209 protein-coding genes, 3 tRNA genes and 1 pseudogene (2 of these 213 running past the window's edge) are annotated in these 228670 nt (G+C 65.7%); 115 read left to right on the top strand and 98 right to left on the bottom strand.

The window, feature by feature from the left end; genetic code table 11:
• The 3 genes from ACP3TD_RS01565 to ACP3TD_RS01555 all read left to right on the top strand — a co-directional run.
• On the top strand, positions 1 to 730 hold the 3' portion of the coding sequence (locus tag ACP3TD_RS01565) for an ATP-binding protein (RefSeq protein ID WP_426765031.1). 665 nt of this gene lie to the left of the window's left edge; 730 of the gene's 1395 nt are visible here — the last part of the coding sequence; its start codon lies off the left edge, out of view; its stop codon occupies positions 728 to 730.
• The gene (locus tag ACP3TD_RS01560) at positions 702 to 3557 is read left to right on the top strand and encodes a DEAD/DEAH box helicase (protein ID WP_426765030.1); all 2856 of its coding nucleotides are present in this window, start codon (positions 702 to 704) and stop codon (positions 3555 to 3557) included. Before ACP3TD_RS01565 ends, ACP3TD_RS01560 begins: the two co-directional genes overlap by 29 nt.
• Positions 3558 to 3651: 94 nt before the next feature.
• Positions 3652 to 4254, top strand: a complete 603-nt coding sequence (locus ACP3TD_RS01555) for a recombinase family protein (protein WP_426767106.1) — start codon at positions 3652 to 3654, stop codon at positions 4252 to 4254.
• A 74-nt stretch (positions 4255 to 4328) separates the two neighbouring features.
• Here the strand turns inward: ACP3TD_RS01555 and ACP3TD_RS01550 are convergent, their stop codons facing one another.
• Together ACP3TD_RS01550 and ACP3TD_RS01545 are read right to left on the bottom strand one after the other, a co-directional pair.
• Positions 4329 to 5789 carry a hypothetical protein gene (locus ACP3TD_RS01550; RefSeq protein WP_426765029.1) on the bottom strand — a complete coding sequence of 487 codons (1461 nt, stop codon included), beginning with the start codon at positions 5787 to 5789 and terminating at the stop codon, positions 4329 to 4331.
• Entirely contained in the window at positions 5782 to 6753 is a 972-nt protein-coding gene (locus ACP3TD_RS01545; protein WP_426765028.1) for a hypothetical protein, read from the bottom strand. Before ACP3TD_RS01545 ends, ACP3TD_RS01550 begins: the two co-directional genes overlap by 8 nt.
• A gap of 356 nt (positions 6754 to 7109) precedes the next feature.
• On the opposite strand from ACP3TD_RS01545, the gene ACP3TD_RS01540 reads away from it, so the two are divergent.
• Positions 7110 to 7589: a helix-turn-helix domain-containing protein gene (locus ACP3TD_RS01540; protein WP_426765026.1), complete on the top strand. Its 480-nt coding sequence runs from the start codon at positions 7110 to 7112 to the stop codon at positions 7587 to 7589.
• Positions 7589 to 8272: a Fic/DOC family protein gene (locus ACP3TD_RS01535; protein ID WP_426765025.1), complete on the top strand. Its 684-nt coding sequence runs from the start codon at positions 7589 to 7591 to the stop codon at positions 8270 to 8272. The genes ACP3TD_RS01540 and ACP3TD_RS01535 overlap by 1 nt, the downstream gene beginning before the upstream one ends.
• Positions 8273 to 8488: 216 nt before the next feature.
• Here ACP3TD_RS01535 and ACP3TD_RS01530 read toward each other — a convergent pair whose 3' ends face one another.
• From ACP3TD_RS01530 to ACP3TD_RS01485, 10 genes are all read right to left on the bottom strand, one after another.
• Entirely contained in the window at positions 8489 to 12094 is a 3606-nt protein-coding gene (locus ACP3TD_RS01530) for an NACHT domain-containing protein (protein WP_426765024.1), read from the bottom strand.
• Between the two features lie 412 nt (positions 12095 to 12506).
• On the bottom strand, positions 12507 to 12839 hold the full coding sequence (locus ACP3TD_RS01525) for a hypothetical protein (RefSeq protein ID WP_426765023.1): 333 nt from the start codon (positions 12837 to 12839) through the stop codon (positions 12507 to 12509).
• A gap of 493 nt (positions 12840 to 13332) precedes the next feature.
• Complete coding sequence (locus ACP3TD_RS01520) at positions 13333 to 14832, bottom strand: LCP family protein (protein ID WP_426765022.1); 1500 nt, start codon at positions 14830 to 14832, stop codon at positions 13333 to 13335.
• Positions 14833 to 14961: 129 nt separating this feature from the next.
• Positions 14962 to 15846, bottom strand: a complete 885-nt coding sequence (locus ACP3TD_RS01515) for an AraC family transcriptional regulator (protein WP_426765021.1) — start codon at positions 15844 to 15846, stop codon at positions 14962 to 14964.
• Between the two features lie 51 nt (positions 15847 to 15897).
• Entirely contained in the window at positions 15898 to 17247 is a 1350-nt protein-coding gene (locus tag ACP3TD_RS01510; RefSeq protein WP_426765020.1) for a cellulase-like family protein, read from the bottom strand.
• On the bottom strand, positions 17244 to 20561 hold the full coding sequence (locus tag ACP3TD_RS01505; protein ID WP_426765019.1) for a DUF5107 domain-containing protein: 3318 nt from the start codon (positions 20559 to 20561) through the stop codon (positions 17244 to 17246). The genes ACP3TD_RS01510 and ACP3TD_RS01505 overlap by 4 nt, the downstream gene beginning before the upstream one ends.
• 71 nt (positions 20562 to 20632) lie before the next feature.
• Positions 20633 to 21484, bottom strand: coding sequence for a pyruvate, water dikinase regulatory protein (locus ACP3TD_RS01500; protein WP_426765017.1), 852 nt, complete (start codon positions 21482 to 21484; stop codon positions 20633 to 20635).
• A complete protein-coding gene (ppsA, locus tag ACP3TD_RS01495) occupies positions 21484 to 23886 on the bottom strand; it encodes a phosphoenolpyruvate synthase (RefSeq protein WP_426765016.1) in 2403 nt (800 codons plus the stop codon). The genes ACP3TD_RS01500 and ppsA overlap by 1 nt, the downstream gene beginning before the upstream one ends.
• Before the next feature lie 225 nt (positions 23887 to 24111).
• A complete protein-coding gene (locus ACP3TD_RS01490; protein WP_426765015.1) occupies positions 24112 to 25125 on the bottom strand; it encodes a sugar phosphate isomerase/epimerase family protein in 1014 nt (337 codons plus the stop codon).
• A 170-nt stretch (positions 25126 to 25295) separates the two neighbouring features.
• On the bottom strand, positions 25296 to 25679 hold the full coding sequence (locus ACP3TD_RS01485; protein WP_426765014.1) for a CBU_0592 family membrane protein: 384 nt from the start codon (positions 25677 to 25679) through the stop codon (positions 25296 to 25298).
• Positions 25680 to 25898: 219 nt separating this feature from the next.
• Here ACP3TD_RS01485 and ACP3TD_RS01480 point away from each other — a divergent pair, with 219 nt between their 5' ends.
• The 3 genes from ACP3TD_RS01480 (at position 25899) to ACP3TD_RS01470 (ending at position 29228) form a co-directional block, all read left to right on the top strand.
• Positions 25899 to 26345, top strand: a complete 447-nt coding sequence (locus tag ACP3TD_RS01480; RefSeq protein ID WP_426765013.1) for a helix-turn-helix transcriptional regulator — start codon at positions 25899 to 25901, stop codon at positions 26343 to 26345.
• Positions 26342 to 26761, top strand: a complete 420-nt coding sequence (locus tag ACP3TD_RS01475; RefSeq protein ID WP_012630848.1) for a VOC family protein — start codon at positions 26342 to 26344, stop codon at positions 26759 to 26761. Before ACP3TD_RS01480 ends, ACP3TD_RS01475 begins: the two co-directional genes overlap by 4 nt.
• Positions 26762 to 26837: 76 nt before the next feature.
• Positions 26838 to 29228: an ATP-binding cassette domain-containing protein gene (locus ACP3TD_RS01470; protein ID WP_426765012.1), complete on the top strand. Its 2391-nt coding sequence runs from the start codon at positions 26838 to 26840 to the stop codon at positions 29226 to 29228.
• Here the strand turns inward: ACP3TD_RS01470 and ACP3TD_RS01465 are convergent.
• Entirely contained in the window at positions 29225 to 30193 is a 969-nt protein-coding gene (locus ACP3TD_RS01465) for an alpha/beta hydrolase (protein WP_426765011.1), read from the bottom strand. The two genes, ACP3TD_RS01470 and ACP3TD_RS01465, sit on opposite strands and share 4 nt — an antisense overlap.
• Before the next feature lie 60 nt (positions 30194 to 30253).
• Here ACP3TD_RS01465 and ACP3TD_RS01460 point away from each other — a divergent pair, with 60 nt between their 5' ends.
• Both ACP3TD_RS01460 and ACP3TD_RS01455 read left to right on the top strand, forming a co-directional pair.
• A complete protein-coding gene (locus ACP3TD_RS01460; protein ID WP_426765010.1) occupies positions 30254 to 30826 on the top strand; it encodes an MOSC domain-containing protein in 573 nt (190 codons plus the stop codon).
• 151 nt (positions 30827 to 30977) lie between these two features.
• Positions 30978 to 31961: a trypsin-like serine peptidase gene (locus ACP3TD_RS01455; RefSeq protein WP_426765009.1), complete on the top strand. Its 984-nt coding sequence runs from the start codon at positions 30978 to 30980 to the stop codon at positions 31959 to 31961.
• Positions 31962 to 32155: 194 nt separating this feature from the next.
• On the opposite strand, the gene ACP3TD_RS01450 is transcribed toward ACP3TD_RS01455, so the two are convergent.
• The 11 genes from ACP3TD_RS01450 to ACP3TD_RS01400 all read right to left on the bottom strand — a co-directional run bounded on the left by ACP3TD_RS01450 (position 32156) and on the right by ACP3TD_RS01400 (position 43015).
• The gene (locus ACP3TD_RS01450; protein ID WP_426765008.1) at positions 32156 to 33331 is read right to left on the bottom strand and encodes an MFS transporter; all 1176 of its coding nucleotides are present in this window, start codon (positions 33329 to 33331) and stop codon (positions 32156 to 32158) included.
• Entirely contained in the window at positions 33328 to 33993 is a 666-nt protein-coding gene (locus tag ACP3TD_RS01445; protein ID WP_426765007.1) for a GntR family transcriptional regulator, read from the bottom strand. Before ACP3TD_RS01445 ends, ACP3TD_RS01450 begins: the two co-directional genes overlap by 4 nt.
• A gap of 186 nt (positions 33994 to 34179) precedes the next feature.
• Positions 34180 to 35535 carry an MFS transporter gene (locus ACP3TD_RS01440; RefSeq protein ID WP_426765006.1) on the bottom strand — a complete coding sequence of 452 codons (1356 nt, stop codon included), beginning with the start codon at positions 35533 to 35535 and terminating at the stop codon, positions 34180 to 34182.
• Between the two features lie 253 nt (positions 35536 to 35788).
• On the bottom strand, positions 35789 to 36772 hold the full coding sequence (locus ACP3TD_RS01435; RefSeq protein WP_426765005.1) for a cyclase family protein: 984 nt from the start codon (positions 36770 to 36772) through the stop codon (positions 35789 to 35791).
• A complete protein-coding gene (locus tag ACP3TD_RS01430) occupies positions 36769 to 37023 on the bottom strand; it encodes a hypothetical protein (protein ID WP_426765004.1) in 255 nt (84 codons plus the stop codon). Before ACP3TD_RS01430 ends, ACP3TD_RS01435 begins: the two co-directional genes overlap by 4 nt.
• A 10-nt stretch (positions 37024 to 37033) precedes the next feature.
• Positions 37034 to 38371: a TRAP transporter large permease subunit gene (locus tag ACP3TD_RS01425; RefSeq protein ID WP_426765003.1), complete on the bottom strand. Its 1338-nt coding sequence runs from the start codon at positions 38369 to 38371 to the stop codon at positions 37034 to 37036.
• Positions 38372 to 38451: 80 nt separating this feature from the next.
• Complete coding sequence (locus ACP3TD_RS01420; RefSeq protein WP_426765002.1) at positions 38452 to 39231, bottom strand: DUF1932 domain-containing protein; 780 nt, start codon at positions 39229 to 39231, stop codon at positions 38452 to 38454.
• Between the two features lie 44 nt (positions 39232 to 39275).
• The gene (locus ACP3TD_RS01415; RefSeq protein ID WP_426765001.1) at positions 39276 to 39905 is read right to left on the bottom strand and encodes a methyltransferase; all 630 of its coding nucleotides are present in this window, start codon (positions 39903 to 39905) and stop codon (positions 39276 to 39278) included.
• 30 nt (positions 39906 to 39935) lie between these two features.
• Positions 39936 to 40946, bottom strand: a complete 1011-nt coding sequence (locus tag ACP3TD_RS01410) for a tripartite tricarboxylate transporter substrate binding protein (protein WP_426765000.1) — start codon at positions 40944 to 40946, stop codon at positions 39936 to 39938.
• 54 nt (positions 40947 to 41000) lie between these two features.
• A complete protein-coding gene (locus tag ACP3TD_RS01405) occupies positions 41001 to 42503 on the bottom strand; it encodes a tripartite tricarboxylate transporter permease (RefSeq protein ID WP_426764999.1) in 1503 nt (500 codons plus the stop codon).
• Between the two features lie 2 nt (positions 42504 to 42505).
• Positions 42506 to 43015, bottom strand: a complete 510-nt coding sequence (locus ACP3TD_RS01400) for a tripartite tricarboxylate transporter TctB family protein (protein WP_426764998.1) — start codon at positions 43013 to 43015, stop codon at positions 42506 to 42508.
• A 120-nt stretch (positions 43016 to 43135) separates the two neighbouring features.
• Here ACP3TD_RS01400 and ACP3TD_RS01395 point away from each other — a divergent pair, with 120 nt between their 5' ends.
• On the top strand, positions 43136 to 43936 hold the full coding sequence (locus tag ACP3TD_RS01395) for an IclR family transcriptional regulator (RefSeq protein WP_426764997.1): 801 nt from the start codon (positions 43136 to 43138) through the stop codon (positions 43934 to 43936).
• A 99-nt stretch (positions 43937 to 44035) separates the two neighbouring features.
• Here ACP3TD_RS01395 and ACP3TD_RS01390 read toward each other — a convergent pair whose 3' ends face one another.
• The 8 genes from ACP3TD_RS01390 to ACP3TD_RS01355 form a co-directional block, all read right to left on the bottom strand.
• Positions 44036 to 45520 carry an FAD-dependent monooxygenase gene (locus tag ACP3TD_RS01390; RefSeq protein ID WP_426764996.1) on the bottom strand — a complete coding sequence of 495 codons (1485 nt, stop codon included), beginning with the start codon at positions 45518 to 45520 and terminating at the stop codon, positions 44036 to 44038.
• 183 nt (positions 45521 to 45703) lie between these two features.
• On the bottom strand, positions 45704 to 46771 hold the full coding sequence (locus ACP3TD_RS01385; protein WP_426764995.1) for an LLM class flavin-dependent oxidoreductase: 1068 nt from the start codon (positions 46769 to 46771) through the stop codon (positions 45704 to 45706).
• Between the two features lie 56 nt (positions 46772 to 46827).
• Positions 46828 to 47028, bottom strand: a complete 201-nt coding sequence (locus ACP3TD_RS01380) for a tautomerase family protein (protein ID WP_426764994.1) — start codon at positions 47026 to 47028, stop codon at positions 46828 to 46830.
• An 11-nt stretch (positions 47029 to 47039) separates the two neighbouring features.
• Positions 47040 to 48521 carry an aldehyde dehydrogenase gene (locus tag ACP3TD_RS01375; protein WP_426764993.1) on the bottom strand — a complete coding sequence of 494 codons (1482 nt, stop codon included), beginning with the start codon at positions 48519 to 48521 and terminating at the stop codon, positions 47040 to 47042.
• Positions 48518 to 49258, bottom strand: coding sequence for an alpha/beta fold hydrolase (locus ACP3TD_RS01370; RefSeq protein WP_426764991.1), 741 nt, complete (start codon positions 49256 to 49258; stop codon positions 48518 to 48520). The genes ACP3TD_RS01375 and ACP3TD_RS01370 overlap by 4 nt, the downstream gene beginning before the upstream one ends.
• Positions 49255 to 49806, bottom strand: coding sequence for an amino acid synthesis family protein (locus ACP3TD_RS01365; protein ID WP_426764990.1), 552 nt, complete (start codon positions 49804 to 49806; stop codon positions 49255 to 49257). The genes ACP3TD_RS01370 and ACP3TD_RS01365 overlap by 4 nt, the downstream gene beginning before the upstream one ends.
• Positions 49806 to 50471 carry an amino acid synthesis family protein gene (locus ACP3TD_RS01360; protein WP_426764989.1) on the bottom strand — a complete coding sequence of 222 codons (666 nt, stop codon included), beginning with the start codon at positions 50469 to 50471 and terminating at the stop codon, positions 49806 to 49808. Before ACP3TD_RS01360 ends, ACP3TD_RS01365 begins: the two co-directional genes overlap by 1 nt.
• Before the next feature lie 53 nt (positions 50472 to 50524).
• The gene (locus tag ACP3TD_RS01355) at positions 50525 to 51220 is read right to left on the bottom strand and encodes a GntR family transcriptional regulator (protein ID WP_426764988.1); all 696 of its coding nucleotides are present in this window, start codon (positions 51218 to 51220) and stop codon (positions 50525 to 50527) included.
• 118 nt (positions 51221 to 51338) lie between these two features.
• On the opposite strand from ACP3TD_RS01355, the gene ACP3TD_RS01350 reads away from it, so the two are divergent.
• The 3 genes from ACP3TD_RS01350 to ACP3TD_RS01340 all read left to right on the top strand — a co-directional run bounded on the left by ACP3TD_RS01350 (position 51339) and on the right by ACP3TD_RS01340 (position 55701).
• On the top strand, positions 51339 to 52289 hold the full coding sequence (locus tag ACP3TD_RS01350; RefSeq protein WP_426764987.1) for a flavin reductase: 951 nt from the start codon (positions 51339 to 51341) through the stop codon (positions 52287 to 52289).
• Between the two features lie 116 nt (positions 52290 to 52405).
• On the top strand, positions 52406 to 54085 hold the full coding sequence (locus tag ACP3TD_RS01345) for a BCCT family transporter (protein ID WP_426764986.1): 1680 nt from the start codon (positions 52406 to 52408) through the stop codon (positions 54083 to 54085).
• Positions 54086 to 54192: 107 nt separating this feature from the next.
• Positions 54193 to 55701: an NAD-dependent succinate-semialdehyde dehydrogenase gene (locus tag ACP3TD_RS01340; RefSeq protein WP_426764985.1), complete on the top strand. Its 1509-nt coding sequence runs from the start codon at positions 54193 to 54195 to the stop codon at positions 55699 to 55701.
• Between the two features lie 170 nt (positions 55702 to 55871).
• Here the strand turns inward: ACP3TD_RS01340 and ACP3TD_RS01335 are convergent, their stop codons facing one another.
• A complete protein-coding gene (locus ACP3TD_RS01335; RefSeq protein WP_426764984.1) occupies positions 55872 to 56072 on the bottom strand; it encodes a hypothetical protein in 201 nt (66 codons plus the stop codon).
• 292 nt (positions 56073 to 56364) lie between these two features.
• Here ACP3TD_RS01335 and ACP3TD_RS01330 point away from each other — a divergent pair, with 292 nt between their 5' ends.
• Positions 56365 to 57708 (top strand): glycosyltransferase 87 family protein, encoded by a 1344-nt coding sequence (locus ACP3TD_RS01330; protein WP_426764983.1) that lies wholly within the window; start codon positions 56365 to 56367, stop codon positions 57706 to 57708.
• Positions 57709 to 57769: 61 nt separating this feature from the next.
• Positions 57770 to 58993, top strand: a complete 1224-nt coding sequence (locus ACP3TD_RS01325; protein WP_426764982.1) for a glycosyltransferase 87 family protein — start codon at positions 57770 to 57772, stop codon at positions 58991 to 58993.
• 11 nt (positions 58994 to 59004) lie between these two features.
• Here ACP3TD_RS01325 and mptB read toward each other — a convergent pair whose 3' ends face one another.
• Positions 59005 to 60735 (bottom strand): polyprenol phosphomannose-dependent alpha 1,6 mannosyltransferase MptB, encoded by a 1731-nt coding sequence (mptB, locus tag ACP3TD_RS01320; RefSeq protein ID WP_426764981.1) that lies wholly within the window; start codon positions 60733 to 60735, stop codon positions 59005 to 59007.
• A 143-nt stretch (positions 60736 to 60878) separates the two neighbouring features.
• The gene (locus tag ACP3TD_RS01315; RefSeq protein ID WP_426764980.1) at positions 60879 to 61268 is read right to left on the bottom strand and encodes a MerR family transcriptional regulator; all 390 of its coding nucleotides are present in this window, start codon (positions 61266 to 61268) and stop codon (positions 60879 to 60881) included.
• A gap of 241 nt (positions 61269 to 61509) precedes the next feature.
• Between ACP3TD_RS01315 and ACP3TD_RS01310 the strand changes: the two genes are divergently transcribed.
• Positions 61510 to 62961, top strand: coding sequence for a SulP family inorganic anion transporter (locus ACP3TD_RS01310; protein WP_426764979.1), 1452 nt, complete (start codon positions 61510 to 61512; stop codon positions 62959 to 62961).
• A 42-nt stretch (positions 62962 to 63003) separates the two neighbouring features.
• Here the strand turns inward: ACP3TD_RS01310 and ACP3TD_RS01305 are convergent, their stop codons facing one another.
• Complete coding sequence (locus tag ACP3TD_RS01305; RefSeq protein ID WP_426764978.1) at positions 63004 to 63420, bottom strand: hypothetical protein; 417 nt, start codon at positions 63418 to 63420, stop codon at positions 63004 to 63006.
• A gap of 756 nt (positions 63421 to 64176) precedes the next feature.
• Positions 64177 to 65205, bottom strand: a complete 1029-nt coding sequence (locus ACP3TD_RS01300) for a LacI family DNA-binding transcriptional regulator (RefSeq protein ID WP_426764977.1) — start codon at positions 65203 to 65205, stop codon at positions 64177 to 64179.
• A gap of 130 nt (positions 65206 to 65335) precedes the next feature.
• Between ACP3TD_RS01300 and ACP3TD_RS01295 the strand changes: the two genes are divergently transcribed.
• The 3 genes from ACP3TD_RS01295 to ACP3TD_RS01285 are packed head-to-tail and all read left to right on the top strand — an operon-like array spanning position 65336 to position 68387.
• Positions 65336 to 66565: a Gfo/Idh/MocA family protein gene (locus ACP3TD_RS01295; protein WP_426764976.1), complete on the top strand. Its 1230-nt coding sequence runs from the start codon at positions 65336 to 65338 to the stop codon at positions 66563 to 66565.
• Entirely contained in the window at positions 66562 to 67260 is a 699-nt protein-coding gene (locus tag ACP3TD_RS01290) for a ThuA domain-containing protein (RefSeq protein ID WP_426764975.1), read from the top strand. Before ACP3TD_RS01295 ends, ACP3TD_RS01290 begins: the two co-directional genes overlap by 4 nt.
• Positions 67245 to 68387, top strand: coding sequence for a Gfo/Idh/MocA family protein (locus tag ACP3TD_RS01285; protein WP_426764974.1), 1143 nt, complete (start codon positions 67245 to 67247; stop codon positions 68385 to 68387). Before ACP3TD_RS01290 ends, ACP3TD_RS01285 begins: the two co-directional genes overlap by 16 nt.
• Here ACP3TD_RS01285 and ACP3TD_RS01280 read toward each other — a convergent pair.
• Positions 68384 to 69535 (bottom strand): GGDEF domain-containing protein, encoded by a 1152-nt coding sequence (locus tag ACP3TD_RS01280; RefSeq protein ID WP_426764973.1) that lies wholly within the window; start codon positions 69533 to 69535, stop codon positions 68384 to 68386. The genes ACP3TD_RS01285 and ACP3TD_RS01280 overlap by 4 nt on opposite strands.
• A 162-nt stretch (positions 69536 to 69697) precedes the next feature.
• On the opposite strand from ACP3TD_RS01280, the gene ACP3TD_RS01275 reads away from it, so the two are divergent.
• The 8 genes from ACP3TD_RS01275 to ACP3TD_RS01240 all read left to right on the top strand — a co-directional run bounded on the left by ACP3TD_RS01275 (position 69698) and on the right by ACP3TD_RS01240 (position 78801).
• Positions 69698 to 69934 carry a zinc-ribbon domain-containing protein gene (locus tag ACP3TD_RS01275; protein ID WP_056077355.1) on the top strand — a complete coding sequence of 79 codons (237 nt, stop codon included), beginning with the start codon at positions 69698 to 69700 and terminating at the stop codon, positions 69932 to 69934.
• A 123-nt stretch (positions 69935 to 70057) separates the two neighbouring features.
• Positions 70058 to 71416, top strand: coding sequence for a hemolysin family protein (locus ACP3TD_RS01270; RefSeq protein ID WP_426764972.1), 1359 nt, complete (start codon positions 70058 to 70060; stop codon positions 71414 to 71416).
• A complete protein-coding gene (locus ACP3TD_RS01265) occupies positions 71409 to 72449 on the top strand; it encodes a hemolysin family protein (RefSeq protein WP_426764971.1) in 1041 nt (346 codons plus the stop codon). Before ACP3TD_RS01270 ends, ACP3TD_RS01265 begins: the two co-directional genes overlap by 8 nt.
• A 284-nt stretch (positions 72450 to 72733) precedes the next feature.
• Positions 72734 to 73894, top strand: coding sequence for a ribosome small subunit-dependent GTPase A (gene rsgA / locus ACP3TD_RS01260; protein WP_426764970.1), 1161 nt, complete (start codon positions 72734 to 72736; stop codon positions 73892 to 73894).
• A gap of 171 nt (positions 73895 to 74065) precedes the next feature.
• Entirely contained in the window at positions 74066 to 74773 is a 708-nt protein-coding gene (locus ACP3TD_RS01255; RefSeq protein WP_426764969.1) for an alpha/beta fold hydrolase, read from the top strand.
• 113 nt (positions 74774 to 74886) lie between these two features.
• Positions 74887 to 76002, top strand: coding sequence for an agmatine deiminase family protein (locus ACP3TD_RS01250; protein ID WP_426764968.1), 1116 nt, complete (start codon positions 74887 to 74889; stop codon positions 76000 to 76002).
• Positions 75999 to 77729 (top strand): amidase, encoded by a 1731-nt coding sequence (locus ACP3TD_RS01245; RefSeq protein WP_426764967.1) that lies wholly within the window; start codon positions 75999 to 76001, stop codon positions 77727 to 77729. Before ACP3TD_RS01250 ends, ACP3TD_RS01245 begins: the two co-directional genes overlap by 4 nt.
• Before the next feature lie 205 nt (positions 77730 to 77934).
• Positions 77935 to 78801, top strand: coding sequence for a pentapeptide repeat-containing protein (locus ACP3TD_RS01240; protein WP_426764966.1), 867 nt, complete (start codon positions 77935 to 77937; stop codon positions 78799 to 78801).
• A gap of 32 nt (positions 78802 to 78833) precedes the next feature.
• On the opposite strand, the gene ACP3TD_RS01235 is transcribed toward ACP3TD_RS01240, so the two are convergent.
• On the bottom strand, positions 78834 to 80117 hold the full coding sequence (locus ACP3TD_RS01235) for a glycoside hydrolase family 27 protein (RefSeq protein ID WP_426764965.1): 1284 nt from the start codon (positions 80115 to 80117) through the stop codon (positions 78834 to 78836).
• Positions 80118 to 80233: 116 nt separating this feature from the next.
• On the opposite strand from ACP3TD_RS01235, the gene ACP3TD_RS01230 reads away from it, so the two are divergent.
• Positions 80234 to 81490: an FAD-binding protein gene (locus ACP3TD_RS01230; protein WP_426764964.1), complete on the top strand. Its 1257-nt coding sequence runs from the start codon at positions 80234 to 80236 to the stop codon at positions 81488 to 81490.
• A gap of 46 nt (positions 81491 to 81536) precedes the next feature.
• A complete protein-coding gene (locus ACP3TD_RS01225) occupies positions 81537 to 81872 on the top strand; it encodes a hypothetical protein (protein ID WP_426764962.1) in 336 nt (111 codons plus the stop codon).
• Between the two features lie 42 nt (positions 81873 to 81914).
• Here the strand turns inward: ACP3TD_RS01225 and ACP3TD_RS01220 are convergent, their stop codons facing one another.
• Complete coding sequence (locus ACP3TD_RS01220; RefSeq protein ID WP_426764961.1) at positions 81915 to 82511, bottom strand: MarR family winged helix-turn-helix transcriptional regulator; 597 nt, start codon at positions 82509 to 82511, stop codon at positions 81915 to 81917.
• A 290-nt stretch (positions 82512 to 82801) separates the two neighbouring features.
• Here ACP3TD_RS01220 and ACP3TD_RS01215 point away from each other — a divergent pair, with 290 nt between their 5' ends.
• From ACP3TD_RS01215 to ACP3TD_RS01205, 3 genes are read left to right on the top strand one after another with little or no spacing between them, the layout of a single operon-like run.
• Positions 82802 to 83668 (top strand): hypothetical protein, encoded by an 867-nt coding sequence (locus tag ACP3TD_RS01215; RefSeq protein WP_426764960.1) that lies wholly within the window; start codon positions 82802 to 82804, stop codon positions 83666 to 83668.
• Positions 83668 to 84096: a phage holin family protein gene (locus ACP3TD_RS01210; protein WP_426764958.1), complete on the top strand. Its 429-nt coding sequence runs from the start codon at positions 83668 to 83670 to the stop codon at positions 84094 to 84096. The genes ACP3TD_RS01215 and ACP3TD_RS01210 overlap by 1 nt, the downstream gene beginning before the upstream one ends.
• Positions 84093 to 84755, top strand: coding sequence for a DUF3618 domain-containing protein (locus ACP3TD_RS01205; RefSeq protein ID WP_426764956.1), 663 nt, complete (start codon positions 84093 to 84095; stop codon positions 84753 to 84755). The genes ACP3TD_RS01210 and ACP3TD_RS01205 overlap by 4 nt, the downstream gene beginning before the upstream one ends.
• Positions 84756 to 84984: 229 nt before the next feature.
• On the opposite strand, the gene ACP3TD_RS01200 is transcribed toward ACP3TD_RS01205, so the two are convergent.
• Positions 84985 to 85782 (bottom strand): LysR family transcriptional regulator substrate-binding protein, encoded by a 798-nt coding sequence (locus ACP3TD_RS01200; RefSeq protein ID WP_426767104.1) that lies wholly within the window; start codon positions 85780 to 85782, stop codon positions 84985 to 84987.
• Here ACP3TD_RS01200 and ACP3TD_RS01195 point away from each other — a divergent pair.
• The gene (locus ACP3TD_RS01195) at positions 85781 to 86179 is read left to right on the top strand and encodes a DUF5997 family protein (RefSeq protein ID WP_043793645.1); all 399 of its coding nucleotides are present in this window, start codon (positions 85781 to 85783) and stop codon (positions 86177 to 86179) included. The two genes, ACP3TD_RS01200 and ACP3TD_RS01195, sit on opposite strands and share 2 nt — an antisense overlap.
• 41 nt (positions 86180 to 86220) lie before the next feature.
• On the opposite strand, the gene ACP3TD_RS01190 is transcribed toward ACP3TD_RS01195, so the two are convergent.
• From ACP3TD_RS01190 to ACP3TD_RS01180, 3 genes are read right to left on the bottom strand one after another with little or no spacing between them, the layout of a single operon-like run.
• Positions 86221 to 86601, bottom strand: coding sequence for a VOC family protein (locus tag ACP3TD_RS01190; RefSeq protein ID WP_426764954.1), 381 nt, complete (start codon positions 86599 to 86601; stop codon positions 86221 to 86223).
• Between the two features lie 27 nt (positions 86602 to 86628).
• Complete coding sequence (locus ACP3TD_RS01185; RefSeq protein ID WP_426764952.1) at positions 86629 to 87111, bottom strand: hypothetical protein; 483 nt, start codon at positions 87109 to 87111, stop codon at positions 86629 to 86631.
• A gap of 2 nt (positions 87112 to 87113) precedes the next feature.
• On the bottom strand, positions 87114 to 89621 hold the full coding sequence (locus ACP3TD_RS01180; RefSeq protein WP_426764951.1) for a molybdopterin oxidoreductase family protein: 2508 nt from the start codon (positions 89619 to 89621) through the stop codon (positions 87114 to 87116).
• Between the two features lie 236 nt (positions 89622 to 89857).
• Between ACP3TD_RS01180 and ACP3TD_RS01175 the strand changes: the two genes are divergently transcribed.
• Positions 89858 to 90496 carry a hypothetical protein gene (locus tag ACP3TD_RS01175; protein ID WP_426764950.1) on the top strand — a complete coding sequence of 213 codons (639 nt, stop codon included), beginning with the start codon at positions 89858 to 89860 and terminating at the stop codon, positions 90494 to 90496.
• 54 nt (positions 90497 to 90550) lie between these two features.
• Positions 90551 to 91153: a DUF6919 domain-containing protein gene (locus tag ACP3TD_RS01170; protein WP_426764949.1), complete on the top strand. Its 603-nt coding sequence runs from the start codon at positions 90551 to 90553 to the stop codon at positions 91151 to 91153.
• A 423-nt stretch (positions 91154 to 91576) separates the two neighbouring features.
• Here ACP3TD_RS01170 and ACP3TD_RS01165 read toward each other — a convergent pair whose 3' ends face one another.
• Positions 91577 to 92059, bottom strand: coding sequence for a pyridoxamine 5'-phosphate oxidase family protein (locus tag ACP3TD_RS01165; protein ID WP_056080156.1), 483 nt, complete (start codon positions 92057 to 92059; stop codon positions 91577 to 91579).
• 77 nt (positions 92060 to 92136) lie between these two features.
• Positions 92137 to 93582: a flavin monoamine oxidase family protein gene (locus tag ACP3TD_RS01160; RefSeq protein ID WP_426764947.1), complete on the bottom strand. Its 1446-nt coding sequence runs from the start codon at positions 93580 to 93582 to the stop codon at positions 92137 to 92139.
• Positions 93583 to 93664: 82 nt separating this feature from the next.
• On the opposite strand from ACP3TD_RS01160, the gene ACP3TD_RS01155 reads away from it, so the two are divergent.
• The 3 genes from ACP3TD_RS01155 (at position 93665) to ACP3TD_RS01145 (ending at position 96395) form a co-directional block, all read left to right on the top strand.
• Positions 93665 to 94408 carry a TetR/AcrR family transcriptional regulator gene (locus tag ACP3TD_RS01155; RefSeq protein ID WP_426764945.1) on the top strand — a complete coding sequence of 248 codons (744 nt, stop codon included), beginning with the start codon at positions 93665 to 93667 and terminating at the stop codon, positions 94406 to 94408.
• Between the two features lie 107 nt (positions 94409 to 94515).
• Positions 94516 to 95643 carry an L-talarate/galactarate dehydratase gene (locus tag ACP3TD_RS01150; RefSeq protein WP_045731280.1) on the top strand — a complete coding sequence of 376 codons (1128 nt, stop codon included), beginning with the start codon at positions 94516 to 94518 and terminating at the stop codon, positions 95641 to 95643.
• Positions 95644 to 95666: 23 nt separating this feature from the next.
• On the top strand, positions 95667 to 96395 hold the full coding sequence (locus tag ACP3TD_RS01145) for a FadR/GntR family transcriptional regulator (protein WP_426764944.1): 729 nt from the start codon (positions 95667 to 95669) through the stop codon (positions 96393 to 96395).
• Positions 96396 to 96519: 124 nt separating this feature from the next.
• Here ACP3TD_RS01145 and ACP3TD_RS01140 read toward each other — a convergent pair.
• Positions 96520 to 96602: transfer RNA gene (locus ACP3TD_RS01140), tRNA-Leu, on the bottom strand.
• 374 nt (positions 96603 to 96976) lie between these two features.
• Between ACP3TD_RS01140 and ACP3TD_RS01135 the strand changes: the two genes are divergently transcribed.
• From ACP3TD_RS01135 to pknB, 7 genes are read left to right on the top strand one after another with little or no spacing between them, the layout of a single operon-like run.
• Positions 96977 to 97720 carry an FhaA domain-containing protein gene (locus ACP3TD_RS01135; protein WP_091716975.1) on the top strand — a complete coding sequence of 248 codons (744 nt, stop codon included), beginning with the start codon at positions 96977 to 96979 and terminating at the stop codon, positions 97718 to 97720.
• Positions 97717 to 98199 (top strand): FHA domain-containing protein FhaB/FipA, encoded by a 483-nt coding sequence (locus ACP3TD_RS01130; protein ID WP_045731270.1) that lies wholly within the window; start codon positions 97717 to 97719, stop codon positions 98197 to 98199. The genes ACP3TD_RS01135 and ACP3TD_RS01130 overlap by 4 nt, the downstream gene beginning before the upstream one ends.
• A 2-nt stretch (positions 98200 to 98201) precedes the next feature.
• Positions 98202 to 99905: a PP2C family protein-serine/threonine phosphatase gene (locus tag ACP3TD_RS01125; RefSeq protein ID WP_426764943.1), complete on the top strand. Its 1704-nt coding sequence runs from the start codon at positions 98202 to 98204 to the stop codon at positions 99903 to 99905.
• On the top strand, positions 99902 to 101290 hold the full coding sequence (locus ACP3TD_RS01120) for an FtsW/RodA/SpoVE family cell cycle protein (protein WP_426764942.1): 1389 nt from the start codon (positions 99902 to 99904) through the stop codon (positions 101288 to 101290). Before ACP3TD_RS01125 ends, ACP3TD_RS01120 begins: the two co-directional genes overlap by 4 nt.
• Positions 101287 to 102747, top strand: coding sequence for a peptidoglycan D,D-transpeptidase FtsI family protein (locus ACP3TD_RS01115; protein ID WP_426764940.1), 1461 nt, complete (start codon positions 101287 to 101289; stop codon positions 102745 to 102747). The genes ACP3TD_RS01120 and ACP3TD_RS01115 overlap by 4 nt, the downstream gene beginning before the upstream one ends.
• Entirely contained in the window at positions 102744 to 104492 is a 1749-nt protein-coding gene (locus ACP3TD_RS01110) for a protein kinase domain-containing protein (protein WP_426764938.1), read from the top strand. The genes ACP3TD_RS01115 and ACP3TD_RS01110 overlap by 4 nt, the downstream gene beginning before the upstream one ends.
• 12 nt (positions 104493 to 104504) lie before the next feature.
• Complete coding sequence (gene pknB, locus ACP3TD_RS01105; RefSeq protein WP_426764936.1) at positions 104505 to 106454, top strand: Stk1 family PASTA domain-containing Ser/Thr kinase; 1950 nt, start codon at positions 104505 to 104507, stop codon at positions 106452 to 106454.
• A 55-nt stretch (positions 106455 to 106509) separates the two neighbouring features.
• On the opposite strand, the gene ACP3TD_RS01100 is transcribed toward pknB, so the two are convergent.
• A complete protein-coding gene (locus ACP3TD_RS01100; protein WP_426764935.1) occupies positions 106510 to 107151 on the bottom strand; it encodes an aminodeoxychorismate/anthranilate synthase component II in 642 nt (213 codons plus the stop codon).
• Between the two features lie 169 nt (positions 107152 to 107320).
• A complete protein-coding gene (locus tag ACP3TD_RS01095) occupies positions 107321 to 108103 on the bottom strand; it encodes a class E sortase (protein ID WP_426764934.1) in 783 nt (260 codons plus the stop codon).
• Positions 108104 to 108267: 164 nt separating this feature from the next.
• Between ACP3TD_RS01095 and ACP3TD_RS01090 the strand changes: the two genes are divergently transcribed.
• Together ACP3TD_RS01090 and ACP3TD_RS01085 are read left to right on the top strand one after the other, a co-directional pair.
• On the top strand, positions 108268 to 108519 hold the full coding sequence (locus ACP3TD_RS01090) for a cell division protein CrgA (protein ID WP_091716962.1): 252 nt from the start codon (positions 108268 to 108270) through the stop codon (positions 108517 to 108519).
• 48 nt (positions 108520 to 108567) lie between these two features.
• On the top strand, positions 108568 to 109176 hold the full coding sequence (locus tag ACP3TD_RS01085) for a DNA-3-methyladenine glycosylase I (RefSeq protein ID WP_426764932.1): 609 nt from the start codon (positions 108568 to 108570) through the stop codon (positions 109174 to 109176).
• 792 nt (positions 109177 to 109968) lie between these two features.
• Here the strand turns inward: ACP3TD_RS01085 and ACP3TD_RS01080 are convergent.
• Both ACP3TD_RS01080 and ACP3TD_RS01075 read right to left on the bottom strand, forming a co-directional pair.
• Positions 109969 to 110847 (bottom strand): rhomboid family intramembrane serine protease, encoded by an 879-nt coding sequence (locus ACP3TD_RS01080; protein WP_426764930.1) that lies wholly within the window; start codon positions 110845 to 110847, stop codon positions 109969 to 109971.
• A gap of 9 nt (positions 110848 to 110856) precedes the next feature.
• On the bottom strand, positions 110857 to 111402 hold the full coding sequence (locus ACP3TD_RS01075; RefSeq protein ID WP_091716956.1) for a peptidylprolyl isomerase: 546 nt from the start codon (positions 111400 to 111402) through the stop codon (positions 110857 to 110859).
• A 155-nt stretch (positions 111403 to 111557) separates the two neighbouring features.
• Here ACP3TD_RS01075 and ACP3TD_RS01070 point away from each other — a divergent pair, with 155 nt between their 5' ends.
• Entirely contained in the window at positions 111558 to 112544 is a 987-nt protein-coding gene (locus ACP3TD_RS01070; protein WP_426764928.1) for a hypothetical protein, read from the top strand.
• Between the two features lie 138 nt (positions 112545 to 112682).
• Positions 112683 to 113558, top strand: a complete 876-nt coding sequence (locus ACP3TD_RS01065; protein ID WP_056080232.1) for a glycosyltransferase — start codon at positions 112683 to 112685, stop codon at positions 113556 to 113558.
• 19 nt (positions 113559 to 113577) lie between these two features.
• On the opposite strand, the gene ACP3TD_RS01060 is transcribed toward ACP3TD_RS01065, so the two are convergent.
• The 12 genes from ACP3TD_RS01060 to dnaA all read right to left on the bottom strand — a co-directional run bounded on the left by ACP3TD_RS01060 (position 113578) and on the right by dnaA (position 126734).
• On the bottom strand, positions 113578 to 114516 hold the full coding sequence (locus ACP3TD_RS01060; RefSeq protein ID WP_426764927.1) for a DMT family transporter: 939 nt from the start codon (positions 114514 to 114516) through the stop codon (positions 113578 to 113580).
• Between the two features lie 92 nt (positions 114517 to 114608).
• Positions 114609 to 114684: transfer RNA gene (locus tag ACP3TD_RS01055), tRNA-Ala, on the bottom strand.
• 72 nt (positions 114685 to 114756) lie between these two features.
• Entirely contained in the window at positions 114757 to 114873 is a 117-nt protein-coding gene (locus ACP3TD_RS01050) for a DLW-39 family protein (protein ID WP_208858419.1), read from the bottom strand.
• 68 nt (positions 114874 to 114941) lie between these two features.
• Positions 114942 to 115015, bottom strand: a tRNA-Ile gene (locus ACP3TD_RS01045).
• A gap of 98 nt (positions 115016 to 115113) precedes the next feature.
• On the bottom strand, positions 115114 to 115782 hold the full coding sequence (locus ACP3TD_RS01040; protein WP_426764925.1) for a DUF3566 domain-containing protein: 669 nt from the start codon (positions 115780 to 115782) through the stop codon (positions 115114 to 115116).
• Positions 115779 to 118409, bottom strand: coding sequence for a DNA gyrase subunit A (gene gyrA, locus ACP3TD_RS01035; RefSeq protein ID WP_426764923.1), 2631 nt, complete (start codon positions 118407 to 118409; stop codon positions 115779 to 115781). The genes ACP3TD_RS01040 and gyrA overlap by 4 nt, the downstream gene beginning before the upstream one ends.
• A gap of 53 nt (positions 118410 to 118462) precedes the next feature.
• Positions 118463 to 120550 carry a DNA topoisomerase (ATP-hydrolyzing) subunit B gene (gene gyrB / locus ACP3TD_RS01030; protein WP_426764922.1) on the bottom strand — a complete coding sequence of 696 codons (2088 nt, stop codon included), beginning with the start codon at positions 120548 to 120550 and terminating at the stop codon, positions 118463 to 118465.
• Positions 120551 to 120932: 382 nt separating this feature from the next.
• On the bottom strand, positions 120933 to 121490 hold the full coding sequence (locus ACP3TD_RS01025) for a DUF721 domain-containing protein (RefSeq protein WP_314212637.1): 558 nt from the start codon (positions 121488 to 121490) through the stop codon (positions 120933 to 120935).
• Complete coding sequence (recF, locus tag ACP3TD_RS01020) at positions 121474 to 122682, bottom strand: DNA replication/repair protein RecF (protein WP_426764921.1); 1209 nt, start codon at positions 122680 to 122682, stop codon at positions 121474 to 121476. Before recF ends, ACP3TD_RS01025 begins: the two co-directional genes overlap by 17 nt.
• Before the next feature lie 45 nt (positions 122683 to 122727).
• Positions 122728 to 123612 carry a phosphogluconate dehydrogenase (NAD(+)-dependent, decarboxylating) gene (gene gnd, locus ACP3TD_RS01015; protein ID WP_426764919.1) on the bottom strand — a complete coding sequence of 295 codons (885 nt, stop codon included), beginning with the start codon at positions 123610 to 123612 and terminating at the stop codon, positions 122728 to 122730.
• A 46-nt stretch (positions 123613 to 123658) separates the two neighbouring features.
• Entirely contained in the window at positions 123659 to 124783 is a 1125-nt protein-coding gene (gene dnaN / locus ACP3TD_RS01010) for a DNA polymerase III subunit beta (protein ID WP_426764917.1), read from the bottom strand.
• A gap of 529 nt (positions 124784 to 125312) precedes the next feature.
• Positions 125313 to 126734, bottom strand: coding sequence for a chromosomal replication initiator protein DnaA (gene dnaA, locus ACP3TD_RS01005; protein ID WP_426764916.1), 1422 nt, complete (start codon positions 126732 to 126734; stop codon positions 125313 to 125315).
• 470 nt (positions 126735 to 127204) lie between these two features.
• Between dnaA and rpmH the strand changes: the two genes are divergently transcribed.
• The 9 genes from rpmH to ACP3TD_RS00960 all read left to right on the top strand — a co-directional run bounded on the left by rpmH (position 127205) and on the right by ACP3TD_RS00960 (position 135485).
• Positions 127205 to 127342, top strand: coding sequence for a 50S ribosomal protein L34 (rpmH, locus tag ACP3TD_RS01000; protein ID WP_003800212.1), 138 nt, complete (start codon positions 127205 to 127207; stop codon positions 127340 to 127342).
• A 41-nt stretch (positions 127343 to 127383) separates the two neighbouring features.
• Complete coding sequence (gene rnpA / locus ACP3TD_RS00995; RefSeq protein WP_426764915.1) at positions 127384 to 127794, top strand: ribonuclease P protein component; 411 nt, start codon at positions 127384 to 127386, stop codon at positions 127792 to 127794.
• Entirely contained in the window at positions 127787 to 128179 is a 393-nt protein-coding gene (yidD, locus tag ACP3TD_RS00990) for a membrane protein insertion efficiency factor YidD (protein ID WP_426764913.1), read from the top strand. The genes rnpA and yidD overlap by 8 nt, the downstream gene beginning before the upstream one ends.
• A 15-nt stretch (positions 128180 to 128194) precedes the next feature.
• Positions 128195 to 129178 carry a membrane protein insertase YidC gene (gene yidC, locus ACP3TD_RS00985; protein ID WP_426764911.1) on the top strand — a complete coding sequence of 328 codons (984 nt, stop codon included), beginning with the start codon at positions 128195 to 128197 and terminating at the stop codon, positions 129176 to 129178.
• Positions 129179 to 129745, top strand: coding sequence for a protein jag (locus ACP3TD_RS00980; protein ID WP_426764910.1), 567 nt, complete (start codon positions 129179 to 129181; stop codon positions 129743 to 129745).
• A 19-nt stretch (positions 129746 to 129764) separates the two neighbouring features.
• Complete coding sequence (gene rsmG, locus ACP3TD_RS00975) at positions 129765 to 130415, top strand: 16S rRNA (guanine(527)-N(7))-methyltransferase RsmG (protein WP_426764909.1); 651 nt, start codon at positions 129765 to 129767, stop codon at positions 130413 to 130415.
• A gap of 89 nt (positions 130416 to 130504) precedes the next feature.
• A complete protein-coding gene (locus tag ACP3TD_RS00970) occupies positions 130505 to 131572 on the top strand; it encodes a ParA family protein (protein WP_426764908.1) in 1068 nt (355 codons plus the stop codon).
• Positions 131573 to 131638: 66 nt separating this feature from the next.
• Complete coding sequence (locus ACP3TD_RS00965; protein WP_426764907.1) at positions 131639 to 132955, top strand: ParB/RepB/Spo0J family partition protein; 1317 nt, start codon at positions 131639 to 131641, stop codon at positions 132953 to 132955.
• A 2305-nt stretch (positions 132956 to 135260) separates the two neighbouring features.
• Positions 135261 to 135485: a hypothetical protein gene (locus ACP3TD_RS00960; RefSeq protein WP_426764906.1), complete on the top strand. Its 225-nt coding sequence runs from the start codon at positions 135261 to 135263 to the stop codon at positions 135483 to 135485.
• Positions 135486 to 137876: 2391 nt separating this feature from the next.
• Here the strand turns inward: ACP3TD_RS00960 and trxA are convergent.
• From trxA to ACP3TD_RS00935, 5 genes are all read right to left on the bottom strand, one after another.
• Positions 137877 to 138203: a thioredoxin gene (gene trxA, locus ACP3TD_RS00955; protein WP_426764905.1), complete on the bottom strand. Its 327-nt coding sequence runs from the start codon at positions 138201 to 138203 to the stop codon at positions 137877 to 137879.
• Positions 138204 to 138239: 36 nt separating this feature from the next.
• Entirely contained in the window at positions 138240 to 139196 is a 957-nt protein-coding gene (gene trxB, locus ACP3TD_RS00950) for a thioredoxin-disulfide reductase (protein WP_426764904.1), read from the bottom strand.
• 198 nt (positions 139197 to 139394) lie between these two features.
• A complete protein-coding gene (locus tag ACP3TD_RS00945) occupies positions 139395 to 141035 on the bottom strand; it encodes an ABC transporter substrate-binding protein (protein WP_426764903.1) in 1641 nt (546 codons plus the stop codon).
• Positions 141036 to 141198: 163 nt separating this feature from the next.
• Positions 141199 to 143346: a murein biosynthesis integral membrane protein MurJ gene (gene murJ / locus ACP3TD_RS00940; RefSeq protein ID WP_426764902.1), complete on the bottom strand. Its 2148-nt coding sequence runs from the start codon at positions 143344 to 143346 to the stop codon at positions 141199 to 141201.
• Between the two features lie 67 nt (positions 143347 to 143413).
• The gene (locus tag ACP3TD_RS00935) at positions 143414 to 143914 is read right to left on the bottom strand and encodes an NUDIX hydrolase (RefSeq protein WP_091716923.1); all 501 of its coding nucleotides are present in this window, start codon (positions 143912 to 143914) and stop codon (positions 143414 to 143416) included.
• Positions 143915 to 144121: 207 nt separating this feature from the next.
• Here ACP3TD_RS00935 and ACP3TD_RS00930 point away from each other — a divergent pair, with 207 nt between their 5' ends.
• Positions 144122 to 145630 carry a CCA tRNA nucleotidyltransferase gene (locus tag ACP3TD_RS00930; RefSeq protein ID WP_426764901.1) on the top strand — a complete coding sequence of 503 codons (1509 nt, stop codon included), beginning with the start codon at positions 144122 to 144124 and terminating at the stop codon, positions 145628 to 145630.
• Positions 145627 to 146211, top strand: coding sequence for a histidine phosphatase family protein (locus tag ACP3TD_RS00925; RefSeq protein WP_045731238.1), 585 nt, complete (start codon positions 145627 to 145629; stop codon positions 146209 to 146211). Before ACP3TD_RS00930 ends, ACP3TD_RS00925 begins: the two co-directional genes overlap by 4 nt.
• Before the next feature lie 469 nt (positions 146212 to 146680).
• On the opposite strand, the gene ACP3TD_RS00920 is transcribed toward ACP3TD_RS00925, so the two are convergent.
• Positions 146681 to 146899 carry a hypothetical protein gene (locus ACP3TD_RS00920; RefSeq protein ID WP_426764899.1) on the bottom strand — a complete coding sequence of 73 codons (219 nt, stop codon included), beginning with the start codon at positions 146897 to 146899 and terminating at the stop codon, positions 146681 to 146683.
• A gap of 101 nt (positions 146900 to 147000) precedes the next feature.
• Between ACP3TD_RS00920 and ACP3TD_RS00915 the strand changes: the two genes are divergently transcribed.
• The 11 genes from ACP3TD_RS00915 (at position 147001) to ACP3TD_RS00865 (ending at position 162047) form a co-directional block, all read left to right on the top strand.
• Positions 147001 to 148461, top strand: coding sequence for a glycosyltransferase family 87 protein (locus ACP3TD_RS00915; protein ID WP_426764898.1), 1461 nt, complete (start codon positions 147001 to 147003; stop codon positions 148459 to 148461).
• Positions 148454 to 149902 carry a phytoene desaturase family protein gene (locus tag ACP3TD_RS00910; RefSeq protein WP_426764897.1) on the top strand — a complete coding sequence of 483 codons (1449 nt, stop codon included), beginning with the start codon at positions 148454 to 148456 and terminating at the stop codon, positions 149900 to 149902. The genes ACP3TD_RS00915 and ACP3TD_RS00910 overlap by 8 nt, the downstream gene beginning before the upstream one ends.
• Before the next feature lie 81 nt (positions 149903 to 149983).
• On the top strand, positions 149984 to 151972 hold the full coding sequence (locus tag ACP3TD_RS00905) for a penicillin-binding transpeptidase domain-containing protein (RefSeq protein WP_426764895.1): 1989 nt from the start codon (positions 149984 to 149986) through the stop codon (positions 151970 to 151972).
• A 90-nt stretch (positions 151973 to 152062) separates the two neighbouring features.
• On the top strand, positions 152063 to 153745 hold the full coding sequence (locus ACP3TD_RS00900; RefSeq protein ID WP_426764894.1) for an ABC-F family ATP-binding cassette domain-containing protein: 1683 nt from the start codon (positions 152063 to 152065) through the stop codon (positions 153743 to 153745).
• Between the two features lie 90 nt (positions 153746 to 153835).
• Positions 153836 to 155029 (top strand): MFS transporter, encoded by a 1194-nt coding sequence (locus ACP3TD_RS00895; protein WP_426764893.1) that lies wholly within the window; start codon positions 153836 to 153838, stop codon positions 155027 to 155029.
• A gap of 36 nt (positions 155030 to 155065) precedes the next feature.
• Entirely contained in the window at positions 155066 to 156562 is a 1497-nt protein-coding gene (locus ACP3TD_RS00890; protein WP_426764892.1) for a bifunctional phosphatase PAP2/diacylglycerol kinase family protein, read from the top strand.
• Positions 156563 to 156755: 193 nt separating this feature from the next.
• On the top strand, positions 156756 to 157721 hold the full coding sequence (locus ACP3TD_RS00885; protein ID WP_426764891.1) for an ABC transporter ATP-binding protein: 966 nt from the start codon (positions 156756 to 156758) through the stop codon (positions 157719 to 157721).
• A 5-nt stretch (positions 157722 to 157726) separates the two neighbouring features.
• The gene (locus ACP3TD_RS00880) at positions 157727 to 158623 is read left to right on the top strand and encodes an ABC transporter permease (protein WP_091716907.1); all 897 of its coding nucleotides are present in this window, start codon (positions 157727 to 157729) and stop codon (positions 158621 to 158623) included.
• A 13-nt stretch (positions 158624 to 158636) separates the two neighbouring features.
• On the top strand, positions 158637 to 160010 hold the full coding sequence (locus ACP3TD_RS00875) for a sensor histidine kinase (protein ID WP_426764890.1): 1374 nt from the start codon (positions 158637 to 158639) through the stop codon (positions 160008 to 160010).
• Positions 160007 to 160699 carry a response regulator gene (locus ACP3TD_RS00870; RefSeq protein WP_426764889.1) on the top strand — a complete coding sequence of 231 codons (693 nt, stop codon included), beginning with the start codon at positions 160007 to 160009 and terminating at the stop codon, positions 160697 to 160699. The genes ACP3TD_RS00875 and ACP3TD_RS00870 overlap by 4 nt, the downstream gene beginning before the upstream one ends.
• A gap of 40 nt (positions 160700 to 160739) precedes the next feature.
• Positions 160740 to 162047 carry a M18 family aminopeptidase gene (locus ACP3TD_RS00865; protein WP_426764888.1) on the top strand — a complete coding sequence of 436 codons (1308 nt, stop codon included), beginning with the start codon at positions 160740 to 160742 and terminating at the stop codon, positions 162045 to 162047.
• Here the strand turns inward: ACP3TD_RS00865 and ACP3TD_RS00860 are convergent.
• Positions 162044 to 162709, bottom strand: a complete 666-nt coding sequence (locus tag ACP3TD_RS00860) for a NeuD/PglB/VioB family sugar acetyltransferase (RefSeq protein ID WP_426764887.1) — start codon at positions 162707 to 162709, stop codon at positions 162044 to 162046. The two genes, ACP3TD_RS00865 and ACP3TD_RS00860, sit on opposite strands and share 4 nt — an antisense overlap.
• 14 nt (positions 162710 to 162723) lie before the next feature.
• The gene (locus ACP3TD_RS00855) at positions 162724 to 165411 is read right to left on the bottom strand and encodes an AAA family ATPase (RefSeq protein WP_426764886.1); all 2688 of its coding nucleotides are present in this window, start codon (positions 165409 to 165411) and stop codon (positions 162724 to 162726) included.
• A 446-nt stretch (positions 165412 to 165857) separates the two neighbouring features.
• Here ACP3TD_RS00855 and ACP3TD_RS00850 point away from each other — a divergent pair, with 446 nt between their 5' ends.
• From ACP3TD_RS00850 to rplI, 5 genes are all read left to right on the top strand, one after another.
• Positions 165858 to 167276, top strand: coding sequence for an amino acid permease (locus ACP3TD_RS00850; protein WP_426764885.1), 1419 nt, complete (start codon positions 165858 to 165860; stop codon positions 167274 to 167276).
• A 225-nt stretch (positions 167277 to 167501) separates the two neighbouring features.
• On the top strand, positions 167502 to 167807 hold the full coding sequence (rpsF, locus tag ACP3TD_RS00845; protein ID WP_013602900.1) for a 30S ribosomal protein S6: 306 nt from the start codon (positions 167502 to 167504) through the stop codon (positions 167805 to 167807).
• Between the two features lie 73 nt (positions 167808 to 167880).
• Positions 167881 to 168462 carry a single-stranded DNA-binding protein gene (locus ACP3TD_RS00840; RefSeq protein WP_426764883.1) on the top strand — a complete coding sequence of 194 codons (582 nt, stop codon included), beginning with the start codon at positions 167881 to 167883 and terminating at the stop codon, positions 168460 to 168462.
• A 127-nt stretch (positions 168463 to 168589) separates the two neighbouring features.
• Complete coding sequence (rpsR, locus tag ACP3TD_RS00835; protein WP_003800144.1) at positions 168590 to 168829, top strand: 30S ribosomal protein S18; 240 nt, start codon at positions 168590 to 168592, stop codon at positions 168827 to 168829.
• Between the two features lie 17 nt (positions 168830 to 168846).
• Positions 168847 to 169299 carry a 50S ribosomal protein L9 gene (rplI, locus tag ACP3TD_RS00830; RefSeq protein WP_015939034.1) on the top strand — a complete coding sequence of 151 codons (453 nt, stop codon included), beginning with the start codon at positions 168847 to 168849 and terminating at the stop codon, positions 169297 to 169299.
• Between the two features lie 64 nt (positions 169300 to 169363).
• Here the strand turns inward: rplI and ACP3TD_RS00825 are convergent, their stop codons facing one another.
• Positions 169364 to 169606 carry a hypothetical protein gene (locus ACP3TD_RS00825; protein WP_426764882.1) on the bottom strand — a complete coding sequence of 81 codons (243 nt, stop codon included), beginning with the start codon at positions 169604 to 169606 and terminating at the stop codon, positions 169364 to 169366.
• 17 nt (positions 169607 to 169623) lie between these two features.
• Between ACP3TD_RS00825 and ACP3TD_RS00820 the strand changes: the two genes are divergently transcribed.
• Complete coding sequence (locus ACP3TD_RS00820; protein WP_426767102.1) at positions 169624 to 170460, top strand: PhzF family phenazine biosynthesis protein; 837 nt, start codon at positions 169624 to 169626, stop codon at positions 170458 to 170460.
• Between the two features lie 137 nt (positions 170461 to 170597).
• Positions 170598 to 171224, top strand: coding sequence for an FMN reductase (locus ACP3TD_RS00815; RefSeq protein ID WP_426767100.1), 627 nt, complete (start codon positions 170598 to 170600; stop codon positions 171222 to 171224).
• Between the two features lie 46 nt (positions 171225 to 171270).
• Here ACP3TD_RS00815 and ACP3TD_RS00810 read toward each other — a convergent pair whose 3' ends face one another.
• Positions 171271 to 171843 (bottom strand): hypothetical protein, encoded by a 573-nt coding sequence (locus ACP3TD_RS00810; RefSeq protein ID WP_426764881.1) that lies wholly within the window; start codon positions 171841 to 171843, stop codon positions 171271 to 171273.
• Positions 171844 to 172648: 805 nt separating this feature from the next.
• On the opposite strand from ACP3TD_RS00810, the gene dnaB reads away from it, so the two are divergent.
• Entirely contained in the window at positions 172649 to 174034 is a 1386-nt protein-coding gene (gene dnaB, locus ACP3TD_RS00805) for a replicative DNA helicase (RefSeq protein WP_015939029.1), read from the top strand.
• Between the two features lie 28 nt (positions 174035 to 174062).
• On the opposite strand, the gene ACP3TD_RS00800 is transcribed toward dnaB, so the two are convergent.
• Both ACP3TD_RS00800 and ACP3TD_RS00795 read right to left on the bottom strand, forming a co-directional pair.
• Complete coding sequence (locus ACP3TD_RS00800; protein WP_426764880.1) at positions 174063 to 175034, bottom strand: acyl-CoA thioesterase; 972 nt, start codon at positions 175032 to 175034, stop codon at positions 174063 to 174065.
• A 227-nt stretch (positions 175035 to 175261) separates the two neighbouring features.
• Positions 175262 to 175696, bottom strand: a complete 435-nt coding sequence (locus ACP3TD_RS00795; RefSeq protein ID WP_426764879.1) for a DoxX family protein — start codon at positions 175694 to 175696, stop codon at positions 175262 to 175264.
• A 192-nt stretch (positions 175697 to 175888) separates the two neighbouring features.
• On the opposite strand from ACP3TD_RS00795, the gene ACP3TD_RS00790 reads away from it, so the two are divergent.
• From ACP3TD_RS00790 to ACP3TD_RS00780, 3 genes are all read left to right on the top strand, one after another.
• A complete protein-coding gene (locus ACP3TD_RS00790) occupies positions 175889 to 177241 on the top strand; it encodes an MATE family efflux transporter (RefSeq protein ID WP_426764878.1) in 1353 nt (450 codons plus the stop codon).
• A gap of 26 nt (positions 177242 to 177267) precedes the next feature.
• Positions 177268 to 177858 (top strand): hypothetical protein, encoded by a 591-nt coding sequence (locus ACP3TD_RS00785; protein WP_426764877.1) that lies wholly within the window; start codon positions 177268 to 177270, stop codon positions 177856 to 177858.
• 101 nt (positions 177859 to 177959) lie between these two features.
• Positions 177960 to 178328 carry a hypothetical protein gene (locus ACP3TD_RS00780; protein WP_091716859.1) on the top strand — a complete coding sequence of 123 codons (369 nt, stop codon included), beginning with the start codon at positions 177960 to 177962 and terminating at the stop codon, positions 178326 to 178328.
• 70 nt (positions 178329 to 178398) lie between these two features.
• On the opposite strand, the gene ACP3TD_RS00775 is transcribed toward ACP3TD_RS00780, so the two are convergent.
• A complete protein-coding gene (locus ACP3TD_RS00775; RefSeq protein WP_426764876.1) occupies positions 178399 to 178941 on the bottom strand; it encodes a CGNR zinc finger domain-containing protein in 543 nt (180 codons plus the stop codon).
• 71 nt (positions 178942 to 179012) lie between these two features.
• Here ACP3TD_RS00775 and ACP3TD_RS00770 point away from each other — a divergent pair, with 71 nt between their 5' ends.
• Positions 179013 to 180053 carry an EamA family transporter gene (locus ACP3TD_RS00770; RefSeq protein WP_426764875.1) on the top strand — a complete coding sequence of 347 codons (1041 nt, stop codon included), beginning with the start codon at positions 179013 to 179015 and terminating at the stop codon, positions 180051 to 180053.
• A 172-nt stretch (positions 180054 to 180225) separates the two neighbouring features.
• Here ACP3TD_RS00770 and ACP3TD_RS00765 read toward each other — a convergent pair whose 3' ends face one another.
• The gene (locus tag ACP3TD_RS00765) at positions 180226 to 180489 is read right to left on the bottom strand and encodes a WXG100 family type VII secretion target (RefSeq protein ID WP_045731203.1); all 264 of its coding nucleotides are present in this window, start codon (positions 180487 to 180489) and stop codon (positions 180226 to 180228) included.
• Positions 180490 to 180713: 224 nt separating this feature from the next.
• On the opposite strand from ACP3TD_RS00765, the gene ACP3TD_RS00760 reads away from it, so the two are divergent.
• Entirely contained in the window at positions 180714 to 180986 is a 273-nt protein-coding gene (locus ACP3TD_RS00760; RefSeq protein ID WP_426764873.1) for a DUF2277 domain-containing protein, read from the top strand.
• Positions 180987 to 181013: 27 nt separating this feature from the next.
• Here ACP3TD_RS00760 and ACP3TD_RS00755 read toward each other — a convergent pair whose 3' ends face one another.
• The 6 genes from ACP3TD_RS00755 to ACP3TD_RS00730 form a co-directional block, all read right to left on the bottom strand.
• A complete protein-coding gene (locus ACP3TD_RS00755; RefSeq protein WP_426764871.1) occupies positions 181014 to 183326 on the bottom strand; it encodes a heavy metal translocating P-type ATPase in 2313 nt (770 codons plus the stop codon).
• Positions 183327 to 183362: 36 nt separating this feature from the next.
• Positions 183363 to 183602, bottom strand: coding sequence for a heavy-metal-associated domain-containing protein (locus tag ACP3TD_RS00750; protein WP_426764870.1), 240 nt, complete (start codon positions 183600 to 183602; stop codon positions 183363 to 183365).
• 71 nt (positions 183603 to 183673) lie between these two features.
• Positions 183674 to 184039, bottom strand: coding sequence for a metal-sensitive transcriptional regulator (locus ACP3TD_RS00745; protein ID WP_426764869.1), 366 nt, complete (start codon positions 184037 to 184039; stop codon positions 183674 to 183676).
• 314 nt (positions 184040 to 184353) lie between these two features.
• A complete protein-coding gene (locus ACP3TD_RS00740; RefSeq protein ID WP_426764868.1) occupies positions 184354 to 184869 on the bottom strand; it encodes a universal stress protein in 516 nt (171 codons plus the stop codon).
• A 52-nt stretch (positions 184870 to 184921) separates the two neighbouring features.
• Positions 184922 to 185677: a class F sortase gene (locus ACP3TD_RS00735; protein WP_426764867.1), complete on the bottom strand. Its 756-nt coding sequence runs from the start codon at positions 185675 to 185677 to the stop codon at positions 184922 to 184924.
• 108 nt (positions 185678 to 185785) lie between these two features.
• The gene (locus ACP3TD_RS00730; RefSeq protein ID WP_426764866.1) at positions 185786 to 186517 is read right to left on the bottom strand and encodes a hypothetical protein; all 732 of its coding nucleotides are present in this window, start codon (positions 186515 to 186517) and stop codon (positions 185786 to 185788) included.
• A 288-nt stretch (positions 186518 to 186805) separates the two neighbouring features.
• Here ACP3TD_RS00730 and ACP3TD_RS00725 point away from each other — a divergent pair, with 288 nt between their 5' ends.
• From ACP3TD_RS00725 to ACP3TD_RS00715, 3 genes are all read left to right on the top strand, one after another.
• Complete coding sequence (locus ACP3TD_RS00725; protein ID WP_426764865.1) at positions 186806 to 187006, top strand: hypothetical protein; 201 nt, start codon at positions 186806 to 186808, stop codon at positions 187004 to 187006.
• Between the two features lie 72 nt (positions 187007 to 187078).
• On the top strand, positions 187079 to 188185 hold the full coding sequence (locus tag ACP3TD_RS00720) for a WD40/YVTN/BNR-like repeat-containing protein (protein WP_426764864.1): 1107 nt from the start codon (positions 187079 to 187081) through the stop codon (positions 188183 to 188185).
• On the top strand, positions 188178 to 188465 hold the full coding sequence (locus ACP3TD_RS00715; RefSeq protein ID WP_015939011.1) for a MoaD/ThiS family protein: 288 nt from the start codon (positions 188178 to 188180) through the stop codon (positions 188463 to 188465). The genes ACP3TD_RS00720 and ACP3TD_RS00715 overlap by 8 nt, the downstream gene beginning before the upstream one ends.
• 88 nt (positions 188466 to 188553) lie before the next feature.
• On the opposite strand, the gene ACP3TD_RS00710 is transcribed toward ACP3TD_RS00715, so the two are convergent.
• The gene (locus ACP3TD_RS00710; RefSeq protein WP_015939010.1) at positions 188554 to 188790 is read right to left on the bottom strand and encodes a hypothetical protein; all 237 of its coding nucleotides are present in this window, start codon (positions 188788 to 188790) and stop codon (positions 188554 to 188556) included.
• Between the two features lie 150 nt (positions 188791 to 188940).
• Between ACP3TD_RS00710 and ACP3TD_RS00705 the strand changes: the two genes are divergently transcribed.
• The gene (locus ACP3TD_RS00705; RefSeq protein WP_426764863.1) at positions 188941 to 189345 is read left to right on the top strand and encodes a hypothetical protein; all 405 of its coding nucleotides are present in this window, start codon (positions 188941 to 188943) and stop codon (positions 189343 to 189345) included.
• Positions 189346 to 189356: 11 nt separating this feature from the next.
• Here ACP3TD_RS00705 and ACP3TD_RS00700 read toward each other — a convergent pair whose 3' ends face one another.
• The 3 genes and pseudogenes from ACP3TD_RS00700 to ACP3TD_RS00690 form a co-directional block, all read right to left on the bottom strand.
• The gene (locus tag ACP3TD_RS00700; protein WP_426764862.1) at positions 189357 to 190583 is read right to left on the bottom strand and encodes a pyridoxal phosphate-dependent aminotransferase; all 1227 of its coding nucleotides are present in this window, start codon (positions 190581 to 190583) and stop codon (positions 189357 to 189359) included.
• Between the two features lie 38 nt (positions 190584 to 190621).
• Positions 190622 to 192316 carry an alpha-amylase family protein gene (locus ACP3TD_RS00695; protein ID WP_426764861.1) on the bottom strand — a complete coding sequence of 565 codons (1695 nt, stop codon included), beginning with the start codon at positions 192314 to 192316 and terminating at the stop codon, positions 190622 to 190624.
• A pseudogene (locus ACP3TD_RS00690) lies at positions 192313 to 193342 on the bottom strand (TIGR03885 family FMN-dependent LLM class oxidoreductase). The gene ACP3TD_RS00695 and the pseudogene ACP3TD_RS00690 overlap by 4 nt, the downstream one beginning before the upstream one ends.
• 160 nt (positions 193343 to 193502) lie before the next feature.
• On the opposite strand from ACP3TD_RS00690, the gene ACP3TD_RS00685 reads away from it, so the two are divergent.
• The gene (locus ACP3TD_RS00685; RefSeq protein ID WP_426764860.1) at positions 193503 to 194426 is read left to right on the top strand and encodes an AEC family transporter; all 924 of its coding nucleotides are present in this window, start codon (positions 193503 to 193505) and stop codon (positions 194424 to 194426) included.
• 84 nt (positions 194427 to 194510) lie between these two features.
• Positions 194511 to 195599, top strand: coding sequence for an ATP-dependent DNA ligase (locus ACP3TD_RS00680; protein ID WP_426764859.1), 1089 nt, complete (start codon positions 194511 to 194513; stop codon positions 195597 to 195599).
• Positions 195600 to 195645: 46 nt separating this feature from the next.
• Here the strand turns inward: ACP3TD_RS00680 and ACP3TD_RS00675 are convergent, their stop codons facing one another.
• Positions 195646 to 196965 (bottom strand): MFS transporter, encoded by a 1320-nt coding sequence (locus ACP3TD_RS00675; RefSeq protein ID WP_426764857.1) that lies wholly within the window; start codon positions 196963 to 196965, stop codon positions 195646 to 195648.
• A 229-nt stretch (positions 196966 to 197194) separates the two neighbouring features.
• Between ACP3TD_RS00675 and ACP3TD_RS00670 the strand changes: the two genes are divergently transcribed.
• The 16 genes from ACP3TD_RS00670 to ACP3TD_RS00595 all read left to right on the top strand — a co-directional run bounded on the left by ACP3TD_RS00670 (position 197195) and on the right by ACP3TD_RS00595 (position 212670).
• The gene (locus ACP3TD_RS00670) at positions 197195 to 198079 is read left to right on the top strand and encodes an IclR family transcriptional regulator (protein ID WP_426764856.1); all 885 of its coding nucleotides are present in this window, start codon (positions 197195 to 197197) and stop codon (positions 198077 to 198079) included.
• 125 nt (positions 198080 to 198204) lie between these two features.
• Entirely contained in the window at positions 198205 to 199086 is an 882-nt protein-coding gene (locus ACP3TD_RS00665) for a shikimate dehydrogenase (protein ID WP_426764855.1), read from the top strand.
• Entirely contained in the window at positions 199086 to 200960 is a 1875-nt protein-coding gene (locus tag ACP3TD_RS00660; protein ID WP_426764854.1) for a bifunctional sugar phosphate isomerase/epimerase/4-hydroxyphenylpyruvate dioxygenase family protein, read from the top strand. The genes ACP3TD_RS00665 and ACP3TD_RS00660 overlap by 1 nt, the downstream gene beginning before the upstream one ends.
• A gap of 42 nt (positions 200961 to 201002) precedes the next feature.
• Entirely contained in the window at positions 201003 to 201881 is an 879-nt protein-coding gene (gene pcaH / locus ACP3TD_RS00655; RefSeq protein WP_426764853.1) for a protocatechuate 3,4-dioxygenase subunit beta, read from the top strand.
• Positions 201882 to 201897: 16 nt separating this feature from the next.
• A complete protein-coding gene (pcaG, locus tag ACP3TD_RS00650; protein WP_426764852.1) occupies positions 201898 to 202476 on the top strand; it encodes a protocatechuate 3,4-dioxygenase subunit alpha in 579 nt (192 codons plus the stop codon).
• Complete coding sequence (locus ACP3TD_RS00645; protein WP_426764851.1) at positions 202473 to 203945, top strand: lyase family protein; 1473 nt, start codon at positions 202473 to 202475, stop codon at positions 203943 to 203945. Before pcaG ends, ACP3TD_RS00645 begins: the two co-directional genes overlap by 4 nt.
• Entirely contained in the window at positions 203938 to 204756 is an 819-nt protein-coding gene (locus tag ACP3TD_RS00640; protein ID WP_426764849.1) for an alpha/beta fold hydrolase, read from the top strand. Before ACP3TD_RS00645 ends, ACP3TD_RS00640 begins: the two co-directional genes overlap by 8 nt.
• Entirely contained in the window at positions 204753 to 205193 is a 441-nt protein-coding gene (pcaC, locus tag ACP3TD_RS00635; protein WP_426764847.1) for a 4-carboxymuconolactone decarboxylase, read from the top strand. Before ACP3TD_RS00640 ends, pcaC begins: the two co-directional genes overlap by 4 nt.
• On the top strand, positions 205190 to 206386 hold the full coding sequence (locus ACP3TD_RS00630) for a thiolase family protein (protein ID WP_426764846.1): 1197 nt from the start codon (positions 205190 to 205192) through the stop codon (positions 206384 to 206386). The genes pcaC and ACP3TD_RS00630 overlap by 4 nt, the downstream gene beginning before the upstream one ends.
• 4 nt (positions 206387 to 206390) lie before the next feature.
• Complete coding sequence (locus ACP3TD_RS00625; protein ID WP_426764845.1) at positions 206391 to 207092, top strand: 3-oxoacid CoA-transferase subunit A; 702 nt, start codon at positions 206391 to 206393, stop codon at positions 207090 to 207092.
• A gap of 1 nt (position 207093) precedes the next feature.
• The gene (locus ACP3TD_RS00620; protein WP_426764844.1) at positions 207094 to 207795 is read left to right on the top strand and encodes a 3-oxoacid CoA-transferase subunit B; all 702 of its coding nucleotides are present in this window, start codon (positions 207094 to 207096) and stop codon (positions 207793 to 207795) included.
• Positions 207796 to 207806: 11 nt separating this feature from the next.
• Positions 207807 to 208616, top strand: a complete 810-nt coding sequence (locus ACP3TD_RS00615) for an IclR family transcriptional regulator domain-containing protein (protein WP_426764842.1) — start codon at positions 207807 to 207809, stop codon at positions 208614 to 208616.
• Positions 208617 to 208793: 177 nt separating this feature from the next.
• Entirely contained in the window at positions 208794 to 209963 is a 1170-nt protein-coding gene (locus ACP3TD_RS00610) for a Re/Si-specific NAD(P)(+) transhydrogenase subunit alpha (RefSeq protein WP_426767098.1), read from the top strand.
• Positions 209963 to 210298 (top strand): NAD(P) transhydrogenase subunit alpha, encoded by a 336-nt coding sequence (locus ACP3TD_RS00605; protein ID WP_426764841.1) that lies wholly within the window; start codon positions 209963 to 209965, stop codon positions 210296 to 210298. Before ACP3TD_RS00610 ends, ACP3TD_RS00605 begins: the two co-directional genes overlap by 1 nt.
• Entirely contained in the window at positions 210295 to 211668 is a 1374-nt protein-coding gene (locus ACP3TD_RS00600) for an NAD(P)(+) transhydrogenase (Re/Si-specific) subunit beta (protein WP_426764840.1), read from the top strand. The genes ACP3TD_RS00605 and ACP3TD_RS00600 overlap by 4 nt, the downstream gene beginning before the upstream one ends.
• An 81-nt stretch (positions 211669 to 211749) precedes the next feature.
• Complete coding sequence (locus ACP3TD_RS00595; RefSeq protein ID WP_426764838.1) at positions 211750 to 212670, top strand: diacylglycerol/lipid kinase family protein; 921 nt, start codon at positions 211750 to 211752, stop codon at positions 212668 to 212670.
• Here the strand turns inward: ACP3TD_RS00595 and ACP3TD_RS00590 are convergent.
• Positions 212654 to 213493, bottom strand: a complete 840-nt coding sequence (locus tag ACP3TD_RS00590; RefSeq protein WP_426767097.1) for an ACT domain-containing protein — start codon at positions 213491 to 213493, stop codon at positions 212654 to 212656. The two genes, ACP3TD_RS00595 and ACP3TD_RS00590, sit on opposite strands and share 17 nt — an antisense overlap.
• 165 nt (positions 213494 to 213658) lie before the next feature.
• Here ACP3TD_RS00590 and ACP3TD_RS00585 point away from each other — a divergent pair, with 165 nt between their 5' ends.
• The 3 genes from ACP3TD_RS00585 (at position 213659) to ACP3TD_RS00575 (ending at position 216858) form a co-directional block, all read left to right on the top strand.
• Complete coding sequence (locus ACP3TD_RS00585) at positions 213659 to 214729, top strand: FUSC family protein (protein ID WP_426764837.1); 1071 nt, start codon at positions 213659 to 213661, stop codon at positions 214727 to 214729.
• A 94-nt stretch (positions 214730 to 214823) separates the two neighbouring features.
• A complete protein-coding gene (locus ACP3TD_RS00580) occupies positions 214824 to 215567 on the top strand; it encodes an IclR family transcriptional regulator (RefSeq protein WP_426764836.1) in 744 nt (247 codons plus the stop codon).
• Between the two features lie 103 nt (positions 215568 to 215670).
• Positions 215671 to 216858 (top strand): 4-hydroxybenzoate 3-monooxygenase, encoded by a 1188-nt coding sequence (locus ACP3TD_RS00575; RefSeq protein WP_426764835.1) that lies wholly within the window; start codon positions 215671 to 215673, stop codon positions 216856 to 216858.
• Positions 216859 to 216863: 5 nt separating this feature from the next.
• Here the strand turns inward: ACP3TD_RS00575 and ACP3TD_RS00570 are convergent, their stop codons facing one another.
• Entirely contained in the window at positions 216864 to 217403 is a 540-nt protein-coding gene (locus tag ACP3TD_RS00570) for a TetR/AcrR family transcriptional regulator (RefSeq protein ID WP_426764834.1), read from the bottom strand.
• 68 nt (positions 217404 to 217471) lie between these two features.
• Here ACP3TD_RS00570 and ACP3TD_RS00565 point away from each other — a divergent pair, with 68 nt between their 5' ends.
• Positions 217472 to 218527, top strand: coding sequence for an FAD-dependent monooxygenase (locus tag ACP3TD_RS00565; protein WP_426764833.1), 1056 nt, complete (start codon positions 217472 to 217474; stop codon positions 218525 to 218527).
• Between the two features lie 15 nt (positions 218528 to 218542).
• Here ACP3TD_RS00565 and ACP3TD_RS00560 read toward each other — a convergent pair whose 3' ends face one another.
• From ACP3TD_RS00560 to ACP3TD_RS00540, 5 genes are all read right to left on the bottom strand, one after another.
• Entirely contained in the window at positions 218543 to 220369 is a 1827-nt protein-coding gene (locus tag ACP3TD_RS00560; RefSeq protein WP_426764832.1) for an ABC transporter permease, read from the bottom strand.
• On the bottom strand, positions 220366 to 221448 hold the full coding sequence (locus ACP3TD_RS00555) for an ABC transporter ATP-binding protein (protein WP_426764831.1): 1083 nt from the start codon (positions 221446 to 221448) through the stop codon (positions 220366 to 220368). Before ACP3TD_RS00555 ends, ACP3TD_RS00560 begins: the two co-directional genes overlap by 4 nt.
• A 49-nt stretch (positions 221449 to 221497) precedes the next feature.
• A complete protein-coding gene (locus ACP3TD_RS00550; RefSeq protein WP_426764830.1) occupies positions 221498 to 222571 on the bottom strand; it encodes an extracellular solute-binding protein in 1074 nt (357 codons plus the stop codon).
• Between the two features lie 169 nt (positions 222572 to 222740).
• Positions 222741 to 223175 carry an acyl-CoA thioesterase gene (locus ACP3TD_RS00545; RefSeq protein WP_426764829.1) on the bottom strand — a complete coding sequence of 145 codons (435 nt, stop codon included), beginning with the start codon at positions 223173 to 223175 and terminating at the stop codon, positions 222741 to 222743.
• A 60-nt stretch (positions 223176 to 223235) separates the two neighbouring features.
• The gene (locus ACP3TD_RS00540) at positions 223236 to 223739 is read right to left on the bottom strand and encodes a GNAT family N-acetyltransferase (protein WP_426764828.1); all 504 of its coding nucleotides are present in this window, start codon (positions 223737 to 223739) and stop codon (positions 223236 to 223238) included.
• Between the two features lie 165 nt (positions 223740 to 223904).
• Here ACP3TD_RS00540 and ACP3TD_RS00535 point away from each other — a divergent pair, with 165 nt between their 5' ends.
• On the top strand, positions 223905 to 224423 hold the full coding sequence (locus tag ACP3TD_RS00535) for a MarR family winged helix-turn-helix transcriptional regulator (protein ID WP_426764827.1): 519 nt from the start codon (positions 223905 to 223907) through the stop codon (positions 224421 to 224423).
• 121 nt (positions 224424 to 224544) lie between these two features.
• Here ACP3TD_RS00535 and ACP3TD_RS00530 read toward each other — a convergent pair whose 3' ends face one another.
• Positions 224545 to 224706: a hypothetical protein gene (locus tag ACP3TD_RS00530; RefSeq protein WP_426764826.1), complete on the bottom strand. Its 162-nt coding sequence runs from the start codon at positions 224704 to 224706 to the stop codon at positions 224545 to 224547.
• A 12-nt stretch (positions 224707 to 224718) separates the two neighbouring features.
• On the opposite strand from ACP3TD_RS00530, the gene ACP3TD_RS00525 reads away from it, so the two are divergent.
• Positions 224719 to 225594 carry a serine/threonine-protein kinase gene (locus ACP3TD_RS00525; protein ID WP_426764824.1) on the top strand — a complete coding sequence of 292 codons (876 nt, stop codon included), beginning with the start codon at positions 224719 to 224721 and terminating at the stop codon, positions 225592 to 225594.
• Between the two features lie 25 nt (positions 225595 to 225619).
• Here ACP3TD_RS00525 and ACP3TD_RS00520 read toward each other — a convergent pair whose 3' ends face one another.
• Positions 225620 to 226294: a histidine phosphatase family protein gene (locus ACP3TD_RS00520; RefSeq protein ID WP_426764823.1), complete on the bottom strand. Its 675-nt coding sequence runs from the start codon at positions 226292 to 226294 to the stop codon at positions 225620 to 225622.
• 143 nt (positions 226295 to 226437) lie between these two features.
• Positions 226438 to 227880: an adenylosuccinate lyase gene (purB, locus tag ACP3TD_RS00515; protein WP_377202376.1), complete on the bottom strand. Its 1443-nt coding sequence runs from the start codon at positions 227878 to 227880 to the stop codon at positions 226438 to 226440.
• 161 nt (positions 227881 to 228041) lie between these two features.
• On the opposite strand from purB, the gene ACP3TD_RS00510 reads away from it, so the two are divergent.
• Complete coding sequence (locus tag ACP3TD_RS00510; RefSeq protein ID WP_426764822.1) at positions 228042 to 228344, top strand: hypothetical protein; 303 nt, start codon at positions 228042 to 228044, stop codon at positions 228342 to 228344.
• A protein-coding gene (locus ACP3TD_RS00505) for a hypothetical protein (RefSeq protein WP_426764821.1) crosses the window boundary here: on the top strand, positions 228344 to 228670 show its beginning. It continues 1044 nt past the right edge of the window; only the first 327 of its 1371 coding nucleotides appear in the window; the start codon lies at positions 228344 to 228346; its stop codon lies off the right edge, out of view. Before ACP3TD_RS00510 ends, ACP3TD_RS00505 begins: the two co-directional genes overlap by 1 nt.

Here is a 228670-nt window from a genome sequence, read left to right as displayed (position 1 = left end):
CGACCAGCTGAAACTTCTCGCCCACTTCGTCAGGTTGGCCGGTTTCGGTGGTCTCCTGATCTGCCTGGATGAGATGGTCAATCTCTACAAGCTGGCCAACAGCCAAGCCCGAAACTCCAACTACGAACAGATCCTGCGGATTCTCAACGACTCTACCCAAGGCAGCGCAGCAGGGCTCGGATTCATTTTCGGCGGAACACCCGACTTCCTGCTCGACCCCCGCCGCGGCCTGTACTCTTATGCCGCCCTGCAGTCACGCCTGGAGGAGAACAGCTACGCCGTTGACGGGCTCGTCGATTACTCCGGCCCTGTACTCCGCCTCGCCAGCCTGACACCCGAAGACTTCTACGTCCTGCTCACCAAACTCCGGCATGTCCAAGCAGCAGGCGACGAAGCTGCCTACCTCATCAACGATGAAGGCATAGGCGAGTACATGAGCCACTGCGCCCAGCGCATAGGCGACGCCTACTTCCGCACCCCGCGGAATACCATCAAGGGGTTCCTGGACCTGCTCGCCGTCCTCGAACAGAACCCCGATAGTGTCTGGACGGACTTGATCACCGGGATCAACTTCGAGCGGGAAACCAACCCCGACCTCGCACCGTTGGGACTCGACGCGGATCAACCGCTGCTGCCGACACCGCGCCGATCAGCACCCGCAACCCCGACTCCCGAGATGCCCCAGCCAACGGACGCCATCGATGACGATCTTTCCGCGTTCAAACTCTGAGGAATCCTCAGCGCATACAGCCTTCGAGAGGCTTCACAGGAACGTCCAAGGTTGGATCTGGTCGCAGAAGTGGGAGCACCTGCGCTCCACCCAGGCGCAAGCTGTCGCGCCGATCATGCAAGGGGACCGGGACGTCATCATCAGCGCAGCCACCGCGTCCGGCAAAACGGAAGCAGCATGGCTCCCGATCCTGTCCGCACTGGCACACGACAATGACACTGCAGGACGATCACCGGGAGTCAAGGCGCTTTACGTTTCACCGCTCAAAGCTTTGATCAACGACCAATACGGGCGGTTGGAAAGCCTCGCGGGCAGCGTGCAGGTGCCGATCCATCGCCGCCACGGAGACGTCACGGGCGGTGACCGTCGTGCCCTGCTGGAGACTCCCGACGGCCTGCTGCTCATCACGCCTGAATCCCTGGAGGCCATGTTCATCACTCAGGGACCGCGGGTTCCAACCCTGCTCAGCGGACTCCGGTACGTCGTGGTCGATGAGCTGCACTCCTTCATCGGAACGGCGCGTGGAGCGCAGCTGCAGTCGCTGCTGCACCGCGTTGAGCTTGCCATCCGGCGAGGTATCCCCCGGGTTGGCCTTTCCGCCACTCTTTCGGACTTATCCATCGCTGCAGACTTCCTCAGACCCGGGCATGCGCACACGGTCCACCTAGTCGGCGACCAGAGCGACGACACAGCCGAACTCCGAATGCAGCTGCGCGGATTCGTCACTTCCGGCGACGCCTCAGCCGCCGTCGACGGCCCGGATACGGCCGATGCTGACGCCGACAAGGCAGCCATCGCAGATCACCTCTTCCGACACCTGCGAGGCCAGGACAATCTGGTTTTTGCTAACTCGCGTGCAAACGTGGAGGCCTACGCTGATCTCCTCAAAGGCCTCAGCGACCGTTCCCGCGTCGGAAACGAGTTCTTTCCTCATCACGGAAACCTGTCCAAAGAGTTCCGGGAGGATGTCGAGTCACGCCTTCGGTCCGCGGATACTCCAACGACAGCAGTTTGTACCTCAACGCTGGAGATGGGAATCGATATTGGTTCTGCTGACACCATCGCCCAGATTGGCGCGCCCGGCAGCGTGTCGGCTCTTCGGCAGCGTCTTGGGAGGTCCGGGCGCCGTGGGAAGCCTGCAACTTTACGTCTGTACATCTCAGAGCAACCGGTCGACCACCGGACCCCTCCCGTAGATCAACTCCGAGCCGAGCTCTTTGAAACCGTCGCCACCGTAGAGCTGCTTCTCGAGAAATGGTACGAGCCGCCCAACACCCGGGGACTACACCTCTCAACCCTCATCCAGCAGACTCTGTCCGTGATAGCCCAACACGGCGGTGCCACGGCCCCGGAACTCTACGGCGCGTTGTGCTCTGAAGGACCCTTCCGCCACATTGACCAAGCCATGTTCATCCGGCTGCTCCGCAGCCTGGGAACCAACGACATCATCATGCAGTCCTCGGACGGAACTCTCCTGCCGGGCAGCAAAGGCGAGCGGCTGATCAATCACTACAGCTTCTACAGCGCCTTTCAAACGGCCGAAGAGTACCGGCTCGTATCATCCGGACGCACCCTAGGTTCCATTCCGATAGAGCACCCGGTTGTCGAAGGCGGACTACTCATTTTCGCCGGTCGGCGGTGGCGTGTACTGGACGTAGAAATGCCCAGCAAAGTCATCAACCTCGTGCCAGCCAGAGGGGGCCGACCACCGACATTCTCCGGCAGCGGGATCCAAATTGCCGATGGCATTCGACAGCGGATGAAAGAACTCTACGAAGACACTCATGTACCCATTTATCTCGACTCGACTGCACAAGGTTTGTTGAAGGAAGGCAGGGCTGCGTATGAAAGGCTCGGCCTGAAACGGCAACCCCTGATCGCCTGGGGTGATGACACCATCCTTATCCCTTGGGCCGGCGACAGGATCATGAACACCCTCCACGTAGCACTCACCGCAGAGAACCTCGAGTCGAGCCTGGACGGGGTCGGTCTGACCCTCCGAAAGACACCCCCCAGCGCCGTCGCCGCACTGCTCGAACGTTTAGCCGGCGCTGAACAGCCAGAGCCGTTAAGGGTCGCCAGTACCGTTGCCGTGAAAGAACGCGACAAGCACGATGCCTACCTGGACGACCAACTACTCACCTGCTCCTATGCAGCCGCAGCTCTGGACATCGAGGGAGCATGGCCAGTCATCAAACAACTGGCAAAAGCCACTGCCACACTGACCGACAACCCCGCCCCTGCCCCTCACAAGACCGCCAAAGCACCCGAGGAAAAACCCAATCGGGAACTATCAGGCGTAGGACCCTATGCCGTTATCGACGTGGAAACAACCGGCTTCTCTCCCGAGCGAGACCGCATCGTCGAAATCGCTATCGTGCGTGTCAGCGCAGAAGGAATTATCGACGATGTGTGGTCCACGCTCATCAACCCCGACCGGGCAACCGGACCACGCCACATACATGGGATCACCAACGCCGACGTCCGCAACGCTCCCCGATTCGAGGACGTGCTCGCCGAAATCGACCGACGATTGGCCGGGGCCACGGTGGTTGCCCACAACGTTGACTTCGACCTCGGCTTCCTCGCTTCGGAGTTCAAACGCGCAGGAGCCACGCACCACAATTGGCCATCGTTATGCACGATGCAATTGGCAAAGCGCTTTTTCCCAGGGGAAAGCGCATCGCTTTCAGGCATCTGCAAACGGCTCAACATCGAAATCGGAGACGCGCACACGGCATCTGCGGATGCGCTGGCAGCAGCACGCCTGCTCTCCTTTTACATCAATGGCGACCGACGGTATTCCGCGCCTACTTTTTCGCAGTAGCCCGTTGCCGTGCAGACAAACCGGAGCGCATCTCTTGACTTTCTGCCGGAACCGACTTGAACTCAATCAGACAGGCTGAAGTTTGGAGGCGGCAGTGGCTGGTCAGCGAATTGGGTACGTCCGGGTCAGCACTTTGGATCAAAACGAGAAGCGGCAGCTCGAGGGCCAGATACTGGACAGAATCTTCACGGACAAGGCCTCCGGCAGGGACACAGCGCGGCCGCAGCTTACCGAGCTGCTGAGGTTTGTCCGTGACGGGGATACCGTCGTTGTGCACAGCATGGACCGATTAGCCCGAAATCTCGACGACCTGCGCGCCCTCGTTCAGGGCCTCACGCGGCGAGGAGTACGCGTCGAGTTCGTAAAAGAGCAGCTCGTCTTCACCGGAGAGGACTCCCCCATGGCAAACCTCATGCTCTCGGTCATGGGAGCCTTCGCCGAATTCGAACGCTCCCTCATCAGGGAGCGTCAGCGGGAAGGTATCGCTCTGGCCCAGCAGCGCGGCGTGTACAAGGGAAGAAAGAAGACCCTGACACCGGAACGGGCAGCCGAACTCGTCCAACGCGCCGGCAACGGCATCCCAAAAGTCGTCCTCGCCCGCGACTACGGAATCAGCCGAGAAACCGTCTACCAATACCTCCGCCACGCGAACGGGATGAGTCCCAAGTCCCTTCTCCCACGCAGTTCCCTGAGCTGAACAACCAACGGCAAGCATTCCAGCCCACGTAAGAGCGAAGAGAACCAGAACTGCCCGACATTGCCTGCACAAAACTAATCGAGGAAGTACGCGAGAACCTTCTCATCGGAGTCCAGAATTTCGTCTGCAGGCACGTGGAGTCCTCGTGCGAGTTCGACTGATCCAATGAGTGCGACCTGCATATCAGGCGAGAAGGCTCGTTCGAGCAAGCCGAGATAGTCGGACATGCCCTGGTCCAATTTGTCTATGAGCTCCCGGTACTCCGCAGCGAGCTGCTCGTCGAGCACGCGCTGCTCGCCGATATAGCGTTCGATCAGCTCGGCCTCTCGCTTAGAGAGGTACGATCCGGCCGCCTCGTACATGATCGTGCCGACAGTGTTCCCGATGATGGCGCCGAGCACTGGAACTGGGATGAGCGCCTGGCCCACAAAAGACGATAGCGCGCTCACCGCGGCTTCCAGGGCGATGAACTCGGAGTTCTCAATGAACTCCACCTGGTCGATCTCGCCGCGGCGCAGCCTGTTCGCCTGTTCAGCAATGCCGAAGGCGGCGGTGACAATTGAGCTTGCGACGGCCGCCGACGTAGCGGTGAAATTCGTCAGCGCGTAGATGCTGAGGCCTCGTACTCCGCCTTTGACGAAGCTAAAGCCGGTCTCTTCTGCGATGTCGAGCCAGTCCTGCTCACTGAACTCTGTAAGGCGCTTGCCTTCCCGACGCTTGGCAACCACCGCTAGCACGAAAGCCGTCCCGCCCTCGATCGCGGCGGCTGCGAGTGTGGCCTTCGCTCCTTCTTGCAGGTTTGGCAGGCTCTCGCGATAGGCGTTATCGCGGAGTGCCTGATCGGTGGAACGGAGGGAAGCTTCCTCGGCAGCCATAGTCGACTCGTAAACGCCCCTTTGTACCTCGTGGTACTCGAGCGTCGATGGTTCGAGCGCTTCGATACCGATCCGTCCCTCTTGGAAGAACGCTTCGATCCGTTGCCAGTCCTTAAAGGAGGGTCCGTCTCCGCTGCGCGACAGGAGCTTTCCTGCTTCCTCGGGCGGCATGGAGTGCAGCTCCTTGACCATCTCGAAGTAATCAGCGGGGATCTGATACTTCCCGCCGTTCTGCACGAAGTCGGGATAGTTCTGGAGGTGTTCGGTAATTGCTCCTAGGGAGAAGCGGCCACCTGCTGCGACAAACTTCTGCTGAATCTCCACTCCCCTGCGGATTAGGTCCACGGGTCCGTTGTCGTTCACCCACTGGTAGACCGACTCCTGACCGAGAATCTGTTGCCGGGCATTGGCGATACCCACCTCCGCGATCTCAGCGATGAAGCCGTGCATTCCGTGCTGTCCGCCGCGATTGGCGGTGACCACCTCGAGGTCAATCTTCCTAATAGCCTCTTCGATGCTGGTGAGTGCGTTCACGAGGTTCTCGTCCTGCTGACTGAAAGAGCTCAACAAGTCGTCAATGCGGAGTTGATTGAGGTAGTTCACCCATGAAGCGACCGCCTGCTCCTGGTTGTTCCTGACCAACTTTGGTATGTCATTCATCCGCTGCGTCCCGTTCGATGCGGCTACCTAGCAGTGCTGCACACGACTTCGTATTGTTCACAAGGACGCCGAGTCTCTGCTGCTGGGAGTCGGTGAGCAAACGGAAGTCGGCGCCAAAATGCGGCAATGCTTCGCCGTAGCACTTCACCAGCTCTATGCGAAGGCCGGTTGTCTTCTGGAGGAGGTCGCCGATCTTCGCATCATCGCTTTTGACCGACGCGCAGTTTTGCTTCACTGCACCAAGAGCCTCCTGCTTTGCCGCCAGATTATCGAACTTTTTCTTGGCAAACAGCGCGATTGAAGCGAGGAGGGTGGCTCCTGCGACGGTCCACCCAACGGGGCCGGCAAGCGCCAGTATTGCGCCGCCTGCAGCGGTGCCTCCACCTCCGGCAGCCAATGCGCCGCCTCCAAGCCAGGCAAGAGCAGCGTTGCTCGCAGCGGCTCCGGATAGAGCAGAAATAGCGGTACCAGTTGAGGCGGTACCGAAAGTGGTGGCTACCCACATGGCGGCCGTTGGCGCCACGCTCGCGACTGCAGCTCCCGCAGTAAGCCCGGCGCCTGCGCCGGCTGCGGACTGCTGCGCAGCTTCCAAGTCCTTCCGGGCGAATTCCTCGGCATCCAGGAACTCCGCCTTGTAGACGCCGATCTCACCGAAAGACGTCTCGAACGGCTTCGGGGTGTTGGCGATACTGTTCACCAACAGCTCGACGAACTCGATCAGGTCCGCTGACCGTTCGCGCTGGCGCAGGAGCGAAAGCCCCTTATCGCTCATCGCAGCGAAGGCAGCGTTGTACTCCGCTATCGCCTCCTCGTAGGTGTCCGGCGCCTTCACGGCCATTTTCTCGACTGTTTCTTTGGCGGCTTCCTTGACGCTTTCAACCTGCTCAATGAGCTGCGTCGACGCACTCCTGAAGACCTTGCCAACGCCCTCTATGGCCTTATTCACGTCAACCTGTTCAGCCACCGTTATCCCCCAACTCCATTGCGGTTCGCTTCCGAGAAAAGATTATCGACTGCTGCTGACAAAGTGGCGTTCGTTCCTCAGTGACTGGAAGGGTAAACCCTCCCCCGTCGCCAGCTTGACAGAACGTCCGTTATCGGGTCTCGAATGGGACGAGAAGAAGTGGATCATATAGCCCGTCTTAGGTGGCCGTTTTGCCTTCCCACGCCGACCAGCGTTCGCTATATCGGTACCGGGGGCAATGGCGATATCGCGGCTCGGGTAATTCGGTGGCTTCGAAGCCCTCTGGCGACATGTTAGGCCGTCCATGATCAATTAGGATGTAAGCGTACGTCAGCATGCAGCGGTATAATTGTGCCGTGAAGACTACCCAGCACATGGAGACTGTCGCTCGCCTTGGCAGCGCTGTCCGTGAGGCGCGCAAGGAGCTCAAACTCACTCAGGAGCAGCTGGCCCTTCAAGCCCACGTGAGCCGTGCTTTCGTGGGTGAACTTGAAAAGGGGCACAGCCGTGCCGAGCTTGGCAAGGTCCTCGACGTGCTGGGCGTGCTCGGAATAAGTACCCGCGCCATAACATCCCTGGTACAAGAGAAGACAAAGAAGGCCCGCAGTATTCGGTCAGCTAAGACTGCGCGCATTTCCAGGCAGCGCGCTTATCCAGCTGCCGAGGTACTCTCCTCCCAGGGCCGAAGCGGCCTTTTGTTCGCTGATGCAGCTCTTGCGCTTGCGGGCCATGAGATTACTGACCCCGCGCTCCGCGGTGTCGTCGACGGAGCCGCTCGTTACCAGCTGACCACGGATGAAGCTCTGGCTGCTATCCGCCTGCACGTACAGGGTTGATGGCAAGCAAGCCAACCCCCGGCACAACTTTCCGTACCTGGGATGATTACTACATCCCGGGTACGACTGTTTTGAGGAACAAGTTCACCAGGCCAGGGCAACCCTTCGGTGAGACTGATCCGGGCAAGCTGAGAGCCATGGAAGAGGCGATAACCGCAATCAGGCTTCGCGAACTATATGAGAAGCCTATAGACGGAATATTCGACTATGCCCATATGAAGGCGATCCATCACCACGTGTTCCAGGACGTCTATGAATGGGCGGGGGAAGAGCGTGTCGGTCCCGCTAGCTTCATGACCAAGGACGGGCATGCCTACTACCCTGCCGGCCCGGCTCTGACGGCGGCGGCCGAAGCTGAGTACATGAAACTGGCCGACAAGAGTCTTCTGCGGGGCCTTGAGCTCGAGGCATTCATCCAAGCTCTTGCGGAATGCTGGGGCGAGCTGAATGTGATCCACAGCTTTCGGGAGGGGAACACCCGCACGCAGTTCGCATTCTTCTCCCAACTGGTGGAACAGGCTGGCTACAGGATCAACACTGTGCAGTTCGCACCTGGCTCGGCGTTGCGCGAGGAATTTGTAACAGCACGTTTCCATAGTCAGGACACAGGGAACAATGATCGTCTCGCCGCAGTGCTTGCACAAGCGATCAACCCGGTGACACCGCCGCCCTCCCCGAGCTGACTTACGCTGTCGTCGCTGGGTACGGGTTGGCAGGGCCGGCTTGGCTCTCCGAAGTTGACGAAACCTACAATATCGGTAATGCAAACTCGGGTAAGAGCAGCGCGAAGGAGCTAAACGACCGTATAGCTAGCCGGGCCAGGGTGCCTAACCGCGCCGAAACATACTCCGCGAACTAGGCATTGTTTAGTCTCCAAGCCGATTGACGCGGCACGTGGCCTACTCAGGGACAACGAACCATTCCTCCTTCTCTGCAATGTCCCTGAGAGACAATGCTTTCGATGAGGCGCTAAGTGCTTGGTCTGCTGCAGCGAGGACCATCGTGGGATACGTAGCTGGCTCGGAGAGGACGTACTCCGCTACATGCTGCTCGAACTCCAATGCCGTCGTGCGGAAGTGAAAGTCTGGACCGCAATGGGCGATCATCGCTAGCTCTTCTTCCGTCACCGGCGTCCCAGGCTCCCGCGCTGACCAGTATGCCCTAACAAAAGTGCGTACGAGAAGCTTGTTTTGCGCGATGGCCTTCATGGCATCCGGGCCGAAACCGAGCGCGCCTAGATGAGAGATGGGTAGCATCAGGCAGGCCAATTCTGGGAATTCATTCGCTGCAACAGCGACTACGTAAGGGGACAGAGGAACTCGTGTACGGGCAATCTCTTGTATGGCATCGATGATTTTCTTCAAAGATGCCTCAGGAATCGATGCCTTCACGTCGGCTGCCCGCTCGAGTATCGAGAGGATCGTGTCGTCATCCGCGCAACTGATGAATGAAAGAAGCCAAGCTTCTCGATCCTCGAGGCCCGCAAGCTGTCCAGCGGAGCTGGCCCACCAGTCGCCGTCACTTCTTTTGGCGAAAAGTACTTCCAAGAGCGCACTAGCGGTCCTATTCTGACCGAACGCAGAACGATCAGTTTGACCGGCGCGAGTAGCAATGCCTTTGGTAAGTCCATGGTTCGCAGCAGCTGATACGACGATCCGAGTGCTCAGCCAATTTGCGCCAAAAGTTTCTTCGATGACATTGGCCAGCTGACTCCACATGAGGGTGGTGCCCCTTCGACCGGCGGTGATTTGGAGGATCTGGTGGAGGCGTTCCCCCAGCCCAGGAGAACTTTTCATCCTTGCCAGGGCGGAGGACTGCCGAGGAAATGTAGGAGGCTCATCGTGGGAAAGAGAAAGTTCACTCTTCAGTGATGGTGCTTCGTTCTTGGCCCCCCTAGAGAACAAAAAGAAGGCGTCGCAGACCGTCATCAGGTCTGCTGCCAAGGATGTTCCGCGGGGCCTTGTCGACGCTCCGGATACTACGAGTTCTAGAAACTCAGCAGCCAGCCGGGAATCATCTTCCGCACCTACACCGGCCTCGAGAAGTAGCAGCGAGGCGTTCGGTGAACAGGTAGAAAGCGCGTTCCCTTGTGCAGGAGTGATGGACTTTGCGATGCCGAGAGGAAAAATCAGCTCGAGCCAGCGCTCTCTGCGGGTTACATCAACAGTCTTATCAAATTCACCGTTCCACCAGGTTAGGGTGCCACGGGGCGAAGGGCTCACTGCGCCCAACACTTTTGCACACTTGTACGCCAGAGGGGCGTCCACTTGGTTGACAAGACATGTGCGAAGAAAATCCACGATGACTTCAACGCTCGGTTGGCCATAGGAAGAGGTCCTTCGGGGGCGCGGGTTTGCTACTGCTTCGTTTTCGACGACTCCCACGGCGTCGAACGCGCCGGCCGCAATACGGCGACGAGGACGTGCAGCGGAATCGAAGACCCCGTCCTCAAGGAGAATCTTGCCAACGCGCCGGCTCCAAAATGGGCGCGGGGCACTCTCATATAAGTCTTCCACCTTGTCCGCGACAGTCGAGATCATGCCGTCATCAAACATGCCAGCCATGAACCTAGTGACGTTCAGCCAATATGGTCGATGCATGAGCGCCAGCATGCGATCGAACCGGTCCACCCCTTTACCTGAAGGCGAAGCGGGAGCGGTGGTGAAGAGATGCTTAGCCGCAAAGTATTCGCGGATCGGTTGGACTTCGAACTCGAAGTACTCGTCCGTGCGGCTAGTTATTACCCATACGCGCTGTGTCACTGCGGTGAAGAGCGTGTTAGCAAGCGACGGATCGAGCCCCAGGTCTGCAAGGCGGTACCTCACGAGGCGAATGAGCTCCGCACGGGTAGCACGTCCTGTTCCGCCGTCGCTTTCTGCGTCCGCGTGGAGGTGCCACCCGATGTACGCAGTAATGCGTTCGACAGTGTGTCGATGCCTCTTGACGACCTCATTCTTGGCTGTCTCACGGTCAAGGAACAGCTCCATGTAGCTGGCATACAGGGCGGTCCTGTTCGTCGGAACGGACTCCCCTCGACGGTAGATGAGAAAAAGCAGAATTGCGAGCTGCATTGGATTAGTAGCCAGTTCGCTTACATGCGGTTCTGCGGAGCGGGCCTTAAATACTCTTCGAACGTCAGCAGCGTCTTGGTCAGTTAGTTTTTGGCTGGAAGACCACCTCTCCAAATACTTGTTTCGGAGGTCGTCTGTCAGTGGCAGGAGCTCAAAGTACGAGAACTTATCATCTCGAGGCTCGGCTCCGCTGGCATAGCTGGGACGAGCCGTCACAACGATACGAGTCTCGGCGCGGTATGAGCCAGATCGCTCTTGGAACGCTTGGATTTCATCCACGACCTTTTGACGGGTCGTGGCTTCGGCAACCTCATCAAGCCCATCGAAAGCAACGAAACTTGGCAGCCAATCAAGCAGAAACAGAACATCATCGGGCGTCACCTCAGCGCCACCACTGTCTTTCTGCATCATCCTCGCTATAAAGGATTCAACCCCGATGGGCGCACCAGGCTCACGACGTGTTGCATCATCGTCTCCGGCAAGCGGGTCGTATCCTCCCATCCATCGGGCGTAGATTCGGAGGTCAATTCTGTAGGGGATGCGAGGGATGTCTTCTAGTGGGGCTGCCCCAATGGCACTCATAGGATCGTCATCGGCGTGAAGGAAAATTGAGCGATGTACTTGGCAGATGAACTGGATCAAGGTGGACTTGCCCTGACCGGGAGCTCCGAGGATCACTGTGGAGTTGTTGTGCCCAAGGCTGGTAAGAAGGCCTACGCCCGTGCTCGACCCGAGGTAGGCTGACGCGGCGGCAGAGCGACGGCGGACAGGTGCGGCTGGAACATCGATAAAGAGGCTATTTAGCGAAACGCCCTCAAGCTCTCCGTGCTTGAACCTGACTTCGCTGTCCTGCCCGCGCTGATTGGCGGCGACGGCACGAAGTATTAGGGACAACCTGTTCTTGCGTTCGATCAGAAACTGCGTTTGCGTGATCGAGCGGATTATGTCTGCTCCAAGAAGCATGTCGGGGTACGCGAACTTCAGTTCGGAAGGAGCAGAATCGACTGCCCGGCTCACCTCATTGCGCCACCAGGCTCGCATCTTCATTCCGAAGCGTTCACTCTCTGCGGCAAGGTGAGCGTTAAGAAGGTCGATTCTTCCGGTGTCTTCATGGGCGGTCCCAGGAACGTTGGTTACTAAAAGCCACTCCTTGGTGCCCCGTTCCTGCATCCTTTTAAGATTGGGCTCTTCATCTTTGATTATGCTCTTCAGCCATTTGACTGGGTCGCGCTCCTGTCGCTGGTCGCGGACCCACTTCACTTGATATGAGAAGACCTTCACGCCAGTACCGTCTTGAAGCTCGAACGCGTCATGGCCACCATCCGGCTGACGAATCGGGGGCACCGAGAGATCAGGATGGAGATGTAAGAGGAGAGCTTGGATCATATGCTGGAAACCGTCGTCGCCTAAGTCCTCAAAACGATACTCCGCCACGCGTTCCTACTTTCAGTTGCTGATGTCGGAAGATTCTTTCAGATCGAACGTTGGCAGGTGCGCTCTAAGCAGCAAATTTGCTGATCTTGTCCAAGTCGGGTCCTGGCGGAATGAATTTTTTTGACCATAATCCGGAAAAGCTAACGCCAGATTCATGGCAGCATGATCCCCTGATGTCTGCCCGTGTCGATTCCACCGATCGTTAGAGCTCTGGTCTTAAACTGCATGACAATCCGGGATAAGGCACACATGGCTGGATCCGTCACTTCAGTCGGCATAACCTCACGAAGGCAAGCCCATCGCCGCAAGCTTCCAGGAAAAAAGCGCAATCCGTGCTGGAGACTCAGCTCGACCTAAGGCTGGTTATGCGTTTGAAATCTCCGGGGGGGGAGAGGCATCGAAAGAGCTGGATTTACCTGCTGACGAGGGTCCTGTCGGCCGGCGGCGGCACTGCTTTTGTGTCTGTGTCTATGTCTATGTCTATGCTGTAGATGGTCTCGGACCGGTCGGTGAACCGCGTGATGTCCTCGAGGGTGATGTTGCTGAACGCCGAGCGTTTCTTCAGGTGCTGGACCAGTTCCGTCTGCGGCCACATCAGCTGGTCGAGGTAGGTGTTGAAAGACCGCCCGCTGGCTCTGGCGTAGGCCGACACCGCCTTCGGGTCGGTGATCTTTCTGCCGTAGGTGAGCTCGATATCGACGTCACCCAGCGGGTCGGTCTCAGGATTCAGGTAGCTGCCGACCACCCGAATGGCCATGATTCATGGACCCCGGAATAACACCGAGCTCGATATTGTCACGGGCATCGTCCGGACAAGCCACGCCTACGCCACAGCATCGCTTTCCGCTAGCGACGGGAACGCCTGACGTCCCGCGGAGCCGCCGAGGCCGTCATAAGCAAAGACACCTAACCTCTAAGTCCGGCGTACCGCGGTCCTGCGACGCTTCCCTGGGCCGGGCTACCTCGCCCTGGCCGGTGGCCCACAATGTTTTGGCGAACACGAGGGCTTCTTGTGTGAGGGGATGGACCCGGAGATTCCTGGAACTGCCTGGTCAGGACTTTCGTCCGGTTCAGGCACACCCCAACCTGACGTCAGGCACCCACAGAAGAGGCGTCAGAATAGGGTCCAATTCTGAGTTCCCGGATGCCACATTCGAAAGGTCTTGAACCCTATCCGGACACCACATCCGAAGGTTCTTAGACGCCACAGGACACTCACAGAAGAACCCAGCTGCCCGCTACCGGACGGCCTGGCACTTCTGGTCCTCGGCGGTCTGGGCCACCACGTCCCGGGCGCTGGGCTCAGTAACGGAAGGCTTGGTGCCGGACGTGAAGTCGATGCCAAGGTAAAGCTGCACGCCGTAAACGGAAGGGTCCGCCTGGACCTTGGACGCGGGGAGGCCAAAGAGCGCCGCCACGTCCGCGGCCACGTCGTCAAAGTCCGGCCCGTAGTAGATGGTGGTCTCATCAGCGGGCTGCGCCTCAATCCGGCTGAGGTTGGTAAATCCGGCCCCGGTGAGGATGGGGGTCAGGTCGTGGCTCCGGCCGGGAACGGTGGTGCCGTTGGCAATGAGAACCGGCTGCAACGACCTGTCGTAGCCCGGCGAGGGAGCCTCTGCCGGCGGAACGTCCGAAGGAGCCGGCGCCGGCCCGGCAAGGTCAGCGCTCTGCCGCAGCGCGGCGAACAGGTTGCCCGCCGCCGGTTCGGAGAGCTGCAGGCGGTTGGGGTCCGCGGCCGGAATGGTGGGCACGGTAATGAAGTTCACCCTGGCCGGGTCGATGTTCTTGAGCCGGTCCGCAATGGTCAGCAGCGCGGGAATCGAAGCGAGGCCCTCGTCCACGGTCAGGTTCCGGGTGACGGTGTCGGCGATGCCCAGGACCTTCTGGGGGTTCCGCAGCGTCCCCTCATCCTTGAGTTTGCGGGTCAGCGAGCCGAGGAATGCCTGCTGCGCCTGGATCCGGCCCAGGTCCCCGCCGTCCGCAAAGGCGTACCGGGTCCGCAGGAACGCCAGCGCCTGGTCCCCCTGCACGCTCGATGTTCCCTCCGGCAGGCGCAGCCCGGAATCCGGGTCGAACACCGCCGCATCCACGCACACGTCCACGCCGCCCACGGCGTTGGAGAGCTCCTTCACCGAGTTGAAGTCGGCCATCATGAAGTGGTCGATCTCAAACCCGGTCACCTCGTTGACAGTATCCACGGCGCAGCCGATTCCCGCTTCGGCCATGGCACTGTTGATCATCGCCCCCGGCCGCGCCACATATTGCCGGTCAGTGTCCTGGTCCTGGCAGGACGGTACGTCCACCAGGAGGTCGCGCGGGAAGCTGATCACATTGACGTCCTGGTTGTTGGCCGAGATGTCCAGCAGCATCATGACGTCCGACTGCCCGTACCCGGAGGACTGGTCTGCCGTCCCGTAGGCGGCGTTCTTCCCGTCCCGGGTATCGGTTCCCAGGATCAGGACCTGGAGCCTGTCCGTCCGGTCGTCCACCGGGCCTTCGGACCGCAAGCCGCCGGCGCCCAGCGCCGACGATTTGATGTTGGACTGCAGCCGGAAAGCCCAGTAGCCACCGAAGACCAATAGCGCCACGAGGAGCACGGCCACGGAAGCCCCGGCAACCAGGAGCCATCGCGGCGCGCGCCTGCGCGAATACCTGGCACTCCCCTCGGTCAGCTTTCCTTGGCCCGGGTAGCGCGCAGCCGCGGGGTCGGAGTTTTCGGGGCGGGGCGTGCTGTCCAACAGAAAAACCTTTCGGGGGTTGACCGCGCCCCACGCTACAAGGCCCGGCCCCGCGTTCCACGCCCCTCCGCGGACAGCCCGGGATCCGTTGCTGAATGGTTACCTCAGCAAAACAACCGAAAAGAGGGCTTACCCCTTACGCTCCGCCCGGTACGCGCTGGGGCTCACCCCGTGCAGGCGCCGGAACTGGCGGGAAAAGTAGAACTGGTCTTGCAGGCCGATCTCGCGGCCCACCTCGGCGATGGGCAGGTCCGTGGTGTCCAGCAGCAGCCGCGCCCGCGCCATCTTCAAGGCCGTGTGGTGCGCCAGCACTCCCCCGCCCGTCGCCTCCCGGAACAGCTTGCTCAGGTACGACGACGACACCCCCACCAGCGCTGCAAGGTCAGCCAGGCGGACCGAGCCATCCACCCGATCCTCCAGAAAGTTCATCGCCTGCTGCAACGGCGTCCCCTTCTCCGGCAGCCGGCGGTCGCCGGCCAGCGCAGTCAGCAGCCGCCACGCCATCCCGGCAGTGGCCACCAGCCGGGCCGGTGACTGGTCCTTCTCCAGCGCGGTGATGATCTCGTCCAGCATCGCCGTCAGCCGGTCCACCGCCACCAGCGGAATGACCTGCGCGCCCCGCACGCCCGCCCCGTCCAGCAGGTCCGCCACGTCGGCACCGCGCACATGGCACCACCAGATGGTCCACGGGTCGCCGTCCGCGGCACCGTATGCGTGTGCCTCGCCGGTTCCGCCAGGAAGTACGACGGCGGCGGGCGCACCCACGGCGGTCCGCACGCCCCCGGTTTCCACCCACCCCGCGCCCGCGACGCAGAGGATCACGATGGTTTCCGCCGCGCCGTCCGGCCGGTGCCGGCCATGGTCGGCGGCCGCGGGAAAGACCCCTGCGTCAGTCACCACCAGGTGCCGGGTAATGGGACGGCTGAGGGCATCGCGGAGCAGCGGCCGGGGCACCACCACCAGCCGCTGGTTCTGGAATCCGGTGGCCCTCGCCAACCCAGCCCCTTCCGTCACGGAATGTCCATGATAGAACGGCCGGCAACCGCCTGAGCGCGGCAACGAAGCTCAGCCGGCCGGGTAGCTGAGGATCAGATCGTTCATGCGTCGCTGCCACTCAGCATCAGCCCACATGGGGTGGTGCGGCGCCGCGTTGGAACACAACACCATCCCCCACACGCCGTGTTCCAGCGCCGTGCGGATGCCGTGCTCGGCCAGGTCCCGCCCCACCGGGCCCTCCTCGAACCCGCCCAGCAGTGGCGTGTAGCCGATCCACCCCTCGCCCACCACGGCGGGCACGTCCTTCCACCTGGCCCAGGCGGCAATCGCCACCACCCGCGATTCGAGCTCGCGCCGCATCACCTCCCGGTACGGCCCGTACTCGTTGTCCAGCCAGGCGTCCCAGGCCGCGGGGTCGATCCAGTCATAGCCGTAGAACATCTGGTCCGTCACTACTGTGGCCCGGTACTTCCACGCCGCCAGCCGCCCGTACTCAGCAAGCGAAGGAGCGTCGGCCCGCAACAGTGCACGCAGGGCGGCGTTGGGAAACCCTTCAGTCCCCTCGGACCGGATGTCGATCCGCTGCTGCAGCGCATCCAGCACCCCATAGCTGTAAACGTGGAACTGGGCCGCACCCAGGCCTTCCGGAACGGAATGCATGGCCAGGTGCGGCGGCTTGCCGTAACTGGCCGTCACCAGGAGGTCCGGGTGCAGCTGCCGCAGCCGCTGCACCTGCTCCGTTCCGCCGTCGGCGAGCGCCGGAAGGATGGAGAAGTCCACCTCGTTGTGCAGTTCCACCATGGCGATCCGCTGCCGGTGCCCGGCCTCCGCCATGAACCGGATCAGCCGGTCCCAGGCATCGGCCAGGACCCGGTACCGGCCGGCCAGCGGGACGGCGTCGATCGCGTCGAACCAGTGCGGGGAGGCGGCGAACACCGGAGACTGCTGGTATTCCCAGCTGGCCAGGAGTATCACCAGCCCGTGGCGTTCCGCGGCGTCGAACAACGCGATGAGGCGCTCCCGCAGGTTCAGGCGGTACCCGCCGGGGGCGTCATACCAGCGCGTGCCGCGGCCATAGGTCCCGCCGTCAGGGGCCGCGCCGAGCCCCTCGATCTTCAGGTCCTCCGCGAGCGCGTCCAGGCCCAGCCCGCCGAAAAGCAGCAGCGGCGCCGCGCAGATCCGGATGGCGTTGTACCCGAGCTCCGCTGCCCGCGCACACGCTGCGTCGAGGTCCGCGAACGGCCCGCCGTCCTCCGCGCGCGTGTACCAGGAAAAGTCCCAGAGGGTGATGGCCAGCCGGGGCGGAAGGTGCGACGGCGGCGCTCCGGTCAGGGAGCCCGTGTCCCCTTCCACGGTTCCGGACCCCAGGTAACGGGGTACTTCAGTCCCGGATGTTTGCGTCTCCAGTTTTTCGGTCACAGTGATGCCCCTTCCTTCGTGCCGGCATGCGTGGTCAGAAGGCGCCCCTGCGCCGCCAGTTGCCGGAGCTGCACGGCGGCCGCAGCCCGCGCGGCGGCCGTATCGGTATTGAACAGCAGCAGTTCGGGCAGCGACGTCGCGAAGTAGTCCGGCGCAGCGGGGGCGGCGTCCAGTTCGGCGGCCCGCGCGTCCAGCTCCCGCCAGATTTCCTCGGCGTCGCCGGGCAATCCCAGCCGCACGAACGCGACGCCCCGCCAGTATTCCTCCGGACCTACCGGACGCGGGTCCACCGCCAAGAGCCCGCCCGGCAGGAGTGCACGGTTCCACGCCTCCTCCGCCGCAGCAGCATCCCCGGCGAGCTCCAGCGCGTCCCCCAGGGCCACAAACCGCTCGGCCATACTGTCCGCCGGATGCCGTCCCTCGCCCAGGTTCGCGGGGGCTTCGACGCCGTCCCGCAGCAAGGCGGCTGCCGCCGTCGGGCGCTCCTCCATCAGGACCCGGGCGTGCTGGACCGCGGCCCTGTCATAGGCCGCGAGCGCCAGGCCCTCACCGCCTTCGAAGGGCTGGAAGCTGCGGGAGGCCAGCAGCGCCAGCGCGTTTTCTGCCCGGTCTTCTGCGGTCAGCAGGTTGGCATAGCGGAGGGCGAGGTCGTCCCGGTCCAAGACGGCGGGCCCGTGCTGCTCGATCGCGGCGATGCGCTCCCCTGCCGGCAGCCCGCGGACCTCCGCGAGGACAGACCGCTCGAACAGCAGCCGGGCATCGTCCGGTGCCAATTCCTGGGCCCGGCCGAAGTACCTGTCGGCGGCGCCGGGGTCACCGCCCGTGTTCACGGTGGCAAGGGCCGCGTTCCGCCACACCACGGGGTCCTGCGAACCGTGGGCCATGGCCTTTTCCAGGTGCCCCAGGGCATCCGCGGTGCGGCCTGCGTCCATCAGCCAGCACCCCAGCAGCCCGTGGGCCACCCCGTCCCGGGGATCGGCGTCGAGCGCCCGGTGCAGCGCGTCGAAGTCGTCCAGCCCGTACGGGAACGCATACCTGGGGTCCGCGCGCCGTGCCCTGGCACGCTCCGCGGCGGCAGCCTTCGGGTCCAGCATTTCCTCCAGCCAGCTGGCCCGCAGGTAGTGCCTCAGCGGCCCGGGGTTGCCGAAGGCCGCGTGCGCATCTGTGGGATCCGCGGCGCCGGCCAGGTCCAGGGCACGCTGCCCCTGCCCGGCCCGGGCCAGCCAGCAGGCCACCGCCAGGCCGGTCTTGGGATCGGCCACGTTTAGGGTTCCGGCCAGGGCCTGCGCCACCGGGTCCAGGGGGTCGGCGGCCAGCATGTGCGCCAGCAGCGCGGTGCTTTCCGTCGGGCGCCCCAGCTGTTCCAGTGCCAGGTACCTCAGGTGGCCGGCCTCCGGGCTGGTTGCGTCTGTTGCGAGCGCCGCGCCCGCGCGGCGTAACGCCTCGGCCGGGTCACCGGACCGGAGGGCCAGCCGGGCGAGTGCCAAGTGCGCCGGGTGGGCCCATGCCCGGTCCCAGGCAGCCTTTGCGAACCGGTCCCGGGCTTCGTCGAAGCGGCCGGTCCGCTCGAGGACCAGGCCCAGCCGGTAGCTCGCCTCCCCGCTGGGCGGGTTCAGGTTCCGCCGGGTCAGCCGGGCCAGGGCGGTCTCCAGCAGGTCCCGCGCCTGGGCATAGTGGCCGGTGCGGTACCTCGCGGCCGCGAGCGCGGTGGAGGCCCGGGAGTCCTGAGAATCCCGGCGCAGCATCTCCTCGAAGTACGGCAGGGACGACCTGGTGGGGTGCCGGTTCTGGGCCAGGTGCGTCCCGGTAACGAACAACTCGTCCATGCTGTTCATGTCCTGCGGCTGGTCAGGCTCGGTGGCCGTCCACGGTTCGGGATTCTCCGCGGGGTGCCGCGGGGTCCACGAGATCAGTTCCGTGTCCCCGTCCAGGACCCGCAGCGTCAGGTCCGTGGCCGCGGCCCGCTCGGGCAGGTGGAGGGTGGCGGTGAACGGGTGGGCGGGCGAGAGGACAGCGGTCCAGGTGCGGAGGGTTGCATCCCCCAGCCTGAGCTCAATCCGCGCGTCCCGGCGTGCGGTGGCGGAGACGCCCACGGTGGCGGTGCGGCCCGCCCCGTCAAGGGAAAGCGCGACGGCGGCGTCCAGGTTTGCCTGCTGCGCCGGGCCCATCTGCCGGATGGGGTACCAGTACTGGCTGAAGGTGCGCGTTTCACCCGGGGCGAGGTAGCTGAAATCGGGCTGGTTGTCCGTGAAGACCCCGGCCATCAGCTCCACGTACGGGCCGTCGTCGTCCGTGAGGTGCCGGTCCCAGGCTGTGCCCACCGGGCCGGTCCCCCACGTCCACTGCTTCTTGCCGGGCGCGATGCTGCGATCCGCCCAGTGGACAAACCCGGCCCCGGCGGCATGGTCGTACCCGCCGAAGAAGCTGTCCCGGGTGTCGGTGACCATGTAGGAGGTGGGGACGGGGATGTTGGCGTAGAAGTCGAGCCGGTCCGCCTCCGGCCGGCCCGCATCGCCGGAGCCCTTTGCCGCGAGCGCGGGGTAGTCCACTCCGTAGTACGGCCGGTCTGCCCGCGGGAAGGCGGTGACGGCGCGGCGGGCGTGATCCGCCACGTGGGTGACGTCCGTGGGGAAGAAGGACTGGTACTGCTCATGCACCCTGGCGGCGACGTTGGCCCACCAGAGGAAGGTCTGCGGCTCGTCGGTCCGGTTGTGGAGGCGGGCCTCCACCTCGATGAGCGAGCTTCCCGGCGTGAGCCGGACACCGTGGGTTCCGCGCATCCGCTGCAGCGGGTCCAGATCGCTGTGCCACACGGTGACGCTGCCGTTGGCCGAGCGTTCGACGGCGGTGTCCACGGGGAGGAAGGTGGCCGGCCGGTGGTGCTGGGGCCAGTTGAACTCCACCCCGCCGGAGGTCCACGGCCCGGCGAGGCCCACCAGCCCCGGCTTGATCACGTTGTTCCGGTAGAAGAAGTCATACCCGGCGGTCTTGTCGTAACCGATGTGGATGCGGCCGCCGATCTCCGGCAGGAGCATCAGGCGGACGTACTCGTTTTCCAGGTGGATGGCCTGCCACAGCCGGGGCTCCTTGTCCGCCCCGATGCTGTCGATGAACGGCACCGGGTACACCTTGCCGCTGGAGCCCTGGTACACCCGCCGGTCCAGGAACATTGGATACCGGTCAGGCTGCCCGGGAGCGTAGGTATCGATCAGCACCGGTTCGCTCCAGCAGGCCACTCCGCCTGCGGCCAGGATTTCCTGCTGGTCCTGCGGGGCATCGGGCAGCACAATCGTGCTCTTGGCATCATTCGTCACCACTACAGGCTATGAAGCTGCGCCGCCCTTTCCCATGGCTTAAAGGAGCGCCTATATGGACGATCGTGTACTCAGTGGTGCAATTCCATCCGCTGCAGGACGGTGGCTGAGATTTCCTCCACGGACATCGAGGCGGAGTTCACGAACGGAATCGCATTCACCCGGTACATGTCCTCGGCATTGCGCAGCTCGAACGTGCACTGGTTCAGGGAGGCGTAGTTGCTGCCGGGGCGGCGCTCCTGGCGGATCTGGCTCAGCCGCACCGGCAGCGAGGTCAGCCCGAAGCACTTGCGCGCGAACGGCAGCAAGGGTTTAGGCAGGGAGAGGCTTTCGAAGTCTTCCTCCACCAGCGGGAAGTTGGCGGCGAGGATGCCGTGCTGCAGCGCCAGGTACATGGTGGTGGGGGTCTTGCCGCAGCGCGACGGGGCGATGAGGATCAGCTCGGCGCGTTCCAGCGCACGGAGCGACTGCCCGTCGTCGTGCTCTATGGCGTACTCGACGGCGGCCATCCGCGACTGGTAGCGCACGGCGTCGCCCAGCCCGTGGGCCTGGCCCGGCTGACCGCTGGCGGAGGCATGCAAGGCCTGCTCCAGCTGGCCGAGATGAGTCCCGATCAGGTCGAAGAAATGCCCGCGGCTGCGGGCCAGGACGGCGCGGACGTCAAGGCTGACCGTAGTGGAAAAGACGATGGGCCGGGGGCCGGTGGCGGCCACCCGGTCGATGACGGCCACCACCTCCTGCGCCTGTTCCACGGTGGTGATGAACGGGATGCTGCGGCGTTCCAGGTGCTGGGCGGGAAACTGCGTGAGCAGGGTGTTGCCCAGCGTCTCGGCGGTGATGCCGGTGCTGTCGGAGAGGAAGAACACCGTGGGGACGGACGGGTTGCCCGTCCCCACGGTGTCCCGCCAGGGGGTGTCCGGCATTAGACCGCCGGCTGGTTGCTGGTGCGGGCCAGGCGCAGCCACGTTTCCGTCACGGCGTCCGGGTTCAGCGAGATGGAGCTGATGCCCTGAGCCAGCAGCCACTCGGCGAAATCCGGGTGGTCGCTGGGGCCCTGGCCGCAGATGCCCACGTACCGTCCCTTGGCGCGGCAGGCGGAAATGGCCATCTCCAGGAGCTTGGTGACCGCAGGGTTCCGCTCGTCGAAGCCTTCGGCCACCAGGGCCGAGTCACGGTCCAGGCCCAGGGTGAGCTGGGTGAGGTCGTTGGAACCGATGGAGAATCCGTCAAAGTACTCCAGGAACTCGTCGGCGAGCAGCGCGTTGGCCGGCAGCTCACACATCATCACGATTTCCAGGCCGTTCTCGCCCCGGGTCAGGCCGTTGGCGGCGAGCAGCTCAGTGACGCCGCGGGCCTCGGCCAGGGTGCGGACGAACGGGACCATGATCTTGATGTTGGTCAGGCCCATCTCGTTGCGGACAAACTTCAGGGCCTCGCATTCGAGCTCGAAGGCCTGCCGGAACGAGTCCGAAAGGTACCGGGACGCGCCGCGGTAGCCGATCATGGGGTTTTCCTCGGACGGCTCGAACGCGGGCCCGCCCAGCAGGTTGGCGTACTCGTTGGACTTGAAGTCCGAGAGCCGGATGATCACCGGTTCCGGCGCGAACGCCGCGGCGATCGTGGAGATGCCTTCGGCCAGGCGCCGCACGTAGTAGTCCCGCGGGCCGTCGTAGGCGGCCGTCTTTTCGCGGATCTGCCGCACGGTGAAGTCCGAGAGCGATGCGGGGCGCTCGATTTCCCCGGCCACGGCCAGCAGGGCGTTGGGGTGGATGCCGATCTGCCGGTTGATGATGAACTCCAGGCGGGCCAGGCCAACACCGTGGTTGGGCAGCTTGGAGAAGCTGAAGGCCTGCTCCGGGGTGCCCACATTCATCATGATCTTGACCGGGGCCTCCGGCATGGTGTCCAGGCTGGTCTCCTGCAGGGAGTAGTCCAGCAGCCCCTCGTAGACGAAGCCCGCCTCGCCCTCGGCGCAGGAGACGGTGACGGGGGTTCCGTCCTTGAGGATCTGGGAGGCCTTGCCGGTGCCCACGACGGCGGGGATCCCCAGTTCGCGGGCGATGATGGCCGCGTGGCAGGTGCGTCCGCCGCGGTCGGTGACGATGGCGGCGGCCTTCTTCATGATCGGTTCCCAGTCCGGGTCCGTCATGTTGGCCACCAGGACGTCGCCGGCCTGGAAGGAGGCCATCTGGTCGATGGAGCTCAGCACGCGCACCTGGCCGGCGCCGATGCGCTGGCCGATGGCGCGGCCCTCGGCCAGGACGGCGGACCGCTCGCTGAGGGTGTAGCGGGAAATGGTGCCGGAGGCCTTGCGGGACTCGACCGTTTCCGGGCGGGCCTGCAGGATGTACAGTTCACCGTCCACGCCGTCCTTGCCCCACTCAATGTCCATGGGGCGGCCGTAGTGCGCCTCGATGGCCAGGGCGTGGCGGGCCAGGTCCTGGACCTCGTCATCAGTCAGGCTGAACCGGCGGCGCAGGTCCTGCGGCACGGGCACGAAGTCCACGGTCCGGCCCACTTCGGCGGAGTCGGTGTAGATCATCTGGACGGCTTTTTCACCGAGGCCGCGCTTGAGGACGGCGGGCCGCCCGGCTGCCAGGGCAGGCTTGTGGACGTAGAACTCGTCCGGGTTCACGGCGCCCTGGACCACGGCTTCGCCGAGGCCGTAGGAGGAGGTGATGAACACGGCGTCGTTGAAGCCGGATTCGGTGTCCATAGTGAACATCACGCCGGAGGCGCCGACGTCGGAACGGACCATCCGCTGGATGCCCGCGGACAGTGCCACCTCGGAGTGGGTGAAGCCGTGGTGCACGCGGTAGGCAATGGCACGGTCGTTGTAGAGCGAGGCGAAGACGTCCTTGATGGCGAGCAGGACGTTGTCCACGCCGCGGATGTTCAGGAAGGTCTCCTGCTGGCCTGCGAACGAGGCGTCGGGCAGGTCCTCGGCCGTGGCGCTGGAGCGGACCGCCCAGGACACGTCGGCGCCGTGGCTGCCGGTGAGGCGCTCATAGGCGGAGCGGATCTGCTCCTCGAAACCGTCCGGGTACGGGGTCTCCCGGATCAGGTCCCGGATCTGCTTTCCCACAACCGTAAGAGCGGCCACGTCGCCGCTGTCCAGGCCTTCGAGAATGGCTTCAACCCGGGAATCCAGGCCGGATTCGGCGAGGAATCTCCTGTAGGCATCGGCTGTGGTGGCGAAACCGTCCGGTACTTTTACCCCTGCCGAGGCAAGGTTCCGGACCATTTCTCCGAGCGAGGCGTTCTTGCCGCCAACCTGGTCGAGGTCGGACAGGCCGAGGTCAGAAAACCAGAGAACGTCAGTCATAAGTGGTGTCCCTCCATTGGGCACGCGCTGACAAGCGCTAATCAAAGATGTGATGCAAGGTTTGTCAGGAGTGCGCCAAAGAAGCAAATGGATGTGATGTACGCGACATCGGGGCGCCGTAATGAAGGGTCACCGAAGCGGCCGCCGGGCATGGCGGCACGGTTCGGTGATAACTTTCCCCATCCACGGCACGTCCCCGCGTCCGGAGGGCGGAAATCCCCGCTACTATCCCACCAGCGACGAGCGCAAGGCGGCATCGGCGTCTCGAAGGACCTTCGCTGCAACCTGCAGGCCTTCAATCCTGCCGAGTGAAACGTCCTCATGCTCGATGTTCACCAGCATCTCCGGATCCACTTCGTGCAGGGCCCGCAGGAATTCAGTCCAATAGGCGGTGTCGTGGCCGCGGCCCAATGCCACGAAGTCCCAGGCGGATTCCTTTGGCCACTCATTGACCCACTCATCCCCGCCCAGGTTGGTACGGTCCTCGTCCGCGGACAGCCGGCGGAAGCTGTTGTCCAGCACGCCGTAGAGCGCAGCGTTCTCCTTGTTAACGCGGACGTCCTTGGCGGCGGCCTGAAACACCAGCGGCCCCAGCTCACGGACCACGGCCACCGGGTCCATCTGCTGCCAGAACAGGTGCGAAGCATCCAGCTCCACTCCCACGTGGGTGGCGCCGGTCAGGTGGATCAGCTTCCGGACGTCCGCTGTGTTGAACACGATGTTCTGCGGGTGCAGCTCAAGGGCGACCCTGACGTCCAGCTCGCGGGCCAGTTGGTCAATCTCCTGCCAGAACGCGGCGGCAATCTCCCACTGGTAGTCCAGGACGTCCAGCGCAGCCGAGTTCCAGGCGTTGACGATCCAGTTCGGAACCGTGGCGCCGGGCTCCCCACCGGGGAGGCCGGACATGGTGACCACACGGTTCTGGCCCAGGCGGTGTGCCAGCCGAATGGAACGGCGGATGTCCTCGGCGTGTTTTTCGCCGATTGTCCGGTTGGGGTGCAGCGGGTTCCCGTTGCAGTTCAGGCCGGCAATCGACACGCCGGTGCCCTCGAACAGGGCCAGGTACTCATCCCGGGCCGCATCGCTTTCCAGGATCTCGTCGAAGTTGGGCACATGGACCGGTGGCAGGAACCCGCCCGTATTGATCTCGATGCCGGTCAGGCCCAGGCCCGCGATGACCTCCAGCGCCTCGGGCAGGGGGCGGTCATGCAGGATCGCGTTGTAAACGCCAAGCCTCATGGGTTCTCTCCTTTGAAGGGCCCCGCACGAAGGAATGGAGCGCTCTAACAAAGGTAAAGACGGTGCTTTGTCCTGTCAATAGGAGAAACGCAGGGCCCGGCACCGACTCCGGACGTCCGCCGTCGTGCGCTTAGCGTTGCCCTCGCGGCCGCCCCCTGCGCTGCGGAAGGCTACGCCGCGAGCTGCGTGTCCGCCGCTGTGGGAACGGAACCCACCACCGGCAGCGCCTCGGTGAGGACTTCGACCACCGCCATCTGGCCGGTTGAATCGGGAATGCCGGGATACTGTACGTGCGCCTCGGCAGGCTGGATCGGCTCTTCCACCTCACGCATCCGGACCAGCGCAACGGCCGAAATGAGGAACCAGGCCACGTTGGTGACCACCGAAGGCCATGCCCCGTGCAGGGTGCCGTTGATGATGAAGGCCACCGAGCCGAAAAGGTTTGCCGTCTGGAAGCCCTTGCCGGCCTTCAGCCAGCCCATGGAAACGGAGAGGTACGCACTGAGAATCGCCACAGCGCCCGCCCAGCCGGCAATTTCCCACAGCAATTCCATGGCGTCCTTTCAAGGGTCCCCCGCGCAGAATCCAGGCAGGGCTTATGAGGGGTCAAACGGGGGTTGGTTTTGCCGGCTGCTGGATTCCTCAAGCCCTGTTCGGGCGAGGACCGCATGCTGGCCGGCGGGATAATCATAACCCGCCCAGGAGGGCCATTTTGCCACCACAACGGCCATCCAACTATGGACATCATCCCCGCTGCGTAGCACCATCTGAGAGTGACCTCCACGCCCGCCGATCCGTACCTCCGCGAACTCATCCAGCTGAGGCGCGTCAAGGACCGGATGGACCGGGAATATGCCCAGCCGCTGGACGTCGAATCGCTCGCCAGGGACGTCCCCATGTCCGCCGGGCACTTCAGCCGCCGCTTCAAACTCGCGTACGGGGAGTCGCCCTACAGCTACCTGATGACCCGGCGCATCGAACGCGCCATGGCGCTGCTGCGCAAAGGCGACCTCAGCGTCACCGAGGTGTGTTTCGCCGTCGGCTGCTCCTCGCTGGGCACTTTCAGCACCCGGTTCAGCGAGCTGGTGGGGATGCCGCCCAGCGCGTACAAACAGGAAGCGGAACACCCCACGGCGGGCATCCCCGCGTGCGTGGAAAAACAGGTCACCAGACCGGTCAGGAATCGAGAAGCACCCGCCGGGGAGGCATTACTAGCATGACTGGCATGGACATCAACATTTCCTCAACCTTCCTTCCCGCCACCGATCCGGACGCCTCCCTGGCCTTCTACCGCGATGCGCTCGGCTTCGAAATCCGCAACGACGTGGGCCGCGGCACCATGCGCTGGATCACCGTTGGCCCCGCCGGCCAGAAAGACGTCTCCATCGTCCTGCACCCGCCGGCCGTGGACCCCGGCATCACCGAGGACGAACGCCGCACCATCGCCGAAATGATGGCCAAGGGCACCTACGCCACCATCGTCCTCTCCTCCCCCGACGTGGACGCCGCGTTCGCCAAGGTGGAGGCGAGCGGGGCCGACGTTGTCCAGGAGCCCATCGACCAGCCCTACGGCATCCGGGACTGCGCCTTCCGCGACCCCGCCGGAAACACCGTCCGCATCAACCAGCAGCCGTAGGCTGATTACCAACGACGGCGAAGGGAGGCTGCCCGCGCAGCCTCCCTTCAGCGCCGCCCAACGAGATGGAGGCTCGATGAGCACGGATACCGGCACCGACAACCGGGCGGCAGCGGCGCACGTCGCCGACAGCCACGACCTGATCAGCGTGCAGGGCGCACGGGAGAACAACCTCAAGGACGTCAGCCTGGACCTGCCCAAGCGCCGGCTGACGGTGTTCACCGGCGTCTCCGGTTCCGGCAAGAGCTCGCTGGTGTTCGCCACCATCGCTGCCGAATCGCAGCGGATGATCAACGAAACCTACAGCGCGTTCGTGCAGGGCTTCATGCCCAGCCTGGCCCGCCCGGACGTGGACCGGCTGGAGGGGCTGACCACGGCGATCATCGTGGACCAGGAGCGGATGGGCGCCAACCCGCGCTCCACCGTGGGCACCGCCACTGACGCCAACGCCATGCTGCGGATCCTGTTCAGCCGCCTGGGCAAGCCTTACGTTGGCCCGCCCACCGCGTTCTCCTTCAACGTGCCCACCCGCAAGGCCAGCGGCGTGATGAGCACCGAGAAGGGCGGCCGGGTGCAAAAGAGCATCGTCCAGCAGGCCACCTACCTGGGCGGCATGTGCCCGCGCTGCGAGGGCATGGGCAACGTCAGCGACATCGACCGGACCGCGCTGTACGACGATTCCAAGACCCTCGCCGAAGGCGCCCTGACCGTGCCGGGCTATTCGATGGACGGCTGGTACGGCCGGCTGTTCGAGGGCATGGGCCTGCCGATGGACAAGCCGATCGCGTCCTTCACCAAGAAGCAGCTGGACACGATGCTGTTCGCAGAGCCCACCAAGATCAAGGTGGAGGGCGTGAACCTCACGTTCGAGGGCATCATCCCCAAGATCCAGAAGTCCATGCTGTCCAAGGACGTGGAGGCCATGCAGCCGCACGTGCGCCGCTTCGTGGAACGCGCGGTCACGTTCGCCGTCTGCCCCGAGTGCAAGGGCACGCGGCTCACACCCGAGGCCCTGGGGTCCAGGATCAAGGGCAAGAACATCGCGGACCTGTGCACCATGCAGATCAGCGACCTCGCCGACTGGGTGCGGGACCTGGACGAACCCTCCGTCCGGCCGCTGCTCGCCGGGCTCGGGGACCTGCTGGACTCCTTCACGGAAATCGGACTGGGCTACCTGTCCCTGGACCGTCCGGCGGGCACGCTCTCCGGCGGCGAGGCACAGCGCACCAAGATGATCCGCCACCTGGGCTCCTCGCTCACCGACGTCACCTACGTTTTCGACGAGCCCACCATCGGCCTGCACCCGCACGACATCGAGCGGATGAATAACCTCCTGCTGCAGCTGCGGGACAAGGGCAACACCGTCCTGGTGGTGGAACACAAACCGGAGACCATCGCCATCGCGGACCACGTCGTCGACCTCGGCCCCCTGGCCGGCACCGGCGGCGGCGAGATTGTCTACGAGGGCGACGTCGACGGGCTGCGTTCCAGCGATACCGTCACCGGACGGCACCTGGACGACCGCGCCCGGATCAAGGATGCGGTCCGTGCCGCCACCGGTGCCCTGGAAGTGCGCGGCGCCGCCACCAACAACTTGAAGAACGTGGACATCGACGTGCCGCTGGGCGTGCTGTGCGTGGTGACGGGCGTGGCCGGCTCCGGCAAGAGCTCGCTCATCCACGGCTCGCTGGCCAAGCGAGAGGGCGTGCTGGTCATTGACCAGGGTGCCATCAAGGGCTCACGGCGCAGCAACCCCGCCACCTACACCGGCCTCCTGGAGCCGGTGCGCAAGGCCTTCGCCAAGGCCAACGGCGTCAAGCCTGCACTCTTCAGCGCCAACTCCGAGGGCGCCTGCCCCACCTGCAACGGCGCCGGCGTGATTTTCACCGAGCTCGGCGTGATGGCCACGGTGGAGTCCACCTGCGAGGACTGCGAGGGCCGCCGCTTCCAGGCCGCCGTGCTGGAGTACACACTGGGCGGCAGCAGCATCGCGGACGTGTTCGACATGTCCGTGGACGCCGCACTGCAGTACTTCGCCGAAGGTGAAGCCAAGACCCCGGCCGCGCACAAGATCCTGGAACGGCTTGCGGACGTGGGCCTGGGCTACATCACCCTGGGCCAGCCGCTCACCACCCTGTCCGGCGGCGAGCGCCAGCGGCTGAAGCTGGCCACGCAGATGGCCGAGAAGGGCGACGTCTACATCCTGGACGAGCCCACCACCGGCCTGCACCTGGCGGACGTGGAGCAGCTCCTGGGCCTGCTGGACCGGCTGGTGAAGTCAGGGAAGTCGGTGATCGTGATCGAGCACCACCAGGCGGTCATGGCGCACGCGGACTGGATCATCGACATCGGGCCCGGTGCAGGGCACGACGGCGGCACGGTGGTATTCGAGGGCACGCCGGCTGCGCTGGTGGCGGCTCGGTCCACGCTCACCGGGCAGCACCTGGCGGCGTACGTCGGGGCCTAGAGCCGTCCGAGGAAAGCCGCCGTGGCGGCGGCTGTCTGTTCCTGCGCGGCCTCGCGGCTGATGCCGGGATCGCCGTCGCCGGGCTGCGCACCGTAGTCGCCGAAGAAGGCGTGCACGCCGCCCTGGATGGCGGTGAACCCGGCGTCGGCGGGCAGGAGCTCCAGGGAGGCGTCGATCTTCGCCGGGGTGCTGAGCCCGTCCTTGGTCCCGGAAACGGACAGGACCTGCAGCCCTGTCCGGCCGCGGAGCGAGTCCAGCGGGTAGGAGGCGTAGAGCACCAGGCCGCTGACGTCGGGGTTGTCCTGGGCAAACGAGGACGCCGCCACCCCGCCGAGCGAGTGGCCGCCCACCGCCCAGGTGGTGATGTGCGGGTTCGCGTCCATGGCGCCGCGCGCCTGGTTGGCATCCAGCAGGCTGAGCCCCAGCGGCTCCTTCAGGATGACCACCCGGAACCCTGCGCCGACGGCCGGGGCCAGGATGTCCTGGTAGGCCCGTGCGTCCACCCGCGCGCCCGGGTAGAAGACCAGCCCGCCGGAAGGTGCCCGGCCGCCGTCGGGCGTCATGGTGATGGTGGTGTTCGTTTCGGTGACGATCAGGTCGGATTTGGGGCCCGCCTCGGCTGCCGCGCCGGGCTGGTAGGCGAAGGGGTTGAGCCAGGCCAGCGCCGCCACCAAAGCCAGGACGGCGATCCGCCCTGCCCAGGCGCCAATGGCCCTGGGCAGCCTGCGGGGACAGGGCGCGTCCCGGCTCCGCCAGAGGAGGACCGCCCAGGCCATCCCGACGACGGCGGCCGCGATCAGGAGGCCCGGCAGCAGCGGGTGCCCGCCCAGGACAGCCGGGTTCGCCACCAGCATCCAGGCCGGAACCGCGATGAGGGCGGCAGCGCAGGCCGCCGTCACCCAGTAGATCGCGGTCCGGCGCCTCGGACGCACGATGGCTGCAGCGGCGGGGGAAGAGGAGTCCATGGTTCCTGATCATTCCACCGGCGGCCTGATTTCTTGGCAGGGCTGGCCTACGCTGGCCGTATGGCCGAAAAGTTCAGGTACGACGTCGAGATCCTGCACCTGCTGGTGTCCCCCGCGCACGCCTACTTCGGCCGGGCCCGGGACGGAGCCGCCGACGTTCCCACCTCCGATGCGGACGTCGCCGAGGTGGTGGCCGGCAAGGGCATCGTGGGTGACAGGTTCTTCGGGAAGGCCGCCCACATGGACGCCGCGGTGACCCTGTTCGCCGTCGAATCCCTGGAGGCCATCGCGTCCGAGCTGGGGGCTAACCCCTTCAATCCCTTGCTGACGCGGCGGAACGTGATCCTCCGCGGCGCGCAGCTGCCGCCTCTGCTGAGGCAGGACTTCACGCTGGAATCGGGTGGGTCCCGGGTGGATTTCCACGGCGGCCGGCACGCGCAGCCCTGCGCCTGGATGAACCAGATGCTGGCTCCCGGCGCCCACCCCGCCATGCGGGGCCGCGGCGGCATCCGCTGCCGGGCGCTTTCCGGCGGACTGCTGCACCGGGGCCCGGCGGTGCTGGTAAGTCCGGTGCCGCTGGACCCTTCGCTGGCCGGGGAGGCGAGCCTGCTCAGGGCGTCGCGGCTGCCGTAGTGCATCCCCTCCTGCCGCCCGCGGTGATTACAAATCCGTAGAGTCATTAACTGATTGAAGAATCTTATTTACAAGTTTGTCATACCGAGATAGGTTCTCTCCAGCGGACCACCCAACTGGTCCGCTTCACCCGAACCTACCGAGGACAGCTATGACATCAACCAGGACTCTGGCCACAAGCCTCATGAGCCTCACCACCGCAGCCCTGTTCGCCCTCTGCTCAGCAGGCCAGGCAACGGCAGCGCCCGGATCGCCGGACAACAAGGATGTTGCCGGCGTCAGCAGCGCGGCAGTCACCGACACCAGCGGAGCCGACTACTGGACGCCGGAACGCATGCGCTCGGCCGTCCCGGCGGACGTTCTGGCAAAGAAGGCCGTGGACCGGCAAAAGGCCAACCCGGCAGTCCTGCCGGAGCAGGCCAAGGGCCCGGAGGCCAAAATCCAGGGCTCCGCACCCCAGATCCAAACCAAGGCCAACGCCAGCGAAACCCCCGTGTCCCACATCGGCAAGGTGTTCTTCACCCTCGGCGGCACAAACTACGTCTGCTCGGCCAACTCGGTAGTGTCCACCAACCGCAACACCGTATCCACCGCTGGCCACTGCCTCAACGAGGGCCCCGGAGCCTTCGCCACCAAATTCACGTTCGTTCCTGCCTACCTGAATGGCGCCGCACCCTACGGAAAGTGGACTGCCAAGGCGCTGTACGCCCCCACCCAGTGGAGCTCGTCCGGCAGCATGCAGTACGACACGGGCTTTGCCGTGGTGAGCCAGCTCAACGGCCGTAACCTGGCCGACGTCGTCGGGGCCTCCGGCGTCAGCTTCAACGCCGCCCGCGGCCTCGCCTACAAGGCCTTCGGCTACCCGGCAGCCTCACCGTTCAATGGCGAATCGCTGAAGAGCTGCTCCGGCACCGCCACCAACGATCCCTACAGCCCCGAGTTCAACACCCAGGGAATTCCCTGCAACATGACCGGCGGCTCCTCAGGCGGACCCTGGTTCATCGGCACCAGCTCCAGCGGTTACCAGAACTCGGTCAACAGCTACGGCTACGGCACCAACTCCACCAAGATGTACGGCCCGTACTGGGGTTCAGTGATCCAGCAGGCGTACAACTCCGCGTCCTCGGCTCCCTAAGGCGGACGACGGCGTCACGCACGGCACGCTTTCGGCCCGCCCCAGGCGGGGAAGCCCCTAAAGCCGGGGCTCCGGCGTCGTGCGTCCTGCAAAAGCATGCCTGGCGTGACGGCAAGCGGCGGCTCCCAAAGCGGGGGCCGCCGTCGCGCGTTCATCTGACGAAGGCCCCGCGTGACTGCAGCGGGCAGCCGGCGTCAGTCCAGCTTGACCCCGCGGAGCAGCACCATGGTTCCGCCCACCACCACCGCGGACGCCAGGAACACGCCAGCGGCCCCCAGGCCTGCCGCGACGACGCCGATGGTACTCGGCAGGACCACCTGGCCCACGCGGTTCCCGGCGAGGCGGAGGGCGAGCGCCCGTCCGCGCTGCCCCGCCGGTGCCTGCGCGGACAACCATGACATGGTGAGCGGCTGGCCGATGCCGAGGCCCAGCCCCAGTACTGCCATCACCACGAACAGCAGCCAGGCGGGCATGGGGATGGCCGCGGCGGCCAGGGCGGCAGTAGACAGTGCCAGGCTGGTGACCAGGAGCCGCATGCGCCCGATTCTTCGGGAGACCCGGCCCAGCAGGAGCCTGGAGACCATGGAGAACACGGCACGGACTGTAAGCATCGCGCCCACGGTGGCCGCGGTGAGGCCGCGGTCCGTTCCCAGCGCGGGGAGGTAGACCATGGTCAGGTCCACCACGGCGAGAACGGTGGCGCTGGTGGCCAGCGCGCGGGCCACGCCGGGGGTTTTGAGGAGTGAGATGGCACTGCCCTTGGCGGCACCGGCGTCGCCGGCTTTCTTCCGGCCGCCGCTGACCTCGGCCGAAACCATGAACGTAGTAGCGAAAAGCGCCGCGCTCATGCAGGCGGCGAGCAGGAAGATCATGCGGGTGTCCGGCTGGACCGAGTTGCCGCCCACCAGGGAAATCGCCAGCGGCCCCAAGGCCTGGCCCAGCGAGGCGGCGAACGTCAGGTAGCCGAAGGCGGAGTCCATCCGGCTCGCCGCGGCGTTGTTCGCCACCACCGCCTGCTGCCCCACCACGCAGGCCAGCTGCCCGGCGCCCAGGAAGGCGGTGCCAATGACCAGGGCCGTAATGGATGAACCCCAGAACAGCAGGAACGCGGAGCAGGCAAGCACGACGCCGGACCCGATCGCCATGAGCCGGCGCTCACCCAGGCGATCCACCAGGCCGCCCGTGGGAACGGCGAGGAGCAGGGGAAAGACGGCGTAGCTCGCGGCCAGGAGGCCCAGGGCGAAGCCTGGGACGTCCAGCTCCAGCGCACGGTAAGTGGCGGCCGGCCGCACCAGGAACGTGACGGCCTGGATCAGGGCCGAGTGCAGGAGCAGGGCGGTGGCCGAGCGCCGCCCGAGTTCTCCGATCACCAGCCGGTTCCGTTCTTTCCGGAGATGGCCCGGACGGCGGCGTCGCGTGCGCCCATGACATGGTCGAAGGCCACCTTGGCTGCCCGCTCCGGGTCGCCGGCGGCGATCGCTTCAACCAGGGCCCGGTGCTGCGCCAGCGCCTGGTCCCGCCGCCTCTGGGTGCTGTTGGTGTAGTGCCGGTACCGCTCCATCTGGCTGGAGACCTGGTCGTGGAACCGCCCGGCCCAGGAATTGCCGGCGATCAGGGCGATCCGGGCGTGCAGGGCCATCCCCTGCTGCATGGCGTCGTCGGCAAACTCCACCAGCGCGGCGTTCCGTGCCAGGATTCCCTTGAGTTCGTCCAGGTCCGCGGGGGTCGCTTTCAGGCAGGTATTTCGCGCCATGAGGGACTCCACGGCCGCCCGCACCTCGTACAGCTCCGAGATTTCTGCCTCGTCCAGTACCGGGACCACCACGCCGCCGGTGGGTTGCTGCTCCAGGAGGTTCTCCGAAATCAGCCGGCGTATGGCTTCGCGCAGGGGCGTCCGGCTCACCTGCAGTTCGGTGGCCATTGCCGGTTCATAGACGCGCTCACCCGGTTTCAGGTCAAGGCTGAGGATGCGCCGCTTCAGTTCGGCATAGACAACGTGGGCGCCCGTGTTCCGGGCGGGAATTGCTGGCATGGGTGGGACCTCCGGCCTAAGCATACTTGTATACAACTATGCAGAGGTTCTTTTGCGGACCACATGACGCGGGCAATCGTGCGTGCGCGAGACGGCGGAGCCGGGGCAGCACGCAGAAAGGAGGGGACAGCACGTGCTGTCCCCTCCTTCGTGTCTGGCCTGGCTGCGCCGGCCCTTTCAGGCCGGTCAGGCCTTGTGCGCCTCCAGGTCCTCCAGCGACTTGCCTTTGGTGTCCGAGGACATGAGGGTGGCCACGGTGGCCACCAGGCAGATGACGAAGGTGGCCAGCCCGATGGTCAGCGGCACGTTGGCGGTGCCCGGAGGGGCGATGGCCGTGAATATGCTGGGGAAGAAGGACGCGATCATCAGGCCGATGTTCTGCGAGACGGCAAAACCGGTGACGCGGATCCGCATGGGGAACTGCTCCTGGAAGAATGTGGCGAAGGTGGCGTTCCACATCTGGAAGAAAATGCCCTGCACAATCACCACGGAGACGAAGACCAGCGGCAGGCTGCCCTGTTCAATCGCCCACAGGTAGCCGCCCACCATCACGCCACCCAGCAGTCCGCCGCCTGCCATCAGCGTTCGCCGGCCAATCCGGTCGGACAGCGCCCCGAAGAGCGGAATGGTGACGACGGCGGCGATGTTGGCCACCAGCGTGACCCACAGGAACTCGCTGCTGGAGAACCCGTTGCCGTAGCCCTTCTGGGTGGCGTAGGAAACTCCGAAGATCAGGGTGGCCATGCCGATGACATTCGCGAAAGTCATCAGGATGCAGCGGACCAGGGCGCCGGGGCGGGTGCGCAGGAGCTCCATCAGCGGGAAGCGCTGCTTCTGCGCAGCTTCCCCGGATTTCGCAGCGTATGCAGGCGGTTCCTGGACCCGGCGGCGGATGAAGTAGCCGGCAAGAATGACCACGGCACTCAGCAGGAACGGGATGCGCCAGCCCCAGGACGCGAACTGGTCCGCCGGGAGGGCCGCGGACAGCGGGAGCAAAACAGCTGTGGCCAGGATGGAGCCCACTTGAGTGCCCTGCAGGCTGAAACTGGCGAAGAAGCCGCGCCTGGAATCCGGCGAGTGCTCAACGATCATCGCACTGGCACCGCCCAGTTCACCGGCCACGGCGAAGCCCTGGATCAGGCGGAGGACCACCAGCAGGGCCGGAGCCAGGAGGCCCACCTGCCCGTAAGTAGGGAGGAGGCCCACGGCGAAGGTGGCGAAACCCATGAGCAGCATCGCGAAGACCAGTACGCTCTTGCGGCCCTTCCGGTCACCGTAAGCACCAAGGACCACGGCGCCGATGGGCCGGGACACATAGCCCACCGCATAGGTGGCCAGGGACGCGATGATGCCGACGGTGGGGTTTTCCGACGGGAAGAAGATGGTGGGGAAAACCAGGGTCGCGGCCAGGGAGTACAGCGCAAAGTCGTAGTACTCCAGGGCGCTTCCGATCCAACCGCTCATCGCGGCCTTCCTCGGATCCCGCGGACCGGCTCCTGCCGCCCCGCTGGTGCGGACGGCGCTGCTGTGGGTAGTGCTCATGAGATTGTCCTTCGACTCCATTGGCAAAGAACCGGCAGGCCGGTACTTTGAATCGATTCATAATCTTAGGACGTGATACGCATTACGTCAACGGGCAAGCGCTATCCCGGCACGTAGGCCTCTTGCGCCGGGCGGATGAAATCGGCCACCGCGGCAGAGGGATCGCCCCGCCAACAGGCCAGGAAAACCTCAATCCGCAGGGCGTATCCCAGGGCGGACCGGGCAGCTGGTCAGTTCTCGGCGGAGCCGAGGCTCACAGTATGGCCGTGGCGTTGGCTGGCGATCCTGTTCCGCCAGTGATGTTGAGCGGTTTGATACTGATGAATGCATCCCACTGGCCGGTATTGCGCATGTGCCGGGCCAGCGGGCCAAGCCGCCACAGTTCACCCAGGGGCATGCCCAGCTTGGCGAGGAGCTGCTGGTGCATCATGCCGTGGTCGTTGGGGGCCGAGTCCCGGTACGGGCTGTACGGAACCGCGGGCAGGCATTCGAGGGCGAAGTTGTCCGCTGCGAGCAGTGCCAGGCGCTGGTCCCAGGCCCACGCCACGAAGTCCTGCGACTGGGCGATGCCGGTGGCCGTCCTGCTGTCGCGCACCTGCTGCTTTTCCGCCGTCGGGAGGTCCAGGAACCATTCGCACCAGCCCGTGTGCAGCAGCAGGATGTCCCCCTGGCGGAGGGTGGCGCGCTGTGCCGCCAGGGCCGCTTCGATGAGGTCGAGGCCCAGCGGCTCCCCTGCTGCATGGTCGATCGGGGTGCCGCAGGCGGCGCGGTAACCCCCGAGGTCCACCAGCATCGCGCGGCCAACGATCGGTTCGTCCGCCCATTCCTGGATGCCCAGGTCCGGGGTCCCCTCCACCACGCGGTCATCGGCAGTGCCGTTGTAGAAACCCACGTCGTCCGCCCGGCGGTGCCGGAGTCCGTCCACCTGGCTGGACCCCTGGAGGTAGTAGCCGTCCAGGAAGTCATCGCGGTGTGCCGGGTGGGAGGAGTAGATGGTGTGTTTGGGTGCGCCGCGCTTCAAGGACATTCCGGGGTGGAACGCGTCTGCCGGGTAGTCGAGGCCGAAGACGGTGCCGGTACGTATGCACTCCCGCGCATTAAGCAGCACCTCGGGGGTGATGAACGACGGCGTCCCGCGGGTTGGGTGCGGAAACAGGCCCCAGGAGGTGCCGGCAAGGCGCCCCTCCCGCCGGAGCAGCCCGTCAAAGTCGAGATATATACCGTCAGCAGAATTCATCGGGCCCCCGCCTTCTGCGGCTGCTCCTGTGGCTGGCGGCGCTTGTAGCTGAGCAGGAAACCAGCCACGGCGCAAACAGAGGCCGCGATGCAGATGGGTGTCTTGACGGTGTCATTGAGCGCCGTGAGCCACTGGCCCTGGCCCGCCACGAGGCCGATGGCCTGGCCGAGGACGAAGACGATGCCGCCGGCCAGCAGTACAGCCAGTGTGAGGACGAAGAGGACTTCGATGGCCCTTCGGAAGGCGTGCATGGATTGTTCCCTAGATCGGCAGGATGCCGAGGATGATCAGGACGCCGATGCCCAGCAGTGGCAGGGCGTAATGGGTCAGGAGCCGGGCAAATGTTTTGAGTGGGTCAACGTCCGCGATGCCGCAGGCCACGTACAGCGGGGCACCGCCGGGTGGGACGGCCGCTTCGCAGGACGAGAACACCAGGACGGCCACGGCAGCGGTGGTGGCCGGGACGCCGGCGGCGACGAGGGTTGCCACGCCCACCGTTCCCACGGCGGCCATGGTGGCGGTGGCGGACAGCGGCGCCGCCACCGCAATGATGATCAGGCCGATCAGGATGGCGAGCAGCCACAGCGGCAGGTTCATCCCGTTGAGGAGAGTGGTCATCTGCTGGGGCAACCCGGTGGCGGCCAGCGCGTTGGCCCCGGCGAAGGCGAACACCACGGTGACGCCCACAATGCCGAACCGCGGAGCGGACTCCTGCAGCAGCGTCCACCAGCCCCGGCCGCTGCCCGGCAGGTTTTTCCGGCCCAGCAGGAGGCCGGTGATGATCAGGACTACGGGAATCCACACGATGACGCTGACGGATTTGGTGACGTCCCCGCCAGTCCAGTCCGACAGGCCCTTGGCCAGGTCACCCGTGGTGATCACCAGCGGGATGGCCACCACCACGAACAGCAGCAGCGTGGCCCAGCCGCGGCCGAAGGCCGAGCGCACCGTCAGCCGGTGCGCGGCGTCGAGCGGGGTCATTCCGCTTTTGCGGACCAGCAGCCAGGTAACCACCAGCCGGTGCAGGAAGCACCAGAGGCCGCCGAAGAGTAGGGGCAGGACCAGCGCGTTGATGTCCAGCAGCGGCCCCACGGTGGCCGAACCCACCAGAACGAACATCGAAGCGCTGAACGGGAACGTGATGCCCATGCCGGCGTTGCCCGCCACCAGCGTGGCCGCGGACGGCTTGTCCAGCTTGGACTTTTCCATCCACGGAATGGTCACGGAACCCACCGTGGCGGCGATGGCGGCCTGGTTGTGCACCACCCCGCCCAGTCCGGCAGACGCCACCGTGGAAACCCAGGCCGGCCCGCCCTTGACCCCGCCGATGAGCGAGTTCAAAAGGTCGATCAGCCGGTCCAGGACGCCTGCCTTGTCCAGCAGGTAGCCCATGAAGACGAATGCCATGGTGGCGTAGACAATCTCGTCGGTAATGGCGTCGTACAGCGAATCCCAGCCAATGGCCGCCGCGGCGGCGCCGGTGAAGGGCAGCACCGCCAGGAAGCCGAGGATCATGGCCTCCCCCACGCTGCGCTTGATCACGGTGGTCCAGAGGAGGATGACGGCAAGGTAGGCGCCGAGTGCCCAGATGCCGATCATGCTGCTGCTCCTGACGCCCGGTTGCCGGTTGGTGTGGAAATCACTGTGTTACCCGTTCCTGATTGTGCCTGACTGCGCGGTCAGCGCAAGGCCGGTTCCGTGGCTTCCGCCATGCGGGCCAGCGCGGTGGCCGAGGCGGTGGTCATCTCTGCGGGGACGCCAAGGTCAGACAGGTAGCTGGCGGTGTCCTGCATTTCCTTCGACCGGCGGACGGCGTGCTTGGCGCTGCCGGTAAGGAACCGATCGATCACGGCCTGGCCGTCGCCGGCCAGCTGCCCGGCGATCTGGCTGCGGATCCATTCCTCCAGGCCCGCTGCCTTTCCAGCCGTGACGGCTTCGACCACCACGGAGGCCAGGCCCTTCATGAGGACGCTGCGCAGCAGTTTGTGGGCCATCGCCGCCCCGGGCTCCCCATCGGCGATTTCCACCTGTACGCCCAACGGGACCAGCAGGTCGGCAACGGCCTGGGCGCCGGGACCGCTCACCATCAGCGGGGTCTTTTCGCCCAGCGCGGAGACCGGGCCGAGGATGGCGACGTCGGCGAAGCCGGCTTTGCTGGGCAAGTGGCCGAGCTCCTGCATCACGCCCGGGGACGAGGACGTGAAGTCCGCGTAGACGCTGCCGGCGCCGAGCACGGGCAGGCACTCCCCAGCCACGCTGCGGGCGGCTGCAGCGCCGGTCATCACCAGGACGATGTCCGCTCCGGTGCATGCTTCGGCTGCCGTTGCGGCCCGCGTGACGCCTGCCGGGGTGGTGGGGGCCACCGGATCGAAGCCGGTGACCTGGTGGCCCGCGGCGGTCAGTGCCGCGGCGTAGGTGGCTCCGGCTTCGCCGAGGCCGATGACGGTGCACGCTGTCATGGTTTGCTCTGTTCCTTCTGGTGGCGTTCTGGTGGTGTTGGTGTTCAGTTGCGGGCTGCGACGATGGCCTGGCGGCGGTTCGTCTCATCCGCAAAGACCGCTTCGGCAGCCTCGGCGACGGCGGTGGCCTGCTCCCGGGGGATGACCACCACGCCGTCCGAGTCGCCCACGATCACGTCGCCCGGGAGGACAGGGACGCCGCCGAAGGCGACGGCGGTCCCCAGCCTGAACGGGCCATCCTTGTAGGGACCGGCGGGCGAAGTAGCCCTGGCGAAGACGGGCATGCCAATCTCACCCAGCGCCTCGGCGTCGCGCGCTGCTCCGTCCAGGACGAAGCCAGCCACGCCAAGGTTGATGGCGCGCTCACCGATCAGCTCGCCCAGGAGGGCACGGGATTCGTCCCCGCCGCCGGCCACCACAATGACGTCTCCGGGACGGACCTGCTGCAGGGCCTGGTGGATGCCCTTGTTGTCGCCGGGGCGGGTCCACACGGTGAAGGCCGGCCCGGCAAGCTTTGCACCCGGCCAGACAGCCTGGATGGCCGAATCCGCGACGCCGAGGCGGTCCATGGCATCGCCGATGTTGGCTGCGGGCAGTTTGGCGAGCCGTTCGATGGTGGCCTGGTCGGGGCGCGCGAAGTCCGCGTCGGTGGCGTCAATGGCTGGAGTTGTCATGATGGATCTTTCCGTTCAGGGCCGGCAGGGTCAGTCTTTTTTCTGGACCATCGGGAGGACTTCCTTGAAGTCCTCTTCCTGGCCGGCCCAGAACGTCTTGTAGTCGGCGCCGTTGAGGTAGCTGGTCTGCAGGCCCAGGTCCTGCATCTTCTTCACCACGGCGGGGTCCTCGATGGCCTTCTGGATGGCGGCTTCGAGCTTCTTGGCAACGTCATCGGGCAGGCCGGCGGGTGCGGAGTAGCCGCGGGCGGTGCCGGCGGTCAGGTCGTAGCCGGATTCCTTGAAGGTGGGGATGTCCGGCAGGGCAGGTGCGCGCTCCGCGGACATGACGCCGAGGACGCGGGCCTTACCCTGCTTGCTGAGGTCGTTCACGTCGCTGACGTTGGCCACCAGGACATCCACGTGCTTGCCGAGGAACGCGGTGGTGGCCTGCGAGGCACCCTCCGAGAAGTGGACCGGAGCGAATTCCGAGCCCGTGTTTTCCTGGATCTGGGCCAAGGCGAAGTGCTCGCCGGTCTGCAGGCCGGTGGTGCTGGCGGTCATGGACTTCGGGTTGGCCTTGGCGGCGTCCAGCAGGTCCTTGATGGTCTTGTACGGGCTGTCCGGCTGGACGGCGATGACGGTGGGGTCAATGACCTGGCGGCCCAGAGGCTGGAAGCTTTCGCGGGTGTACTTGGCCCCGCGGGACGGGTCCAGGGGCGACACCACTACCGACGGCGATCCGGTGGCGCCGATGGTGTAGCCGTCGGGCTTGGCGCTGGTGAGCTGGGTGTAGCCGATCTGACCGCCGGCGCCGGGCTTGTTGATGACCTCGACGTTGGTGCCGAGCTCCTTTTCGAGGACCGGCTGGATGAGCCGGGCGGCGGTGTCCACGGCGCCGCCCGAGCCGAAGGCGACGATGATGTCGATCGATTTGCCCTTCTTCGGGAAATCGCTGGCCGCACCGGCGGCGCCGGTGGCTCCGGGGTTGGCACCGCAGCCGGTGAGTGCGATCAGGGATGCCGCGGCAAGGGCGGCGGCGAGGCGCATACGGGTCTTCATGGTTCTTCTCCTTTGAAGGTGGGGATTTGGATGCAAGGGGGAATGCGGCGGGGTCTAGGTTTCGGGGTCTTCGTTCAGGGCCTTGGGCTTGCGGAGCTTGAGCAGCGGGCTGAAGACGATCAGCACGCCCAGGCCGATCAGCACCGCGGAGATGGGGCGGCTGGTGAAGATGCTGAAGTCACCCTGGGAGATTTCGAGGGACTCGCGCAGTGACCGTTCCATCAGCGGGCCGAGGACCAGCGTGAGCACCATGGGTGCCAGCGGGATGTCCAGGTGCCGGAGGGCCAGGCCCAGGAGGCCGAAGCCGATCATCACGAAGACATCGAAGACGCTGAAGTTGATGGTGTAGGCGCCAATCACCATGAACAGCAGAATCAGGGCGGTGAGGATCGACGACGGGACGCGGAGGATGGAGGTCCAGAGCCCCACGAGCGGGACGTTGAGGAGGAGCAGGATCAGGTTGCCGATGAAGAGGCTGGCGATGATGGCCCAGGCAATCTCGGAGTTCTCGGTAAAGAGGGTGGGTCCCGGGGTGAGTCCCTGCTGCAGGAAGGCGCCCATCAAAACGGCGATGGTGGGTGAGGCCGGAATGCCGAGGGTAAACAGCGGGATGAGGGCCGCGTTGGCGTGGGCGTTGTTGGCCGTTTCGGGGCCGGCAACACCTTCAATGGCGCCCTTGCCGAGTTCGTGGCGGTTGCGGGAGAACTTCTTTTCCGCACCGTAGGACAGCAACGAGGAGACAGAGCCGGTCATGCCCGGGATGAGGCCCAGACCAAAACCGATGCCGGTGCCGCGGGCCATCGCTGGGGCGCTGCGAAGCCATTCCTTGCCGGTGGGCAGCAGCGAGCGCAGGTTGGGTGCGTGCACCGCGGCTGGCTGGTCACCCTTGCGGTAGGACAGAAGTTCGGAGAGGCCGAAGACGCCCACGATCACGGCCACGAAGCTGACACCGTCCAGGAGCCGGTCCATGCCGAAGGTGAAGCGCGGCGCGCCGGCCACGGGGTCGATGCCCACCATGGAGATCAGCAGGCCCAGGGCGCCGGAGATGACGGCCTTGACCATGGACTTTCCGGCGAGGGCCACCAGGAGCGAAATGCCCACCACCATGAGGGCAAAGAATTCCGGCGGCCCCACCAGCAGGCCGAGTTCGCCCAGCGGTTTGGCGGCTGCCACCAGGCCGATGGTGGCGATGGTTCCGCCCACGAAGGACCCGACGGCGGCGATGGTCAGGGCGGCGCCTGCCTTGCCGATCTTGGTCATGGCGTAGCCGTCGATGGTGGTGATGGCGGAGGCTGCTTCTCCGGGGGTGTTCAGCAGCACGCTGGTGATGGTTCCCCCGTAGGCGGTGCCGTAGAAGATGGCACACAGCATGATGATGGCGCCGGTGGCGTCCATGTTCAGGGTGAGCGGGATGAGCAGGGCGACGCCGGCCACCGGGCCGATGCCCGGCAGGACGCCGATGATGGTGCCCAGCAGGCAGCCCAGGAAGGCGAACAGCAGATTCTGCCAGGTCATGGCGGCCGCGAAGCCGTTGAGGAGTTCGTTGAGGGTATCCACGTCTAGAGTCCGATCGCGTTAAGGAAGGGAAGGGCGGAGACCGGCAACGCGACGTTCAGGCCGTAGTTGAAGGCGTAGAACGCCCCAAAGCTTCCGGCCACGGCGATGACCAGCGAGGACACCCAGGTCCTGCTCCCGCGAATTTTCAGGTGGTACAGCAGGAAGGCGAACATGCTCAGCTGGAACCCGAGCAGGTCCATGACGGCCGCGAGGATCACCAGGCTGGCGACGACGGCGATCACGAGTCCGCGGTCAACGCCGGCTGCCGTTTCGCTGGGGTTGCGGAGTTCCTGGAGCAGCCAGAGGAGGGCCATTGCGGCGAGGACGGCGCCCATGGCAAAGGGGAAGAGGCCCGGACCCGGGCCGAGGGATGTCCACAGCCCGAGGCTGATGGAGCTGACGAGGACATACACACCGACGGCCGCGAAGGCGCCGATTCCTGCCAGCACGGAAGGGGCCACCCGGGTTGTGCCTTCATGCCCGGGGTTCGTCGTGACTGACTCCGTTGTCATGGGATTCCTTTTCACTGCGCGTCATTGCATTTCACAGAATGAAACTATATTGCGTACTGAGAAATGGTGACAGGAGACACACGGACTGTCAAGCGCAAGGAAATTACATAGAATGGAAGAATGGCGACGACGACTTCCAACACGGCTGGGCCGGCAGAAGAGGGGCCCAAGTCCTCGAACATGCGCTCCCTCTCGAGGGCCATGGAGGTCTTTGCGGAACTGCAACGGGCGGAACGGCCGCAGCGGCTCAGCGACCTGGCCCGGAACTGCGGCATGAGCCTGCCCACCACCCTGCGGATCCTTCGGGTTCTGCAGGATTTCGGGATGGTGAGCCAAACGGACAAGTCCTACCGGATCGGCCCGGCCGTACTCCCGGCGGCCCGCAGCTTCCTGGAAAACGATCCCCTCGTGGTCGCGGCACGCCCCATCCTGCAGCAGGTGGCCTCGCAGACCGGACTGACGGCGTCGTTGTATTCCCGGCTGGGCTTCGAGCGCATCCTGGTGGCACGCGTGGACGGCGAGGCGCCGCTGCGCTACGACCTTCCGCTGGGCAAGCGGCTGCCGCTGACGCTCGGCGCAGCAGGGAAAATCCTGCTGGCAACGGCCTCCGACGACGAACTTCAGCAGGTGGTCACGGCGGCAGTGGCCTCCGGCCAGGAAGACGCGGACCTGACGGCAAAAGACCTGCGCGGGCGCCTCCCCGAACCCGGGACCGACTACGCCTACTCCGCTGACGAGCGGGCCACCGGCGTCCTCTCAGTTGCCATGGCCATCCAGAACCGGACCGGCCGGCCTACCGAATCCATCTCACTGACCAGCCCGGTGGAGGCTGCCAGCGAAGCCACCCTGAAAGCCGGAGTCCCCGAGCTCCGCCGCGCCGCCGGCCGCCTCTCCGAGCTGCTCGAGGGCTCCGTCTACTGAACGCAACTGTGCCCAAACTGGCCCAGCTTTCCGGGAATGTCCCTGAAATTTCCACGGCGCCCGGGGACGTTTGGCCGCAAAACCGGGCCAGTTGGGTTGTCAGGCTTCTCCGAACCAGGTGCCGAGTGCCTCGGCGAGGCCAGCCACGGTTCCCTCCCCCACCCACGCCACGTAGCCGTCTGGACGGACCAGGACGGCCGAAGGCGGGGCAACAGATCCGAGGACCGGCAGCTCCCACTCACCCCTGAAGTGTGCCTCCACCAGTTGAACCGCTGGCGGTAGGGGCGTGGAGTCAAAAGCACCGGCGGCCCCGAGATTCAACAGGACCGGGCGTGCAGTGTGCAGCAGCGTGTACATCCGCAGGGACCCGGCCGGCGTCTCCAGGTCCAGGTCCGGCATGCGGCGGCCCAGCAGCGGGTGGCCTTTGCCGAGGTCATAATGCACGTCCAGGCCCGACTGCATTCCGGCGAACCGGCGGCGCGGCTCCTCCATCCCCAGCAGCTCAGCCATCACCTCACCTGCAGCGGTGATCCTGGGGTCCGGGCGGCGGAGTGCACTCTGGGCCATGGTGTTGCGCAGGACCCGTGCCGCCACTGGATGGCGCTCGGCGTTATACGTGTCCAGGAGGCTTTCCGGCGAAGTCCCGTGAAGCACCTGCGCCAGCTTCCAGCCCAGGTTTACGGCGTCCTGGACGCCGATGTTCAGGCCCTGGCCGCCGTCGGGCGCATGGATGTGCGCCGCATCGCCGGCCAGCAGGATCCGCCCTTTGCGGTAGGTGGCAGCCTGCCGGGTGGCGTCCGTGAACCGGGAAATCCAGATGGGGCTGTGTGCGCCGTAGTCGGTTCCGCACACGGCGGTGAGGGCCGCGCTGAGATCGGCCAGTCCCGGTTCGCCGGCGCCCACGTGCTCCTCGGTGACCATGACCGCCACCGGGCCGCTGTCCGCGTACACCACCTTGCCGCCCTGGATGGTGTACTCGCGCCGGCCAAAGGAGTGGATGCCGAACGGGTTCTTGTGGACGCCGAACTCCGGCTGCCCGGTCATCTCCACCTCGGCAATCAGCGCACTGGTGGTGGGATCCCAGCCGGGAAAATCGATGCCCGCAGCCTTGCGGACCAGGCTGCGGCCGCCGTCGCACCCCACAACGAAGTCTGCATGCAGCGTCCGGCCGTCCGTCAGGGAGACCTCGACGCCGGCGCTGCCCTGCGCAACACCCGTCACCCCGGTGCCGCGGTGGAAGGTCACGGGCAGCTCGCCCACCCAGCCGGCCAGGATGCGCTCAATGTGGTTCTGCCACAGCCCCAGCCCGTACGCGTGGCGGGTGGGAAACCCGGTGAGGTCAAAGCGGATGCCGGCGAACCCTGCCACCTGGGCAACCTGCCCTTCGGCGAGGAACCGCTCCGCAATGCCCCGCTGGTCCAGCACCTCGATGGTGCGGGAGTGGAGGCCGCCGGCCCGTGCGCCGGCAAGCTCCTGGCGGGGACGCCGCTCCACCGCGGCCACATCCACCCCGGCGAGCGCCAGCTCCCCCGCCAGCATGAGCCCGGTGGGCCCGCTTCCCACGATCACTGTCTGGTGCTTCATCCCGGTGCTCCCCATCCTCCGTGGGGCCGCGCAGATGCCACGGCCTCCGGCGAACGATTATCCGGCCCACCGGGGGCCTTGCCGCAAGCCCCACCCCAGGCGATACATTGGAACTACGGAAGGTGCCCCGTCAGCCCGGATTCACGGACTGACGGGGCACCTTCACGTTTGTATCTGGCAGGGTCAGCGTGAAACTGCTGCAGGCTGTTCCTGGAACGCCGGCACCACGTGTTCGATGAAGAGCTCGAGTGAGCGCTTCTTTTCCTCGTGGGTGAGGGTGTTGTCGGACCAGACGCTGAATTCGGTGACGCCGAGTGCCTCATACTTGCGGAGGCGCCCGATGATCTCCTCCGGCGTTCCGATCATGGCCGTCTTATGCAGGGATTCGGGCGTGAATTCGGGCCGCTCGGCGAACTTTTCCTCGGGGCTGGGCTCCAGGAAACCGTTCGTGGGCGTGGTCTTGTTGCCGAACCAGGCGTCGAAGGTGCGGTAGAACTTGTTGATGCCTTCGGCCGGGCGGCGCCAGCCTTCGGGCTCGTCCGCGGAGTGGACGTGCGTGTGGCGCAGCACCATGAGGTCCGGGCGGGAGACGCCGGGGTTGCTTTCGACGGCGGAGTCGAACTTGCGTGCCAGGTCCTCGACTTCCTCGTCGCCCTTCATCAGCGGAGTCACCATCACATTGCAGCCGTTTGCAACGGCAAATTCGTGGGAGGAAATGTCCCGGGCCGCTATCCACATGGGCGGGGTGGGCTTCTGGATCGGCTTCGGAACGCTGGTGGACGTGGGGAACTGCCACACCTCGCCGTCGTGCGCGTAGTCCCCTTCCCAGAGCGCGCGGACGGCGGGGACAAGCTCGCGGAGGTGCTTGCCGCCGTCGACCGCTGACATGCCGCCCATCAGGCGGTCGAATTCAAACTGGTACGCACCGCGTGCCAGCCCCACCTCCGCCCGGCCGTTGCTGATGACGTCCAGGAGGGCGCACTCCCCGGCAACCCGCAGCGGGTTCCAGAAGGGCGCAATGATGGTTCCGGCGCCGAGGCGGATCTTCGACGTCTTTGCCGCAAGGTAGGCCAGCTGAGGCATGGGGCTCGGCGAGATGGTGTACTCCATCGAGTGGTGCTCGCCGATCCAGACGGTGCTGAAGCCGCCGGCCTCGGCGATAAGGGCGAGCTCCGTCAGGTTCTCGAAGCATTCCTGGTGCGAGACTGACTCGTCCCAGCGCTCCATGTGGACGAAGAGGGAAAAGCGCATGTGTAACTCCTTCGTTATGCGGCGGTGTCCGCCGCACGCGTGGTTAGTGACTGCAGCTACTGGGCTGCGGCGTTGCGTTCGGCAATGGTCTGGTTTCCGCGGGACCAGTGTTCGTGCTCGATTTCGCGGATGATGACGGTGGTGTTTTCGGGTACCGCGCCCACGGCCTTCTCGGCAGCGAGGTGCAGTTCATCGATCAGCGAGCGGAGCTGTTCCGGGCTGCGGCCCCTGGCGATGGATACTTCGATGAGCGGCATGCGGGTTCCTTTCAGCTGCGCAGGACGAACGGATCGGAGACGGGGCCCTCGTCCGTGTTGATCCAGACGCTCTTGAGCCGGGTGTATTCGTGCATGGATTCAAGTCCGTGCTCGATGCCCACGCCGGAGTTCTTGAACCCCTGCCGCGGCGACATAGGGGACATGGCGCGGTACGTGTTGACCCACACCGTGCCCGCTTCCAGACGGCGTGCCATCCGGTGCGCGCGTGCGAGGTTCTGTGTCCAGATGCCGGCGGCGAGCCCGTATTCGGTGTCGTTGGCCAGGCCCACCACCTCGTCCTCGGAATCGAACGGCATGATCGCTGCCACCGGGCCGAAGATCTCTTCGCGCACCACGCGCATGGAATTGTCGACGCCGGTGAGCACGGTGGGTGCGAAGAAGTAGCCGGGGAGCTCGATGTCCGGGCGTTTGCCGCCGGTCCGCACCGTGGCACCTTCACTGACGCCGATGTCCACGTAGGAGCTCACCTTCTCCAGCTGTGCGCCGAAGGCGAGGGGGCCCAATTCCGTGGTGGCCAGGCGGGGGTCGCCGATGATGATCGACGCGGCGCGTTCGGCAACGCGCTCCACAAGTTCGTCGTAGACACTGCGGTGGGCGAAGACGCGGCTCCCGGCGATGCAGGTCTGGCCTGCGGCCGCGAAGATCCCGGCGATGACACCCATGGCCGCGTTGGACACGTCCGCGTCCCCGAAGACGATGTTGGGGCTCTTGCCGCCGAGTTCAAGGGTTGAGCCGATGAAGCGCGACGCCGTCTCCGCGGCGATGCGGGCACCGGTCTGGGTGGATCCGGTGAAGGAGATCTTGGCGAGGTCGCGGTGGCTGACCAGCGCGGCGCCGGCTTCCTGGCCGAAACCGGTGACGACGTTCACCACACCGTCCGGGAACCCTGCCTCGGAGGCGAGTTCGGCGACGCGGAGAATGGTCCGGGACGTGTACTCGCTGGGCTTGATCACCACGGTGTTGCCGGCCGCGAGCGCGGGGGCAAGCTTCGACGTGGTCAGCGTCAGGGGTGAATTCCACGGGGTGATGGCACCGACAACGCCAAGCGGTTCGCGCTGGGTGTAGTTCAGCATGGTGATGGAATTGGTGGGGATCTGGCTTCCCTGGACCTTGTCCGCGAGCCCGGCGTAGTAGTACAGGTACTCGGGCAGGGAGGCGAGCTGACCGCGCATCTCGCGGAGCAGCTTGCCGTTGTCCAGGGTTTCCAGCTCAGCAAGTTCCTCGGCGTGTTCACCGATGAGGTCACCGAGGCGGCGGAGCAGGTGTCCGCGCTTGGTGGCCGTGAGGTCGCGCCACAGCGGGGACCCGAAGGCCTCCTTGGCTGCTGCCACGGCGCGGCGGACGTCCTCTTCGGTTCCCCGCGCAGCTTCGTACAGCACTTCGAGGGTTGCGGGGTTGGTGCTGGGGAAGTATTCCCCCGCGGCGGGAGCCGACCAGGTACCCCCGATGAAGTGGTCGAGTCGGAGTGTCATGCCCGTTCTCCTTCAGATTCTTGGATGAAGTCGTTGATGGCCCCGGCCAGGACGTCAGCGTCCTGGACCGGCAGCATGTGCCGTGCGCCCGGTACTACGAGGCTCTTGGCACCGGGGATTGCTTCGGCGAGGCGGTGCGTCATGTCCGGTGTCGATCCAGGGTCCAGTTCACCGGTGACCGCGAGAGTGGGGACGCTGATGCTGCCAAGCTCCGGTCCCATGACCGCGTCCCCGATGGCGAAGACGCGGTAGGCGTGAACGAAGGAGCCGACGTCGTTCCCCGCCAGGGTGCGTCGCGTCGCTTCCACGACGCTTTCGGGAACGGACGTGCCGGTGTACCAGCGGCTGATAGAAGCCTCCACCGTTGCCGGGAAGTCCGATTCTGCCGCCGCGAGCCTTTTGAGGACCGCATCGGCTTCGTCCTTCGTGCGCCGGCACACTGAACTGACGCAGGTCAGCGTTGCCACCCGGTCCGGGTGGAACCTGGCGATGTACTGCGCAATCAGTGCCCCGAGCGAGAACCCAACGAGGTGGCTTCTCTGCGGGAGGCGTGCCAGCACGTCCTCGGCCAGTTCGGCCAGTGATGTGGGTGCGGTGAGGGCCGGTTGCTGCCCGTGGCCCGGCAGGTCAAGGGCCACCGAGTCACGTTTGAGGGCGTCCCGGACCGGCTCCCACATGCCGGCGTCGAGGCCAACGCCGTGCAGGAGGGCAACGGGAATCTCGGGCACGTGGCTCATTGCTCCGTGGACAGCGGTGCCAGTCGCTCCTGGGGCCGGCCCTGCGCGGAGGCAGCCAGCGCGATGAGGATTTCCCCGGGGTGGGGCGCGTCGGCCAACCTGACCTCGACGCTCTGGTGGTGCGAGCGGATGGTTGCGTCAGTGATGTGCTTCATCGGAATGTCGAAGACGGTGCCGGCGGGGGCGCGCTTCTCGACGGCGGGCAGCAGCGTGGTGGCGGAAGCGGCCTTGCGGTAGTGGTCGCCGAACTTGAGGGTGTGGATCAGTGCCGAGCCGTGCTCAACCTCGCCTTCGATGCCGACGATGGCTGCCTTGCCGTAGGCCTCCACGGGCGCTCCGAGTGCCTCGATGACCTTGGGGGTGAGGAGGGCGCCGAGGTCCGACGCGGTGGCGTCGATGCCCTCGGTGAGGTCCTCGACGAATCCCTGCCCGGCCCACGGGTTTTCCACGACTGCGACGGCGATGGCTACGCGGGCGGCGGGGGTCACGGGACGTCCGCCCTCGGTGAGGATTTCTTCGGTCAGGGTGACGATTTTGCGGATCTTCATTACAGGATTCCCTCCAGGATTTCGGCGGTTACGGGGCGGTCGGTGGTGCGGTCACCGATGCGGGGATGCGGACGCGAGCCGGTGGAGGCCGCGGCCACCACGACTATTTCGTTGGGGTGGGGCGCATCGCTCAGGCTCAGTGTCAGGGTTTGGTAGTGGCTGCGGGTGGAAGCGGCTTGCTTGTGCCACATCGGCACGGCGATGGTGGTACCCGGTTCGGCGCGGTCGTCCGAGAAGGACAGGATTGAGGTGCCTTCGAGGAATTCGCGGACAAGGTTGCCGAAGAACGGGGTGTGGATCAGCGCTGCGGCGTGTTCCATCTCGCCCTTAAGGCCCACGACGGCGGACTTGCCGAACGCCTCGATCTCGCCGGCTCCGCCCAGGGCAGCCGTGAGACGGTCCGTGAGGATTTTGGCGAGCACCGGAGCGAGGCGTTCGGTTTCGGGCGCAAGGTCGGTGGAGACGGCGGATCCGGTCCACGGGTTGCGGACGATGGCGGCAGCGGCAGCCCTGGTCACCCTGGTGGCCAGGGCGCCGGAGCCGTCCCGCAGGATCTCTTCGGTCAGCACGGTGACCTTGCGGACACCGAGTTCCCTGGCGAGTTCTTCCACTGTTGATGTGGCGCTGGTTCCCTCAGCGACGGGGGACAAAGCGGTTTCAGGCACAGTTCAACCCTTCTTCGGGGAGCTAATGGCGGTCATGGGGTTCCTCTCGGTCACTAAGCATCTGTTGGTGCGCCGGCGTCCGTGCCCCGTGCCGCGGCGAGGCTGGAAGCATTGACGTGGCCGCGCATGGCGAGTTCGGCGCCCACCGCATCCTTTTCCAGGAGTGCGTCGATCACCGACTGGTGCTCCCTGATGGAGGCACGCATCCGGGCGGGACGCTCAACGGTCTTGAGCACGATCCGGTGGTAGGCAAGCTGGTTCATGAGCCGCCCGTAGTGCTCCACGAGCTTGGAGTTGTCCGAGCCCCGGACGATGGTCCAGTGGAACTCGTGGACAAGCTCCGCGTACTTAACGCTGTCCGCATTCCGTTCCGCCCGCTCGGACTCCTCGATGTTGCGCTTGAGGATGTCCATCTCCGGTACCGGGCCCCGCCGCGCGAGGAGGCTGGCGGCCAGGCCCTCGAGGCTCTCCTTCAATTGGAAGAGCTCAACGATTTCGCGCCGCGTGGGAATCCGGACGAACGTCCCCACCTTGGGCCGGATCTCCACCAGGCCCTCATTTTCCAGCTGCTTCAGGGCTTCGCGTACCGGGGTCCGGCTCACGTCGAATTCCTCGGCCAGGAACAGTTCCGGCAGCGGAGCCCCGGGCGGGTACTCACCGCTGAGGACCAACTTCCGCAGCTTGTCCAGAAGGCTGACCTGGCTGGCGGACGTCTGTGCGGCTTTCCGCAACTGGATTACTTCTTGCATGCATCAAACCTACGTTGCATACAAGAAAACCGTCAAGGGTTGAATTTTGCTTCCCTAGATCTAGCTGAATTTAAAGATAACTATTGACGCAGATCACACTCCGTCCTACCGTTGTGGCATGCAACAGACAATCAACGACCCTGTAACTGCCGCCTGGACAGCAGCGTGGGACGAGGGCGACGTCACCGCATTCGACGCCATCGTCACCCCCGACTACCAGCGCGAAAGCACCGGCACCAGGAAGGTGTCCGGCCTAAAGGAACTGCAGCAGGAAATCCTCGACGTCCGGGCCGCCTTCCCGGACCTGACCACCCGCATCGAGAAGGTCATCGCCAGCGGCGATGACATGGCAATCTTTTGGAAGTCCACCGGGACCTTCACCCAGCCGCTCCGGGGCGTCCCACCCACAGGACGCGTCGTGGAAACCCGCGGATCAAACGCCCTCACCCTCCGTGACGGGCGCATCGCCCACGAACAGGTGACCTGGGACGCCGTCGAACTCCTGGCCCACGTTGGCATCCCGTCCCTCAGCTCCGCCTTCGAGGACGAGACCCCGGACGTCGTCGTCGACAACCTGTCCGGCAACCTGCCGCTGGACATCATGAAGGGATTCAACCGGCAGTTCATCACCGGCGTCACCGTGGTGACCACCGTTGACGAAGAAGGCACACCCCGGGGACTGGCCGCCAATTCCTATGCCTCGATTTCCCTGGACCCGCCCCTCGTCCTGGTCTGCGTCCAGAAGACGTCCTCCACCTACCCCGCCCTGTTCCAGTCGTCCCACTTCGGTATCAACATCCTCAGCAACAACCAGCTGGGAACCGTGCAGACCTTTGCCTCCAAAACCCCGGACAAGTTCGCTGACCTGGAGTGGCATACCGGCCCCAACGGCGTGCCGCTCATCGACGGGTCCGCGGCGTCCCTCGAAGCCGAAATCAAGGAACGCTTCCAGGCCAAGACCCACACCATCTTCGTAGGCCGGGTCCGGCACGCCGAAGTGGCCGATGTGGATCCCATGATCTACAAAGCCGGCCACTTCTTTGACGGTGCGCAGCTCGAGGAACTCTGACCCTCAAGTGCCATCAGCGTCCCGGTCCGCCCTACAGCGGCGGGCCGGGCACCCGGGAGCCCCCGTCCGGGAACCATCAACTTCAACCCCATGCAGCGTTGCATCTGGAGTACCCCATGACCCACACACAAAATGCCGAGGACCTGATGGACACTTCAAGCTCAGGCACGGGCGCAAGCCCTACCATCCTTAACTCCCCCAACGGCGGCGGCCCGCACATCGAAACCCCGCTGGCCAAGGCAGACCGGCTCAGGGGAAGGCCCGGGTCCGTTTTCTGGACCTCGGTGGGGCTCATCGGAGCCTTCACGGCCTGGGCCTCCCTTTCCCCCACCAGCCTCAGCACGGTTATGACCGCAGCAATGGACTGGGTAGCCCAGAGCGTCGGCTGGAGCTACCTGGTGGTGACCCTCGGCTGCATCGGCCTGCTCATCTACATCGCCATCAGCCGGTTCGGCCGCATCCGCCTCGGCGCCCAGGACAGCAAGCCGGAATTCAGCACCTGGGCCTGGTTGGCGATGATCCTTTCGGCGGTCATGGGCATCGGGCTCATCAGCTACGGCGTCGCGGAACCGATCTCGCACTTCGCTTCCCCGCCGCACGGCCTGGCCCAAGCCGGAACCATGGAAGCAGCAGTCCGCGCCATGCAGTTCTCCTACTTCGACTGGGGCCCGCACGCCTGGGCAGTCTTCGGGGTCTTCGGCCTGGCCATCGCGTACTCTACCCACTGCCGCAATAACCCCGGGCTGGTGTCGCCGATGCTGCGCCCCATCTTCGGCAAGATGGTGGACGGCTGGTTCGGCAAGATGATCGACGTCTTTGCCATCATCGCCACCCTGTTCGGGACCACCACGTCGCTGGGGCTCGGTGCTTCGCAGATCGGTGAGGGCGTCAACCGCGTCTTCGGCATTCCCTCCAGCCTGTTCGGGCAGATCCTCATCATCGCCGTCATCACTGTCATCTTCACCCTCTCAGCCCTCTCCGGCGTCCACCGCGGCGTCAAGTACCTGAGCCAGGGAACCATGGTGCTGTCCGTAGGCCTGGGGCTGTATGTGCTGTTCACCGGCCCCACCAACTTCATCTCCAACCTCTTCTTCCGCTCACTCGGCGAATACCTCAGCAGCTTCTTCGCCGTCAGCCTGCTCACCCCGGGCACGCCGGAAGATGTCCAGTGGATGCAGTGGTGGACCTACTTCATGATGGCCTGGTGGCTGAGCTGGGGCGCCTTCGTGGGCGTCTTCCTGGCCAAGATCTCCAAGGGCCGCACCATCCGCGAGTTCGTGGCCGGCGTCATGATCGTGCCCAGCGTCGTCTTCTTCGTCTGGTTCACCATTTTCGGTGGCACGGCCATCAAGTTCGACATGGAGAACGGCGGCCAGATTGGCGCAGCGGCCCTCGACGACGTCAACTCGGCCTTCTTCGCCACACTCGCTGAACTTCCGCTGTCCGGCCTGACATCCATCGTGGCCATCATCCTGGTGGTGATGTACTTCGTCTCCGGCGCCGATGCGAACACCTTCGTGCTGAGCATGATGTCCTCCCGCGGGACACTGGAACCCACCAAGCCGGTGCTGACCACGTGGGGCCTGCTGACCGGCCTGTGCGCCGTGGTGCTGCTGATCGTGGGCGGCCTGGGTGCCCTCCAGCAGGCAGCGATGCTCTCGGCCCTGCCATTCACGGTGATCGTGGCCCTCCTTGGCGTCGGCCTGGTCAAGGAACTCCGGAACGACCCCCGGTTCGACCGGACCCGCGATGTCACGCACAGCGACCTCAACAAGATCCTTACGCCCCAGCCATAACCCCGTGGTGGTTGAGCCTGTCGAAACCAAGACCCGGTGGTTGGGCTTGCCGGGACCCGGCATGCCCAACCACCTCTCCACGTCCTTTTCCTTCCCTAAGGAGCACCATGTCCCTTGCCCCTGCCCTGTCCCCTGCTGTCTCGCCGGAGCGTGAGACGTCCCTCCTTGCCTCGGTGCCTACCGGCCTGCTGATCAACGGTGAGTGGCGGGAGGCGTCCGACGGCGGCACGTTTGACGTGCACGATCCCGCCACCGGCGAGGTCCTGGCCACGCTCGCGTCCGCCACCAGCGATGACGCGGTAGCGGCCCTGGACGCGGCCGACGCCGCCCAGGCCGGCTGGGCGCGCACCGCACCCCGGGTCCGCGCCGAGATCCTGCGCCGTGCCTTTGACCTGGTCACTGAACGCGCCGAGGACTTCGCCCTGCTGATGACCCTGGAAATGGGCAAACCCGTGGCCGAAGCCCGCGGCGAAGTCACCTACGGCGCCGAGTTCCTCCGCTGGTTCTCCGAAGAAACCGTCCGCGACTACGGCCGCTACCTCACCACCCCCGAGGGCAAGAACAAGATCCTCGTCCAGCACAAACCCGTGGGCCCCTGCCTCCTCATCACCCCGTGGAACTTCCCGCTCGCGATGGCCACCCGCAAAGTCGCCCCCGCCGTCGCCGCCGGCTGCACCATGGTCCTCAAACCCGCCAAACTCACCCCCCTCACCGCCCAGTACTTCGCCCAGACCATGCTCGATGCCGGCCTGCCCGCCGGAGTCCTCAACGTCGTCTCATCTTCCTCCGCCTCAGGAATCTCCGGGCCCCTGCTGGCCGATCCCCGCCTGCGGAAGGTCTCCTTTACCGGCTCCACCCCCGTAGGCAAGCGCCTGATAGCGGACGCCGCCCAGAACGTTCTCCGCACCTCAATGGAACTGGGAGGCAATGCCCCCTTCATCGTCTTCGAGGACGCCGACCTGGATGCGGCAGTCGAAGGGGCGATGGCCGCGAAGATGCGGAACATGGGCGAAGCCTGCACCGCCGCCAACCGGTTCCTGGTCCACGAATCCGTGGCGCAGGAGTTCACGAAGAAATTCGCCGCCGCCATGGCAGCCCTCACCATCGGACGCGGCACCCATCCTGAGACGAAGGTCGGGCCCCTCATCGACGGCGGCGCCCGGGACGACGTCCACGCGTTGGTCAGTGCCGCCGTCGACGCCGGGGCAGTCGCCGTCACGGGCGGCGCCCCCGTGGATGGACCTGGCTACTTCTACCAACCAACAGTCCTCGCCAACGTCCCCAACAATGCCGCGATCCTCGGCGAGGAAATCTTTGGGCCCGTCGCCCCCGTCACTACCTTCGCCACCGAAGAAGATGCTATCCGGCTGGCCAACGCCTCCGAGTACGGTCTCGCGTCCTACCTCTACAGCCGCGACTTCAACCGGCTCCTGCGCGTGGCCGAACAGATCGAATTCGGCATGGTTGGATTCAACGCCGGCGTCATCTCCAACGCCGCAGCACCCTTCGGCGGCGTCAAACAATCCGGACTCGGCCGTGAAGGCGGCTCCGAGGGCATTGCCGAATACACCACCACCCAATACATCGGCATCGCAGACCCGTACGCCGGCCAGTAAGCGGGCTGACACACAAAAGCGCCTGCCACCCCTTTCGGAAGGGGGCGGCAGGCGCTTTTGTTGCTCTCACCCGCTGACGGATCAGAAGCTACTCCGCAGATCCGGGTCCTGGAAGGCGGGGTTCTGCGAACAAGCTTCGGACCGGCGGCAAGTGCAGGGGAAGAGGAGCCCTACCAGGCCTGGAGTTCCTGCGTGGTGCCGAAGGGGACGGCATCGCTGAGGGCCACGGTGAACTTGTCTACTCCGTGGCGGGTTACCAGGATGCCGTGCCGGCTGTCCATCGCGTGCTTCCTGGCCACGGAGACGGCGGCGTCCAGTTGGCTGTCCATGCTCTGGCGATCGGACACGGTGAAGGTCAGGGGAAAGTTCATTGGTTGTGCCTTCGGGATGGTGCGGATAGGAGTGGAACAGCTGCGCTCCCCAAGGCTGCAGTGCTTTGGCACTATGGTGCATGACACATCCCGCGCCAGCAACTTTAGAAAAATACCGCAGGTCAAGCAGGGGATTGCGCTTTCCACGGCAAATGCAATTACGGCCGGTCAATGGCCGTGAATTAGAGTTGAATCCGGGCGGAAACTGTTCCAGGCCCTTCGATGTTCCTGAACGACGCCGCTGTGCGCCTGCCCTGCGGCAGCGTCCAGCCACCCGCGCAACCACTTACGTGTGCCACGACCTGACAAGGATCCCGCCATTTCCACGGACGCTTTCTTCGGCAATCTCACCCGGATCCGCAACGTCATCATTCCCAGCCGGGCGCGTGCGGTGTTGAACACGCCGCGCGGGCTGCTGGGCGGGTTCATCGTGGTGCACCTGGTCTTCCTCATCTTCGCGGCATCTTTGTCGCTGCGGGGTGAGGCCTTCAGCGATACGTTCATCTACCGCGACTGGGCCATGGCCGGGTTCAACGATGCCAACCTGTCCGGTGGCCCCAGCCCCTGGGTCTACCCGATCCTCGCCCTCATCCCCATGGCCATCGCCGGCGCCGCCGGACCGGGACCCTTCTTCTTCCTCTGGGTCCTGATGACCACCCTCCTTAACGGCTGGGCGCTGCTGAAACTGACCGAACGCGGCCGCAACACGGATGCCATCCCCGCGGGCTGGTGGTGGCTGGCCTTCACCTTCCTGATGGGCTGGCTCGGCTTCGCCCGGGTGGACGGCCTCACCGCTCCCCTGGTCCTGGTGGCCCTGGCCTACGGCGTGGGCCGGCCGTTCATCGCCTCCGTCCTGCTGGCCATCGGAACCTGGGTGAAGGTATGGCCGGCGGCCATCATGCTGGCCCTCTTCGCCGTGGTCAAGAACCGTCTCGTGGTGGTCCTGGCCGGCCTGGCGACGTCGGCGGCCGTGGTCGCGCTGGCAGCCGCCCTGGGCAGCGTCCCCAAGCTGCTGAACTTCCTCACCCAGCAGGGCGACCGCGGCATGCAGCTCGAGGCAACCTTCACCACCCCATGGCTCTGGCTGTCCGTCCTGAACGCCGGCGGCTCCCGCATGTACATGAACACGGACATCAACTCCATGCAGGTGGACGGTCCCGGCACCGCCACCATGTCCGTGCTGATGCAGCCGCTGCTCATCCTGGCCGCCCTCGTGGTGGCCGGCATGACCTTCTGGGCGCTCCACAACGGCAAGCAGCACAAGGTGGCCGGCGGCGTGGACCGCACCGAGCTGCTCCTGGCCGGCGCCCTAGCCCTGGCCGCAGCGTTCGTGGTCTTCAACAAGGTGGGCTCCCCGCAGTTCATGGTGTGGCTCGGCCCCGCCGTCGCCGTGGGCCTGGCGCACAGCTGGCGCGAATGGCGCGTCCCTGCGGTGATGCTCATCGCCATCGCCGTGGCCACCTACTTCATTTACCCGCTTTTCTACGACGCCCTCAGCCACAACAACCCCTGGATGGCGCTGGTGCTGACCATCCGCAACATCCTGCTGGTTGTCCTGTTCCTGTGGAGCGTCCGCCGGGTGTACCTGCTGGGCAGGAAAACCCCGGCCTCCACTCCTGCGCTGAAGGAGTCCTGACATTTCCACGACGTTCTTTGACCGCCTGGTCAGTGTCCGCACCAGGCTGCTCCCGGCGAAGGTGGTGGACTGGTTCGCCAGGCCGTCCAGCGTGTGGTGGGGCTTCGCCGTCGTCCATTTGTACTTCCTCGGCTGGATGGCGTCCTTCTTCCTGAACGGCGACACGTTCAGCGATACGGAGCAGTACCGCCAGTGGGCCACGGACGGCTACAACCCGCAGGACCTGGACGGCAAAATCAGCCCCTGGGTCTACCCCGTGCTGGCCCAGCTGCCCATCTTCCTGGCGAACATCGCCGGGCCCGGCCTCTACCTGCTCATGTGGTTCCTGATCATCACGGCCCTCAACGCCGTGGGGATCCTGTACCTGACGCGCGGGCCGCGGAAGGCCAGCGGCATCGCCCCCGCGTGGTGGTGGCTGTTCTTCACCATCTTCATGGGCTACCTCAGCTTCGCCCGGGTGGAAGGCATCACCGCACCGATCGTGCTCATCGCGCTGCTGTACGCGGCTGAACGCCCCGTTGTTGCCGGCGTCCTGCTCAGCATCGCCACGTGGATCAAGGTGTGGCCCGCGGCCGTCCTGGCGCCCATCGTGATCGCCAGCCGCAAGCGCATCCAGGTGGTCCTGGCCGGTGCCGGCGTCACGGCCGTCGTGGCCCTGGGAACCTGGTTGTCCGGCGGCCTGCCGCACATCATGGACTTCCTCCTGAACCAGGGCGAACGCGGCATGCAGCTCGAAGCCACCTTCTCCACGCCGTGGGTGTGGCTGAGCGTCTTCAACATTGCCGGGTCCAAAATGGCGGACAACACGGCCATCAACTCCACCGAGGTCTATGGCCCGGGTGCCAGCACCGCGGCGTTCCTGATGCAGCCGCTGCTGATCCTCGCGGCCGTGGTGGCCGCCGTCCTTCTGGTTCGCGCACTGAAGCGCGGCGCCGAACGCGAGGAACTGTTCCTCGAGGGGTCCCTGATGATGGTCACCGCCTTCATCGTGTTCAACAAGGTGGGCTCGCCGCAGTTCATCATTTGGCTGGCTCCGGTGATCATCGCCGGCCTCGCGCACGACTGGAACCGCTGGAAGGTCCCCGCGGCGCTGCTGATGGGCATCGCCATGACCACGTTCGTGATCTACCCGCTGTTCTACACTCCGCTGATCCACGCCCACCCGGTGATGGCAGCCATCCTGACCACCCGCAACGTGCTGCTGGTAGTGCTGCTGTGGTGGTCGGTGAAGCGGACCGCCGAACTGGGCCGGAAGAATTCCGCCCCGGTAACTGCCGGAGCCTAGAACTGCGGGGCCTAGCCCCTTTCGGCCTGGTCCACGGACGTCCGGTCCGCCGTCTCCACGGCCTTCGGCTTCGCATTTGCCGGGTCCGCGGGCGCCGGGTTCGCAGTGTGCGGGCCTTCGGCGGTCCCGACGGCGGCACTTGCCTTGGATCCCGTCCCACCGTTTCCGCGGCGGGCAGCCCGGCGCTCCGCAACCCACTGCCAGCCCGTGCGGGCCAGGTCCAGCGGACGCCCCTCGATGAGCAGCTTGCGTGTATGCACGTCGAGGAATAGAAGGTAGAACGTAAAGGCCAGCGCTGTCACGAATGCCAGCGAGGACGGCGGGATGGGCAGCTCCACGAAACCCCATACGGAGAGCTGGTCTTGCGCGCCGAACACCACGAAGAACGTGACACCGACGTACAGGGACCGGATCTGCCAGTCGTCACGGATGCCGGTGACGGCCAGGAACGGCAGGAACCACAGGATGTACCAGGGCTGGATGATGGGCGAGAGCATTACGACGGCGGTGAACGCCAACGCCATCCTGCGTACCGCCCGCGAGTAGTCGCCGCGGAACATGAGCAGCAGCACCAGCCCGATAGCGGTCCACTTCATGCCGGTCCGGAGCCACGTGGCGAAGGTTCCGCCCGGCAGGCCGAGGACATTGGCAAGGAATTCCACCTGCTGCCCCAGGAATCCTGACGGTGAGTAGCCGGTGTAGCCGGGGGTGGTATCCAGGATGGCCCAGGTCCAGCCCACGCCCAGGTTGTACGGGATGCCGCTCAACACCAGGACGGCCAGGCTGATGCCCGCCGTGGCACCCCACATCAGGAACTTCCGCAGCCACGACGCCGACGGTCCGGCCCACATCACCCCGATGAACGGCAGCAGGAGCACGGTGATGGGCTTGATGCCGATCGAGGCGGTGACCAGCAGGATGCCAACCAGGTAGCGCCGGGTGGCTGCGAAGTACACGCCGGCGACCGCCAGTCCCACCATCAGGGCGTCATTGTGGGCGCTGGCGATAAAGCTGATCAGGAACAGCGGGTTGGCCACCGTGATCCACAGCGCCCGGGCACCGTTGATGCCGTGCAGTCCGGCGAGCTTGGGCACGTAGATGACGCAGAGCAGCACGCCGACGCCGGCCAGCAGGCGAAAGAGCAGGACCGACGCGTCGGGCTGGGCTCCGGTCAGTCCCACCACCCCGCGGGCGAGCCAGAGGAAGTACGGGCCGTAGGGTGTCCGGTTTTCCGCCCAGGCGGGATCGGCACCGAGTGCGAACCAGTTGTTGAGGGTGGAGATTCCCACCTCATACGGGTTCTGGCCTTCCTGGACCAACCGTCCCTGGCCGGTGTAGGCGTAGACGTCGCGGGAAAAGACGGGGACGCAGAAGATCAGCGGCAGCGACCATGCGGACACGGCAATGACCACGGAGCGCAGGGATTTACTGCCCCAGTCCGCGAGCCGCTGGCCCAGCCGCAGCCAGGAGCGCATCAGGAGCATTGCGCCGAGGGTAAGGAGGAAGGTGGAAACCGTCACGCCCCATCCTTCGGTGCGCAGGGCGATGACCACGGGCTGGCGGATCATGGGTGAGCCGTTGGCGATCCACCCTGTGCCGATGGAGCCCACGAACATCATGAGGGAGCCGATGAAGCCCTCGATGGTGGCGAGATAGGCACGTCCTTTGGCCGGCGCGGACGCCGTTGCCGGTGTGCCCGGCCGGCTTTCCGAAGTCCGGAGGTGTGACCCGCCTGCCGTCATGATTGTGTCTGGTCCCCTACCTGGTTGCGGCGCTGGCTGGACCAGCGAGAAAAGGCCGCCCTGCAACCCGCCCATTTTATCAGCCGGCTTTGCTGCTGCTCCGGTGTGCGGCAGGGAGGCTGCCCACAGTTTTCGCGAAGCCCTTACTGGGCGTGGAGGAGTGCCAGGAACTCATCGGCCATGCCGAGTTGTTCCTCCAGCTTCGCGCGGCGCCGCGCGGCCTCCTCGATGAAGGTGTTCAGCTCGGATCTGATGGCGGTGTCATCCTGGCCGGGTTCGGACGTTTCCAGCGCATCAATGACCCGCAGGAGCTCGGCCATGGCCTCGAGGGTGAATCCCAGTGGCTTCATCCGGCGGATCACCAGCAGGCGGGTGAAGTCTCGTTCGGTGTAGAGGCGGAAGCCGCCCTCGGTCCGGCCTGACGGTTTGAGCAGGCCCACCTCGTCGTAATGCCGGATGGTCCGCAACGACATTTGCGACCGGTCCGCGAGCTCGCCGATGTGCATCGTCGCCACCACTTCTTCGGCGGTCATTTCCTTCACCATCACGTCACCAACCCTGGTCAACCCTCACGTTAGGGTAGTGTTGCACACGCAGCCGGACGTTGCCGGTGCATTCCTTCTCCACCCATTGTCTTCCATGACCGGGCTGGACCCGTGCGCAGCGTGGCGCAGAAACGTTCCCCACCGCTCTTCCCCAACAGAGCCGAGTCCCTGGAGCCGCTCCTTGGCCGTCGCTAGCCGCCCCCGCCCTTTCCGGCAAACCATCACCGTGATGACCGCACTGCGCTCTCCACGGCAACTGTCCCGCGAGGTCCTCGCCGGGATGGTGACGACGCTAGCACTGGTCCCGGAGGTCATCTCCTTCTCAATCGTCGCGGGAGTCGATCCGATGGTGAGCCTTGTCGCCTCCATCGTGCTGGCTTTGGCGATGTCCGTCCTTGGCGGCCGGCCGGGAGTAGTTACGGCTGCAGCCGGTTCCGTGGCCCTGGTCATTGCCCCGCTGGTGCACGAGCACGGCGTGCAGTACGTCCTGCCCACAGTGCTCCTGGCCGGCGTTATCCAGGTGGTCTTTGGCCTGGCCGGCCTGGCCCGCCTGATGCGGTTCATTCCGCGCTCGGTGATGATCGGGTTCGTGAACGCCCTCGGTGTGCTGATCTTCATGGCCCAAGTGCCGCACGTCCTCAACGTTCCGTGGCTCGCCTATGCCCTGTTCGCGCTGACGTTCGCGATCATTTTCATCCTTCCGCGGTTCACCAAGGCGGTCCCGTCGCCGCTGGTGGCGATCGTCGTCGTGACCGCAATCGCGATTATTGCCGGCCTCGCGGTTCCAAATGTTTCTGACGAGGGGCCCCTGACGGGTAAGCTGCCCGGGTTTACGCCGTTCCTCTTCCCGGTGAACGTTGAGACTTTCCAGCTGATCCTGCCCACTGCGCTGAGCGTGGCCTTCGTGGGGCTCATGGAAACGCTCCTCACCGCAAAACTCGTGGACGACATCACCGACACCCCGTCGCACAAGGGCCGCGAGTCATGGGCTCTGGGCGTCTCGAACATCCTTGCCGGTTTCTATGGCGGCATCGCCGGGTGCGCGATGATCGGCCAGACCGTGCTCAACGTGAAGACCGGGCAGGCACGCACCCGCATCTCAACGGTTGTTGCCGGAGTCTTCCTCCTCGCGCTCGTGACGGGACTCAGCCCGATCATGGGCCAGATTCCCATGGTGGCCCTCGCCGCGGTGATGATGGTGGTCGCTGTTACCACCGTCGACTGGCACAGCGTTAAGCCATCCACCCTGAAGCGGATGCCCCTGCCGGAGACGCTCGTCATGGGCGTCACGGTGGCCGTCGTGGTGTTTACCGGAAACCTTGCCTACGGCGTCCTGGTGGGCGTGGTCCTTGCGATGGTGCTGTTCGCGCGCCGGGTGGCCCACGTCATCAGCGTGGACAGGAAACTGGCTGACGACGGCGAAAGCGTGCGCTACAGCGTGGTGGGGCCGCTCTTCTTCGGCAGCAGCAACGACCTGGTGGAACATTTTGCGTACGCCGAGGATCCGGCGTCAGTGACCATCGACCTCAGCCGTGCCCAGATTTGGGACGCCTCCACCGTGGCCGCCCTCGACTCCATTGAAACGAAGTACGGCGACCACGGAGCGACGGTGACCATTGAAGGCCTCGATGAACGCAGCACCGGATTCCACCGCCGCCTCAGCGGGCACCTCGGCTCCTGACCCGTCCGGCTGGCCGGTGCCGGGCCAGCGTTCAGCGACCTGTCAGCGCCGGATGAGGATGTTGTCCTGGATCAGGGCATACCCCTGGCCCACCAGGTCCCCGGTATCCTCGCCGTCGGCTACCACGGCCGCCTCGCTGCCGAACCCCAGAAGATTGGTGGTCAGCACCGGCTTGCCATCCGTCGTGCACGCCGAACCCCACCGGTCCTTTCCTGCCTCAGCAACCTGGATCAGGCAGAATCCCGCCTCCTGGGCCGGGCGTGCAAGGTAGAACCGGAAACCTCCGTGATCGGCAGCCAGCCGCACAGTGGAAGGGTCCTTGCCCTTGAGGTCCACGAACGCGGGGACTTCATCTTCGGCTGAAGCTGCCCGGTCAAGAATTGCCATCCCCGGCTGCTGCGGTTCCGGGGTACATGACACCAGCGCCAGCATCGCCAGGGCTGCAACCACGGACGTCACTACAGAGCCTCGAACCGGCACAATTCCCCCACCTCAATGAAAATATCTACTCAGCAACGATATTGCCGGGGAACAAGTTCCGCAAAAGCGACTTGACTTGAACTGTGCTGTAATTCAATGCTGTGAAAATACGACCGACCGCCCCATTTACCAACATGCTTTATGGTCGTCAGTTCATAGACTACGGCTATTGTGCCGAATTTCCCTGCTACGCTCGATCCGCCATCAAAATTGTATAGATTTATTAAATGGGGGAATATTAATACCAGAGAAGTTCTTTCGGCAGCGACACTCTCCGCATGCCCATGCCTCGGCCTGGTTCCTGCGCATGCATCTGAAACCCGACCTTCCACGTTATCGGGTGCAGATGTCCAAGCCGCCCGTGGATGTCCCGGCCGTGACCATGTCAGCCACAGTGTCGGGAGGGTTCGGATTGTCGGCGGGCGCTGTCAGCGCACAAGCGGGACTCAGCTATTCGGCATCCGTCTCCGATACAGTCTCCTGCACTTCGCCGGTCCTCGGCTATAACCAGCTTTACATCGCACGCCCATCTGGAACATTCGTTTTCTACAATGTTGACCGTTACAACCTTTTCGGTTTTCATACCGGAACTGAACGTGGGACGGCATTCTTTCCCACGGGAGTTTCGTGCCGTGTGATTTACGGGTAAGACAACACACGAACAAGGGCACCCATTACGTGAGTCGGCATTGGTGCCCTTTCGCGCTCCAGGAAATTTAATGGCGATGGGCGAGCCTATTCTGTGCGAGGCGCCGCCGTCGATTCCCGGACCACCAGCTTCGTGGCCAGTTCAACCCGGCGGGAGTCCGGCACCTCACCCTGCACCTGGCGCAGGATAATCCGGAGGGCCGCCCGGCCGATGTCCCGCAGCGGCTGCGCCACGGTGGTCAGCGCCGGAACGGATTCCTCCGCCTGCCGGATGCCATCGAATCCCACAACGCTGAGCTCCTGCGGAATCCGGACCTGTTGCCGGAGGGCTTCGGCAATCACGCCCAAGGCGATGGTGTCGCTGGCGGCAACGACAGCTGTGGGCCGGGGCTCGAGCAGCAGCAGGTCGCGGAGCCGGCGCGCGCCGTCGTCGGACCTGAACTCCCCGGCCATGACGTACCGGTCCTCCGCGGCGATTCCCTGCGAGCGCAGCGCCGCAAGGTAGCCGTGCAGCCTGGCCTGGCTGCACTCCACCGCTTCAGGCCCGCCGAGGAACGCTATCCGCCGGTGCCCCAGCGACAGGAGATGCGCCGTGGCGTCCTTGGCCCCGGCCCAGTCGGTGCAGCCGACGCTCACCACCTGCTCCGACGGCGGATTCAGCGGATCGATGACCACCACGGGAACGCCGCGGCGGTGGAAGGCGTCCAGCGGCGCATCGCCGAAGGCCGAGGTCACCACGATCATTCCGCACCGCCCCTGGTCCACGATGCGCTGGGCACGTTGCTCCGGATTGGGAGCTCCCCCGCGCGAACCGGTGCTGCTCAGGACCACCTCCACGCCACCGGCCGTGGCCGAATCCATGATCCCAGCCAGCACCTCCGCCGTGTAGCCGGAGTTCAGGGAGTCCACCACCACCTCCACCACCGGGAGTGCGGCCAGGGAGCGGCGGTGCTGCACCGGCGACCTGTAGCCGGACTCTTCCAGGATGGCAAGGACCCGCTTACGGGTTTCCGCTGCGACATCCGGCCTGCCGTTGATCACCTTGGAGACGGTGGGAACCGAGACGCCGGCCTGCCGCGCCACCGCCGAGAGGGTCAGCCTGCTGCGATTCCCCATCCGTGCATCCCAATCCCTCGTCGAAAGTTTTCGCTGACCGAAAGCCTTGACGCGGAAACAGAAGCCAAAATAGCGTCAATGTATCTCGAAATAGTACCGAAAACTTTCGAACGGCTGCAAAGAGGCACACATGGCAAACTCCACCCCGCTGCGCATTGGCATGGCGGGCTACGCCTTCATGGGCGCCGCACATTCCCACGCCTGGCGGACGGCCCCGCGGTTCTTCGACCTTCCGCGGGCTCCGGAACTGACCGCCCTGGCCGGCAGGAACGCCGACGCCACAGCGGCAGCGGCCGCCAAGCTGGGCTGGGGTTCCACCGAAACGGACTGGCACCGGCTCATCGAGCGGGATGACATCGACCTCATCGACATCTGCACTCCCGGCGATACCCACGCCGAGATTGCCATTGCCGCGTTGGAAGCCGGCAAGCATGTCCTCTGCGAAAAGCCCCTGGCCAACACTGTGGAGGAGGCTGAACGCATGGCCGCCGCGGCACGGACCGCCGCCTCGCGCGGGGTCTACGCCATGTGCGGCTACAGCTACCGCCGCACCCCGGCCCTGGCGTTGGCCAAACGGATGGTGGACGGCGGCAGGCTGGGAACCATCCGCCACGTACGTGCCCAATACCTCCAGGACTGGCTCAGCGACGAAAATGCCCCCATGACCTGGCGCCTGGACAAGTCCAGGTCCGGCTCCGGCGCCCTGGGCGACATCGGCGCCCATATCATCGACGCCGCCCAGTGGATCACCGGCAGGCAGATCTCCGGAGTGTCGGCGCTGATGGAGACGTTCGTCCGGGAACGGCCCCTTGCGGGCGACCTCGTGGGCCTCGGCGGCCATGGAAACCTCGACGCCGGTTCGCCCCGGGGTGCGGTAACGGTGGACGACACAGCGATATTCACGGCAAGGTTCGACGGCGGCCCGGTGGGGGTTTTCGAGGCCACGCGCTATGCGCTGGGGCGGCGGAACGCCATGCGGCTGGAAATCAACGGCAGCGAGGGCTCCCTCGCCTTCGACTTCGAGGACAACAACGTCCTGTCCTTCTATGACGCCGCTGAAGGTCCCGACGCCGGCTTCCGCAGGATCATCGTCACCGAACCCGAGCACCCCTACGTGGGCAACTGGTGGCCCACCGGCCACGGCCTCGGCTACGAGCACGGCTTCACCCACCAGGTGGTTGACCTGGTGACCGCCCTCGCGGCCGGCCGCCAGCCTGAACCGTCCTTCGATGACGCCCTGCAGGTGCAGCGCGTCCTCGCAGCGGTGGACAGCAGTGCGGGCAACGCCTCCCGCTGGCAGGAGATACGCCAACCGGCCCCAGCCTCCAACTCCTATGCACATGAAGGAATATCCCTATGACCGGCACGAAGAACGCCCTGGTGGTCCGCGGCGGCTGGGACGGGCACCAGCCCGTCGAAGCGACGGACCTGTTCATCCCCTTCCTCAAGGACCACGGGTACGACGTCCGTATCGAGGAGTCCCCGAAGGTCTATGCCGATGCGGACTACATGGCGGGCACGGACCTCATCGTCCAGTGCATGACCATGAGCACCATCGAAAAGGACGAGTTCGCAGGCCTGCGGGCCGCCGTGGAAAACGGGACCGGCCTGGCCGGCTGGCACGGCGGCATTGCGGATTCGTACCGCAATACCTCCGATTATTTGCACCTCATCGGCGGGCAGTTCGCCTGCCACCCCGGCAAGCACCCGGATGAGCGCCGCGGGGAACAGGCGGACAACTACGTTCCTTACACCGTGAACATGCTTCCCGCCGCGGCGGACCACCCCATCACCCGCGGCATTCCCGACTTTGAGCTGGTCACCGAGCAGTACTGGGTGCTGGCCGATGACTACATCGACGTTCTGGCCACCACCACGCAAAAAGTCCGGCCTTGGGATCCGTGGCACCGCGAGGTCACCTCACCGGCCATCTGGACCCGCCAGTGGGGCGCGGGAAAGATCTTCGTGTGCACGCCCGGCCACCGCGTGGAAATCCTGCAGGACACCAACGTCCGCACCATCATCGAGAGGGGGCTGCTGTGGGCCAGCCGCTGACCGCAGACACGGCCATCACCGTCGGCATCATCGGCTGCGGTGCCATCAGTGCCCAGTATCTGGCGAGCTTCCGCCGCCTGCCGAACATCGGTCTCACGGCCGTCGCGGACCTGGACCTGTCCCGCGCGCAGGCTGTGGCGGACTCCTGCGATGGCGTCCGTGCCCTGACGGTGGACGAACTGCTGGCTGATCCCGCCGTCAGCCTCGTCCTGAACCTCACCATCCCCGCCGCGCACGCAGACATCGCGCTCCAGGCCATTGCCGCCAGGAAGGCAGTGTACGGCGAAAAGCCGCTGGCGGCGAGCACCAAGGAGGCCCGGGAAGTCCTGGATGCTGCGAAGGCGGCCGGCGTCGCCGTGGGATGCGCTCCGGATACGGTCCTGGGCACCGGAATCCAGACCGCCCGGAAGGCGATCGACGACGGCCTGATCGGCACCCCCATCGCCGCCACCGCCGTCATGGCTACCCCGGGCCACGAGCGCTGGCACCCCAACCCGGACTTCTACTACCAGCCCGGCGGCGGCCCGCTGCTGGACATGGGCCCGTACTACGTCACCGCGCTGGTGACCCTGCTGGGTCCTGTGGTTTCCGTGACCGGCGCCGCCAGCCACACCAGGGATCAGCGCACCATCGGCTCCGGCCCCCGCGCCGGCGAAACCGTGCCCGTCCACGTGGACTCGCACGTGACCGGGACGCTGACGCATGCCGGCGGCGCCATCTCCACGCTGGTAATGAGCTTCGACGCCGTCCGCACGAAAAGTCCCAACCTGGAGATCCACGGCGAGCGCGGCTCGCTGGTGGTGCCGGATCCCAACAGGTTCGACGGCGACGTGGAGCTTTGCACGCTCGGTGCAGCGGACTGGGAGGTGCTTCCGGTGTCGGCCGGCTACGTGGGCGCGGGCCGCGGCTTCGGGATCGCGGACCTGGCAGCCACCCCTCCCGGCAGCGAACCGCGGGCCGGGGGCGAGCTGGCGTTCCATGTCCTGGATGTCATGGAATCGCTGCTGGAGGCTGCCCGGACCGGCGCCGCCACGGAGGTGCGGAGCACCGCAGCCAGGCCCGCAGCTGTCCCGCTGACTCCGGCCCAACCCGAGGACGGCCCGGACGGCAGCCTTTCCCGCGTTTAGACGCGCCCGTCGCTGCGGGCGCTCCGGTTCCTGCCCAGGGACTTGGCCGTGTACAAAGCCGCGTCCGCTGCCGCGATGAGATGGTCCACCTGGGAGGTCCCGGCGTCGTACGTGGAAATCCCGTAACTTGCCGTGGGCATCTCCACCCCGTCCAGGCGGGCGTCCGCGGCGACGCGGCGGCTGATCTCGGAGGCCACCAGCTCTGCCCGCTCGGGGCTGGCCCCGGGCATCAGGAGGACGAATTCCTCGCCTCCGTAACGTCCCACCAGGTCAGTGGTGCGCACCGTGGCGGTGCACGCGTCCGCGAACCGGCGCAGCGCCACGTCCCCTGCCGCGTGGCCGTAGGTGTCGTTGACGGATTTGAAGTGGTCCAGGTCAGCCAGGATCAGGGCCCCGGAGGCACCGGTGATGGCCCGGTCGGCCAACTGTTCGGCGGCCAGGTCCAGGAAGGCTTTCCGGTTCAGGAGCCCGGTGAGGTCGTCACGCGAGGCCACCACGCGCAGGGCCCGCGTCTGCTGTTCGCTGCTCAGGGCCGCCATGCTGAAGGACACCACCACAAGGAGCACCATGGTCACCAGGGTGGTGACGGCAGACCCGAACACGGTGACGAAGATGCGCCCGTCCTGGCCTTCCAGGACGAAGGCCAGCCAGCGGAAGAAGTAGTAGACGGCCAGGCCGCCGGCCGAGACCGCCATGGGAATACGGACCCGCGAGTACCCAGGCTCCAGGCGCCACAGTTCACGTGATGCCAACCCGATGCTGATGCTCATTGCAGCAAGGAAAACGGGCCCCCCGGACCAGGTGTTGGTGGCGGGATTGTCGAGGACGGACGCCACCAGCGTGGCCAGCGGCAGGCCAGTGAACGCCCACATGGGCGGCCGGACGGTGCGCAGGGACCGGGCGCCCGCCCAGACGGCCACGCCGCCGTGCACCAGCAGCACGTTGCCCACGGGGTTGGCCCAGATCTGGTGCGGCGTCCCATCCAGCAGGAAACACCCTGAACCGCCCAGGAAGAAGATCAGCGCCACGCACCACCAGCCGCTGTACGGGGAGCGGGTGACGCGGTACGCCGAGAAGTAGAAAAGCACCACCAGCACCAGGGCCATGAGGCCGAATGCGATCCGAAGGGTCGTCGTATCCAGAACCATGTCTCCGAAAGTCCCCCAAACGCCGAAACCCTAACTGGCCCCAAGTATCGCACCGCCCCGACTGGCCCGCACCCACCCAGCGCGCCATGACGAACGTGTTCGGACCCCTTAGTGTTGAAGATGCTGCCGGATCACCGGTACAAGCCACCAGAAAGGCCCGCCATGCTCCTTCTCTTTGGCTTCAAAACGGTAGACAAAGCCCTCCCCGGCAGGCCGGGTACGTGCCAGCACTGCCGCGCCCACGTGCACCACGCACTGGTTGAGCGGGCCACCAAGTTCACGCTGTTCTTCATCCCGGTGTTCACCACATCCCGCAAATTCCGTATCACCTGCACCAACTGCGGTTACGTTTCGTCCATCTCGGGCCGCCAGAAGCGGGCGCTGGAAATGCGCGGCTGACGCTGGGGAACTTCCGGCCGTCCCGTACAGTTAAATGCACTATGGACGACCCTCCTTCACATATGCCCTGGCCCCTCTGCCATCTGACCGGATCACCGGCCACCACAGGAGAGGGGCGCCCCAATGTATGAATGGATCATGCTGGGTATCGGCCTGGTCCTGACCGTCGGCACCGGCTTCTTCGTCGCCTCCGAGTTTGCACTTGTGAACTTGGACCGGCATGACCTCGAAGCCCGCCAGGCCCGCGGCGAGAAACGCCTCGGGCCAACCATCAAAGCCCTCAAGATCACGTCCACCCACCTTTCGGGTGCACAACTGGGCATCACCCTCACCACACTCCTCACCGGTTACACGTTCGAGCCCGCCATCAGCCGGATGCTCAGCAGCCCGCTGACGTCCGCGGGGCTGCCGGAAGCGCTGGTGCCGGCCATCGGATCCGTGGCCGGTATTTTCCTGGCCACCATCTTCTCCATGGTGATTGGCGAATTGGTCCCGAAGAACTTCGCCCTGGCCCTGCCGCTGGCCACCGCCAAGGTGGTGGTGCCCTTCCAGGCGCTCTTCACCACGGTCTTCAAGCCCGTGATCCTGCTGTTCAACAACACTGCCAACCGGATCATCCGCGGCTTCGGCATCGAACCCAAGGAAGAACTGTCCGGCGCCCGGAGCGCCGAGGAGCTGAGCTCCCTGGTGCGCCGCTCCGCCCTCGAAGGCGTCCTCGACCTGGACCACGCCACGCTCCTGCACCGGACCCTCCGCTTTACCGAGCACAGCGCGGTGGATGTCATGACGCCTCGGGTCCGGATGACCGCGGTGGGTACCGCGGACACTGCGGAGGACATCGTCAGCCTGGCGAAGTCCACCGGCTACTCCCGCTTCCCGGTCATCGGCCGGGACCGGGATGACGTAGTGGGCGTCCTGCACGTCAAGCAGGCGTTCGCCGTCGCCCTCTCCGAGCGCGCCAGCATCACTGCCGAAGAGCTGATGATCGAGCCGCTGCGCGTTCCCGAATCCATGGGCGTGGACACCCTGCTGAACCTGCTCCGCAAGCAGGGGCTGCAGGTGGCCATCGTCTCCGACGAACACGGCGGCACCGCCGGAATCGTCACGCTGGAGGACCTGGTGGAAGAGATCGTGGGTGAATTGGAGGACGAGCATGACCGTGCCCGCGTGGGTGTGGTCCGCACCGGCCGCTCCATCACCTTCGACGCCGCGCTGCGCCCGGACGAACTCCTGGACCGCACCGGCATCCGCGTGCCGGACGGTGAGTACGACACCGTTGCCGGCTTCGTGACGGACCAGCTGGACCGGCTGCCCGAGCTTGGAGATGAAGTGGAGGTCGACGGCGGCACGCTCCGTGTGGAGCGCGCGCTGGAGACCCGCCTGGAGCGGCTCCGCTTCACGCCCGCCGAATCCGCTGAAGCACCGCAAAGCCCGCACGACAGAATCGTGGACAACATCACCCGGGAGCTGACCCATGAGTGAATATCTTCCCGGCATCATCTGGCTGGCCGTGCTGTTGGTGGTCAACGGCTTCTTCGTGGGCGCCGAGTTCGCTGTGATCTCGGCCCGCCGGTCTCAGATCGAACCCAAGGCGGAAGCAGGCAGCAAGGCCGCGAAAACCACGCTGTGGGCCATGGAGCACGCAACGCTCATGCTGGCCACCAGCCAGCTGGGCATCACCGTCTGTTCGCTGATCATCCTGAACGTCTCCGAACCGGCCATCCACCACCTCCTGGAAATCCCGCTGGGCCTGACGTCGCTGTCCTACGAGGCCATCAGCATCATCGCGTTCATCGTGGCGCTGCTGCTGGTGACCTTCCTGCACGTGGTGCTGGGCGAGATGGTGCCCAAGAACATTTCGTTCTCGGTCCCCACGCGCGCTGCGCTGATCCTGGCCCCGCCGCTGGTAGTTGTGGCACGGATCTTCAAACCCGTGATCTGGACGCTGAACGGCATCGCCAACGGCATCCTGCGCCTGTTCAAGGTGGAACCCAAGGATGAGGCCACCAGCGCCTACACCCTGGATGAGGTGGCCAGCATCGTGGAGCAGTCCACGCGCGACGGCATGCTGAAGGACACCACCGGCGCCCTGACCAATGCGTTCGAGTTCACCGCCAAGACGGTGGCGGACGTGCAGGTTCCGCTGGCGGACATCGTGCTGCTCCCGGAGACGTCCACGCCGGCCGACATCCAGCAGGCCGTGGCCCGGCACGGGTACTCGCGTTACATCCTCACGGACAGCAACGCCGAACCGGCGGGCTACCTCCACCTCAAGGACGTCATGGACCTCACCTCGCCGGAGAAGTTCGCCCGGCCGGTGCCTGCCAAGCGGATCCGTCGGCTCGCCTCGGCCTTCGCGGGCTCGGAGCTTGAGGACGCCCTCGCGGCCATGCGCCGCACCGGAGCCCACGTGGCCCGGGTGTTCGACGCCGAGGGCGCCACCACCGGGATGCTGTTCCTTGAGGACATCATCGAAGAGCTGGTGGGCGAGGTGCAGGACGCCACCAGCGTCTGACCGGCATTCCATCACCAGGGTGCGGCCTCCTTCGGGGGCCGCACCTTTTTTGCGCCGGACCCCTAGCCCCCGACGGCGGACGCCGCTAGAGTAAATCCCGGTTCCGCCCTGCCGTTCCCGGCAGTACGACGGGAACCCTTGAGGGAATGGAGGTGGTTTTGATGACTGCTGTTGCCGCGCGCCTTGGGCGCCGCCCCGCATCCATCAACCAAACCCTTTTCCCCGGCTGCACCGCCAGCGCCTGACGCGCCGGGGCACCGGGACATTCTCCCGAGGAAATAACCTTGAACACTTCTTCAGGCAACGCCCTGGACAGCACCATCGCCAACCAACAAACCACTGACGGTCCATCCGGTTTCGGTTATACGGCCGCCGTCGCCCGACATTTCGAGGTCCATCCCTGCCCCGAGGGTACCGGACGCGGGCGTGTGGTCCGCGTGGACCGCAACCTGCTGCTCGTTGCGGTGCCCGACGGGCTCCTCCACCTCCCCTATCCACTCAGCGGTGAGGCTGCCGTCACCGGCGACTGGGTCTGGCTCGGGCCCAACAGGGCCGGTGACCGGCAGATCCTGGCCGTCCTTCCGCGCCGGTCCGAACTGAGCCGCAAGCGCGCGTTCGAGGACTCGTCCGCCGAGCAGGTTTTGGCGGCGAACATGGACACCGTGGGGGTGGTGGTCCCCGTGGACCGGCCCCTCACGCACAACCGGCTCGAGCGCACCCTCGTGGCGGCGTGGGACTCCGGCGCCACTCCCCTGGTGATCATCACCAAGGCGGACCTGGCGCAGGTGGCGGATGACGTCGTCGGGAAAGTCATCCTGCAGGCCGCGGGCGTGGAGGTGGTCACCACTTCGGCCGAAAACGGCGACGGGATCGACGAGCTGCTGGCACACATTCCGGCCGGCGGCACCATCGTGCTGCTGGGCCCCTCCGGCGCCGGCAAGTCCACGCTCATCAACGCCCTGGTGGGCCGGGAAGTCCAGCACACCGGTGAGGTCCGGTCCGGGGATTTCAAGGGCAAGCACACCACCACCTCCAGGGAGCTGGTGCCGCTGGCCAACGGCACCGTGCTCATGGACACCCCCGGTGTTCGCGGGTTCGGCCTGTTCGACGCCGAGGACGGGTTGGGCGAAATGTTCGGCGACGTGGAAGAGCTGGCCGGGACGTGCCGGTTCAGTGACTGCGGGCACGGCAACGAGCCGGGGTGCGCCGTCCGGGAGGCCATCGACAGCGGTGTCCTGTCGGAGCGCCGCTGGAACTCCTACCTGAAGATGCAGCGGGAACTGGCGGCCCTGGCGCGGCGGTCTGACGTTGCGGCCCAGCGGGCCTACTACCGCGAGTGGCACCAGAAGGTGGTGTCCGTGGGCAAGTCCCAGCGGTGGGCGGAGCGGGAGGTGGCAGAACGACGGGAACAGGCCGGGGGCAAGCGGCGCAAGCGGACCCGGTGATCGGATGCGTGCGCTCCTGCCCGGTTACTTTTCGCCGGTTACAGCCGGGGCCACGCTCCACCCTGCAGTACCCGGCAAGGCGGCCGCGGCTTCGACCGGCGCCCGCCGGCAACCGGGCGGGAGTGCACGGGAGCCTGCCGCGGTGTCGGTCCACCGCGGTAGGGTGCGGTCATGGACATCATCCTCGTTCCCGGATTCTGGCTGGACGCTTCTTCCTGGGACGGGGTGGTGCCGGCACTTGAAGCTGCCGGGCACCGCCCCGTTCCCCTCACCCTGCCCGGGCTGGAGTCGAAAGACGCCAACCGGGCAGGGATCGGCCTGCGTGACCACATCGACGCCGTGGTGGCCGCCGTGGACGGCTTCGACGGAAAGGTGGTGCTGGTGGGCCACTCCGGCGGTGGCGCCATCATCCACGGCGCCATCGATGCCCGGCCGGATCGCGTGGCGCGGGCCATCTACGTGGACAGCGGCCCCCTTGGCGAAGGTGGGGTGATCAACGACGAACTTGAGGCGGACGGCCCCGACGTTTCGCTCCCGCCCTGGGAAGGATTCGAAGACGCCGACCTGGTGGACCTCGACGATGCGTTGCGGGAACAGTTCCGTGCCCGGGCCATACCGCAGCCCAAGGGCGTGGCCTTTGACCAGCAGCACCTCCATGACGAGCGGCGCTATGACGTGCCGGCCACGGTCATTGCCTGCGAGTTTCCCTCTGCGATGCTGCACGAGTGGATCGCGGGAGGGCACCCCTTCGTGGCCGAACTGGGCCGGATGAAGGACGTGGAGTACGTGGACCTGCCCACCGGCCACTGGCCGCAGTTCACCAAGCCGGACGAACTGGGCCAGGCCATCGTGGCAGCCGTGGGCACCCCGGAAAGCTGAGGCGCCAGGCTTCCGCTGCACCAACGTTCCCGGCCGCCGCACGCCTTACCCGGAAGCCGTCATTTTGGGCCGGACCCCTTGCGCGGCCGGGCTGCACTCCCCATACTAAATGAATGACATTCATTTATGCCTCTCTTGACGGAGCCAGCGCCGCCCCCGCTCAAGCAACCCCGGCTGATCGGGCAGCCGCCTCCGGTGTCATGCCGGCTGAGTGGAGCACCCACCAGCAGACCTGGATGGCCTTCCCGCCACCCAATGACACCTTTGGGTCAGCGGGAAGCCCCACCTTGGACCGCGCACGCGCGGCATGGACCAGCGTGGCCCGGACCATTGCCAAGTATGAACCCGTCACCGTGGTGGCCGATCCCCGGGATGCCACGGCAGCCCGCGAATGGCTCGGCAGCGGCATTGCGGTGGTGGAGATTCCGCTCGATGACGCCTGGATCCGGGACAGCGGCCCAAGCTTCCTGCACCAGCCGGACGGTTCGCTGGCTGCCGTCGACTGGGTCTTCAACGGCTGGGGTGCGCAGGAATGGGCCGCGTGGGACCAGGACCGGAAAGTTGCTTCCGCGGTGGCAGCACAATCCGAGGTCCCCGTCCGCTCCAGTTGGCTGGTCAACGAGGGCGGTGGGTTCCACGTGGACGGCGAAGGTACGGTGCTGCTCACCGAAACAGTCCAGCTGGATCCCGGACGCAATCCCGGAGCCACCAAGGAATCGGTGGAGGCAGAAATCCATGCGGCCCTGGGCACCACCAAAGCCATCTGGCTTCCGCGCGGACTCACCCGCGACTACGACGAATTCGGCACCCGCGGCCATGTGGACATCGTGGCCGCCTTCGCCGGGCCCGGCACCATCCTGCTGCACCGGCAGGACAACCCGGACCACCCGGACCATGCCGTCTACCTTCAGTTGAAGGCCGTCCTGCAGGGCCAACTGGACGCCCAGGGCCGGCCCCTGCGCCTCATCGACGTTCCGGCGCCCACCGTCCTCTTGGATGAAGAGGGTTACGTGGACTGGTCCTACATCAACCATTACGTCGCCAACAACGCGGTGGTGCTGTGCGCGTTCGGCGATCCCAACGACGCCATTGCCCAGGGCATCCTGGAACGCGCCTACCCGGGACGGACGGTGGAACTGGTGGACGCCCGGGACATCTTCGCCTTCGGCGGCGGCATCCACTGCATCACCCAGCAGCAGCCGGCACCCCGGAAAAGCGCGGCATCATGAGACCGTTCAATGTGGTCGAGGCCGGCATCGGCACGCTCCGAGCCGCCCTGGAAAGGGGCGAAGCCACCAGCGAGGACCTGGTCCGTGCCTACCTGGCGCGGATCGAGAAGTATGACTCGAACGGCATATGCCTTAACGCCTTGGTGGCAATGAATCCGGACGCGCTGGAAGAGGCGCGGGCATCGGACCGGCGGCGGGCCGACGGATCCCTGCTCGGCCCCCTGGACGGCATCCCCTACACCGCCAAGGACAGCTACCAGGCCCGCGGCCTGACGGTGGCCGCCGGCTCACCTGCGTTCAAGGACCTGGTGGCACAGCGGGACGCCTTCACCATCGAACGTCTCCGTGCCGGCGGTGCCGTGCTGATCGGCCTCACCAACATGCCGCCCATGGCCAACGGAGGTATGCAGCGCGGCGTATACGGACGTGCCGAGAGCCCCTACAATGCTGACTACCTGACCGCGGCTTTCGCATCGGGATCCTCCAACGGTTCCGGCACGGCCACAGCTGCAAGCTTCGCGGCCTTCGGGCTGGCGGAGGAAACCTGGTCTTCAGGCCGTGCCCCGGCGTCCAACAATGCACTCTGCGCCTACACGCCCTCCCGCGGCGTCATCTCCGTGCGCGGCAACTGGCCCCTGGTTCCGACCATGGACGTGGTGGTCCCCCACGCCCGCACCATGACAGACCTCTTGGAGGTCCTGGACGTGGTGGTGGCTGACGACGCCGAAACCCGGGGCGACTTCTGGCGTGTCCAGCCGTGGATCCCGGTACCCAAGGCATCTGCTGTCCGGCCGCCGTCGTACGTGGCCCTGGCCGTTCCGGACGGTGCCGCCGCGGCAGGCGTGCTCGCCGGCAAACGGTTCGGCATCCCCGGGATGTACATCAACGCCGACCCTGACGCCGGCACGGCCGCGAACCCGGGAATCGGCGGACCGACCGGCCGGCGCATCGACACCCGCGGCTCCATCATCGGCCTGTGGAACGATGCCCGGCGCGATCTCGAAGCTGCCGGCGCGGAAGTGGTGGAGGTCGACTTCCCCGTGGTTTCCAACTACGAGGGCGACCGCCCCGGCGCGCCCACCATCGCCACCCGCGGCCTGGTGTCCGCCGATTACCTCCGCCGCGAAATCGTCGACCTCTCAGCCTGGGCCTGGAACGACTTCCTGGACGCCAACGGCGATCCCCGGCTGAACCGGCTGGCCGACGTCAAGGGCGCCGACATCTTCCCGGCACCCGACGGTTCCCTGCCGGACAGGTATGACGGTTTCGACGACGACATCAGCGACTATCCGGCGTGGATCCGCGACCATGATGTGCCGTCCCTGACTGAGATTCCACACCTTCGGGCCGGGCTGGAGGGCCTGGAAGAGACCCGCCGTACGGACCTGGAGCAGTGGATGGACCGGCTGGGCCTGGATGCCGTGGTGTTCCCCGCCGCGGCGGATGTTGGCCCCGCCGATGCGGACCGGAACAAGAAGTCTGCCGATCTGGCCTGGCGCAACGGCGTCTGGGTGTCGAACGGCAATCTGGTGCCGCGCCATCTGGGCATTCCCACCGTTACGGTTCCCATGGGGCTGGCCGCGGACATCGGCATGCCGGTGGGACTGACCATTGCCGGCCGGGCCTACAGCGACACGGAACTGCTGGGCCTCGCGGCGGCCTTCGAGGCCACCGGAAACCGGCGCGTACCCCCGCCGCGCACCACGTCTGCGGGAGACGTCGAATAACCCTGTCCCGGACCTGGACGCAGCAGCTAGTCTGGACGCAGTGATTTTCATTTCCTGCCTGTGATCCACAGCTTCCGCAGTCTTCACCCGTCGCTCCGGCTCCCGATTACGAACGGGGCGGTGATTCCGCGTGCCGTGGAGGGGAACCCCGTTGTGGGTTCCCCTCCACCCGGCCCCCTTATCGGAACCATTTACGGGAGACCCCATGAACATCCAGCCACACGGCACACCCCTCCTCACGCAGGACACTCTCCGGCCTGACTGCTCCAACTGCTTCGCACTTTGCTGCACCGCCTTCGGCTTTACCCGCTCGGCGGATTTCGCCATCGACAAGCCACCCGCTGCCGAATGCCCCAACCTGGCCACCGACTTCTCCTGCACCATCCACAACAGGCTCAGGCCCCGCGGCTTCCGGGGCTGCACGGTCTTCGACTGCTTCGGCGCCGGCCAGTCGGTCAGCCAAGGCCTCTTTGCCGGGATCAGCTGGAGGGAGGACCCCGCGTCGCAGCCGGCCATGTTTGGCGCCTTCCGGGTGGTCAAGCAGCTCCATGAGATGCTCTGGCACCTGGCCGAGGCGCACCGGCGGACCTTCAGCCCGGAGACTGCCGCGGACGTGCAGCAGCTTCGGGTGACGCTTGAGGAGGCCTCGGCAAGCGGTGCGCAGGCAGTCCTGGACCTCGACGTGGAGGCCCTGCACCACAAGACGGCACAGCTCCTGCGGACGGTGAGCGAGGAGGTCCGGGCCGGCTACTTTACGGACGACGACGGCCCGGACAGCCGTCTCCACGCCGGCACCGACCTTGCCGGTGCCGGGCTGCGCGGGTTACAGCTGTGCGGGGCGGATCTTCGCAATGCATCGCTCATTGGCGCCGACCTCCGCGGCACGGACCTCACAGCCGTGGACCTGCTCGGTGCCGACCTGCGCGATGCAAGGCTCGACGACGCCGACTTGGCCGGCGCGCTCTTCCTCACCCAGGCGCAGGTCACTTCGGCCCGGGGCAACGGGGGCACGCGGCTTCCGACGGTGCTGGCGCGGCCCGGGCACTGGACGGACCAGCACCCGCACCGCTGAGCGCGCGGCGGCCCGGCAGTCAGGACGGGCAATCAGGACAGGGAGAACGTGTAGAAGCCCACCCCGTGGGCGGGAAGATCCATTTCCAGTGCCGGCACCCGGTCAACTGCCGTGATTCCGGCAGTCGAGCCGCTCCAGGCCTCCCGCACCTGCCAGTCGGCGGTTTGCGGGAGGCCCAGGTCTGCGAGCGGCAGGGAACGGGCTAAGCCGGCCGTTCCGGTGTTGAAGCATGCCGCGTACCGGTCCTCCGACGTCGTGCTTTCCGCTGCCCAGACCACCAGGTCCCCGTCGCGGAGCAGCTCGCGGCTGTTCGAGCCGGCCCGGTGGGCTGCCAGCAGGTCCGGGTTGGTGAGCAGGTCCAGAGTCTCCGGGGGTGAGGCCGGAAGGTCGCAGCCGAGCATGAGCGGGGACCGGGCGATACACCAGAGCGAGAGCATGGTGCGCTGCTCGTCGGCGGTGAGGCGGCTGAGCCGTTCCAGGCCGCGTTCGGCCCGCTGCGCCATCCGTCCCACCGGCAGCATGTCTGCGTCCGCCCAGCTGCCTGGCCGCTGGTGGGGTGCCCAACGGGCCATGCGGGCGAACTGCGCTTCCACGTCTTCCCACACGTCCCAGAGGTCGTCGGAGACCCGCCACATGGTGGCGTTGGCCCGCAGGTGGTCCAGCCGCGAAAGCGACAGTGCCCTGCCTGGTGAGAGGCTCAGGACCATATCCCGGCCGCAGCGGTCCATTGCCCTTCGGTACGCAGCAATTTCCGCATCGAAGTAGGGGCCCAGCATGTCATCGGCCTTGACGAAGTCCACTCCCCAGGAGGCGAAAAGCCGCAGCTGGGAGTCGTAGTAGGCCTGGGCGCCGGGCTGGCTGTGGTCAAGGCCGTAGTTGTCCACATTCCAGCTGCAGACGGAGGCGGTGTCCGCGATCAGGTCTGCTGTTGCGGACGTTCCTTCCACCGGCAGCCGCTCGATAACCGCCTGGCGGGGAATGCCGCGCATGATGTGCAGGCCGAACTTCAGCCCCAGGGCATGGATCCTGTCGGCCAGTGGCTTGAACCCCAGCCCGCCGGCCGCCGATGGAAACCTGTTGCCGGCCGGAAGTTGCCTACCGTACGGGTCCAGTTCCAGCCGGGCACCGTGGTTGTACCCGCCGGCCCGAGCAGCCGGTTCGTACCACTGGATGTCCACCACCACGGTGTCCCAGCCGTGCGGCAGGAGGTGCCGGGCCATGAACCCGGCGTTGGCCAGCACCTCAGCCTCGGTGACGGACGTGCCGTAGCAGTCCCAGCTGTTCCAGCCCATGGGCGGCGTGGCGGCGATAGTCATCCGGCCAAACTACAACGATGGAAACTGATGTGCCACTCCTTGGAAGTGCCTTGACACCTTTCTTTGTTAGCGCTGACAGTTGTTGAAGCCAAGAACTCGACCGGAGAGCCACCTCAATGAAGAACTGGGCAGGAAACCTCGAATACGCATCATCCGCCGTGCACCGGCCGGAGTCGGTGGACGAGCTCGCCGCCCTGGTTGCGGCAGGGGCACGGGTCAAGGCGCTGGGCTCGCGGCACTCCTTCAACCGGGTGGGTGACACGGAGGGACTGCACATCCTGCTGGACGGCCTGCCGCACAGCATCGAGCCGGACAGCGAACGGCAGACCGTCCGGGTCAGCGGCGGCGTCAGCTATGGCGAACTGTGCCGGGCGCTTGAACAGTCAGGCCTTGCAATCCACAACCTGGCATCCCTCCCCCACATCTCGGTGGCCGGGGCCATCCAGACCGGGACGCACGGCTCCGGCGTCAACAACCAGTCCCTGGCGGGCGAGGTGCAGTCCATCGAGCTGGTCCGGCCGTCCGGGGAAGTCCTCACCCTGACCCGCGCTGACGGGGACGACTTCCTGGCCAGCGTGGTGGGCCTTGGTGCCCTGGGCGTCGTCACCGCCGTCGAACTCTCCACCCGGCCCAGCTTCCGGATGCGGCAACGCGTTCTCGAAGACCTGCCGTGGGATGCAGCGCTGGCGAACTTTGACGCCCTGGTATCCGCCGCCTACAGCGTGAGCCTCTTCACCACCTACGCGGGTGATTCGGTCAGCCAGGTCTGGCTCAAGGCCCTCGACGCCGAACCTCCGCTGGCGGAGCTTTTCGGCGCCACCGCCGCCACCCGTCCACGGCATCCGCTGCCGGACATGTCCGCCGAGAACTGCACGCAGCAGCTGGACGAGGCCGGTCCATGGCTGGACAGGCTGCCGCACTTCCGCCACGAGTTCACGCCCAGCAACGGCGAAGAACTGCAGAGCGAATACATCCTGCCGCTGGAACACGCCGCGGCCGCCATCGAGGCCGTGCGCACCCTGGCGGACCGGTTGGCGCCGCTGCTGTTCATCTCGGAAATCCGAACCGGAGCGGCCGATGAATTCTGGCTCAGCCCGTTCTATCGGCAGCAAAGCGTAGCCCTGCACTTCACGTGGAAGCCGCTGCAGGCGGACGTCGAGGCGCTCCTCCCGGAACTCGAGGACCTGCTGCGCCCCTTCGGCGCCAGGCCCCACTGGGGCAAACTCTTCACGCCGTCGCGGTTCGACTGGGAGCAGCTGTACCCGCGCTTCGCGGGCTTCCGGTCGCTCGCCTCGGCCCATGATCCTGAGGGGAAGTTCCGGAACGTCCTGCTGGACGGCATCCTCGGCGTTCCCGCTGCCAGCGGACGCTGAAACCCGGAACGCGCCAGGCCGAGACGGCGGCGGCTAGGCTGGAGACATGAAACGCCGCTTCGCAGCCCTGTCCGCCGCCCCGCTCCTGCTCCTGCTCGCCGGCTGCGGCGCCGTGGAGGAGGCCGCCACGGACGCGGCCAACGATGCGGCATCCAAGGTTGCCACGGCAGCTGCGGACGAGGTCAACAAGCAGATCTGCGCCGTGGTCCAGGACGGCCTGGTGAGCGTGCAGGACAAGCAGGTGCTGGCGGGATTGGTTTCCGCCGCACGCACTGCGGGGGTTCCCGCGGACATCACGACGCCGTTGGGCGAGATCGCGGAAGCCGGAGACCAGGTGCCGGCTGAGTCGGTCCAGGCGCTGCAGGACGCCTGCGCAGCCTAGCGACACCCGGCGGCACCACCCCACGCCGGCCTCCGGGCCCTGTTATTGCGACTGGTCGAGCCCGTGCAGTCCTCCCGCGGCGGGAGGCCCGTGACCCTTCCGGTCGCGGACCGTCCGGTCCCGTGAGGACCGCTCAGGAGACTGGGTCCCGTGCGGGGTCCGCTCGTGGCCAGCCCTGTGCTGCGGCGGGGCAAAGGGAACCACGTCCGAGTTCCTGCCGGCCGGTGCGGCCCGGATGAACTTGGCCAGTTCTTCGCGGAGCACAGTCCAGCCGATATCGGGGTCATCGGGGTAGGCATCAACTTCCGCCTGCCGCGCTGCTTCCAGCGCCGCGATTCCGGCTTCGGTCAATTCGACCTTCAACTGGCGACGGTCCGAGGCCTGCCGCGTCCTGGTGATTTGTCCCGCGGCTTCCAGCCGGGTGAGGACCCTGCCCAGAGTCTGGCTTTGCACGCGGATGGCATCGGCGAGCCGCTCCTGGTTCAAGGGTCCGCCGGACAGTCCTTCCAGGGCGATGACTGCGGCCCGGGTCAGCCCCAGCGGAGCCAGTGCTTCATCCTGCCGCCGTTGGACCAGACGCGCCGCCAGGGTGATCAGTCGATAGCTGTTCCGGGCATCCGGATCAAGATTGCTGGTCATCGGGCCGTGGCCTTCCTGTAGGTGGCAAAGCGGGGATCGCCCTTCATCGCTACCTACCTACAATAAGCATGCTTAGCATCATCGTCGCAAGTGAAGGCACTGCCCCTCCCCCAAAAGGCCGGGCGGACATCCCTTTTAGCGTGTTCGGCGGCCCTTTTCCAGGAAGTCCACGCCACCCCCCTTGCGGACTAAAAGGAAAGTGTGCTTACTATCTAATTAGTAACCTTGCTTACTAAACAGCCAGCTTTGCTGGTTCTTAATCGCCAGCTGACTTGAGGAAAGAGAGCCCGATGACAGAGAACCAATGGCCCCAGACTCCCAACCCGGCCGTCACCGACCCCTACGGTGCCGCCACCGTCGAGGATGACTTCACTACCGCCTCGACGTCCGGTCCCGCCGATGGTTCGAAGACCGACGCGGCAAAGGCAGAGGCCTCAGACGTGGCAGGGCAGGCAACGTCTGCAGCCAAGGATGTGGCGCAGACGGCGAAGGAAGAAGCCGCGAATGTCGCTGCGGAGGCAAAGACCAACGCCAAGGACCTGATGGACCAGGCGAAGACGGGCCTGACCAGCGAGGCAGGCGCCCAGCAGCAGAAGGCCGCGCAGGGGATCCGCAACATCTCCGGACAGCTGCACAGCATGGCCACCGCGCCCGAGCAGCAGGGTATGGCGAGTGACCTCATCCGGCAGGCAGCCGAACGCGGAGACTCCGTTGCGTCCTGGCTGGAGAACCGCGAACCGGGCGACCTGCTCGGCGACGTGCAGCGGTTCGCCCGCAACAAGCCCGGAACGTTCCTGCTGCTCGCCGCCGGTGCCGGCCTGCTGGCCGGTCGCCTGACCCGAAGCCTCACCGCAGGCACTCCCGAACAGGCCTCAGGGACGGCGGGCGCCGGCCAGGCGCAGTCCCCCGCGGCCACGCAGCGGACGGCGCATTCCGCACCGGCCCAGCCGCTCCACCAGGAGACCGTATACGCAGCGGGGTCAGACGAGCTGTTCGCCGAACCCACAATTGCCGGTACCCCATCCTCCACTTCAACCCTGCCGGGCGGCACCGCCGAGGACACGCCGCTGCGGTACGAGGATGACCCGTTTGGTGACGAGGACGGCTCCTACCGGACCGCGGAGGGCGGCTTCCGGTCGACGGAAGGACGCCCGTGATGAGTAGCCAGATTCCTGAGTCGCCGGGCGTGGCGCACCAGAAAGCAGAGACCGCGTCGCTGGGTGACCTGCTCGGCGATGTCACCCGGGACCTGTCCACCCTGATGCGCCAGGAAGTCGACCTCGCCAAAGCCGAACTCAAACAATCCGCCACCCGGGCCGGTAAAGGCGGCGGCATGCTCGCCGGCGCCGGCGTCGCAGGCCACTTCGTCCTGCTCTTCCTGTCCCTGGCCCTGATGTTCGGCCTCGGCGCCCTCATGCCCCTGGGCTGGGCCGCCGTGATCGTCGCCGTCATCTGGGCCATCGCAGCCGCGGTCCTGGCCAGCGTCGGCCGCAAAGAACTCAAAGAAATCAAGGGCCTGCCCCAAACCGGCGAAACCCTCGCCGAAATCCCCCCGACCCTCAAACCAGGTGAGGTAAACCGATGAGCGAGAACCCCGACGCAATCCGAGCAGACATCGAAGCCACCCGCGCACGCCTCGGCACCAACGTCGACGCCGTCGCGGACAAGGTCACACCGTCCAACATCGTCCACCGCCAAACCGACAAGGTCAAAGACGCGGTATCAGGGGTCAAGGAGAAAATCATGGGAGCAGCAGACCACACCACCAGCCGAGTCCACGACACCGCGCACTCCGGGGCCGGGCACACCACCAACGCCCTGCACAGCACCGGCGACACCCTCCACGACGCCAAGGACAACGTCGCCTCCACCCTCACCGACGCCGGCCACACCGTCGCCGCAGCACCGGACCGGGTCAAAGCCAAAACCCAGGGCAACCCCCTCGCCGCCGGCCTCATCGCCTTCGGCGCAGGAATGCTGATCTCCTCCCTGATCCCCGCCAGTGACAAGGAACGCCAGGCAGCAGACCAGCTCAAAACCGCCGCCGAACCCCTCACCACCGAACTCACCGACGCCGCCAAAGGCATGGTCCAGGACCTCAAAGAACCAGCCCAACACGCCATGGACAACGTCAAAACCACGGCCACCGACGGCATCGACCACGTCAAAACCGACAGCCAAGACGCCGCCACCGACGTCAAAGACCGCGCCACCACCGCCAAAGACACCATCCAAAACACCTAGGCGGGCGCAAAACCAGTAACAGCAGGCCGGGGCCGTCTTTTCTTTGCGGAAGGGCGGCCCTGGCGTCTCCGTCCGCTACAGCAAGGAACTGCCATGAAGAAGTTGCTCTTCGCCTTTTTGCCCGCCATCATTGGCCGCATCCTGCGGGCCAGGAAAGCCCGGCAGACGGGCGCCGGCCAGGTTCCGCCGAGGAACCGGTAATGACCACACGCTGCAACGAAGGGTGGGCCTAGCGCTTGCCCTTCTTGCGGGAGCCCTTGCCCCTGCCCTTGTCCGGGTTGGGGGCATACCTCTGGGACACCTTGGGCGCGGCCTTCTTGGCGCCGGAACCGCCGCGGCGGTCGGGTTTCGGGGCCTTCTTTTCCTTGACCGGCTGCGCGGAGGGCTGCCGTGAGCTCTGTGCCGTACGGCCGCGGACGATGCCAATGAACTCTTCCAGGACCTCGTCGGTGCTGTCCGTGGCCCACACCAGGGCGATCTCGGTGCCGGGCGCATCGGTGGCGCGGCGGGCCACCGTGTCCTTGACGTTGAAGTGGCGGGCCACGGACATGGGCAGGATCACCAGCCCGGCGCCGGAGGCCACCACCTGCAGGGCCGGCTCGGGGCCACCCAGGGCCGCCACGTCGAGGAACGATTCCTGGTCCAGGTCCGCCAGCGCCACGTCCTCGAACACCGAAATTTCGTGGCCCTTGGGAGCGACCACCACGGCCTGCTCCTCGTACAGGGGAATCACGCTGAGGCCTTCGCGCCCGATGGGGAGCCGGACGAAGGCCATGTCCGCGGAACCGCCGCGGACCGCTTCAGCCGGCCCGCCGCCGTCGTGCATCTCTGCATGAAGCGGAATGTGCGGCATGCGCTCTTCCCAGCGGCGGATCCATTTGCCCGGCGTCACGCCCGGAACATACGCGATGCGCAGCTCGCGCGGCGCTTCGGCGGGAATGTCGCCGGCGGAAACGGCGTCGTCTGGGGAGGAGGTTGTGGAGGGCACGTCTTCACAGTACCCGCCGCCCGGATACCCTTGAAGCATGACCTCTGCAAACTCCCAGTCCATGAAGCCGGCCACCGTTGCCAAGAAACTTGGCATCTACCTGCCCGCAACACCCCAGGAGTTCCAGGATTCGACCATCACCCGTGAGGAATTCGCCGAACTCCAGGCCAACCCGCCGGAGTGGCTCGCCGAGCTGCGCCGCAACGGTCCGCACCCCCGCCCCGTGGTGGCGCAGAAGCTGAACGTCTCCATCAGCGGCCTGGCCCGCGGCGGCGTCGAGGATGCGCTGACGACGGCGGAGATCACCGCGCTGCTGCAGGCTCCGCCGCAGTGGCTGGTCACCGAACGCTCCACCCACGCAGCAGTCCGCGCCGAGGCGCAGCGGGTGAAGGACGAGGCCGCCAAGAAGGAAGCCAAGCGGGCCCGCGCCAACTGACGCCACCGTTCCCCGGTGTGCTCCCCTTTCCCGGGGCCGGATCAGTCCTGGTGCAGCTGGATGTAGTTGCCGCAGCCGTCGTCGAAGACGGCACTGATGCCGGACGGGTCCTCGGCCGGCGGGCTCTTAAAGCTGACGCCTGCGGCCACCAGGCGGTCGTATTCGGCCTGGACATCCGGCACGCCGAACACGATGGCCGGAAGCCCTGCCTCATGGACCGCGTTCATGTAGTCGGCCCCGATGGGGTTGTCGCTGGGCTCCAGGAGGAGTCCCGCTGAGTTGTCCGAGGCACCCGGGTCCTTGATGATGTACAGGTTGTACTCCGGCATGGCCATAAGGGTGTCGAAGCCCAGGGTGCCGGTGTAAAAGGCGTGGGCGGAGGCAGGGTCCTTGACGTGGATGCTGCACATTTTGATTCGCATGGACCCCAACATACCCTCGCCGGACGCCTAGCTGACAAGGATCTGGGTGGCGGATTCTTTGAGTTTTCCGTTGGCCCATTTCATCTGCCGGAGGTTCTGCGCGTGGCAGCGCTCTGCCACCTCCAACAGGTCCTTGTGTTTGATGCCCTGGGCTGCCTGCGCCACGAGCTCCCAGTCCGCGGAGACGCCGCAGGCCTTGATGTAGGCCTCCCGGAGGTCACGCAGGAGCAGCAGCCCCGCCTCGGCGTCACGGCCCACCAGTTCGCTGCCTTTCTCGCGGATCTTCTCGAGCAGCGTGTTCTCACCCTTGGGTTCTGGATCCAGATCCTGGCCGTAGCGGCCGGCGATGGCGGCAATCTCGCGGACGTGCTGCTGGGACCATTTCGCCAGGTCGCGGGCCAGGTGGTAAATCTCGTGATCCACTTTGTGCCGCTCCGAGACGTGGAGAAGGTGTTGGGCGAGGTCGTTCTCGTCCCGGTGAAGCTGTTCGAGTGCCAGTCCGATTTTCACAGCTAGGCCTCCCTTTCGCCGGTGCCACTGCCGCCGTTGCCGTCCCCGGGAGCGGTGCTGTTACGGGAGATTTCCTCGTCGGCCAGGGCGGATGGAATGCCCTTTGTCCTGGCCTCTGCCGGGAAATCGCCGGCGGGGGCGGAGGCTGTGTTGGTGGGGGCAGGTGCGGGTCCGTCGCCGGACCGCACTTTGGAAATCCGGGCAGCCGCGGTCTTGAAGATGGGCTGCTTGGAGGCGGCGTCCCAGTCGGTAATGGTCAATTCGTTGGCCGCGCGTCCTGCGCCGTCAGGCTGGTGCCCGCCCGGAGTATCCCAGTAGCCGTAGTGGAACGGCAGGAACACCACGCCGTCCCTGATGCCGCCGATCCGCACCTTCGCCTGCACGGACCCGCGCGGGGTGGCCACCTCTGCAAGGTCCCCTTCGGCAAAGCCGTACGTGCCGGCGTCGTGCGCGGACAACTCAACCCAGACGTCCGGTGCCGCTGCCTGGAGTTCCGGCGCCCGCGCCGTCTTGGTCCGGGTGTGGAAATGGAACAGGGTGCGGCCGGTGATCAGCTGCAGTGGGAACTCCTGGCTGGGGAGCTCGTGCGGCGGCACGTATTCGGCGGCTTTGATGATGGCTCGGCCCTCCGGGTTCAGGGCCTTGTACTCGGTGGGGTCCACGGGGGCGCCGGTGATGAGGTCGCGGCCGTAGGTCTCGCAGTATTCCGGGTGTGCCCAAAACTTCCCGTCAGCGTAAATGCGTTCGGTGCCGTCCGGGTTCTCCTCGTTGCACGGCCACTGGATGCCTGAGCCGCCGCGCAGCTTGCCGTAGGTGATGCCGGTGTAGTCGCACGGCCGCCCGCGGGTGCACTCCTTCCACGCCTCGAACGCGGACTCGGGGCTGTCCCACTTGATCAGTGGCTGGCCGTCCTTGTCCTTCAGCCCCATCCGGTGGGCGTAGTCAATGAAGATGTCCAGGTCCGGGCGGGCCTCCCCCGGCGGATCCACCGCCTTCTCGGACAGGTGCACGGTGCGGTCCACATTGGTGAACGTCCCGGTCTTTTCACCCCACGTGGCGGCGGGGAGCACCACGTCGGCCAGCTGTGCAGTCTCGGTCAGGAAGATGTCCTGCACCACCAGGAAGAGCCGGTCCTGCTCCAGGATGGAGCGGATCCGCCGCAGCTCGGGAAGGGAGACGGCAGGGTTGGTGCCGCTGACCCACAGCATCCGGATGGAGCCGTCCTCCGCGTAGCGCATCATCTGCATCAGGTGGGTGGGCGGAGAGTAGTGCGGGATGGACATGGGGTCCACGTTCCATACGCGCGCCAGGTCCTTGATGTGGGCATCGTTGGACCAGTTCCGGAACGCTGCGAGGTCCCCGTCCGCCCCGCATTCGCGGGTGTTTTCGGCCGTCGGCTGGCCGTTCATCTGCAGGATGCCGCACCCCGGCTTGCCCAGCATGCCGCGGATGATGTTGATGTTGTTCACCTGGACGGCTGCGGCGGTGCCCTGGTTGGACTGGTAGAAGCCCTGCAGCACTGTGGACAGGAGCCGCTCCGCGTGGCCAAGGATCCGCGCCGCTTCCTCGATCTTTCCGGCCGGAACACCTGTGATTTCGGCAGCCAGCGCGGGTGCGTACTTCGCCACCTCCTTCTCCAGGTCCTGGTAGCCCACCGTGTGCGCCTGGATGTAGTCCCGGTCCACCCAGCCGTTGGCGATGAGGTGGTGGAGGATGGCGTTCATGAGGGCCACGTTGGTGCCGGGACGGGGCGCAAGGTGCACCGTTGCGGCCCGGGCAACCTCGGTGAGGCGCGGATCCACGCAGATGATTTTGGGCGGATTGGGCCCGGCCAGCCGGTCCAGCATCCGGGTCCACAGGACGGTCTGCGTTTCAGCCACGTTGTGGCCGTAGAGGGCGATGACATCCGCGTGGTCAACGTCCGTGTATGACCCCGGCTGGCCGTCGCAGCCGAAGGATTCCTTCAGTGCTTCCGCCGCGGTGGCGGTGCAGAGCCGGGTGTTGCCGTCCACGTGGTTGGTCCCTATCCCGCCGTGCGCAATGGTCCCCAGGGTGTAGTACTCCTCGGCGAACAGCTGGCCTGTGGTGTAGAAGCCAAGGGCGCTGGGGCCCTGCTCCGCCAGCAGGGCTTTGGACCGGGCCACCACGCGGTCCATGGCGGTTTCCCAGTCGGTCTCCACGAGTTTTCCGCCTTCCCGGATCAGCGGCCGGGTCAGCCTGTCCGGAGACGAGTTCGCCTGCCAGCCGTACAGGTCCTTTGGACCGAGGCGGCCATGGTTCACGCGGTCAGAGGCGCGGCCGCGCACGCCCACAATCCGGTTGTCCTTGACGGCGATGTCCATGGCGTCGCCGTTTGAATGGAGGATGGAGGCGGTCTGGACCCACTGGTCCACGGATTCCGCGTCCACCCCTTCGGCCAGGTGGGTGTCCACGCGCACCGGCCACGTTCCGCCGCTGCCGTACGGAGTCCTGGTACCCCACGGTTCTGCGATCCGGTCAATCCGACCCATCGGTTCATCTCCCGTCCCAAAGCGCGCCCGGCACCCTTGGGGTGCACATCGAGCCTGCGCACCCAAGCCGCGCAACAGCGCTGCACCTGCAGTACACGGGAAACGTACCCTTTCGCATGGCGGCAAAACGCCCGCACCCAGCCGGCATTGACCCCGCTGCCGGAACAGGGTGCAATTGAATGACCAGCCTGGGATTCCGCGGCCCGGGCGCACGCTGGAGGTGCCAGGTGGCAGCCGTGACGGAAGGACTTGTGCAGGGACTCGTTGAGGGGGCCTGGGCGCTGGTGCTGTGCGGGCCGGTGCTGGTAGCCAGCGTGGCCGCCACGGTTTTCGTGGTGCGGCGCAGGACCCTCTTGGCATCCGACGGCGGGGGGCAGCGTTCGGACCAGCTCTTCTGGGACCTTTTCCTTGGCTCGTGCGTGGCAGTTCCCGCGTTGCTGATCCCTACGCTGATTTCCCCTTGGACCGGCCTGTTCCTGGCCGGCGCCGCCGTGGCAGCGGGCATCGGTGCGTACCGCGGGACGCCGCGCTACCTGGCCGGGCGCTCACGCCGTCGGGATGATCTTGCGCGGGAGGCAGCGCACCAGGCGGCGCGGGCCAGGCACGATGAGCTGATGGCCCGGTGGACCCGCTACGAGCTGGATCCTGCGTGCAGCATCGACTACCCGGCCCTTACCGATGTCCGCCTTCCCGAAACATCCGCGCTCATCAAGGCCATGCGGGCGGCTGAAGAGCTTCGGAGCGTTCCCGGCCACGGCAGCGGCTCCGCCGGTGGGAAGGAATATCCCGACGCCGTCACCAGCCTGGCTGCCTCCCTCGCCGATGCCGAGCGGGCGGCGGGCATTCCGGCGGGCCAAGCGCAGGGGCCAGGTTAACTGGTGTGTCGGGAGCGGTGGAGCGCCCACCGCCGGCGGGGATAGCATCCCAGAATGAAGCCAGAGGAAATACCAGCCCGCGACCAGTACGGCCGGCTGCTGGAGGACCGCGGGGTCTGGCGGCAGGCCACCACTCTTGAGGCTGCCGGTGAACTGACCGCGCGCTGGCTGGAGGGTGGAAGTTCCTACCAGCCCGGGCACTTCGCGGCGGGCTACGACGACGAAACCAACCCGATCGCCGCCGCGTTGGCGGAGCTGAACCGGAACGGGCTGTTCACCAAGGAATCCCAGCCCGGCATCCAGGACGGCGCCGCAGCGCAACGGCAGTACGTCACCGGATTCTGCAGTGCAGCGACGGCGGGCGATCTACTGGCACTGTCAACGCGCACGGAGCTTGTGACCATCGCCCATGCCCCGGGTGAGGCCAGCAGCGCTGCCATCCCCGTCACCTTGGACGGGTCCGAGGTGGTGACGGTGCTCGGGTCCAGCGAAAACCCGGTGGATGAGGAGCAGATCAAGGCCTGGTCCGACGAAACCAACGACTCCCTGGCCCTGCTGCTGGCCGATTCCTGGTACGTGGAGATCCTGGACCCGGTGTGGGGCCGCAACGACGTCCTCCTGCCAGCGGTGCTGGGTGCGCTGACGGGGCAGGACTAGCCGGAGATTGTCCCGGCTTTCGCTTCTCCTTGCCGATTCGACATCCACTGAGCAGGGTACGCGCGTCAGCCGCACCTCGGGCCCGCTTGTCGGGCATGGACCCGGCGATGGCGTAACGGCCGGTGCGATTTAGCGCTGCCTGCCCTAAAGGTCGTGGGGACAGATTTCCGCGCCAACCAGTCCGGATTGTCCCTGTCCGTAGGAGAGGTCACCGTCATTCCCCGCCCAGATGACGCCACCCCGTGGGCAGGTCATCACGTCGAAAGCCCATGCCGTTGAATTCGCCCACGTGGCTGATGGAGTCAAACACCTGCTGGGCCGGGTCACTTCGCAAATCACTTCTGATGGCAACAACGGCGCTACATACGAAAGGTGCGGGGCAGCGCCATCCGCTGCCCCGCACCTTACCCAAACACAGTGGCTCTACAGCTCCACGGTGCCGCTCTCGCCGACGCTCATGCGGCTGTTCGTCACCTTGGACTTGACCCACTGCAGCACCGTGGCTGCCGTACCGCCAGGGCTGGTCCAGTACTCCGCAGAGTCCGAATCCACCCGGAGCAGGCATACTTCGGGGGTGTCTGGCCCGTCCGGGAACCATGCCTCAACAACCTGGTTCCACATTTCGTGGATCTTGGCGCGGTCCGTGACCACCTCGGCGGTCCCGGCGACGGAAACCCACTCGGTGTTCTTGCCGAAGGAGACGTTTACGCGGGAGTCCGCGCGGACGTGGGCAACCTGCGAGGTGCCCAGCCCGGTGAAGAACCACATGTCGCCGTCGTCCTTGACCTCCTGGACGGCCAGCGGCCGGCTGACGAGGGCGCCTTCTTCGTTGATGGTGGTGACCATTCCGATCTTGGAATCGTTGATGATCTCAGTAACCTTGCTGATGCTCTGGGCGTCAGTCATGCCTCACCTCGTTCGTCTGGAGTCGGGGACACTCCCCACGCCAGCCTATTAGTAAGCATGCTTATTTGCCAGCGCGGTCAGGCGCCCGCGTGAACGGACACCCGCGCCACTTCAGCGATACGCTCCGCGGTGCGGCGGCCCATCCGGATGGCACCGTCCACATGCTGGTAGCCCTCGGCGGCAAGGTCGGAGGAGGACCAGTAGATGGGGCCCACCGGGGCGTGCTGGTCCTTCCCGTACCGGTGCAGGCCGCCGAGATCGTAGCTGGCCGCGTAGGCACCGCGGGTCCACTCCTCGGAGCCCCAGTCGGATTCGTAGTAGACCTCGGGGGTGAGTGCTTCGTCGCCGAGGTAGCCGGCGACGGACGCGAGGATCGCCTTCCTGCGCTCTTCGGCACTCAACTCGAAGACGGCGTCGGCCTTCTCATCGGACACGAAACCCACAAGGGTGCCGCGGGCATCGCCGTGGTTGGTGTTGTCATAGACCTCCTGGACCAGGGCATCGGCGCCGAAGCCGGTGCCGGACAGCCCCTTGTCACGCCAGAACGGCGAGGCGTACACGGCGTGGACCTTGATGACCAGGCCCAGGGACTGGTGCTGGTGCATCTGGTGCTGGCGGCGCGGCAGCGGCGGGTTGAACGAGACGCGGGAGTACAGGTTGGGCGGGACGGCCATGATGACGAAGCGGGCGTTGACTGTGGCGCGGTCTGATTCAACGGTCACGCGGTGCCCGCCCTCGGCGTCGGGCTCCCAGTTGACGGTGCGCACCGGGGAATTAAGCACGACGTCGTCGCCCAGGTCCTGCGCCAGCAGCTGCGAAACCTGCTGCATGCCGCCCATCACGCGGCGGTCCAGGATGAAGTCCTCGTCCGTGAGGTTGGTGAAGGAGCCCGCGGACGCTGCCATGAGGACGGCCTGCAGGGCCGAGAAGGAGTGCGCGGGTTTGGTGAGCATGCCGCCGGCGATGAACAGGCCGATGTTTTTGCAGGCTTCCTCGCTGGCCGAGTTCTGCCGCAGCCAGTGGTGGAATGAGATGGTGTCCAGTTCCCGGGCCTTCGGGTGCGCCCAGGGTTCCGCGGGCCCAATTTCGGCCGCGAGCTTATCCAGGATGGCCACCAGGCGGTCCATTTCGACGGCGGTTTCCGGGTCCACGGGGAACGAGTCGCCGGTGTAGCGCACGGGGACGCCGTCGGCACCGATGTAGACGGACTCACCGTCGCGGAAGCGCGGGTAGGTCTCAAGGTTCAGTTCCTGGAGCAGTTCCAGGAGCGCTTCCTGGTCCGGGGAGACCCACTGGCCCCCGATTTCCAGCATGGCTCCGTCCACAGTTCCGGTCCACGTGCGCCCGCCCACCCGGTCACGGGCCTCGAGTACGGCGACACTGAGGCCGGCCTTCTTCAGTTCGCGGGCGGCCGTGAGTCCGGACGGCCCGGCTCCTACGACAACGACGTCGCGGTTCAGGTTCAGCATGATGTCCTCTCTGCGGTCCCGGGTGATGGAAACCACTAAATGAATGGCATTCATTTAGTAGAACTATAGCCCGTCCGGCCGGGCAGCGGAAGTGCCTGGTGCAATAATGCGGAGGACACCGAGGAAAGGGCAGAAATTGCCGGCAGTACCAGCAGCACAGCAACGTCCGGCCACCGACGGCGGCATCCGGAGAAGGCGCGCCGGACGGCCTTCCTCGGCGGTACTGGACAAGGCCGGCATCACCGCGGCGGCCCTGGAGCTCGTGAGCCGGAAGGGGTACGACGGCCTGACCATGGCCGCCCTGGCCAAACTCCTCGAGGTGGCACCCTCCGCCCTCTACAACCACGTGTCGTCGAAGCAGGACGTCCTGCTTCTGGTGGAAGACCACCTGATGTCCCTGGTGGATGTATCCTCCTTTGGCGCCGCCCCCTGGGACGACGCGGTCCGGACGTGGGCCTGGAGCTACCGCAATGTCTTCGCCGAGCACACGCCGCTGATTCCAGTCATCGCCGTACTGCCGGTCACCGACGCGCCCCAGACACTTGCCATGTACGAGACGGTCAGCAAGGGATTCCTCGACGCCGGCTTCCCCCAGGAGCGGATCATCTCCGCCATCGTGGCGCTCGAATCGTTTATTTTCGGGTCCGCATACGACGTCACCGCGCCCGAGGATATCTTCGACCCCGGCACCATGGCCGAATCCACGCCATATTTCACCGCCGCCGTCCGCGGGGCTGCGGGCACCGCTCTCCGCGGACACGCCCAAGCTCCCGAGGGCAGTGAAGCGGCCGCGGACCCACTCCGCGCCGCCGACGCCGCCTTCGCGCTTGGCCTTGACGCCCTGGTGGCCGGGCTGGGCGGACTCCGGAAGGCGGAATGACCCGGGAGCCGCCAATCACGACTCAGAAACACGCTTGTACTACAAGTTCTAAACTTGTATCCTAAGAAGGTGGGCGAAGGAGCCCAGTCCCGCCCTTAGGAGAATCCATGAGCACCGTCGACCTGATCAGGCACGTCAAGCTGTCCACTGCCCGCCTCCCCCTCGCCGTTCCCATCAGCGACGCCAAGGTCTTCACCGGCCGGCAGAAGCCCATGACCGAGGTGGTCTTCCTCTTCGCCGAAATCACCACCGAACTGGGCCACTCCGGCATCGGCTTCAGCTACTCCAAGCGCGCCGGCGGCCCGGCCCAGTACGCCCACGCCAAAGAGGTGGCCGAGGGCATCATTGGCGAGGACCCCAACGACATCGCCAAGATCTACACCAAGCTTCTATGGGCCGGCGCCTCGGTGGGCCGCTCCGGCGTCGCCACCCAGGCCCTGGCCGCCATCGACATCGCCCTTTATGACCTCAAGGCCAAGCGCGCCGGCCTCCCCCTCGCCAAGTTCCTGGGCTCCTACCGCGACTCCGTGCAGACCTACAACACCTCCGGCGGCTTCCTCAACGCCTCCCTGGATGAGGTCAAGGCACGCGCCACCCAGTCCATCGAGGAGGGTATTGGCGGCATCAAGATCAAGGTGGGCCTGCCGGACTCCGCCGAGGACCTGCGCCGCGTGGCCGGCATCCGCGAACACATCGGCTGGGACGTTCCGCTGATGGTGGACGCAAACCAGCAGTGGGACCGGGCCACGGCCCTGCGCATGGGCCGCCGCCTCGAGGAGTTCAACCTCATCTGGATCGAAGAGCCGTTGGATGCCTACGACTTCGAAGGCCACGCACATCTGGCCCAGGTCCTGGACACCCCCATCGCCACCGGTGAAATGCTGGCCTCCGTGGCCGAGCACAAGGGCCTCATCGCCGCCAACGGCTGCGACATCATCCAGCCTGACGCACCGCGCGTTGGCGGCATCACCCAGTTCCTGCGCCTCGCCGCCCTCGCGGACGAACGCGGCCTGGGCCTTGCACCGCACTTCGCCATGGAAATCCACCTGCACCTCGCCGCGGCCTACCCCCGCGAACCGTGGGTGGAGCACTTCGACTGGCTGGACCCGCTGTTCAACGAGCGCCTCGAAACCAAGGACGGCCGCATGATCGTTCCGGACCGCCCGGGCCTCGGCGTCACGCTCAGCGACCAGGCCCGCGCCTGGACCACCGATTCCGTGGAGTTCGGCGCATAACGCTGAAGCCGTAACCTTGAGCCATGAGCCGGAACCTCACCGCGGACCTCGCCGCCGACCTTCGCAACCGCATCGTTGACGGCATCATCCAGCCGGGTGAGAAGCTTCCCAGCGAAAACACCCTGATCAGCGACTTCGGCGTCAGCCGGACCGTGGTGCGTGCTGCGCTGACGAGGCTCCAGGCCGAAGGGCTCGTGGAAACCGAACGGGGGCGCGGCAGCTTCGCCCTCACGCCGCCCTCGGACGGGCCCCAGGCTGGACCCGGGGCCCGTCCGGTGGCCACCACCGAGGACCGGCTGCACCTGCTGGAGTTCCGGATGGGCGTTGAGACGGAGGCCGCAGCCCTGGCGGCGCGCAACCATACGGAACGGCAACTGCGGGCTGTGGGCACTGCGCTGGAGGCGTTCACCGAGAGCGCGGGCCACCCGTCCCATGCCATGAAATCGGACTTCGATTTCCACCGCGCGGTGGCGGCGGCCTCCGGCAACCCGTATTACTCCGACTGCCTCGCAGCACTGGGCCAGACGATGATTGCCATGCCGCGCACCCGGCTGATGACCGGCGTCGAGCACTACGCGCGGGACCACTTCGACCAGGTGGTCCAGGAGCACCGGTCCATCCTGGACGCCATCGCTGACGGTGACGAGGCTGCCGCCGCCGCGGCGATGCGCAGCCACCTGGCCAACTCCCGACGCCGGTTCAAGGCATCCGCGCGGCCGTCCGGCGAGCCGGGGCCCAAGCCCGAGTCCTAAGCCTGTTCGCGGATCCTTGCCGTCAGGGCCCGGATCCGCGAACAAGGCTCTGACCTGCAGGATCAGAGTCCGGCTTAAAACAAGAAGAGCCCCGATCCTCAGATCGGGGCTCTTCTCAATTGCGTGCGCGAGGGGGGATTTGAACCCCCACGCCCTTTCGGACACTGGCACCTGAAGCCAGCGCGTCTGCCGTTCCGCCACTCGCGCGCAACTTCTTCCACGCCACTGCGGCCGGTTTCCCGATTCGCAGTCTTGTAAAAGCAGCGAGATCAAGCATAACGGACACATGCCGCAAAACACCAATTGAGCGCTGGAGGCCCTTCGGACCCGGCCGCAGAACGCCAATCATCGGAGCCCGGCCACCCGCGCTCAAGGCCTTTCCGCCACGGACCTGAGGCACCGGGGGCCGAACTTTTGAAGACGGCGGGCCGTTGTGGATTAAGGTCATTCGCAGGCCATCCCAGTAGTATCGGATGTAGGAGTGGCTGCCGTGCGCAGCCATACCAGCGAGTGTCTACTGAACGCCGGGTGAAGTTCCGGACTGCGAACTGCCCCTCAGCCGGAGGGAAAGGAGGAGAACCATGGGTCTGCTGGACAAAGTGGAACGCGGCATCGAAAAGGCCGTACGTGGCGTCTTCTCCACCGGCTCAAAGGCGCAGGTCGAACCCGTCGAAATCGCCAGCAGGCTGCGCCGGGAAGTGGACCACAAGGCCCTCACCGTCGCGGCCGGACGCACCCTCGCCCCGAATGTCTTCGATGTCCAGCTCAGCGACGACGACTTCAAGCGGGCCCAGGAATGGGGAACCCCGCTGGCCGAGGAACTCTGTGACGTCGTCATCAACCACGTCCGCAGCCAGGGCTACACGCTGCAGGGATCTGTCCGCATTTCCTTCCGGCGTGATTCCGAGCTCCGGGCCGGGGACTTCGAGATCGCTTCCTCCACCGAAAAGTCCAAGGGCAACGGCAGCGCCCAGCCGTCGCGCCCCGCAGTGCCAGCCGCTCCCAGTCGCCAGCCCGTCAGGCTGCAGCCGGTCCTGGACATCGACGGCCAGCGCTACTCACTGAACGCCCCCTCCATCGTGCTGGGCCGGTCCTCCGAGGCCGATATCCACGTGGAGGACACCGGAGTTTCCCGCCGGCACCTGGAGATCCGCACTTCCAACGGTGCCACCAGCGCCGTGGACCTGGGCTCCACGAACGGAAGCTACGTCAACGGGCAGCGGGTTTCGGGCAGCATTGAACTTACCGACGGCTCCACCATCACGATGGGACGGACAAAGATCATCTTCCGCCTGCTTCCTGCCAACCCTGGTGGCCACGCATGAGCGACCTGACCATCACCGCGCTGCGGTTCGGCTTCCTGCTGCTCCTGTGGGTGCTCATCTTCAGCATTGTCTCCGCCATGCGCCGGGACCTGATGGTGGGCCGCAAGGCCGCCTCCGGAGCCCCCACCGCCCGTGAGGTCCGCAAGAACCCGGATCTCGCCGAAGCTCCGCCGCAGCCGGTGAAGCAGCAGGCCAGGCAGCTGGTGGTGGTGGAGGGCCCACTGAAGGGAACCACGCTTCCGCTGGCCGCCAGCCCGGTCCTGCTGGGCCGCGCCCAGGAAGCCACCCTTGTACTCGAGGACGACTACGCCTCAGGCCGCCATGCGCGGCTGTTCCCGCAGGGCAGCCGCTGGTTCATCGAAGACCTTGGATCCACCAACGGCACGTACCTTGCGGACCAGCAACTTACCCGTGCCCTGCCCGTTGAGCCAGGCGTACCTGTGAGAATCGGCAAGACGGTCATCGAATTGAGGCCGTAGCTGTGGCCGTTCCCGAAAACCCCGCAACCGGGCCCCAGCCCGCGCCGCGGCCCCTCATCATGCGCTACGCGGCCCGGTCCGACGTCGGCCGGATCCGCTCCAAGAACGACGACTCCGCCTACGCGGGCCGGCACCTGGCCGTCGTAGCGGACGGCATGGGCGGCCATGCCGGCGGCGACGTCGCCTCAGCTGCCACAGTCCTGGACATGATCCACCTGGACCGTGCGGACTATGAGGGCGACGCCGGCACTATCCTCGCCGACGAGATCCAGACAGCAAATTCCCTGCTGTCCGAGCTGGTCCATATCAATCCCAAACTCGCCGGGATGGGCACCACCGTGACAGCGCTGCTGCTCGCTGAAGGCCAGCTGCACTTCGCCCACATCGGCGATTCACGCGCCTACCGCCTCCGGGACGGCGAATTCGAACAGGTCAGCGTGGACCACACGTTCGTCCAGCGGCTGATCGATGAAGGCCGGCTCAAGCCTGAAGAAGCGGAAACGCATCCGCACAAGAACGTGCTCATGCGCGTGCTCGGTGACGTGGATGCCAGCCCCGAGCTGGACCTGGACACGTTGGAGGCCCGGCCGGGTGACCGCTGGCTCCTCTGCTCCGATGGCCTCAACTACGTTGCCGGCCACGCCGTGGAGCGAACCGTCAAGGAAACCCCGAACCTCCGCGAATGCGTGGAAACCCTGGTGGACCTCACGCTGGAGGCCGGTTCCCCGGACAACGTCACGGTCATCATGCTGGAGATCGCGGAAGAAACGCCCGACGACGTCAGCACGGCCGCCGTCGAGGTCATTCCCGCCGCCCAGGCCACCCAACCCGCTGATGCGCCTGCCGCGTCCGCCGCACCGGCTGCGGGGACCGCGGAAGCCCCCGATGCCGACGCTAAGGATGCCCGGGACCCGGGAGCCAAATCCCTGCCGGCTGATGCCAAGACGTCCGGCGGCAGCGAACCCGACTCCGGACCCCCGGAAGACAAGACACCGGACCCGGGATCCACCGACCCCCACCTCGGGGAGCACCTGTCCGCTGAAGTCCTGCGCGAAGAACTGTCCTCGCGTCCCCATGAATTGGTGGGCGCCGCCGCAACCGCCGCCGAGTCCGGTTCCATCCCCACCATCGCCGGACGTACCGTGGCCCGCAGGGCCGCCACAGTTCTGACACATAAGGCTGAAGCGGCCGCTAATGACGACGATGAAACGCTGATGCCGCTGAAGCCGCGCCGCTGGATTACCTGGTCCGTGGCGGCAGCTGTTGTGGTGGTCCTGGGTATTGGACTGTGGCTTGGCTATGCCTGGACCCAGACCCGCTACTACGTGGGCGAGTCCGATTCCCGTGTTGCCATCTTCAACGGGGTTTCCCAGCGGCTTGGCCCCATCCAGCTCTCCAGCCTGGAAACCGTGACGGATATCCGGATGGATTCGCTTCCCCAGTTTTCCCAGCAGCGGGTCCGCCAGACCGTCCCCGCCAGCGACCTCTACGACGCACAGCGGATTGTGAAGAACCTCGAACTTACCGGCACCACCTCGCCTGAAGAGGAGTGCCCTGCAGCTACGGCATCGCCGTCGCCCACCCCTGTTCCCACCACCCCCGCTCCGTCAGCTACGGCGTCAGCGGCCCCACCGTCCGCAGCCCCCGCATCCGGCAGCCCCACTCCATCGCCGAGCCCCACCGTCAACTGCGAGGGAGCCAAGTGAGCCAGCTCAGCACCGCCCTGAAGCCGCGCCGCAATGTTGAACTTGCGTTGCTGGTCCTCGCCCTTGCCGTGGGCATCGGCGCCAACATGATGGTTGGCGTGGACAAGGAAAAGGCCTTCGACTCCGATTTCTGGTTCCAGTCGAGCCTGCTCGCGGTAGCGGCCTTGGCTTTCCACGGGGTCCTGCGCTTCCGCGCAAAGTATGCCGATCCGGTTATGCTTCCCTTGGTGGTTGCGCTGAACGGACTCGGCCTGGCCATGATCCACCGCCTGGATCCGCCGGGCGCGGACACCGGCAACAACCAGCTCCGCTGGACGCTGATCGCCATGGCAGTGGCCATTGCCGTCATCTGGTTTCTGAAAGACCACCGGATCCTCCGCCGTTTCACGTTCATTTCGCTGGCCGCCAGTGCCCTGCTGCTGGTCCTGCCGCTCGTTCCCGGCATCAGCGCCGGGGAAATCCTGGGTGCCCGGGTATGGATCCGGCTCGGCCCCATGACGTTCCAGCCGGGCGAGGTCGCCAAGATCACCCTGGCCATATTCTTTGCGGGGTATCTTTCCTCGAACCGGGACCTGATCCTGCTGGCCGGCCGCAAGATCGGCCCCCTGCAGTTCCCCAGGTTCAAGGACATGGGACCGATGATCGCGGCGTGGCTGGTCAGCATCGGCGTGCTCATCTTCCAGCGGGACCTCGGTTCCTCGGTCCTGTTCTTCGGCCTGTTTATCGTCATGATCTACGTGGCCACCAGCCGGATCAGCTGGGTGGTGATCGGCCTTGCCCTGATCCTCGGTGGCGGCTTCGTTGCCTCCCGGGTGTTCTCCCACGTGGAGCAGCGCATCAACGGCTGGATTAACGCCTTCACTCCCGAGGTCTACGAGAACGGCAGCCGGCAGGTGATCCAGGGTCTCTTCGGCATGGCCAACGGCGGCCTGGTGGGCACCGGACTGGGCCAGGGCCGGCCGGACCTCGTTCCCTTCGCCAACAGCGACATGATCATTGCATCCCTCGGCGAGGAACTGGGACTGATCGGTATCTTCGCCATCGTCCTCATGTACCTGCTGCTGGTGACCCGCGGTTTCCGGGCGGCGCTTGGTACCCGGGACGCGTTCGGCAAGCTCCTTGCCTGCGGCCTCTCGTTTGCTGTGGCCCTCCAGTGCTTCGTGGTGATCGGCGGCGTTACCCGCCTGATTCCACTGACCGGCCTCACCACGCCGTTCCTGGCGGCCGGCGGATCCTCCCTGCTGGCCAACTGGATCATCGTGGGGCTGCTGCTGCTGATTTCGCACACAGCCCGCGGCCCGGTGGACACCACTCCGCTGCCGCCGTCCAAGGGCGCAGATACTACAGGCATTGACACTCCAACCGAGGCGGTGAAGCAGGCATGAACCAGGCCATACGACACTCATGGATAGCGGCGGTTGCCATGTTCGCCCTGCTCTTCGGCGCGCTCAGCTTCGTGCAGGTGGTGGGCGCCGATGAACTGAAGGCCAACCCCCTGAACCAGCGCGCCATCCTGCAAAACTACTGCAGCGACCGCGGCGCCATCATCGTGGGCGGAGCCCCGGTAGCCGAGTCCGTGGAAACGGGTTCCGAAACCTGCAAGTTCCAGCGCACCTACCCGCAGCCGGAACTGTACGCCGGCATGACGGGGTACTTCTCCCAGAACTACGGCGCCACCGGACTGGAGCGGGCCATGGGTGAAGTCCTCACCGGTGACTCCGACCAGCTCTTCCTGGACCGGGTGGGCCAGCTCTTCCTGGGAAACCAGCCCAAGGGCGCCTCCGTTGAACTGACCATCGATCCCCAGCTTCAAGAGCTTGCCTACAGCCTGATTCCTGATGGCCAGCGCGGATCCATCGTAGTCACGAATCCAAAAACGGGTGCCATCCTGGCCATGGCATCGAAGCCGTCCTACGATCCCAACAAGGTGGCCGTCCAGGATCCCGAGGCGGAGAGCGCCAACATCAACGAGCTACTGAAGGTGCCTGGCATCAACCTGAACCAGAATGTCAGCGGCCCCACGGGTGAGCTGTTGGCCCCGGGCTCGGTGTACAAACTGGTCGACACGGCCGCGGCCCTTGCCTCCGGGAAGTACAACGCGGACAGTGTCCTGCCCAACCCGGCCGAAATGCCCTTCGACGGTATCTCCTACCGGCTTCCCAACTATGCCGGCGGCAACTGCTACACCAGGGACACCGCCAGTTTCGCGTTTGCCCTGCAGCAGTCCTGCAACACCCCCTTCGCGAGCATCGCCCTTGATCTGGGCCGCGACGCCATTGCTTCGCAGGCACAGAAGTTCGGCTTCGGCGAGGACCTGGGAGACCAGCTCAAGATCGGCTACGCCCGCGGTGACGGCTTCCCCAATGAACTGGACGCCCCGGGCCTGGCCCAGTCGGCAATCGGCCAGAAGGATGTCCGCGCCACCCCGCTGCAGATCAACATGATGACGTCAGCGATAGCCAACGACGGCGTGCAGATGCGGCCAAGCCTCATCAAGACCCTCCGCTCCCCGGACCTGCGGGTCATCGATGAGCCGCAGCCCGAGCAGCTCCGGACCTCCACTACGCCGGAGATCGCCAACCAAATCACCGATTGGATGGTCAGTGCGGTCAGCGAAGGAATTGCGAACCGCGCAGGCGTCCCGGGTATCCAGGTGGCGGGAAAGACCGGAACCGCGGAGCTGGGCAACGGCACCAACAACTCCTGGTTCACCGGTTTCGCCCCCGCAAACAACCCGCAGGTGAGTGTCACCATCGCCATGGAGGGCGTGGACATCTCCACCGGAGCACAGCTGACCAGTCCTAACGCGAAGAAAATTTTTGAGGCGGTGTTGAATAAGTGAGGCCTACAACCGGAATCACCCTCGGCGGCAGATTCCAGCTGACCACGCGGATCGCGATCGGCGGCATGGGCGAAGTCTGGAAAGCAAAGGACCTCGTCCTCGGCCGCATCGTCGCGATCAAGGTGCTGAAGGAGGAATACACCGGGGACCCCGGCTTCCTGCAGCGGTTCCGCGCGGAGGCCCGCCACACCGCACTCCTGAACCACGTGGGGATTGCCAACGTCTTCGATTACGGCGAGGAGGAAGGCTCCGCCTACCTGGTCATGGAGTTGGTGCCCGGGCAGCCCCTCAGCAGCATCATTGAGCATGAACACGTGCTGTCGCCGGACCGCACCCTGTCCATCATGGCCCAGACCGCGCGGGCGCTCTCTGTCGCGCATGCCCAAGGCCTGGTGCACCGCGACATCAAGCCCGGCAACCTCCTCATCACGCCGGACGGACGCGTAAAGGTCACGGACTTCGGCATCGCCCGCCTGGCCGACCAGGTGCCGCTCACCCAGACCGGCCAGGTCATGGGCACCGCCCAGTACCTGGCGCCGGAACAGGCCACCGGACAGACCGCCACGGGATCTTCGGACATCTACTCCCTCGGCGTCATCGGGTACGAGTGCCTGACCGGCCACCGGCCCTTCTCCGGCGAGTCCCAGATCGCGATCGCCCTGGCACAGGTTAATGACGCACCGCCGCCCCTGCCGGAGACGCTGCCCACACCGGTCCGCGCGCTCCTGATGTCCATGCTGGCCAAGGACCCCAAGAACCGGCCGGCAAACGCCATCAAGCTCGCCGAGGCGGCTGAAGCCATCCGCAACGGGGACGTCGGCGCGGCCCGCGCCGCAGTACCCGGCATGCTGCTCTTCGACGCACCGGACACCGGCCCCATCACCGCACCCGTGGATACGGCCACCGCACCCACCGGCGTGATCGGTGCGCAGCGGGATTCCTCACCCGCAGCCACCTCCGCGCTCCCGGTGGTGGGGGCCGCCGCAGCCGGGGCCGCTGCCGGTGCCGCCGGTGCTGCCGCCGCGAACGCTGCTGATGGCGACGCCGGGGACGGCAACGCACCCCAGGGACCGCTGGCCCGCGCCAACGCGCTGGCCGCCGAGCGTAACTGGGACCAGGAAGAGGCCACGTACGACGACGAGCCGGCCGATGAGCCGCGGCGCAAGGGCCGCAGCCCGTGGACGTGGCCCCTGATCGCCTTGATCCTGCTCGTCCTGTTCGCCCTGGTGGGCTTCCTGCTCAACAACATGGGGGTGTTCTCGCCGTCCAACAGCCCCACGTCGGTTGCCACCTCAAGCAGCCCGAAGACCGCCAGCGCCACACCCACCAGGACATCGCAGGCACCCAGCCCGACGCCGACGCGTGATACGCCCACCCCGACGCCTACGCCCACGCAGGAAACCGTGAATGTGATCCCGGACGCATACCTGGGCAAGGACTACCGCCAGGTCCAGTCGGAACTGTCCGCATTGGGTCTGGTGGTCAATGGCGTCCAGCAGGAGAGCTCCGAAAATCCCGGTACCGTCCTCGACCTGAACCCCACGGGCCCCGTCCCTGCGGGTTCAACCATCACCGTCACCTATGCGATCGCGCCGCCACCTGCCCCCACCTCCGAGGCACCCACGTCGGAGGCGCCCACCGCGACGGCTCCCACCACCGCACAGTCAGCTCCCTCCCCGCAGTTGCCCCTGCCCACCTGTTCCACCGGCCAGGAGCCGGGCACCCCGCCCACCTGCGCACGGTAAACGGACCTGAACGTGAACGAGTCATCGCGCGCACCGCTCCACCGGGAGGACAATGTCCCGGTGGACAATAAGCGTGTCCTGAGCGGCCGCTATGAGCTCGGCGGCCTCATTGGACGCGGTGGCATGGCGGACGTATACAGCGGCACGGACACCAGGCTCGGGCGGACGGTAGCCATCAAGATCCTGCGGCCTGATATGGCCCGGGATCCCCAGTTCCAGGCCCGATTCAAGCGTGAGGCGCAGTCCGTCGCCGCCCTGAACCATTCGTCCATCGTGGCCATATACGACACCGGTGAACAGCAGGTCCACGACGGTTCAGAGGAATCCGTCCGGCTGCCGTACATCGTGATGGAGTTCGTGGACGGCAAAACGCTCCGGGACCTGATCCGGGCCAAGGACGTCAGCATCGGCCAGGCAATCGACTACACGCTGGGTGTTCTCGGCGCCCTCGAATACAGCCACCGAGCCGGCATCGTTCACCGGGACATCAAGCCCGCCAACGTCATGTACTGCAAGGCAACCAATTCCATCAAGGTGATGGATTTCGGGATCGCCCGCGCCATGGCAGACTCCTCGGCCACCATGACCCAGACGCAGGCCGTGGTGGGCACAGCCCAGTACCTTTCGCCGGAACAGGCCCGGGGCGAAACTGTTGACGCCCGCAGCGACCTGTACTCGGCTGCCTGCCTGCTCTACGAAATGCTGACCTCGAGGCCGCCGTTCATTGGTGACAGCCCCGTTTCCGTGGCATACCAGCACGTCCGGGAAATTCCGGCGCCGCCCAGCAGCATTAACCCCGAGGTTTCAGCGGCGCTCGACACCGTCATGGCCAAGGCGCTGCAAAAGAACCGTGACGACCGGTTCCAGGATGCAGCAGCCTTCCAGCGCGCGCTCCGTGCAGCCCGGTCCGGCGTTGCCGTGCCCGCCGTACCGGCCTCCGAAGCCCCCACGGACCCCAACGACCATGTGCCGGCACCGGACAGCCCACCAACGGAGGCCTTCGCTGCCGCCGCGGGCGCCGGTTTCCTCGACGATGCCCCCACCGGCCGCCTCGCCGTCACGGGCGCGGACGACGCCGGCACCCGGGCACCGCTGAGCGTTGCGGACGAGCCCGCCGACGCTCCGCCCCTGCCGCTTGGCCTCTCCCCGGAACGCGAGCCTTCCCCGCGGCAGAAGTCCCGGCGTCGGGCGTGGATTGCAACCCTGGTGATTTTCACCGTGCTCATCCTTGCCGGCGGCGGCCTGTGGGTTTACAGCGTGGTGAACCGGCCTGCGCCGCCACCGCCGAAGGTGGACATCCCGGTGGTGGCCTCCATGACAGAGTCGGCAGCCCTGCAGGAGCTGTACAACGCCAACCTGAAGCCGAAGATTACGCGCTCACAGAGCGACGCCGTACCCAAGGGCATCGCGATCGGCACCGACCCGGTGTCCGGCCAGAAACTCGATCCCGGCGCAGAGGTGATCCTGAACATTTCCGAGGGTCCCAGCGCCGTGAAGATCCCGGAGACCATCCCGGGTTCCACGGAGGCCGCGGCACGAGACGTCCTGCGCCAGGTGGGGTTGGTGGGAGCGCCGTCAACCACCACGGCCAACAGTGCAACCGTGCCCGCCGGCATCGTCATCACCACCAGTCCCGCACCGGGGCAAAGCGTAGGGGTGGGTACCACCGTTGAACTGGTCGTTTCCACCGGCAAGGTGGCGGTTCCCGAGCTCCGCGGCCGCACCCGCGAGGAAGCGGAAGCAGCGCTCAAGGACCTGGGCCTGGTGCCGAACGTCGTCGAGGCGGAAAACGGCCAGGTTGAGGCGGGCCGGGTGACGGACCAGAGCGACGCCGTCAATGCCGCAGTGGAGCAGGGAAAAACCATCACCCTCGTGGTGGCCAAGGCACCGCCGCCGCCGTCGCCCACCGCCACTCCGACGCCCACCCCCACCTCAACCAAGGGCAGCAGGGACCGGGGCTAACCGGAAACCCGGCGGGATGATCCGGACCATCGGTTCATGCCGTGGATCGGGCGGCTCAGTGCTGGATCAGCGGGCTCAGCTTGGCTGCCCGCGCGGCCGCGCCGGCCATTCCCAGCGATTCGAGCCAGTTGCCCAGCATCTGGTAGCCGCCTTCGGTCAGGACCGATTCGGGGTGGAACTGCACACCGCACAGCGGGGCCGTGCGGTGCTGCAGCCCCATGACCACGCCGGACGCCGTCTGTGCGGTGACTTCCAGGACATCCGGGATGGACTCACGGACTGCAGCCAGGGAGTGGTAGCGCGTGGCGCTGATGGGGGAGGGGAGGCCGGCAAACACGCTGGTACCGATGTGTTCCACCTGCGAGGTCTTGCCGTGCATGAGCTCAGGAGCGTGCGTCACAGTCCCGCCGAAGGCCTCTGCCAATGCCTGGTGGCCCAGGCACACGCCGAACATGGGGACGCTGTTTTCACCGCACCACTTGATCAGTTCAATGCAGATGCCCGCCTCGGCAGGATTGCCGGGGCCCGGTGACACCAAAACGCCGTCTCGCGTGCCGGCAAGTTCGATTGCTTCGGCGAGGGTGACGTCGTCGTTGCGGACCACCGTGGTCTCGGCTCCGAGCTCCTGGAGGTAGCCCACCAGGGTGTAGACAAAGCTGTCGTAGTTATCCACCACGAGGATCTTGGTTGTAGTCATGGCTGGCTTGCTGCACCAATCGTTGAGTCAGTGAATTGGGTGTACTCGGACATCCAGGGAAACAGGAACTGGACCATCAATACCAGTGCGGCCGCCAACAGCACCACTGATGTCACAATCCGCAGCCAGAGCGGCCCCGGGAGGTGGCGGAATATCCAGCCGTACATACTCAGCCCTTCCCGATCGCTGCGGCCACCTGCGCGGCTATTTCGGCGGGCGGTCCGGCCGAGCCGGGGCGCCAACTGTCCATCAGGGCGTAGGCGATGATGCGTTCCTCCGCACCGAACCGCGGGTTGCAGCTGGTCATGGTGAGGAACCTTTCCGTGGGGGCCACGCCCTGGAGGGTGGGCACCGGGGCCAGGACGTCGGTGCGCGAGGGCATGACGATCTGGTTGTTCCGGAAAATGTAGGTGTAATAGCCGTCCTTGGTCTGGACGTAGATCTTGTCTCCCGGCACCAGCGTGTGGATGTTGTCCAGCACCGCCCCGTGGGTCTGCCGGTGGCCGGCAACGGCGAAGTTTCCTACGGCCCCTGGCATGGCAGTCGAGTCGTAGTGGCCCAGGCCAAGGGTGTCCAGGACATCCTGGCTGGTTCCCTGCACGATGGGCCGCGTGTAATTGGGGCCGAACCTCGGGATGTACATGATGCCGATGGTTCCGGCGTGTCCGGGGGCAGCACCCACCACGGGTTCACCGAAATCCTCGCCTTCAGCGGGCGGGCCTGTGGGGGCCGGAGCCGGCACAGCGCCGAGATCCTGGGCGAATTCCTTGATGACTTCGCTTTGCTTGGCATCGGATTCAACGTTGGTCCACCATAGCTGCCATGCCACGAACAGTAAGAGGATCACTCCGGCGGTGATGAGCAGCTCGCCGGCCACCTGTACAACACCGCGAAGGATAACGACGCCGGCAGTGGGCGGGGCGGCGGGCCTCGCCTTCTCCTGCAATACCACGCGCTCTCCTCGGGGCGGTTCCGCTGGGCACCGGCGGCCCCGGAACTCCGGCTAGAATTGGCTGCTAGTAAGAATTGACCAAGATCGAGCAGACCGCTGGCAATTTCCTTCTTGCAGGATATCAAGCCCGGGACGCCGCGCTTGACAGCCGCCAAGGAGAGCCAGTGCCCGAGTCAAAGCCCCGTAAGAAGACCGCCAGCACCGCCGAGAAGGCCGCGCCGGCCGCCTACAAGCCGAATCCGGTGTGGTTCAAGCCGGTCATGTTCGGGCTGATGATTATCGGCCTTTTCTGGATCATCACGTTCTACATCAGCGAGGGCCGCTTTCCAGTCCAGCCATGGGGCTCCTGGAACATCGTGGCCGGCTTCGGCATCGCGATCGTGGGCTTCATGATGACCACCCGCTGGCGCTCCTGAACCATGCCGGCCACGTACCGCCGCAATTGTTCCTGACAAGGGCCGGGCATGACGCCAGGTGCTGACCTGATAGTGGGCGACGACGGCCTCGCCCGTCCTGCGTGGGCCTCGACGGATCCGCTGATGCGGACGTACTACGACCAGGAATGGGGCCTGCCCGTCCGGGATGAGCACGGCCTGTACGAGCGGATCTGCCTGGAGGGCTTCCAGGCAGGCCTCTCCTGGGCCACGATCCTCCGGAAGCGGCCGGCGTTCCGCACCGCTTTCGCCGACTTCAACCCCGATGCAGTGGCGTTGTACACGGACGGCGACGTGGACCGCCTCCTGCAGGACACCGGCATTGTCCGGAACCGGCTGAAGATTGTTGCCACCATCAAGAATGCCCGCGCCACCATCGCGCTGCGGGAAGAGGGCGGCCTGGTGGATTTCGTCTGGGGGTTCCAGCCTCCCACCACCCCACAACCTTTGGTGCACACGGATATCCCCACACAGTCGGTGGAATCCGTGGCACTGTCCAAGGCCCTTCGCCGGAAGGGGTTCGCCTTCGTGGGCCCCACCACCATGTTCGCCCTCATGGAGGCCATCGGCATGGTAGACACACATCTTGTGGACAGCCACCGCCGGGGCTCTTCAGGCGTGTGGCCACACCCTTCCTGAATTTGATCCAAAACCCCCGTCGCCGGAGATCGGCAGCGGGGGTTTTGTTGCCTCCGGCGCTTTTGCCTGTGGGGAAAGTTATCCACAGTGTGGATAACCGTTGATCCACTCTTCCCCCTGCCCTCAACCCCCGCGGAGGCCGGGCTTTCACGGAAACCCGCGCCAAGGATGCAGTTATTAACACTGTGGAATACCCTGTGGATAAACCGCCCCCCCGGAGTTACCGGCCGGTACCCACAGGACCACCGGGCTCTATCCCCGGTGCCACGTACGGGAACCGGAGTCCTGCGACCGCTTTTGCGGGCGTGTAGCTGGACCGGCGGCTTTTCCACTTACCAACACTGCGATACCCACAACTTATCCACAGCTGTGGATTCCGCGCTTGTGGGAGCCCATGAATGACGCCGAACCGCGCCGTTTCGGGGGATCTTCTTTGCGGACTTACAAGTTTGTGACTTATTAACAGTGTGCAAAAGCTGTTGAAAGACGGCGTTCAGCCGGTCCCACATGGCCCGCTGGGACTCGTTTTGCCGGGGTTATCCACAGCGATGGCCTGCATCCGCGGTTTTTTCCACTTAAACACAACCGTATCCCCAGCAGTTATCCACAGATGTGGAGAAAATCCGACTCTGTACTGCCCCAGCCGTGTGAGCAGGCGGTTGCAGAGCTTCGCCAGACTGAACTACACGCTTGTAAGTTACTAACAATGTGGATAAGGGCTGTGGATAAAGAAAACCCCCAGTCTCCACACAGAGGCTGGGGGTTTCGGACGTCGGGCCCGTGCAGGCTGCATCAGATAGAGACGCGCACCCATACTGCTGCTGCGAGGAGGGCCAGGACCGCGAGCAGGCCTGCGGCTTGGAGGAGCCCCCGCCGTTGACCCCGGGGCGTGTACGCGATCACGGCGGCGCACAGGGCGCCTGTAACCAGCCCGCCGAGGTGGGCCTGCCAGGCGATCTGCGGGACCAGGAAGCCGATTGCGCCGTTGATGGCAATCAGGATCCACAGCTGCCGCGTATCCCCGCCGCGCTGGCGCTGCACCAGGAGCATGGCACCGAAGAGGCCAAAGATGGCACCGGAGGCGCCCACCACTCCGTACAAGGGCTGGCCGGGAACGTAGAGGGGAGTGAGGAGCAGATACCCCACTGAACCGCCCAGGGCGGACAGCAGGTACACCGCGAGGAAACGGATACGGCCCAGGAGGGGCTCCAGTGCCTGCCCGAAGATCCATAGCATGTACATGTTCAATGCAATGTGCAGGATGAATCCCTGGGAATGCAGGAATGCTGCCGTGAGCATCCGCCACGGCTCAAACTCGCCGTACCGCGGTTCGGCGTAGATGTTGGCAAAACCAAGGCTTTGGTAGACGGCGTCGTTGGGGATGATCCACTGCAGGACGTACAGCACTGCGCAGGCGGCGATGATCCCGAACGTCACCATGGGCTTGCCCGTGGCAACGGCGCCGCCGTAGACGGACCGGACTTCCGGCGTCATACGGCTTGTTTCGTTGACGCAGTCAACGCATTGGAATCCGACGGCGGCCGCCCGCTGGCAGTCGGGGCATGCGGGACGCCCGCACCGCTGGCAGCGCACGTAGGAGGGCCTGTCAGGGTGCCGGGGGCACACCGGGACCTGGGCGGACGGCTCGACCGACGGAATTCCGTAACTCATGGTGCGGGATTACAGCTGTTCGATATCGATGCTGTTGATGGTGACATCCTCCACCGGGCGGTCGCCCATGCCGGTGCGGACGCCCTCAATGGCGTCAACGACCTTCTTGGATTCGTCATCCGCCACTTCACCGAAGATGCTGTGCTTGCCCTGCAGCCAGTCGGTGGGGATGGTGGTGATGAAGAACTGGGAACCATTGGTGCCCTTGCCCATCTGGATGCCGGCGTTCGCCATGGCCAGCTTGTACGGTGCGTTGAAGCTCAGTTCGGGGTGGATTTCGTCATCAAAGCGGTAGCCGGGGCCACCGGTGCCGCGGCCCAGCGGGTCGCCGGCCTGGATCATGAAGTCCTTGATGATGCGGTGGAAGATGGTTCCGTTGTAGAGCGGGGTGCCGGTCTTGGCCTCGCCCGTTTCCGGGTGGGTCCAGTCCTGCTCGCCCGTGGCGAGTCCTACGAAGTTCTTGACGGTCTTGGGCGCGTGGTTGCCGAAGAGGTTTACCACGATGTCGCCGAGGCTGGTGTGGATGGTTGCTTTTGCGGTTGCGATGGCAGTCATAGGGCCCATTCTTCCATGGCGGACTATGACGTTGGCGGCCCCTGTACCAGTTCCGCGCTGGGTGAAATCGCCCTAAAATCCGCAGAGTGAATAGCCCGTGAAGTCTCAGGCACGTAGGCTAACCACAGAACCGTCACATTAATCGGGAGGTAGTTGTGAAGAAGTCTGATCGTATTGCCCGTGACCTTGAGCAGTCGGTCACCCATGCCGTGGAAAATGCCAAGGACTGGGCAACCCCCCGTGTGGAAGCCGCTGTTGACTGGGCGGTTCCCCGCCTGCAGCACGGCCTGGACACAGCGTCACCCAAAATCCAGGAGGGGCTGAAGTCCGCCGCCCATAACCTTGCCGACGGCGTGGCTACCGTGACCCCTCGCCTCCAGGACGGCCTGGCGCAGCTGGCGCCCAGGATCAATGACGTGGTCGAGAACGCATCACCCAAGCTCCACGAGGCACTGGACAAGGCCACCCCCGTGGTCCTCAACGCGCGCGACCGCGTCGTCGTTGAATACCTGCCCAGGCTCTCGGACCAACTCGGCGTCGCATCGGAGGCCGTGCACCGCACGCTCGAAGGAGCTCCGGCCCGCGTTGACGCCGTAGCCCAGCGGCTGGGTGACGCCGGAATCGTTCACTCCATCCAGGAGCAGGCGCAGGCCACCGGCAGCCAGCTGAAGGCAGCTGCTGCCGAGGCCGGGCGCAGCGTTGGCATCCAGCTGGCCCAGCCGGAGCCCAAGAAGAAGCGGGGCTGGCTGGTGTTCGGCGTTATCGCCGCCGCAGTCGCTGCCGGAGTTGCTGCCTGGAAGGCCTCAAAGCCCGTCGAGGATCCGTGGAAGACGCCCTCTCCCGTGACCCCCACGCCCGCCCCGGTTCCGGCCACCACGGTCAACGAGGTAAAGGAGACCACCGCCGACGCCGCCGAAAAGGCATCGGATGCAGCAGGCTCCTTCGCTGCCGCCGGCGCCAACAAGGTATCCGAATCCGCTGATGCGGCCAAGGAAAAGGCAGAGGACGCAGCAGACAAGGCCAAGCACGTTGCCGAAGATGCATCCGACGCCGCTCCCAAGGTGGCCACCGATGCAAAGACGGCCACCCGCAACATCGCCAACAGCATCCACAACGGGGATAAGGGCGCCACACAGGCCTGATCCCGGTCCAGCAGGTCCACGGCAGGGGTCCCGTTCTTCGGAATGGGGCCCCTGCCGTTGTTTCCGGAAGCCGCGACGCTGTTTGGGGGTGCCTGCGTGCTCCCGGACAGGGAGGGCAGCAATGCTAGATTTGGATTGATGTCAGCCGATCAATCCTCTGGGGATCCCTTGAACGACGCAGCCGAGTTGCCCCGCGTGTCCGTTGTGATCCCGGCCTACAACGAGGAGAGCGTCATCCGGCAGTGCCTCATCGCTGCCATCTACCAGTCCGTGCCCGCGCACGAGATCATCGTGGTGGACAACCTCTCCACCGACCGGACCGCTGCCATTGTCCGGCAGATGCAGCTGGAGTATCCGGAAAGTCCCATCCTGCTGCTGACGCAGGACAGGGAGCAGGGACTCATCCCCACCCGGAACTTTGGCCTTGACCATGCCACCGGGGACGTCCTGGGCCGGATCGACGCGGACTCGGTGGTGGAGCCGGATTGGGTGGAGCAGGTCCAGAGGGCATTCCAGGACCACTCGGTGCAGGCGGCCACCGGTCCGGTGGTGTACTACGACATGCCCATGCGGCGCTTCGGGCTGAAGGCCGACGACAAGATGCGCCAGCTCATGCTGAAACTGGCGAAGCACCAGTACCACTTCCTGTTCGGCTCCAACATGGCGCTGCGGTCCACCGCGTGGAACACCATCCGTGCCGAAACGTGTCGGGATGAGAAAGACGAGATGCATGAGGACATCGATTTGTCCCTGCATCTGGCCGAACACGACCTGAAGGTCCAGTACTGCCCGCAGATGGTGTCCGGGATGTCCGCGCGCCGCCTTGAGGACTCCCCGCGGGACTACCGCTACTACGTCACCCGGTTCGACCGCACGTACAAGGCGCACAACGTCAAGAAGATGGCGCTGAAGGCACCCATGGTGGTGTTCTTTTCGGTCTACTTTCCCGCCAAGCTGTTGCGGGCCATCCACACGGTTAACACGGCCCAACCGGTCCGGCGCGGCGGCCAGTAGCTCCTGCCCTGGCAGGTCCCTAGTCCGTACCGAGCTCCGCGATCCGGTCCGACGGCGGTTCGGAGCCGGGTGGCTTGCCGCGGAGCCGTGCCCTTCCGGACCTTTGCCCAGCCACCACAACGGCGAGCCCCACCATGATCAGGCCCAGCCCGGCGTAGGTACCCGCCGGCAGGGTCTCACCAAGGAACACGGACGCCAGGAGGGCCGCGCCGGGAATCTCCAGGAGGATGATCATCGAGACCAGCAGGGGGCTCATGGTCGCCAGGAGGTGGTTGAAGGCGGTATGCCCCACCAGTTGGGCGCACACGGTGATGGCGAGGATCCCCAGCCAGCCTCCGGCGTCGAACCCGGAGAGCGGCTGCCCGGTGGCCAAAGCGAGCACCGCCACCAGGGCGGCACACATGCCGTAGCAGAGCGCTGTGTAGGTGCCGGTGGTCATGCTCTGCCGGGCTTTGCCACCCGCCAGCGTGTACAGGCCGGCCAATGCTCCGCCGGCCAGGGCCAGCATGTCACCCAGCAGAGCTTCAGGCGAGGACCCCATGTCGAATCCAGTGATGGCAACGACCCCGCCGAACGCAATCCCCAGCCCTGCCAGCACCTGCCAGCGGTGCCTAGTGCCGCGCAGCAGCTGGAAGATGGCGATCCAGGCCGACTGCAGGCAGACGAGGGCCGTAGCGGCGGCCACGGACGTGAGCTGGAGGGAGGTGATGAAGCAGGCGAAGTGCAGTGCGAGGGCGACGGCGGCAAGCAGGGACCAGCGGAACTCCCGTCCGGTGATTCTGCCGAACCTGCGCGGCTCGCGGACCAGGGTGGGACCGGCCATCACTACCGCTGCGATGGCGTTGCGCCAGAAGGCGATGGCCAAGGCACTGACGCTGGTAGCTCCGAGGGTGGCTGCGATCAGCGGCCCGGACGATGCAACTCCCAGGACACCCATGGCTGCAATGAACAGGGTCACCGCACTACCCCCTCACGCTATGGCCACCAACAGGGACAAGGCTGACAAAGCAAAAGTCCCGGTCCGCGTTTCCGCGGACCGGGACTTTCTTATGGTGGAGGCACGGGGACTCGAACCCCGAACCCCCTGCTTGCAAAGCAGGTGCGCTACCAATTGCGCCATGCCCCCATAAGAAGCAACCCGTCAATCATACCCTAGAACCCGGGAGCCCTTGACCAGCTCCCAGACCGGGCGTCCGGCCTAGTTCACCGTGTCGGTGGACTTGCTCCAGACATCTTTCCGGGCTTCGGATTCCTGTGCTTTCCGGTAGAGCAGAACGCCTGCGATCGCCGCTGCCAGTACAAGCAACTTCTTCACATGCTCCCCGTTCCGGCCTGCTGCAGTGTTTCGCAGACAAACCTCAACTTGAACCTGCACAGGTTCCGTGGGCGTACCAGGACTTGAACCTGGGACCTCTTCGTTATCAGCGAAGCGCTCTAACCGCCTGAGCTATACGCCCCGATGCCTCATCGGGCCGAGACATGACTTTACAGCACATCCCGGCCCGATCTCAAATCGGGCGCTTCCACCGGCTCCGGGGCCGGTGGAAGCGGTGTCTTAATCGTCGGTGAGGGTCACGCCGATGCCGCCCACCAGGGTGGCAGAGATGTTGTAGAGGACAGCCGAGAGCATGGACAGCGCGGTCAGCAGGACCACGTTCACCACGGCGATGATCGTGGCGAAGGAGGCCACCTGGCCCAGCGATGCGACCTTCTTCAGTTCGAAGCCGCCGCCCTCCGAACCGGCCAGCGTGCCCAGCAGGCTGTCCACCTGGTCGAAGATCCCCGTGAGGTCCAGGACGGTCCACAGGACGATGGCAGCCACGACGGTGACAATGCCCAGGGCCACAGAAAGCAGGAACGCCATCTTCAGGACGGACCAAGGGTCCACCTTGCTGATCAGCAGGCGGGCACGGCGTGCCTTGGCCTTCGGCGCCGGCTTCACGAGGCCCGGCCCTCCCTGGCCAGTGGCACCCTGCGGGCGCGGTCCGGCGGAGGCCGGGCGTTGTCCCTGGGCCGGACGCTGGCCGGGCTGGCCCTGCTGGCTTCCCTGGCCGGGCTGGGACGGACGCTGTCCGGGAACCGAAGGACGCTGGCCGGGGGCACCGGCGGGCGCGGAAGGCCGCTGCTGCGGACGGACAGGGGCGTTCACCCGGGGTGCCGCCGAGGGCCGGTTACCATCGGGAACGGTGCTGTTCGGCTTGGGAAATGAGTCGGAATTACTCACTCGGTTACCTCCGTGTTGTCGTCGTTCGGCTCAGCGTCGCCCGAGGCGTCCTCTGACTCAAAGGCCGGTGATTCTTCAGCCAACGTTACGTCATCCTCCACTGATTCTTCGTCCTCGAGACCGCGTTCGCTGTTGCGGGCAACCTCAATGATGCGGTCGTTCTTGTCCGGCTTGGCAAAGATGACACCCATGGTGTCGCGGCCCTTCGCAGGGACACCGGCTACGGAGGAACGGACAACCTTGCCGCCCTCCATGACCACCAGGACTTCATCCTCTTCCTGGACAATCAGGGCGCCCACGAGGTGCCCGCGTTCTTCCTGGTACTTGCCTACCTTGATGCCCAGGCCACCGCGGCCCTGCAGGCGGTATTCCTCCACGGCGGTGCGCTTGGCGTAGCCGCCTTCGGTCACTATGAACACGAAGGACCCGTCGGTGACCACATCGGCGGCCAGCAGTTCATCATCCTCACGGAACTTCATGCCGGTCACGCCGGACGTGGCACGTCCCATGGGGCGCAGCGCATCGTCGGTGGCGGTGAAGCGGATCGACTGGCCCATGCGGGATACCAGGAACAGGTCGTCGGTTTCGGAGACCAGCTGGGCGGAGACCAGTTCGTCGCCGTCACGCAGGTTGATGGCGATGACGCCGGCGGAGCGGTTGGTGTCGTAGTCCTCCAGCCGGGTCTTCTTCACCAGCCCCCGTTTGGTGGCCAGCACCAGGTACGGCGACTGCTGGTAGTCCTTCAGGTCCAGCACCTGGGCAATGTGCTCATCGGGTTGGAAAGCCAGCAGGTTGGCCACGTGCTGGCCCTTGGCATCGCGTCCGGCTTCCATCAGCTCATAGGCCTTGGCGCGGTAGACGCGGCCCAGGTTGGTGAAGAACAGAAGCCAGTGGTGGGTAGTGGTGACGAAGAAGTGCTCCACTACGTCGTCACCCCGCAGCTGGGCGCCCTTGATGCCCTTGCCACCACGCTGCTGGGAACGGTAGTTGTCGCTTCGCGTCCGCTTGACGTAGCCGCCGCGGGTAATGGTGACCACCATCTCCTCTTCGGGGATGAGGTCCTCCATGGACATGTCACCGTCAAAACCCATGAGGATCTTGGTGCGGCGGTCATCGCCGTGCTTGTCCACGATTTCGCCCAGCTCGGTGCTGATGATCTCGCGCTGGCGCTCTTCGGAAGCGAGGATCGCGTTGTATTCGGCAATCAGGGCTTCGAGTTCGGAGTGCCTGTCCTGGATCTTCTGGCGTTCCAGGGCTGCGAGGCGGCGCAGCTGCATGTCCAGGATGGCCCGGGCCTGCAGTTCGTCGATGTCCAGCAGTTCCATCAGGCCGTCGCGGGCTGCTTCGGTGGTGTTGGATGCGCGGATCAGGGCGATGACCTCATCCAGCATGTCCAATGCCTTCAGCAGCGCACGCAGGATGTGCGCTTCTTCTTCCGCCTTGCGCAGGCGGTAGCGGGTCCGGCGTGCAATGACGTCCATCTGGTGGGTGACCCAGTGCCGGATGAAAGCGTCCAGGCTCAGGGTACGCGGAACGCCGTCCACGATGGCCAGCATGTTGGCCGAGAAATTGCTCTGCAGTTCCGTGTGCTTGTAGAGGTTGTTCAGCACAACCTTCGCCACGGCATCGCGCTTGAGGACAATGACCAGGCGCTGGCCGGTACGGCCCGACGTCTCATCACGGAGGTCGGCAATGCCCTGGATCTTGCCGTCCTTGACCAGTTCGGCGATCTTGATGGCCAGGTTGTCCGGGTTGGCCTGGTACGGCAGTTCGGTGACCACCAGGCAGGTGCGGTTCTGCAGCTCCTCGACATTGACCACGGCACGCATGGTGACCGAGCCGCGGCCGGTGCGGTACGCGTCCTCGATGCCCTTGTGGCCGAGGATGGTGGCGCCGGTGGGGAAATCCGGTCCCTTCACACGGCGCAGGAGTTCTTCCAGTAGTTCCTCGCGGGTGGCAGCCGGGTTGGCCAGGTACCACTGCACGCCGTCCGCAACTTCGCGGAGGTTGTGCGGCGGAATGTTGGTGGCCATGCCGACGGCGATGCCCGAGGATCCGTTCACCAGCAGGTTGGGGAAACGGGCCGGCAGGATGGTGGGTTCCTGGTTCTTGCCGTCGTAGTTGTCCTGGAAATCGACGGTTTCCTCGTCGATGTCCCGCACCATCTCCATGGCCAGTGGGGCCATCTTGGTCTCGGTGTAACGGGGTGCAGCCGCGCCGTCGTTGCCCGGCGAGCCGAAGTTGCCCTGGCCGAGGGCCAGCGGGTATCGCATGGTCCAGTCCTGGATGAGGCGGACCAGGGCGTCGTAAATCGCAGTGTCACCGTGCGGGTGGTACTGGCCCATGACCTCGCCCACCACGCGGGCACACTTGTTGAAGGAACGGTCAGGCCGGTAGCCGCCGTCGAACATCGCGTAGAGCACGCGGCGGTGCACCGGCTTGAGCCCGTCGCGGACGTCCGGGAGGGCCCGTCCCACAATGACGGCCATGGCATAGTCCAGGTAGGAACGCTGCATCTCCGTCTGCAGGTCCACCTGCTCCACGCGGTCGATCAGCACATCGCCTTCAAGAACGGTTTCCGGATTCCCGGCGTCGGGGGCCGGGTTCTCGGGTGTTTCGTCGCTCATTTTGTATTTTCCGTTTCAGGTATATGTCGGTTATCGAATGTAGGAGCGATGTCCTAGATATCGAGGAACCTGACGTCCTTGGCGTTCTGCTGAATGAAGTTGCGCCGCGATTCCACGTCTTCGCCCATCAGGACCGAGAAGATCTGGTCGGCTGCGAGGGCGTCGTCCATGGTGACCTGGAGCAGGGTGCGGTTGTCCGGGTCCATGGTGGTGTCCCACAGCTCCGTGTAGTCCATTTCACCGAGGCCCTTGTAGCGCTGGATGCCGTTGTCCTTGGGAATGCGGCGGCCTGCTGCCTGGCCGGACACCAGTTTGGCGTCGCGTTCGCGGTCACTGTAGACGTAGTCGTGCGGAGCGTTGGACCACTTGATGCGGTACAGCGGAGGCTGCGCGAGGTAGACGTAGCCGTTCTCGATCAGGGGCCGCATATAGCGGAACAGCAGCGTCATTAGCAGCGTGGTGATGTGCTGGCCGTCAACATCGGCATCGGCCATCAGCACGATCTTGTGGTACCGCAGCTTGGCGAGGTCGAAGTCTTCGCCGATGCCCGTGCCGAAGGCGGTGATCATGGACTGCACTTCGGCGTTGCCAAGGGCCTTGTCCAGGCGCGCGCGTTCAACGTTGAGGATCTTTCCGCGCAACGGAAGGATGGCCTGGGTTTCGGGGTTGCGGCCGCGCTTGGCGGAACCCCCTGCGGAGTCACCCTCCACGATGTAGACCTCGCACTTTGCCGGGTCCTTGGACGAGCAGTCGGAGAGCTTTCCGGGCATGCCGAAGGATTCCAGCGGGCTCTTCCGGCGGGCGTTGTCGCGGGCCTTCCGTGCTGCCATGCGTGCCTGGGCGGCCGAAATAGCTTTCCGGATGACATCGCGGGCCGGGCCTGGGTTGCGTTCCAGCCAGTCACCCAGGCCGTCCGTGACAACCCGCTGGACGAAACCCTTGACCTCGGAGTTGCCGAGCTTCGTCTTGGTCTGGCCTTCGAACTGGGGCTCGGAGAGCTTCACGGAAATGACGGCGGTAAGTCCCTCCCGGATGTCGTCTCCGGTGAGGTTGTCGTCCTTTTCCTTGATGATGCCCTTTTCCCGGGCGTAACGGTTGACCAGGGACGTCATGGCCGCGCGGAAACCCTCTTCGTGGGTGCCGCCTTCGTGGGTGTTGATGGTATTCGCGTAGGTGTGGACACTCTCGGAGTAGGCATTCGTCCACTGCATCGCCATTTCCAGCGCGATTTTGCGGTCTTTGTCCTCGGTTTCGAAGGCGATGACGTCCTCGTGGACCACATCAACCTTCTTGCCCGAGTTCAGGTGCTTGACGTAATCCAGCAGGCCTTCGTCGTACTGGTACACCACGGTCCGGTGCTCGGCGCTGATCTCGCCTTCGGTGACCATGCCGTCCAAGTCCGGATCGGCGTCGGCCTCGTCTTCGGTGGCCGCGCGCTCATCGGTAAGGGTGATGCGCAGGCCCTTGTTGAGGAAGGCCATCTGCTGGAAGCGTGCGCGCAGCGTTTCGAAATCGAACTCGGTGGTTTCGAAGATCTCCGCGTCGGGGTAGAAGGTCTGCGTGGTGCCGGTCTGGTCCGTTTCCTCGCCCTGGACCAGGCTGCCCTGCGGCTTGCCGCCGTTGGCAAAGGACATCCGCCAAACATGCCCTTGGCGGCGGACTTCCGTGTTCACCCGGCTGGACAGGGCGTTCACCACGGAGATGCCAACGCCGTGGAGTCCACCGGACACTGCATAACCGCCGCCGCCGAACTTGCCGCCGGCGTGCAGGATGGTCATGACCACTTCAACAGTGGGCTTGTGCTCGGTGGGGTGCATGTCCACGGGAATGCCGCGGCCGTCATCCACTACCTTGACGCCGCCGTCGGCCTGCAGGACTATCTCGATGTGGGTGCAGTAGCCGGCCAGTGCTTCATCGACCGAGTTGTCCACCACTTCGTATACCAGGTGGTGGAGGCCGCGCGGACCGGTGGAACCGATATACATGCCGGGGCGTTTGCGCACCGCTTCGAGGCCTTCGAGGACAGTGATGTCACTGGCGCCATACTCCCGTGGGGTGGCCGCTTCCGCCGTTGCGTCAGGACCGCCGGCGTCACCGGCCGCGGGGTCAACTGCCAGAATATCTGTATTGTCGTTAGCCACAGGCGCTGTCGACTCCTCGTTCTCGATGATGGCCGGCCGGTTTCTTCCCGGGTAAATACAGGAAGTCACCTGCCAACAGGCACAAACTTATGGCGCAGGTGACTTGTTGACGTTGTGGGGAGCCGCAGACCGCGGACCGGAGTGCGCGGAAAACGGACTCAGTCAACGTCTCACCCGCGCCCAGTTATCTGCAACAATTCTACCGCGAAACGCCCCATATCCCCGCATTCCAGGGGCGTGGACGCGGTACCGTGTGCCCATGGCAGGCCACTGGCCCCGCCTAGGGCGCCCTAACGGAACCGCCTCTTGGTGCCTATACAGGCCGCAGCCCTTGCAGGCGCCTACACGGCCGCAGGCCGATTATCAAGGGATTGGCGCCGGGCTATCCGTAGGTATCCCGCGGTCCGCGCCCGTTGACACTCCTGCCGCCCTTGCGCCAACTGGGCGCCGAAGGGCCCAGAACCTGGATGCTGGTGACCACGCCGTCTCCCAGTTCCACCCTGAATTTCTCCAGCAGGCTGGCACTGAGGAGCCGCAGCTGGGTGGCCCAGGCGGTCGAATCACACCTCACGTGCAGGGTGGTATCGGTAAAACTTTCCGGAGTGCAATGCGCTGAAATTTCCGGACCCACGAGAGTGGCCCATTCCGCCATGACGGAACCGACAGCCACTGGCGATGTCCAGCCCCGCTCGGCCACCAGCCGCCCCACCACCTTGCCGAGCCCCAACGGATCGCGGCCCGTGGCATGGAACTGGCTGAACCCGCGGGTGTCCCGGATGCTGCCCCTGGACTTTTGTTGTCCGGGCCGCTGTGCCTTGCGGCGAATCTCGCCGCGGGCTGCGGCGGCCTCGCGCATCCGGTTGAGCGCGGCCTGCGGAGCATCGATCTGGTCGGGATCACGTCCGGGCTGCAGCCCGCCGGCGTCACTCTCCCTGCTCATCAATGCCTCCCGGGACGACTTTCACCCGCCGTCCGGACAGTTCCTCCGGGATATCGGCGTCGACGGCGGCGGTCACCAGGACCTGTTCCGCGCCGGAAACTATAGCGGCCAGTTTACGCCGCCGATGGACGTCCAGCTCGGCAAAAACGTCGTCAAGGATCAGGATGGGAGCGGAGCCGCCGGTACGGGCATCGTCAAGCATGACGTAGTAGGACGCCAGCCGCAGGGACAGGCACATCGACCAGGTTTCACCATGGGATGCATAGCCCTTGGCGGGTGCCTGCCCCAGCACAAGTTCAAGATCGTCCCGGTGCGGACCCACCAGCGAGATGCCTCGCTCAAGCTCCTTCTTCCGTGATTCGCCGAACGCGCGGATATAGCGCTGGGTCAGCTCCTCAATGCTGAGGCCGCGCAGGTCTTCGGCAGCTGCCGTGTCCCCCGGCCCAGGCCGGCCTGTGGCACCCAACGATGCGCCGTCGTCGTCCATCTGGTTCTGCAGCGTGGACCTGTAGATCGCGTCAGCCGGCTTGGACGCGTCGGTCAGCTCCGCATAGGCGCGCGAAAGGTGGGGCCGGAGAAGTTCCACCAGTTCCAGCCGTGCGTGCAGGAGTTCGGCCCCGGCCTTTGCCATGTGCTGGTCCCACACATCAAGGGTGGCCTCGTGGGCGGCGGTGACCCGCCCGGCGCGGGCCGATTTCAGCAGGGCGTTGCGCTGTTTCAGCACGCGGTCGTAGTCGCTGCGGGTTGCGGCATGGTGCGGGACCAGGCTGGCGAGCAGTTCGTCCAGGAACCTGCGTCGATTGGACGGATCTCCTTTGACCAAGGCCAGGTCTTCCGGCGCAAACAGCACTGTCTGGCAGATGCCCAGCAGGTCCCGCGCCCGGACCGGGTTGCTGCGGTTGATGCGGCCGCGGTTGGCCCTGCCGGCATTGATTTCCAGCTCGAGCACGGTGGTCTGGCCGTTGCGCACCAGCCTGGCCCGGACCAGGGCGCGTTCGGTGCCGAACCGCAGGAGCGGGCCATCCGAACTGACCCGGTGGGAGCTGAGCGTGGCCAGGTAGCCGATAGCCTCCATCAGGTTGGTTTTGCCGATGCCGTTGTAACCCACCAGCACCGTGACGCCGGGGCTGAGGGCAAGGTCCACCTGGGCGTAGCTGCGGAAATCGGTCAGGGAGAGGTGTTCCAGATACACGCGGGTTTCGACAATTCTGGGGACAGCGGCCGTCCCCGGTGGGTGCTACTTGGCGGGACGGGTAGCGTGCCCGCCGAACTGGTGCCGGAGTGCGGACACCATCTTCATGGCAGGTGAGCTGTCCTCGCGGGACTCAAAACGGGCGAAGAGCGCTGCCGTGATCGCGGGAGCCGGGATGGCGTTGGCGATGGCTTCCTCAACGGTCCAACGGCCTTCGCCGGAGTCCTCCACGTAGTCATCGATGTTCTGCAGGCCGGGGTCCTCTTCCAAGGCCTTGACCAGCAGGTCGAGCAGCCACGACCGGACCACAGTACCTTTTTGCCACGCGCGGAAAGTGCCGGGGAGGTCGCTGATGATGTCCTTCGAAGCGAGCAGCTGGTATCCCTCGGCGTATGCCTGCATCAGGCCGTACTCGATGCCGTTGTGAACCATCTTGGCGTAATGGCCCGCGCCGACGCCGCCCACATGGACGAAGCTGTCCGCACGGTCGCCTTCCGGACGCAGGGCATCGAAGACCGGCAGGGCCAGTTCCACATCCGCAGCGTCGCCGCCGGCCATCAGGCCATAGCCGTTCTGCAGGCCCCAGACGCCGCCGGAAACACCGCAATCCACGAAACGGATTCCCTTTCCGCCGAGGAGTTCACCATGTTTCTGGTCTTCGGTGAAGCGCGAATTTCCGCCGTCAATCACCAGGTCGCCCTGGTCCAGCTTGTCCGCGAGTTCGGTGATGACTGCATCCGTGACTGCGCCGGCGGGAACCATCACCCAGATCAGCCGCGGTGCCGGTACGACGGCCAGGAGCTCATCGACGGTAGCCACGTCGGTCACATCGGGGGTCCGGTCGTAACCCGTGACCTCGATGCCGCCATTACGCAGCCGCTCACGCATGTTGAATCCCATTTTGCCAAGGCCGATCAGTCCAATGTGCATGGTGGAACTCTTTTCTGGGCTAGTGGGTGGTGGGAGCCGATGGGGACTAGTTGGGGAGACGAACCGGCATCACCAGGTACCGGTAATCATCCTGGTCCTCGCCGTCGGCGTCAGCCTGGGCGGTGATCATGGCCGGCTTGGGGGCTGACGTGAATGAGAACCGCACGAATTTGGTTTCAATCACGCTGAGGCCTTCCACCAGGTAGTGGGGATTGAACGCCACCGTGATGTCGTCTCCGGAGAGCTGCGCTTCAAGTTCTTCGGATGCCTGGGCGTCTTCGCCGGTACCGGCATCCAGGTTCAGCAGCCCGGCAGTGAACGCCAAGCGGACCGGGGTGTTTCGTTCAGCCACCAGCGAGACGCGGCGGACGGCTTCCACCAGTTCCTGGGTCTGGACAGTGGCGTGGATGGGCGTTGATTCCGGGAAAAGCGATCGGATCTTCGGGTAATCGCCATCCACCAGCAGGGACGTGGTGGTACGTCCACCGCTTTCGAAGCCAATCAGGCGGGTGTCGTCATCGGACAGTGCCAGGCTGATGTCGCCGCTGTTGCCCAGTGTTTTGGCCACTTCGTTGAGGGTTTTGGCCTTGACCAGTGCACTGGTGGAGACGCCGGGAGTGACGGGCTTCCACGGTACCTCGCGCATCGCCAGGCGGTAGCGGTCGGTAGCCAGCAGCGTGATGAGGTCGTCTTCGATTTCCATGCGAACCCCGGTGAGGATAGGCAGGGTGTCATCCTTGCTGGCGGCAATGATCACCTGGGAAACGGCCTGTGCAAATGCATCACCGGGAACGGTGCCGCTGATGGCGGGAAGCGCGGGAAGCGGCGGGTATTCAGCCTCGGGCATGGTGGCGAGGTGGAAGCTGCTGCGGCGGCAGGTGAGGGTGACTTTGTTGCCGTCGGTTTCGACGTCAACAGGCGCTGAAGGCAGGCTTCGGCAGATATCCGCAAGAAGGCGGCCCGACACCAGGATGGTGCCTTCGTCACGGATGTCGGCAGCGATCTCAAGGCGCGCCGACGTTTCGTAATCGAAGCTTGAAAGGCTGACGGTTCCGGATTCTGCCTTGAGGAGCAGGCCGGAGAGGACTGGCACTGGCGGCCGCGGAGACAACGAGCGGGCTGTCCAGGTAACGGCTTCTGCCAGGACGTCCCGATCGACTCTGAACTTCACGGAGGGATGCCGCCTTTCATTGCTGCTGCCAAGTAGGCCGGAACCTCCGCAAGGGTGATTCCGGAAAATGATGCACCCGATTCCGGCAGGTGCATGGTCCACGCTGAACGGAAACCACACAAAAACCCGGGGATGGGAGCGCTGCTGACAGCTTAGCCGGAAGATCTGGGATTAACCCATCCCCCAAAACCTCCCCGGCCCCTTCAGGGGGCCTGATGGTCCCCGCACGGCACGAGGGGAAGGATCTTGTTGTTTGAGGGATTTTCAATTTTTTGGGATTCGTAGTGTTAATAACTGCTGTGGAAACTGTGGATAACCCCGTCTCGCGGCGGAGATCCGCGGTTAAGCCCTGTTCACGGACTGTGAGTTAACTGGGTTTTAAACAGGGTGTGGATGGGGACAACCCAGAAGCCGGTTTTTAACGATCCACAGGCACCTTAAGGGTTTTAAGCCCATTAAGCGCGCTTGTCCCCTTAACTATCCACAGGCTTATCCACATGCACCTGTTAATAAGGTATAGATGCGGGGATCAGGAGTCGCGCTGCTGCTGCTTGATGCGGTTGGTCAGCTCCGTGACCTGGTTGTAGATCACACGCCGCTCGGCCATCAGCTCACGGATCTTCCGGTCAGCATGGATGACTGTGGTGTGATCGCGGCCGCCGAGCTCCTGGCCGATCTTGGGGAGGGACATGTCCGTCAATTCGCGGCAGAGGTACATGGCGATCTGCCGGGCGGTGACCAGTGTCCGGGTCCGGGACTTGCTGCAGAGCTCTTCCATGCTGAGTTTGAAGTAGTCAGCGGTCTGCTGCAGGATCTGGCCGGATGTGATTTCCTGGGCGCCGTCGTCGGTGATGAGGTCCTTCAGGACCATTTCGGCGAGGGCGACATCCACGGGCTGCCGGTTCAGGCTGGCGAATGCGGTGACGCGGATGAGCGCGCCCTCAAGTTCGCGGATGTTGCTCGAGATCTTGGATGCGATGTACTCCAGCGCGTCGTCCGGCGCGGACAGTCCCTCGCTGAGGGCCTTCTTGCGGAGGATGGCGATGCGGGTTTCCAGTTCAGGGGGCTGGATGTCCGTCAGCAGGCCCCATTCGAAGCGCGACTTCATCCGGTCCTCGAAACCGGCAAGCAGCTTGGGCGGCTGATCGGAAGTGATCACCACTTGCTTGTTGTTGTTGTGCAGCGAGTTGAAGGTGTGGAAGAACTCCTCCAGCGTCCGGTCCTTGCCGGCAAGGAACTGGATGTCGTCAATGAGCAGGACGTCGACGTTCCGGTATGTGGTCTTGAAGCTGGCGCCCTCGTCGTCCCGGATCGAGTTGATGAAGTCGTTGGTGAACTCCTCGGAATTCACATAGCGAACCCGGATGCCGCTGTAGAGCCGGCGGGCATAGTGCCCGATCGCGTGCAGAAGGTGCGTCTTGCCCAGGCCGGAGTCGCCATAAATGAACAGCGGGTTGTAGGCCTTGGCAGGTGCTTCGGCGACGGCGACGGCAGCAGCGTGGGCGAAACGGTTGGATGAACCGATCACGAACGTGTCGAAGACATATTTGGGGTTGAGCCTGCCAAATTCGTGGGAGGTGCTCGGCAGCATGGGCTGCGGCTTCTGCTCGATCAGCTGGTCCTGCGAATAGGCAGGCTCAACCACGGGTTCAGGCTCTTTGTGGATGGGGACCAGATCGGTGTCGACGTCGATGGCGCACCTGATGTCCTCAGAGAAGACGTTGTGCAGGGCGTCGTCCAGGGCATCCTTGACCTGCGTCTGCAACACCTCGCGGGTGAGTTCGTTGGGAACGGCCACCAGGAGGGTGGATCCGATCAGGCCCTGGGCCTGGGCGAGGATGACAAAGCCACGCTGGCGCGGTGTTACCCGGTGGTCTTTCTCCAGCAGGCTGATGACCCGCCGCCAGGAACTTCCGACAGTATTGGCGTGGTTGGCTTCGTCTACTGTCATCAATCGGTTCCCTCAAAACTTGCTTTGCCCTGCATTACCTGCAGCCCCGGACCCGGAACCAAGATGATGGCCCAGCTTCATCCACAGGGTTATGCACAGCCCGTGGATAATCGGCTACTGAGCCACTCTAGGGGATGAAAAGCCTAGAAGATAGCTGGGAAACTGCTTGTGGATAATTACACCGTTGTGGTTCGCTTTTGGCGCCTGTGAGCCACTTCATCCACAGGCGGTGAAGGGTAGTTAGACACAGCTGGGGATAGTGGAGGGGACCCCGCCCGGTTTGACTGCAGGGTCTAAATTGCCCTAACGTTGTGAAGTCCTTTGTGTCCGCTTTTTGGCCCCGACTGATTCTCCCAAGCGCACTGCGCCTGGGCAGCAGGGGGAAGCGTGCATATACAAAACTTAGCGTCGGCCAGTTCTTCCCCATTTTGATCGGGTGGACGCACCTTTGATCCACTGGAGTAACTAACGTGAGCAAGCGGACTTTTCAGCCGAATAACCGCCGTCGAGCCAAGAAGCACGGCTTCCGCCTTCGTATGCGTACCCGTGCCGGCCGCGCCATCCTGGCAGCCCGCCGTGGCAAGGGCCGCACCGAGCTGTCGGCTTAAATAACTGACTTGTCGGTAGATACCTTCCTTGCGAGTTTAAGGTGCTGGCCACCCGCAACCGCCTGAGGACTTCCACCGACTTTTCAACAACCGTACGTTCCGGTGTCCGCAATGGACGCCGGAACGTAGTGTTATATGCGGCAGCCATCGCTGCCGACGAACCCAGCCGGATCGGGTTCATCGTTTCCAAGAGTGTCGGGAACGCTGTGGTCAGGAACCTCGTTAAGAGGAGACTACGGGAAGCAGGTGCTGCGTCGCTGCGCGAACACGGCACCGGCCTCGCCATAGTGGTCAGGGCGCTGCCTGCGTCCGCTTCCGCCAGCTGGGACCAGCTGCTGGAGGACTATAACGCTGCACTTGAGTCGACGCTGAACCGACTGGCCGGCCGCCCCCAAAGGGCTGCTGCCAAGGGTTCGTCTGGTACAACACAGAAGGGGACACCGCGTGCCTAACGCCACCGCCGTCGTCGCCCATCTTCATCCTGTTCCCGCCGCCGTCCTGCTGTTTCTCTGGAACGCGCCCCGGAACATCCTCATTCTCCTGCTGAAGGCCTACCGCAAGGTGATTTCACCCTTGTACGGCCAGGTCTGCCGGTTTTTTCCTTCATGCTCGGCTTACGCCCTTGAAGCTGTCACCGTCCATGGCGCTGTTAAAGGAACCTGGCTGGCCGTCCGCCGCCTGGGCCGCTGCCACCCATGGAACGCCGGCGGAGTGGACCACGTCCCCGCCGGCAAGCGGGAATGGCCTGAAAACCAGACCCCCACAATTGTTGTGCTGAACAACCCGGACAGGTACCTGGTTGCTCGGACTAATGAAGAAGGCCGCAGTGCGGCCTGACGAATAGGGATAAGTATGGACTTCTTTGGAACAATCATGGCCCCGTTCAAGTGGCTGGTTTCCATCATCATGATTGGATTCCACGATGGGCTGAGCACCATCGGGATGCCAGCGGCAAACGGCTGGACCTGGACACTGTCCATCATTGGGCTGGTGCTGGTGATCCGTGCCGCCCTGATCCCGGTGTTCGTCAAGCAGATCAAGGCACAGCGCGGCATGCAGCTCCTGCAGCCTGACCTGAAGAAGCTGCAGGACAAGTACAAGGGCAAGACCGATCAGCTCTCCCGCCAGGCCATGGCCCAGGAGCAGATGGCCATGTACAAGAAGCACGGGACCAACCCGTTCTCGGCCTGCCTTCCCATGCTGATCCAGATGCCCTTCTTCTTTGCACTCTTCCAGGTGCTGTCGGGAATCTCCCAGGCCAAGGACCAGGGCAACGGCATTGGCGCCATGAGCCACGAGCAGGTTGTCGAGTTTGATGCGTCGAGCATTTTTGGAGCTCCGCTGTCGGCCTCCTTGCTGCACGGCGGCGGTGGCGGTAACCAGACTGCCGTCTGGATCCTCTCCATCGTGATGATCCTCGCCATGACGGCGTCGCAGTTCATCACCCAGAAGCAGATCATGGCCAAGAACATGTCTGAAGAGGCGATGGCCAGCCCGTTCATGCGCCAGCAGAAGATGATGCTCTACATCCTGCCCATCGTCTTTGGTGTGGGTGGCATCAACTTCCCTATTGGTGTCCTGATCTACTGGACCACCACCAACCTTTGGACCATGGGGCAGCAGTTCTTCGTCATCCGCCGGATGCCCACGCCGGGTTCCCCTGCTGCCAAGGCCCTTGCTGAACGTCGGGCCGCTAAAGGCCTGCCCGCGCTGTCTATCCTGACCGGAAAGAAGGACGCCGCCGCCGCCGAGGCTGAGGCCGAAGCCGCGGCCGCGATCGCCGAAGCCAAGGGACAGCGCGTACAGCCACAACGTAAGAACAGGAAGAAGAAGTAGATGTCAGCCGAGAGCACCGAACACGCCCTTTCCGAAGACGTGGTCGAGGACCGCGATGAGTCCGGCACTGCGGACGCTTCGTCCGTAAAACCTTCTGCTGCCAGCAGGCTGGAAGAAGAGGGCGACATCGCGGCTGACTACCTCGAGGAACTGCTGGACATCGCTGATATCGATGGCGATATCGACATCGAGGTCCGCAACGGCCGCACGTACATCTCCATCGTCGCCGAAGAGGAGACCGAAGGACTGGAGAGCCTGGTGGGTGAGGACGGTGAAGTCCTCGAGGCCCTGCAGGAACTGACGCGTCTTGCAGTCCTGTCTGCCACTGAAAGCCGCTCGCGCCTGGTGCTGGACATCAACGGTTACCGGCAGGAACGTACCGGCCACCTGCAGACGATTGCCGAAGACGCTGCTGCTTCGGTTAAGGAGACCGGCAAGCCCGTCGCCCTCGAGCCCATGAGTGCCTACGAGCGCAAGATTGTCCACGACGCCGTTGCCGACCTGGGACTCGTGAGCGAGTCCGAAGGCGAAGGCAACGGCCGCCATATCGTTGTATCCGCTGACTAGAGAATTGCTGCCGCTTACCATGGTTGACATCACGGCTGCCGAACTTCGGGCTGCTGAGAAGATTTTCGGCGATCGGCTGGATCTGGCAAAGCGCTACGTTGAGCACTTGGCAACCTCCGGAACTGAACGGGGCCTCATTGGTCCTCGTGAGATCCCACGCCTCTGGAGCCGCCACGTCCTCAACTGTGCCGTCATCGAAAGCGAGATTCCGCAGGGAAGCCACGTGGCGGACGTTGGAAGCGGTGCCGGGCTTCCGGGGCTGTGCCTGGCGATAGCCCGTTCGGATCTTGAACTGACCCTCATCGAACCCTTGGAACGCCGGGTAATTTGGCTCCAGGAAGTGATTGACGACCTCGGGCTGGACAACGTCACGGTCATGCGTAGCCGCGCGGAGCTTGCCGTGGGTCATGTCGAAGCCGACGTCGTGACCGCCCGGGCCGTATCTGCCCTGACAAACCTTGCGGGACTGACTATCCCCCTGCTTGCCGGCAAGGGGGAAGTGATCGCCATCAAGGGCCGCAGTGCCGGTGAAGAGATCGAAAAAGCCGCCAAAGCCATCCGGAAACTGGGCGGCGTTGAGACATCAGTACTCACCGTGGGTGACAACCTCCTGGAGGAGCCCACCACGGTGGTACGCATCGTTGTAAACAAGCCCCAAAAGAAGTCCTAGTAAGGGCCCGGTGACCTCGGTCTGCCGGGTGCAGCAGTTAGGCTAGACAACGGCAGCAAAATTGGCTGAACGAGAGTGAGTGTGCCCCAGTGACAAGTAGTGAAGCCTCCACACAACGGATACCACCGTTTGTGACGCTGGGGTCAGCACGTTCTGTCTCTGGTCCGGTCAGTATTCCTGGACGAGGCGGAAAACACCCGAAACCGGTTGCAAGCAACTCTTCATCAGTACTTGTTTCACGTGAAACAACCGCTGCGGGTCGATCGAACGTTATCGATGCCATTGACGATTCCAGCCCCATTGCCCGCGAGCTCGCCCACGAGACCAAGCGCCGCGAAAAGCTGATGGGCCGCCGCCTTCCGCGACCCGAAAAGACCCGGATCTTCACTGTGTCGAACCAAAAGGGCGGTGTTGGCAAGACCACCACCACGGTGAATATCGCTGCCGCGCTGGCAGCTGCCGGGCTGAACGTGCTGGTCATAGACATCGACCCGCAGGGCAACGCTTCCACAGCCCTTGGCATCGAACACCACGCCGACGTGGACAGCATCTACGACGTCCTCATCAATGACGTGGCGCTGGCAGATGTAGTGGCGCAGTGCCCCGACATGGACAAGCTCATCTGCGCTCCTGCCACCATCCACCTCGCCGGGGCGGAAATCGAACTTGTGTCCCTCGTGGCGCGCGAACAGCGGCTGCGCCGGGCCATCGATGTCTACGCCAAGACCCGGGAAAAGAATGGTGAGGAACGGCTCGACTACATCTTCATCGACTGCCCGCCCAGCCTGGGCCTCCTGACGGTCAACGCGTTTTGCGCGGCCAATGAGGTCCTCATTCCCATCCAGTGCGAGTACTACGCGCTGGAAGGACTGAGCCAGCTGCTCAAGAACATTGAAATGATCCAGAAGCACCTGAACGCCGACCTGGTGGTATCCACCATTCTGCTCACCATGTATGACGGCCGTACTAACCTGGCCGCCCAGGTTGCGGCGGAGGTCCGGACGCATTTCCCTGAGCAGGTGCTCTCCGCAGTGGTCCCCCGCTCTGTACGCATCTCCGAAGCGCCAAGCTACCAGCAGACTGTCATGACGTATGACCCTTCCTCCAGCGGTGCCCTGTCGTACCTGGAAGCCGCTGCTGAAATAGCAGAACGCTAAAATCTTCAATACTGCATCGACCGGAGTCGGGACTACGCCCGGCTCTACCACTGGAGGGATTTACCCATGAGCGAGAAGCGACGGGGCCTTGGCCGCGGTCTTGGCGCGCTGATTCCTAGTTCGGGCGCGTCCAACGGTCAGGGCAACGGTGCCGCTGCGTCGCGTCCGGTGGATCTCTTCTTCCCGGAAGGTCGTAAAAAATCAGAGCCCGTTGAAACAGAAGGCACGGGCAAGCCGGACGCTCCGTCAGTTGCAGCCCCACGTGAATCCGCGCCGGCGACGAAGAAGGCAGCACCCGCGAAGGTTCCAGCGCCGAAAAAGCCTTCCGGTGCTGCGCGGGCCACAGGCAGCACCGCAAAGAAGTCCACAGACGCCGTTGATGTTCCTGCGGTCGCAGATGCCACATCAGCCGCTGCAGACATGGTCCAGGCCAAGCCGACGCCGGTCCCGCCGGCTGCGACTCCCGCCTCCGATCAAGATCCCTCTTCTCCCTCAACGGACAGTTCCCCGTCCGGCGAGGTGGCTGATGTCCGAGCCTCTGACAACGGGGTTGACTTGGTGGAGGTCCCGGGTGCCCACTTCGCCGAGATTTCTGTTGCGGACATCCATCCCAACCGGAAGCAGCCGCGGTCAGTCTTCGACGAAGACGACATGGCGGAGCTTGTTCACTCTGTTCGTGAAATAGGCGTCCTCCAGCCAATTGTTGTCCGCAAATCAACTGAAGACGGTATTGAACCGTATGAGCTGGTCATGGGCGAACGCCGGTGGCGGGCAGTGCAGGCAGCCGGCCTGGATACCATCCCGGCAATCGTCCGTGAAACGACTGACGATGACCTTCTGCGTGATGCCCTGCTGGAGAACCTGCACCGTAGCCAACTGAACCCGCTCGAAGAGGCAGCCGCGTACCAGCAGTTGCTGGAGGACTTCGGGACAACGCATGAGCAGCTGGCTGACAAGATCGGCCGTTCCCGACCACAGGTATCCAACACCCTGCGCCTGCTGAAGCTCCCCCCGCTTGTACAGCGCCGGGTAGCGGCGGGTGTCCTCTCGGCCGGCCACGCGCGTGCACTGCTGGCCCTGCCAGACGCTGCTGCGATGGAGCGCCTGGCCCAGAAGATCGTCGCTGAGGGAATGTCCGTGCGGGCCACGGAAGAGGCTGTCACCCTTTACCAGGACCCGGCCACCCCGGCCAAGAACAATGTCCCCCGCCCCGGTGCACGGCACGAACGCCTTGATTACCTCGCATCTTCTCTCTCCGACCGATTGGATACCAACGTCAAGATCTCCTTGGGCGTCCGCAAGGGTAAGGTCAGTATTGAATTTGCCAGTGTTGAGGACTTGAACCGCATCATGGACGTTCTGGCTCCAGATTCGGCTAACTAGCAGTAGCGAACATCGGAGGCTCGGTTCTTTTGAACCGGGCCTCCTGTCATGTCTAACCGTAATTACCGAGAGAGATGCGCTCGGGCTGTAATTCCTGAACCCGAATCGTTCCAGCGCACGTGCAGGGTGTTTGCGCGGACGAATCTGTCACCTTCCGAGTGGACGCGGTGGAGCAGTTTGAAGTGGACAGCCGAGGTACACGTAGCATGTCTCAGTTCGACGAGTTTGGTGCCGGTGGTTGCTGATCCTTTTGGGACGCGAGCGTTTCACGTGAAACTCCGCCATTGTCCGCAACCGCTGTGCGGCCACTCTGTGGGTAGTTAGCGGCCTTACCTTGACTGCCGGGCGCGTTCTGCGACCTACGGCAGGTGCCGGTCGGGAATTTTGTATGTACTCGGCGAATATGGGCGACCTGGCCCCTCGAGGTCCTTGTGCCACAGACTTGCCTTGTCGATAGGCCCTGCTATGCGGGTTGCCGGAAGATGCAGCGTGTTGTCTTGCGGCCGGTAGAGAAAGGTATTCACCAGTACTGCATGCATCCGTACTGTTTGCGCAGGCTGGTCGCAAACAGTCCTCGCAAATGGCCTGGATGGGCAGGCGGATACTCCAGCTTCTCAGCCCCACGTAGCTGCTCACAGATCCTAATGCCGCTACCATTCTGGAAGCGATAGCGTTTTGATGGGTCTTCGAGCGTTTCAGGAACTCGCCTCAATCGGTCAAATGCCGGAGATTCGAGGAGGACTAGTTCCCTAAGCCATCTACTTGCGAATGTGTTGGCGGTTGCCAGATTGAACAAGTTCGTAGCTCTGCTTCTGCATCCCAAGTTGTTTCACGTGGAACATCTCCACTTGGACAGCCCACCCATCGAAGTGCTCAAAGGCAACAGGTGGGGCCGGGCTCCCTCTCGGGGCCCTCATCGACAAGGTACAAATATGGGAGCTGCTCTTGTCACAATGTTTCACGTGAAGCGGAGAGCCTTGAGGACCAAGTTCCGTCCATCGTAGTGAGACGATGGGGATGCGGGGGGCAAGACGCCTGTGTAACGTTGCTTCCACCACTTCGCTGGCAAAGCAAACGCCAGAAGTCATGGCTATGTTTCACGTGAAACGCGGCGTCGATGGGGACGATGCGAATCATCGTGAGTGACCCTGGCAGGGCACGTCCTAACAGCAGCACCATCCTTCCCATCACGTTGCCATGGTGCCTGATACCTTGCCATGTTTCACGTGAAACGATAACCCCAGACTCGCGTCCGTCCCATAGCTCGTAGCTGGTCCTGGAGTGCAAACCGCGGCGCTGAGTGGCCTCCCAACGTAGCGGACCGTCACGCCCATCGGAGTATTGCCTCAGCGGACCTGGCTAATCAGTGGCCATAGGGGCCTCGTAGCGCTTCGTATCCGGCGGCGCTTGGTAGCAGCACCGACCAGCCGTCGGCAGTCACCAGGCACCAGGGCCAGGCCACATCGTGACAGCCCCATAGGTGACGGGCTCCCCTGGGAAGCTTTGGGACCCCAAGCTTGCCTCAGCGAACTCCACGGCACACCTCACCCCTTCGTGAGTGAGGAGTGCCGTACAACACGCTATGCAGCGTGCCTCTAAGTGTGCTCCACCAGCCACTCGATGACTGATGACTGACGCCGAGGCCCTACTGCGGTACAGCCAAACAGGACCCGCCTGCAATAGAGGGGCGGGCTGCCAATGGTGGACGGCTCAATAGAGACAGACAAAACGCCGCCTAAGAGGGCATCGCAGTCTAAGCCAAAGTGCGTCCAGGCTGCTCAGTCAATAGTCACTCTGACTTCGGCTGGGTTTGGCGTTCCGCTCCCCTGCATCACAATGCGTTTAACAAGCCGCATGCTCCGGACTGTTTACGGCATGCTTCCAGACGTGCATCTCAAGAGTGTGTGCACCTTCCGAACGGTTGTGCCAGGCTGCTGCGGCTTCATTGAAGAACTAGAACGTGCTTGTGATCAACGCCGGGATCGTGCACATTCCATTTAGGCAACCTGTCTGCTGGCGCTGGATCCTCGGCGAAGCCGTCACGCATCCGACGGTTCGACATCTTGTACTTCGCTCCTCAGCGGGGATATCCGTCTGATGCCAGGGTCATGCAGTGGCTGAACGCTGAATCGGGCAGGGATAATGAGTCGCTATCGCGCGGTAGGCAGAAGTGGATAAACCTGTGGATAACAATGTGGATAGACCTGTGGACAATGTCAGGCTCGGGCGCCGCGCACGCTCACATGCCGAGGAGGGGCGGGCCGCTGCTCACGAGTAGCCCGCGTCCAGTGTTGGGCTGTTTCACGTGAAACTGGATACAGACCTGAAGGCGCATCAGAAGACCAAAGTAAGAGCGCGTCTATGTGCGGAAAATGGCATGAATGTGGATGATTCAGCGTGCATTGCGCTGGATTGCCCTGAGCAGACCGGCAGCTTGTCGGCCACTCAAAGTGTTCTGTGGAGCGCACCGTGCCCAATGATTCGGCAGTTGCCATTTCCGGACATCGGGGAAGCCGCCATGGCACTTTGAAGCGGCTGTGGATAACTCTGTGGATGGAGAAGGCGGACACTGTGGATAAGGTTGTGGGAAAGAGCACACACCAGGGCACACCTACCGGCCCCACTGCAGCTGCCGCGGCTCACCCGAGCCGAGGTCGCGGGCTACGCACAGTCGTCATGGTGACGGCTACAGTCCCTTGCGAGGGTGCTGGTTGGCTGCCCATGTATCAGTCTCTTAGCAGTCGTTAGGGGCCTCTATGGTTCGCCCGGTATGCTGCTGTGCGCGTTCCCCGGCTCAATGGAGTGTGTCGAGGACATTGCATGCCAAGTGGGCTACGGCCTTTACACCGGTCTCCAGCGTGCCAGCTCTCCGGGTAGAGGCGGCAGGGCGTGCTCAGGTGAACTGGTGTTCACCAGACAATGTGAACCTTCGGAGCCGCGGCGAACAGCCCTACTGTATGGGAGTCCCGGCCTCGGATTTGGAGAGCCGCACTGGATCCGGCTAGTGATGTCGACGCTGGCTCAGCCTGGGTTGCTTCCCTGGACTGCATCACCCTCCATTGGATCCTCGTTCGGCGGCGTTCCTCATGTGGCAGTATCCTGGCTGGCGGGCGTGGGAAGCCTGCTGAGGCGTTCCCGGGAACATTCATAGGGAGCGCGTGTCTACACAATACGGCGATTACAGTCGCGCTTCCCCGTGTTCCGGCGACTGGCTCATAGCGGGTTGGAGGAAAGTAGGGATCGCTAGGTTACGGAGTCTTGTGCGGCGGATTGGGTGCATGCGTTTGTTAGCGTCCGTCCAGCCCGACCGTGGCTGGCCGGGAAGTTATGTTTCACGTGAAACTTGCACGTCGCCGGAGCAGAATACTTTGCATAGGGTCGATCGGGTGCTGCTTCCGTTTCACGTGAAACATCTGATTACCGCATCTGCACGTTCGATGTGACTGTTATGGCTGTCGACCGACTCATTGGCCGGACGAAGCCACCATATAGGTATGGGTACTGCAAGTTCTCTTCTAATATCAGCAATCCCAAAACTAACGATTCACTGGGCCATCTCGTCATCGTGGGCGACTTAAGGCCATAGAAGGCGCACGTGCGGCTGTGCGATTCGGGAATGCGTTTCACGTGAAACGTACCTCGTTGGATGACCTTTTCTGGGCCTAGGGTGCCTTTCCCATTACTCACGACGACCCGTGGGCGGGACGACGAGTACGAGCGCTGCGGCAATGTCTGTTGGCCGGCAACCCGAGACCTGGATTTCAGTTTTGCGAGGCTGGCTGACTATCGGAGGTTTAGCGGTTGGATTTGCCGATTGTGACGCCACTCCTGCCCTGGAGATGGTGGGGAAGTAGTTTCCGTTGCGTCATCGCCAAGCCTAGCCGGACTCATGATCGGCACTGGAAGTGGCCATGGATCGGCATTGTTGCGAGCTGCTACCTGATCGGAGGCCTCCAGATGTACGTCCTTTGAGCAGATGGCCGTAGTCACCTCCGCTCGTTCCGCCGACACAGTCGGCGCCAGGCTGCGATGTCGCTGGTAGGCGTAGCCTCCTCGCCAGCAGATGCAGACGCCGTACGGCCCCCGTGGGCTCGGACAGATCTCATCTGCAGGCAAGGGGTTGTCGTTCTGAGCCTCAACTCGGGGCGCTGCTCAGTCCGCGGCACGAGAAGCCGCGGCGCAGCACTCTCCATCGCTGGTGTCCATCAGAGGAGGCCGATTGCCAGGTAGCTGGGGAGCTGGCCGGCCAAAGCACCATCCGCAGGTCCCACGAAGGCTGTGCTCCGCGAGTGGAACTCCAACTGGTGAGGTAATGAAAGCCTCAGGGTTAGAAGCCAGAGAGAGTGAATCCGGGTTCGACTTCGTGTTGAAAGAGAAGGCTCCATGTTCATTCAAGACCTACGCAGATGTTTCACGTGAAACTGGACGCCAGTTTTTAATGTTCCACCCCAATGCGAGGGTGGTTGTGTGCTGGCGCAGTTTTCATACGACAATGTCCACCACAACTCCAGGCACCCGCCGTCGCGGCGATGAGCCCAGTGCTCCGACAAAAGCTTGTGAAACGGCAGTCATAGATTCTGGTGGTGCTATTTGGGCATTTGCACCACAACAGCGGTGCCTTGATTCTAGAAATCAAGGATCTCGCTGTCTGCCATCCGTGACCCAGGTAGTCCCCCTGAGGAGTCCCATCAGACAGGGCGCAGGTTCGGTGATGTTTCACGTGAAACGCCACTACTCGGACGCGACTTCCGAGGCCGAAGCCGAGGTTCACCCACAAGGTCAACTACTCGATGTTGCGCTTCACCTTTGCCGGCAGCCGCTGAAGCCGAAATAGGATGAACGAGCAAAAAGAGAGTGGCCACCGCCTAAGGGCGATGGCCACTCGAAAAGGTATCAACTCCCATTGCAGGGAGGAAACTGCCTAAGAAAGAACGTCAGCAAATTCCTTCTCAAAGAACTGCTTCGGCTTTGCACCGATGACCGTGCTCTTCACTTCGCCGCCCTGGAAGAGGTAAACGGCGGGGATGGAGGTGATGCCGTACTCGGCAGCGATGGCGGGGTTGTCATCCACGTTCACCTTAACGACGTCAACCTTCTCGCCGTATTCCACGGAGATCTCATCGAGGATGGGACCCAGCTTGCGGCAAGGACCGCACCATTCTGCCCAGAAGTCCACGATAACCGGCTTCTCCGAGGACAGTACGTCGGTGCCGAAACTTGCGTCAGTTACGTCTTTAGCGTTGCTCATAGCCACTCTTTCTTCTCGGTATGTTTTTCGTCAGTGCTAGGCGGGAAGTTCTGCCAGGTAGTGTTCAACGTCAATTGCGGCCACGCAGCCCGAACCGGAGGCGGTGATCGCCTGCCGGTAGGTGGGGTCCACGACATCGCCGGCTGCGAAGACGCCTGGGATGCTGGTCTTGGAGCTCCTCCCCTGGACGGCGATGGTGCCTTGCGGGGTGAGATCAAGGACGTCCTTAACCAGGTCGGTCCGGGGATCATTGCCGATGGCAACGAACACGCCCGTGACAGCGAGGTCAGTACCGCTGCCGTCTACGAGGTTCTTCAACTTCAGCGATGTTACCTTCGATTCGCCAATGACATCTTCCACGGTGCTGTTCCAGATGAACTTGATCTTGTCGTGGGCCAGGGCGCGGTCCGCCATGATCTTGGATGCCTTCAGGGAATCGCGGCGGTGCACCACGGTCACGGACTTGGCGAACTTCGTGAGGAAGAGAGCCTCTTCCATGGCAGAGTCGCCGCCACCAATGACGGCGATGTCCTGGTCCTTGAAAAAGAAACCGTCGCAGGTTGCACACCAGCTTACGCCGTGGCCTGACAGCCGCTTCTCGTTGGGCAGGCCGAGCTCGCGATAGGCGGAACCAGTCGAGAGGATGATGGACCGTGCCTTGAACGTCTCCCCCGTTGCGATGGTGACCGCCTTGACGGCTCCTTCGAGGTCCAGCGCGGTGACGTCCTCAAACTGGATCTCGGTGCCGAAGCGGGTGGCTTGCTTCTCGAAGTTTTCCATCAGGTCAGGACCCATGATGCCCTCGGGAAACCCTGGGTAGTTCTCCACGTCTGTGGTGTTCATGAGCTCGCCGCCGGCGGTCACCGAGCCTGCGAACAGCAGGGGCTTGAGGTTGGCGCGGGCAGTGTAGACGGCTGCCGTGTAACCCGCCGGGCCTGAGCCGACAATGATGACATCACGTACTTCGGACGCGGTGGTTTCTGCGATGGTCACTGAACGGTGAACCTCTTCCTTGTTCGACGCGCCTCCGTGTGGAGGCCGGCCACATGGCACAACTGCTTCTGGATGCTGAATATTCCGGCGTCCGGGCAGAGACGATCACAGACAGACGGAATGGAGCTATCTCAGCAGGACGCTCTTTCCAGATTACAGGGCATGCCCGGCCTGGGGCGCAGAGGTTACCGTGACCGGCTACTGAACCTTGATTTCGGCGAGGCGGAGACCGTAGCCGTACCGGGTCTTGGGTGCTGCGAGCTTGGGAAGCGCATTGATTGCGACAATGACGTACTGGGCCTTGACGGGTTCGGCCAGCGGCAGGTTCAGGTCACCGGAGGTGAAGCTGTTGGTTCCCACGGACTTGGCGCCGTCAAGCGATGGCCGGTCATTGGTGTAAACGGTGATGCTTCCGCCCGATCCCCCAAGCTGCGAGAGCGTGATGGAGGAAACGGTGGCTGCACTCTTCAGTTTGACCGCAAGCGTCACGCCGTCGGGAGCCAGTCCGCCCCAGTTCTCGGTGGCGAATTCCATATCCGACCAGTAGCTGGCGGCGTTGCCGTCATAAGCCTTGACCAGGTCGCCGTCGAAAGTGGCAGCGAAGTCGAAGTTACCCTGGCGGGTCACACTTTCAATCGCCGGCGGAACTGCCGGTGCGGCGGATGTAGGCGCCTGAGTGGGAGCTGCAGACGCCTCGGGGGCGCCAGTTGTAGCTGCGGGCGCGGGGCTTCCTGCCTGCGGCTGCGTGAAGAGGCTGCCCAGGTTTGTCACGGCAAAAATCAGTCCGGCGATGAGGACGACTGCCAGGAGCCCTCCAACGAGCCACCGCATGGACCGCGGTTCACGCCCTGCGTCGTCCTGGTCGTCGTCGTAATCATCGCGGTCATCGTCATTATCCCCGCGGCCGGCGAAGGACGCGCCAGCGGCGGCCGGTGCTGCTGCCCTGGCGAAGAGTGCGCCCTTCCTGTTGGACGGCGCGCGCTCCTCAACCGGCTCTTCCTCGTACTGGTAGTCGTAGTCGTCCCGGGTGTCCGCCTGCGCGTAGTCGTCGTCGGACCACAGTGAAACCTTCGGCCGCCCGGAGTCAGGGGCCCCGGCATGCCCGCTACCGCTGGTTTCGGGGGTGGAATGGCCGGCAGAAGGCTGCACGGGATGAGCAGCAGTGGCTTCGGGATCAGCCGGCGCGGAAGCCTGCGCACGGCCAGCAGCGCCGGTTCCACTGGCACCCGTGGCCACGCCGGCAGCACCTGCAGCAACGCCGGCACCGGCGGCAGCTGCAGCGCCGGAACCGCTGTTGCGGGCGGCGGCAGGTGCGGCATTCGGTGCCGCGGCGGGACGCACCGGAGGCTTGGGCGGCACAGCAGGAGCATCCCGGTAGGGATCCACTTGGCTGGGGTGCGTGTCCGAGTAATTGATGTAGCCGGCCTCGACGTTTTCTTCGTCGTCATACGGTTCCGGCTCGTACGAGCGGGCTTGGCCGAAGATCTCGCTGCCCAGCGTGTCGGTGAAGAACGGTTCCACGTAGGGCGGGTTGGAAGCCACCACGAGGTCCAGCAGGTCTGCGGCGGACGTGTGGTTGGTGATGAGGTACGTGGCGGCCTCGGTGACGCCAAGATCCAGCACCTGCACAGTGCCGGGACGTTCGCCCGTGGCTACTTCGCGTGCGCTCTGGGCCACCTGTTCGGTGTTCCGGGGTCCGGCAACCAGGATGCTGACCGGGCGGTTGAGGACCTGGTCCACACCATCCAGCACCAGATCGTGGTCATGAGAGGTCAATACCGTGGCTGTGACCTTGTAGCGGCCGCCCAGTACTGATCCGACATCGATCGGGTTGGACACGTGTTCCTCCTAGATTTTCCGGGATTTCCGGCATGGATGACCCTGCCGTCCGCGGACGGCAGGATGGCGGTCTCCCGGATACAACTTCCCCCTGTACCTCTCCGATCCTAGCCGATTGAGGGTGGGCGGCTGCGGAGAACGAAGCGCCGAAACAGCGTCAAAGTCACTTTTTCCGGGGGCGCCGGTGGCTGAAATAGGGGTTCTGGCCCGCCTTGCCCTGGAAAGTGCGGCGGCCCGGCAGCGGAATTTGCTCACGGAGCAATCCGCCGCGCGCGGTGCTGGACTGGTCCTCTCCCGGCAGGTAGCTGCCGTCGTCCGGTCCCGAGTCGCCGTCGTCGTAATGCGCGCTGGAGGTTTCCGGCTCAGGCTCCGGACCTGCCCTGAACGACACAGCATCAAACTCACCGGAAATCCGGGGAATGAGGCCCGTGTCCACCGAGGTGGTTGCACGGGAGGGACGCTCCGCTGCCGGCCCGGCTTCCACTGAGGGGGTCCCCTCGGGAGCGGACGACGGCGGGACCCCGCCCGCCGTTGCGGGCGCCACTTGGCCGCCACGTCCAAGCCGTCCGAGCAGGGGCCGCAGCATGTCCGTCAGCTCGGAGACGCGGAACAGCCTGAGGAGCAGGAAATACACAGCCAGCATCACTGGCCCCACGACGGCAAGCGTCACGAGTGCCTGGAGGCGCCCGCTCCAGGCGAAACCGTCCGGGCTGTAGCTGCCCATCAGCCACAGCGCACCGGCTCCCGCGATCGCTGCGCCCAGGGCGGCGTAGCCCATGCGGATGTAGGCATTGGCAATCCGCGGACCGTCCAGGCTGCCGAGGAGGCGCCGCAGGAAGAACGCGCTGATCACCACGGAGAGGATATTGCCCACCATGTACAGGACGGCGATCGCGTAGATGATCTGGCCCACCGGCATGAACTGGATGGCAAAGGCACCCACCACATACACCACCGCCAGCAGCAGTTGGACGTAGAACGGGGTGCGCGCATCCTCGTTGGCGTAGAAGACACGGGACATCATGAAGTTGGCACTCATGAAGGGGGTGCTGAGGGCCAGGATGGTGAGCGTCTGGGCCAGCATCACGCCGTCGTTGCGCGAGCCGCCGGAGAAGAACATGCCCAGCGGGCCGGCCAGGGCAAAGAGTGCCAGGGCACCGAAGACGGTGGCGACGGCCATGGTCCGCAGGCCGTGGGAGAGGGCATTCCGCAGCTCCTCCCGGTTGCCGTCCTGGGAAGCCCGGGTCATCCGGTTGAAGAGGACCGTGGCCAGGGACAGGGCGATGATCGAGTGCGGCAGCAGGTACAGCTGGCTGGCCACCTCCAGCACGGCGTTGCCGGGCAGCATGTCAGCGGCGGGATTGTTCGCCTCCGCGAGGCGGAGGCGTTCGGCGCCGGGAATGGTGGCGATGCGCATGACATACAGGAAGGCGAGCTGCCCGACGGCGGCCGTCAGCAACGTCCACACGCTCAGCTTGGCTGCCTGGCCCAGTCCCACGCCTCGCCAGCCGAACCGGGGGCGGAGGCCAAGCTTGAGCCGGAAGACCGGGATCATCAGGATGGCCGTCTGGGCCAGTACCCCGATGGTGGAGAACCCTGCAATGAAGAACGTCTGGGTTGACCCCCAGTTGGCCAGGGTGTGCGGGCTGAACTCGTTGGTGCCAAAAATCCAGATAAACATCCCCAGGCCGGCAATAGCCACCAGGTTGTTCAGGATGGGCGCCCACATGGCAGGCCCAAAAGCCCCGTTGGCATTGAGGACCTGGGTAAGGAGGGCATACAGGCCATAGAAGAAGATCTGGGGCAGGCACCAGAACGCGAAGGTGACTGCCAGGGCCTTCTGTTGCGGACTGTATCCCTGCGTAGTGACGTCGATGACCAGCGGGGCGGCCAGCGTCACCAGTGCCGTCAGGCCCAGCAACAGCAGGACTGCAAGGGTCAGGAGGCGGCTGATGTAGTCCGCTCCCCTGTCCGGAGCCTTGCTGGCCTTGATGATCTGCGGCACCAGGACGGCGTTGAAGACACCGCCGGCCACCAGCAGGAAGATCAGGTTGGGCAGGTTGTTGGCGTTGATGAACGTGTCGTTGACCGTGGAGCCGAGGCCGAGGGCCGTTCCGAGCATCCAGGTCTTGCCAAAGCCCAGGAACCGGGACACCAGGGTGCCGGCGGCCATGATGGCGCTGGAACGGGTTTCGCTGGCTCCTGAAGACGCTGGCGCGGTGGCCGGAGCCGCAGATTCTTCGGGGAGGCCTTCCGGCGCGGCATTGCCGGTCCGGCCCGCTTTGTCGGAAGGAAAGTTGGTAGCTGACATCGAGTTCATCGTCTCACCCGGAGGCGCTTAACACCGCAACGCCGCTGCGGGCTGGCCAGGCCCGGCGTCAGAGGTGGCCGGGCAGGACCTCGCGTGCGAGGTCGGCGATGCGCCGCTCATTGGGGAATGAAAGCTTCCTGGCCAGCTCCTGGATGGGCACCCAGGCAACGTCCACGGCCTCCTGGTCGGGATCGTTCTCGATGGTCAGTTCACCGCCGGTGGCACGCAGCAGGTAGTGATGCACGGTCTTGTGGACCCGGTGCCCGCTGACGGTAAACCAGTAGTCAATACTGCCCAAGGGGGCCAGGATGGTGCCCTCGATGCCGGTTTCCTCGGCGATTTCGCGGACCGCTGCCTCTTCGTTGTTCTCTTTGCCTTCGGGGTGGCCCTTGGGCAGGCACCACTCAAGGCGTCCCCCGCGGTTAAGGCGGGCGATAATCGCAACCCGAAGCTCGGCGTCGGACGTGTCAACCACCACGCCGCCGGCGGAAACTTCCTCCACCGTTGGCAGCGACGCCGGCGCCGAGTGCGGGGCAGGGGCCACGTGCGCACCGATTGCCGACGGCAATGGTGCGTTTGTCCTCCTGCCTGGAGCGCTCGGTACTGGATGGGCCATGGAGTCCACTCTAACGACTGTTGCCCGTTCGTGATGACCGGAACATGACGCAAACATGGACGGCATATGACGCAGTTTCGCGGCGGCCCACGAATCCCACGGATCTTGACGGACTTTTTGGCCTGCCGTGCCCCCGGTTTCTGCCAAGCTTAAGTAACTATGGCGCACGCACATCACAAGACTGATTCCCACACCGTCGATTTCCAGGTGGACCCGGTGGTCCTGGAGCTTGGCCAGCGCTTCGTAGACGCCGGCCACGAACTCTCGCTGGTGGGCGGTCCCGTGCGTGACCTCTTCCTGGGCCGGACCTCGCCGGACCTGGACTTCACCACCGACGCCACCCCGGACCAGACGGTTGCCCTTATTAAGAAGTGGGCGGACAATTTCTGGGAAATCGGCCGTGCCTTTGGAACCATCGGCATGCGCAAAGCCGGATTCCAAATCGAGATCACCACCTACCGGGCCGAAGCCTACGATCCGGACTCCCGGAAGCCCGTGGTGGCCTTTGGCTCATCGCTGACTGACGACCTGCTGCGCCGCGACTTCACCATCAACGCCATGGCACTCAAGCTGCCCACCATGGAACTGGTGGACCCCTTCGGCGGGGTCCGCGACCTCCATGCCTCGGTGCTGGCGACGCCGGGTTCGCCGGAGGCGTCCTTCTCCGACGATCCGCTGCGGATGATGCGGGCCGCCCGGTTCGCATCCCAGCTGGGTGTGTCCGTCCACGACGACGTCCGCAAGGCCATGACCGGGATGGCTGAACGAATCACCATCATCTCGGCCGAACGGATCCGCGATGAATTGGTCAAACTCATCTGCGGCGCCCGCCCCCGAGTGGGTGTGGACCTGCTGGTGGACACGGGCCTGGCCGAGTTTGTGCTGCCCGAGGTGTCCGCGCTCCGGCTCGAGTCCGACGAGCATCACCGGCACAAGGACGTGTACCAGCATTCGCTGCAGGTCCTGGAGCAGGCAGCGGCTCTGGAGACGGATGCGGAGGGACCCGTCCCCGGCCCCGACTTCGTCCTTCGGTTCGCGGCACTGATGCACGACGTCGGCAAGCCGGCTACGCGCCGGTTCGAACAGGGCGGCGCGGTGAGCTTCCGGCACCATGACATGGTGGGTGCCAAACTCACCACGAAGCGGATGAAGACCCTGCGCTTCGACAATGACACCATCAAGTCCGTGGCGCGCCTGGTGGAGCTGCACATGCGCTTCTACGGCTACGGGGACGCCGGGTGGAGCGATTCCGCCGTCCGCCGCTATGTCACTGATGCCGGGCCCCAGCTGGAGCGGCTGCACCGCCTCACCCGCTCCGACGTCACCACCCGAAACCAGCGCAAGGCCGACAGGTTGTCCTTCGCCTACGACGATCTTGAGGAACGGATCGCTGCCCTGCGTGAACAGGAGTCCCTGGAGGCGGTCCGTCCGGACCTGGACGGGGCGCAGATCATGTCCCTGCTGGGCCTCAAGCCCGGACCGGTGGTGGGAAGGGCCTACAAGTTCCTCCTCAATGAGCGGATGGAGCATGGCCCCCTGGCTGCCGACGACGCGGAGGCCAGGCTCCTCCGCTGGTGGGCCGAACAGCCTGAAGCAGCACCTGCCGAACCGGCGGACGGAGAGTCCCCCGCCGGCGTCGAACCTTCCCATGTTGAGGAGTCCAAGTGACCAATCCCGCCCTCGCCCCGCGCCCCCAGCTCTGGATCCTCCGCCACGGGGAAACGGAGTGGTCCAAGAGCGGCCAGTACACCGGGCTCACGGACCTGCCGCTCACCGTTGAAGGTGAACAGCAGGCCGTTGAAGCCCGCAAAGTATTGGACGGCGTCGATTTCGACCTGGTCCTCACGTCCCCGTTGCGCCGTGCCCGACGGACGGCTGAGCTGGCAGGCTTCCCCGACGCCCAGCACGAACCCCTCGCCGTGGAATGGAATTACGGCGACTACGAGGGCATCAGCTCCGACCTCATCCGCAAGGACAACCCGGACTACCTGATCTGGACCAACGGCGTGCCCAATGGCGAGAGCCTGGACGAGGTGGCGGCGAGGGCTGACAAGATCATCGGCCGCGTCCTCGAATCGGGGATGGACAATGTGCTGGTGGTGGCCCACGGGCATTTTTCCCGCATCCTGACCGCACGCTGGCTGGAACTGCCTCCCGTTGAGGGCCGGCATTTCGTCCTCGGTACAGCCAAGGTGTGCACCCTCGGGTGGGATAAGAAAACTCCTGCAATTGTCCGCTGGGGACTCTGAATACCCGATTCCTAAACAATTTCTCTTTTTAGCGCACAAAGGATGGTCGCCGCGTAATTCGTGGTGTACCTTTATTCCTAGCCCCAGGACTTTTCTGCCGGGGCATTGCCCGTGCTGCAGCATCCACACGATGCCGCGAATGAAAGAAGAGGAGGTTGGGAGAATGATGACTTTGACTGGCGAATGGAATGTGGCCGTCAATGCTGCCCCGGCCTCCGCGCACGAGGTGCACTTTCCGCAGGGCCGCGCCGGCCACTAGCCCGTGATCCCGCTGCACAGGCGGCGGGATTTCTGATACCGGACCTGCCGGACGCTTGAGTGCAATGTCGTAGTGCCGCCCTGTGTATGCCGCCTTTGTCGGCCTGCAGGGTTTGCCTTGGCCTCCCATGCACCGGTGCCCGTACTTCCCGTACCCGCATGTGGCAGCCGCCTCCCTGCTGACGGTATTCCCGCTTATTCAGGCACGCATTTAATTGCTGCGTCTTTCACCGAATTTCAGTGTGCCATTTTTCGGTGATTCTTTATGCCCAAATTCCTTTTTGGTGGCGGCTTTAATTGCCGTGCCAAAAAACTTTTGTGCCTTCCAAAGGAGGTGAGTACCTTGATCCGAATAATCCGCAAGCTCCTGACCCGAGTCCGCAGGCGGCCAGCCCAGGCCGGGTTCAACAGCCGGCTGCTGGAACAGCACCGCGACGACGCCTTCGCAGTGATGCACCAGCTAATGGGAGGCCTGCGCTGACACCCGCCCCCGGGGCTTCCTGCCCGGGGGCGGGCTGTAAGCTCGGGAACATGCAGGACACCGAGCCCCGGGGGCACCGTGGACGGTACAGGCTGGTTGTTCCCAGCCGCAGCGACGTGCTGCTCCGGAACTTCACCGAGCTGGTGGGCGGACCACTGGGGCGCAGATCGGAACCGGGGGTGGTGTCCCCCGGGCCGTTCACCGTGGACCGTGTGCTGATCCTGTTGACCCTCGCTGCGGCCCTTCTCGGGGTCCTTGTCAAGGGGTACTGCCGGGCGTACGGATGGGAATCCCCCACACAGTTTTATGCCACCTGCTATTCCGACCTTCCCGAGCTGTTCCGCAACCGGGGCCTTGCCGACGGATCCTTCCCCATCGTCAGCAGCCCCTTCGAGTACCCCGTGGTGGTGGGCCTTGTTGCCGGGGTGACGGCACTGCTGGTCCCGGGCCAAGGTATTTCCGATGCGCGGGTGCTGGCTTTCTTCGATATCAACGCCGTCCTGCTCGCCGTGGCGGCAATGATTGCCGTTCTTGCTACAGCCCGGATTTCTGCGCGCCGTCCATGGGATGCGGCCATGGTGGCCGTGGCGCCCGGCCTGGTCCTGGCGGGCACCATCAACTGGGACCTCTGGGCTGTTTGCCTGCTGGCCGTGGGCATGTACTTTTTTGCCGCCCAGCGTCCCGTCGCCGCCGGAATACTGACCGGACTGGCGGTGGCAGCCAACGCCTATGCCCTCCTGTTCCCTGCTGCCGTCCTCCTGTTGGCGCTGCGGACCGGAAAATTCCGGCCGCTGCTTGCCACAGCATCCGCCGCGGCGGTCAGCTGGGCAGCGGTCAATCTTCCGTTCGCGGCCGCAAATCCCGGTGGCTGGGCCTATTACTTTCAGTTCAACGCCAGCCGGGACGCTGGATATGGTTCGCCGTGGTTCGCATACAACCTTGTGGCGGCCAAGCTGCAACGGCCAGTCCTCAGCGCGGAGGCAATCGACCTGCTTTCCGCCGGGTTCTTCGGCCTGGCGTGCGTCCTGATCGCCGTTGTTGCCCTGTCTGCTCCGCACCGGCCGCGCCTGGCGCAGCTGGTGTTCCTGCTGGTGGCCGCCTTCGTCCTGACGGGGAAGGCCTATTCACCCCAGTTCGTGCTGTGGCTCATTCCGCTGCTTGTGCTGGCCCGTCCGAAGTGGCGGGACTTCCTGGTGTGGCAGGGCATCGAGGGCCTGCACTGGGCCGCGGTGTGGATGTACCTCGGCCAGGTGACCAGTGCGGGTTCCCCTCAGCACAACCTGGACATGCCCTACTACGTACTGGCGGTGGCAGCGCACATGCTCGCGGTGGCCTACCTCATGGCCCGCGTCGCCTGGGACATCTACGACCCCCACTACGACCCCATCCGCCGGCACAACCTTGATGATCCCCACGGCGGCCCCTTCAGCAACGCACCCGACCGGCTCCGCCTGGACTTCCGCCGGACGTCCGGGTCATTGCTGCACTGGAAGGAATCCACCCATGCCTGATGTCAACGTGGTCGGCGCCGGACCCAACGGACTTGCAGCTGCGGCCATCATGGCGCGCGCCGGCCTGTCCGTGGAAGTATTCGAGGCGGCCGGGTCAATCGGCGGCGGTACCCGCACCACCGAACTCATGCAGCCGGGCCACTTCCACGACGTCTGTTCGGCGGTCCACCCGATGGCACTGGCCTCCCCCTTCTTCCGTGCCTTCGAGCTCGCACGCCGGGTGGACCTGGTCACGCCCGAACTCTCCTTCGCTTCGCCGCTGGACGGCGGCCGGGCCGCCCTGGCATACCGCTCACTGGACAGGACGGCGTTCGAGCTGGGGAAGGACGGCGCTGCGTACCGGCACCTCATGGCGCCGCTGGTTTCCCGGACCGCGGACATCATGGATTTCACCCAGGACCAGCTCCTGCGGATCCCCAGGAACCCGGTGGCCGCCGGGATATTCGGAGCGCGGACCGCAGAGCAGGGATCCTTCCTGTGGAACCTCAGGTTCCGGGAAGACAAGGCCCCGGCGCTCCTGAGCGGAGTGGCCGCCCATGCCATCTCCCACCAGCCCTCCTTGGCCGCGTCCGGCGCAGGCCTGATGCTCGGAGCCCTGGGCCACGCGGGCGGCTGGCCCATTCCCGTGGGCGGTTCCGCAGCCATCGCTGCGGCCCTGGCACAGGACATCCGGGACCGCGGCGGACTCATCCACACGGACACCCCGGTGGACCGGCTCACCGACCTTCCCCCAGCGCGGGCATCCCTGCTCAACGTTTCCCCACGCGGGTTCGCCGGTATGGCCGGCAACGCACTGCCGCCACGCTACCGGTCATCGCTGGAGTCCTTCCGGTACGGAAACGGCTCCTGCAAGGTGGACTTCATCCTGTCCGGTCCGGTCCCCTGGGAGGCCGCCGGGCTGGCTGACGCGGGAACCGTGCACGTGGGCGGGACACGCGAGGAACTGGCGCGCTCGGAAAACGAGGTAACCGCGGGCAAGCATCCGGACCGCCCGTATGTCCTGGTGGCACAGCCCTCACGCTTTGACGCCACCCGCGCCCCCGCAGGACGGCACACGCTGTGGACGTACTGCCACGTCCCTGCCGGATCCACTAAGGACATGACCGAGGCCGTGACAGCCCAGCTGGAACGGTTCGCTCCCGGATTCCGGGACTTGATCGTGGAATCCAACACCGTCACCGCGGCGGAGCTTGCCCGTTACAACCGGAACTACATTGGCGGGGATTTCAGCGTGGGGACCATGGACCTCAGGGGCCTCATCCAGCGGCCCGTGGTGTCTCCCGTGCCGTGGCGGACCCCGTTGCCCGGGGTGTACCTCTGCTCCTCGGCTACGCCTCCCGGTCCCGGAGTTACCGGGATGCCCGGGATGCACGCCGCCACGTATGCCCTCAAGGACATGTTCGGCCTGGGGCTGCCGGCGCTCGGCCTGGGCGGTTCATAGACCCGCGGGGCCTGCCGTCCGGCCTGTCCGGCGTCGCCGTGGCGTGGGAAAAGCGCATCCAACTCGGTGGATAATGGCGCCATGGGGAAATCAACAAAACTTTCGCTTGCCGTAGCTGCGCTCATTCTCGGAACGTCACTGGTGGCGTGCGACGACGGACGGGGCGGCGCTGAAGCCGCAGCCCGGCAGCTGGCATCAGCCGTTTCCGGACTCGATGTTGGCGGCGTTGCCTTTGACGGCAAAGACGCTGCGGCAGCAAACGAGCAGCTGAAGAACGTTTTCGCCTCCCTGGACCCGGCCAAGCCCACCGTTGAGGCGGGGGACATCACCCTGGACGGCGAGAACGCCTCCGTGCCCTTGACCTACAGCTGGAAGATCGCCGACAGCGACTGGAAGTACACCACGTCCGCTGCCTTCCGGAAGTCCGGGGACAAGTGGCTGACGGTCTGGAATCCGGCCAGCCTGGTGCCGGACCTTAACGACTCGGAGATCCTCACTAAAGGCACCCGGTCGCCCCAGCGTGCCGACATCCTGGGAGCAGGAGACGCCCCGCTGGTCACCTACAGGCCGGTGGTGAACGTGGGGATCGACAAGCCGCAACTGGGCGCCGCGGATCCGGCAGACTCCGCCGCCAAATTGGCGGCCCTCGTGGGAGTGGACCCGGCCGGCTACACGCAGCAGGTCAAGGCCTCGGGCGCAGAAGCGTTCGTTCCCGCCATCACCCTGCGCGAAGAAGGCCGCACCGTCACCAACGAACAGATTGCTGCCATCCCCGGTGCCCGTGCCATTCCGGACTCGGTGCCGCTCGCGCCCACCAGGACCTTCGCCCGGGCCGTGCTCGGGTCCGTCGGCCAGGCAACCGCCGAGCAGATCGAAGCCTCGGGAGGCAAGCTGACCGCCGGAGATGCCACCGGCGTCGGCGGCCTGCAGCAGCAGTACGACGAGCAGCTCAGGGGCACTGACGCCGTCGTGATCCGTGCCCAGCGCGCGGACCTGACACGCGAACAGATCCAGTCCGCCGCCACGGACCCGCGCCGGGTCCTCTTCGAAATCGCGCCCCAGCCGGGCACTCCGCTCAAGACCACTCTGGATCCGCGCCTGCAGACCCTTGCCGAGACCACCCTCCAGGACGTGAAGCCAGCCTCGGCGATCGTGGCACTCCGTCCATCCAGCGGCGCCGTCCTCGCCGCCGCCTCCGGTCCCGGCAGCAACGGCTACAACACGGCCATGCTGGGACAGTACGCGCCCGGTTCGACGTTCAAGATGGTTGATTCGCTGGCCATGTTCCGCAACGGGCTGACGCCGGATTCGAAGGTGCAGTGCACCCCCACGCTGAATGTTGACGGGCGCACGTTCAAGAATGCCGAAGGCTACCCGGAAGGCTCGCTAGGCTCGGTGACCCTCCGGGATGCCTTCGCGCATTCCTGCAACACGGCCTTCATCGCCGCCCGGGATTCCGTGTCCCAGGGCCAGCTGGAAGCAGCGGCGATGGCCATGGGCCTGGCCGTCGAGGCGCCGTCCCTCGGAGCCGACGCCTTCCTGGGATCCGTCCCCGCGGACGCCGCAGGAACGGAGCACGCCGCTTCCATGATCGGCCAGGGCAAGGTGCTGCTCTCCCCGCTGGCCGCAGCGATGATGGCCGGCGCGGTGGCCAAGGGTGCGCCGGTTTCGCCCCAGCTTGTCCTTAACCCCGACGGCGGTGCTGCCGCCGCCGGGACAGCCAGCGGATCCTCTGCACCGTCGGCCCAGCCCTCCGCGACAGCGAGTGCCGAAGCCCCGTCAACGGCGTCGGACAAACCGATCACCGCCGCCGAGGCAGCCTCCCTGGCTGACATGATGCGCGCCGTGGTGACATCCGGCCACGCCGGATTCCTGTCCAGCGTTCCCGGCCAGCCGGTGGGAGCCAAAACCGGAACCGCGGAATTCGGCAACGAAAACCCGCCCAAGACCCACGCCTGGATCGTGGCCGTCCACGGCGACCTCGCCGTGGCAGTCTTCGTGGAGGACGGCGGCCTCGGCGCCACCACCTCGGGCCCGCTGCTGAAGGCATTCCTCAGCGCTGCCGGCTAGGGCGTTTGCCCTGATATCCGCAGCTGCGGGCCGTCAGGCCCGCAGATCCGGGCAGAAACACCGGGACCGGGGCGTGGGAAGATGGAGCCCGTGGCTCATATTGACGTTTCCGGCATCGACTACTTCCTCTCCGACGGCACCCAGCTGCTGAACGGGGTGACCTTCAAGGTTCCGGACGGCACCAAGACAGCACTGATCGGACCGAACGGCACGGGAAAAACCACACTGTTCCGGATCATCGCCGGCGACCTGGTCTCCGACGAGGGCGTGGTGGGTCGCTCCGGGACCATGGGCATCATGCGCCAGTTCGTGGGCCAGGTCCGCGATGATTCAACCGTCCGTGACCTGCTGGTCTCCGCAGCTCCCCCGGCCCTGGCCGCCGCCGCCCGTGAGGTGGACGAGGCGGAGCTGGCCATGATGGAGAACGACGACGAGCCCACCCAGATGCGCTATGCCCAGGCCATCGTGGACTGGGGCGACGCCGGCGGATACGACGTGGAGACCGTGTGGGACGAGGTGTGCATGGCCGCGCTGGGCCTGCCGTTCGACCGCGCGCAGCACCGCCCGGCGTCGAGCCTCTCCGGCGGCGAACAAAAGCGCCTGGTCCTGGAGGCCCTGTTTGCCGGACCGGATGACCTGCTGCTGCTCGACGAACCGGACAACTACCTTGACGTGCCCGGTAAGCGCTGGCTTGAAGACAAGCTCAATGAATCCCGGAAGACCGTCTTCTTCATCAGCCACGACCGGGAACTGCTGAACAACGCCGCCGGGCGCATCGTCACCCTGGAACCAGGCATCAGCGGCGCAGGCGCGTGGATCCACGGCGGCGGGTTCGGCTCCTATGTGGAAGCCCGGGCAGACCGCAACGCCCGCTTTGAGGAGCTGCGCAAGCGCTGGGACGAGGAGCACGCGAAGCTCAAGGAACTCGTCAACATGTACAAGAACAAGGCGGCCTTCCGCTCGGACATGGCCAACAGGTACCACGCAGCCCAGACCCGGCTGGCCAAGTTCCTTGAGGCAGGCCCGCCCGAGGCCCTCCCGGTCGAACAGAATGTGCAGATGAGGCTCAAGGGCGGCAGGACAGCCAAGCGCGCCATCGTGGCCGAGCGGCTGGAGCTGACCGGGCTGATGAAGCCCTTCTCCACTGAGGTGTGGTTCGGCGACCGCGTGGGAGTCCTGGGCTCCAACGGGTCCGGCAAGTCCCACTTCCTGCGGCTGCTCGCCACGGGAGGCACAGACCCGGAACGCGAGCACGTGCCGGTATCCGATGTGGAAATCGCGGAGGTCCCGCACGAAGGGACCGTGAAACTGGGCGCGCGCATCAGGCCCGGCTTCTTCGCCCAGACCCATGTCCGGCCAGACCTCCTGGGCAAGACACTGCTGGAGATCCTGCACCGGGGAGACGAGCACCGTTCCGGCCTCGGCCGTGAAGCGGCTGCCGGCGCCTTGGACGGGTACGGACTGGCCGGCCAGTCCGAGCAGAAATACGAATCGCTCTCCGGCGGACAGCAGGCACGGTTCCAGATCCTGCTCCTGCAGCTGTCCGGTGCCACGCTGCTCCTGCTCGATGAACCTACGGACAACCTGGACCTGCACTCGGCCGAGGCACTGGAACGGGCCATCGACCACTTTGAAGGCACCGTCCTTGCCGTAACGCACGACCGCTGGTTCGCACGGACCTTCGACCGCTTCCTGGTCTTCGGTTCCGACGGCAAGGTTTACGAATCCGCGGAGCCGGTGTGGGATGAAAAGCGCGTTGAACGTGCACGCTGAACCGCAGCCGGAGGCAACCGCAGGCAGGCATAACAGCGCACAGTCAGACCCGGGCCGAATCCGCAGCAATCCAGTGGAAGCAGTGAACGCATGAACACCAATACCGGCACGGCCCGCGAGGCCGGAGTGACGGCTGCCGCCGCGGCCACCTTCGTGGTTTTCGGCATCAACGGACTCGTCTTTGCCAGCTGGGCGGCGCGCATCCCGGCTGTAACGGAAATCCTGCAGATCACTTCAGGCCAGATGGGAACCCTGCTCCTGTGCACCGCGGTGGGGTCCTTGCTGGCCCTGCCCACGGCCGGCCTGGTGGTGGGCAGGATCGGAACGGCCAACACCGTCCGCTTCAGCGGGGCGCTGGCGGCGGCGGCCGGTGTGGGCATCGCCTTGTCCCTCTCCGCAGCATCAATTCCGGGAACTGCCATCTCCCTGTTCTTCTTCGGGATTGCCATCGGCCTCTGGGATGTCTCGCAGAACATTGAGGGCGCCGACGTTGAACACCGGCTCCGGCGCACCATCATGCCCCAGTTCCACGCGGCCTTCAGTGGCGGCGCCTTTGTAGGTGCGCTGGTGGGTGCCGGGTTGTCCAACCTTGGCGTGGGACTGCCGCTCCACCTGCTGGTCATCGCAGGCGTGGTGCTGTTGGCAACGCTGGTTGCGCCGCGCTACTTCCTCCCCCATGTGGCAGCCGCACTTCCCGAGGGCGAAACCAAGCCGGCCAAGGGACCCTCCGCCTGGCGGGACAGCAGGACGCTCCTCATTGGCGTGGTGGTGCTGGGTGCCACCCTCACCGAGGGCGCCGGCAACGACTGGATTGCCAAGGCCTCCGTGGATGGGCTGGGAACCGCTGATTCAACCGGCGCGCTGATGTTCGCGCTCTTTGTCCTGGCCATGACGGCGATGCGGTTCATGGGCGGCCGCGTCATCGACGCTTACGGCAGGGTTGCGGTGCTGCGTGCCAGCATGGCAGCGGCGGCTGCAGGCCTGGGCCTATTCGTCCTCGCAGACAACGTCTGGATAGCAGCAGTGGGCGCAGCCCTTTGGGGCATCGGTGCGGCGCTGGCCTTCCCCATGGGCATGTCCGCCGCAGCTGACGACCCCACCCGCGCGGCGGCGCGCGTCAGTGTTGTATCCACCCTGGGGTATATATCGTTCCTGGCGGGCCCGCCCCTGCTGGGATACCTCGGTGACGTGGTGGGCATCCACCAGGCACTGCTGGCCATCCTGGCCCCCATCCTCCTCGCACTGCTCCTGGCTGGAGCCGCGCGGCCGCTCAAGACCGACTAGGAGCCGCCTTTCCGCGGGCGGCGGTAGGGTGTGGGAATGCAGAGCACATGGCGGGGCAGCCACCGATGGATCAGCCGGATGGACAGGTACCTTGTCCGGCATGTTTCAAACATGCCAGGCGGCAGCCATGACGACTTTTTCCGCCGGCTCTCGGCTTCCGCCAACAATGGGAAGCTCTGGATAGCAATCGCCGCGGGCATGGCGGCGTTCCCCGGCAAGACCCGCAGGGCAGCAGTCCACGGCCTCCTGGCCCAGGCGGTCGCCTCCACCGTCACCAACGTCATCTTCAAAACCCTGCTGCCCCGGACGAGGCCGCTGCCGGAACATCTTCCCGTGTTCCGGTTTGTGCATCCGCAACCCACCAGCTCATCGATGCCCTCCGGCCACTCCGCCTCCGCCGTGGCCTTTGCTGTAGGCGTGGGCCTGGTGCGGCCCGCCATCGGCGCCGCCCTTGCCCCCGCTGCGGCGGGGGTGGCGTACTCCCGGGTCCATACCGGGGCCCACTGGCCTTCGGACGTCCTGTTCGGCTCGGCCTTGGGCGCAGGGGCCGCCCTGGTCACCCGCCACTGGTGGCCGGTGCGGCCACCCATCCCCAAGACGCAGCGCACCGCGGCCTCCGCCCCGGAACTGCCCGGCGGCGCGGGACTCAGCATTGTGGTGAACACGCTGGGCGGCTCATTCACCGATGAAACGGCCAATGCCCTGCGCGAAGTATTTCCGAAGGCGCATATTGTGACGGTCCGCCCCGAAGATGACCTGGTGGAGCAGATCAGCGCAACTGCCGACACTCCCGGAACCAAGGCCCTGGGAGTGTGGGGCGGAGACGGTACGGTCGGGGCAGCGGCGGCTGCCGCCATCGAGCGGACCCTCCCGTTGCTGGTACTCCCCGGCGGCACCCTCAACCACTTTGCCCGGGATGCCGGAATCGGGAATCTCCAGCAGGCGGTGACCGCGGCGTCCAACGGCGAGGCGGCTAAGGCGGACATCGGGTTTGTCACGGCCGAGCGCGGCCTTGCCGGATCGCCGGAAGTGTCCGAGCTGATCATGCTGAATACCTCCAGCATCGGCCTGTACCCCAACCTGGTACGGCGGCGCGAACAGCTGCAGCCGGCCCTCGGAAAGCCGCTGGCGGGAGTGGTGGCCATGTTCCGGACCTTCGCCGCCGGAACGCCCATCACGCTGACTGTGGACGGAACCCTGCACCGGGTGTGGATTGCATACGTGGGGCGCGGCCGCTATTACCCCAGGGACCATGCGCCGCTGCTCCGGCCCGTGCTGGACGACGGCGTGCTGGACTTCAGGATCTTCTCGGCGGATGAATCGTTCGCACGGTTGAGGCTTCTCTGGGCGGTGCTCACCGGTACTGTGGCCAGTTCCAGCATCACCCACCTCCGTGAAGCAACCGAGGTCACCATCCACGCCAACGGCGCACCGATGGCCCTGGCAGTGGACGGCGAAGCGCTGGCCGGGGTGCGCAAGGTGCATTACCGCGTCGTCCCCAGGGCGCTGGTCTACTACTCACCGCAGGCATAACGCCGGTTGCGGCGCACCCGCCTGTGGGCCCGGGACTGGATGCCCTGGTGCGGTCATCCGTCGGGACTACCCTGATTCGCCCCTGAATCATCCCTGAGACCGGCGAAAAGCCCTGCAGGCGTCGGTAGCGTAGGGGGTACCACCTCCCTAAACGCATTCCGCAGCCCAGCGCTGCCGATCAAAGGAACATTCCATGATTGAGGCAACAGACCTGGCCAAGGCCTACGGCGGAAAGACTGCTGTGGCCGGGGTCAGTTTCACAGTCCGGGCCGGACAGGTTACGGGCTTCCTGGGACCCAACGGCGCCGGGAAGTCCACCACCATGCGCATGATCATGGGACTGGACCGGCCGACGTCGGGCTCCGTCACGGTGAACGGACTGCCCTACGCCCAGCACAAGGCACCGCTGCACGAGGTGGGCGCCCTGCTCGACGCCAAGGCGGTACACACCAGCCGCAGCGCCTACAACCACCTGCTGGCCATGGCCGCGACGCACGGCATCCCGAAGTCACGGGTCCACGAGGTCATCGAGATGACCGGCCTGGAGGCTGTGGCCAAGAAGAAGGCCGGCGGCTTCTCGCTGGGCATGGGACAGCGGCTGGGCATCGCCGCCGCCCTGCTGGGTGATCCGCAGACACTGATCCTCGACGAGCCGGTCAACGGCCTGGACCCCGAAGGCGTGCTGTGGGTTCGCAACCTGGTCCGCTACCTCGCGAACCAGGGCAAGACGGTGTTCCTGTCCTCGCACCTGATGAGCGAAATGGCCCAGACCGCGGACCACCTGATCGTCATCGGCCGCGGCAGGATCATCGCCGACGCACCCGTGAGGGACATCATTGCCGGAACCCGCCAGGCCAAGACCCTGGTCCGCACCGACGACGCCCTGCAGCTGCAGTCGCTGCTCGCAGGCAACGGCGTGACGGTGGACCAGAGCGAGCCGGAAACCCTGACCGTCACCGGGCTGGATCCGCGGCAGATCGCCCGGGTGGCCCTGGACAACAGCGTGCTGGTCTACGAACTCACCCCCAAGGTGTCCTCGCTTGAAGACGCCTACTTCGACCTCACCAAGGACGAAGTGGAATACCACTCGCACCTGGCAGGCGGCCCGGCGGGCAGCCAGCCGCAGGCGGCCCCGGCTCCGGCGACGGCAGGAAAGTAAGGACCATGAGCACAACAATTAATAACGCCCCCGCGTCGCGTTCCGCGGCCGGTACCCGGCACAGCCTGAGCTTCGGCGGCGTGCTGCGCTCCGAATGGATCAAGCTGTTCTCCCTGCTGTCCACCCGCATCCTGCTGGTGCTGACGTTCGCAGCCATCATCGGCGTCGGCGTCCTGACCGCGTTCGTCCGCTACAACATCCTCGATTCCATGGCCGCCAACGCCAGGGCCCAGGGTTTGGAACCGTCCTCCGACATGCTGGAGCAGTCCATGCCGCCGGGTTCCGGCCTGGACCTGTACAACCTGCCCAACGCGGGGCTTCAGATCGGCATCCTGATCTTCGGTGCCCTGGCTGTTTTGTTCATGGCCTCCGAGTACGCCACCGGCATGATCCGCTCCACCATGAGCGCCGTTCCGGCCCGCACCCCGGCCTTCGCGGCCAAGGCCATCATCCTGGCGGTGGTGTCCTACGTCATCACCACGGTGGCCGGTGCCGTCACGTTCCTGCTGTCCGTCCCCATGTTCCAGGGCCTGGGGCTTGACCTGTCCTGGTCCACTGACGGCGTGATCTACAGCGTCTTCACCGGTGGCCTGTACGTGGCGGGCGTGGCCCTCATTGGCCTGTCCCTGGGCACCCTGCTGCGCAATTCGGCCGGCGCCATCACCGTGCTGGTGGGCATCTTCTTCGTCATCCCCATCGCCGCGGGCTTTGCCTCTCTCATCCCGGGCGACTTCTGGAAGTACGTGCCGCAGTACATTCCGAGCGAAGCGGGCGGCCGGTTCCTGGCCATCGGCGAAATCGACGCCTACATCGACCCCTGGCAGGGCGGCCTGCTCTTCCTGGGTTACGTCCTGCTGTTCCTGGTGCCGGCAATGATCGTGCTCAAGAATCGCGACGTCTGACCCTACGGACAGCATGAACGAAGCATCAACGGCAAAGGACGCGCTGGTCGCCGGCAACTGGCAGGCCGCCGCGTCCTTTGCCGAGCTTAACGAGAGGCGCCGGGGCAGGATCCGGCGCTACCTCTACGAACACCCGCGCGTCATGGACGCCGTGGTGGCGCTGAGCTACATCCTTCTGGTGGCTCCCACCGCCGTGGATGCCCTGGTCTCCGGCAAGTGGCTGGCCGCTGCGCTGCTGGGCGCTGTGGCCGGGGCGCTGTTCCTGCGGCGCTTCCACCCGGTGGGGCTGGTGGCCTTCGTGGCGGTCATGGAAGTCGCTGTGACGCTGCTGCACCCCTGGGGGTCCAACGTGTCCACGGGCCTGTGGTTCTCGCTGTATTCCGTGGCGGTGGTGCACACCCGGCGCTTCGCGCTCATCACCATGGCGGCAGCCACGGCACCGCTCGCTCTCCTCTACCTGCTGGCCGCCGTCGGGCCCATGGAAAACTCCTTCGTCCAGGACCAGGGCGCCAACCCGGCGGACTTCCACCTACTCACCAGCATCGCCACCGGTGCCACCATCGCACTGTCCAACGTCATCGCCACGGGGATCGGTCTCGGGGTAAAGCAGCGGCGGGAACATGAGCAGCAGGTTGCCGCGTGGGCAGCGCGGACCGCCCGGCTTGCCTCCGTCAACGAGCGCAACCGGATCGCCCGGGAAATGCACGACGTGGTGGCCCACTCGCTGACGGTGATGATCAGCCTCTCGGACGGCGCCGGCGTCGTGGTCCGGAAAAGCCCTGAGCGGGCCGGCGAGGTGCTGGGCGAACTGTCCCGGACGGGGCGGACAGCGCTGGCGGACATGCGCCGGGTGCTGGGCGTGCTGCGAGACGACGCCGGAACCGCCGCCCCGAGGACTCCGTTGGCGGCGGGGCAGAGCCTGGCGAAGCTGCTGGAGGGTTTCCGCACCGCCGGGCTGCCGCTGCACTATTCGCATACCGGCCCGGCGCTGCCCAACGATGCCGCGTTCCAACTCACCGTGTACCGGATCGTCCAGGAATCCCTCACCAACGTGCTCCGCTACGGGCGATCCCTGGGACGGGTGGACGTGGACGTCGCCCGGCAGGGCGCCACGGTGACCATTGACGTGCACGACGACGGCGCAGGCGGGAGTGCCCACCGCACCGATGACGGCGGTGCCCAGGCCGACGCATCGCCGGGATCAGGCCTGCCGTTCGGGACCGGACAAGGGCTCGCAGGCATGGCCGAGCGGGCCCGGATCTACTCGGGGACCGTGACCGCCGGGCCGGGCGGGCGCGGCTGGCGCGTCCACGCGGTCCTGACCTGCCCGGCCGATGACCGGCCCGAACCGATCACCGCACCCCCCGAACTGCAAGGCAAGGCATGACTGAACACGCACCGATCACCGTCCTGCTGGTGGATGACCAGCCCCTGCTGCGGATGGGATTCCGCCTTATCCTGGAGGGCGAGGACGACCTGCACATCGTGGGCGAGGCCTCCAACGGCGCCGAAGCCGTCAAGCTCGTCCGGGACCTCACCCCGGACGTGGTGCTCATGGACGTCCGGATGCCGGTGCTGGACGGCATCGAAGCCACCCGCGCCATCACGGCCGAAGGGTCCCCGGCCCGCATCATCATCCTCACTACCTTCGACGTGGACGAGTACGCCTTCGCCGGGCTGCAGGCTGGGGCGTCCGCGTTCCTGCTCAAGGACGTGGCGCCGTCGGAACTTATCCAGGCCGTGCACGTGGTGGCCAGCGGGGACGCGGTGGTGGCGCCGAGGATCACCCAGCGCCTGCTGGAAACGTACGTCCGCGGTGCGGCAGCCCCGGCCCCCGCCGCGCAGGCTCCCGACCCCCTGCTGGGGGACCTGACGCCGCGGGAAACCGAGATGCTCGAGGCGATGGCGGAGGGGCTGTCCAATGCCGAGATCGCGCACCGGTACTTCCTGTCCGAGGCCACGGTGAAAACGCATGTCCGCCGGATCCTGACCAAGCTGCACCTCCGGGACCGGGTGCAGGCGGTGGTGTACGCGTACGAAACCGGCCTGGTGGTGCCCAGCAACCCGGACTACTGACAGCCGGCCCAGCGGAGTGTCACCATCTAGACTCGGGAGCATGCCTAACCAATCCCCTGCCGCAGACCACATCCAGGACCTTGGCGCTTTCGTCAGCGCGTCGCCGTCGAGCTTCCATGCGGCCCACGAGGCCGGACGGCGGCTGGCGGACGCGGGATTCACCCGGCTTGACGAGCTGGAGCCGTGGGACGGCGGGGCCGGCCGGTACTTCATCATCCGGGACGGCGCTCTGATCGCCTGGGTGGTTCCGGAGCACGCCGGTCCCACCACCGGGTTCCACATCCTGGGCGCGCACACGGACTCGCCGTCCTTCAAGCTCAAGCCCAAGCCCACCACCGGCGCCTACGGCTGGCTCCAGGCCGGAGTGGAGGTCTACGGCGGCCCGCTGCTGAACTCCTGGCTGGACCGGGAGCTGCGGCTGGCCGGCCGGCTGGTGATGCTGGACGGCACCGAGCACCTGGCCGCCACCGGACCGCTGCTGCGGTTCCCCCAACTGGCCATCCACCTGGACCGTGCCGTCAACGATGGGCTGACGCTCGACAAGCAACGGCACATGAACCCGGTGTGGGGACTGGGAAACCCGGCAGACTTCGACGTCCTGCGGGTCCTGGCCTCCTCCGTGGAAGGCGCCTCCGTTGATCCGGCCCGCATTGGCGGGTACGACGTCGTCATCGCGGACACGCAGGCGCCCGCGGTTTTCGGGGGATCGGGTGAGTTCTTCGCGTCCGGGCGGTTGGATAACCTTTCCTCCACGCACGCCGGACTGGCGGCGCTGATTGCCCATGCTTCGTCCGGTTCCGCTGACGCTGCTGCACCGATTGCCGTGCTGGCCGCGTTCGACCACGAGGAGATCGGCTCCAATTCGCGCTCCGGTGCCTGCGGGCCGATCCTCGAGGACGTGCTGGTGCGGATCTCCGACGGCCTCGGCGCCTCGGTGAGCCAGCGGCGGCAGGCCCTGGCGGCGTCGTTCTGTGTTTCCGCCGACGCCGGCCACGCCGTCCACCCGAACTACGCCGAGCGGCACGATCCCGCCAACCACCCCGTGCTCAACGGCGGGCCGCTGCTGAAGATCAACGCGAACCAGCGGTACGCCACGGATGCACCAGGGGCGGCGCTGTGGGCCCGGCTGTGCGGCGAAGCGGGCGTGCCCTACCAGGAGTTCGTGTCCAACAATGCGATCCCGTGCGGCTCCACCATCGGCCCCCTGACCGCCACACGGCTGGGAATCCGGACCGTGGACGTGGGTGTGGCCCTGCTGTCCATGCACTCCGCCCGCGAGCTGTGCGGTGTGGAGGATCCCTGGCGACTGGCCTCTGTGGCCGAGCTGTTCTTCCGCACAGCCTCCTAGACTGGGCTTTCGGAACCGAACCGCATCCGGTGCCGGTCTATGGTTCGGGCCGGGACGCCGATCCAGGTTTCGCCGTCGGGTACGTTACTGAGGACGGCGGCGCCCATGCCCACCGTGGCGTAGTCCCCCACGCTGGTCCGTTCGCGGACGCTGGAGTTCATCCCCAGGTCAGCGGCCCGGCCGATCCTGACCCCGCCACCCAGGGAAACGCCTGCCGAGAACGTGGCGAAATCGGCAACGTCGTCGTCATGGGTAAAGGTTACCGACGGCATGGCCACCACATGCGCGCCCAGCGTGACACCTGCCGTCAGGGTCACATTCCGGAGGAGTATGCTCCCCCGCCCGATCCGGCAACCGTCAGGGTACTGGACCGTGGGATCAATGGCGGTAGCGTACCGGGACTCCTGGACGCCAACGCTCCGCAACCGCTCCACCACGGACTCGCGGGCCCGTCCGGAGGTGAGGCAAACCAGTAGGAAGGCGTGCCTGAAACTGATGGCATCCTCAACCCTTCCAAGCACCGGGGCTCCATCCACCGTGGTGTCCGCCAACTGACCGTCGTCATCAAGAAATCCCACGACGTCATACTGCCCGCTGCCCCGGACCATGGCCAGGACCTCCCTGGCCAGGCCGGTCGCGGAGACCAGAATCAACTCGCTCATCTTCCGGACCGTCCCTAGACGATCGGCAGGACATAGGGTTCGGCGGAGGTGCTGGACTTGCCGGCGGCCAGGGCAGTCAGTTGTGCCCGTGACTCCACACCCAGCTTGCGGTAGATGGCCGTCAGGCGCACTTCCACGGTACGCACCGACACGTAGAGGGTGCCCGCGATTTCCTTATTGCGCATCCCCCGCGCCACCATCCTGGCAAGTTCGAGTTCATGCTTTGCGAGCAGCAGCAACGCCGGGTTCCCCTGGGGACGTTCCTCGCGATCATCCATGAGCAGCACGTCCACGTGCTGGGCCCATGAAGCGGCACCGGCCTCATCGAAGAGCACTTTGGCCCGCAGCAGGGCGTCCCTTGAATCCCGGAGCCGGCCGAAAGCGCTCAGGCGTTCCGAATAGCACAGCAATGTTCGGGCCCGCTCCACCAAGGGGATGTGCCCCATTCCGGCCTCGATGGCCTGACTGAAGAGCTGAAGGGCCTGTTCGCCGTCGGCGAGCATGGCATGGCATCGGGCCAGGGCTTCCACAAGCCAGAGGGAACGAAGACCAGCTGGATGGGCTTCCAGGCGCTTCAGGACCTGAGTCGCCTCCCGATGCCGTCCCAACCGGACCAGGACTTCCACCAAGTCGGCTTCACACCTCAGCAGCACAGGATTGGCGAATGACTGGCTCAGCTCCGAGGCCCGTGACAGATACGCGAAGGATTCTGCGAGGTCACCCCGAAGCAAGGCGAAATGGCCCTGCATGGCTGCGAACTGCGCAGCGATGGCTGGATTGTTTCCCGAGGTCGCAAACTGCTGTGCTTCCGCCGCATGAACCCTTGCCTGGGCTTCATCTCCCACCGCGTGCGCCCGCCACACCCGAAAGAGGCATCGCTGGCCGCGCTGGTACTTCATCTCCGGGTCGCTGTGCTCGAGATCATCTATAAGGCGTATGGCAGCACGGACGTTGCCGGCACGGATTTCGTTGTCCACGGCCAGGACCAGTGCCGTTCCCCGCCACAGCGTATTGCGGGGTTCAAGGCAACCGGCGACGATCGTAAAGGCCTGCTGGGCTTGTGGATACGCTTCGGCGTAGCTGAGGGCCCGGCCCTGCACCAGCAGGCACAGTGCACGGGCTTCCCCGGCAGGCTCGTGCTTGCGGGCAAGGCTGGTGGCATCCCCGCTGATGGAGTCCGCCAGCGTCTTTGCGCGTTCGGCGACCGCCAGGCACTCGGGTGACGCCGCATCCCGGAAGCCGGCACCATAGCGGAGCACCTCGGCTGTGTCCGCCAGCTCCCACCGTTCGGCATGGTAGAGGGCTGCACCGGCCAACAGGGCCGCGGTGTATGCGGGGTCGTGCCGGCCGAATTCCTTGGCCAGCCGCAGCACCATGCTCGAGCGCACCGAAGCGCCCTGGGCGAACTGGATTTCAAAGGCCAGTCCGGTCAGCCGAAGGATGAGGGCCGGGTTGCGGGTGACCCGGCGCGCCCAGTCCAGATAACGGCGGGCGTACACGAATTCGCCGAGGCTGAAGAGGAGTTTGGCAATAGCTGCGAGGCGCGCAGCGGTTTCGGCCTCCCACGGGTTGAGGGTCAGCGCGCGCTCAACGTACTCGACGGCGAACGGCACATCTCCGCCCCGGATCAGGTCCACCGCGTGCCGCAGCAGGCTGAATGGTGTTTGGCGCTCCAGCGCCGTATAGCTCAGGTGCCAGCGCCTGGCGTACGGATCAGAGGACTCTGAGGCGTGTGCCAGTGCACGGTGGCTGGCGGTCCTCGCCGCAGGGGTCATGGTGGAAAAGACGTAGCCGCGCAGCAACTGGTCACGGATCCGCAGGTGGGCCCCCGTTCGGCTGACCAGCCCTTCTGACAGCAGTTCGTCGACCCCGGACCATACGTCCCCGTTGACCTCTTCCAGTGCTCCAATGTCGGTCCGGCAGGACAGCGAGAGAAGGTCGAGGATGCCGCGGGCCGCCGGACTCAGCCGGCCCACCACCGTCGCAAATTCCGTTTCAAAGCTGCCCCTGCAGGGCAACGGGATGGGCATGGCGTACTTCCCGTCGGCCTGCCGCTCCAGCAGGTGGTGGTAAAGCTCGACGGCGGCGAGCGGATTTCCCGGGGTGGCCGAGGCAACTGCGTGGGCGGCCGCCGTCGTGGCCTGCTTTGCCGGGATGGCCTCCAGCATCCGCACCGTTTCGTTGTAGCTCAGCGGATTGAGCCTGAGTGACTCCAGTCCGTTGAACGGGCTGTCAGGCGAGGCGCCACGGGCGCTGAGGAACAGCGCAATGTCGGTTCCGGTCAGGCGCCTGGCCAGGAAACCGATCACTGCCTGGCTTCCGGGATCGAGCCGGTCGGCGTCGTCAATGGCAATCACCGTCCGCGATGACGAGCGCTGGAGCAGGCCGGCCAGGAGCGTCGCCGAGAAAGCCGGGACGTTAAGGGTGCCCGCCGCGTCCCGCAGGAGCTCGTCCGCGATCCGGTTCAGGACAGGGTCGTCCATCCTGTTCAGGAGGGCCGTGATCCCGGAGAGCGGCCAGTCGGACTCGGACGCGCTGGCGCTGAGGAACACCGTGGGGTACTCGCACAGGGCAGAAATTTCAGCAAGGAGTGCAGATTTTCCAGCTCCCCTGCTGCCGGACACTACCAGGGCGGAATCCTTGGGTCCACGGATCACCGACAGGATTCTGTCCAGTTCCTTACTCCGGCCTACCAAAGACATGGGGTCCCCATCCTGTTAAGAAAGGAGACCGCATTCTTGCGCATGTGTACTGGCACGGCAGCCGTACCGCCGGGTTCCCGCCCCGGAGGTCCGGCCCGGCTGGTTCCCGCCGCCAGCGCGAAACCCAGCCGTAAAAAGGAATATATAGCGGCCGCAGTTCGGGTTGCCATCCAAATAGGCGCTGGATTGGCTCAAGATTGGGCGCCGCGTTTCCTCAACATTTCAGTGTTGCCCTGCATGCATCTTTTGATGCCCTGGGATGTCCGTAGCTGGAGAAAGTTCTGATTTGGATGCCGCGAGCTTGTGCCGATGCACATAATCGCGGAAGCCGGAGCGGGTCTAGGGTGGGAGAAACTTGTGATCCACCGCACTGGAAGGGCCCCGGGAAACCTCCGCCGCCGCCAGTAGCCCCATCTCCACGCAATAACCAGAAGGACGGCGCACGCATGCCCGCTGACCAGCAACTGTCCAAGTCGCTCAAACCACGGCACCTTTCCATGATCGCCATTGCCGGCGTCATCGGCGCAGGACTCTTCGTCGGATCCGGCGCCGCCATCCAGCAGGCAGGCCCGGGCATCCTGGTGGCCTACATGGCCGCAGGCATCGTGGTCATCCTGGTAATGCGCATGCTCGGCGAGATGGCCGCAGCCCACCCTGAGACCGGGTCATTTTCCACCTACGCAGACAAGGCGCTGGGCCGCTGGGCCGGATTCAGCATCGGCTGGCTCTACGCATGGTTCTGGATCATCGTGCTGGGCATCGAAGCCACCGCCGGGGCGGCCATCATGCACCGGTGGATTCCGGGCATCGACCAGTGGGTCTGGGCGCTGATCCTGATGGTCCTCCTGACACTGACCAACCTCGGTTCGGTCAAGTCCTACGGTGAATTTGAGTTCTGGTTCGCCTCCATCAAGGTCACAGCCATCATCCTGTTCCTGCTCTTCGGCGTGGCGGCCATCCTGGGCCTCGTTCCCGGCGTGCCCGCCCCCGGCGTTGACAACCTGCTGAACAACGGCGGGTTCATGCCCAACGGCCCCGGCGCCGTCCTGGCCGGAATCCTTGTCGTGGTGTTCTCCTTCTTCGGCGCCGAAATCGCCACCATTGCCGCCGGCGAGTCCGAGAATCCGGTGGACGCAGTCAAGAAGGCCGTCAAGTCCACCGTCTGGCGCATCCTCGTTTTCTACATCGGCTCCATCGCGATCGTGGTCACCCTGCTGCCGTGGAACGATGCCAGCGTGGCCAAGAGCCCCTACGTTGCCGTCATCGAGCTCTTCGGAATTCCGGGCGCCGGAACCATTATGGACATCGTGGTGCTGACCTCGGTCCTGTCCTGCCTGAACTCCGGGCTCTACACCGCCAGCCGCATGCTGTTCTCGCTGTCCAAGCGCGGAGACGCCCCTGCTTCCTGGGCGAAGATTTCCCGGCGCGGCGTGCCGGTCGCTGCGGTGCTAGCCTCCACGGTTGTCGGCTTCGTCACCGTTGGCCTGAACTACATTGCACCGGACACCGTATTCCTGTTCCTGGTCAACACCTCCGGTGCCATTGCGCTGTTCGTCTGGCTGGTCATCGCCTCCTCGCAGCTGATCCTCCGCAAGCGCATGGGCGCCGCCGCCAAGGACCTCGCCCTGAAAATGTGGCTCTTCCCGTACCTGACCTGGCTGTCGATCGGCAGCATCGTTGCCCTGCTCATCGGCATGGTCATCCTGGACTCCACCCGGGAATCCCTGTTGCTGTCCGTGGCGCTGGCCGGAGTTGTGGTGGCCATCGGAGTCCTGCGCTACCGCCGGCGCGGAGCTTCCGCAGGCCAGGACGGGGACGGGATCGAAGCTGACGACGTCCCGGCCAAGGCGGGCCCGGCGTCGTAATCTGCTGTTTTTCCACATAGGAGAGCCCGTGCTGCCATCCCGGCAGCACGGGCTCTAGCCTTGAGTCAAGCGCGAATCGCCTATCCCGTCCAAATGCACTAAGATATTGAAGTCTGTGCTGCGCCCCAGCCACCGTTCCGGCGGCGGGGCCTGCATGGAATCGCAAATGAACCTCCTGTTACGGAAATGCCGTAACCGCTTAGCCCAAAGGAGGTGGGTTCACATATGCGTCCTTACGAATTGATGGTAATCATCGACCCCGAGGTCGAAGAGCGTACCGTTGAGCCGTCGCTTCAGAAGTTCCTGAACGTCATCACCAACGATGGTGGAACCATCGAAAAGGTTGACATCTGGGGCCGTCGTCGTCTGGCTTACGAGATCAAGAAGAAGTCCGAAGGTATCTACGCCGTGGTGAACTTCACCGCCAAGCCGGAAACCGCCAAGGAACTTGACCGCCAGCTGTCTCTTAACGAGACCATCATGCGCACCAAGATCACCCGCCCCGAAGAGCAGAAGGTTGTTGCCGAGTAATTTCGGTACCACTCTTCATTCTTCACCCCGCAGGACTCGAATCTTCACCCAGGATCGAACAAGGAGGCAGTAGATGGCAGGCGAGACCACCATTACGGTCATCGGTAATCTCACCAATGACCCGGAATTGCGGTTCACACCGTCAGGTTCGGCAGTAGCGAACTTCACCATCGCTTCCACCCCGCGTACCTTTGATCGCCAGTCCAATGAGTGGAAGGACGGGGAAACCCTGTTCCTCCGCGCTGCGGTGTGGCGTGAAGCGGCCGAGAACGTAGCGGAGTCCCTGACAAAGGGCATGCGCGTCATCGTTACCGGCCGCCTGAAGAGCCGTTCCTACGAAACAAAAGAAGGCGAAAAGCGCACCGTTATCGAGCTTGAGGTCGATGAAATCGGCCCCAGCCTGCGCTACGCAAACGCCAAGGTCAACCGCACCCAGCGCTCCGGCGGTCAGGGTGGCGGAGGCTTCGGCGGCGGCAACAGCGGCGGTGGCTTCGGCGGCGGCAACTCTGGTGGAAGCCAGGGCGGCAACTCCGGCGGTAACTGGGGTGGCGGCGGCGGCAACCAGCAGGCTGCTCAGGACGACCCCTGGGCAACGCCCGGCGTCTCCAATGCAGGTGGCTGGGGCAACGGCCCCGACTCCGAACCGCCCTTCTAAAAAATCATCTCGGCCCGGCGTCGGGACCGCATCACTGTGCCTGTCGGCATGGTCGCGGATATCGCCGTCGGACCACCACCATCCCGTGGATCAATATCCACGGGCTCCCTAGAATAGGAGCTCCACGATGGCTAAGGCTGAACTCCGTAAGCCCAAACCAAAGTCCAACCCCTTGAAGGCCGCTGACATCACTGTCATCGACTACAAGGACGTAGCATTGCTGCGCAAGTTCATCTCCGACCGCGGAAAGATCCGCGCCCGTCGCGTCACCGGCGTCACGGTCCAGGAACAGCGCAAGATCGCACAGGCAATCAAGAACGCCCGCGAAGTTGCCCTGCTGCCTTACTCCGGCGCTGGCCGCGGTTAAGGAAGGGATTTACTAACATGGCAAAGCTCATTCTGACCCACGAAGTCACCGGTCTCGGTGCTGCTGGCGATGTTGTCGAGGTCAAGGACGGTTACGCACGTAACTTCCTGCTGCCCCGCAACTTCGCCCTGACCTGGACGAAGGGTGGCGAGAAGCAGGTTGAGTCCATCAAGGCTGCCCGCGCCGCCCGCGAGCACGCTTCCCTGGAAGATGCTCAGAAGCAGGCCGCTGCACTGCAGTCCAAGCCTGTCCAGCTGGTCGTCAAGGCCGGCGAAACCGGACGCCTGTTCGGCACCGTCAAGCAGGCCGACGTCGCCAACGCTGTTGAGGCCGCAGGCCTGGGCAGCATCGACAAGCGCAAGGTTGAACTGCCGGTCCACATCAAGTCGGTTGGTTCCTACCAGGCCAACGTCCGTCTCCACGAGGATGTTGCCGCTGTGATCGAACTCGACGTAGTAGCCGGAAAGTAATTTCTGACTGCACCGAAGACCCCCGCTGCCGGATACCGGCCGCGGGGGTCTTTTGCATCTGCGGTCAGGGCCGGTGGAGTTCGGCCATTACATGCTGGTAGCCGCTCCTGATCATGTCCTCCAGTACCTGGCGGTCAACATCTGCCAGCCTGTTGATGTAGAGGCAGGCGGCGCCTGTCTTGTGCTTGCCGAGGGCTGCAAGCTGCGGCCCGGCATTGGGTCCGTATGCCAGCCCGTCTTGTTCTCTGTAATGGACGTAGTGTGGCGGACGCCGCCGGGGTGCGGCCACACCGGTGATAGCCTGCACCGGTGACCAACCAGAACATGCGAATCCGCCCGTTCCACCAGGCCGACGTCTTTTCCGCCGAACCCTACCGCGGCAACCCGTTGGCTGTGGTGGTTGACGCCGAAGAGTTGTCCGCGGCGCAGATGCAGCACTTCGCCAACTGGACGAATCTTTCCGAAACCACGTTCCTGCTGCCGCCCACACACCCTGAGGCGGACTACCAGGTACGCATCTTCACCGGCACAGAGGAATTTCCTTTCGCCGGCCACCCGACGCTGGGCTCTGCGCACACCTGGCTTGAGGCCGGCGGCGTGCCGAAGTCGGCCGACTGGCTGGTGCAGGAGTGCGGGGCCGGGCTCGTGCGGATAAAGCGCGACGGCGGCCGGCTAGCCTTCGCCGCGCCGCCGCTCACCCGCTTCGAACCCGTGGACAACGCTGTCCGCCGGCAGCTGGCCGCCGCTCTTCGGCTGCCCGGGCCCGACATCCTTGATGCGTCCTGGCTGGTCAACGGCCCTGAGTGGATTGGGGTTTTGCTGGGATCTGCTGAGCAGGTCCTGGCCCTCGAGCCGGACCTGGCTGCCATGGGGAGCTTGAAGATCGGGGTTATAGGCCCGCACCGGCCGGGTGGGGACGCCGATTTTGAGGTCCGTACCTTCATCCCCGGCGATGCCATGGTGGAGGATCCCGTGACGGGCAGCTTCAACGCAGGCGCGGCGCAATGGCTGATCGGCACCGGGCGGGCGCCGGAGCAGTACGTGGCGGCACAGGGCACCGTGCTGGGCCGTGCAGGCCGCGTCCACATCTCCGCAGAGGGGCCGGACATCTGGGTGGGCGGCCACTCCGCCACCTGCATCCGCGGGACTGTCATGCTGTAGATTCCCTCTTCGCGGGAGGGCTCCGGACCGCAGCCCTGCTTAGGGATCCTGAGCAGGGAATACTCCAGAAGCGACACCTGTTCAACAAGTAGATGCAAATGCATGTACGATCAGTGAACCAGCAACAGGAGAACGCCATGGAAACCCGCCGCATCACCGTCCTTTCCGCCGGACTCGGCGTCCCGTCGTCGAGCCGCCTGCTTGCCGACCAGTTGGCGGCGTCAACCAAGCGGCAACTGGAGGCCGCCGGATACAGCGTGGAAGTGGAAACCGTCGAGCTGCGGGACCTGGCGGTGGACATCGCCAACAACTTCGTCACCGGCTATGCAGCCCCGCACCTGGCCGACGTGATCGCCGCTGTTGAAGCTTCAGACGGCATCATTGCGGTGTCCCCGGTGTTCAGCGCCTCGTACAGTGGGCTCTTCAAGTCGTTCTTCGACGTGCTGGACCCCAAGTCCCTGGATGGCAAGGCAGTCCTGCTGGGCGCCACCGGGGGAACGGACCGGCACCAGATGGTCCTGGACTACGCCATGCGCCCCCTGTTCAGCTACCTCCGCACCCGGATTGCACCCACGGCCGTGTTCGCCGGGCCGCAGGATTGGGGCGCAGCGAGCGACGCCGGCACCTCCTTGGCCAGCAGGGTGGACCGGGCATCCGGCGAGTTTTCGCAGCTCCTGGAAGGGCTGCAGCCGGGCCGCAAGCTGGCGCCTATGGAATCCCTTCCGTTCGAGCAGCTGCTTGCGGGAATCTCAGGAACCAACTGACCAACCGATCGGCTCTGAGCCGGCCGGCCTGCGGGCTGGCCGGCGCTTAGTCGTCGAGGAGTTCGATGAACTCCCGCGCCTGCTTCATGGAAATGTCTGAGTGCCGCGTCAGGGCTGCAGCGGCTGCCTCTGCATCCCCGTTGCGGGCCAGTGTGCGGATCCTGCCGTAAATCTCGTCATTGAGCATGTTGCTGCTGACTTCGCGGGTCACGTCGCCTTTGCTGGCGATGGCCCGGTAGCGGTAGGGGAAGCGCTGCGGCTCGTCGTCTTCGTCGTCCTCCGGCGCGCTTGCGGGGGCCGCCGGGCTGCGGTAGGGCTGCGGGTGGGAGGCCAGGGCCCCGACGGCGTCGCGGGAGGCACGCAGGCCGTCTCCGGTCGCCTCGTAGTACAGCTTGATGGCGGCCATCGCCTGCCCTTGCGCGATCAGCGCATATATACGCCGGTGTTCCGCTTCGGACAGCTTGGCGGCTGCGGTCCGGGCTAGCTCTGCGGCGCCGGGGGCCGGCTGCTGGGGAGCGGCGTCATGCGCAGCCTTCCTCTTGCCCAAGGCGCGGGAAGCCAGCACAACGGCAATTGCCACAGCCACAAGGATGAGGGCGGGGATGACTAGCGATTCCATGGTTCTAAAGCCGTTCTCTATCTACCTGTTGCTGCGGATGTGGCCGGGGTCGCTGCGGAAAGGACCCGGGGCCGGCGGACGTCACAGGACCCCACATAATCACCACCAGGACAGTCGCAGGCAACAGAACCACGAGTAGTTCGCCCATACCTACGAGCTTAGGGCAGATCCGGGTTATCCACAGCAATATTCACCGCGATGCATGCTCGGCCCACCGGCTGGCCGGGCAGTCTTTCGAGGGAATATGAAATCCGTCCAAAGGACCCGGATGAGGTGTGTCACGGATGCCGGCAACACGCGCAGGAGCGGCATGTTCCGACACGCCGCTGTGGATGAAATTCCACAGAAGAAATATTTGCTCCACATGCCGTGTTGAGAGTTTTCGCAGGTCAGGGTCATGAAGAAGACTAAAACTTTTTCTTTTCCACAACTTTCCACACAGGCTGTGCACAAGCTATGCCGGTTAGTGCACAGGTTATCCACAGGCACTCCCGCTGGTGGACTTTGCGGTGGGGCCGGGGGCCGCTAGCGTGGCGGGGTACCTGTTCCGGGGATCAATTGCGGCCCGTGGACCTGCATCGAAGGCAGGCCGGACAGCTGCGGTAAACCCCAGGGGAGGGGTCTCTGTGGAAAACCTGTGGATTTGGGGATAACTCCTGTGCACAAGTCGGGTCGGAGGCCAGGTCAGCCGCAGTGTCGGACCCTGCCGGTAGACATTGGACAGGTGGCGGACCCGGATTTCCGGCGAAGCCTTTGCAGGACGGCAACCACCGGGCGCGCCCGGTAACTATGGAGGACGGCAGCTTTGTCAATCGCGCATCTGGACGAGGTCGAAACTACCCGCGGATCAGACGCGAGCCGAAAGCCTCCGCAGGACATCCCGGCTGAGCAGTCCGTCCTGGGCGGCATGATGCTGTCCAAGGATGCCATCGCGGACGTCGTGGAGATCCTCCGCGGCCAGGACTTCTACCGCCCTGCCCACGAAACCATTTACGAAGCGATCATCGATCTTTACGGCCGCGGTGAGCCCGCGGACGCCGTCACCGTCTCTGACGAGCTGACCAAGCGGGCCGAGATCAACAGGATCGGTGGCCCGGCCTACCTGCACGAGCTGATCCAGACTGTTCCCACGGCAGCCAACGCCGGCTACTACGCCGAAATCGTTGCCGAACGTGCGGTGCTGCGCCGACTCGTCAACGCCGGGACCAAGATTGTCCAGCTGGGCTACGGCTCTGACGGCGAAGTGGAGGACCTGGTCAACCAGGCCCAGGCCGAGGTCTACGCTGTTGCCGAGCGCCGGACGGCTGAGGATTACGTGGTCCTCAAGGACGTCATGGAATCCACCGTGGACGAGATCGAGGCCTCCGGCCACCGCGGCGAAGGCATGGTGGGTGTGCCCACAGGCTTCTATGAGCTCGACGAACTTACCCATGGCCTGCACCCGGGCCAGATGATCGTCATCGCAGCCCGTCCCGCGGTGGGCAAGTCCACCTTTGCGCTGGACTTCGCCCGCTCGGCGGCCATCAAGAACAACCTGGCCACCGTCATGTTCTCCCTGGAAATGGGCCGGAACGAGATTGCCATGCGCCTCCTCTCTGCCGAGGCCACCATCGGGCTGCAGGACCTCCGCAAGGGAACCATTAAGGACGAACAGTGGTCCAAGATTGCCACCACCATGGGCCGCATGAACGACGCTCCGTTGTTCATCGATGACAGCCCGAACATGTCCCTCATGGAGATCCGGGCCAAGTGCCGCCGCCTGAAGCAGCAGCATGACCTCAAACTCGTCATCCTCGACTACCTGCAGCTCATGAGCTCCGGCAAGAAAGTGGAGTCGCGCCAGCAGGAAGTCTCCGAGTTCTCCCGTGCCCTCAAGCTGCTGGCCAAGGAACTCCAGGTGCCGGTCATCGCCCTGTCCCAGCTGAACCGTGGCTCCGAGCAGCGGCAGGACAAGCGCCCCATGGTCTCGGACCTCCGTGAATCCGGCTCTATCGAGCAGGACGCCGACATGGTCATCCTGCTGCACCGTGAAGACGTCTACGACAAGGAATCCCCGCGCGCCGGTGAGGCCGACATCCTGATCGCCAAGCACCGTAACGGCCCCACTAAAGACATCGTGGTGGCGTTCCAGGGCCACTACTCCCGTTTCGCCAACATGGCCGGTGACGCCGGCGGCGGCGGAGGCTTCTAGGCCGGACGCCGGAGTGGCTGGCCCTGGGTCAGTCCTTGGCCAAAAGGTGGTTTGGCATCCGGTTCCCCGGCGCTGTGCCCCTGATCTCCAGCAGTTCCCGCGCGTGGGCGTGAAGCCGCTTGTCTTCGTCGCTGACCGGCACCCATGCCGGGATGGGCACTGAGTTGCCTGCGCCGTCGCGCGCCACCATGACCGTGAGGCAATACGTGGTGAGGTTCAGTTCACGGCCCTTGGGATCGCCGGAGCGGACGTGGACGGCGATGTGCATCCCCTTGGTGCCGGTGTAGACGAGGCGGGCCTCCACCTCCACCACATGCCCGATCAAGAGGGGCCGGTAGAAGCGGACACCGCCGGAAAACACGGCCACCGTGTCCTTGCCGCAGTAGCGTGACGCGCAGACGTAGGCGGCCTCATCAATCCACTTCATGACGATTCCGCCGTGGACCTTGCCGCCCCAGTTGACGTCGGTGGGCGCAGCCATGAAGCGCAATGTCACCCGTTCGGCCGTTCCGGCGTCGGTATATTCCTGATGGTTCATGGCTTCGACGATCTGCTCCCGGACCTTGATCCGGGCCAGGGCGTGGTCGCGCTGTTCGATCTCCGCGGCGCTGACAGGCTCAAACTGCTTGACCGGGATGGGCTTGCCGTCCTCGCCCACCGCCACGAAGATCACGATGCACTGGCTGCGCATGGTGGCGGGGCCGCCCTTGGGGTCGCTGGAGGAGACGACGGTGCGGATGTGCATCGAAGACCGGCCGGTGTAGACGATGGTGGCCTCCACCTCCACCATGTCGCCGCTGTTGACGGGATCCGCGAAGTGGATGTTGCCCACGTATGCCGTGACGCAGTAGGACTTCGCCCACCCCACGGCGGCGGCATAGGCGGCCTTGTCCACCCACTCCAGCACCGTCCCGGCATCCACGGAGCCGCTGTGGCCAACGTCGGTGGGTGCCGCCAGGAAGCGGAGGGTCACGGAGTTGGGCGCACCGGTCTCAGTCATGCTGCCGATCATACTGACGCTGCCGGTTACCGGCCGGTTCGGCCGCAACAGACCGCGTCCGGCCCCAAGGGACGCATGACCGGCCGTCACTTCGCGAAATCGCCGGAACGGTGCCGGATCGCTGCACCGGAACAGCGAATTCGCACCCTCCCGGGGTCCCGGGCGCCGGTTAAACCACGACGGCGGCCACACACCGTGGTGCGCAGCCGCCGTCGGGCGTTTCGGCTTTAGGCCAGGACTGCCAGCTTGGAGTTCCTGCGGCCGAAGAGGGCGCGGTCCACCGAGACGCGGCCGGCGCCGGTGAGGGCCAGTGCGAACGCGGCAGCTGCGAGGAGCAGAACCAGCTCGTAGCCGCCGTTGGCAGCGAAAACTCCGGCGGGAGCGTGCACCAGGAAGAGGGCGCCCAGCATATCGAGGGCCAGGAGGGCGGCCACCACGCGGGTCAGGATGCCCAGGATCAGGGCGATGCCACCGGCGAATTCAAGGACGGCGACGGCCGGGGCCATCACATCGGCGGCAGGCACGCCCATCTTGGCGAAGGACGCCTGGGTGCCGGCAATGGTCCACTCGTTGAACTTCTGCCAGCCGTGGGCTGCGAAGAGGAAGCCCAGGACGATGCGGAGGGCTGTGATGGCAGTGGTGGTCAGGCGGGACTGGTTCATGGGGTTTCACCGTTTCGGATATCGGTCGGAGCTGGACACATGCAAGCAGGGGCCGGATCGCAGCGTTGAACCCCTCCAGTGTTTCGCAGGTTTGGTTGAAGAGTCAACCAATTGGGGCGTTCTGTGGGATATGTCATGACCGTGACGTCACAGTCTCCCGGGTCCCCGCCCCGTGGCCGTTAAGCTGGCACGGTGTCCCAGCCCTCCACTTCCGCGCCTGTAGCGTCGCGCCGCGGCAATGCCCGCGAGATCCTCCGCCTCGCCGTCCCCGCGTTCGGTGCACTCGTGGCCGAACCCCTGTTCCTGTTGGCGGACTCGGCCATGGTGGGGCACCTGGGAGTGGCCCAGCTGGCCGGCGTGGGACTGGCCTCGGCCGTGCTGCACACCGTCGTCGGGCTGATGGTCTTCCTCGCCTACTCCACAACTCCCGCGGTGGCCCGGGCCATCGGCGACGGCCAGCTTGGGAAAGCGCTGGCGGCAGGGCGCGACGGCGTCTGGCTGGCCATGCTGCTGGGCGTCGTCCTGGCGGCGGCAGGCTTTGTGGCCGCAGAACCGCTGATCGGGCTCATGGGCGTAGAAGGCGAGGTGCGCGCCTTCGCCGTCGACTACCTCCGCTGGTCCATGCCGGGACTTGTGGCGATGCTGCTGGTCTTTGCCGGAACCGGAGTGCTCCGCGGACTCCAGGACACCCGCACCCCGCTGGTGGTGGCAACTGCCGGCTTCGGGCTGAACATCGTCCTGAACTTCTGGCTGGTTTACGGGCTCAACTGGTCCGTCACCGGCTCCGCGGTGGGCACCAGCGTGGCGCAGTGGGGTATGGCGGCTGTCTACGTGCTGATGGTGCGCCGCAACGCCGTCCGGCATGGCGTGTCGCTGCTGCCCAGCTGGCGCGGCATCCGCAGCATGACCAGGGTGGGGTCCTGGCTCATGCTGCGCACGCTCAGCCTCCGGGCCGCCATCCTGGTGACGGTCCTGGTGGTGACCGGGCAGGGTGCCATCAACCTGGCGGCACACCAGCTTGCCATGACCATCTTTTCCTTCCTGGCCTTCGCCCTGGATGCCCTGGCCATCGCCGCGCAGGCGCTGATCGGCAAGGAACTGGGCGGTTCCAACGCCGCCCGGGCGCGGGTGCTGACTACCACCATGGTCCGCTGGGGCTTCGGCTTTGGCGTGGTCACGGGGCTGCTCCTCGCGGCGGTGGCGCCGTGGGCGGGCGCCCTCTTTACCCCGGACCGGGATGTCCAGGCTGCCTTGGCGGTTGCCCTGTGGATCCTGGCTGCGGGCCAGCCGATTGCGGGCTACGTATTTGTGCTGGACGGAGTGCTGATCGGCGCGGGGGATGCCCGCTACCTGGCCCTGGCCGGCCTGATGAATGTTGCGGCGTATGCCCCGATGCTGGCGGCTGTCGCGTTCTCCGGAGTTTCAGGGGTTGCGGGGCTGGGCTGGCTTTGGGCGGCATTCTCCATCGGATACATGGCTGCCCGGGCGCTCACCCTGGGCCTGCGCGCCCGGAGCAACCGGTGGATGGTGCTGGGTTCGGCCTAAACGGGACGCGCAACTAAACTGGACCGGTGACACAACCCTTGACACCCGCAGGCGCCGCCCAGGGAACCGCCCCCCGCACCGACCTGTGGAAGCCGGTCCTGCTGCGCTCCGCCGCCTCACTGGCCTTCGGAGCCGTAACGATCTTTTGGGCAACGCCCTCCGTGGAAGCCATGGGCTGGGCAGGCGGCCTTTACCTCCTGGCCATCGGCGCCATCACCCTCTGGGGTATCCCGGCTACCGGCTTTGGGCGCGACTCTGCGTCCGGCAAGCTGCTCTCGGCCGCCGGATCCGTGCTGGCGGGTGCGGGGTTCGCGGTGCTCCTGCTGCACAGCGACCTCCTGTTCGGTGTCATCGCGGCGCTGGGGCTCGGCGTCGCCGGGGCCCTGGAGCTGTCCTGCGGCATCCGGAACCGCGGCCGGCACGTCCTGGCCCGCGACTGGATCACCTCCGGCCTCATCAGCCTCGGAACCGCGGTAATCCTGCCGTTCTTCATCAGCCTCGGTGCACATGCACTACTGGGCGTGGCCGGCGGCGGGGCCATCATCCTTGGTGTGCTGTGGGCGCTGTCCGGGCTGACGCTCAGGCACGATTCCCGCAGTACGGCCGCTAAGCCGTAAACTAGGAAGGTCCCGGTTCTACTCGTTGTAGAAATTTCACCGGGGCCACCCACAACGTACACCGGGCCGGCCATCCATGCCGCCCGCAGGGAGGACTTACCGTGGCAGACCAGCACCAGGGAAAACCGCGCAAGCTGCGGACCTCTGTGAAGGGCCCGCTGATGTTCTCCGCGTTCTGGGCCGTCGTGGCCTTCTTCGCCGTGGTCATTTTCGCTTCCGGCGGCAGTGCCCGCGCTCCGCGTTTCGACCTCGCCTTCACGGGTGCCGGGATCGCTTTCATTGTCACCCTGGTGATCGCAGCCATGCTGTCCATGAGCCACAAGGACAATGCCGAGCACCTGGGCAAGGGATCCGGCGTCAACCTCAGCTCGGCCAAGAACACGTCCCACGGCTTTGGCGGGACCAAAGCCCCCGGCTCGCCTGAGCAGCAGGATCCCGACGGCGGCACTGAAGGTTCCGCAGGCCGCTAACCCACCGCCGGTCCCGCCGTCCGCGCAGGCTTTTTAGCTTACGCACGCGACGTGGAAGGCTTGCGAGCCACTAGCCCGCCGCCTGCCGTGCCCGGTAGGCCGCCACATGCGCCCGGTTGGCGCAGTTGCCCGTATCGCAGTAACGCTTAGAGCGGTTTCGGCTGAGGTCCAGCACCGCGGCGTCGCAGTCCTCGGCCTCGCAGACGCGAAGCCTGTCCATCTCCTTGCTGCGCACCACATCCGCCAGCGCCATCGCGGCCTCCGTGCTGATCCGGTCCGCAAGCGGCGCCTCGGGCGTGGTGGCGTGCAGGTGCCAGTCCCAGCCATCGTGCCTGACCAGTTGGGGGAGGGCGTTGGCGTCGCGGAGCAGGCGGTTGATCGTCTCCACGGCACCGTCTTCCCCCGCTACCCATGCCCCGGCCAGTTCCCCGCGCAGCCGCCGGATGCTGGCCAGCTCTGCCTCATCCCTGGCCCTGGAACCTGAGAACTGCTCCGCCGCCAGGAATCCGTCCAGATCCTGCTGGGAGGCCAGGCCCTCGCGTCCATTGGCACTGGAATTGATGAGGTTGACCACGCTGCGCAGCGCAACCTCAGTGTCAGGGGCAAATACCATCTTGACTCCTTACAGCGCCTAAGCGTACTGTCATGACCAATACCCCACTTTACTCCTGACAGGAGGCAACGGTGCCTGCCGCAAAGAACCATCCCGCCACGCCAAGCCCGGTGGCACCCCGCCGCAGTTTCCTGGCCTCCGGCCTGGGCGTCGCCGTGTTCTCGTCTGCTGTCTTCGGCACCTCGGGATCGTTCGGCAAGGCGCTCCTGGAGACGGGTTGGTCCCCGGGCGCCGCCGTCACGGCACGCCTCACCGGCGCCGCGCTCATCCTCGCCATCCCGGCGGTCATCGCCCTGAAGGGCCGCTGGCACCAGCTGCGGGACAACTGGCTCACCATTGTGCTCTTTGGCCTGATCGGCGTGGCCGCGTGCCAGTTGTTTTATTTCAACGCGGTGGAACGGCTCTCCGTGGGCGTCGCGCTGCTGCTCGAGTACCTTGCCCCGGTGATCATCGTCCTCTGGATCTGGGCAGCCAGCCGAAGGCGTCCGCGCGCGCTCACCTTCGGGGGAACCCTGTTGTCGCTGGCTGGCCTGGTGCTGGTCCTGGACCTCACCGGTGCCGTGAAGGTGGACCCGGTGGGGGTCCTCTGGGGTATGGCCGCAGCGGTCTGCCTGGCCATGTACTTCTTCATTACGGCCAAGGAAAATGACACCCTGCCGCCCCTCGTGCTGGCATCCGGCGGCCTGATGGTGGGCGCCGCCGTCATGTGGCTGGCCGGCGCCACCGGACTGCTGCCCATGGCGTTCAACACGGCGGACACCAAACTCGGCCCCTGGGTGACCCCCTGGTGGGTTTCGCTGGCCGGCCTGGTGGTCCTGGCAACAGTCCTGGCCTATGTCTCCGGAATCATGGCGGCCCGCGCACTGGGCTCCAAGGTGGCCTCGTTTGTCTCCCTCACCGAGGTGCTGTTCGCCGTGATCTGGGCGTGGCTGCTGCTCGGCGAGCTACCCGGGGCCATCCAGCTGGTGGGCGGTGTCCTCATCGTGGGAGGCGTCCTCCTGGTCCGGCTCGACGAACTCCGGGCTCCGGCCCCGCAACCCTCACCTGGCCGTTCGACGGCGAAGGCGGGCTCACCGCTCGAGCACGCGAACGACGTCGAACCCGTGCCCTGAGTGCCCCGGCGTGCGCGGTCATCCGCGCACGGCTGTCCGGAGCAACGGATTTGGGCAGGTCCGCCGGCACCTGAACCTTGGTTAAACGGGCAAGGACCCGGACACCTTGCGGTGCCCGGGCCCTCGCCGTTTACAACCAGGTACCTGGTGACAGGCCCTGCGCAGCCAGTGCTTAGCGGGAAGCCTGGTCCTGCTCTTCGGCGTTGCGCTTGGCCTTGTCGCCGGCTTCCTTCAGTGCTTCAGCAACCTTGGTCAGCATGGTGGTGTGCTGGCCCGACCATTCGTTGCGGAACTTGTCAGCGTCGGGGCCCTCCCAGTTGGTGCTGCTCAAAACCTTGGTGAGAGTGGACTTCTGCGTCTCAATCTCGGACGCACCTGCCTGAAGCTTGCTGCCCAGCTGACGAAGCTGCTGAACGTCTGCACCCCAAATAGCCATCAGTATCTCCTTGTTGGTAAGTGGATCCGAACCAGGTCGGCATCCCCAGCGGCCCCCCGGCTCATCCGGAAGATCCATTGCCTAAAACCTATCCCGGCCCTCAAAGGAGTGTCGATGGGCACCCCTGCCCATGCTGTCCTCCCCATGGACGGGCCTCCTCAACCTGCCCATAAAGCAAGCCTCGAAGGGTCGATCTTAGGCGCTCCAGAGCCTAGCATGGCCCTATGTGCCGGAACATCCGAACCCTTCACAACTTCGAACCGCACGCCACCTCGGAGGAGGTGCACGCCGCCGCGCTGCAGTATGTGCGCAAGATCAGCGGAAGCGCCAAGCCGTCCAAGGCCAACCAGGCCGCTTTCGATGACGCGGTCCACGAGATCGCCCACATCACCCAGCACCTTCTGGACGCATTGGTGACGCAAGCGCCGCCGAAGGACCGTGACGAGGAAGCCGCCAAGGCCCGGGCGCGCGCCGCCGTCCGCTACGGCGCGGCCTGAGCCCGCGCTGCGCCTGCAAAGAACCCGCTACTTTCCGAAGCTCCGGAGCCGCAGCGAGTTGGCCACCACCAGCACCGAACTGGCGGCCATGGCAGCGCCCGCGATCATGGGGTTGAGCAGGCCGAGCGCGGCCACCGGGATCCCGACGGCGTTGTAGAAGAAAGCCCAGAACAGGTTCGTCTTGATGGTGGCCAGGGTCCTGCGGGACAGCTCGATGGCCTGCGCCACCTGGGCAAGATCGTTGCCCATCACCGTGAGGTCCGCGGCCTCGATGGCCACATCCGTGCCGGACCCCATCGCGATACCCAGGTCCGCCTGCGCGAGGGCGGCGGCGTCGTTCACGCCGTCACCGGCCATGGCCACTGTTGCTCCCGCGGCCTGCAGCCTGCGCACGGCCTCCACCTTGCCTTCCGGCAGCACTCCCGCATAAACATCGGCAGGGGGAATCCCGACGGCGGCAGCCACTTGGGCGGCCACGGCGGCGTTGTCTCCGGTCAGCAGGATGGGGCGCAGGCCAAGGTCCTGCAGCCGTGCCACCGCAGCGGCAGAGCCTTCCTTGACCGTGTCCCGAAGGCTGATGATTCCTGCAGGGACACCGTCCATGGTCACCCAGACGGCGGTGGCACCCGCCGCTTCTGCTCCCGCCAGTGCCTCCAGGTGCGCCGGGGAGGGCTCGATGCCGTTGTCGCGGAGCCAGCCGGTGCGTCCGGCCAGGACCAGCCGGCCCTCCACGGTTCCGGTGACGCCGCCGCCCGGCGCGGAACGGAAGCCGTCGACGCCGGGCAGGCGGCCGTCGTCGTCCGCGGCACTGCCGGGGCGGGTGGGAACGATCTCCTTGGCCGCCGCCGCAATGGCGCGTGCCACGGGGTGTTCCGATGCCGCCTCCACCGCCCCGGCGAGCCGCAGCACCTGCTGCTCATCGAAGGGGCCGAACGCGGTGGTGGAGCTGACCGCCAGTACGCCGGTGGTCACGGTGCCAGTCTTGTCCAGCAGGATGGTGTCCACCGTGCGGGTGTCTTCCAGGACCTGCGGCCCCTTGATGAGGATGCCCAATTGGGCCCCGCGACCGCTGCCCGTCAGCAGCCCCACCGGTGTGGCGAGGCCAAGGGCGCACGGGCAGGCAATGACCAGGACGGCAACTGCGGCGGTGAAAGCCTGGCGCAACCCGGCGCCGCCGGCATCCGGACCGGCGGCAAGAAGCCACAGCAGGAACGTCGCCGCGGCAATGGCCAGCACCACCGGGACGAAGACGGCGCTGATGCGGTCCGCCAGGCGGGCGATGGGCGCCTTACCGGTCTGCGCCTGCGAAACCAGGCGGGCCATCTGGGCGAGGGTGGTTTCGGCGCCCACGCGGGTGGCCCGGACCAGCAGCCTGCCCGAGGTGTTGATGGTGGCGCCGGTGACCTTGCTGTCAGGGCCCACCTCAACTGGCACCGACTCGCCGGTCACCAGTGAGGCGTCCACGGCTGAGGTCCCGTCGAGGACCACGCCATCGGTGGCGATTTTCTCGCCCGGACGGACCACCAGGACATCCCCCACCTGGAGCCGGTCCGCGGGAACCCGGTATTCCACCCCCTCGCGAAGGACTGCGGCGTCCTTGGCACCCAGGTTGAGGAGGGCCTTGAGGGCATCCCCGGCCTTCTGCTTGGCATTGGCCTCCAGGTAGCGGCCCAGGAGCAGGAAGGTGGTGACCACTGCTGCCACCTCAAAGTAGAGGCCGCCGGCGCCCATGCCCTCCATGCCCGGGTGCTCGGTCATCCGCGGATCGGCGGCCAGCTGCCAGGCCGAGAACAGGTAGGCAGCCGTCACGCCGATGGAGACCAGCGTGTCCATGGTGGAGGCCAGGTGCCGGGCGTTGACGGCCGCGGCGCGGTGGAACGGCCAGGCCGCCCACGTGACGACCGGCAGCGCGAGGGCTCCTGCCGCCCAGCCCCAGTGTGGAAACTGGAACGCCGGAACCATGGATAGCAGGAACACGGGAACTGTGAGGATGGCTGCCAGGATCAGGCGCGGACGCAGCTGTGCGGCCGTACCGCCGTGCGCCATGTGATGGTCAGTGCCACCCGCATCCGGTCCGGCGGCGTCCGCGGGGGCCGGCGGGGTGCGCACCGTGGCGGTGTAGCCGGCGGCGTTGACGGTGGCTACCAGCTGTTCGTCGGTGATTCCCTCCGGTGCCGTGACGTGGGCTGATTCCAGGGGGAGGTTGACCGAGGCCGCAACGCCCTCCAGTTTGCCGAGCTTTTTCTCTACCCGGTTGACGCAGGAAGCGCAGGTCATGCCCTCGATGTCCAGTTCCACCACGCGGACACCGGACGGTTGCAGCAGTTTTTGGTTGTTCATGCCGTCCTATCAGGGTTGGTGTGGTACGCGGGGGCCCTACGCTTCGTTGGCGACGACCAGGTAGCCGGCCTCGGCCACGGCTTCACCGATTTCGGAGGGTGACAGTTTGCCCGTGGAGGTGATGGTGACGGTGGAAATGCCGCCGGCGTTGAGGTCCACGTCCACGGTTTCGACGCCGTTAAGGGCTTCGAGCTCCTCACTGACGGCGGAAATGCAGTGGCCGCAGGTCATGCCGGAGACGCTGACTTTCGTGGTGGTGGGGGTGGTGGTGCTCATGGCTGCTCCTTCGTAGCGTCCGGCGGGTGGCCGGAATGGGGGTGGGTCTGGCATGAAAATTTGACTGGCTGTCAGCGGAGCAGGCGGCCGATGGCTTCAGCAGCTTCCTTGACCTTGGCATCAATGGCCTCGGCGCGTGCTTCCGGGTCCGGCTCAGCAGCGGCGCCCACCACGCAGTGGCCGATGTGCTCTTCCACCAACCCCAGGCTGACGGCGTGCAGGGCCTTGGTGACGGCGGAAACCTGGGTGAGGATGTCGATGCAGTACTTGTCCTCGTCCACCATCCGCGCAATGCCCCGGACCTGGCCTTCAATGCGTTTGAGGCGGCGCAGGTAGGCGTCCTTGTTGGCCGTGTACCCGTGCTCCGGTGCGTGCTGCGCCTGCTCCAGCGCTAATTCCGTGGGTGGCGCAGCTGTGACTTCTTCGGTGGCTTCCATGGCTTCAACATATACCCCGATGGGGTATCGGCACAAGTACCCCCTGGGGGTATCTTTCCCGATGCGCTCAGGGCACAAAAAAGCTCCGGAGTGCGTTATTGGGGGATACGCACTCCGGAGCAGCTCTTGGGCAAGCCCGGTATCCACTCTCCGCGGAACCGGCCTGCTTGACTCAGCTTACTGTCTGGTAGGGAACTCCGCCACCACCCGGAATAACTACTTTCGCTTTATTTTATCCGGCCCTGTTGGAGGCCCACTTTGACGCCTTTTCAGGCCCTGTTCCGCCGCCCTTTACGAGCCGGCCCGGCCGGTACTCAGCTGTCCTCGTGCGCCGGCATCCTGTACGGGACCACCAGAACCGGCAAGCTCTGGTGGTGGCTGAGCCAGGCGCCCACAGATCCGTTGAGCGCCTCCGAAAGCCGGTGCGAGAATCCACGTTCCGAGGTGCCCACCACGATCATGGGTGCGTTGGTTTCCGCGGCCAGCCGGGCCAGCGCCCGGGCGGGATCCCCGGCGAGCGTGCGCAGCGTCCATGCCACCGTTCCGCTGCCGGCAGGCACCTTTTCCATCGCGGCCATGATGTCCGCCTTCAGTCCGGTGGTCAGGGCGCGGATGTCCTCGTCATCGGCGTCCGGATGGAGGGAAAGCCGGTGGGCGGAGCGTGCGGGGTCCCATTCCACCAGGTAGCTGGCCTCATCCACATACGCGCAGACCAGTGGCTGGCCCAGCCGGGCGGCCAGGCTGGCAGCGGTGTGGAGGACTTCCGGGTGCTGCTTCGGCATGATGCCCACCAGCAGCGGGGCGGTGCCGCTGAACCGATCCGATGTCATAGCCCATTGTCCGCCCGGGATGCCGCAGGTGAACAGGTCCCGCCGGCCCTTGTCAGGGGACTGCGGGGGAGGCGGTGACAACCACGTTCTTCCCCCACGGATCCTGCGTGTAGCAACTGATGAGGACCAGCCTGTTGGGGACGATGTCCCAGATGGGACTGTCCTTGAGGCTGGCCTTCACGTAGGTGGTCACGGTGTCCACGCGGTAGGAGATTGCTCCCGTGCCGGTCTCCACGGAAAATGTGTCGCCCACGCGGGCGGCTGAACTCAGGTGGTTGAAGGGGGCGTCCGCGCCGTCCCAGCTGTGGCCGATGACGTACGTGGTGTTGGCGGAGTTGTTGCCGGGTGTTCCGTAGGGGGTGAGCCAGTAGGCGTCCTTGGTTTCCGGCGGAACGATCGTCTGGCTGGCAGCTGCGGCTGAATCAGGTTCCAGCGGGTGGACCGGCACGTCGATATCGGCGGACGGGTAGCTGATGCGGACCGGTGCCGCCGCTTCCGGAAGCGCAGGCTGCGGTGCCGCCTGCACCGGTGTCCCTGTGGCAGGCAAGCCAAGTGCCGGCGTCGTACTGATGGACAGGGCAGCCGGTACGGGCGCGGGAGTGGCGGAAGCGACGGGTTCGGCGGTGGCCGGTGCGGCCGCCACGGCGTTGACGACGGCGGGAGGCGGGCCCTGCTGCAGGAGAGGGCCGCCGAACGTGATGCCCATGGCTGCCGTGACGCCGCACAGCAGGATCGCCAGGTCGGTGCGGTTCAGGCGACGCCACGGCCGCCGTTGCCGCGCGGCGCGGCGGCTGTTCTCCTCGGCCATGCCACTCCTCCGGTGGATCGCTGGTGATGGGAAGGAAGGCGTCCCGCCGGGCACTGGCGGAACGCCTTCCTTGTCAGGGGCCGCGGCGCTGCGGCGTTGACAACGGCGTCAGCGGGCCGTCGGGGAGGAAGCCGACCGGCGGCGAATGGCCACGGCAGCCCCGGCGGCAACCAGTGCGCCGATGCCGCCCAGCCAGGCGGGTGAAGCCGGGTTGCCGCCGACGGCGGTCTGGGCGTTGAAGCCCTGGTTGGTTCCCCTGCTGACTGGCGCAGCGGCCACCGCTCCCGTTGCCTGCTGCACCTGGGTGGCTGCGGGCTGGGCGGGCACCACCGGGGTCACCGCTGCCGGAGGCGCCACTGCCGGTGCTGCGGCGGGCGGGTCAACAGGCGTCACTGCCGGGGGGACGACGGCGGGCGGGTTGTTCACGGGCGGGTTGTTCACGGGTGGATTGACGACCGGTGGATTATCCGCAGGAGGATTGTCGACGGGCGGGTTGTCGGCTGGAGGGATATCCACCGGCGGGTTATCGACCGGCGGATTGTCGACGGGAGGCGCCGCAACACAGCCGTTGTTGTAGATCGCCTGCCCGGCAGCGTCCCAGTTCTGCCCGTACTTCAGGCCGTCGTTGGGCGGAATGATGTCGTTACCGTGTTCGCCATGCCCGTTCAGTGACGGGACCGCAACCGAGTTCACGGTGTAGTGGTTGGCGTTCGAGCCTGAGCCCGCGTGGCAGATGATGACCTTGTCGTCATCGCTCCAGCCGCGGTCAGCCACTGCGGGGGCGGCGACGACAAGTGCCGCCAGGCCCACGGCGCCGAGTGTTCCAATGGTGCGTTTCATTGTTCTCTCCCCAATTTTTGGCGTGAAACGGACCATGGCGGGGGAAGGCCAGCGGTGGCGCCCGTATGCCCCAGCAGCACGGTCAGCTTGCTTGAGTTTTCAGGCTAGGGGCGGCCCCCCGGGCAGGTCCTCAGTAGGGTGTACTCGTCTTTTCCGGACCCGCCGGCGGCCAAGTTACTTGCCGGTACCCGATCTTTGCCCGCGACTACCTGTGGGGGAGGGCGGAGCCTTGTCCCGGAATTCGCCCGCGCCTAACGTTGCTCTCAAAGAAAGGTGGGTGGATCTGGCATGGAAATTTTCATGTGGTGGCTGGACCTTGACCTGGACAGCAAGGAATGGCTCCGGGAGAACCTTCGGACGGGTGAGCTGCCGCTGGCGGTGCTCCAGGGCATCGCCGAAGCCGGCGGACCGCACCCGGACAACCCTGCTGCCGTGCTGACGGCCGCCGACTGGGACTTCATCGAAACCCAGTCCGAGTTCGTCGACTAGCGTCCCGTACGGACCACCGCTCATTTTTCCCCTGCGCCAAAACCGTTGCAGCCTGCACGGGGCGGTGGTTGCATGGTGGGCATGGCAACCGCAGAGAACTTTGTCTTAGCGATCGGGACCAAGAAAGGCCTGTGGCTGGCCACCAGCCAGGACAGGCGCGAATGGTCCTTCACCGGCCCCCACTTCCTGATGGCGGAGATTCCCAGCGTGGGGATCGACACCAGGGGCGGCCGCACCCGGATCATGGTGGGAGTGCGCAGTGAACACTGGGGCCCCACCGTAGCCCACTCGGATGACTTGGGCGCAACCTGGTCCGAACCCGAACAGGGTGCCATCAAATTCCCCGAGGACACCGGAGCCGCCGTGGAGCGCGTCTGGCAGATTTACCCGGATGCGGAGTCCCGGCCGGGCGTGGTGTGGGCCGGCGCGGAACCTATCTCCGTGTGGAAATCCACGGACGGCGGTGAACACTTCGAATTGAACCGCGGCCTCTGGGACCACCCGCACCGCAAGGACTGGGGTGCCGGCTACGGCGGCGCGGCGGCACACTCCATCGTGGTCGATCCCGCCGGAGATACGGTCCACATCGCCATGAGCACCGGCGGCGTTTACCGCTCGCTCGACGGCGGCACTTCCTGGGAGCCCCGCAACAAGGGGATCTCCGCGTACTTCATGCCGGATCCCAACCCGGAATTTGGCCAGTGCGTCCACAAGATCGCGGCTGATTCCGCCGTGGAAGGCCGCCTGTACGCCCAGAACCATCACGGCGTGTACCGCACGGACGACAATGCGGACACCTGGACGTCGATCGCCGACGGCCTGCCCGCGGACTTCGGGTTCGTCATGCTGACGCACCCGCGCCGGGAAGGAACGGCCTGGGTGGTCCCGCTGAAAGCCGACGGCGAACGCATCCCTCCGGACGGGGACCTTGCGGTCCACCGGACGGACGACGCCGGAAGCTCGTGGAAGCGGCTCAGCAACGGACTGCCCGGCAAGGAGTACAACAGTGTGCTGCGCGACGCCGCGTCGGTGGATACCGCCGAGCCGGCCGGGGTGTACTTCGGCACCCGCGGCGGGACGGTGTACGCAAGCGCGGACGAGGGGGAGACGTTCTCAGAGGTGATCGCGCACCTTCCCGACGTCCTGTGTGTCCGGGCGGCTGTGGTGGCCGGTGCCTGACATTACGGTGGTGCTCCCCAGTGTCCTCCAGCCCCTGGCCGGCGGGCAGTCCGTACTGACTGCGCCCGCCGACGGGCCGGTGACCGTGGGGCAGCTCCTCGATTCGGTCACTGCCGGGTTCGCTGTGCTCGCCCGGCGGCTTCGGGATGAAACAGGTGCGCTGCGCCGCTTCGTGAACGTCTACGTGGACGGTGACGAGGTACGGCGCCTGCAGGGGCTGGATACCGAGGTGTCCCCGGGCCAGGAGGTGCTGGTGATCCAGTCGGTGGCCGGCGGCTGACGGTTTCCGCCGCGGCTTCGGGCAGTCCTTACTGACTGCGCCCGATGCCGCGCCACTGGTGTGCCGCCGGCGTGCGTCAAGAAACGGGTCAGGCGACGCGCCAGACCGTGCATTCGTCCGTATTGATGGCTTTGCGGAGGCCCGTGATCCGGTCCATGATCCAGACGACGCCGATTCCTGGCGCTGTTTCCTGGACGCTGCCGCGGCGGATCACCACATCGTCGTAGGAGGGCCCCACAGACAGTCGGGCTTCGATTTCGTCGCCGCGGTGGAGCTGGTCCAGGGTGCGGACTCTGGTTACATGCGTGGTCGCCTTCTTCAACATCGGGGCCTCCTGGCTGGAGCTGGTGCCGGCTCTTGCCTGCATTCACCAGTGTGGGCTGCGAATGTTGCGTGCCCGTTTCCCCGCGGTTAGCTGCCGGTTAGTTCTTGGCGCCGGACCTGTAAATGTCCGGGCCGCGCCTATGGTGGTGCCATGGAGATTCTGCAGGGGATCTGGGCCGTGGTGCTCGGGGCGGCGTCGCTGGCGCCCCTGGCGACGTTCGGCGTCGTCCTCGTTGCCTACCTGGCATACCGGCAGCGGGACCGCGCGGACAGGCGGGACCAGTGGTGGAAGCGGGCGCAATGGGCTATTGATGCCGCCCTGGACGGCCGTGACCCGCAACGCCGGCTCGCGGGCCTGAAGGTGCTGGTCCAGCTCATCGGCAGCGACCTCGCAACGGCAGAGGACGCCGACCTGATGAGCGCCCTGGCCGTGGGCATCCGGGAGGAAGAGGGCAGTGGCCGGCGCGGGGCGGCCGTCCCGCCGCCGGTGCAGGGGCTGATCGTGGCGGAGACGGAACGGCTGCTTAAGGCCGCAGGGGCCAAGGGCCGTCCCTGACCCCGGGCCTTTTACGCCGCTTCGCGGTTACGGTAGCTCGCCAGGAACGTCGAAATCCGGCGGACCGCTTCCTCGATGTCCAGGACGGATGGGAGGATCACGAACCGGAAGTGGTCCGGCGTGGGCCAGTTGAAGGCCGTGCCGTGGGACACCAGGATTTTCTGGTCCTTGAGCAGGTCGATGACGAACTGCTCGTCGCTGGCGATCGGGTACAGCTCCGGGTCCAGGCGCGGGAACAGGTACATGGCCCCCGCCGCGGGGACACAGGTGATGCCCGGGATGGAGGTCAGGAGCTTGTAGGCGAGGTCGCGCTGTTCGCGGAGCCGGCCGCCCGGCCGCACCAGGGCCTCGATGCTTTGGTAGCCGCCCAGGCAGGTCTGGATGGCGTGCTGGGCGGGGACGTTGGGGCACAGCCGCAGGGATGCGAGCAGTTCCAGGCCTTCCCGGTAAGCGGCGGTTGCTGCGAGGGGCCCGGTAACCGCCACCCAGCCGGCCCGGTAGCCGGGCATCCGGTAGGCCTTGGAAAGTCCGCTGAAGGTCAGGCAGCACACGTCCTCGGCCACGGCCGCGGTGTGGATGTGCACGGCGTCCCCGTAGAGGACCTTCTCGTAGATCTCATCGGAGAACAGCACCAGGTTGTGCTTGCGGGCGAGGTCGGCGAACTGCTCCAGGATGCGGCGCGGGTAGACGGCGCCGGTGGGGTTGTTCGGGTTGATGATCACGATGCCCTTGGTGCGGCTGGTGATCCTGGCTTCGACGTCGGCCATGTTGGGCCACCAGTTATCGGCCTCGTCGCAGAGGTAGTGGACCGGCGTGCCGCCGGTCAGCGTCACGGCGGCGGTCCACAGCGGGTAGTCCGGTGCGGGCACCAGGATCTCGTCGCCGTTCTCCATGAACGCCTGCAGGCACATGGAAATCAGCTCGCTGACGCCGTTGCCGATGAAGATGTCCTCCACGCCGATGTTCATGAGGCCGCGGGTCTGGTAGTACTGCGAGATCGCTGTCCGGGCGGAGAAGATGCCCTTCGAATCGCTGTACCCCTGGGCGCCCCGCAGGTGGTGGATCATGTCCACCACCACGGACTCGGGAGTCTCCAGGCCGAACGGGGCAGTGTCGCCCAGGTTCATCTTCAGGATCCGGTGCCCCTCGGCCTCCATGTTCTTGGCTGCCTGGAGGATGGGTCCGCGGAGTTCGTACCGGACGTTCTGGAGTTTGCTGGAGTGTTGCATAGCGCGCATGGTTGATTTTTTCACAAAGCACGACGACGGGCGGCCGGTTACGGTGCCAGCCGGTCGCCCTTGCGGTGCACCCGGAACCAGCGGTAACCGTAGCGTCCCAGTTCCACCATGAAACTGCCGTCTGGCTCCAACGGGACGTTGCCGCCGTCGAACAGGTCCAGCAGCATGGCGTCCCGGTAGGCCTGGCGCGGGCCATCCTCCGGTCCAACCCGTCCGCTGACCAGCACCTGCTCTTCGCCGAAGTTGTGCAGCAGCACCAGCGTGCCGCCATCGGAACTGCAGGTGTGGGCAAAGACCCCGGGTTCCGGCTGGTCGATGATCCCGAACGAGCCCCACCCCAGCTCCGGTGTCTCGCGGTAGCGCGCGATCAGCGTTGCCATGAAGTTGAACAGCGATTCCGGGTCCCGCTTGGCCGCAGCGGCGTTGACGTTCTCCGGCCCGTATTCGCCGCGCACCAGCGGGGCCACCAGTTCGGAAGCCTTGGCATTGGAGAAGCCGCCGTTCTTCTCGCTGTTCCACTGCATGGGTGTGCGCACTGCGGCGCGGCTCTTTTGCCGCAGGTCCTCACCCATGCCGATCTCCTCGCCGTAGAACAGCACCGGGGTACCGGGCAGCGAGAACATCAGGGAATACACCATGCGGATCCGCTCCTGGTCGCCGCCAAGCATCGGAGGCAGCCGACGCCGGAGGCCACGGCCGTAGATCTGCATGTTCTTTTCCGGGCCGAACGCGGCAAACACTTCCTGGCGCTCGCCGTCGCTGAGCTTGTCCAGGGTCAGTTCGTCATGGTTGCGCACGAACATGGCCCATTGGTTGTCCGGGTTGATGGGCGGCCTGCTTTTGAGCGTCTCGGCCAGCGGACGCGCGTCCTGCCTGGCAAGGGACAAATAGATGTGCTGCATGGCCAGGAAGTCGAACTGCATATTCAGTTCGTTGCCCTCGGGGCCGCCGTAGTATTCCAGCTGCTCCTTGTAGGGCAGGTTCACCTCCCCCAGCAGCACGGCGCTGCCGTTGCGCCGGTTCACGAAGCTGCGGAGGGCGCTGAGGTAGCCGTGCGGGTCGATGGTGGCGGCCTCGTCCTTGGGTTGGCCCCGCGTCTCAAGAAAGAACGGCACGGCGTCCAGCCTGAACCCATCAAGCCCCAGTTCCAGCCACAGTCCCATGGCCTTGGCGATCTGGTCGCGGACTTGCTGGTTGGTGACGTTGAGGTCCGGCTGGTACTTGGCAAACATGTGCAGGTACCACTCACCGGTAGCTTCATCAAGGGTCCACAGCGAGTTCTCCTCCCCGGGGAACACCACTTCCGAGGACGTGTCCGGGGGAGTGTCCTTTCGCCACACGTAAAAGTCGCGGAACGGGTTGTCCGTGGATTTCCGGGCTTCCACGAACCAGGGGTGCTGGTCGGAGGTGTGGTTCACCACGAAGTCGGCGATTACGCGCATGCCGCGGTCCTTCGCGGCGCGGATGAATTCCACCAGGTCGCCCAGCGTGCCAAGGCGGCGGTCCACGCCGAAGAAGTCCGTGACGTCATAGCCGTCGTCGCGGTCCGGGGACGGGTAGAACGGCATCAGCCAGATGCAGGTCACGCCCAGCGCAGCGAGGTAGTCCACCCGCTGGGTGAGGCCGGCGAAATCGCCGGTGCCGTCGCCGTCGTCGTCAAAGAACGTCTCCACGTCCAGGCAGTAGATCACCGCGTTCTTCCACCACAGGTCCGAGGTCTCGGCGATCCTCATGCCGGAGCGTCCGACGCCGGGGTGACTGTTGCCGCCGCAAGCTGCGGTTCCGTACTGGCCTGGTCAGTGGTGCGGACCTGGGGAAGCACCTCAGCGGCGAAGGCGTCGATGAAAGCATCCTGTTGTTGCCCCACGAAGTGCAGGTACAGCTCATCGAAGCCCAGCTCCACGTAATCGGACAGCCACTCTGCGTGCGCGTTGAGGCTGGCGGCAACATTGACCGCGCCGCGGACCTGTTCCTCGCCCACGTGCTCGCCAATGCCGTCGAAATGGCCCGCGGAGGGCAGGTCCCAAGGGATGGGCGGTGCGAACGTGTTGGTCCGCCACTGGTCCAGGGCGATGGCTGCCGCTTCCTGCTCGCTGCCGGCCCAGGACAGGTGTACCTGCAGCACCGCCTTGCCCTTGCCTCCACCGTCGCGGTAGGCGGCGAGCATGTCCCGGAGCTTAGGCGCCGGCTGGTTGACGGTGACCAGGCCGTCCGCCCAGGCTGCCGCGCGGCGGGCCGTGTCCACGCTGATGGCAGGTGCGATGAGCGGGGGGCGGGGAGTCGGGGACATCCCAGATCCGCGCCTGCTCCACGGTGACCAGCCCGCGGTGGGTGACCTCCTCCCCGCGGTGCAGGCGGCGGATCACGTCCACGCATTCTTCGAGCCGGCGTTGGCGGAGGTCTTTGGCCGGCCAGGGGTCGCCCGTGATGTGCTCGTTCATGTTTTCGCCGCTGCCCGGGGCAAACCAGAACCTGCCGGGGAACATGCAGGCCAGGGTTGCGGAGGCGTGGGCGATGATGGCGGGGTGATAGCGCTGGCCGGGTGCGGTCACCACTCCGAACCGCAGGCCGGTGGTGGCCAGCGCCGCACCCAGCCAGGACCACGCGAAACCCGAGTGCCCCTGCCGGGCGGACCACGGCTCGATATGGTCTGAGCACATGGCCGCGTCAAAGCCCGCGCGTTCGGCGTGCTGGACGTCCTTCAGCAACTGGGCCGGACTGATCTGTTCGTGGGATGCGTGGAAGCCGACGGTAACCATCGTTAAGCTGTACCGTCCCCCGGACGGCCTGTCGAGGGGCATCCGGCCATCGGGTGGACAGGTGGCGGAAACACAAGCTGCTTGTCCGATAAGTTTGGTACTTGTAACACCGCCGGGACTGCGCAGTGCAGGAATGCGGGACAGGAAAGGAAGTACCCCTATGGGCGGCGTGCTGGTGGGGCTGGCCGTGATCGGGGCCGTGATTGCGGTGGGCTATCTGGCCGCGCGGTGCGGACTGGGTGACGAACACACGGTCTCCGCGCTGACGAAGATCGCCTTCTTCATCACCAACCCGGTGCTCCTCTTTACCGTGGTGCTGAAATCCGACATCTCGGTGGTGTTCTCCGCCTACGTGCCGCTGGCCCTGCTCACGGCCACCATCACCGCCCTGTTGTACGTCGCCGCCAGCCGCATCTGGTTCCGCCGCCCCATGGCTGAGACAGCCGTGGGCGCCATGGCCAGTTCCTACGTTAACGCCAACAACATCGGTATCCCCATCACCCTGTACGCCCTGGGTGACGCCACCCCGGTGGCCCCGGTGCTGCTGGTCCAGCTGCTCCTGCTGGCACCACTGGTCCTGACCGTCCTGGACCTCTCCGCCGCGGGCCGCTTCTCCCCGCGGCTGATGCTGACGCAGCCCTTCCGGAACCCGATGATCATTGCCACCCTCCTCGGAGCAGTCCTGGCCGCCTTCCATGTGAAGCTGCCCGAACCGGTCATGGCACCGTTGACGCTCCTGGGTGGTGCGGCGGTGCCGGTGGTGCTGCTGGCCTTCGGGATGTCCCTGCGCGGCACGCGGATGCTCCGGAGCGGCGGGCACACGCCGGAAATTCTTACCGCCACCGCGCTGAAGTCCGCCGTGATGCCCGCGGTGGCCTACGTCGTGGGCCGCTTCCTCTTCAACCTGGAACCGCACATGCTCTTGGGAGTGGTGCTCATGGCCGCGCTCCCGCCGGCCCAGAATGTGTTCCTCTTCGCCAGCAGATACGGCCGGGGCATGGCGGTGGCGCGGGAGACCATTCTCATTTCGACGGCGGCGGCCGCACCGGTCCTGGTCCTGATCGTCTGGCTCCTGGCCGGCTGAGCCCGCTGAATCCGGCGAAGGCCGCGCCGCGCCGGGCGTCCCGGGGGGTACCGCCCCCGCCACTTGCCGGGCAAGAATGGGCGCATGGAACTTCCCGTGATGCCGCCCGTCCCGCCCATGCTTGCCAAGGCCGTCAGCGGCATCGACGGCATTCCGAAAGGTGGGGACCTCAGCTACGAACCCAAATGGGACGGCTTCCGGTCCATCATCTACCGCGACGGCGACGAGCTGGAGATCGGCAGCCGCAATGAAAAACCGATGACCCGGTACTTTCCCGAACTCGTGGCCGCGCTTAAGGAGAACCTCCCGGAGCGGTGCGTGGTGGACGGCGAGATCATCCTCATTGGCGCAACCGGGGACCGCCTGGACTTCGACACCCTGCAGCAGCGCATCCACCCCGCCGCCAGCCGGGTGAAACTCCTGTCCGAGCAGACCCCGGCCTCCTTCGTGGCCTTCGACCTGCTGGCCCTGGACGGTGACGACTACACCGGCAAGCCCTTCGCCGAGCGCCGGGCCGCCCTGGAAAAGGCACTGTCGGCCAGCAAGGCCCCGGTCCACCTGACCGCCGCCACCACGGACAAGGACACGGCGGGCCAGTGGTTCGAGCAGTTTGAAGGTGCCGGGCTGGACGGGATCGTCGCCAAGCGCGTGGACGGAAAGTACGAGCCGGACAAGCGGGTGATGTTCAAGGTCAAGCACGAACGCACCGCCGACTGCGTGGTGGCCGGCTACCGGCTGCACAAGAGCGGCCCGGATGTCATCGGGTCCCTGCTCCTGGGCCTGTACAAGGACGACGGCGGCCTGGCGAGCGTGGGCGTGATCGGCGCCTTCCCGATGAAGCGCCGGCAGGAACTCTTCCAGGAACTGCAGCCGCTGGTGACCGACTTCGACAACCACCCATGGGCCTGGGCGAAGCAGGAGGAGGGGGAGCGGACGCCCCGCAACGCCGAGGGCAGCCGCTGGAGCGCCGGCAAGGACCTGTCCTTCGTCCCGCTCCGGCCCGAACTGGTGGTGGAGGTCCGCTACGACCACATGGAAGGCGAGAGGTTCCGCCACACCGCCCAGTTCAACCGCTGGCGGCCGGACCGGGACCCGGAGTCCTGCACGTATGCGCAGCTGGAGGAGCCGGTGAACTTCGACCTGGCGTCCGTGCTGGAAACCGGCAAGCCTTGATTCTGCAGAGCCCGGGCCCGGCCGCAGGGCACCCGCGGCCGGGCGCCTACTTGAGGCCGAGCTGCTTGGTGGGGGTCTTGTAGGACTCCTTGGCCGTCATGGCCGAAACGGCGGCGATGACGCAGATGACTGCGGTAAAGATGCTGATCTGCACCCAGCCGCCGGGCCTGATGCCACCCATCGCGGCCACGATGGCCGGAGCGAACCCTGCCATGAGGAAACCCAGTTGGGTGCCGATGGCCAGGCCGGAGAAGCGGACCTTCGTGCTGAACATTTCGGCGTAGAAGGACGGCCATACGGCGTTGGCGGCTGCGTAACCGCAGGAGAACATGCCGATCGCGGCCAGGAACATCAGCGGGACGTTGCCGGATTCCAGGCTCAGCAGGAACAACGGGGTAAGCACCGCACTGGCCAGGGCGCCATAAATGTAGACGGGCTTGCGGCCGATCCTGTCTGCCAGCATGCCGAACAGCGGCTGGGTGCCCAGGGCTACCAGGTTGGCGCCCACTACGAGCCACAGTGTGGTGGTGCCGTCCACGCCGGCTACTGTCTTGGCGTAGCTGATGGCGAGGGTACCGAACACGGTGGACACGGCGGCGATGAAGGCGCAGCAGATCACGCGGAGCACATCTCGCCAGTGGCCCTTGAGGAGGTCGGCGACGGGAAGCTTGGAGATCTGGGCGGACTTCTGGGCTTCCGCGAAGGCGGGCGGCTCGTGCAGGGTGCGCCGGATGAAGAACGCCACCACAACCACCACTGCGCTGAGCCAGAACGGGATGCGCCAACCGATGCCGTACTTGATCTCGTCCGGCAGGGCGAGGACGGGGATGAACACCAGGGCAGCGAGGATCTGGCCGCCCTGCGTACCGGTCAGGGTCCAGGACGTGAAGAAGGACCGGCGGTTGTCCGGGGCGTGCTCCAGGGTCATGGAGGACGCGCCGGCCTGCTCACCGGCGGCGGAGAGGCCCTGGCAGAGGCGGGCCAGTACCAGCAGTGCGGGAGCCCACCACCCCACCGTGTTGAAGTCCGGCAGGCAGCCGATGAGGAACGTGGACGCACCCATCAGGACGAGGGTGAACATCAGGACTTTCTGCCGGCCCACCCTGTCGCCGAAGTGGCCCAGGATGACGGCGCCCACCGGCCGCGCAACGTACGCGAAGCCGAAGGTGGCGAAGGACATGATTGCCGCGTTGGCATCAGCGCTGGGGAAGAAGACCGTGGGGAAGATGAGTGCGGCCGCCGAGCCGAAGATGAAGAAGTCGTAGTATTCGACGGCGCTGCCCAGGAAGCTGGCGAGTGCGGCTTTCTTGGGGGTGCCGGCATGCGTGGCGGTGCCCGCTCCGGCGGAAGGAAGTGTCTGGCTCATGGAGTTCCTTTGTGTGACGACATTGTCGCGGATGGTTCAGGAGTCGCAGCCGCCGCGGCCTGGGTGCGGGCGGGGCGCGATGCGGCTGGAGTCCTCTCAAGACCCGAGCGAGTAGCCACATGGTGAGAGCTACTTGTGCGATACAGCAATGATGGCTGTGAGGGCTGTCACTTGTCAAGAAAATAATCACCATCTAGAAATAGCTCTCACATTGTGGCAACATCGACGTATGAGTGTGAATCAAGCCACAATGACCGATGGTGTCCAGGGTGATCCGGCTGGCGAGGGCGACCCCGACGGCGCCCCTGACGTGCAGGGTGATTCCCCGGACGCGGCCAAAGGTGTGGGCAGGAAGGGTGCCGAGCGGACCGACATGGTGGGCAAGGCCCTCGGCCTGCTGGTACTCCTGGGCGAAATGCCGCGCGGTGCCAGCGCGGCAGAGATCTCGCGGCGCGCGGAGTTGCCCTTCAGCACCACTTACCGGCTCCTCGGTTCGCTCGCCCGCGACGGGTTCGTGGACTATGAGCCGGATGGCCGGCGCTACCACCTGGGCCTGCGGATCTTCCAGCTGGGCCAGCGCGTGTCCAACCACCACGGTTTCGCCGGAGCCGCCCTGCCGGTCCTTCGCCGGGTCACGGAACAGACCGGCGAGGCCACCATCCTCAGTGTCCGGGACGGCCATCACCACCTGACGGTCAACAAGGTGGACGGCCCGCAGATGTTCCGGGTGACCAGCGACCCCGGCCACCTGGGCTCGCTGTCCGCCACCGCCGTCGGCAAGGCGCTGGTGGCCTTTGCCGAGGACGCCGAGCGCGAAAAGCTCCTCGCCGAACTGCCACTCGAGCCGCTGACGGAAAAGTCCATCACGGACCGCGATGACTTCCGCCGGGAGGTCGACCAGGTGCGCCGCCAGGGTTACGCCGTGATGGACGAGGAAAACGAGATTGGCATGCGCGCCGTTGCCGTCCCGCTGCTCAACAGCCAGGGGCATGCCTTTGCGTCGCTGGCGACGGCGGCTCCGGTGTTCCGCATGACCTTGGATGAGCTGAAGGCGCACGTATCACTCCTGCAGGATGCGGCGGCCGAGCTGGCCGCGCGGCTTCCGCAAAGGTAGAACCCCGCGATACTCATGTTCGCTAGTCGAACACTAGTGCGCAGAATGAACAATTGATGTACTGTAATCCCTGTCACCGGCGTGCCGCCCCGCGGCCCGGTGCCGTTACCAAAGGAGCTGCACGGATGAGCCAACGAACTGAGTCCTACCTGGTGGGACTGGTTGGAGATGGCGTGACGCCATCGCTCACCCCGCCCATGCACGAACGGGAAGGTGACGTGCAGGGCCTGCGCTACCTGTACCGACCCATTGACCTCCTCGAACTTGGCCTGCCGGGGGACTCTGTGGGCGAGGTCCTCCGCAGCGCCCGCACGCTGGGCTTCAACGGCCTGAACATCACGCATCCCTGCAAGCAGCTGGTCCTGCAACACCTGGATGAGGTGAGCCCCGATGCCCGCCGGCTCGGCGCCGTCAACACCGTTGTCATCCGGGACGGCCGCTTCATCGGCCACAACACCGACTTCTCCGGCTTCGCCGCAGCCCTCGCCTCGGGTCTCCCCGGCGCCCGGCTGGACCGCGTGGTGCAACTCGGCGCGGGAGGTGCCGGGTCCGCCGTCGCGTACGCCCTGCTCAGCGCGGGCGTCACAGTGCTGGACCTGGTGGACATGGATCCCGAACGGGCAGCCGGACGGGCCGCGGAACTGTCCGGCTTCTTCCCGGGCAGCACCGTCACGGCACGCACCACGGGGGAGCTGCCGCAGCTCATGCCGCTGGCCGACGGCCTGGTGCACTGCACCCCGGTGGGCATGGCCGCCCACCCCGGCACTCCGCTGGACCTGGAGCTGCTCGAATCCCGGCACTGGGTGGCCGACATTGTCTACCGTCCCATCGAGACCGAGCTGGTCCGGGGCGCCCGAGCCAAGGGCTGCGAGGTCCTGGACGGCGGCCGCATGGCAGTGGGCCAGGCCGCCGACGCCTTCAGGATCTTCACCGGCCTCGACGCCGACCCGGACCGGATGCGCAGCCACTTCCTTGAACTCGTGGCGGCCGAGGAGGTGGCTGCCTGATGCGTACCGGAATTGCCACCGTCTGCCTTTCCGGCACCCTGAAGGAAAAGATGCAGGCCTGCGCCATTGCGGGCTTCGACGGCATCGAAATCTTCGAACAGGACCTTGTCACCTCACCGCTCAGCCCCGAAGACGTGCGGACAATGGCCGCAGACCTGGGGCTGGGCCTGGACCTATATCAGCCGTTCCGGGATTTCGACGGCGTCACCCCGGACCTGCTCAAGGCCAACCTCAGGCGCGCCGAGGCCAAGTTCAAGCTCATGTCCCGCCTGGGCATGGACACCATCCTGGTGTGCTCCAACGTTGCCACCGCCACAATCGACGACGACGGCGTCCGGGCAGAACAGCTCGCCCAGCTTGCCGGCCTGGCCGGGGACCACAGCATCAAGGTGGCCTACGAGGCGCTGGCCTGGGGCAAGTACGTCAACGACTACGAACACGCCTACCGCCTGGTGGAGATGGTGGACCATCCCAACCTGGGCACCTGCCTGGATTCCTTCCACATCCTGTCCAGGGACTGGGACACCGCACCGATCGAGCAGATCAACCCGGAGAAGATCTTCTTCGTCCAGGTGGCTGACGCCCCCAAACTGTCCATGGACGTCCTGTCCTGGAGCCGCCACTACCGGGTCTTCCCTGGCGAGGGGCAGTTCGAGCTCGCCAAGTTCATGGGCCATGTGGTCCGCGCCGGCTATACCGGGCCGGTCTCGCTGGAGGTCTTCAACGACGTCTTCCGGCAGTCCGACGTGGAGCGCACGGCCGTCGATGCCATGCGCTCGCTCATCTGGCTGGAGGAACAGAGCGCCAAATGGCTCGCGGACAACGCCGGGAACGGCACTGACGGCGCGGCGGCAGGTGGCGCCGCGCTCCGGCGTCGTTATCCCATGGAACTGGCCACAATTCCCAAAGTGAACGAACCCGCGGGCTTCAACTTCGCCGAGGTGAAGGCCGACGATACCGCGCAGCTGGAGAAGCTCCTGGGCCAGCTCGGCTTCGGATTCGAGGGCCGGCACCGCACCAAGGATGTCCAGCTGTGGACCATGGGGCAGGCGCGGGTCATCATCAACGAGCAGGCGGCCTCGCACGCCGAACCGTCCATCGCGGCCCTGGGGTTCGACGTGGACTCCCCCGTGATTGCCTCAGCCCGGGCCCAGCAGCTCAAGGCACCGGTGGTGGCCCGCAAGGTCCAGGCCGACGAGGAAGTCTTCCAGGGCATCTCCGCCCCGGACTCCACCGAGATCTTCCTCTGCCAGGGCAGCCCGGACGGCACCGCCGCGTGGACCCGCGAGTTCGGTGAAGGGCTCGAGCACGCACGTTCCGCGCAGAATGCGGTGATTGACCACGTAAACCTGGCCCAGCCGTGGCAGCACTTCGACGAGGCCGTGCTCTTCTACACCAGCGCCCTCGCCCTGGAACCGCAGCCGTTCGCGGAGGTCCCCAGTCCCAGCGGCCTGGTCCGCTCCCAGGTCATGGAAACGGCCGACGGCGCGGTCCGGCTGGTCCTGAACCTCGCCCCTGTTCAGCAGGCCCACGGCCCGAAGACCTACCAGGAACACATTGCTTTCGCGGTGGATGACCTCGTGGCGGCGGCACGGGCCGCCCGGGCCCGCGGCCTGGACTTCCTGCAGATCCCCGCCAACTATTACGAGGACCTGGACGCCCGGTTCGACCTCGCCCCCGGCTTCCTGGCCACGCTCAGCGAGCTCAACCTCCTGTATGACCGGGACGCGGACGGTGAGTTCCTGCACTTCTACACAGCCACCGTGGGCAGCGTGTTCTTCGAAATGGTGGAACGCCGCGGAGGCTACAGCGGCTACGGCGCCCCGAATGCGCCCGTCCGCCACGCCGTCCAATACGACTCACTGCACCGCTGACCACCCAACGCACCAGAGAACACCCCCAGAAAGGAGCCGGACGTGCCGGAAGAGACACACGCCCAGCCTGAAACGGACGAGTCCGTACCGCCCGCCGAGCCGAAGGCGGCACACCTGCCGCTGGACAAGGCCATCGAGACCCAGGCCGACCTCAGTGCGGAGATCAGCTCCATCGGTGAGGCCTACCGGCGCGCACTCAAGGACGGCGCGCAGCCGGAGATCCAGCCCCGCCTGGACTACCCGCCGTACCGGAGCAGCATCCTGCGCCACCCCACCAAGAGCCTGCACCATACGGACCCGGAAACCATCGAGCTGTACTCACCGGCGTTCGGGCACCAGGACGTGCACGCGCTGGAATCGGACCTGACCATCCAGCACAACGGCGAACCCCAGGGCGAGCGGATCATCGTGGCCGGCCGCGTCCTGGACGGCGACGGCCGCCCGGTGGCCGGGCAGCTCGTGGAAATCTGGCAGGCGAACGCCTCCGGCCGCTACATCCACAAGCGTGACCAGCACCCGGCACCCATCGACCCCAACTTCACGGGAATCGGCCGCTGCATCACCGGCCCGGACGGTTCTTACCGCTTCACCACCATCAAGCCCGGCGCGTACCCGTGGAAGAACCACCTGAACGCCTGGCGCCCGGCGCACATCCACTTCTCGCTGTTCGGCACCGAGTTCACGCAGCGCATCATCACCCAGATGTACTTCCCTGGTGACCAGCTCTTCCCGCTGGACCCCATTTACCAGACCATCGTGGACCAGGACGCCCGCGACCGGCTGGTGGCCAGTTACGACCACAGCCTCACCGAACCGGAGTGGGCCCTCGGCTACATCTGGGACATCGTCCTGACCGGGGCCAAGCGGACCTGGACCGAAAACGAGGCACTGGGTGCCGCCGGCGACGACGACAACGAATAGGCAGAGGACAACGCACATGAGCAACTCCACCAAACTCGTTCCCACCCCCGGCCAGACGGTAGGCCCGTTCTACGGCTACGCGCTCCCGTACGAGAAGGACAACGAGCTGCTGGCTCCCGGTTCGCCCGGATCCATCCGCCTGCAGGGCACCGTGTACGACGGCGCCGGCCAGACCATCCCGGACGCCATCCTGGAAATCTGGCAGCCTGACTCCGAAGGCAATGTGGTCCAGCGCACCGGCTCACTGGTCCGGGACGGCTACACGTTTACCGGCTGGGGCCGCGGCGCCGTGGGCAACTCGGGCGTTTACACCTTCACCACCGTGAATCCCGGCCCCACGAAGCCCGTTCCTGGAAAAGCAGCGGCAGCGCCCTTTATTTCCGTGGCCATCTTTGCCCGCGGCCTGACCAACCGGTTGTTTACCCGCATATACCTCCCCGAAAACCAGGAGGCCCTGGCCAACGATCCCCTGCTGAGCTCGCTGGACCCGGAGCGCCGCAGCACGCTGATCGCCCGCCGCGACCCCGATGGCGGCCTCACCTGGGACATCCGCCTCCAGGGTGAGGGCGAGACAGTTTTCCTGGACTTCCAGTGACGTACCCCGCCCCCGGAGACCTGCACCCCTTCGCGGACGGAGGTGACGCCGGTCTGCTCAGTCCCGTCTCGGCCTCGCCCCTCGTGGCCGCGCTCACCGGCGACCGTGCCGTGCTGGCGGCAATCCTTGCCGTCGAATCGGGCTGGGCTGCCGTGCTCGAACACGCCGGCCTGGCACCTGCCGGGTCCGCCGCCGTCGTGGCCTCGGCTGCCGAGGCGGGGCGCTACGACGTGGCGGACATCGCCCGGCGGGCCCAGGGTGGCGGCAACCCGGTGATCCCGCTGCTGGCGGACCTCCGGAAAAACGTCGCTGTGCTGGACACCGCCGGGGGTGCTGCCGGAAAGGCGGTGCACAGCTCGCTGACCAGCCAGGACGTGCTGGACACGGCTCTCATGCTGCTGGCCAGGAACACGGTCCACGCCGTGCTCGCGGACCTGAAAGGCACCACGACGGCGCTGGCCGCCTTGGCGGGGCAGCATGCGGACACGCTGTGCGTGGGCAGGAGCCTGACGCAGCATTCGCTTCCCTTCACCTTTGGGCTGCGGGCGGCCCAGTGGTTCCAGGGCGTGGCCGCCGCAGGCCGGCAGCTGGAAAACCTGGAGTTCCCAGTCCAGTTCGGTGGTGCGGCAGGAACGCTCGCTGCCGGAACCGTGCTGACGGAAGGCACCTCCGTCACGCCGTTCACCCTTGCCGATGCCCTGGCGGCCCAGCTGGGCCTCGCCCCGGCCGCGGCGCCCTGGCACACCAACCGCCTGGCCATCACGTCCCTGGGCCATGCGCTGGCTTCCGTGCTGGATGCCTTCGGCAAGATCGCCGCTGACGTCCTGTTCCTGAGCCGGCCCGAGGTGGCTGAAGTCGCCGAGCCGCGTGCGGCCGGGCGCGGCGTTTCCTCGGCCATGCCGCAGAAGCAGAACCCGGTTCTGTCCGTCCTGGTCCGCAGCGCCGCCCTGCAGGCAGCCCAGCTGGCCGCCCAGCTGCATGTGGCCGCCGCCAACTTCAACGACGAACGCCCGGACGGCGCCTGGCACACCGAGTGGCCGGCCCTGCGCCAGCTACTGGCCCTGGCCCTCGGCGCCGCCGGCCACATCCGCGAACTCGCCGAGGGGCTGCAGGTATTCCCGGACGCCATGCGCCGCAACCTCGACCTGTCCGGCCCGCTGCTGCTGGCCGAGGGCGTCGCCTCCGCGGTGGCGCCCCTGCTCGGCGACCAGGACGGCCGCAGCGGCAAACAGCAGCTGCAGGAGGTGGTGGACCGGACCCTCCAGGCGCCGCCCGCCGAGCAGGCCGGCACCTACCGCAAGCTGTTCCGCGAGGCCGTCCCCGCCGCCGTCGTTCCCGATCCCCGGCTGGAGGAACTCCTGGACCCCGCCAACTATCTGGGCCAGGCGGCGGAAATCTCCCGCCGCATCCTGGCGGCCTATCCCGAATTTGTTACCCCTCCCGACGCGAATGGAGCTTCCCGTGGCTAAGCCGGCACTGAAGGCAGCGCTGCTGTCCCCCCAACGACCCCTGGGCGAGCACCCCCTCCTGCTGGTGGGCCCGTCCCTGGGCACCTCCTCCATCCTCTGGAACAGGGCCGCATCCCTGCTCGGCACCGATTACGACGTGGTGGCCTGGGACCTGCCCGGCCACGGCGTCTCACCCGCAGCCACCGAAACGTTCGACGTCGCAGCCCTCGCGGACGCCGTGGTGGACCTGGCGGAATCCGTTGCCCCCGGGGAAAACTTCCACTACGCCGGCGTCTCCCTGGGCGGCGCGGTGGGCCTGCAGCTGGGCGCCAAGCACGGGGCACGGCTGAAAAGCCTGTCCGTGCAGAACAGCGGTGCCAAGATCGGGACGCCCGAAAGCTGGCTGGAGCGCGCGGAAACCGTCCGGTCCCAGGGCACTCCGGTGATGATCCAGGGCTCCGCCGAGCGCTGGTTTGCCCCCGGATTCATGGACAGCCAGCCGGAACTGAGCAGCCGGCTCCTGCACGCCCTGCGCGACGCCGACCGGTTCAGCTATGCGTTCTGCTGCGAAGCGCTGGCGGCGTTCGATGTCCGGGCAGAACTCGGCAGCATCCGTGTTCCCACCCAGGTGATCGCCGGTGCGCTGGACGGCGTCGCCACACCTGCGATGGCCGCTGAGGTGGCTGCGGGAATCACCGGCGGTGGCGGCACCGCCACGGCCGTGACCCTCGAAGGCGTCGCCCACCTGGCACCTGCCGAAGCTCCGGCCCACGTGGCCGAGCTGATGCGCGGGCTGATCAGCTGGGCCGAATCACAGGTGGCAGCCAAGTGAGCGGCCCCGGACAGCCGGATCCGGCGCGCAACGGCGTGGTCCAGCCCGGCGCTACCAGCAAGGACATTTACGACGGCGGCATGGCCGTCCGGCGCGAAGTCCTCAGTGACGAGCACGTGGACCGGGCCAACGCCAGCAAGGACGGGTTCACCGAGGACTTCCAGGACATGATCACCCGCATCGCGTGGGGCGGGATCTGGACGCGGCCCGGCCTGACCCGGCAGATGCGCTCGGCCGTCACCATCACCGCCATGGTGGCCCACGGCCACTGGGAGGAACTGGCGATGCACATCCGCGCGGCCCTCCGGAACGGCCTCAGCCGGGACGAGATCAAGGAAATCCTGCTGCAGACCGCCATCTACTGCGGAGTCCCCTCCGCCAACACGGCCTTCAAAACCGCCCAGCAGGTCTTTCGAGAAATGGACACCACCCGATGAACCAGGCTTTTGTGTACGATGCGGTGCGCACTCCGTTCGGTAAGTTCGGCTCCGGCCTTGCCGGCGTCCGTCCGGATGACCTTGCCGCGCACGTGATCAGGGAGTCGGTGCAGCGCGCGCCGGGCCTTGATCCGGAGCGGATTGATGAGGTGGTGTTCGGGAACGCGAACGGTGCCGGCGAGGAGAACCGCAATATCGCCCGGATGGGCACGCTGCTGGCGGGCTTGCCGGTCTCGATTCCCGGGACCACGGTGAACCGTTTGTGCGGGTCGTCGCTGGACGCTGCGATCATCGCGTCCCGGCAGGTCAACGCCGGCGACGCCGACCTGGTGCTGGTGGGCGGTGCTGAGTCCATGTCCCGGGCGCCGTGGGTGCTGCCGAAGACGGAGAAGCCCTACCCGGCCGGGGATATGACGCTGGCGTCCACCACGCTGGGCTGGCGCCTGGTGAACAAGGCAATGCCGAAGGAATGGACCATCTCCCTGGGCGAGGCCACGGAGCGTTTGCGGGAGAAGTACGGGGTAACCCGGGAGGCGCAGGACGAGTTCGCCGCCGCCTCCCACAACCTGTCCGCCGCGGCGTGGGATGAGGGGTTTTACGACAACCTCGTCGCCCCGGTGCCCGGCACGGACCTGGTGCGGGACGAGGGCATCCGCGCCGGTTCGTCCGCCGAGAAGCTCGCCGGCCTGAAGACGGTGTTCCGTGCCGAGGATGGGACGGTGACGGCGGGGAACGCATCGCCGTTGTCCGACGGCGCCTCCGCGGCCTGGGTAGGCAGCGAGGCTGCCGCGGGGCTTCTGGGCCTGGACCCGCTGGCGAGGATCGCCGGGCGCGGTGCGCACGGCAATGATCCGCAGTTCTTCGGGTATGCACCGGTGGAGGCGGCGAACAAGGCCCTCGCGAAGGCGGGGATCGGCTGGGACCAGGTGGGCGCCGTCGAACTTAACGAAGCGTTCGCCGCGCAGTCCCTGGCCTGCATCAACGCCTGGGGCATCGATCCCGGGATTGTGAACCGGCACGGCGGGGCCATCGCGATGGGCCACCCGCTCGGCGCGTCCGGCACCCGGATCCTGGGCACCCTCGCGCGGTCCCTGCAGGCCTCCGGGGAGCGCTGGGGTGTGGCCGCGATCTGCATCGGCGTGGGCCAGGGCCTGGCCGTTGTCCTCGAAAACGTCACCGCTGGAAAGGCGTAGGTACATGCTGAATTTTGTTGATTCGGTCCGGGAGGCAGTGGCCGGGATCCAGGACGGCTCCACCGTGATGATCGGCGGGTTCGGGAACGCCGGGCAGCCGTTCGAACTGATCGACGCGCTGCTCGAATGCGGGGCGACGGGCCTGACGGTGGTGAACAACAACGCCGGACAGGGCGACCAGGGCCTGGCGCTGCTGATCAAGGAAGGCCGGGTGCGGAAGATGATCTGTTCGTTCCCGCGGCAGTCCGATTCGTGGCACTTCGACGCCAAGTACAAGGCCGGGGAGATCGAACTCGAGCTGGTGCCGCAGGGCAACCTGGCCGAACGGATCCGTGCCGCAGGGGCCGGGATCGGCGGGTTCTTCACCCCCACCGGGTACGGGACCATGCTCGCCGAGGGCAAGGAAACCCGGATCATCGACGGCCGCGGGCAGGTCTTCGAAACACCGATCCACGCCGACGTCGCCCTGATCAAGGCCCTGAAGGCGGACGGGAAGGGCAACCTGGTCTACCGCAAGACCGCACGGAACTTCGGTCCCATCATGGCAGCGGCGGCGAAGCACACCATCGTCCAGGTCTCCGAGATCGTGCCCACCGGTGGCCTTGACCCGGAAAACATCGTCACCTCCGGGATTTACGTCAACAGCATCGTGAAGGTGGCCGGCAGCGGCGCCGGCACCCCAACCGCAGAAGGGCAGGTGGCCTGAGATGAGCCTCACCGAAACGTCCATCCAGACCTCCCAGACCCCGCTGGGCCGGGACGACCTCGCCCGGCTCGTGGCCCGCGACATCGCCCCGGGATCCTTCGTGAACCTCGGTATCGGCCAGCCCACCCTGGTGTCGAACTACCTCACCGAGGAACAGAACATCACCCTCCACACCGAGAACGGAATGCTCGGCATGGGCCCCGCAGCCGTTGGGGACGAGATCGACGGCGACCTGATCAACGCCGGCAAGATCCCCGTCACCGAACTCCCCGGCGCCTCGTACTTCCACCACGCCGACTCGTTCGCGATCATGCGCGGCGGGCACCTGGACATCTGCGTCCTCGGCGCGTTCCAGGTCTCCGCCACCGGTGACCTCGCAAACTGGCACACCGGGGCGCCGGGGGCGATTCCCGCCGTCGGCGGCGCCATGGACCTCGCCACCGGCGCCAAGGACGTCTTCGTCATGATGACCCTCCTGACCCGCGAAGGCGCGTCGAAGATCGTGGAGTCCTGCACCTACCCGCTCACCGGCGTCGGCTGCGTCACCCGCGTCTATACCGACAAAGCCGTGTTCCTCACCGGCCCCGACGGCGTCACCGTCCGGGAAACCTTCGGCACCACCCTCGAAGAACTCCAGGAACTCCTCCCCATCCCCCTCAAGGCCGCGCCCGCCGCCGGACGCCGGGGCCCGGGCGCACCCTAGGATTGGTAACCATGACCGACGCCGTCCGCACGGACACCCAGCCACCGCAGGCCAGCGACCAGTACGTCCAGTCGCTGGCCCGCGGGCTGGCCGTAATCCGGGCCTTCGACGCCGACCGGCCTGTCATGACCCTCAGCGAGGTGGCGGGCCAGACCGGCCTGACCCGGGCTACGGCGCGGCGGTTCCTGCATACCCTCGTGGAGCTGGGATACGTCCGGACGGACGGGAAGACGTTTGCCCTCACGGCCAAGGTTCTCCAGCTCGGCTACGCCTACCTCTCCGGGCTGTCCCTGCCGCAGCTGGCCCAGCCGCACCTGGAAGAGCTGTCCCTGAAACTGGGGGAGTCGACGTCGGCCGCTGTCCTGGACGGCGTGGACATTGCCTACATCGCCCGGGTGACCACGCGCCGGATCATGACAGTCGGCATCACCGTGGGGACCCGCTTCCCCGCCTACGCCACCTCCATGGGACGGGTGCTCCTTGCCAACCTGCCGGCCCCGGCCCTCAAGGAATACCTGGCCGCAGCGGACATCAGGCCGCTCACGCCCCGGGCCCTGGGGACGGTCCCGGAGCTGCTGGCCGTGCTGGAGACCGTCCGGGCGCAGGGCTGGTGCCTGCTGGACCAGGAACTGGAACCCGGCCTGATGTCCGTGGCGGCACCGGTGTTCGACGGAGCCAAGGTGGTGGCGGCGGTCAACGTGTCGCTGCAGGCCCAGTCGGTGGCAGCCCGGGAGGACCCGGAAGCCTACCTGGCATCCGTGGCGCAGGAGATTACGGCCACCGCCAGGCTCATCTCCGCGGACCTCACCGCCCGCGGCTGATTCCCCCGGCCAGGCAACAGCCGGGCCCAGCACGGCACATCCCGAAGGTAACTGTTTGCCACCCAAGCCCGACGCACTACTCCCGCAGCAGCAGCGTGCGCTCTAGACTCAACCCAACTGTGCGCAGCAGAGCGGCTGCCGCAAGACTGCCGGACACGGCAGGAAGGGAGCGTGCGGGTGAAACTGGGCATTCCGCGGGAGCGCCGGGACGGCGAACGGCGCGTGGCCGCCACTCCTGACACGGTGAAGCAGCTGGCCGGCCTGGGCCTGGACGTCCTGATCGAGGCGGGCGCGGGCGCCGCCGCAGGGCACCCGGACCGCGAATACACGGATGCCGGCGCCGCCGTCGTTCCGGAACTGGACACCGGCGCCGTGGATATCCTGGCGTACGTCCGCCCCCTGGACCCGCACACGGCCGCCGGACTGAAAAGGGGAGCGGTCACCGTGGGGCTCGCGTCGACGTCATCCGAACTGCCCACCGTGCAGGCGCTAGCGGAGGCGGGCGCCACGTCCTTCGCCCTTGAGCTGGTGCCGCGCATCTCCCGCGCCCAGTCCATGGACGCGCTCAGCTCCCAGGCCCTGGTGGCCGGCTACCGCTGCGTGCTGGAAGCCGCCATCCGGCTGCCTAGGTTCTTCCCCCTCTACATGACCGCCGCCGGTACGGTCCCGCCGGCCCGGGTCCTGGTCCTCGGCGCCGGCGTGGCCGGGCTGCAGGCGATCGGCACGGCCAAACGGCTCGGCGCCCGGGTGTCCGCCAATGACATCCGGCCCGCCTCCGCGGACGAGGTCGCTTCCATGGGCGGCATCTTCATTCGGCTGGACCTGGAAACAGCGGAGGCTGCCGGCGGCTACGCCCGGCAGCTCAGTTCCGACGCCGGCACCCGGCAGCGGCAGTTGCTGGCGCCGCATGTGGCGCAATCGGATGTCCTGATTACGACGGCGGCCGTGCCGGGCAGGCGGGCGCCGCTCCTGGTGACCCGGGACATGGTGCAGGGCATGCGGCCGGGATCGGTCGTCGTCGACCTCGCCGCGGAGTCCGGCGGGAACGTCGAGGGAGTGGTTCCCGGCGAGGACATCGCCGTCCCCACCGCCGATGGTGCCGGCCACGTGACCCTGGTGGGACTGAAGGACCCGGCCTCCGCCATGGCGTCCGATGCCTCACGCCTCTATGCCAAGAACGTGGCCAACCTCCTGGCGCTGATGGTCCGTGACGGGGAGCTCGTCCTGGACTTCGGTGACGAGGTGGTGGCGGGGGCCTGCTTTACCCACGCCGGCGAAGTGCGGCACCGGCCCACCGCAGAGCTGCTCGGTGAAACAGCCCGGGCCCGGCAGGAAGGGGTGCTCTGATGGACGGAATGAGCCTGCTGACCATCACGGTCCTGGCAGTATTTGTGGGATTCGAAGTGGTGTCCAAGGTTTCCAGCACCCTGCACACCCCGTTGATGTCCGGCGCCAACGCCATCCACGGCATCATCCTGGTGGGTGCCATCATCGTTGCCGGCCAGGCCACGGACCCGTGGGTGCTCGCGGTGGCCCTGCTCGCGGTCGTCCTGGCCACAGCCAACCTGGTGGGCGGCTTCGTGGTGACGGACCGGATGCTGCACATGTTCCACGCGAAGAAGGAAATTCCGCGCACGAGCCCCGCGCAGTCGGGTGCCGCGCCAAAGGCGGACGGCAAATGAGCATCCTTGACCCCGCCTGGACCGCCCTGCTCTACCTGGCCGCCGCGGTCTTCTTCATCCTCGCCCTGCGCGGGCTCAGCTCCCCGCGGACCGCGCGCCGCGGCAACCTGATCGGCGCCCTCGGTGCACTGATCGCCGTGGTCACCGTCTTCCTGTCCGCCCGGCTCGAGAACATCCCCTGGATCCTGGGCGCCATCGCCGTGGGCTCCGCGGTGGCGGCGCCGGTGGCACGGCGCGTGAAGATGACTCAAATGCCCCAGCTGGTGGCGCTGTTCAACGGTGTGGGCGGCGGTGCGGCGGCGCTGGTGGCGCTGCTGGAACTGCCCCCCGCGGACGGTCCCTGGGTGCGGCTGGCCATCGTGTTCACCCTCCTCGTGGGTGCGGTCTCCTTCGCCGGATCCGGGGTGACGTTCGCCAAGCTGCAGGAACTGATGACCACGCGGCCGGTGGTGTTTCCCGGCCTGCCCGTGGTGATGGCCGCGGTACTGCTGGCATCCGTGGCGGCCGCCATCGCCGTCGTGATCACCGGATCCACGGCGTTCGCGGTGGTGCTGCTGGTCCTGGGCCTCGCGGCCGGTGCCCTGCTGGTGCTGCCGGTGGGCGGCGCGGATGTGCCCATTGTGATTTCGCTCCTGAACGCCTTCACCGGACTGGCCGTCGCGGCGTCCGGCCTGGTGCTGGGCAACGTGCTGCTGGTGGTGGCCGGCACCCTGGTGGGGGCGTCCGGCACCATCCTCACCCGCGCCATGGCGGCGGCGATGGGCCGCAGCGTCGCGGGCATCCTGTTCGGGGCATTCCGGGGAGGCTCGACGGCGGGATCCACCGCCGTGAGCGACCGCCCGGTACGCTCATCCACGCCTGAGGACGTGGCGGTACTCCTGCGGTATGCGCAACGGGTGATCATCGTGCCCGGCTACGGGCTGGCGGTGGCGCAGGGGCAGCACACGGCGGCGGAACTGGCGCAGGCACTGGAAGCCCGTGGAATCGAGGTGGACTTCGCCATCCATCCCGTGGCGGGCCGGATGCCCGGGCACATGAACGTGCTCCTGGCCGAAGCCAACGTGCCCTACGAGTCGCTCAAGGAAATGGTGGAGATCAACCCCGAGTTCAAGACCGCGGATGTGGCCCTGGTGGTGGGCGCCAACGACGTGGTGAACCCCGCGGCCAAGACCTCCTCCGGCTCACCGATTTACGGCATGCCCATCCTGGAGGTCTCCGCCGCGCGCCAGGTGGTGTTCCTCAAACGTTCCATGCGCCCTGGGTTCGCCGGGATCGAAAACGAACTGCTGTACGAGCCGCAGACCTCCCTGCTTTTCGGGGACGCCAAGGAATCCCTCGCCCAAGTGCTGGGGGCGGTCAAGGCCCTATAGCCGGACTTGGCCGGAAGGCTGCGGCGGGCAGGTTACTCTTCTCTCAGAAGCTTGCTTTCCATTCCGCCACTGAAGGACGCCATGACTGCCAACAGCTCCACTTCCCCCAAACGCGCCGCCATCATCGTCAACCCGGCCAAGCCGGTGGAGTTCGATGTGCGCGGCCTGGTGGCCAGGCACTGCGTGGAAAACGGCTGGGGCGAAGCCATCTGGCTGGAAACCACCAAGGAGGATCCCGGTGTGGGCCAGGCGAAGGAAGCCCTGGAGCAGGGAGCGGACATCGTCATCGCGGCCGGGGGAGACGGCACCGTCCGGTGCGTGGCCGAGGTCCTGGCGGGCGGGGACGTCCCCATGGGCCTCCTTCCTTTGGGCACGGGAAACCTTTTGGCCCGCAACCTGGGCATGGACGTCACGGATTACGACGGCGCCATGGCCGGGGCCCTCAGGGGCACCGAACGCAAGATCGACGTGGTCCGCGCCAAGCGCAACGATCCGGACAAGGAACAGCTCTTCCTGGTGATGGCCGGCGTGGGCTATGACGCCACCATCATGGCGGACACCAACGAGGACCTGAAGGACAAAGTGGGTTGGCTGGCCTACGTTGACGCCGGAATCCGCAACCTGCCCGGCAAGCCGGTCAAGGCCACCGTGGTGATCGATGGCGAGACGGTGGTGCACCGCGGCGTCCGCAGCGTGATGGTGGGCAACTGCGGCAAGGTCCAGGGCGGCCTGGAAATCTTCCCCGATGCCAAGGTGGACGACGGGCTGCTGGACATTGCCGTGCTGGCCCCGCACCACGGCAAGCTGGGCTGGCTCTCCGTGCTGGCAGGAATGATCGGCAAGGGCCGCGGCAAGGACACCGCTGTGGAGTACTTCCAGGGCAAGACCGTTGAGATCACGCTGGAACATAAGGACGACTACCAGCTGGACGGGGACCACGAGGGCGAGGGCAAGCACGTCCTGATGACCATGGAGCCGGGCGCACTCACCCTCCGGATGTAGCCTCCCGCCTGTATGCCAGGATCTCCGCGAGCTCGGCCAACCGGTGGGCGCGCGCCGATTCGGCCGGGGTGAAGGGCTCGCCCGGCCGGGCGAAGACGAGGGGCCCGTGCCATGCCGTGGGGACCTTGAGGTGGGTCCCGTCGTCGGGCATCTTCACGGGAACGCCCGACGCCGGCGCGATCCGCGCGCCGAGCAGCTCGGCCACGGCGAGGGGCAGTTCGTCCGGGGCGTCGGCGATCCGCGCCGCGAGGCTGAGCGCCCTGGTCTGGCCGTCGGCCATGGCCAGCGCGGTGGTGGGCCACACGTGCGCCCGGCTGCCGCCGCCGTCGTGCAGTGCCTCCAGCAGCTCCCGCTCACCCATGGTGCCGGGGGCGGACAGCACAAACTCATCCAGCACGCCGCCCGGGACCGGATGGACGTGGATGCCCAGGATGTTGATGCCGTTCCGGGCCAGGGTGCCCGTGATTTTCTCCAGCGAACCGGGCTCGTCCCGCAGGACCGTGCGGGCCCGCCACAGGGCCGGCGCGGCTCCCAGCGTCCGCCGGTGGCGCAGCGCCGGAGCGTGCAGCCAACTTCGCAGGATCCGGGCAGCGGAGGGTTCGGCCACCCAAATCACCAGCACTGTAGCCGTCAGCGTGAGCACCAGCACCTTCGCCACATACGGCAGGTGGGTTTCCACCACCACGGCATGGACCAGCAGCTCGATGGGCAGCATCACGGCCACGTTTGCTGCGGTCAGGCGGGCCTTGGGCGGCTCGGGCATCATGCCGCAGACTTCGCAGCTCAGTTCGGCGGCGGGCGTGGCCCGTGGTGCGCGCTTCATGACCCAAGCATTCGTGGATGCTGTTTCTGCCGCGTTGCCTGCTGATTCCATTCAAGGGAATTTAAAGGGAGGTTTCGGCGGCCTCCACCGTACGATTTACCAGGAACGTCAGTGCGGCCGGCCGCCCATCAGGAAAACCGGTAACCGCAGGAAGGCGCCGCCCACGTGAAGCTGCTTGCTGAAATGTTCAGCATTGGTCCAGGCAACAAGGACCACCACCCCGCCCTCCGCTGCGCCACCGGCGTGTTCGTCCCGCTGATCACCCTGGTGCTCCTGGGCCGGCTGGACCTGGCCATTTTCGCCTCCTTCGGCGCCTTCACCGGAATCTACGGCCGCGGCGAACCGCACGCCGCCCGCTTCGCGCTGCAACTGCGCGCCGGGCTCCTGATGCTCCTGGTGATGCTGCTGGCCGCCCTGTCCGCCCGGATCGAAACGGCGTGGGGCCTTGACCGCACCGCCACCACCTGGCTCCTGGTCCTCGCCACCACCCTGGTGGCCGGTGGCTGTTCCGTGGCCATTTCCTGGCTGCGGCTGCGCCCGGGCGGGTCCCTCTTCCATATCTTTGCCTTCGCGGCCATCGCCTCCATCCCCAACCAGCCGCCACTGTGGCAGGGCATGCTGGTTGCGGTCCTCACCACCATGCTGTGCCTGCTGATCGGCTTTTCATCCCGGATCCTGCCCAGCCACCGCACCCCGTGGGCGTGGCCGCCCCGCATCCGGCGCACGACGGCGGAGAAGCGCACCGCCTGGCTTGAGGGCCTCGGCTACCTGGTGGCGGCGGGCCTGGCAGGAACGCTGGCCACCTGGGCCGGGCAGCAGCTGGGATTCGGGCATAACTACTGGGCCATGGTGGCCGCGGTGGTGCCTCTGGTGGGCCACACCACCCGGCACCGGATCCGGCGAGGCGTCCAGAGAATCGTCGGCACGGTCCTTGGCCTGCTGGTCCTGGCGGCGGTCCTGTTGCTGGGACTGGAGCCGTGGCAGACCGTGCTGGTGATGGCCCTCTGCCAGTTCGGCGCGGAGATGTTCATCATCCGCCAATACCTGCTGGCCCAGGTCTTCGTGACGCCACTGGCCCTCATCTCAACCCTGCTGGTGGTCCCCGCCTCGCCGTCCGCGCTGCTGCGCGACCGCATCATCGAAACCGTCATTGGTGCCGCCGTGGGCATTGCCGTGGTGCTGGCTCCCGCGGCGTGGCGCCGCCTGAGGCCGGGCCAGCGTACGACGCCGGCCTGACCGCCTTCCAACCCCGGCTGGCCTTCCGGGGCGCGGGCCCTCCGGGGGACGGGCCGCGGTACGCTGGACTTCCCATTGAACGGAAGGTGTGGCGGTGGCGAACTCACAGTCGGGCGATTCGGTGGTGGACCGGATAGTCCGGCTGATCTCCGCCTTTCCGCAGGACGTCGGCGCCCTGCAGCTTTCCGACCTGGCCGCACGGGCAGGGCTGCCGCTGACCACCACGCACCGGCTGGTGGGCCAGCTCGCCGGCCACGGGCTGCTCGAGACTGAGCCGGGCGGCATGGTCCGGCCGGGCCTCCGGCTCTGGGAGCTGGTAAACCGTGCCTCCCCGGCTTTGGCACTGCGGCAAGCGGCCATGCCGTTCATGGAGGACATCCAGCACGTCCTCAACCAGAACGTGAACCTGGCGGTGCTGGACGGGTGGGATGCCTTGTTCGTGGAGCGGCTCTCGCGGCGGGGCTCGGTGGCCAACCGGGCACAGGTGGCAGGCAGGATGCCCATCCACATCTCCTCAGCCGGACTGGCACTGATGGCGCACCGGGAGAAAGGGCTCCAGGCCAGCTACCTTGCCCAGTTTTCCGATCCCGAAGGCAGGCTGACCAGCGGCGATGTGCGCACCCTCCTGGCCGAGACGTCGCACCAGGGGTTCGCCCAGCTGAAGGGTGTGGTGGATCCGGACACCTGGGGCATTGCCGTGCCCGTCCTCAACCGCCGCCAGCGCGCAGTGGCCTCGCTCGGCGTCGTGGTTCCGCTCCAGGAGATGCGGCTGCAGGCGCTGGTGCCCGCGCTGCAGACGGCGGCGCGGGGCATTGCCCGCCGCCTTGCGGATTCTTGAACCATTCAACGGAATCGATGTAACGCCGGTCACTGCAGGTGGCCCACACTGGGTGCCAAGCAATCCTCTGGCCCCCGGGCCCGCAACGAAGCGAGACGCAGCCATGGCACGGAAAACCATCACCACCCAGGTAGCCATTATGGGCGCCGGCCCGGCCGGGCTCATGCTCTCCCACCTGCTGGCCAAGGCAGGCATCGAATCCACGGTGATCGAAGTCCGCAGCCATGACGAGATCGCCCGCACCGTTCGCGCCGGGATCCTGGAGCACGGCACCGTCAACCTCCTGGTGGACAGTGGTGTCTCGGATCGGGTCCTGACCCACGGCGACCGGCACGACGGCATTGAACTGCGCTTTAACGGCGAGAGCCACCGGATCGACTTCAAGGACCTCGTGGGCGAGTCCGTGTGGCTCTACCCGCAGACGGACGTGTTCACCGATCTTGCCGCACGCAGGATGGATGACGGCGGCGACGTCCGGTACAGCGTCAGGGACACCTCCGTCCACGACCTGGAGGGCAAGCCGAAGGTCTGGTTCACCGACGCCGACGGGACCGAATGCGAGATCCAGGCCGACTTCCTGGTGGGTGCCGACGGTTCCCGCAGCCACTGCCGGTTCCAGATTCCCGAGGCCAACCGCAAGTGGTACTTCCACGAGTACCCGTTCGCCTGGTTCGGTATCCTGGCCGAGGCGCCGCGCAGCTCGGACGAACTGATTTACGCCAACTCCGCCAACGGCTTCGCACTCATCAGCCAGAGGACCGAGGCCGTCCAGCGGATGTACTTCCAGTGCGACCCCAAGGAAAACGTGGCCGCGTGGGACAATGACCGGATCTGGGCGGAGTTCCGCAGCCGCGTCAACGGCAATGGCTTCGAACTGAAGGAAGGCCCGGTCATCGAGAAGATGGTGCTGCCGTTCCGCAGCTTCATCCACACTCCCATGCGCCACGGCAACCTGTTCCTCGCCGGCGACGCCGCGCACACGGTCCCGCCCACCGGCGCCAAGGGCCTGAACCTGGCCATCCACGACGTCAAGGTCCTTTTCGAGGGGTTGGACAGCCACTACAACTCCGGTTCGGACAGGCTTCTGGAGTCGTACAGCGACCGCGCGCTGGAGCGGGTCTGGAAGGCCCAGCAGTTCTCCTACTGGATGACCACCATGCTCCACACCCCTGCCGACGCAGACGATTTCTCACGCGCCCGCCAGCTCGGCGAACTCAACTCGGTAGTCTCTTCGCGGCACGGCATGGCCTACCTCGCCGAGGCGTACACCGGCTGGCCGGGCCGCGGCTAAGGCCGCTACGGGCCCAGCAGGCGCCGGATGGTGGCGGCGACGGCGGCCACGTCCGGCTGCTCGTCCCGCCTGACGGTGAGCAGGTGGAGCAGCAGGCCGTCGCCGTAGTCCGCCACATCCCGAGCGCGGGCTGCCGCATCCGCTGCGCCCATGGCGGCGAGGGTCAGTTCCAGGTTGCCCACCAGCAGGTGGTGGCCGGCGGTCACGGCTTCTGGACGGTCCAGCGAGAAGGCCATCCGTGCCCGGCTCATACCCCCATGCTGCCTGGCCAAGGCCACTACCGTGGCCGCCAGCTGGCCGGCGAGTTCCTCGACGTTCCGTGGCGGTCCTGCCGCCCCCTGTTCCCGCAGGAGTCCGGCGTCCAGTTCCAGCAGCCGCTCCAGCACGGCGTCCACGAGAGTGGCCCGGCTCCGGTAGTAATTGGAGGTGGTTCCTTCGGCGAGCTCCGCCGCGGCATCCACCGCCCGGTGGGTCAGCCCCTTCATCCCCTTGTCCGCCACCACGGCCAGGGCGGCGTCGAGGAGCTGGGTGCGGCGGTCGGGCATGGCCCCAGTCTAGTAATAGGGGGCACCGGCATCTTCCGGGGCTACTACAAAAGTAGTAAGTTGGGCCCATGGAGACGATCTCGATAGTGGGCGGCGGCATCGCAGGGCTGGCCCTGGCCGCGTGCCTGGACCCGGAAAAGTTCAGGGTGACTGTTTACGAGAAGCGGCCTGAGCAGCCCACCGTGGGCAACGCCCTGGGAATGTGGCCCAACGCCCAGCGCGCGCTGGCACGGCTCGGCATCCTTGACGAAGCGAAGGCGGTCAGTCCGGTGATCGGCAGCGGGTCTGTGCGCGATGGGCAGGGCAGGCCCTGGATCACGGTCAATACGGGAGTCATGTTCGGCATCTCCCGGGTGGACCTGCTGCGGCTGCTCAATGCCGCCGTGCCGGAGACAGTCCACCGGGTCACCAGCAACGTCCACGGCATTCCCGCGGACGGCGGACTGGTGGTGGGCGCTGACGGAGTGCACAGCGTGGTCCGCCGGGAGGCGTGGGGTGCCGCCACGGAGGCCCGCCTCACGCCGTACCTGGCCCTCCGCGGGACCCTTCCCACGTCCGTCAGCCAGGATGAGGTGGGCGAATACTGGGGCCGCGGCGATCTCTTCGGCATGGCCGCCGCCCGTGGCGGGTCCTTCTGGTACGCCAGTTACCGGTCGGGGGCGGGCCCCTACGGCATTGACCCCGCGTCAGTACTGGACCAGGCCCGGGAGCGCTACGCCACCCACGCGCCGGCCATCCGCCGCACCCTGGCAGCAGCCACCCCCGGGGAGTGCCTCGTCCAGCGGCTCTGGACCGTTCCGCGGCTGGGCTCCTATGTGCGTGGCCGTACCGTGCTCATCGGCGATGCGGCGCACGCCATGATGCCCACCCTGGGCCGCGGCGCATGCGAATCCCTGGTGGATGCGGTGACGCTCGGCGACCTCCTCAACACCCTGCCTGAAACCCAGGCGCTCCGTGCTTACGACAGGCAGCGCCGGCTCCGGACCCGCGCACTGGGCCTGGCGTCCACGGCAATGGGCCGCATCGCGCTCGCGGACGGTGCGCAGCCCTTCCGGGACCGCCTGCTCGGCCTGGCCCGACGGCGGAACCCGCGCGCCGCCGTCGTCCGCGGTTCTGCGGGCTGATCCGCACCCTTGCTGTCACAGCACGGGTGCGGCAGGGACCTTGCTATCGGCGCCGGACGCTGCTGGTCCGGCGGCCGGCGGCAGATGAACGGTCTCGAGGCCGCCCGACGGCGGAACCCCCGGCAGGCGCTTCCGGCTGCGCCGTTTCCCGGACCGGCCATAGACGAGGTACATCGTGACGCCGGTGATGACCATCAGCAGCACGGTGTACACGAACGTGTTCGCCACCCCGTCAGTGCCCTCCGCACCGTCCGTGTTTGCCTTGATGACCAGGCCAAGTGGCTGGACCAGCGGGTGGGCAAGGAAGATGGCGGTGTCGTAATCGTCCAGAAGGCTGTTGAAGTTCAGGGCGGTGATGGCCGCTGCTGCCGGGAGTACCAGCGGCAACAGGACCCGGCGGAACACGTACAGGGTCTTGGCTCCCATGATGGCGGCCGCTTCCTCCAGCGAGGAATTCACGGAGGCGAACGACGCCTTCAGCATCCGCAGCGTGAAAGGGATCTTCACGGTGACGAACGCGATCAGCAGAATCACCGTGGTCCCGGTCAGGACCGCCCCGCCCACCAGTGGATTCGGGTGGTCGTAGCTGATGATCAGGCCCAGCGCCAACAGGGCGGACGGCAGGATCCAGGGGATATGCAGCAGGTACTCAAAGACGGACGCCACCCAGTTCCGGTACTTCTGCAGCAGCCGGGCCACGAACAGCAGGCCGCCCACCGCGATCACAGCCGCCAGTGCGCTGTACACCACGCTGACGACGAACGGCCGCAATCCGGCCGGCTGCGTCAGCACCCGGACATAGTTATCCAGCGTCAGGCTGCCCGCCGAGAGCTGTCCGGTCTGGATGGCGGCGCCGTCCGCGAAGGAGTACAGCACAATGAGCACCACCGGCAGCGTGTACACCGCGAACAGCAGATACGCCACCGCGTGGACGGCCACGTTGGCCACCGGGTTGGTGATGTCCTGCTTCTGCAGTTCCGAGGACACCTTGGAAACGGAGAAGTACGTGCCGCCCTTCTCCAGCCGGGACATCACCGCCAGCATCACCATGGTGGCCAGGCCCAGGATGACGGCCAGAAGGGCAGCCAGATCGCGCGATGTGGGGCTGTTGGTGAACGTCAGGATCATGGGCGTGATGGTCTGAAATTCCCGTCCACCCAGGACCTGCGGCGCGCTCAGGGCGCCGAGCCCGGTCAGGAAGGACAGGATGGTGACGGCGAACAGCGTGGGCTTCAGCATGGGCAGGACGATCCGCCGCAGAATGGTCCACGTCGAGGCGCCAAGGTTCTTCGCCGCTTCGATGGTCTGGTAATCCACCCCCTTCAGCGCGTTGGCCACGAACAGCATGTGGTTGGTGGTGGTGGCAAACGTCATGACCACCAGCACGGCGAAGAAGCCGGAGAACCAGGAAGGGTCCATGGAGGGGAACACCTGCAGCAGCAGTGAGGTGACGATTCCCTTGTCCCCGTAGATGAACTTGTACCCCGCCGCCAGCACGATGCCGCCGTAGATGAAGGTGGTGGCGTAGCCCAGGAACAGGACCCGCGAGCCCCGGATCCGGAAGTAGTACGTCACCAGCACAATGAAGATTCCCACGGCGTTGACCGTGATGGACAGGGCCACCGCCAGCAGGAAGCTGTTACCCAGTGCCTTCATGGCGCGCTGCGAGGAGAACAGCTTTTCGGCCGCACGCCCCGAAAAACTTCCGTCCGGGAAGAAGGTTGCAACCAGGACGTTGATGTTGGGCCACACCAGGAATGCCGCGATAAACCAGGTGAGGATGACGCCCACCACCAGGACGAACGGGGAGCGGACCATCGAACGGACTGGAGTTCCGCTCATGGCAGGGCGACCGCCTGGTCCTGCTCCTGCCGGTCCTGCTCCTGAAGGGCCGCGCCTGTGTCCGGGTGGTACTGCAGGATGTGGTCCGGCCGCACGTAGACGGTGGTTTCCTTGCCCGGTTCGGGGTGGGCGCCGCCGTCCTCGCGCACCAGCAGGCGGATGTCCGCGCCGTGGCTGCGCACCACGTACCTGCTGTGCAGGCCGTGGTAGGTGCGGGACAGCACCTTTGCGGGAAGTCCGACGGCGGGACCGCCTCCCGCCGGCGCGTCCAGGGACGCCTTTTCCACCCGCAGGTAGGAGCTCGCCCGGGTGCTGAGCTGGGCCCCGGATGCAGCGTTGACCTGCGCCACGAATTCCGGTGTCAGGGTGGAGCTGTCACCAATGAAATTGCAGACGAATTCCGTGGCAGCGTGGTCATAGATCTCCTGCGGCGTGCCCACCTGCTCCACCACGCCCTTGTTGAACACCGCCACCCGGTCGCTCATGGCCAGGGCCTCATCCTGGTCGTGGGTGACATAGACGGTGGTGATGCCGAACTCGCTTTGCAGGTCCTTGAGCTGCTGCCTGAGCTGGTGGCGGAGCTTGGCATCGAGGTTGGACAGCGGCTCGTCCAGCAGCAGGATCTTGGGCCGCAGGACCAGTGCCCGGGCCACCGCCACCCGCTGCTGCTGCCCGCCTGAGAGCTCGGCGACGTTCTTGGACAGCTGCTCGTCGCTGAGTTCCACCCGGCGTGCGATGTCCCGGACCATCCTGTCGCTGTCGGCGCCCTTCTCTTTCCGGACGCGCAGTCCGAAGGCGATGTTCTCCCACACGCTCATGCTGGGAAACAGGGCATAGTTCTGGAACACCATGCCCACCTGCCGCTTGTCGCTGGGAAGCCGGGTGACATCCTCGCCGTCCACTGTGACCGTGCCCCCGGCCGGCTGGATGAAGCCGGCCAGGGTGCGCAGCGCCGTCGTCTTTCCACATCCGGAGGGCCCCAGCAGCGTGAAGAACTCGCCGGGCCGGACGTGCAGGTCCAGGTGCGGGATGGCGGTGAAGTCGCCGAAGGAAACTTTGATGCTGTCCAAGCGGATCATGGCAAACCTGTCTGTGGAACTCGGGCGGAGGCGGACGGCTGGCGCCGGGCTACGTCATGTACTCGAGTTCGATCTTCTCCACCCAGGCGCCCATGTTCTCCTGCACGAACTCCCAGTCGATGTCCTGCTGCTTGAGGTCCGCGAAGAAGCCCACCACCTCGGGGTTGGCCTGTGCCTGGGCCGACTTGTTCACGGGCATGGAGTTGAACTGCTTGGCGAACTGGCCCTGGACGTCGGCACTGCCGAACCAGTCGATGAACTTCTGGGCCTGGTCTTTCTTCTTGGTGCCTTTCACGAGTGCGATCTGCTCCACCGCGAGGGGGACGCCAACAGAAGGTATGACGGTCTCCACGTTCACCTTGAAGGACTTTTCCCGGTCGGCAATGATCGAGGACGGCATCTGCCCCATATCCACCTCGCCCGAGGCGATGCGGGCGAACAGATCGGTCTTGGCCACGGCGGGGCTGCCGTTCTGGAAGTACTGTTCCACCTGCTTCCAGCCCTCATCTGAGATTCCGAGGTCGCCGGAGTCGTCACGGTACCGGCTGAGGATGCCGGCGAAGACGAGTTGGGCAGTGGCGGTGCCAAGGCCGGTGACCCGCTCGTAGCGGGCCTTGAACTCGTCCTTGGTCCACAGGTCAGTCCAGTCCTTCGGGGCGGCATCCTTGGAGAACTTGTCCGAGTTGTAGCCCAGCAGGATGGCCTGCTTCACCAGCGGCCAGTACGTCTCGCCGTCCGCCAACTGGGTGTCCACTTCCCCGGCCCAGGCAGGCTTATAGGGTTCCAGCGCGTCCGCGGCCTTGACCTGGGAGAAGTACATGTTGTTCAGCCCGAAGGCGACGTCCGCGATGGGGTTGTTCTTTTCGGCGATGAGCTTGTTGGTGGCATCGGCGCCGCCGGCCCCCACAATCTCGATCTTGAATCCGGCTTCGCCTGCCTTCTGGGTCAGCCAGTCCCCGCGGCCTTCGCCGTTGGAGTTGGTGTACACCACCAGGGTGTCGCCGGATCCTCCGGCCGGGGCGGAAGAAGCCTCGCCCGAGGCTCCGGGTGAGGCCTCTCCGCCGCATCCGGCAAGTAGGGTGACGGCGACGGCGGCGGCAACCAAGGTCTGTAATTTACGCACGATCAGGACTCATTTCTGCACTGGAACCGGAGCATGTCCGCACAGCCTATAGCCGGGCATGCGGAATACGGGGCTGCTATTGCTATCGATTCGATAAACAGCCCGGCTGCCTAAGTTGGTCCAGCGAAGAAAACGGCTGGTGGTTTAGGAATGAACGCGGGGTAAAGCGTCAGTCCTGCTGCCGTGTTTCCGTCAGGTGGTGGGTGGGGATCCTGTCCCGGTCGTAAGTGATGTCGGTGTATCCGTGCGGTTCCGGTTTGCCGGCGTTGTCGAGGTTGACGAAGACAATTTCCTCGATGGTGAGGATGCTCTGCCGGGTGATCATGTTGCGCACTTCCGCCCGCATTGTCAGCGAGGTCCGGCCGAACTTCGTGGCGGTCAGGCCCATTTCAATCAGGTCGCCCTGGACGGCGGAGCTCACGAAGTTGATTTCCGAAATGTACTTCGTGACGGCCCGGCCATTGCCCAGCTGGAGGATGGCGTAGATGGCGGCTTCCTCGTCGATCCACTTCAGCAGGCTTCCGCCGAACAGGGTCCCATTGGCGTTGAGGTCTTCTGGCCGGACCCATTTGCGGGTGCGGAAGGTGATGTCTGCTGTTTCCATAGGCCGAGATTAGCCGAGGCCCGTGAGTCCGCATGCAGTGTGACGCCCCACGTTTGAGCGCTATGCCATGGCCGTGTGGGCTGCGCTGTGCGAGTCGATGCTCTTGGCGTAGCAGGACGAATGCTTGACGCCAATGTAGGGGCCGAAATTGGGCACCGGCTCGAAACCGGAGTTCTGGTAGAAGTTCCGGCCGTCCGATTGGGCCGAGCCCGCCTCGGCCTTGATGCGGGTGATGCCTTGCTTGTACGCCTCCGCCTCCAGGGCAGCGAGGACGGAACTGGCCACGCCGGAGCCGCGGGTATACGGGACCACGTAGAGTCGCTTGATTTCGGCGGTGCTGGCATCCAGCAGCCGCAGCCCGCCGCAGCCCACGGGCTGGCCGGACCCCTTGTCGTACGCCACGAGGAAGACGGCGCAGTCAGCCTCCGACGGCGGAGGGCCGGGTTCGTGGTCTGGCGTACCGAAGCGGGCGTCGAGTTCGGCCTGCTGCGCGCGCCGAAGGTCTGCTCCCACAGGGTGGGACCAGGCAACCTGCCTGATGTTCAGCCGCGGATTGGTCTGCATGTAGGCCTCGATTCGCCGAAGGGTTATGCAGATCAAGGCTAGGAGCGGCGGGTTACGCGGGTGTTTCCTGCGGGTAAGGGTCCGGATAACGTCATATCCGCTGAGCAGAGGTAGCACCCGCAACTAGCTTGGCCGTCTAGTTAGCAGTTGGCCTAAGATATAGGCATGGCTTCTACAGGCAACGAGGGCTCCGGCTACTGGTATGGACCCGACGGGCAGCTGGACTACGGAGCGGCGGTCCTCAAGTCGCTGCGGGACTATCGGGCGGCGGAGACCATAATCCGCAGGTCCACCCGCGACTCCATGGGCATGGGCGAAACCGATATCCTCGCCCTCCGGTACCTCCTGCGCGCACAGGCCTCCGGCAGGACGGTGGTTCCCAAGGACCTCAGCCAGTTCCTTGGGATCACCAGTGCCTCCACAACCTCCCTGATCGACAGGCTGGTGTCCAGTGGGCACGTCCGCCGCGAGGCCCACCCTTCGGATCGGCGCTCGGTGGTTGTCGTTCCCACCGTGGAGTCGGATACGGAGGTCCGGGAAACCCTCGGCGCCATGCACCGGCGGATGATGTCCGTCGCGGAGTCGCTCAGCGCCGAGGAGGCACGGATCGTCGTCGCGTTCCTGCAGCGGATGGCGGATGCCATTGGCGTCGTGGAAGAAGAACGCCACAAATTATCTAGCTAAACTAGCTAGTTCTTCTAGTTATATGTATGCTTAGGATCAGCCCGAGAATACTGCCTTATGGAGTAGTGAGCGCGTTGATCACTTTTGAGAAGACCTCTGCTGGGGGAGCAGAGCATACCGTTCACTGCGGCACGCCCATGGAGCTGGTGACGCCCGCAGTGGGGCGGGCTGCCATGGGGTACTCGTTCGACCCGGACGGCTTCATGCCGGTAAAGCTCCCGCCGGTGTGGCGCTGCCAGTGCGGTTTCCAGCTTGATGCCTGGGTACCGTACGGCGGACCCATTCAGGCGTCCCGGTGATCGCCGGCCGCTTCCTGCTCCGGGAGCGGTTGGGCCGCGGTTCCATGGCCGAAGTCTTCCGGGCTGTGGACGTGGCGGGAGGTCCGGACGTGGCCGTCAAGGTGGCGGCCGACAACTCGGACAAGCATCATCGGCGCATCCACAACGAGGCAAGGGTGCTCGCGTCGCTGCGGCACCCGTCCATCGTCAGGTTCATCGATCAGGGAGTCATGCCGGCCGGCACCTATCGCCCGGGGCATGCCTTCATGGTTGAGGAGCTGGCGTTGGGAACCAGCCTCTCCGAAGCTGTGCGATCCGACCGCCACAGCGCCGACGTCGTAGCGGTGTGGGCGCGGAGCATCTTCAGCGGCCTGGCCCACCTGCACGGCGCGGGACTGGTGCACCGGGACATCAAGCCGGGAAACCTGATGCTGAGCGGCCTCCGGCGAAGCCCGGTCCGGGTCATCGATTTCGGCATCGCGGCTTTGGCGGGCACGGCTCCGGAGCCGGGAATCTCGTCCGGAACAGTCCATTACATGAGCCCGGAACAGGCTGCAGGCGGGGTTGCCGATCCCGCCTGGGACGTCTATGCCGTGGGCCTGGTCCTGCTGGAACTGCTCACCGGATCCAAGGCGTTTCCAGGGACGGCGGTGGAGTCGCTCGTGGCAAGGACGCTCAGGAGTCCGCACATACCCGAGTCCTTGGGGCCGCGGTGGCACCACTTCCTGAGCTCGCTGACGGCAATGGAAAGCGGCGAACGCCCGACGGCGGACGTCGCTTCCGCGACGGCCGCGCGGTTGGTTCCCCCGGCTCCGGCCGCCTCACCAGTTCTGCGCGGTGCTCCGAGGGTTCGGCTGGCAGCGGCCGCGGCGGCGTGCGTGCTTCCCCGGTAGCAGGCCAGTCGCCGGGAAGCCGGCGCTACGGGCGGCTGACGTCCTGCCCCGTGGGATCTTCGGCCGTGGGATCGGCCAGGGCCAGGCCGCCCACCGGGCTGCCTGCCCAGTGGATCAGCTTCCAGCCACTGTCCGGATCGCCCTCCACCGCCACGATTCCGGTGTTGGCCAGCACATGCTTGGCCGCAAACTCATGATCGATGCCCTCGGCGCGGAGCCCTGCCCAGGTCCTGATGGCGGCGCCATGGCTCACCACCGCCACCGTGTCCCGCTGCCCGGCAGTCCTTTCGATGACCCTCGCAATGGCGGCATCGAACCGGTTGAAGAATGCGTGGCCGTCGGGACCTGCGGGCATCCGGTTATCCAGGTCGCCTGCGGCCCAGGAGATCACCGTGCCCATGTAGCGCTTATGTGACTCATGGTCCGTCAGCTTCTCCAGCGACCCGGCCTCGATCTCGTGCAGCCCGTCCAGCACCGTGACCTCCAGGCCGTGCAGCCGGCCCAGCGGCGCCGCGGTAATCTGCGTGCGGACCAGGGTGGAGGCGTAGAGCGCCCGGATGGGTTCGTTAGCCAGCGACCGCGCCATGGCCTCTGCCTGCCGTTCGCCCAGTTCGGTCAGGCCCGGACCCGGGTGGGCGGTGTCCAGTTGGCCAAGGACGTTTCCGGGAGTCTCTCCGTGGCGGATGAGCAGCAGCTTCATGCCCTCCAGTTTCGCACTCCCTTGCGGTGCCGCCGAAACGGCCGGCACCCAGGCCCGGACACCAGGCCGTGGCGAAACGAAAGGCGCCGGACCCTCCCGGACCCGGCGCCGCCGTCGTACTTGTGGAGGTAGCCCCCGAACGCTTACTTGAGGTGGTCCACCAGCTGGTCCGCGATGCCCGTGTACTTGCCGGGCGTCAGGGCCAGGAGCCGGGCCTCGGCGTCGGCGGAGAGGCCCAGGCCCTGCACGAATTCCTGCATCCGCGCGGCGTCCACACGGTTGCCGCGGGTGAGATCCTTGAGCCGCTCGTAGGGGTTTTCCATGCCCTCGACGCCGGCAATCGCCTCTGCGCGCATCACCATCTGGATGGCCTCGCCCAGGACTTCCCAGTTGGTGTCCAGGTCCCCGGCCAGCACGTCCTCGGCAACGTCAAGGCGCTCCAGGCCCTTGGCCACGTTGGAGATGGCCAGGAGGGAGTGGCCGAATGCCACGCCGATGTTGCGCTGGCTGGAGGAATCGGTGAGGTCCCGCTGCCAGCGGGAGGTCACCAGGGTGGAGCCCAGGACGTCCAGCAGGCCTGAGGAGATCTCCAGGTTTGCCTCCGCGTTTTCGAACCGGATGGGGTTGACCTTGTGCGGCATGGTGGATGAACCGGTTGCGCCCGCCACCGGGATCTGCGCGAAGTAGCCGATGGAGATGTAGCTCCAGATGTCCGTGCAGACGTTGTGCAGGATGCGGTTGAAGCGCGCCACGTCGGCGTACAGCTCGGCCTGCCAGTCGTGGCTTTCGATCTGCGTGGTCAGCGGGTTCCAGGTCAGCCCCAGGCCCTCCACGAACGACTTGGAGACCTGCTGCCAGTCGGCCCCGGGGACGGAAGCGACGTGCGCGGCGTAGGTGCCGGTGGCACCGTTGATCTTGCCCAGGTATTCGGTCTTGGCAATGCGGTCCAGCTGGCGGGTCAGGCGGTGAGCGATGACCGCCAGTTCCTTACCGAGCGTGGTGGGGGTGGCCGGCTGGCCGTGCGTGCGGGACAGCATGGGCACGGCGCGGTTGTCCTCGGCCATCGTGCTGATCTGTGCCACCAGGGCGCGGGCTGCGGGCAGCCACACGTCCTCCACAGCGCCCTTGACGCCGAGCGCGTAGGAAAGGTTGTTAATGTCCTCGGACGTGCAGCCGAAGTGGACCATGGCGGTCAGGTTTTCGATGCCGATGGCGGGGAGGCGGCGGCCGATATAGTACTCCACGGCCTTCACATCGTGCACGGTGACGGCTTCGATTTCGGCCAGTTCCGACACGGAAGCGGCATCGAATTCCGTGACGACGGCACGTAGCTGCTGCTGCTGTTCCGCGGACAGGGGGCCCGCCCCGGGGAGGACGTTGTTGCTGGTCAGGTGGATCAGCCATTCAACTTCGACGGCCACGCGGTCCCGGTTGAGCGCTGCCTCTGACAGGTAGTCCACCAGCGGGGCCACTGCCGGCTGGTACCGGCCGTCCAGGGGGCCCAGGGCGATTTTTTCCGTGGACGCGGCGAGGGCCAGGCGTCCTGAGGGCGTGCGGGTGTCAGCTGTGGCGGCAGTTTCAGGCATGTGCTGATTCTTTCACGAACTGCGGCGGCGCCTTAAGTGGGCCGCTTACGTTACTTATCCACATGGCCGACGGCGGCACTTAGGCCGGTGCGCCGTCTTCCGTAGCGTGGGCCCCGTCAGCAGGTAAGCAAAGGTCCGGGGTGCCCGGGGAAAGAGGCCACATGGGAAACATCCTGGGGGATGGACTGCCGGGCGCCGCCGAGCATGTTGCCGCTGATTTGTTGCCGCTCGTGAACCGGCTTGCACGGTGCGGGGCGCGCGTCGAGGAGGCCCTGGCCGGTCTGCGGGACATCCAGATGCTTGACTGGCAATCGCCGGCCGGGCGGGCGTACCGGGACACGGTGGGCCGGCAGGGCGCAGCCCTGCGCCACGCAGTCGACGCACTGGAGGTGGCGAGGGCCGCCGTCGCGAGGCATGCTGAGGACACTGTGGCGGCGGCCGCCAGTGCCTGCAGGATGCCCTGATGGACCTGGCGGAGGAGGCCTATCCCGAGCCCGTCAGGCTGACCGGTGCGTCGCGGGACGGCCACCTGAGCATTCGGGGTGGCAGCAGCGGCATCGGGGTCCAGCTCGAGGAGTTGACTGCGGGCGCCGAAAAACTTGAGGCTTTGGCCGGTGACCTGGCCGCAGTGGAACAGGAGGCCGGACGAATCCTGGACCAGCTCTGCTGGGCTGACCGGCAGCCGCCCTGGTCCGCTTCCGGGCACATCGCGGCAGTGCGGGACGGCCAGTGGCGGGTCCAGGCAAGCCGGGCAGAGCTGCAGCGGATCAGCTGCCAGGTCCGTGCCTGC

Source organism: Pseudarthrobacter sp. 1G09 (assembly GCF_050038305.1).
Taxonomy (GTDB): domain Bacteria; phylum Actinomycetota; class Actinomycetes; order Actinomycetales; family Micrococcaceae; genus Arthrobacter; species Arthrobacter equi.
This window is presented reverse-complemented; position numbering and strand designations above follow the sequence as displayed.

Coding starts and splice junctions, on each gene's coding strand:
- ACP3TD_RS01560 (WP_426765030.1), top strand. CDS start 702: ATGACGATCTTTCCGCGTTCAAACTCTGAGGAATCCTCAGCGCATACA.
- ACP3TD_RS01550 (WP_426765029.1), bottom strand. CDS start 5,789: ATGAATGACATACCAAAGTTGGTCAGGAACAACCAGGAGCAGGCGGTC.
- ACP3TD_RS01535 (WP_426765025.1), top strand. CDS start 7,589: ATGGCAAGCAAGCCAACCCCCGGCACAACTTTCCGTACCTGGGATGAT.
- ACP3TD_RS01500 (WP_426765017.1), bottom strand. CDS start 21,484: ATGCCGGACACCCCCTGGCGGGACACCGTGGGGACGGGCAACCCGTCC.
- ppsA (WP_426765016.1), bottom strand. CDS start 23,886: ATGACTGACGTTCTCTGGTTTTCTGACCTCGGCCTGTCCGACCTCGAC.
- ACP3TD_RS01490 (WP_426765015.1), bottom strand. CDS start 25,125: ATGAGGCTTGGCGTTTACAACGCGATCCTGCATGACCGCCCCCTGCCC.
- ACP3TD_RS01485 (WP_426765014.1), bottom strand. CDS start 25,679: ATGGAATTGCTGTGGGAAATTGCCGGCTGGGCGGGCGCTGTGGCGATT.
- ACP3TD_RS01475 (WP_012630848.1), top strand. CDS start 26,342: ATGACTGGCATGGACATCAACATTTCCTCAACCTTCCTTCCCGCCACC.
- ACP3TD_RS01470 (WP_426765012.1), top strand. CDS start 26,838: ATGAGCACGGATACCGGCACCGACAACCGGGCGGCAGCGGCGCACGTC.
- ACP3TD_RS01465 (WP_426765011.1), bottom strand. CDS start 30,193: ATGGACTCCTCTTCCCCCGCCGCTGCAGCCATCGTGCGTCCGAGGCGC.
- ACP3TD_RS01460 (WP_426765010.1), top strand. CDS start 30,254: ATGGCCGAAAAGTTCAGGTACGACGTCGAGATCCTGCACCTGCTGGTG.
- ACP3TD_RS01455 (WP_426765009.1), top strand. CDS start 30,978: ATGACATCAACCAGGACTCTGGCCACAAGCCTCATGAGCCTCACCACC.
- ACP3TD_RS01445 (WP_426765007.1), bottom strand. CDS start 33,993: ATGCCAGCAATTCCCGCCCGGAACACGGGCGCCCACGTTGTCTATGCC.
- ACP3TD_RS01440 (WP_426765006.1), bottom strand. CDS start 35,535: ATGAGCACTACCCACAGCAGCGCCGTCCGCACCAGCGGGGCGGCAGGA.
- ACP3TD_RS01435 (WP_426765005.1), bottom strand. CDS start 36,772: ATGAATTCTGCTGACGGTATATATCTCGACTTTGACGGGCTGCTCCGG.
- ACP3TD_RS01430 (WP_426765004.1), bottom strand. CDS start 37,023: ATGCACGCCTTCCGAAGGGCCATCGAAGTCCTCTTCGTCCTCACACTG.
- ACP3TD_RS01425 (WP_426765003.1), bottom strand. CDS start 38,371: ATGATCGGCATCTGGGCACTCGGCGCCTACCTTGCCGTCATCCTCCTC.
- ACP3TD_RS01420 (WP_426765002.1), bottom strand. CDS start 39,231: ATGACAGCGTGCACCGTCATCGGCCTCGGCGAAGCCGGAGCCACCTAC.
- ACP3TD_RS01415 (WP_426765001.1), bottom strand. CDS start 39,905: ATGACAACTCCAGCCATTGACGCCACCGACGCGGACTTCGCGCGCCCC.
- ACP3TD_RS01410 (WP_426765000.1), bottom strand. CDS start 40,946: ATGAAGACCCGTATGCGCCTCGCCGCCGCCCTTGCCGCGGCATCCCTG.
- ACP3TD_RS01400 (WP_426764998.1), bottom strand. CDS start 43,015: ATGACAACGGAGTCAGTCACGACGAACCCCGGGCATGAAGGCACAACC.
- ACP3TD_RS01395 (WP_426764997.1), top strand. CDS start 43,136: ATGGCGACGACGACTTCCAACACGGCTGGGCCGGCAGAAGAGGGGCCC.
- ACP3TD_RS01390 (WP_426764996.1), bottom strand. CDS start 45,520: ATGAAGCACCAGACAGTGATCGTGGGAAGCGGGCCCACCGGGCTCATG.
- ACP3TD_RS01385 (WP_426764995.1), bottom strand. CDS start 46,771: ATGCGCTTTTCCCTCTTCGTCCACATGGAGCGCTGGGACGAGTCAGTC.
- ACP3TD_RS01380 (WP_426764994.1), bottom strand. CDS start 47,028: ATGCCGCTCATCGAAGTATCCATCGCCAGGGGCCGCAGCCCGGAACAG.
- ACP3TD_RS01375 (WP_426764993.1), bottom strand. CDS start 48,521: ATGACACTCCGACTCGACCACTTCATCGGGGGTACCTGGTCGGCTCCC.
- ACP3TD_RS01370 (WP_426764991.1), bottom strand. CDS start 49,258: ATGAGCCACGTGCCCGAGATTCCCGTTGCCCTCCTGCACGGCGTTGGC.
- ACP3TD_RS01365 (WP_426764990.1), bottom strand. CDS start 49,806: ATGAAGATCCGCAAAATCGTCACCCTGACCGAAGAAATCCTCACCGAG.
- ACP3TD_RS01355 (WP_426764988.1), bottom strand. CDS start 51,220: ATGCAAGAAGTAATCCAGTTGCGGAAAGCCGCACAGACGTCCGCCAGC.
- ACP3TD_RS01350 (WP_426764987.1), top strand. CDS start 51,339: ATGCAACAGACAATCAACGACCCTGTAACTGCCGCCTGGACAGCAGCG.
- ACP3TD_RS01345 (WP_426764986.1), top strand. CDS start 52,406: ATGACCCACACACAAAATGCCGAGGACCTGATGGACACTTCAAGCTCA.
- ACP3TD_RS01340 (WP_426764985.1), top strand. CDS start 54,193: ATGTCCCTTGCCCCTGCCCTGTCCCCTGCTGTCTCGCCGGAGCGTGAG.
- ACP3TD_RS01335 (WP_426764984.1), bottom strand. CDS start 56,072: ATGAACTTTCCCCTGACCTTCACCGTGTCCGATCGCCAGAGCATGGAC.
- mptB (WP_426764981.1), bottom strand. CDS start 60,735: ATGACGGCAGGCGGGTCACACCTCCGGACTTCGGAAAGCCGGCCGGGC.
- ACP3TD_RS01315 (WP_426764980.1), bottom strand. CDS start 61,268: ATGACCGCCGAAGAAGTGGTGGCGACGATGCACATCGGCGAGCTCGCG.
- ACP3TD_RS01310 (WP_426764979.1), top strand. CDS start 61,510: ATGACCGCACTGCGCTCTCCACGGCAACTGTCCCGCGAGGTCCTCGCC.
- ACP3TD_RS01300 (WP_426764977.1), bottom strand. CDS start 65,205: ATGGGGAATCGCAGCAGGCTGACCCTCTCGGCGGTGGCGCGGCAGGCC.
- ACP3TD_RS01295 (WP_426764976.1), top strand. CDS start 65,336: ATGGCAAACTCCACCCCGCTGCGCATTGGCATGGCGGGCTACGCCTTC.
- ACP3TD_RS01290 (WP_426764975.1), top strand. CDS start 66,562: ATGACCGGCACGAAGAACGCCCTGGTGGTCCGCGGCGGCTGGGACGGG.
- ACP3TD_RS01280 (WP_426764973.1), bottom strand. CDS start 69,535: ATGGTTCTGGATACGACGACCCTTCGGATCGCATTCGGCCTCATGGCC.
- ACP3TD_RS01275 (WP_056077355.1), top strand. CDS start 69,698: ATGCTCCTTCTCTTTGGCTTCAAAACGGTAGACAAAGCCCTCCCCGGC.
- ACP3TD_RS01270 (WP_426764972.1), top strand. CDS start 70,058: ATGTATGAATGGATCATGCTGGGTATCGGCCTGGTCCTGACCGTCGGC.
- ACP3TD_RS01265 (WP_426764971.1), top strand. CDS start 71,409: ATGAGTGAATATCTTCCCGGCATCATCTGGCTGGCCGTGCTGTTGGTG.
- ACP3TD_RS01255 (WP_426764969.1), top strand. CDS start 74,066: ATGGACATCATCCTCGTTCCCGGATTCTGGCTGGACGCTTCTTCCTGG.
- ACP3TD_RS01250 (WP_426764968.1), top strand. CDS start 74,887: ATGACATTCATTTATGCCTCTCTTGACGGAGCCAGCGCCGCCCCCGCT.
- ACP3TD_RS01245 (WP_426764967.1), top strand. CDS start 75,999: ATGAGACCGTTCAATGTGGTCGAGGCCGGCATCGGCACGCTCCGAGCC.
- ACP3TD_RS01240 (WP_426764966.1), top strand. CDS start 77,935: ATGAACATCCAGCCACACGGCACACCCCTCCTCACGCAGGACACTCTC.
- ACP3TD_RS01235 (WP_426764965.1), bottom strand. CDS start 80,117: ATGACTATCGCCGCCACGCCGCCCATGGGCTGGAACAGCTGGGACTGC.
- ACP3TD_RS01230 (WP_426764964.1), top strand. CDS start 80,234: ATGAAGAACTGGGCAGGAAACCTCGAATACGCATCATCCGCCGTGCAC.
- ACP3TD_RS01225 (WP_426764962.1), top strand. CDS start 81,537: ATGAAACGCCGCTTCGCAGCCCTGTCCGCCGCCCCGCTCCTGCTCCTG.
- ACP3TD_RS01220 (WP_426764961.1), bottom strand. CDS start 82,511: ATGACCAGCAATCTTGATCCGGATGCCCGGAACAGCTATCGACTGATC.
- ACP3TD_RS01215 (WP_426764960.1), top strand. CDS start 82,802: ATGACAGAGAACCAATGGCCCCAGACTCCCAACCCGGCCGTCACCGAC.
- ACP3TD_RS01210 (WP_426764958.1), top strand. CDS start 83,668: ATGAGTAGCCAGATTCCTGAGTCGCCGGGCGTGGCGCACCAGAAAGCA.
- ACP3TD_RS01205 (WP_426764956.1), top strand. CDS start 84,093: ATGAGCGAGAACCCCGACGCAATCCGAGCAGACATCGAAGCCACCCGC.
- ACP3TD_RS01195 (WP_043793645.1), top strand. CDS start 85,781: ATGACCTCTGCAAACTCCCAGTCCATGAAGCCGGCCACCGTTGCCAAG.
- ACP3TD_RS01200 (WP_426767104.1), bottom strand. CDS start 85,782: ATGCTTCAAGGGTATCCGGGCGGCGGGTACTGTGAAGACGTGCCCTCC.
- ACP3TD_RS01190 (WP_426764954.1), bottom strand. CDS start 86,601: ATGCGAATCAAAATGTGCAGCATCCACGTCAAGGACCCTGCCTCCGCC.
- ACP3TD_RS01180 (WP_426764951.1), bottom strand. CDS start 89,621: ATGGGTCGGATTGACCGGATCGCAGAACCGTGGGGTACCAGGACTCCG.
- ACP3TD_RS01170 (WP_426764949.1), top strand. CDS start 90,551: ATGAAGCCAGAGGAAATACCAGCCCGCGACCAGTACGGCCGGCTGCTG.
- ACP3TD_RS01165 (WP_056080156.1), bottom strand. CDS start 92,059: ATGACTGACGCCCAGAGCATCAGCAAGGTTACTGAGATCATCAACGAT.
- ACP3TD_RS01160 (WP_426764947.1), bottom strand. CDS start 93,582: ATGAATGCCATTCATTTAGTGGTTTCCATCACCCGGGACCGCAGAGAG.
- ACP3TD_RS01150 (WP_045731280.1), top strand. CDS start 94,516: ATGAGCACCGTCGACCTGATCAGGCACGTCAAGCTGTCCACTGCCCGC.
- ACP3TD_RS01145 (WP_426764944.1), top strand. CDS start 95,667: ATGAGCCGGAACCTCACCGCGGACCTCGCCGCCGACCTTCGCAACCGC.
- ACP3TD_RS01135 (WP_091716975.1), top strand. CDS start 96,977: ATGGGTCTGCTGGACAAAGTGGAACGCGGCATCGAAAAGGCCGTACGT.
- ACP3TD_RS01130 (WP_045731270.1), top strand. CDS start 97,717: ATGAGCGACCTGACCATCACCGCGCTGCGGTTCGGCTTCCTGCTGCTC.
- ACP3TD_RS01115 (WP_426764940.1), top strand. CDS start 101,287: ATGAACCAGGCCATACGACACTCATGGATAGCGGCGGTTGCCATGTTC.
- ACP3TD_RS01100 (WP_426764935.1), bottom strand. CDS start 107,151: ATGACTACAACCAAGATCCTCGTGGTGGATAACTACGACAGCTTTGTC.
- ACP3TD_RS01085 (WP_426764932.1), top strand. CDS start 108,568: ATGACGCCAGGTGCTGACCTGATAGTGGGCGACGACGGCCTCGCCCGT.
- ACP3TD_RS01080 (WP_426764930.1), bottom strand. CDS start 110,847: ATGAGTTACGGAATTCCGTCGGTCGAGCCGTCCGCCCAGGTCCCGGTG.
- ACP3TD_RS01075 (WP_091716956.1), bottom strand. CDS start 111,402: ATGACTGCCATCGCAACCGCAAAAGCAACCATCCACACCAGCCTCGGC.
- ACP3TD_RS01065 (WP_056080232.1), top strand. CDS start 112,683: ATGTCAGCCGATCAATCCTCTGGGGATCCCTTGAACGACGCAGCCGAG.
- gyrA (WP_426764923.1), bottom strand. CDS start 118,409: ATGAGCGACGAAACACCCGAGAACCCGGCCCCCGACGCCGGGAATCCG.
- ACP3TD_RS01025 (WP_314212637.1), bottom strand. CDS start 121,490: ATGAGCAGGGAGAGTGACGCCGGCGGGCTGCAGCCCGGACGTGATCCC.
- gnd (WP_426764919.1), bottom strand. CDS start 123,612: ATGCACATTGGACTGATCGGCCTTGGCAAAATGGGATTCAACATGCGT.
- dnaA (WP_426764916.1), bottom strand. CDS start 126,734: ATGACAGTAGACGAAGCCAACCACGCCAATACTGTCGGAAGTTCCTGG.
- yidC (WP_426764911.1), top strand. CDS start 128,195: ATGGACTTCTTTGGAACAATCATGGCCCCGTTCAAGTGGCTGGTTTCC.
- ACP3TD_RS00980 (WP_426764910.1), top strand. CDS start 129,179: ATGTCAGCCGAGAGCACCGAACACGCCCTTTCCGAAGACGTGGTCGAG.
- rsmG (WP_426764909.1), top strand. CDS start 129,765: ATGGTTGACATCACGGCTGCCGAACTTCGGGCTGCTGAGAAGATTTTC.
- ACP3TD_RS00965 (WP_426764907.1), top strand. CDS start 131,639: ATGAGCGAGAAGCGACGGGGCCTTGGCCGCGGTCTTGGCGCGCTGATT.
- trxA (WP_426764905.1), bottom strand. CDS start 138,203: ATGAGCAACGCTAAAGACGTAACTGACGCAAGTTTCGGCACCGACGTA.
- murJ (WP_426764902.1), bottom strand. CDS start 143,346: ATGTCAGCTACCAACTTTCCTTCCGACAAAGCGGGCCGGACCGGCAAT.
- ACP3TD_RS00930 (WP_426764901.1), top strand. CDS start 144,122: ATGGCGCACGCACATCACAAGACTGATTCCCACACCGTCGATTTCCAG.
- ACP3TD_RS00915 (WP_426764898.1), top strand. CDS start 147,001: ATGCAGGACACCGAGCCCCGGGGGCACCGTGGACGGTACAGGCTGGTT.
- ACP3TD_RS00910 (WP_426764897.1), top strand. CDS start 148,454: ATGCCTGATGTCAACGTGGTCGGCGCCGGACCCAACGGACTTGCAGCT.
- ACP3TD_RS00905 (WP_426764895.1), top strand. CDS start 149,984: ATGGGGAAATCAACAAAACTTTCGCTTGCCGTAGCTGCGCTCATTCTC.
- ACP3TD_RS00895 (WP_426764893.1), top strand. CDS start 153,836: ATGAACACCAATACCGGCACGGCCCGCGAGGCCGGAGTGACGGCTGCC.
- ACP3TD_RS00890 (WP_426764892.1), top strand. CDS start 155,066: ATGCAGAGCACATGGCGGGGCAGCCACCGATGGATCAGCCGGATGGAC.
- ACP3TD_RS00885 (WP_426764891.1), top strand. CDS start 156,756: ATGATTGAGGCAACAGACCTGGCCAAGGCCTACGGCGGAAAGACTGCT.
- ACP3TD_RS00880 (WP_091716907.1), top strand. CDS start 157,727: ATGAGCACAACAATTAATAACGCCCCCGCGTCGCGTTCCGCGGCCGGT.
- ACP3TD_RS00875 (WP_426764890.1), top strand. CDS start 158,637: ATGAACGAAGCATCAACGGCAAAGGACGCGCTGGTCGCCGGCAACTGG.
- ACP3TD_RS00870 (WP_426764889.1), top strand. CDS start 160,007: ATGACTGAACACGCACCGATCACCGTCCTGCTGGTGGATGACCAGCCC.
- ACP3TD_RS00865 (WP_426764888.1), top strand. CDS start 160,740: ATGCCTAACCAATCCCCTGCCGCAGACCACATCCAGGACCTTGGCGCT.
- ACP3TD_RS00860 (WP_426764887.1), bottom strand. CDS start 162,709: ATGAGCGAGTTGATTCTGGTCTCCGCGACCGGCCTGGCCAGGGAGGTC.
- ACP3TD_RS00855 (WP_426764886.1), bottom strand. CDS start 165,411: ATGTCTTTGGTAGGCCGGAGTAAGGAACTGGACAGAATCCTGTCGGTG.
- ACP3TD_RS00850 (WP_426764885.1), top strand. CDS start 165,858: ATGCCCGCTGACCAGCAACTGTCCAAGTCGCTCAAACCACGGCACCTT.
- rpsF (WP_013602900.1), top strand. CDS start 167,502: ATGCGTCCTTACGAATTGATGGTAATCATCGACCCCGAGGTCGAAGAG.
- ACP3TD_RS00840 (WP_426764883.1), top strand. CDS start 167,881: ATGGCAGGCGAGACCACCATTACGGTCATCGGTAATCTCACCAATGAC.
- rpsR (WP_003800144.1), top strand. CDS start 168,590: ATGGCTAAGGCTGAACTCCGTAAGCCCAAACCAAAGTCCAACCCCTTG.
- rplI (WP_015939034.1), top strand. CDS start 168,847: ATGGCAAAGCTCATTCTGACCCACGAAGTCACCGGTCTCGGTGCTGCT.
- ACP3TD_RS00820 (WP_426767102.1), top strand. CDS start 169,624: ATGCGAATCCGCCCGTTCCACCAGGCCGACGTCTTTTCCGCCGAACCC.
- ACP3TD_RS00815 (WP_426767100.1), top strand. CDS start 170,598: ATGGAAACCCGCCGCATCACCGTCCTTTCCGCCGGACTCGGCGTCCCG.
- ACP3TD_RS00810 (WP_426764881.1), bottom strand. CDS start 171,843: ATGGAATCGCTAGTCATCCCCGCCCTCATCCTTGTGGCTGTGGCAATT.
- ACP3TD_RS00800 (WP_426764880.1), bottom strand. CDS start 175,034: ATGACTGAGACCGGTGCGCCCAACTCCGTGACCCTCCGCTTCCTGGCG.
- ACP3TD_RS00795 (WP_426764879.1), bottom strand. CDS start 175,696: ATGAACCAGTCCCGCCTGACCACCACTGCCATCACAGCCCTCCGCATC.
- ACP3TD_RS00775 (WP_426764876.1), bottom strand. CDS start 178,941: ATGGTATTTGCCCCTGACACTGAGGTTGCGCTGCGCAGCGTGGTCAAC.
- ACP3TD_RS00765 (WP_045731203.1), bottom strand. CDS start 180,489: ATGGCTATTTGGGGTGCAGACGTTCAGCAGCTTCGTCAGCTGGGCAGC.
- ACP3TD_RS00760 (WP_426764873.1), top strand. CDS start 180,714: ATGTGCCGGAACATCCGAACCCTTCACAACTTCGAACCGCACGCCACC.
- ACP3TD_RS00755 (WP_426764871.1), bottom strand. CDS start 183,326: ATGAACAACCAAAAACTGCTGCAACCGTCCGGTGTCCGCGTGGTGGAA.
- ACP3TD_RS00750 (WP_426764870.1), bottom strand. CDS start 183,602: ATGAGCACCACCACCCCCACCACCACGAAAGTCAGCGTCTCCGGCATG.
- ACP3TD_RS00745 (WP_426764869.1), bottom strand. CDS start 184,039: ATGGAAGCCACCGAAGAAGTCACAGCTGCGCCACCCACGGAATTAGCG.
- ACP3TD_RS00740 (WP_426764868.1), bottom strand. CDS start 184,869: ATGACATCGGATCGGTTCAGCGGCACCGCCCCGCTGCTGGTGGGCATC.
- ACP3TD_RS00735 (WP_426764867.1), bottom strand. CDS start 185,677: ATGGCCGAGGAGAACAGCCGCCGCGCCGCGCGGCAACGGCGGCCGTGG.
- ACP3TD_RS00730 (WP_426764866.1), bottom strand. CDS start 186,517: ATGAAACGCACCATTGGAACACTCGGCGCCGTGGGCCTGGCGGCACTT.
- ACP3TD_RS00725 (WP_426764865.1), top strand. CDS start 186,806: ATGGAAATTTTCATGTGGTGGCTGGACCTTGACCTGGACAGCAAGGAA.
- ACP3TD_RS00720 (WP_426764864.1), top strand. CDS start 187,079: ATGGTGGGCATGGCAACCGCAGAGAACTTTGTCTTAGCGATCGGGACC.
- ACP3TD_RS00710 (WP_015939010.1), bottom strand. CDS start 188,790: ATGTTGAAGAAGGCGACCACGCATGTAACCAGAGTCCGCACCCTGGAC.
- ACP3TD_RS00705 (WP_426764863.1), top strand. CDS start 188,941: ATGGAGATTCTGCAGGGGATCTGGGCCGTGGTGCTCGGGGCGGCGTCG.
- ACP3TD_RS00700 (WP_426764862.1), bottom strand. CDS start 190,583: ATGCGCGCTATGCAACACTCCAGCAAACTCCAGAACGTCCGGTACGAA.
- ACP3TD_RS00695 (WP_426764861.1), bottom strand. CDS start 192,316: ATGAGGATCGCCGAGACCTCGGACCTGTGGTGGAAGAACGCGGTGATC.
- ACP3TD_RS00685 (WP_426764860.1), top strand. CDS start 193,503: ATGGGCGGCGTGCTGGTGGGGCTGGCCGTGATCGGGGCCGTGATTGCG.
- ACP3TD_RS00680 (WP_426764859.1), top strand. CDS start 194,511: ATGGAACTTCCCGTGATGCCGCCCGTCCCGCCCATGCTTGCCAAGGCC.
- ACP3TD_RS00675 (WP_426764857.1), bottom strand. CDS start 196,965: ATGAGCCAGACACTTCCTTCCGCCGGAGCGGGCACCGCCACGCATGCC.
- ACP3TD_RS00670 (WP_426764856.1), top strand. CDS start 197,195: ATGAGTGTGAATCAAGCCACAATGACCGATGGTGTCCAGGGTGATCCG.
- ACP3TD_RS00665 (WP_426764855.1), top strand. CDS start 198,205: ATGAGCCAACGAACTGAGTCCTACCTGGTGGGACTGGTTGGAGATGGC.
- ACP3TD_RS00660 (WP_426764854.1), top strand. CDS start 199,086: ATGCGTACCGGAATTGCCACCGTCTGCCTTTCCGGCACCCTGAAGGAA.
- pcaG (WP_426764852.1), top strand. CDS start 201,898: ATGAGCAACTCCACCAAACTCGTTCCCACCCCCGGCCAGACGGTAGGC.
- ACP3TD_RS00630 (WP_426764846.1), top strand. CDS start 205,190: ATGAACCAGGCTTTTGTGTACGATGCGGTGCGCACTCCGTTCGGTAAG.
- ACP3TD_RS00625 (WP_426764845.1), top strand. CDS start 206,391: ATGCTGAATTTTGTTGATTCGGTCCGGGAGGCAGTGGCCGGGATCCAG.
- ACP3TD_RS00620 (WP_426764844.1), top strand. CDS start 207,094: ATGAGCCTCACCGAAACGTCCATCCAGACCTCCCAGACCCCGCTGGGC.
- ACP3TD_RS00615 (WP_426764842.1), top strand. CDS start 207,807: ATGACCGACGCCGTCCGCACGGACACCCAGCCACCGCAGGCCAGCGAC.
- ACP3TD_RS00605 (WP_426764841.1), top strand. CDS start 209,963: ATGGACGGAATGAGCCTGCTGACCATCACGGTCCTGGCAGTATTTGTG.
- ACP3TD_RS00600 (WP_426764840.1), top strand. CDS start 210,295: ATGAGCATCCTTGACCCCGCCTGGACCGCCCTGCTCTACCTGGCCGCC.
- ACP3TD_RS00595 (WP_426764838.1), top strand. CDS start 211,750: ATGACTGCCAACAGCTCCACTTCCCCCAAACGCGCCGCCATCATCGTC.
- ACP3TD_RS00590 (WP_426767097.1), bottom strand. CDS start 213,493: ATGAAGCGCGCACCACGGGCCACGCCCGCCGCCGAACTGAGCTGCGAA.
- ACP3TD_RS00575 (WP_426764835.1), top strand. CDS start 215,671: ATGGCACGGAAAACCATCACCACCCAGGTAGCCATTATGGGCGCCGGC.
- ACP3TD_RS00570 (WP_426764834.1), bottom strand. CDS start 217,403: ATGCCCGACCGCCGCACCCAGCTCCTCGACGCCGCCCTGGCCGTGGTG.
- ACP3TD_RS00565 (WP_426764833.1), top strand. CDS start 217,472: ATGGAGACGATCTCGATAGTGGGCGGCGGCATCGCAGGGCTGGCCCTG.
- ACP3TD_RS00560 (WP_426764832.1), bottom strand. CDS start 220,369: ATGAGCGGAACTCCAGTCCGTTCGATGGTCCGCTCCCCGTTCGTCCTG.
- ACP3TD_RS00555 (WP_426764831.1), bottom strand. CDS start 221,448: ATGATCCGCTTGGACAGCATCAAAGTTTCCTTCGGCGACTTCACCGCC.
- ACP3TD_RS00545 (WP_426764829.1), bottom strand. CDS start 223,175: ATGGAAACAGCAGACATCACCTTCCGCACCCGCAAATGGGTCCGGCCA.
- ACP3TD_RS00540 (WP_426764828.1), bottom strand. CDS start 223,739: ATGCAGACCAATCCGCGGCTGAACATCAGGCAGGTTGCCTGGTCCCAC.
- ACP3TD_RS00535 (WP_426764827.1), top strand. CDS start 223,905: ATGGCTTCTACAGGCAACGAGGGCTCCGGCTACTGGTATGGACCCGAC.
- ACP3TD_RS00530 (WP_426764826.1), bottom strand. CDS start 224,706: ATGGGTCCGCCGTACGGTACCCAGGCATCAAGCTGGAAACCGCACTGG.
- ACP3TD_RS00520 (WP_426764823.1), bottom strand. CDS start 226,294: ATGAAGCTGCTGCTCATCCGCCACGGAGAGACTCCCGGAAACGTCCTT.
- purB (WP_377202376.1), bottom strand. CDS start 227,880: ATGCCTGAAACTGCCGCCACAGCTGACACCCGCACGCCCTCAGGACGC.
- ACP3TD_RS00510 (WP_426764822.1), top strand. CDS start 228,042: ATGGGAAACATCCTGGGGGATGGACTGCCGGGCGCCGCCGAGCATGTT.